This is a genomic window from Pseudoalteromonas caenipelagi, assembly GCF_013140855.1.
Lineage (GTDB): Bacteria > Pseudomonadota > Gammaproteobacteria > Enterobacterales > Alteromonadaceae > Pseudoalteromonas > Pseudoalteromonas caenipelagi.
In genome coordinates, this window is record NZ_JABBPG010000001.1 from 807,400 (window position 1) to 1,038,085 (window position 230,686).

Genomic DNA, 230,686 nt, shown 5'->3' on the forward strand with positions numbered 1-230,686 from the left:
GCGAGAAGACTATCTGCAATCACAAGTAAATGAGCTATGGAGAACTATTCCTAGTAATCAACAAGAAGAACAGATGAAAAAGGTTCGCTTTCCAAGCGAGCCTCAGGAAAATATCCTGTACTTTATAGAAAAAAATGCACCGTTACTGGAGTCTTGGCAGCGTGAGGTGATCCGTATTGTCAGAAAGATCTCACAATATTTTTATCCACAAAGACAAACGCAGGTCATGAATGAGGGGTGGGCAACATTTTGGCACTACACGATTTTAAACCATCTTTACGATGAAGGTAAATTATCAGATGCCTTCATGTTAGAGTTCTTGCAAAGCCACACTAATGTTGTTTATCAACCCCCCTACAACAGTAAATTTTACTCTGGTATTAACCCTTATGCACTTGGCTTCAATATGATGGTTGACATCAGACGCATCTGCGAAAATCCGACTGACGAAGATAAAGCATGGTTTCCTGAGTTTGCTGGGAGTGATTGGCTAGATACTTTACATTTTGCGATGGAAAATTTTAAAGATGAAAGTTTTATCAGTCAGTTTTTATCTCCAAAACTCATTCGTGATTTTAAGTTGTTTACTATTATCGATAATCACAAAAGTCCTCACTTAGAAGTAGGTGCTATCCACAATGATGAAGGCTATCAGAAGGTAAGATCTTCGTTATCAGCGCAATATAATTTAAGCAATAATGAACCTAATATACAAATTTATGATGTTGATGTTAGGGGTGATCGTTCACTCACTTTGAAGTATGTTCCACATAACAACATCCCTTTAGCCGACTCTAAAGATGAAGTTTTAAAACACTTGTACCGACTTTGGGGGTTTGACGTGAGGTTAGAGCAATTAGATGACAACGGCGAAAGGCAAGTTATTGCCAAATGCCCACTAGATGATAGTGACGATTAAAGTTAAACAACAAACTAAGTAACACAAAATCAGCAGTGTTGCTTAGTTTGCTCATCCATTATTAGCTGAGTCTTTTTTCAGTTTAGGCGTATATTCGGTAACTTGGTTTCTGCCAGTTGCTTTTGAATGATACAACGCCATGTCAGCCGCTTCAATCCACTGTTCATGTTTAGTAAATTTCTCGCTGTATGTAGCAAAGCCAACGCTCACTGTTATTTTAATTTGCTGTTCATCATAAAAAATCGATGACTTCTCAATTAAACTGCGCAGCCTTTCAGCAAAAACTTTTGCCCCTTCAGCATCTGTATCCACTAAAGTTACCGCAAACTCCTCTCCACCATATCGCCCCGCGGTATCCGTTTCACGCAACGTTTTTTTGAGTAAGTCTGAGATATGCCTAATAGCTTCGTCCCCGCCACTGTGTCCATATTCATCATTTACATTTTTAAAATGGTCAATGTCAAACATCAATAAAGAGCTACAGCCATTATTTCGTTTAAGGCGCAAGAATTCATTTCGCAGCCCAGCTTCCCAATAACCGCGGTTAGCTAACTGGGTCAGGCTATCTGTGCGGCTAATTCTCTCCAACTCATGGTTTGCTTTTTCCAATTCTACTTTATTCATTGCTTCGTCTGTCACGTCATAAATGATTATACAAATATGACCAACATCACCCGTTACCGTAGATAAAGGGATAATCGTAGAGTTTTGATACATGTAATCGGCTTTACCAGTAATAGGTCGGTAATTTTTAAAGCGAAAAATATATGGCTGTTGTTCCCAGATCGTAAAAGAACGATTTTTTAGTACAAACACCGACTCTGTTTTAGAGCGAAACCACTGTTCGTCAATACTTGGGAAAATATCAAAAATATCTTTGTCTTTTACTGCACTTGGCAGTAATCCTGAATGGTTTTCCATAAAACCATTCCAAACACACACGCGATATTCCCTATCCAACACCACTAAGCCTATATCAACGGTATTGAACATATCCATTAACCAGTGTATTTCATTCATCTCAAAATCAGCAGCAGGCATAGTGTTAATCTTCTAAAAGGTAAGCAACTTTGTATTTTAAAGTTTTTAATGAATCTTCGGTAAATAAAAGCATTAAGTCACAATTAATGTTGTGGTTTTCAATGCCATAACTTATTTCGATGGCCAAAGTGCGCTGCCATCTACTTTTATTTGCTTTTACTAAGTCTGAAACATCACAGTGCTGACCAAGTACAACAGGGTGACCTTGACTGAAAGACATATCTAACTGCCTAGAAAGACCCGTTAAAATTGCCCCAATTAATATATTACTTATGTCCATAAGAAGCTCTAGCTCAATTTTATCATTGAGTTCACCGTGATAATTCATCAACGAAGCAACTTCTTTAAAACTTGAATCATTTAGTAGCAGCAGTGCCTCTCCCGACACTCCTCCACCAATAAACCCTTGGCATACGCCCGAAGTACTGGCACTGGCGTCGATCGCTTGCAAGGCCATATGTAGCTCACTTACTTCCAGTACGTTAACATTTGGAATTGGTAACTCAACAAACACATTGAGTAGCCTAGCCAAAAGGTCCCCTGCTTGCCCCATCGCTACGTTGGTTAACTCTTGGTAAATATCACGGATCTCTGGTTCTAACTGCTCACCTAATTTATGTACTAAGCTTTCTCTGATTGATCTATCGCGAATACCATGATGCTCAATGATTTCAACTAATTTATCCGCGTCACAAGGCTTGCGAATAAAGTCTATTGCGCCCAATTCGATAACACGTTGATGGGCGTTAGGCTGAATGTCACCAGAAACAACTACAGTGAGCACATTTAGGCCCTGATCACGAATTGCTTCGAGTACGCCATAGCCATCCATTTGTGGCATGTTGAGATCAAGAAACAGGATTTCAGGAGAGAACTTTTTGATTTTTTCCAAACAGTCAATGCCATGCTCTGCAAATTCAACTTTTATATCCCAGTCATTGGGCAACGAACGCGCGAGTTGTCGGCGCGCTAGTTTCGAGTCATCACATATTAAAACCAATGTTGACATAAAAGCTCTCTTACGTTGACTAACCACTACACCGAAAATGTTATAAAATGGTTGCATTTGTTATTATTAATGTACGATAATAAAATATCGGCTATTTTTACGGCTAATGTTAATCAAATAACTATTGATTTACAACGTTATTCCTACCGCAAACTTGGTTCACAGCTAACAGTATAATACACTCTGATAGATTACGATAACTGACTAAGGTCTTAGCTTATGAACAAAGTAATAATTCTTGCCGCTGCGCTCATTTCCAATTCAATATTAGCAATAGATTTACCCGAGAACCAAATTGATATGGGTAAAGTGAGTGCCAATGGAAAACCCGTAACTCTATTAGGAAGTGGTATTGAGCTTGGACAACAAGCACCTAACTTTAAAGTAGTTGATGGCTCATTTGTACCTGTTACCCTCGACAGTTTTAAAGATAAAGCTGTTTTGATCAGTGTTGTGCCAAGCCTAGATACTGGCATATGTAGCTTACAAACTAAACACTTTAACGAGAAAGTGGCCGATGAATTTAAAGACATCGTGATGTTAACAATTAGCGCAGACCTACCATTTGCGCAAAAGCGCTTTTGCCAAGCAGAAAACATTGACAAAATACAAACACTTTCAGATTCTGTATGGCATGATTTTGGTAAAAATTATGGCTTATATATCAAAGACATGGGCTTACTAAGCAGAGCTGTCTTGATACTAGATAAAACACATAAAGTGGTTTATAAGCAAGTCGTCGAGAACCTCGCTACAGAGCCTAATTACGACAGCGTGATTGAAAAGCTAAAGTCACTTTAATCATTAGCTGTTATGAGATTCTGAAACAAGCTCAGAATGACAAGTAGCGTGTACATTAACAAGCAGTGTTCACCATGGTGAGCGTCCCGGCAGTTACGAATTGGTGCTCAAGAATGTGCAATTTTGTCACCCTGACGAAGGTCAGGGTCTCCTAACCAATACCATTAACGTTTTTGTTATGGCTTGCGGAACTTTAATACACTTCTGTCTGTGTTATATCTATTTTCAGGTAAGAATACTGAAGTCGTTAAATCATCTTTCGCGTTACCTAAAAACTCCCCTTGCGCTTCAAGTACAAAGCCCACTGCCTTTATATCTTTAATTACAGCCGCGGGGTCTACGCGGTGAATCGTTTTACCAATTACAGCGTTATCAACACCTGTTTTAGCATTAGCATCAATCACACCAAATACAGCGCCTGATTTAAGTTTGCTATAGATCCCTTGCAAAAACTTCGCTCTATCTATTTTTGGCCAACCATTTTCTGAGTCTTCATAATACAAATCATGCATACCAAGCACAAAAATCGCTGCATCAAATTGTTCTTTTACCCCTGCTAGTTCTTCTGGCTTAACAATTAATGTTGACACATTTTGCAGACGGTTGTCTTTCAAACGCTCATCCACTGCCTTTTTCACAAATTGCTGCCATGGTTGATTGTTATACATGGTAACGTGGCCACGCTCACCTACCACATAACTCATCAATTCCGAGTAATAACCACCACCAGCAAATACATCAAGTACTTTCATGCTCGGTTGAATCTCAAAAAAGCGCATTACCTGTTCTGGTTTACGCCTTTCATCTACGGTTCGGTCTTTTTTCGAGCGTGCAGAATTTGCGACCGCATCATCATATATATCAGCATAAGCTGCTGAACTTGCCAATAGTGCACAACCAAGCAATGCACTCAATGATTTTGTTTTCATTATTATTCTCCATTTGAGTTAAACAAACAGATATATACTAGCGTGAAAGAAAAGAGTGGAGTCGTTAATTTTGTAACTGCGTGTTACTAAGCTTTAGATAGAGAATACACAGATGAAGCCTGAGTATGCACAGTGTTGAATGCATACTCAGTAATAACATTAAATTAGCCTAATAGCTCAGCTAATTGTTGACTAACTGCGTCAACCGCTTGTGTGCCATCTAGCTTATGGTACTTGGTGTTGCCGGCGTCAGCTTCTGCTTGGTAGTAAGATACCAAAGGCTTGGTTTGGTCGTGGTAAATACCTAAACGCTTACGTACTGTTTCTTCAACATCGTCATCACGAATGATTAAGTCTTCACCTGTAACGTCGTCTTTACCTTCAACCTTAGGTGGGTTGTATACAACGTGGTATACACGACCAGAGCCTGGGTGTACACGACGACCGCCCATACGCTCAACAATGATTTCGTCAGCAACATCAAACTCAATTACGTGATCAATGCTAATACCATTGTCTTTCATTGCGTCCGCTTGTGGGATAGTACGAGGGAAACCATCTAAAAGGAAACCTTTTGCGCAGTCTTCTTTAGCAATGCGCTCTTTCACTAAGCCAATGATAATTTCATCAGAAACCAACTGACCAGCATCCATCACTTTCTTCGCTTCTAGGCCTAATGGTGTACCTTCTTTGATCGCTGCGCGCAACATGTCGCCAGTCGAAATTTGTGGAATACCGTATTTGTCCATTAAAAACTGTGCTTGAGTGCCTTTACCTGCACCCGGCGCGCCTAAAAGGATAATGCGCATAATTATGTTCCTCGTATCGGAGTTTATTTGAAATTGTCTAAATTTTTTCACATGCGTCCAAGATTCTCAAGCGACTTATACTAATTGCTGAGCTTAATAGTCATATAAACGCAAAAAAGGGGCCTATAGCCCCTTTTTAAGTTGCAAATATCGATTACTTGCTTAAATCAAGCATCAATTTGTTCAAGCGAGTCACAAAACCTGCAGGGTCTTTAAGGCTACCACGTTCTGCTAGGAGCGCTTGGTCTAGTAATACTTCTGACCACTGTGCAAACTTGTCTTCGTCTTGCTCAACATTTAAGTGCTTAACAAGCTGGTGCTCAGGGTTTAGCTCAAATACTGGCTTTTGCTCAGGAACCGCTTGACCTACTGACTCCATTAGCTTTTGCATCTGTGAGCTCATATCGTGCTCATCGGCAACCACACAGGCTGGAGAATCAGTTAGACGGTGCGTAAAGCGTACTTCTTTCACTTTATCGCCTAGTGCAGTTTTAACGCGCTCTACTAAGCCCTCAACTTCTTTCTCGCTTTCTTCTTGTGCTTTTTTGGTCTCTTCATCTTCCAAATCGCCCAAGTCTAAATCACCACGTGTAATTGACTGGAATTGTTTCTCTTCAAATTCAGTTAGGTGGCTCATCATCCACTCGTCTACACGATCAGATAGGAGTAACACCTCAATGCCTTTCTTGCGGAAGATCTCTAAATGCGGTGAGCTTTTCGCCGCTTCAAAGCTGTCTGCAACCACGTAATAGATCTTATCTTGGCCTTCTTTCATACGCTCAATGTACTGCTCTAAAGACACATCTTGCGTGCTTTGATCTGTGTGCGTTGAGCTAAAGCGCAGTAGCTTAGCAATGGCTTCTTTGTTAGCCATATCTTCTGCAGGACCTTCTTTGATAACTTGACCAAACTCATTCCAGAAAGTTTGATATTCTTCCGGCTTGTTTTTGCCCATACGCTCAAGCATTTTAAGTACGCGTGATGTACAGCCTTTGCGAATCGCTTGCGTGATCTTGTTATCTTGTAAGATTTCACGAGATACATTCAGTGGTAAATCGTTTGAGTCTAAAAGACCTTTTACAAAACGCAGGTAGCTTGGCATAAATTGCTCAGCGTCATCCATGATAAATACACGTTGCACGTATAGCTTTAAGCCACTTTGACGCTCACGATTCCACATATCGAATGGCGCTTTTTTAGGGATATAAAGTAGGCTAGTGTATTCAGTTTTACCCTCTACTTTATTGTGTGCCCAACTTAGCGGCTCTTCCCAATCATGACCTACATGCTTGTAAAACTCTTTGTATTCTTCTTCGCTGATTTCAGACTTATCACGGGTCCAAAGCGCAGTTGCGCGGTTAATTGCTTCCCACTCGCCTGGTTTGCCTTCAATCTTTTCGCCGTCCGGACCTTCTGACTCAGGTACTGGTTCTTTATACATCTCTACAGGAATTGAAATGTGATCAGAGTACTTAGTTACAATGCCGCGTAGTCTAAAGTCATCTAAGAATTCTTTTTCATCTTCACGAAGGTGAAGAATAATATCGGTACCACGACCCTCTTTTGCAACTTCTGCTAAAGTATATTCGCCTTCACCTTTTGAGTGCCATTCTACTGCTGTTTTCTCACCAGCCTTGCGTGTAACTACCGTTACAGCGTCAGCTACAATAAACGCTGAATAGAAACCAACACCAAATTGGCCTATCAATTGTGAATCTTTAGCTTGGTCGCCAGTTAGGTTTTGGAAAAACTCTGCAGTGCCAGATTTAGCGATAGTACCTAATGAGCTGATCACTTCATCACGCGTCATACCAATACCATTATCAGAAATAGTAATGGTGTTGGCGTCTTTATCTACGCTAACACGGACGCGAAGCTCCGCGTCGCCTTCGTATAAATCACCATTTGATAATGCTAAAAAGCGTAGTTTATCTGCTGCGTCAGATGCGTTTGACACCAGTTCGCGTAAAAAGATCTCTTTGTTTGAGTACAAAGAATGGATCATTAGGTTTAATAATTGTTTGACTTCTGTTTGAAAGCCTAATGTTTCTTTTTGAGCTGCGGTCATTGTTCTCTCCGGTATAACCAATTGATGCAGTGTTAATATGCAATCAGATATGGGGTGGAGATTTTTAACTTCAAGGGAAATGACTAAAATTTTTATTTCTGATTTCTTAAATCATTGTGTTACAAGCACTTTTAGCTGCTCACATACTATTCACATAGCTCAACCAACATTGAGCTATGTGACGTTGGCTTTGCCAAATGGCACACTAACTTAGGTACAACTTGGTCAGTATTAGTTAGATAATAGATGAGGGCTTACCCCTTTTTACACTATTTCAGCGATTATGACCTAAAGAACGTCTGCCCGAAAATGCATGCATCAACGTCATGCCATCAACCAAGTCCAATTCTCCACCCACTGGCATACCATGTGCTATTCGAGAAGCTTCAACCTGATATTTATTACAAAGTTCGCCAATAAAGTGAGCGGTTGCTTCACCTTCAACCGTTGGATTGGTCGCTAAGATCACTTCATCGATATTGCCTTGTGATAGCTTTTGCTCCAGTAAATCTAAACCAATCTCTTTTGGGCCTATACCATCGATGGGCGACAAATGTCCCATTAGCACAAAGTATAGCCCTTGATACTGACCAGTTTGCTCAATCGCCAATACATCAGTGGGCGATTCTACAATACATAACAAACGGCTGTCTTGGCGTTTAATACTTTGGCAAATATCACATTGCGGGCTTTCTGAAAACGTTCGGCACGACTCACAATGACCAATAACTTGCATGGCTTTTGTCAAACAGGTACCAAGCTGTGTACCACCGTCTCGGTCACGCTCTAGCAAATGAAATGCGATCCGTTGCGCTGACTTTGGGCCTATTCCTGGTAAACAACGCAGCGCTTCAATAAGCGCCGTTAAACTAGGTGATAATTGCATAAGATTTATTCAAATTTAGCTAACTTTTGTCAGCAATATATATGGATGACATTGCTTTGCAAAGTAGCATAACAATGCTCGTCAGTACACCGATGATTGGCCGCTATAAAAAGCAATGTTTCAAAAATAATTACAACTGAAAAGAGAAGTGAGTTCAAAGGAGAAATGAAAATGATGAAATGCATGTAAAACTATAAAGCGCCCTAATCAATAGGACGCTCCGTATACTCAAATTACATATGCTTTACGCATGTAAGTCCAGCACAACCTGTAAGAGTATTAGCGCCACCGCCTACCTGCTTTGTCGCTTTCATATCGATGATTAAAGCTTCTTGATTATTTAGTTTTTTAAGCTTTTGTTTTTTTAGTTGAAGTCTCATAAATATTTCCTTTTTATTATATTTGCCCTTAAGTGAGCGGTATTAAAATCGCAAAATAAATTCCGCACGTCAACACCGTTTACGATAAAAAGCCCAAAAAACGACATAAAAAAACAATCAGTTAATAAAATTCATAGGTTGAAAGCCGTATTCTTTCTAACTTTACCAGTCAAATATACACAATAAATTGAACCCTGCTATCATTTGGCTTTCCACTGCCCTAAACACGGCTATATTGTTACAGAGCATGAAATAAAACACAGATATTGGCGCTGTAATTTTTGCTAACTCAAAAATATTCCTTAACCGATTCTTTTTTGCACTGCACATCCGTCTTACTAATAACATCACGTAATTTTGGAACTTAATATGTACAATGCAAACTGTCATTCTGACGTGGGTTAAAGAAAGCCAAGTTGACACATCAACCTCCGTATCAACTAAGACATATATATGCAAGTCGTATGCTAAAAGCTGAGGTTAATCACGTATGGCTAGCCAAACAAATGGGGCATGCTGATTGGAGTATGATCCACATCATCTATGGAAAGTGGATTAATGAAAGCCGTGATGAGATAAATAAAGTTGCCACCAATTTAGCGTTGCTTTAATAGTAAATATTGAGTACAGACGCAACGCCCAAATGAAATAATTTGGACTTTTTTATTACTAGCGTTTGGTATCTATTTGGTATCCCTATACTTCAGATAAAAAAATAGCGCCTAGAGGCGCTACTTTTATAGGATTCTAAGTTAGAACGGCATTTTGAAGCCAGGTGGTAGTTGCATACCGCCTGTGATGGCTGCCATTTTCTTTTCAGACTCTTCTGCTACGCGGCGTACTGCATCGTTACATGCTGCGGCTAGTAAGTCTTCAATCATGTCTTTGTCGTCTTCCATTAGGCTTTCGTCAATTTCAACACGACGCACATTGTGGCTACCTAGCATGGTCACTTTTACAAGGCCTGCACCAGCTTCGCCAGTTACTTCTAAGTTTTTAATGTCTTCTTGGGCTTTTTGCATGCGCTCTTGCATTTGCTGCGCTTGCTTCATCATGTTACCCATTCCACCTTTAAACATAATATGCTCTCTTACATCAATTCAATTGGGCTAAAAGATAAGGGCTATTGTACTTGATTACAATGCCTGTACTGTATTTTCATCGACCGCTGCATCAAATTCTTGGACAAACTGCACAATATTTGGGTCGCTGTTTATCACATCAACAGCTTGTTGGTAACGGTTGGCATCAATTTTTTGTTGGATTAAATAAGGTGAGTCTATCACTCCTGGGGCAAAGCTCACCTGTAACTGCACTTCGTAGCTATATATTTCACTGAGCGATGCCGTCAACTTTTGCCTAAGCATTGGGCTATCTAAGTGCTGTTGGCTTTGATCCACTTCTAAATTAAACGTGTGTCCGTCTTTGGTAAAAATAGAATGCAGTGCAAATTGGCGCATTCTACCACCTAGCCCCATACGCTTAATTAAGTGAGCCCATTCGTCTTGCTGATGGGCAAACTTAATATCGCTGATCGGGCTACTAAAATCATCTGGCACAGGAATGCTAGGCTCTTGTGACTCAACCGATTTGTTGCTGGTTGGCGGCGCTATTTGCTCTAACAGCTCTGGTGCAAGGTTTGCCTCATTGGGCTTATGTCGCTCTTTAAAGGCAACTTTCTTTTTAGGCGCTGCCGTTGTCGTTTGGTTTGTTGGCGCTCGGTGCGCCTGAGGCTTTTTTACCTCATCACCTTGCCCTTGACGTAGCTTTCCCGCGCCCGATATTTGTCTATTTTGTAAAATCCGCGCAATGGCTGACTGAGCTTGCTGCTCTTTATCTGCAATATTGCTAGATATAGCCTCGGGTTGTGGTGTTTGGTGCTCAGCCGGCGCTTGCGCATCTACCGCATTAACCTGTGCTTGGTCATCAGGTGAAAAACCAAGATCACTGGCTTGCGCCATTACTTGCTCATACTGCGCTGCATAGTCTTGATGTTGCGCTTGCTCGCCTTGGTACATATCGACATCGTGGTCGGTTTGGTAATGTTCGCTTTGGTCAACTGTATTACTCAACGGTTCATGCGTTGTCTGTTCTACAGGCGTATCGTTTACTGTTGGCTGACTATCAAGGCTATCTTGAGGTGCCGTTGGCTGGGCAAACTGTTGTACTGGCGGTGTTACAGCAGCTTGTTGCACTTGTGCTTCATTAGACTTATTCAGCAACGCACGTAAATTACCCACTCGATTTGCTTTGGGCTCTTCTGTATAGCTTGCTTGGGCAGGCGCACTTTGTATGTTGGTTTTTTCAAATGCCAGTAAACGCAGCATCAGCATTTCAAAACCCAGTTTTTGTTCAGGTGCCCACTGTAAATCGCGTTTGCCATTGAGTAACAGCTGATAATAAAGCTGCACTTTTTCTGGACCATTTTGCTGAGCAAGTACAGTAACATCTTGCGGGTCAAAATCACTAAGTCTTGCTGCTTGAGGTACTAACTGAGCCAATTGCATGGCGTGTGTCAGCGCTATCAAGTCATCTAGCACACTGACAAAGTTGCCATTTTGCTTGGCGATATTATCAACCGCTTGCAGCAATGTTTGCGAATCCTGACAGATTACAGCCGAGAGCAATGTAACAGCATGTGCGTTGTCCATTAAGCCAAGCATTTGCTGTACCGCAACTAAGGTTAAATCACCATTGGTTTGCGCGATTGCCTGATCGGTTAAACTAAGTGCATCACGCATACTGCCATCAGCGGCTTTGGCCAACGCTTGCAATGCTGGCTCTTCAAATTTCACCTGCTCTTTGGGCAAAATATCAGCTAACTGACCAATAATGTCATGCTGAGACATGGCATTAAGATTAAACTGCAAACAGCGAGATAAAATGGTAACAGGTAACTTTTGTGGATCTGTGGTGGCTAATAAAAACTTAACGTGCAGAGGGGGTTCTTCAAGTGTTTTAAGCAATGCGTTAAAACTGTGTTTAGATAACATATGCACTTCATCTATGAGGTACACTTTGTAACGACCTCGCGTTGGAGCGTATTGCACGTTATCTAAAATTTCACGAGTATCTTCTACTTTGGTACGCGATGCGGCATCAATTTCAATCAAGTCAATAAACTTGCCCGCTTCGATATCTTGGCAACTACTGCACGTACCACAAGGGTTTGAGGTTATCCCTTGATCGCAATTAAGACTTTTAGCAAAAATACGGGCGATGGTAGTTTTACCAACGCCCCGAGTCCCAGTAAATAAGTAAGCGTGATGCAGCCTTTGTTCGTTAAGCGCATTAACAAGCGCTTGTTTAACGTGTTGCTGCCCTACTAACTGATGAAAAGTTTGTGGACGCCACTTTCTAGCTAGGACTTGATAGCTCATCTTATTCGCCTTCGAACTCTACGAGTTTAAGCACCTTAATGCCCATGTCGGCAACGCGCTTTTCACCACCAAGTTCTGGTAACGATACAACAAATGCGGCATCTGTTGCATTACCGCCAAGGCGTGCAACCAGTTTAGCTGTTGCTTCAATCGTGCCACCTGTTGCGAGTAAGTCATCTACTAGTAACACTTGGTCGCCTTCAACAATCGCATCTGCATGTAGTTCTAAAATGTCTTCGCCATACTCAAGTTGATAACTTTGCGAAATAACTTCACGCGGTAACTTACCAGGCTTGCGTACAGGAATAAAAGGAATACCTAAGGCATACGATAACGGAGCACCGAAAATAAAGCCTCGAGACTCAGTACCAATAATTTTCGTAAAACCTTTGTCTTTGTATGCTGCGACAAAACTATCTACCGTCGCTTGAAACGCCGCAGGGTTTGCCATTAGCGTTGTTACATCACGAAACATAATACCCGGCTTAGGGTAGTTTGGAATAGTAACAATACTGTCTTTAATCATAGACGAATTAACTTGTGTCATTTTGGCACGCTTTGTTAAATAAATTTTCAAAAAAATGATTATAACAAGATTGACCAAACATGGAACGCTATGAGGCGGGATTCTCGACTAAACTCGATTGAAGTGCTTTATAAACGTACAAAAAAGGCCGCAAATGCAGCCTTTTCTATTCTTGTTATGCTAGCGCTGTTGCCCAGCCAAGAATCGCGTTTAAACACCCAATGCCAGCAAATACAGCAAGAAATGCAATAAAATATGTTGCATTGAACGGGTCTTTAAATTCACCTTTAGACATAATACTACCTTAATTTAAGCACGACAAAACGGCGCACATAATAATCGATATGCCTAAATGGATAAAGCCCTATTCGCTATTTTTACTCGCAACAATACCTAACTCCACAAAGGCTGCAAGGGTTTGTTTGGCTCCAGCTTGTAATTGAGCAAGCTCAAATTGCGGTAACTGATGATGTATTTGGGCAGTTAAATCAGCAAAAAATATACCGGGGCTTTGTTCAATAATCTGCAGTAGCATTGCCGTCATCGGGTTAGAAGACAAAAACGCCACTTCCTCTGCGGTATCTCTGTACACAACAAAATAGTGTGGCTGTTCGCTTGGCTGGGTAGGGAAAAACTCTGGACTTATTTGATGTACAGGAAACTGATAGCTAAGGTTTCGCGCTGTGTCTTTAAAAAATAGTGGTTGCGTGCTCAAATCTTCAACTAGTACATAATCATCGCAGCTTTGGCATACCGCAACATCTAGCTCAACCCATTCATAATGCGCCAGCTCCAACATAAAGCACGGATCTGAAGGGGTTAGTTCATATTCCAACTGTAAAAATTGTAAAAATTCTTGGCTTATTTCTAAAAAGTAAGGCGTTTTGCAATGATGATTGCTAAAAAATTGACGCACTATAAGCAGCCAATCGGCTTCATCATACAAACTTTTTAATACGGGAAATGCCGAAGACACAAACCCTTCAATGTTATTAAAAAACAACTCTCGATAAATGCTAAGACGTCGGTCTTCTATATCGCTTGGAGCAACCACGTTTTGTGGATCTCTAATGTGAGCCATAAACGTATTTTGCACGTCACTAAAAGACATTAGGCAACCCCTTTTTTATGCTGATGATGTTGCTTTTGTATGCCTTCAATATGCTGCAGCTCATTTTCTAAATCAGTCATACAGGGGATATTAAAGTCTCTTTCTAGCAGCGTTGGAAAAACACCATGATAGTGATAGGCCTTTTCTAGCAATTGCCAAACCGGGTCACACACTGGCGCGCCATGCGTGTCAACTAACAAGTCTTCTGCTTCTTCATAATGGCCTGCAACATGTCCGTAGGCAATACGCTCTGATGGCATCGCTTTTAAAAACGCTTCGGCATCATAACCGTGGTTAATGCTGTTTACATAAATGTTATTTACATCTAAAAGTAGATCGCAATCAGCTTGCTCTAAAACAGCTAAGGTAAACGCTTGTTCCGACATTTCCTGACCAGGAGCTGCATAGTAAGATACGTTCTCTACGGCTATACGTCGTTCTAAAATATCCTGAACTTGGCTTATTCTGCGTGCAACATGCGTTACTGCCTCCTCGGTAAACGGAATTGGCATTAGGTCATACATGTGCCCCTCACCAGAGCAATAACTGAGGTGTTCACTGTAAAGTAAAATATTATGTTCTTTAAAGAATGCCTTTAATGACTTTATAAATGCCACATCTAATGGCGCAGGAGAGCCCAAAGAAAGGGATAACCCATGGCAGATAAAGGCGTACTGTTCAGTGAGTTGTTTAAATTGGCGTCCATACTTCCCCCCCATTTTAAGCCAGTTCTCTGGTGCTACCTCAAAAAATTGGGCAATGTGTGGTGGCGCTATTAGAAAGTCATCTAGCATCTCACGTCTAAAACCTAAACCAACACGACCAAGTTTACTCGTTTGCATTTTTACCTCAAAAATAAGAGCAACCGAGGTTGCTCTATTTGTCATACTACTAGGCGATTAGTGAGAACCACATTTACCTTCTTTTTTAGCTTTTTTGTCGCCACCACATTTGCCTTCACCGCACTTACCTTCTTTTTTAGCTTTGTGCTCGCCGCCACATTTGCCTTCGCCGCACTTACCTTCTTTTTTACCTTTGTGCTCGCCGCCACATTTGCCTTCGCCGCACTTACCTTCTTTTTTGCCTTTGTGCTCGCCGCCACATTTGCCTTCGCCACACTTACCTTCTTTTTTGCCTTTGTGCTCGCCGCCACATTTGCCTTCGCCGCACTTACCTTCTTTTTTGCCTTTGTGCTCGCCGCCACATTTGCCTTCGCCGCACTTACCTTCTTTTTTACCTTTGTGCTCGCCACCACATTTACCTTCAGCTCCGTCTAACTGGTATCCAGCAGTCATAGCTTCGAATGCAAAAGGGTTTGCACTGGCTTCTGTCGCAGTTAATCCAGCTGTACCAATAACAACAGCGCCAAGCGTTAGAGCAATAGAATTCTTTTTGATTGTATTCATAACTGGTTCTCTTTTTAAAATAAATGATTCTTTGTACAAGACCTCACGTGAACTAAAAATATTTCATCAAAAAGCTAAAAAAAGCAAATTTACACTTAGCAATTGTTTGTTGCTCGTTTAAAATGGCCGCCCTTTGCACTAACTATTAAGCAGTATGAAACTTGTATTAGCCCCAATGGAAGGCGTTGTAGACTTTAAAATGCGCCAATTGCTCACTGACATTGGTGGCTTTGACCTATGTGTGACTGAATTTATTCGTGTTGTAGATTTAACTTTGCCAAGGCGAGTTTTCACTAGGTATTGCCCCGAGCTGCTTAATAAAGGAAAAACACGTTCAGGAACCCCCGTTAGAATTCAACTACTCGGTCAGGTGCCGCACGTGCTTGCCGCCAATGCGAGAAAAGCAGTGATGCTAGGCTCTCATGGGGTTGATTTAAATTTCGGCTGCCCCGCAAAAACCGTCAACAAAAGTAAAGGTGGTGCGGTTTTGCTAAAAGAACCTGAGCAAATTTATCAAATAATTAAAGCTGTGAGAGAAGCGGTGCCGCAAGAGCATGTTGTTAGCGCTAAAATTCGTTTAGGCTTTGATGATGATAGCAACAGTACTGAAATCGTGGATGCGGTACAAAGCGCTGGAGCGTCAAGTTTAGCCATACATGCTAGAACTAAACGAGATGGTTACAAACCCCCAGCCTATTGGGAAAAAATCCCTCCACTGCTCGCTCGCCTTCGTATTCCTGTCATCGCTAACGGAGAAATCTGGCAAGTTGAAGATGCCTTTGTATGCCAACAAAGAAGCGGTTGCCAAGATTTAATGATTGGTCGTGGTGCGCTTGCTATGCCGGACCTAGCCGCAAAAATAAAGGCAAAATTCCTTAACAATCATCACCAAGCGCTTAGCTGGGAAAATGTGATATACCATATTTTGCACTCTTCTATGCACCAAGACCCGAGCGTCAGTGAAAAGTATTTTTCAGCGCGTACTAAACAATGGTTAGGCTATCTAAAACGCCAATACCCACAAGCCCACCTTTTATTTGATGAAATAAAAACCCTCAAATATAAAGATGATGTGATTACTGTGCTTGAGAAATACGCAAAGTGTCCGAGTCTTGATTCAAATCATGATAACGATTTATAAAGCTGATGATAATAGAAGCTCACAGGAGAGCGACTATGAATTCAGAACAAACAAGAAACTTTCAAGACCGATTGGAGTGCGAACTACTTACAGTTAGGCAAGCACTATTAAACGAGTTGAAACAATCTAGCCAAAAATTTTCTGGCGAGCTTGCTGAGTTGTTAGAGCAAAGTTTGCCATCCGAGTGGTTGGATATCGCGGCAAAGCATATAAATCCCCAGCAATATCCTGATTTTCAGAGACTATTAAAGTTAGAAGCAGCGCTTTGCCAAATCGACATAGGTCAATTTGGCTACTGCTGTGACTGCGAAACACAGTTGGACATTAAAGACTTAACTGCCGACCCTACAATACAGCGATGCCACAATTGCAGCGAAAAAAGTCACCAAACTTAAATCTTTGGTAAAAAGGTTATTACGCTGGCGGGATGTAAGGCAACCCCTTCGATTAGCGAATATGCTTGTTGCTCTGTCAGCTTTAACCTTGATTGCAGCGTTACGGTAGCTTGCTTTAAAGACCAACCTTGATAATGAATACCCAAATCAACTTCCATCAGAGCAAGTAATAGTGCCTGCTCTTGCTTTGTTAAAGTAAACTGGCAATTAGCGACAGTGGCAGGTAAGTTTACGTAGTCATCTAACCAGTTAAGACCTGGCTTTAGCTCTTGGCAACGGGTTTTAATCATCCCAAGCGCATAATTTGAGTTTTCTTCTGTTAAGTGTTCTGCGTATTCTCGAGAATTAATGAACTTGTCAGCTAATTGGTGCTGCACTTGTGCAAGCAAATTACTAGGCGATACCGCCTCGGTGTAATAAAAATTTAGTTTGCTCTGATACCACTCCTTACCATTTGGCAACTGATAAAGACCAATACCACTTCTAGGCTTATATGTGTCTAAATATGATACTAACTCACTGCCCTTCGCTTGCTTTGCCAAATACTCATTTAACCGAGAGAGTTCGATGCGAGACAAATATATTTTGCTCTCTTTGGCTTCTTCTAGCTTAGCTATAACATTCAAAAGCCAATTATCTATGTCGTCATCATTTAAACCATGTAATAGCGCATTTTTTAAAACATTTACGCTCGCTGGCCACATGATATACCGCTCTGGATATCGTTCTTGAATTTTTAAGTAGTTAAGTTCGTCTAGCTGCCCTTTATCCAGCACTTGATCATCTAGCGTTTGATAAATCATGTGTCTTCTATCTAGGTAGTCATCCGTAAAAGGCAAAATAGTAAAAGGGCTATCTGCCTGTTTAGGCATAAGTGCTTGATTGATCTCTTGCATTGTCTGCTGCGCAGATTGATAGCTTATTGTCACTGGCGCAGACGCCTTATCGCACCCAACTAGGTACACCAGGGCTGCAATGCCAAATAAAAACTGACATATTTTTGAATGGTAAACTTGCATATTTTGAAAATACTATAGGTAATAAAAAAGCCCCTTTCGGGGCCTTTTTGTTAGATCTTAACGCCTTTGCGTTGAGCTTTGTCTTTAATAAACGTTGCCCAACCACGTGCAAATTTGCGTGTTCTTGGATCTTCTTGTGCTTTAACGATTGCTTGATACGCTTGCTTATATTTTTCCTGATATAAGTAAGCTTCAGCTAAATCAGTGTATGTATTACCTTCTTTATCTGTACCAAGTTCTAACGCCTTATTCAAACGTTCTACCGCAGCACTAAACTTTTGCCCCGTCAACAATAAACTACCAGCCTTTCTATAAAGCTCTGCATCGTTATCAAATTTAGCAGCTTCTTCATAGTATTTAGCCGCATCGACTAAATGCTTAGCTTGGTGGTAGTAACTCGCTGTTGCAGTCACATTTTGCTTAGTTCGTTCAACTTTTCCGTCCTTCAGTGCTTTTTCAAAAACAACTGCAGCTTTGTACGGAATGTCGTTCAACGAATAGTAGCTGCTCAGAATCTTATAGTGGTTCTCTTTCTCGAAATAGCCCTTACGGTATGCTATTTCCATTACAGTCAAACCTTCAGAATAATCTTCAGTTTGCATGTAGAAAGAGCCAAGTTGAGTCCACATTTTTGGTTCTTCCGGGAACAACTTCACTAATATTTCAGCAACTTTTACTGCGTCTTTGTACTTTTTAAGCTCAAAGAATGAACCAATTTTAAGCATATGGTATTGCTTGTTTGGTTCAGCATCTAACTTAATCGCTTTATCAGCAGGCTCAATAACTTTGCTGTATTGCTTAAGCTCGTAATAAGCTTGAGCGATTCGAGCGTATACTTTCGGATCTTCTTCACCTGTGAAGTCCATCCAATCGTTGTACGTTTTAATCGCTTCTTGGTACTTATTAGTTCCAATTAGCAAGTCACCAAGTAACTTATATAAGTCAGCTTGATCTTTAAAGTTAAGAGCGTCTGGAGCGATAGCTGAGCGAATATATTTTATCGCATCATCGTATCGCTCTTTTTGCGCGTACATATTACCTAAGTAACGGTTTACCGTCGCTTTATCAAAATCATTTGATGGGTCAAGCTCTTTCAACTCAGCAATTGCCTCGTCGATTTTATCTTCATTGTACAAGTCAAAAGCTTTAACCACTTTTTTACCTGTACGCTCACCCATGATTTTGGTTTTGGCTTTTTTACGTTCTTCAATCTTGGCATAGTCTGGAGCAGCTACTGCAGCCGTAGTGTATACAGTACCTGACAAAGACATAAGTAGCGCAAGAGCTGTTGCTTTATTCAAATGCTTCATTTCTTGCCTCCTTAACCGTCTTGATTGAGTTTAAAGTCTAACTGAACCGTAATACCAGGTTGTTTTTCAGGTTTCCCATCAACAATCTTAGGGCGATATTTCCACTTACGTAATGCTCTAATAGCTTCACGGTTGAAAATACGCTTTGGTTCAGCATCAATAACTTCTACATCTTCAACTTCGCCTAGCTCGTTGATAGTAAATGAAAGCTGTACCCAACCCTCTTTACCATCACGCGCTGCTTGAACCGGATATTTAGGTTCAATACGTACGATAGGTGTTGCATCACCGTCGCGGCCAAATTCACCAGGACCACTCAGACCACCAGATGTTCCACCCAGATCGATGCTTGGCATATTAAAGCCAATTGCACCTGCTGCAGGGTTTGCATTTTCAGGCTGAGGCGGCTGCGGCTTAGGCGGCTGCTTCGGTGGAGGTGGTGGCGGAGGCGGAACTCTCTTCCGCTCCTGCACCTCAGATTCAGGTGGATTCGTCATAATTTCGACCACTATCTGTTCTTTTTTCTCATCTGCCCTATCAGCTCCGCCAGAGATAAGATAAGACATAAAAAAGAACAAGCCGAAAGTAACTGCCCCACCTGCAATCAGTGAAAACAGAAAACGAATCATTACTTAGCTCCAGCTATTGAAATCTTCAGGCTATCGCTAGTTGCCTTGATTTGGTCCATTACTTTCACAACCACACCGTGTTTAGCACCTTTATCCGCTTGGATAATAACGGTCTCAGTTGGTTGTTCAGCAAGAATACTTTCAAGGTTTGCACTAACACGCTCTACATCAACTTGACGCTTATCCATCCATATCTCGCCATTCTCACGAATAGCGATGAAGACGTTTGCGTTCTTAGTTTGTTGAGCTTGAGCAGCCTTTGGCTTCTTAACTTCAATACCAGCCTCTTTCACAAAAGACGTGGTAACGATGAAGAAGATCAGCATGATGAATACGATGTCTAGCATCGGCGTCATATCTACTGCTGCATCTTCGTCTTCACGAAAACGTTGTTTACGTGCCATATTAATATCTCTCTCTAGTGATGTGGCAAGCTGTCAATCAACTGTTCTTTAGCCATTTTCGCTCTTGCTTCAAGGCGAGTGCTAAAGAATACACCTGACAGTGCCGCAACCATTCCTGCCATTGTTGGTACCGTCGCCATTGAGATGCCTGATGCCATCAAACGTGCATTACCAGTACCTTGCGTAGCCATGGTTTCGAACACCGAAATCATACCTGTTACTGTACCTAGTAAGCCGATTAATGGACACATTGCAACCAATGTTTTGATAATCAACATACGCTCATCTAATTTCTCAGACGCTTCAGAAATCCATGCATCGCGGATTCTGTGTGCGTACCAAGACGTTGTGTCTTGGCGGGCGTCCCACTTAGCTACGATATCCGCCTTCATTTTTGGATACTCAGCTAGTAGGAACCAATAGCGCTCAATCATTAAAAACCACATAATAAAGAGTGCTATCGCGACCACGTATAAAACTTGGCCGCCTGTGCCAACAAAATCCCTGATAGATTCCCAGGTCTCCATCAGGACTAGCATTAGGCTCTCTCCTTCTCCGCGTGTGCAGCAACAATACCTGCACTTTGCTCGTCAAGGATGTGTAAAACAGCTTTACTACGACCCGAAACGATTGCGTGTAATAGGATTAGTGGTAGAGCAGCAATAAGACCTAGAGCTGTTGTTACAAGCGCTAGAGAGATGTTACCTGCCATGATCTTCGGATCACCAGTACCAAATAGTGTGATTGATTCGAACGTTAGGATCATACCAACAACCGTACCTAATAGACCTAGTAGTGGCGCAATTGCAGCCAAGATCTTGATGATGTTAATACCCGCTTCAATACGTGGCGTTTCACGTAAAATAGCTTCATCAAGTTTAAGCTCTAGGTTCTCAACGTCTTGGTTCTTGTTGTCATGGTAAACTTTCAAGATACGACCAAGTGGGTTGTTTGTGTTAGGTGTATTGATGTTTTTAATTTGCGCCTTGATTTTCGCACCAACCATCATTAGGTCTAGGAAGCGAACAAGTGCAAGCAATGCACCTACTGCTAACAATGCAGTAATGATGTAACCAACTGTGTCACCTTGGTGCCAGCGCTCTTCAACAGTAGCACGCTGAGTGTTCAAACGTAAGATTGAACCACGCGTTGGGTCTACATAAAACTTAGTGTAAGTACCAGAAGATGTGCTAAGTAGAGAGTTAACAGTATCTAACACATAACCGTCTGGTTGCTTACCTAGTGGCGTGATTGCTTTGTTAGCTGCATCATAAAGAACATAGCCGTCTTTAGTCACTAAGTTAAAGTTACCAACACGAGTAACTTGTTTAACGTTAGTCTCACCGCTAAGTTCAGCAACTTGAGCTTCAAAAGTAGATACTTTTGCAGACTCAGTCATTTCAGTTTGGAATGCAATCCAAAGCTCTTCTAGTTCACGAGTAGTTGGTAGTTCTTTTGCAGCAGCAAGAGAACGTAATACTTCAGCGCGTCCTGGTTTTTCAGCAGATACTAATGATGCTTCGATTGAACCGATAGCTTCTGAAGCTGAACGACGTACAACACCGAACATCTCACCTAAAGTACCTGTAGCGTTAGCTAGTTCAACTTCTTTTTCAGCAAGTGTGATTTCGTTTTGCTTGAACTCTTTGCCCAAACGCTCACCACGTGCTTTTTCAGCAGCTAGTTCGCTCTTTGCTTTATTAAGCAAAGACTGCTGGTTTGCGCGAGAAGAAAGGAACTCTTGCTCACGTTGCTTGTTGATTTTTCCTTCAGAAATACGGTTTTGCTTTACTTCCTGTAGGATTTTATCAAGAGCTTCTGTATTTGCGTGTGCATTTAGCGCGGCACCTGCAGAAACAGATAGTGCAGCGGCTACTGCAAAGCCTTTAAATAGTTTCTTCATTTTCACTTACTCCGCGCCAAAGATTGGTAATGCAACTAGATCTGGGGCAGCCTGACCACGTGCGATACGGATCATATCTTTAACAGGCTTAAGGTATTCTTCACCTAGCTCATCCCACTGTTTAGCAGTATTGTTCCAAACCCATGCATGCTTTAAGTCAAAAGACTGAGCAACATAAGCTACGCGGCCAAGACGTGCAAAATCAACGTTGATGTTTTTACCATTGATTTCTAAAGAACCTTGAGACGCAGCCATAACTGAACTGTAATCAGTTTCAATTGTGTATGCTTCAAGTACTTGGCGGAATTTTTCTGAAGTAGTAACTTTAGAATTTGAAAGTAGTTCACGTAACTTCTCTACGCGACCCATACGTGTTTCAGTCTCAAACGGAACGTCCGCTTTGATGAATTGCTCAAGCGTATCGATCATGCGATACATCAAAGGCACAACGTCCTGTTTTGTCTTTTCAATTGTTCCGATCTGACGATCAAATGACTCAATGCCAGCTCTTTGGTCAGCGACCAAACGGGCAACGTGGTCGTTATAAACTTTTAGTAGTTCAGTTTCGTCAACAACACTGCGGTACTCGCCGATCATTTCTTGCGTTTGACCAAAAATGTTGTCGATTTTTTCTTGAGACTTTTTAGCAGCCTTTTGAGTTTGTTGACCTACTTTTTGTACGTCGTTCAAAGGATCTGCAATCACATTGCTGCTTGCAAATGCTGTTGCGCCTAAAAGCGCAGTAGCTACAAGACTCTTTCTGATTTTAACAGACATAGTTCCCAACCAATTAAGTAATGTTACTTTTATAATTTTATCACCCCTCTAGGGAGCAACCCTGATATCTTTTAACAGATATCAACTGTCCAATAATGCTAAATGCAAGTCGCTGTGTCAACTTCACTTGCAAAACAAATTTTCCAGTTCTAAAAAAATAAATTCGATATAAAACAAAAAATTAACATGGTTTTTTTTCAACTCCTCTTATAGCCTTTGATAATAAAGCAGTTAAATCACAATGTTTACATTTAATTACAACACAAGAGCGCAATGTAATAGTCTCTTTAATTTTGCAATTATGGGCCTTAACTACATGAATACAATAAAAATTTAAATTTATGATCGAAAAATAATTGCTATTTTTGCATCACTGAAAAAAAAACCTCCATCTGCCTATATTTCAACCACTTAATTTACTAGCTCAAAAATAGCTTGTTTAAGTGTAGTCAAAAATTGAGCAACGTGAATACCATCTAACAAAGCATGGTGCACTTCTATATTTAACGGCATCAACCCCGTGCTGTCTTGGTATTGACCAAATACAAACTTAGGGATACCAGAACAGTGGCTTGTATCAGTTGACGCATGGTTAAAACTGGTAAAGTTCAGCCAAGGTAATATTGATACATACACTTGTGCGATGTGTGTTTCTCGAAGTTCAAGCGCTTCGTTCAATAATGACTGGTCTAAGTAATGTGCTTTTTGTGAACAAGCATGCGCACAAAATTGCTCAAAGCTTCCTTTTACAGACAAAGGCGTAAAACGGAAGGTTTCATCTTCTTTTAAAAATACAGTGCTTAGCGTAACTTCATCCACCTCACAAGGCTGACCATCTTGAATGCGATAACGCATTGGCGCGTATTGATTTAGCGCTTGCAATAAACAATACAGGTAACACAAGGTAAATGAATACTGATTTGCCTTTGCAAACTGATAGAGTGAAGAAAAATCTAAATGTGTTGTTAGATTGAATTGCGGCTTGTCAAAACTTTTAAAAAAATGAAAGTGCTGTGCGCGTGGCCACGTGTTTAAGTCAATTCGTTTCATACGTATACAGAACAAAAAAGGGTATGCTAAGCATACCCTTTCAACTATCTAGTATCGAATAAAATCGTTAAAGACCTTGTTCGATAATTTCTTGGGCTAATTCATCTGCGATAATGTGAGTAGATTTTTGCTCACTTTCTGAACGCGCAAAAATCTCCGTTAAGGTGTCATAAATACCTTCAACGTGTTTTGTAGCAGCAGCTTCGTTGTAGCCTTCAGGTTTAGTTTCGTAATAAACGTTGATGATACCACCAGCATTGATCACGTAATCTGGCGCATAAAGCACCCCTTTTTCACGCAGAATTTCACCATGGCGAGACTCTGCAAGCTGGTTGTTTGCACAACCCGCTATGATGTTAGCCTTAATACGCGGGATGGTATTATCGTTAACAGTCGCGCCAAGTGCACAAGGTGCATAAACATCAACGTCTAAATCATAGATTTCATCAATACCAACGGCTGTTGCGCCAAACTCAGTAACCACTCTATCTACTGATGCTTGGTTGATATCAGTAACAAACAACTCAGCGCCTGCTTCGTGCAAATATTTACATAAACCGTAAGCAACTGCTCCTAAACCTTGAACAGCAACTTTGACGCCAGCTAAATCTTGGTGACCATGTTTATGTTGGTATGCTGCTTTGATACCTAAAAATGTGCCAAGTGCTGTAAATGGTGATGGGTTACCACTTTTACCTTCAAGACCTAACACATAGTTAGTCTCTTTGTTCATTATCATCACATCACCTGTCGTGATGTTTACATCTTCAGCTGAATAATAGCTGCCACCTAATCGCTCTAGATGCTTACCAAACGCCCTAAATAACGCTTCAGATTTAATTTCTTTAGCATCGCCAATTATCACAGATTTACCACCACCAAATGGTAAACGTGCAACCGCGTTTTTGTATGTCATGCCTTTAGATAGACGCAACACGTCATATACGGCATCTTCATCTTTGGCGTAGTTCCATAAACGGCAACCACCGACAGCTGGACCTAGCTTAGTATTGTGTACCGCAATGATTGCTTTTAAGCCTGATGCTTCATCTGCACAAAATACGACCTGTTCATGATTATCAAATTCAACTTGGTTAAATACAGCCACTTTAAGTTCTCCGAAATGTCTCACCCTATAGGTGTTGATAGCGCTGAAATTGGCAAAACTCTATCACTAACTTATCATCCATGCCAGAAAATGAGATGATCATCCTACTAAATACAATTAATTTAAATGAACAAACTAATAATAATCACAATAAGGAATATTTAACCCCCAAATGAGCGCCAAGCAGACTTATATAGTTAAGATATCTTAATTCTTCGCAAGGGATGTTTACGTAAACGTAAAGTTTAGTAGCGGTGTACAATTTTAGTTACAAAAAAAGCCACGTATTTATTAAACACGCGGCTTTTATGATTTGCTGAACAAACTTATTTGAGCTTGCTGTCTAGCTCTTCGATTTTAGCTTTCCAGATAGCAGGACCCTGTTCATGGGCATTTGCACCGGTGCTATCAACCGCCACGGTCACTGGCATATCTTCAACTTCAAACTCATAAATTGCTTCCATTCCCAAGTCTTCAAAGGCAACAACACGTGCTTTTTTAATTGCCTTGGCCACTAAATAAGCTGCACCGCCTACTGCCATCAGGTAGATTGATTTATTATTTTTGATTGACTCAACCGTTGCAGGACCACGTTCGGCCTTACCAATCATACCGACAATACCGGTATTCTCTAACATCATATCGGTAAACTTATCCATACGAGTTGCTGTAGTCGGACCAGCAGGACCAACCGCTTCGTTACCTACTGCATCTACCGGACCCACGTAGTAAATGAACTTATTCTCAAAGTCTACCCCTTCAGGTAAACCTTCACCTGAATTGATCATATCTTGTAGGCGTTTATGCGCAGCATCTCGACCAGTTAGAATTTTACCTGATAGAAGTACCGTTTCACCCATCTTCCAATCTTGAGTGTCTTCTTTGGTTAAGGTATCTAAATTTACACGGCGAGTATCTTCACCAACTTCCCACGTTACTTCAGGCCAATCTTCAAGTTTAGGTGCTTTAAGATCTGCAGGACCAGAGCCATCAAGCGTAAAGTGTACGTGGCGAGTTGCTGCACAGTTTGGGATCATAACTACAGGCTTTGACGCGGCATGTGTAGGCGCTGTTTTGATTTTAACATCAACCACAGTCGTTAAACCACCCAGTCCCTGTGCACCAATACCTAGCTTGTTTGCACGCTCAAAAATATCCAAACGTAGTTTTTCTTCTGCTGTTTCAGCTCCACGTTCAATCAGTTCGTGAATATCAACAGGGTCCATAAGTGATTCTTTCGCCAGTACCGCCGCTTTTTCTGCAGTACCACCAATACCTATTCCTAGCATGCCAGGTGGACACCAGCCAGCCCCCATAGTTGGCAGCGTTTTTTCTACCCACGCAGCCACATCGTCAGATGGATTTAGCATCACCATTTTAGTTTTGTTCTCAGAGCCGCCACCTTTAGCTGCAATCATCACTTCTACTTCCGCGCCTGGCACCATATCAATATGCACAACTGATGGGGTATTGTCTTTGGTATTTTTACGACTTCCCGCTGGGTCTGCAACAATAGATGCTCGCAGTGGGTTATCTGGATTAAGGTAAGCTCTACGCGTGCCTTCATCAACCATTTGCTGAACCGTAAGATCAGTCTTGTCCCATTTAACATCCATACCCACTTTCACAAAGCAAGTAACAATACCTGTATCTTGACAAAGTGGACGCTTGCCCTCGGCAGACATACGCGAGTTAATTAAAATTTGCGCTATCGCGTCTTTAGCCGCTTTGCTTTGTTCCTTGTGATACGCTTTTTCTAAAGCCTGAACAAAGTCTAATGGATGATAAAAAGAGATATATTGCAAAGCATCTTCGATACTTTCGATGAAGTCTTGCTGACGGATCATACTCATGACGGTTCCTTAGTTTGGTTATTTAACTCAAGGTCAATAACTGAATACATCTTAAAAATAGCAACCATTTTAAGCCTAGGGCTAAGTCACTATAGAAAAATAGATAAGTATGATAACCTCCCCGCCCGTTTCGGGCTAGTTTTCAGGTTCAAGTAAATGGAAAATGAACAAATTTACGTCAAAAAATTAGATATTTCCTTAGCTACAGAGGCAGTATTCGAACATTTTGCACACTTACCCAACGCGATTTTATTAGACTCATGCAACGCAGCTCACGTAAATAGTCGCTTCGATATTATCGCCATTGAGCCTACGCACCTTTTAACGGCTCAAAACGGCCAGATTTTTTTGGATGGAATTGAACAAGCATCTAGCTGCTTTAACATAATGAAAGCGCATTTAGCTTCATTATCGACTACTAAAGCGCCTTATGAGCTACCCTTCAATGGTGGTTGGCTTGGCTATTTCAGTTATGATTTAGGCCGCTATATAGAAAAGCTCCCAGAGCAAGCTCATAGAGATATCGAGCTGCCGGATATGCATATAGGGCTATATTTAGACGCACTCATTTACGATAACGTACATGCTCAGTGGTACTACGTTAGTCAGCCAAACGCACAACGCATAACGCGCTATCTAACACACTTGAGCGAAGACGCTATACCTCACACTCCATTTGTTTTAACTACAGATTGGTCGTCTAACATGACTCAAGACCAGTACACTGAAAAGTTTGAACAAATTCAAAAATATTTAAAAAGTGGCGATTGCTATCAGATAAATTTAGCACAACGCTTTAGCGCGCATTACCAAGGTTCGCCTTGGCATGCCTATAAAAAGTTACGCTCACAAAACAAAGCGCCTTTTTCGGCATTTATGAGTGTCCACCAAAGCGCTATCTTGTCTGTTTCACCTGAACGCTTTTTGTTAGTTGATAATGACAAAGTAGAGACAAAGCCTATTAAAGGCACCTTACCAAGAATGATCGACCCAGATGACGACAAGCGACAAGCTGAACGTTTGGCCAATAGTCCTAAAGACCGAGCCGAAAATGTGATGATTGTTGACCTGTTAAGGAATGATCTCGGTAAAGTAGCCAAGCCAGGCTCGGTGCAAGTGCCTAGTTTATTTGCCATAGAAAGCTTTCCTGCCGTTCATCATTTAGTAAGTACAGTCACAAGCGAACTGGCGCAAGATCAGTGTGCAGTAGATCAACTTCAAGCAGCCTTTCCTGGCGGCTCTATCACAGGCGCTCCCAAGATAAGAGCTATGGAAATAATTGAAGAACTTGAACCACACAGGCGTAGCGCATATTGCGGCTCTATTGGCTATGTGAGCGCCTGTGGTAGGATGGATACATCTATCACAATACGCACATTAGTGTGCAACAAAGAGACCATACATTGTTGGGCTGGTGGCGGTATTGTGGCAGACTCCAAAGTAGACTTGGAATATCAGGAAACCTATCATAAGGTTAATAAAATTCTACCTATATTAGCTAGTTAAGAGCACAACGTGACATTAGACGAGGTAATTACAAGATTTCATATCAGCGCGTTACAAACTGACGAGTCGCGCGTTATTGCCCGTCAATTAGTAAAATCAAGTGCCGTATTAATGCCTTTGATTGAACAAAATGGTCAAGCAGCTTTGCTATTTTGTAAGCGAGCTGCTTATCTTAAGCATCACCCTTCTCAGTTATGTTTTCCTGGCGGTAAAGCTGAACCTCAAGATACAAATTTAGTCATGACAGCGCTACGAGAAACACAGGAAGAGCTTGGGATCAGCGCAAAAAACATTACCCCATTAGGTACGTTAGGTATCCATGCTACTTTAACTGGCTTTACCATACTCCCCGTCGTTGCCAAATTAGCGCCTAATACCCAATGGCATACCGAAAGCTTGGAAGTTGAGAGTGCATTCACCATACCTATTGCACAATTGAGTAAAGAGTCAAACTGGTATACATATGAGCTGCAATTAGCAGGGAGCCACCGTCAACTGCCTGGTTTTATTACCCCACATGGATTACTTTGGGGCGCCACTGCTAGCTTAGTCAAAAACTTTATACAATTAATCAAAACGGCATAGCAATTTCGTAGCACAACGGGTTACAAGGTGCACTTTTAACGTTATGATGTGCCCCCGTTCAAAGGCAATGTTGAGTAAAGAATATGATTAGTGCATTTGATATGTTTAGTATCGGTATTGGCCCTTCGTCGTCTCATACCGTCGGTCCAATGCGCGCTTCAAGACTGTTTGTAAAAGACCTTCAAAATAAAGGTTTGCTAGCACAAACAACAGAAGTAAAAGTAGAGCTATTTGGCTCATTAGGACAAACAGGTATAGGTCACGGTTCAGGCAAAGCCGTGATATTGGGACTCGCGGGCTATGATCCTGAAACCATTGATGCTGATGCTGTACCTGATATTTTAGAAAAAATAGAACAACAACAAGTTATCTACCTTGATCAAAGTCACGAAGTGAAATTTCCAAAGCAAGGAGCGGTTGTATTTCACCGTCGTAAAACGCTACCAAAACACTCTAACGCCATGGAGATCATTGCGCTCAATGGCAAAGAAAAAGTACATAGCCAAGTCTATTACTCAATTGGTGGCGGTTTTATCGTGACTGACGAGCAGTTTGAACAAGAGAAGCAAGCGGCGCTTGATATCCGTGAACAAAACCCTGCGCCTTATCCGTTTGATAGTGCAGAACAGCTGCTTAACTTATGTAAAGACTCTGGCTTAAGTGTTTCTTCTCTAATGATGGCTAACGAAAAAACGCTCAAACCGGCCTCAGAAATTAAAGCTGAGCTTTTCAATATTTGGCAAGTTATGAAAGCATGCATCGAGCGTGGCATCCGTACTGAAGGCATTCTACCTGGAGGCTTAAAAGTAAAACGTCGTGCACCTAGCTTGTACTTAAAATTAAATGTTGAAAATAGTAATGACCCTCTTCGCGCTATGGACTGGGTGGATCTGTTTGCACTTGCGGTGAATGAAGAAAATGCCGCCGGTGGCCGCGTAGTTACCGCGCCAACAAACGGTGCTGCAGGTATCCTGCCAGCAGTATTAATGTACTACCACACCTTTATCAAAGAAGTAGACGAAGAAATAGCAACACGCTATCTGCTTACAGCAGCCGCAATTGGTATTTTGTATAAAAAGAATGCATCCATTTCTGGTGCTGAAGTTGGCTGTCAGGGCGAAGTGGGTGTTGCCTGCTCAATGGCTGCCGGTGCTCTCACCGAAATTATGGGCGGTAACGTAGTAAACGTCGAAAACGCGGCGGAAATCGGTATGGAGCATAATCTCGGCTTAACCTGTGATCCTGTTGGCGGACTCGTGCAAGTGCCATGTATTGAACGTAACGCCATGGGGGCTATAAAAGCTATCAACGCCTCGCGCCTTGCTATGCGCGGCACTGGTGAGCAAAAGGTATCTCTTGATAAAGTGATAAAAACCATGCTCGACACAGGTAATGATATGAAAACCAAATACAAAGAAACCGCACGAGGCGGATTGGCTGTAAATATCATCGAGTGTTAACTTCTATCAGCCCAAGTTTTAAAACTTGGGCTTTATAAGTTATTGCGGCTGTACAGAGCAATTATTACTGATATCAAATCTACATCAAGTTCTATGTATTAACTTTTCCAAATAATCATAATACAAGCCTGTAGACAACCATCAACTTAAACAAGTATAAATCCAAGTCGCTCGGTATTTTTGTCAATAATTTCGCATATATCAATACAACAGCCCCCCTAACTAAAGTAGCTCAATAACAAACTTATGCGCCTGCGAAAATCAAGGAAACTCAAAAAACAACAGACTTCATTTAATAGATTAGTGCTCTGTATTTCCCTAATACACTGTGAGCTCGTACTTCATATAAACTCATAATCATTAGGTAGGGTCAAAAGTCTAAATAGTGAATTAATTCCCTCAAAAGCCACTTTACTTCGTTACCTTTTGTTACACCCACCAGTCCTTTGTTACATTCTCCGATCTTTTGTTACTTTTATTTAGTTTAAGGTTTTTCTTTTATCCTTTAAATTAATACAGGTATTGTTTGGTAAAGAATAAAGACAGATTAATCAAATAATACAAAGCCAAAAAAACATTGGCATTTTCATGAATAGGCACCACCATAAAATATCAAGAAGATCATTCATCACGGATATTTATAAATAAAGCCTAAAAATCATTTAAATAAAATAAGGATTAATAATGAAATTAGTAAAGAAAGAACTAAAAAAATTAACTATAGACAAGCAAGCAATTGATGCTCTAACAAAGCAGATAGCTGGTGGTCAGCTTCCTATCTTACCTTCAACTACTTATAAAACTATAACAGACAATTGTTTAACACAGAACGGTTGCTAAATAGTAAGTTATAAACGCATTAAGTTCTATTACTGAATAAAAGAGGAACATAATGCACATAAGGTTGAGGATATCTACACCTCAACCTTATTAACATGAAAATCCGCTAAAAACATCATTAATCACTACAAAGAAAGCTTATCGGATAATATTTCCCAACAGTAGGACACACATTATTCCACTTAATTATATTTCACATACATAAAGTGTGGCAAAAATATAAATATAACAAACTCCTGTTTTGAAAATTTAAAACGCTACTTTTTAATTTGAACATTTCTAAACAAATACGCAGCAATACAACCACTAATAAAACCAAACAAATGACTTGAGACACTGGTTGTCGCATCAAATGAAAACAAGGTACCAAATAGATTAATTTGAAAGTAATGCGTGATAACCAGCAGCGCTGCCGCTAGCAAAAAGCTCAAAATATTGCGCCTAAACACAGCACTACCCATAATAAAACCAAAATAGCCCATCACTATACCTGAGGCACCAATATGATTTGCATAACTTGCAAAGAGCCAAACTAACGCCCCTGTGAGTAAGAAGATAAACGCTGTTGAGCGTTTAAAACATGGTAGTTGACTCGCCAAATACCCACTTATAAGTAAACCTAAGGTGTTACCAATCAAGTGCTGCCAATCACTGTGTAAAAACGGGTATGTGATGATACCTAAAAGATGCGACTTGCTTTGCGGAACCAAACCTAAAACATGGGAAGGTATTGGGATCACCAAACCTATGATATGTAGCAGCCACATTAGTGCTAACATGATCAGCACCCATCTAAAGTTACTGACTTTGGCAACATCTTTTATCATTTTTACTCTTCACTTTTAACACGCAAGTTTTTTGATATTAAGGCAAGGGCTGCTTCGGTAACAAGGATTCGATATCCTCTTTATGCTCTTGCTGTTGTACCTCTACTTTACCTTGAGAGGCAATGGTATTGTGCTCGATATGCTCGCTTGAACCATCAGACTTTGTGCGGGCAACCGCATTAAGTATATTGATTATTTGCTCATTGCTGACTTCTGCGCTTTGGGCGTGCACCTTTTGCTCATGTATTTTTCTCTCTTGTACATTAGTAAGTTGAGTTAACGCATCAGAAATAGTGTTCAACGCGCTCTCTGTTTCTTTACAGTCATTAGGCTGCTGTGCAATTGTTTCAACATGTACCACCAATGAGTTTATATCTTGGTTCGTCAGTGCATTGCCCAATTTACCCATACTTTGACTAAGTAAATGAATATAAAGCTTAATAGATTTCTTAAGGTCTCATTTTGTGCCTTCAGCGCTTTTCCATCCTTTGCTCTTTGTGCTTCGACGTCTCTTCCACTACACGACCAATATAACTTATCGCCTGCTGTTGGCTACTATGGCTGACAACTTGGGTGTTGTGTGAAATGGATGCCACTAATTGCTCAAACCCAGTTTGATAGGGTTTGCCAATGGCAGCGCAATAAATAGGCTCGCCACTAACATTGCTGACCCCATTAAATAAAATGTAATGCCATCGCCAAGCAAATAAGAAAATTACTTATGTATGTTAATACTAACCAACCATATAAGCATTATCACCAAAGACAATGATACTGTTATTGGTAAATCACCAAAGCCAAATTTAAATATTGAGCCTGATGAATTAGTATCTCCTTCTGTTACCTATGCTTCTAGTTCAACATCACCATCTAGCAAATCAATATCAGCAAAACCAAATAAAGTTATTAGCCAGAAAAACAGAACAATAATAAGCAGGACGCTAAGCACAACCGTGGGAAAGGTAAAAGCAGTATTGATATAGTCCATAATTTTATTCCTAGTTCCATCTCCCTCACTTGATTGGTGAGGGGCTACTCTTATTAAAAAATATTTATATTACTCGTGAAAGTTTGCAAAGATAATTGCCGTTGCGACAAAAGCAAATAGTTCACATAGGGACATAACATATCTGTCCCACAAAATTGCACAAACTGCATTCCTAAGTCAAGAAAAAGTACCTTTAACTTAAATGATATTTATGTAGGTTTCTTCCTCTGCTTACATCAAAACAGAGCGATAAATAAGCTATTAAACTGAAGACATAAAAAAACCGAGCCTAAGCTCGGTTTTTACTTAACTGCTCGAACAGTTAGATATACTCAATTTCGATTATTTCGTACTCAACTGTCCCATTCGGCGTTTGAATATTGGCGACATCATCTAACTCTTTACCAATTAAACCTCGTGCAATCGGTGAGTTAATTGAAATTAGATTGTTCTTAATGTCAGCTTCATCATCGCCTACAATGCGGTATCTCACTTCTTCGTCAGTTTCAACATTACAAATTGTCACTGTCGCGCCAAAGATCACTTTGCCGTTATTTTGCATTTTTGTAACGTCTATCACTTGAGAAGTAGAAAGCTTAGCTTCAATCTCTTGAATGCGGCCTTCACAAAAACCTTGCTGTTCGCGCGCTGCATGATATTCAGCGTTTTCTTTAAGGTCACCGTGTTCACGCGCTTCGGCGATATCGGCAACTATTTGGGGGCGAACAACCGATTTTAAATGGTTAAGTTCTTCACGAAGCAATTGCTCGCCTCGTACTGTCATCGGAATTGATTGCATAACTGTCTCACTTGATGCCAAGGCCGACTGGCCTTGGCGTTAGTCCTTAGTTCAATCGTTGGTGTAGCTCTTGTACAGAATTTACAGTGCTTCTGTCATCTGCCGCATGGGCAATACAGTTAGCAAATGCTGCATTAAGCGTAGTGGTATAGTTTGTCTTATGTTGCAATGCACCACGACGCAACACCTTCGAGTCTTCGATCGCTTGGCGACCTTCAGTGGTATTAACTATGTAGCTATACTCGCCATTTTTGATTCTATCAAGAATGTGAGGACGGCCTTCATATACCTTGTTTACGCGGCGTACTTCAATGCCTGCAGCTTCTAGCGCTTTGGCAGTACCATTTGTCGCATCCAACTCAAAACCAATCTCTCTCATGATTTTGGCCAGCTCGACAATGCGTGACTTATCACTGTTACGCACAGATAGTAGCGCGCGACCACCGCGTGGTAAAGCGTTACCCGCACCTAATTGAGCTTTTGCGAACGCTTCGGCGAAGTTTTCACCAACACCCATTACTTCGCCCGTTGAGCGCATTTCAGGACCACGAAGTGGATCAACACCTTGGAACTTAGCAAACGGTAATACCACTTCTTTTACGCTGTAATAAGGTGGAATAATTTCAGTGGTGATACCTTGGCTTGCCAATGATTGACCCGCCATACAACGTGCCGCTACTTTTGCCAAAGCAACCCCTGTCGCTTTTGATACAAATGGTACAGTACGTGCGGCACGTGGGTTTACTTCAATTAAGTAAACTTCACCATCTTTAACTGCGAATTGAGTATTCATTAAGCCTACTACACCAAGCTCAAGTGCCATATCTGTCACTTGCTTACGCATAACATCTTGGATCTCTGCAGACAAAGAGTGCGCTGGCAATGAACATGCTGAGTCACCTGAGTGAACACCTGCCTGCTCGATGTGCTCCATGATCCCACCGATAATCACTTGCTCACCATCACAAATAGCATCAACGTCTACTTCAATTGCGTCATCTAAGAAGCGATCTAGCAATACAGGCGCTTCGTTTGATGCTGATACAGCTTCGGTCATGTAACGACGTAAATCATCTTCGTCATAAACGATTTCCATCGCTCGACCACCCAATACATACGAAGGACGCACTACTAACGGGAAGCCAATTTCTTGCGACTTAGCAATTGCTTCTTCAAGAGAGGTCACTGTTGCGTTTTCAGGCTGAAGTAGGTTCAAACGCTCAACCATTTGCTGAAAACGCTCACGGTCTTCTGCACGGTCAATAGCATCAGGTGAAGTACCAATGATTGGCACGCCATTCGCTTCAAGTGCACGCGCAAGTTTCAGTGGCGTTTGACCACCGTATTGAACAATCACACCTTTTGGTTTTTCAACACGCACAATCTCTAATACGTCTTCAAGGGTAATTGGTTCGAAGAACAATCTATCTGACGTATCGTAGTCTGTTGATACTGTCTCTGGGTTACAGTTAACCATGATGGTTTCATAACCATCTTCGCGCATGGCTAGCGCGGCGTGTACACAGCAGTAATCGAACTCAATACCTTGACCGATGCGGTTCGGGCCGCCACCGATCACCATGATTTTGTCTTTGTCTGACGGATTCGCTTCACACTCTTCATCATACGTTGAGTACATGTAAGCTGTGTCTGAGCTAAACTCAGCTGCACAAGTATCAACACGTTTGTAAACTGGTACGATGTTTAACTGATGACGCTTTTTACGAATTTCTTTTTCTGACACACCGGCAATTTCAGCGATACGTGCGTCGGCAAAACCTTTACGTTTCAAGCGGCGCAAGAAATCTTTGTTAAGACCCGCAAGGCCCACTTCTGCAATGGTTGCTTCATCTTTGATGATATCTTCGATTTGAACTAAATACCAAGGGTCAATCTTAGTCAGTTCAAACACGTCGTCTACACTCATGCCGTGACGCATAGCATCAGCAACATACCAAATGCGCTCTGCGCCTGGCTCTCGAAGCTCGCGAATAATGGTTTCTCTTGCCTTTGGGTCGTCAAGTGCAACAATTGGGTTGAAACCCGTTGCACCCACTTCTAATCCACGAAGTGCTTTATGGAGTGACTCTTGCTGGTTACGGCCAATCGCCATTACCTCACCCACTGACTTCATTTGTGTCGTCAAACGGTCGTTTGCACCAGCAAACTTTTCAAAGTTAAAACGTGGGATTTTAGTCACGACATAGTCAATTGACGGTTCAAATGATGCAGGTGTGGCACCACCTGTAATGTCGTTTTGTAGCTCATCAAGCGTGTAACCTACCGCAAGCTTTGCCGCAATTTTTGCAATTGGGAAACCAGTCGCTTTAGATGCAAGCGCAGATGAGCGAGAAACACGTGGATTCATCTCGATGATAACCATACGGCCATCCACCGGGTTCACACCAAACTGTACGTTTGAACCACCTGTTTCAACACCAATCTCACGTAAAACAGCCATCGAGGCATTACGCATGATTTGGTATTCTTTGTCTGTCAGTGTCTGTGCTGGAGCAACCGTGATAGAGTCACCAGTATGCACACCCATTGGGTCAAAGTTTTCGATTGAACATACGATGATGCAGTTGTCGTTTTTGTCACGAACCACTTCCATCTCATACTCTTTCCAGCCAATTAAGCTTTCATCAATCAAAAGCTCGCTGGTTGGCGATAGGTCTAAACCACGGGTACAAATTTCATCAAATTCTTCTTGGTTATACGCTACACCACCACCTGTACCACCCATAGTAAATGATGGGCGAATGATACATGGGAAACCAATGCGCGAAAGCACATCATGCGCTTCTTCCATGGTGTGCGCGATTTCAGCACGCGGACACTCAAGACCAATATTTTTCATTGCCGCATCAAAGCGTTCACGGTTTTCCGCTTTGTCAATTGCGTCAGCCGTTGCACCAATTAGCTCAACACCATGCTTTGCAAGCACGCCGTGCTTGTCAAGGTCAAGTGCACAGTTCAATGCCGTTTGACCACCCATCGTAGGCAATACTGCATCTGGTTTTTCTTTTTCAATGATTTTTTCAACAACTTCCCAGTGAATTGGCTCGATGTATGTTGCATCAGCCATTTCGGGGTCTGTCATAATAGTTGCTGGGTTTGAGTTAACAAGAATAACTCGGTAACCTTCTTCTCTTAGCGCTTTACAAGCTTGTGCGCCTGAGTAGTCGAATTCACACGCCTGACCGATCACAATCGGTCCCGCGCCTAAGATAAGAATGCTTTGAATATCAGTACGTTTTGGCATTATAACTCCACTCTCAATTAGGCTTTACGCGATTGCATTAGGTCAATGAAATGGTCAAACAGTGGTGCCGCATCGTGCGGACCAGGGCTTGCTTCTGGGTGACCTTGAAAACTAAATGCAGGCTTATCGGTACGGTGAATACCTTGCAATGTGCCGTCAAATAATGACTTATGCGTCGCACGTAGGTTAGCAGGTAGGCTATCTTCATCAGCCGCAAAACCATGGTTTTGTGCTGTGATCATCACTACATTACGGTCTAAGTCTTTAACCGGGTGGTTGCCACCGTGATGACCAAATTTCATTTTCACAGTTTTAGCGCCTGATGCTAAAGCGAGAAGCTGATGACCTAAACAAATACCAAAAATTGGCGTATCTGTTTCTAAGAATGATTTAATCGCTTCAATTGCATAAGTACAAGGCTCTGGGTCGCCGGGACCATTTGACAGGAAAATACCGTCAGGATTTAGTGCCAACACGTCTGCAGCGGAGGTTTCTGCAGGCACTACGGTCAATTTACAGCCACGGTCTACGAGCATACGTAAGATGTTTTTCTTCACACCAAAGTCGTAGGCAACCACGTGGAATTTTTCTTCTTCTGCCGTTAAGGTTTTGTAACCTTCTCCAAGTGTCCAACTTGATTCTTTGAATGTATACAGCTCTTTAGTACACACCACTTTGGCTAAATCCATGCCTTTTAAGCCCGGGAACGCTTTCGCAGCTTCTAAAGCTTGTTGCTCATTTAGTGAGTCACCCGCGATAATACAACCGTTTTGCGCCCCTTTATCACGTAAAATACGCGTCAGTTTGCGTGTATCAATGTCGGCAATACCCAAGATATTGCGCTCTTTAAGGTAATCACTTAATGATTGCTCGTTGCGGAAATTACTGGCAAGTAAAGGTAAGTCACGGATCACTAGGCCTTTAGCCCAGATCTGGTCCGCTTCTTCGTCTTCACTGTTAGTGCCGGTATTACCGATGTGCGGGTAAGTCAAAGTTACGATCTGTTCCGCGTATGATGGGTCTGTCAAAATTTCTTGATAACCAGTCATAGACGTATTAAATACTACTTCACCGACTGACATACCGTCAGCACCGATAGCAGTACCGCGAAACACCGTGCCGTCTTCTAGGACTAACAGAGCGGATTTAGTCAAGTTAACCTCCTAATGGTAAAAAACGGGAGCAAGCTTTACGCTTTTCATCCCGTTCACAAAGCGCTTGGTAACACGCAGTTATTAATTTTTGGCAAATTCGTTATAGTCTACAGTAATTTGTTAGATTCGTCTAACCCAACAAGAAAAAACATGAAAAATACTGCCTTTTATTAGAATTTCATACCAAACCGCCAAAAAAACAAGTTAACTACTTCAATCCAAGCACATCTCGCATGTCATAAAGTCCATTTGGTTTATTTCTCAACCACTTCGCAGCCCTTACAGCTCCAGAGGCAAAGGTCAGACGAGATGTTGCTTTGTGGGTTAATTCGAGCCTTTCACCCATTGTCGCGAAATAAGCCGTGTGTTCACCTACTATATCGCCTGCTCTTAGCACTGAATAACCGATTTCGTTTTGAGATTTAGCCTGCTCAACCGGTGTTCTGTCATATCTTGCCACATCGTCATGCTCCCAACCTTTAGCTTCTGCAATCGCCTCACCAATCGCCAGAGCAGTCCCCGATGGTGCATCTATTTTATTTCGATGATGTGCCTCAAAAATTTCAATATCCATTTCATCTGCAAGTTTAGTAGCGGCGGTCTGTACAAGGTCTAATAACAAAGTAACGCCAACACTAAAATTGCGAGCAAATACGATAGGAATATGCTGCGCCGCTTGTTGTATTACTTCCATATCATCGGTTGTAAGCCCCGTAGTACCAATTACCATAGGCAAGTTTTGCGAAACTGCAAGCTGCAAGTGACGCTTCATTCCCTCAGGCAAAGTAAAGTCAATGAGGACATTTGCACCACTTGCTACTACATCCTCTTCGTTACTGAAACATAACTTTTTTGGGGCACAGGGTTGCTTGTTAACGACTAAAGTAGATAACAGTGGGGAACTGGAACGCACAGCAGCAGCTGCTATTTGCGTTTCATTTACTTGCATACAAGCTTCTACCAACGCCAAGCCCATACGGCCATTAGCACCAAAAATTCCAATTTTATCCATGTCTTAACTCTATTTGAAAGGTTAGCTTATTGTTCTTAGCTATAGAGTTTATCAATTCTCTATGCCATAGTCAGTGAAACAATAATAATAACAGAACGCCATGGACTTTGGACGTCTAAATGTATAAACTTCTCGATTCGCCGATTTTACTTATTGCGGGCGTTTGAAGTTTAAATACAGCTAATAATGGATCTCATGGCTGTGGTACATATTTTTGGGGAGCACAATGCAGCCAAACACTCTACATGCGAAGTTATCGCTTCTACCTCTATTGACTTTTGTCGGACTGTTTTTAGGAGCAGGCCTTTACCTACAATCTCAAGGTGTTGATTACGCGTTTTATCAACTACCTGCACCTGTGGCTATTTTGCCAGCAATTGTAATCGCTTTTTTGATAAACAAAGCCAGCATCAATCAAAGTGTTGAAACTTTTATCAAAGGCGCAGGCCACAGTAATATCATAACCATGTGCTTAATTTACCTGCTAGCCGGTGCATTTTCTGCGGTAGCAGGTGCAACCGGTGGCGTAGATGCAGTTGTAAATGCAGGTCTGTCACTTATTCCAGCCTCGTTTTTATTGCCTGGCCTGTTTCTTATTTCGGCTGTCGTGTCCACTGCTATGGGCACATCAATGGGCACCATCGGTGCCATTGGTCCTATTGCCTATGCCGTTTCAATAAAGACAGGTATCGATCCTGCCTTGATGGCCGGTACGATTGTCTCGGGCGCTATGTTTGGTGACAACTTGTCTATTATTTCAGACACCACGATTGCTGCCACTCGTACGCAAGGGTGTGAAATGAAAGATAAGTTTAGAGAGAATTTAAAAATTGCCCTACCTGCGGCAGTACTAACTGTTTTGCTACTTGTTTTTCTAACACCAGAGCCTCAGGCAGTTGAGGCCAAGCCTTTTGATTGGTTGCTAGTATTACCATACATCTTTATTTTGGTACTTGCTGTTGCGGGGTTAAACGTATTCGTTGTGCTATTCAGTGGTATTGTATTTGCTGCAGCTATGGGCTTTACGGGTAATTATGAAGTCGGTAATTTTGCTAAAGACGTTTATAAAGGCTTTAGCGACATGCAGGAAATCTTTTTGCTGTCGATGTTTATCGGAGGCTTGTCAGAATTTATTCGCGTAAATGGCGGTTTAGATTACTTAGCCACAAAGATTCAAAAGCTCACTGCTGTTATTGCTAAGTGGCATCGCAAAGTTGCCGATCAACTGGGTATTGCCGCTTTGGTATTGACCAGTAATTTATGTATCGCCAACAATACTGTGAGTATTATCGTCGCAGGTCCAGTGGCGAAAAAGCTTGCAGATGATGGTGGGATCTCAGGTAAGCGCTCAGCAAGCTTACTCGACATTTTTGCCTGTGTAATGCAAGGCTCGTTACCTTACGGTGCACAAGCTCTGTTACTTGGAGCGACGTTTAAGATAAGCCCTTGGGATGTATCGACCTCGTCATTTTATTGCTTTATTTTGGCATTTACAGCCGTTACAGTGATTTGTCTAAGACGCGATAAAGCGTAACAGTTAAACAACACAATGCGCCCCAATGGGCGCATTTTTGTCCTCCCCCATAATTAGGGCCTAATCTTGCGTACATAGCAGCTGCCCTTGAAAGCTTCATATTTAGAATAAAAATACTAAATAAAATCAAAGCTATAAAAAACCAAACCGAGCTCATATTCTAATTTAGATACTAACTATTATTACCTTGCCTATGCCATAACGTTCCCACTATAGTACCTGTCAGTTACCAACGACAACAAAGTAAGGACAACATTTTGAAAAGAACTGTAGCTCGTATTGCGTCTATTGTTTCGCTCTCGGTATTCTCAACAAATACCTTAGCGTCTGATAGCGACCCATTTTTGTGGCTAGAAGAAATTGAAGGCACGAAAGCTTTAGAATGGGTAAAAAAACAAAATAACGCGTCATTAAAATATCTAAAACATAACAGCGCATATCAGAATATATACCAAAATACACTTAGTATATTGCATGATAAAACACGCATTCCTTACGCAAGTGAACGTGCGGGTTATTACTACAACTTTTGGCAAAGTGAAAATAACACCCGCGGCTTATATCGACGCACCACCCTTGAAGAATATAAAAAAGCAGACCCAAAATGGGAAACCGTGTTGGACATAGATGCGCTTGCTCAAGCTGAAAATGAAAACTGGGTTTATAAAGGCATACAATGTCATTACCCTAAATATCAACGCTGTTTAGTCTCTTTATCTCGCGGCGGTGCAGATGCCGTTGTTGTGCGTGAGTTTAATATCACCACTAAGTCATTTGTGAAAGATGGATTTAATCTGCCCGAAGCAAAAAGTTCGGTATCTTGGCGCGATGACAACAGTATTTTTGTGAGCACAGATTTTGGCGAAGGCACCTTAACTAACTCAGGTTACCCAAGATTGGTAAAAATTTGGCAACGCAGTAAACCACTAGAGACAGCAAAAACAATCTATAGCGCTGACAAGAACTCTGTGCAAACAGGCGGCTTTGTTGTTTATGACAATGGTATCCAATACCAGATTATTTACGACTCAACCAGTATGTACACCCGTGATATGTACTTGCTCAACAATAATAAGCGAGTCAAAATTGATGTACCTAATGATGCCAGTATCGTTGGTTTAAACAACGGCAAGCTCTTCATTGAGCTAAAATCTGCATGGGGAAAGTTTGCTCAAGCAGAGGTCATTTACGCCGACATCACTGATGTAGGCAAAGCACACATCTCATTTAAAAGCTTTATTAAACCAACGGATACACGCTCTGTCGAGGGTCTCAGCTTTACCAAATCTGCAATTTTGGTCACAGTCCTTGACGATGTTAAAAATAAGGTATACCGCTACTTGCCTAAAGCAAATGGACAATGGCAAATTGACCAAGTTCAATTGCCTGAAACAGGGTCAATGTATGTATTAAATACAGATCCTGAGCGTGATGATTTTTTTATCAACTATAGTGATTTTTTATCGCCTTCAAGCTTATACCTAGTTAATGGTACATCATTAGAGTTTACAAAGTTGAAGGGCAATAAATCATACTTCGATGCCGACAAATATATGGCTAAGCAAAAATTTGCAACGTCTAAAGACGGTACTCAAGTCCCGTATTTTATTGTTCATAAAAAAGACCTAAAGCTAAACGCTAAAAATCCGACTTTACTTTATGCCTATGGCGGTTTTGAAGTCTCAATGCTTCCTTATTATTCAGCAACACTTGGTAAAAACTGGCTTGAAAAAGGCGGCGTATACGTGTTGGCAAATATTCGTGGCGGCGGTGAATATGGCCCTCGCTGGCATCAGGCGGCCATTAAAAACAATCGTCATAAAGCTTTTGAAGATTTTGAGGCCGTTGCAGAGCAACTTATTAAAGATAAGGTCACTCAGCCTAAGCACCTTGGTATTAAAGGCGGTAGCAACGGTGGTTTGCTAGTAGGTACTGCATTTACCCGCAGACCAGATCTTTATAACGCTGCAATTTGCCAAGTGCCGCTGTTGGATATGCAGCGTTTTAATAAGCTACTGGCAGGTGCCAGCTGGGTGGGCGAATATGGTAACCCCGACAATGCCGACGACTGGCAATATATCAAAACGTACTCTCCTTATCACAATCTAAGTAAAAGTCAGCAATACCCGAAAGTATTTTTTACAACATCTACGCGTGATGACCGTGTTCATCCAGGCCATGCTCGTAAAATGGTGGCAAAAATGCAAGATATGGGCTTCGATGTACTTTATTTTGAGAATATGGAAGGGGGCCATGCTGGTGCAGCCAACAAAGAACAATATGCAATGGTCAGTAGTTTAGAATATGTATATTTAATGGATCGATTACAATAAATTTTTCTCTGGGCTGCGTTGCAGCCCTTTCTCCCATTTCAATTGCCAGTGTCTTACCCCAAACTTTATTGTCTATGCACCTGAACTACAAACCGCGCATTGATTAATTTTTAACCATAAGCTTCGTACCTTAATCTTTGGCTATAATTCATACCATATCTGCGCTTAAGGACACAGTAATGATGTATAAACTCATTGCCGTACTTATCACTGTTTTACTCTTTACCCTTCCATATATCGCTCATGCTGCACATTGGAGTAAGACACAGCTGCATATCAATCGTGGGGTATTTGATCACCCCTTCACCAAGCAAAAGGCCATGACCGATATTATTTCTTTGCAACACGCTTCAATCAATAACTATGGTGATGTGTTCTTCTTTATTGATTACTTAGACGATGATTATGCTGATAGCTTCAATGACAAAGATTTTTATAGTGAGGGTTATGCAACCTTCAGTGGCAACGCCTTATTCGATTGGCAATACCACCTCTGGCGACTAAAAGATATCGGCTTTGTGATCGGTTATAACGCTGCAGGTGATGCAAAAACGCTCAAATACCTACCTGGGATAAAGCTCAGCTGGGATATACCAGGGTTTGACTTTTTAACCACCACAGCAACCGCATACTTTGACGATAGCGCGGGCATCGCCCAAGGTGGGGCACCACACACTAACAACACATTTATGCTAGACCTTGCTTGGGGTTACCCCTACTCGCTTGGCAATCAAAAGTTTTACTTTACCGGACATGCAGAGTACATCGGCTCAAGACGTAATGAAATTGGCAAATATGTAAATGACTGGATATTAGCTCAGATGGCGTTCCAGTGGGATTTAGGGCATGCAATTGCACGTACAAGCGATACGCTTATGCTCGGAATCGAGTGGCAAGTGTGGCGAAACAAAATGGGTACATCACATAATGAATCTGCTACCCAACTGCACATTGTGTGGACGTTTTAACACTGTAAAGCAACGCATAATAGTTGAAGAACGGTGAGATTATGTAATTTGTCGTAATTTGAACTTAGCGCATTTTAGGCTCTAATTAATGTCGCGCAGGTTATATCCCGCGCGCATTCATTAAAACCCTATTTACCGTCTAAGGAGTGAGACTATGTCACACGTCATGTCGAAGCTGAATCAACCAGCCGCAGGAGTTGATACGTTAAAAGATTACCGTGAAGCACAAATGAGCGAGTCAAGATGGATAGATGTAACCCATGGAGTAAAAGAGAACAACTTCGTTGATAACTTCACATTCTTAAATAATGCAGTTCTGTCTCGCTATGCTGGCGATGAACAATTAATGGCCACAACGGGTATCTTTGGCCCAATTACTCCTGGCACATTGGTACACCTTAACCCATTCGCACAAAAAGTAGACCCAAAAAACCTAGTCGTACAAAGTAATCGGGCACCTGACGGCAAAAAAAAGGATCTCGTTACAGAACTTAATGAGCTGCATGATAAAAACACTAACAACACTCCTTGTAGCGCTCACGCGTTGTGTGTGCAAGGGTTTTGGGTCGCAGATACGGATGGCGCGCGCATTCCATGTTTAGATGGCGCTTCTAACCTATTTGGCGGTACAGGCCAGCTCATTATCTCATTAATAGGTGATGGAAAAGGCGATGAAGCGCAGTGTGATGTTCAGCAGCTTAATTTTCCACTTCTTCATTTTGGCCCTAGTAAAGAATCGCAAGATATTTATAAAAATACACTGGCTTATTATGGCGCAAAGCTGTTAGCCCCTAACGAAGAGTTTGAACTTGGCTTTACGCAAGACCTTTGGGGAATTCAGTACGACCAAAAGTTGCCACAGTATGTAACTGACTATCAGTTTGCTGCTCAAAAAGGGGGCGGCTTGTTTGTAGAGCACCACCCATTCCCCCACATTTGGCTTCCTGCTCAAGGTATAGACCCAGTGTTCAACCGAAAAACAGTATCTAGAATATTACTTGGGCGAAGGCTGGATATAACACAAGAAGATGGATATTACCGTACGGTACAAAAGCAACACTATCACTTTACTATGTTTGAAATACCTTTGGATGGCAGTGCGCTGGCAATACGCCCGCAGTGTATTCACAATGACAGCTTCACTGACGGCGCACAAACTGTATTTTTAGCAAATACGCCAGCAAATACAGTGGCATTACGACATAGCGCACCTATCCAAGATATGCGTGCAGGAGATATCCCATTTAATAAGTAACCTCAATAGGCTATTCCCAGTCTAGGAATAGCCTATTAGCTAAATTATCTTTAAAATTTACAACTTAACTTTTGTCCTTCTATAGGCGAACAGATAAAGTTATCGCCATTACTTTTTTGCTCTGTATAGAGTTGTGCAAACAGGTTGCTGAGGTATGTTCGAATAGCGTTCACTGAACCTCGCGTCTGAAGTGAACGGGCATCTTTGCCAATGGCATCCAAATATTCAAATAATGCTTCTTTGTTCTCTGGGATTACTAGCCCTTTCGCATCTTTTAGGACGGAATTATTCAGTTGCATGTTTAATGTTTTGTCATCTAGCGTCAGTGTGAGAGACAAATCCATCTCAGCAGTTGTGCCATCACTAAACAAGTAAGTTACAATACGTTTTTCAGAAAGTAGAATTGTAGGCATCCTCCCTTCATTAGCTTCAATGTACGCCAAAAACTGAGACTGCATTTTTGCTAATTCGGCAGAAAACCTCTTTTGATGTCCGCTTGACAGCCAAGACTCTGCAACACTTTTAGACATAGCAGCAATCTCAAATGCGGAGGTAAAAGTAGTATCGAATTTAAATTGACCTGTCAAAGTATCAGTCGAAAGGAACAAATTCCCATTAGAAGGTTTACCTTCAATAGCGTAGCTAAGGTCAATACCGTCTCTCAATACAATGCTCATTTTTGTGTTCTTGTTTATCAAATCAGATATTTTTCTTTGTGATGCTTTTAATTCTAAACTCAGCTCAGAGTTAACATCATGGATACCAGTTAAAGTAACCAAAGTTTCTCGCGGTTTAATTTGAGTGACTAGATATTCATCGACGATAAAATCCCCTGAAGGCGTTCCCTGTGCAACATAAATTTTTTGGCCTAGAGTATGAGCAGCACCCATAGCTGCGTGCCGCCTTTGCATTTCAGAACAATTGTGACAAGGCACTATCAACTCAAGCTCCTCACTCGTCACAGTTAACGCTTTAAAAATGCTCACTACCATAAGTAATAATAAGCCAGCGCATAAAATTTTAAGTGCAGGTTTCATAAAACATCCTTTTTAGTATCTGCTCAACAAACAAGTTTAAAAAGATACTAACCCATTTTATTATGGAAAAATATAAGGATGAATATGCATAGCTTAGGGAGATTACATTGCGAAATATAAATATTTAAGTAGTCATAATGACCAAAATGAGAACAAATTGAGGAACTATTGAAAGAGGAGCTAAAGGAGTTTAAAAATGGTGCCCGGGGCCGGACTTGAACCGGCACGCTGTTACCAGCGAGGGATTTTAAATCCCTTGTGTCTACCAATTCCACCACCCGGGCTTCGGGTTGCTTGCGCATGTGGAGTGTGTGATAAATGGAGGCGGAACCCGGAGTCGAACCGAGGTAGACGGATTTGCAATCCGCTGCATAGCCACTCTGCCATTCCGCCTTATTATCTAAAGTTTGGAGCGAGTAACGAGGTTCGAACTCGTGACCTCGACCTTGGCAAGGTCGCGCTCTACCAGCTGAGCTATACTCGCATCACTGTGCGGTTTAATCAATTGAGTTTAAAGTTCTTCAAACTTCAATTGAGCTGTGCTCGCAAACTTTAAGAATAAGGTGACCTGATATTTGATTGGAGCGAGTAACGAGGTTCGAACTCGTGACCTCGACCTTGGCAAGGTCGCGCTCTACCAGCTGAGCTATACTCGCATCACTTATGCTTTTAACTTAGGAGAAACTAGTTAAACACTTGGTCGCGCCTTTCTAATTCCAGCTGAGTTATACTCGCAATCAAATGGTGCCCGGGGCCGGACTTGAACCGGCACGCTGTTACCAGCGAGGGATTTTAAATCCCTTGTGTCTACCAATTCCACCACCCGGGCATCGGGTCTACAAAAGCATTAGATTGGAGCGAGTAACGAGGTTCGAACTCGTGACCTCGACCTTGGCAAGGTCGCGCTCTACCAGCTGAGCTATACTCGCATCAGTTTCTTCTTTCGAAAAAGACACTAGTCTCTAATCTAAATGGTGCCCGGGGCCGGACTTGAACCGGCACGCTGTTACCAGCGAGGGATTTTAAATCCCTTGTGTCTACCAATTCCACCACCCGGGCATCGGGCTGCTTTCGCATGTGGAGTGTTGAGAAATGGAGGCGGAACCCGGAGTCGAACCGAGGTAGACGGATTTGCAATCCGCTGCATGGCCACTCTGCCATTCCGCCGACTTAGTTAAATATTGGAGCGAGTAACGAGGTTCGAACTCGTGACCTCGACCTTGGCAAGGTCGCGCTCTACCAGCTGAGCTATACTCGCATCACTTGTGCATTTTAACCTAGTTGAAACTTTCAAAACACGAGGTCGCGTCCTTCTAATTTCAGCTGAGTTATACTCGCAATCTTTAACTTCAAAGGCGTACTGCCCTCTCAACACGGACGCATTCTACAGAAGTTACAAAACGCGTCAACATAAAAAATGAATGTTTTGAATCGTTTGTTCAAAAATTATCTAAACTGCCGTGATTATAAACACTTTCAGTTAAGATTTAGTCAATTGTGATTTTGCTGCATAGAAATAAGCAAGCATTGAGGTCACTGTAAGTAACGTTGCAATGGCTAATAATGCATAACTGATATTAATCATCCACGGCGCATATTGCCAAATCAAGCCTATGATGGCTAACATTTGTGCTGCGGTTTTGAATTTACCCAGTGACGAAACAGCCACGTCATCGCGCTTACCGAGTTCAGCCATCCACTCTCGTAAGGCTGAGATCACAATTTCACGACTGATAATGATAATTGCTGCCACTGTCACGAAATGGTTCTGGTAGTATGTTGCTAGCATTACCAATGCGACACTGACCATGACTTTGTCTGCAACGGGGTCTAAAAAGGCACCAAAAGGTGTTGATTGTTCAAGCTTGCGAGCCAGATATCCATCGAGAATATCAGTTACCGAAGCCAACCAAAAAATGAACGCAGCAGCAAAAAACGCCCACGAATAAGGCAAATAAAATAACACTGCGAATACAGGAATGAGTAACAACCTAAATGTTGTAAGCGCGTTTGGAATATTCCACATAACTACTTAGTGAGGTCTTTTTCTTTATGTTCGCATGAATGCTTAAGCTTTGTCATGCAAATGGTTAAATATCTTTTCAGCCGTTTTTGGGCTGATCCCTGGAACTTGTTTTAGTTGGTGGATATTTGCAGATTTTACTCCCTGCATTCCCCCCAGATACTTCAACAGTGCTTGACGACGTTTATGTCCGACGCCTTCAATCTCTTCTAAAACAGATTGATTGCGCTGTTTTTGCCTTTTATTTCTATGCCCTGCTATCGCAAAGCGGTGTGATTCATCGCGAATATGCTGAATGAGATGTAATGCCGGAGAGTCACTATCTAAATTAACTGTCCTTCTTCCACCATCAATAAGCAACGTTTCTAATCCGGGTTTTCGGCTAGTGCCTTTCGCAACGCCCACAAGTAATGGTAACTTATCTAGAGGCCAATCAGCAAAAAAAGCTTCAGCCCTTCCCAACTGACCTTTACCACCATCAATAAAAATGACGTCAGGCACCTTCGCTTCATCTTGCAACTTGCTATAGCGTTTATACAGCGCAAAATCCATCGCGGCATAATCATCTCCAGGTGTAATACCAGTTACATTATAGCGACGATATTCTTTGTTATTAGGGCCTTGAGCATCAAATACCACGCAAGATGCCACTGTGTTCTCGCCCATAGTATGGCTAATATCAAAGCATTCCATTCGCTGAATATCACTCAACTGCAATGCCTCCTTCAACAACGCATAGCGTTTATTAATCGAATCTTGCGCGCTTTGTTTTACAGCAATACTATTAGCCGCATTTTTATTTGCTAATGCCAAATACTGAGCCCGTTCTGAGCGAACCTGTGCTCTTAGTTGTACTTTCCTTTGAGCAATTTCACTTAAGGCATGAGCTAGTTCATCTTGTTCAAGTAACGAAAAGGGCAATACCACCTCTTTTGCAATTCGACTATTGGTACCGCCACTTAGATAATATTGCCCGATAAACGACGTTAATATTTCATCCGTAGGAGAGTCTTTTGGTACTTTTGGAAAATAGGTTTTCGTTCCTAAGATTTTGTGTTCTCGAATCATCAACATATGAATGGCACATATACCATTTTGTTGCTTAAAGCCAATCACATCCATTTCCGCAAAGTTCCCCGCTACCGACTGCTGTTCTTGCATTTGCCTCAGCAATGCAATTTGATCTCGATATTTAGCCGCTAATTCAAAGTTGAGCGCCATACTGGCATTTTCCATGCGCGTCACCAATGTTGCGATAACCTGTTGGGACTTGCCATTTAAAAATTGCCGCACCATATCAACTTGCTCTTGATATTCGTCATCCGAAACCTTTCCAACACATGGCGCAGAGCATCTTTTTAACTGATGCTGCAGACAAGGCCGGCTGCGAGCGCGATAATAGGCATCTTCACATTGGCGCACAGGAAATATTTTTTGCATCAAACGCAAGCTTTCTGACACAGCTGCGCTACTAGGAAAAGGTCCAAAATACTCGCCTTTATTCTTCCTCGCGCCGCGATGAAACGCCAATCTCGGATGTTTGTGACCACTTAAGAAAATATACGGATAAGACTTATCATCGCGCAGCAAGATGTTGTACCTTGGCTGGTACTTTTTAATAAGGTTGTTTTCAAGTAATAGCGCTTCTGTTTCAGTATTGGTTAACGTCACCTCTATATGGCGGATGTTACTCACTAAAACTCGGGTCTTGCTATCTGGGATATTGCTACGAAAGTAGCTTGAAACACGCTTTTTAAGATTTTTTGCTTTACCTACATAAATTACCTGATGCTCATCGTCGTACATACGATAAACACCAGGTTCAGTACTCAAGGTTTTTAAAAATGAGGTGTGATCAAATACAGCCATTTAAATGATAGATTAACGTGTGGTATCAATATCTATCATTTTATGACGAATCGCTAGATGTGTTAACTCTACATCTCCACCTACATTTAATTTTTCAAACATTCGGTAGCGATAGCTATTCACCGTTTTTGAACTTAAGTTCAGACGCTCAGCAATATCTTGTGCCTTTTCACCTTTGGTGATCATCAACATGATTTGCAACTCTCGCTCAGATAACGACTGAAATGGGTTTTCATCGTTACGGCCACTAAATTGATTTAAAGCAATTTGCTGTGCTATCTCTGGTGCAATATAGCGTTGCCCAGCATTCACGGCTCTAATTGCATTAATCATTTCATCAGGGCCAGCCCCTTTGGTCAGATATCCGTGTGCACCAATTTGCATCACTTTACTAGGGAATGGATCTTCACAATGAACAGTCAGAACAATCACTTTTACATCTGGGCAATAGCGGCAGATTTTCTTTGTTGCTTCCAAGCCTCCGATGCCTGGCATGTTCATATCCATTAACACAATGTCTGGCTCATTTTGACGACAAAACGTAACCGCTTCTTCACCAGTTTTAGCTTCTCCGATCACTTTAAAGCCACGAACATCATCAAGTATACGTTTGATACCTGTTCGTACAAGTTCATGATCATCAACTAAAAGTACGTTAATCAATAGTTCACCCTCTCACTGTTACCTTGGCCGTCATGTTTCTTATTTTACAACGTATCAAGTTACCATACCAATATATAAATTATTAAATATTCACAAAAAACAGGCGAATTAGTTTACAAAATACTCACATGTCAGTGGTGCCAAACGTAGCTATTAGTCTAGTGCAATATCTTATTCTACGCTCGTTGAGAAAAACGATTGACCCACAGTGCAATCACGCCGTCCCCTGTTACATTACATGCTGTACCAAAACTATCTTGTGCTAGATACAGTGCTATCATCAAAGCAACCGCTGCTTCATCGAATCCTAGCATTGAGGTAAGCAGGCCTAAAGCTGACATTACCGCCCCTCCAGGAGCCCCAGGGGCAGCTATCATAACGATACCAAGCATAAGTACAAATGGCAGCATTTGTACTAACGATGGTACCGCCATGGTTGGTGAAAGTAACATAACTGCCATAGCGCATGTAACAATAGTAATAGTCGATCCTGACAAATGAATCGTAGCACATAAAGGAACGGAGAAATTAGCGACTTCTTCTTTAACACCATTCGCTTTACTCGCTCGCAGTGATACCGGAATAGTTGCTGCGCTGGACATAGTACCGATTGCGGTAAAATAAGCAGGTAGCATGTTCTTGACGAGCTCTACAGGGCTACGCTTAAGTAAAATACCGCTCCCCACATATAGCAAGCTCAGCCATAACCAGTGCATTACGATAGCCGCTATCAGTACAACACCAAATGTACTCAACGTATCTGCTACTGTTCCTGCGACTGCCATTTCTGCGAAGACGCCCGCAATGTAAATTGGTAGTGCTGGAATAATAACCTTAGCCAGTAACGCATCGATGACATCGCGTCCTTGATCAACCACCTCTTTGAGTCTTGACAAGTTTAGCTGACTAATACCTATACCAAAAATAAATGCTGTTGCTAATGCAGTCATTACGCCCATTAAAGGCGGGATCTCTAAATTAATGTAACTCTTAACTTCATTGCCCGAAGCGGCTTCATAACCAATGGCTCCGTCAAAGAAAGGAATAAATGCATTGACCAGTAATACGGTCAAAATACCAGCAACAATGGTCGAACCATATGCAAAGCCAACAGTCTTACCGAGTAAGTGTCCTGATCCCTGAGGCAAACCAGCAATACCTGATGCGATAAAAAATAAAATGATTAACGGAATAGTAAAACTAATCAATTGGCCTACAATCACTTTGGCTGTATATAGCAATTCTACCAACCCCATTGGGAGATAAAAACCAACCAAAATTCCGCCTAAAATACCTGCAATAAGTTTAAGAATTAACGACATAATACTTCTCTAACTAAAACGATGCGTTGTTGTATCACGTTTTGTAAAGCAATTGCCACAAATGTATTAATTTGCCTGTAAACTTATGTAAAGTGTACAGTGCAACTATGAGTATTTATTGGTCTGCTGCTAGATTATGTGTATTTTTCAAACCGTTCTACTCACCCCATTTAACTGCAATCCAGCGCGAAAAATTTGTTTACACCTACGCCATGTTATTTAATACCGTTTACATTTTTTAGATAGTTTTAGTTGTATGATACGCAAAGTTATTCTCGTTTTAGCCTCAATGGTTACTGCAACCGCCATAGCTGATGAGCAAGCCACTCCCCTGCCATTTATAAGCACTAATGCAACAATTGACGGTAAGCTTGATGAGCAGGTATGGCAACAAGCAAAAAAAATCGCCATCAACAATGTAACGTGGCCGCAAGAAAACATCCCCAGCCCAGTGTCAACAACCGCATACGTATATGAAAATGGCACATCGCTGTTTGTAGCGTATCGAGCAAACGACCCTAATCCGGAACTGATTCGCGCTTTTTATAAAGACAGGGATAGAGTGTGGAATGATGATCTTGTTGGATTAAAAATAGACTCGTTCAATAGCGGACGCAGCGCCTATCAATTTTTTATCAATCCTTTAGGTGTACAACTTGATTCAATCGAAAACGAGTTAACTAAAAGCGAAGATAGCTCGTGGAATGGAATCTGGGACAGTGCTGGTACGATTGATGAACAAGGCTATACAGTGGAAATAGAAATTCCCTTGCGTGTGCTTAATTTTGATGACAGCAAGCAAGTTAAAAACATGGCAATGGAGTTTGTTAGGTTTTTACCTCGCGACCAACGTCTCAGGTTGTCAAATATGCAGATATCGCATGCCAACAGCTGCTGGATATGCCAAATGCCTGAATATTCTGGTTTTGAAAAAGCAAAACAAGGTAATAACGTTGCCATCATCCCTTCATTAGTACTGAGTAAATCTCAAACTAGAGACATTGATGGCAGTAATGTGCCTGATTGGCAAGATAATGATAAATCTGAGCCCAGCTTAGATGTAAAATGGGCGATTACCCCAGATACGACAATAAATGCCACACTTAACCCTGACTTTTCACAAGTTGAAGCAGATACTGGACAACTCAGTGTAAATAATAGTTTTAGTTTGTTTTTCCCTGAAAAACGTGCATTTTTCCTCGATAATGCCGACTACTTTTCTTCTCATTTAAACTTAATTCATACAAGAAATATCGCTGCACCTGATTATGGTATAAAGCTATCAGGCAACAAGCTTGGGCATACGTATGGTCTGTTTGTCACCAATGATGAACACCTTAACGTGTTAGTACCTGGTAATTTAGGCTCAAATGTTGTGTCGTTAGAACAAAAAAGTAATAACGCTGCTCTTCGCTATCGCTACGATGTAAATGATGGCCTTTCGATTGGCTCTAGCGCTACCCTTAGAGACTCAGAAGACTATAAAAATCAACTTATAAGTTTTGATACGAAATACAAACCAACAACCAGCGATACGTTTAAAGTTCAACTACTTCGTTCAAATACACAATATAGTCAAGCATTTGCAGATGAGATATGTGACGGGAATGATGGGGACTGTGCACAGCTTCCCAGCAGTGAATGTGTACAAGGTCAAGACTGTGATTTTAATGAAGGCGTTTTGCGCACACTAAACCAAGATGACTTGGATGGCTTAGGCTACTTTTTAAATTATGAGCACAATACCAAGCATTGGCGAACATTCACGAGCTATCAAAACTACGATGAAGGCCTCAGAGCCGATATGGGCTTTATGTCTCAAGTGGACTTCAACAAGTTTTTAGCTGGTTTTGAGTATCGCTGGTATGGCGAACAGGATACTTGGTGGAACCGAGCACGTTGGTACACCGATTGGGATATTACACATAATGACGACGGAGCATTATTAGAAAAAGAGATCCAAACAAATATTGCCATAGATGGCCCCCTGCAGAGCTTTATTGACATTGGTGTAGAGCACCGTAAGCGAACAGGGTTAAGACATAACAAAGCAAGTTTAAAGATTGATAATAATAGTGACCTTTTCTCAGAGAATACACTCTGGACGTATATGGAGTTTAAGCCCGTATCAGGATTATTTGCAGGATTAAACCTAAGAGCAGGTAATAAAGTAGATTTAGCTAATAACCGAGTTGGGCAAATGCGTTTTGCGCGCCCTGTTATTAACCTAAGTTTAGGGAAACACTTTGAAGTTAATTTTAGACACAGCTATGAAACGCTTGATGCAGACGATGCACTTGTGTACACAGCTAACCTAACCGACGTGCGTTTAACTTATCAATTCAATATCAACAGTTATCTACGCATAGCTGTGATCTATACAGATATCGATAGGAATACCGAGAACTATATTGACGATGTAGATGCGCAATATAAAAGCTTAAGTACACAACTTTTGTATTCATACAAGATCAATCCTCAAACGGTATTTTTTGCAGGCTACGCGGACAAAGGCTATCAAGACGATGATTTGTCTAAATTGAGCAAAGATGAAAAAACATTCTTCGCCAAGTTTAGTTATGCTTGGCTAATGTAAAAGAATAAGTAAAGCTTTTTATATTTCTTTTGGCTATAAGCAAATTTGATATATCTTATAGCCATTCCTTACTTCAGTTTTACACACAGCCAAGTAAAGTGTGATGTTAAGTAAAACCTATAGCACCTAAGGGAACACAATGTCTAAGATTTTCGCTGATAACAGCCTAACTATTGGTCAAACTCCGATTGTAAAATTAAACCGCGTAACTGGCGGTAATGTGTACGCAAAAATTGAAGCGCGTAATCCAAGCTTCAGCGTAAAATGTCGTATTGGTGCTTCAATGATCTGGGAAGCTGAAAAATCTGGATTATTGACAAAAGATAAAGAGCTAATCGAGCCTACTTCTGGCAACACGGGGATTGCGCTAGCATTTGTCGCTGCGTCTCGCGGTTATAAATTAACGTTAACAATGCCTAACACCATGAGCTTAGAACGTCGCAAACTGTTAAAAGCACTAGGTGCAAACCTAGTACTAACGGAAGGCGCTAAAGGGATGAAAGGGGCTATTGAAAAAGCCAATGAAATTCAGGCGAGCAACCCAGAAAAGTATATTCTTCTGCAACAGTTTGAAAACCCTGCTAACCCTAAGATTCACTTTGAAACAACTGGTCCAGAGATTTTTGATGCGATGGACGGAAAAGTTGATTACTTCATTGCAGGTGTTGGTACAGGCGGAACTATTACTGGTACTACGCGCTTCCTTAAAAAGGAAAAAGGGGTGGATGTTAAAGCGATTGCAGTTGAGCCAGTTGACTCACCAGTGATCACGCAAACTCTTGCTGGAGAAGAAATTAAACCAGGTCCTCACAAAATACAAGGTATCGGCGCAGGTTTCATTCCTGGTAACTTAGACCTTGAATTAATTGATGGCACTGAACTTGTTTCAAACGAAGAAGCAATCGAAATGGCACACCGATTAATGAAAGATGAAGGTATTTTAGTTGGTATTTCATCGGGTGCAGCTGTTGTCGCAGCTAAACGTATCGCAGAAAAACCTGAAAATGCAGATAAGAACATCGTGGTAATTTTACCAAGTGCAACAGAGCGTTATTTATCTAGCCCGCTATTTGCTGATGAGTTTTCAGAACAAGAGTTAGTTCAGTAACAAACAGTTTAAACTCTATAAAAGCCGGCTTAAGCCGGCTTTTTTGTTCCTAAAAAAGTTTGAAATATAACAATATTTTCCTAAACTTAAGTCACTATCAGCTAGAGCGATTTAAGTGATATGCGTATTATACTGGCATTGCTATTAACGCTAATCCCATTTACTACTCCGGCACAAGATGTCGTCAACGTTGGCTACTTTAAAAACGCCACTTATCAACTTGTGCAAGGTAGTACTTATAAGAATGGCTACCTCTACAACGCGAATGGCCGAAAGAAAATGCTTCGTGTCGTTACGCTTGACTGGCCACCCTACATAGGGCAAGCACTGTGTAATAAGGGCTGGGTATTCCAATTTGCCATCGCACTACTTACTGAGCAAGATTATCCAGTTTACATCGAGTTTTTGCCTTGGGCACGGGCCGTAAGAGACACCGAAACTGGCAAGGCTGATATCCTCATGCCCGAATACTATATAGAAGATTCAGCCCCCTCAGATTATATTACCGGTAAAACACGCCGAGAAGTTTTAGCCCTGTCTAACTCCTTTCCGGGTGGAGAAATAGGGTTTTTAAAAAGAAAGGGAGACAAAGATCGCTTCGATGGCAATTTAAGTTCACTTAAGGGCCAAAAGATTGGAGTCGTGAGAGGTTATCAAAATACCCCCGAATTTGATGCCATGATGGACAATGGTGAGTTTGTTATTGTGGAAGCCGTTGATGACTTACAGCTTGTGAAACTATTAGTTGCCAAACGTGTAGATTTAATTATTGGCGACCCAAAAGTACTTCGTTTTACTGTTAATTACTCAGACTTGTCGAAAAGCGAAAAAGTGAAATTACTGAGTAATATTGAAAACGAGAGTAAACCAATCAAATACAATCATCTTTATTTTGCGTTGAGTAAAAAAACAGCTCAATGGCGTCAAGTATTAGATGATATAAACAAAAGCTTATATCAATTTAGTAATCGAGGCGAAACACAAAGAATTATCGATATGGGGAATTTAGAGTGCTTTTAAAAAAGAGCGCCAACTGGCGCTCTTTTTTAATCGGGCATGACTTAAAGCTCGGTTTGTACTTTTTTGAATAGCTCTTGAACAGGCTCGCTTGGTTCAGAAGTCGCTAAACTTACACCAATAATTGCCGCAGAAGATACTATGAAACCTGGTATGATTTCATAGATACATGCACTGAGTGTTTCGCCATTAATTGTAACAGGTGCATAGATCCAAAATAGTACCGTAGCAGCACCAGATACCATACCTGCTAGTGCGCCATAGAAGTTCATTCGTTGCCAAAATAGACTCAACAACACTAATGGTCCAAATGCCGCACCAAACCCTGCCCATGCGTTACTAACTAAACTGAGAATTGAACTATCTCTATCATATGCCAAATAAATAGCACACAATGCAACAGCAACAACGCTTAAGCGGCCCACCAAGACAAGCTCTTTGTCAGTGGCTTCTCTGTGCACAAAAATCTTGTAGAAATCTTCTGTTAAAGAGCTAGAGCTCACCAAAAGCTGCGACGAGATGGTACTCATGATGGCCGCTAAAATAGCTGCAAGTAAAAATCCAGCAATTAACGGATGGAATAATAATTGAGAAAGAATGAGGAAGATTGTTTCAGGATCGTCCACAACAATACCCTTTTCATAAGAATAAGCTGCACCAAATAATCCAGTGCCGACAGCGCCTAAGGCTGCAACAATCATCCATGTCATACCAATTCGACGTGCCGTTGGCATATCCTTAACACTACGTACCGACATAAAGCGCACAATAATATGTGGCTGACCAAAGTACCCTAATCCCCACGACATCGCTGAGACAATCCCGATCGCGCCACCAGCTCCTACCCATGTCAACATGTTAGGGTTTACCGAGTTTAGCGTTGAGGACAGTGGTGCATCTAATAAGGAATATGTCACCACCGGTACAAGGATCAAGGCAATAAACATAATGCAACCTTGTACAAAGTCAGTCAGGCTAACCGCTAAAAAGCCACCAAATAAGGTATATAACACAACGACACCCGTGGTGATATAAAGTCCCGACTCGTAACTCATGCCAAAAGAGCTTTCAAAAAGCTTGCCACCAGCTACTACACCTGATGAGGTATACAAGGTAAAAAATACGATTATCACAAGCGCTGACACGATACGTAGCGCATTGCCTCTGTCTTCAAAGCGATTAGCAAAATAATCTGGGATGGTGATCGAATCGTTGGCAAGCTCAGTGTAAACACGCAGTCTAGGTGCTACCAAAAAGTAGTTTAGCCAAGCACCAATAATTAAACCAATCGCTATCCAAGTGCTGCTAAAACCAGATACAAACATCGCCCCTGGCAAGCCCATTAAGATCCAACCACTCATGTCTGAAGCGCCTGCAGAGAGCGCTGCTACACTCGGCGGCAAGCTGCGTCCACCTAGCATATAACCAGATACATCACTGGTTGATTTACGATAAGCGTACAGGCCTATGCCCAACATAACCACAAAGTATATGACTAACGAAATAATCGTGCCTAATTCCAAAGTTACCTCCTTCGTTATGGGCACCCTACTCAATGACAACTATCCAGCACGTACCTTTCTTATTGTCATTAAAAAGAGAGCCTTATTTGTTTTGCCCGACTATAACATGAATAAACGACACACCCCAGCATAGTCGCTCGAGTAGATTTTAGGTCTTTTTGTTCAGCAACTATAAAGGCTTTCTCACGTAAAAAAGGATTGATTAAAAAGCTAAAAATAGTGAAATAGGACCAACTGAACTATTATTTAGACAGTTAGGTTCGATTTTTTGATAGTTATGAACTTTTACGCTGCCCGACAACCTATTTTTGACAGTGACAATAAACCGATAGGCTATGAGATATTATTTCGTAATGGGCCCAACAACGAGTTCCCGGGTATTAATGCTGATAAAGCAACATCTCAATTGCTAGAAGGCAGCCAGTTTTATTTTGAGCTTGAAGAGCTTAGCAACCACAAACCCGCTTTCATAAACTTCACTCTAAATACGCTCGTACTTGGCTATCCTTTTATGCTGTCGCCACAGCATATGGTAATAGAAGTCGTTGAGTCTATCGAACCTGGCAAAAGGCTTCTCGAGTGCACAAAAGCACTCCATAAAAAGGGTTATCGTGTTGCTTTAGATCATTACCGCCATCAAGCAGCTTGGCGCCATTTTTACCCATATATTAAGTATCTAAAAATCGACGTAACATCAACGCCTTGGCCAGAAATTCAACTGATAAAAAAAGAAATCCAGCAGCATAAGCATATCCAACTCATCGCTGAAAAAGTCGAAACCCATCAACAGTTAGAGCAACTTAAAGAACTTGGCTTTCAATTTTTTCAAGGCTTTTATTTTGCTAAGCCTGAAATGCTAGAAAGTAAAATGTTTAGTGCAAGTGAGCTATCCATTACCAAATTACTCAGTGAAACGGCTAATGAATATGTCGACGTCAAAAGGTTAACGCCTATATTTGAGCGTGATGTAAATTTATCTTACAAGCTATTACGTTATACCAATTCAGCTATTTTCAAACGTAGAACAAAAATAAGTAATATTAAGCAAGCTTTAGTAACCTTGGGTAATCAGGAGCTTAAAAAGTTTTTATCTTTGATGTTTGCGGCACAAATATCGCCAGACAAGCCGGCTGAGCTAATTAAAATGTCGCTCACTAGGGCCAGATTTTGTGAGCAACTTGCGCTTAATGCCAACAGTAAAAAATATGTTGGCCCTGCTTTTTTAACCGGTATGATGTCTCTTATCGATGCAATTCGAGATGATAGTATGGAAAATATAATGGGTCACTTACCGCTCGTTGACTCAATCAAACAAGCCTTAGTTGTCCGCGAAGGACCATTGGCCCACTTACTTCTTATCGTGCAAAGCTATGAGCAAGCTGACTGGCTCACAGCTCAAAAACAATGTCGAGCATTAAATATTAACCCCGAGATCTTGCCGTTAATTTATAATGATGCGCTTAGTTGGTGTGATGAGCAGATGCAAGTGCTCGCGTGTGAGATATAAGCAATAAACGCTTTCATTTGAATGCACCGAGTAGGTGCGACAATGTGTCGCATTCCAAAGTGCGCAGTAATAGATAAAATTCTCTCCAAGTATAAGATTGGTAGAGACCCATGAGAAAAACACTTCTAAATATCGCGTTATTAAGCTCACTAAACTGTGCAGCCGCTGACGACTCTCTTGAACACATAATTGTTATCGCACCGATGCATTCTCCACTAACGATAAACACAGACCCCAAATTACCTCGCCAACCGTTGCCAGCTCAAGATGGCGCTGATTTGCTCTCCAGCATTACTGGATTCTCAATGATCAAAAAAGGCGCAGCGAGTAGCGACCCGGTATTTAGAGGCATGGCAGGTTCACGGCTAAATATTATCACTGATGGTGGTTTAACACTTGGTGGGTGCGGTTCAAGGATGGATCCGCCAACCGCTTATATCACGCCACAAACTTACGACAAGGTAAAAGTAATTAAGGGCCCGCAAACGGTGATTTACGGCTCAGGTAATAGTGCTGCGACTGTGGTTTTTGAGCGAGAAAGCGAGCGAATGCTTGATACGCAAGTAACCGGATTCGTCAATGTGGTTGCTAGCAACGCACACAGGCGAGGACTCAGCAGTGATATCAAACTTGGCACAGCTGATTACTTTGTTCGTTTTGCAGGCAGTTATAACCGTGCAGACGATTATGAAGATGGTGATGGCACCCCTGTTCACTCACACTATAAACGCTGGAACAATGATATTGAGCTTGCCTACACGCCAGCTGACGATAAAACCATCAGCCTGACTTTTGGCAGAAGTGATGGTGAAGTCGCTTATGCAGATAGAATGATGGATGGCAGTCTGTTTGATAGAACACACGCTGCTATTTCGACAGATTGGGCCTTAGAGCTGCCATATATCAACCGTGTTGAAGCCCAGTGGTATTATAATTACGTCGATCACATCATGGATAATTATTCGCTGCGACGCTTTAAGCCCAACATGATGATGAAAAACCCCACCGCTTCTAACCCTGACAGGCGCTCTTCCGGTGCTAAAGTGCTACTAAATGCCCAAGTTAACTCAAATAACGACCTTGTATTTGGCGTAGATATGCAACAGGACAAACACCGAAACCGCAGCAGTCGTGACCAATTTAATAACCCTGTAACCAACATGACTCGCGTGAGTGATGCCATTTTTAATAAAGTGGGGGTATTTGCAGAGCACACTTATACGCTCAGCAGCAACCAACAAATTATTTCAGGTTTGCGACTCGACAATTGGCGTGTCAGCGATGAGCGCCAATCCATCACGGTAATGAAAAACACGATAGCAAATCCTACTGCTTCATTGACGCGAAAAGACAGCCTTTGGAGTGGCTTTTCCCGATTTGTTATTCAGCAAGATAAGGCCCAATATTATGTTGGCTTAGGTCACGCCGAGCGCTTTCCCGACTATTGGGAGTTAATGGGCGCAAACCGTGCAGCCCCCAACAACCCCAGCGCTTTTTTAACCGACACCGAAAAGACCGACCAACTTGATTTAGGCATGTTGTATAAGAGCCCTAAATGGCAAGCAAACATCTCTTTATTTTATAACCGCATAAATGACTTTATTTTGATTGATAACCAATTCGAACAAAATTCGATGAACCGCAATGTCACTCGAAATATCGATGCACAAACGATTGGTTTTGAGGCTGAAGCTTCCTATCAATTAAACGAAAATTGGCAAGCCAGTAGCAGTGCAAGCTATGTGCGTGCAAATAATTTGACCGACCATACACCCTTAGCTCAGCAACCGCCGATGCAAATGCGCTTTTCATTTAACTATGAACGCGATAATTGGCAAGCAGGCCTACTTTGGACAGTAGCAGCAGCACAACACCGTATATCACTCGGGCAAGGCAGCATTGCAGGTCAAGATGTTGGGCCAACCAGTGGCTTTGGCACGCTGTCACTCAATGCGCGTTATCGCTTGGCATCGGGACTTGATTGGAGCGCAGGAGTCGATAACCTCTTTGATAAAACGTATGCGCAGCATTTGAGTAAATCAGGCGCGGCAGTAAGCGGCTATCAGCAAATTGATAAAGTCAATGAGCCCGGCATGACGATATGGAGCAATATCAACTGGCGTTTTTGATACATAGCCTCTGCTGCAAATAAACCCAAACCTGAGGTTATTAACGCCAACACCGAAAGCGGATGCTCGCTTTCGGTGTAACTGCTTGGATAACTTGTTACACTAATGCATATTTCTACACGCTAAGTTCTCAGATGCAAAATCAGCAAGCGCTCGTTGACGCCATAAATACTAAGATGCCTTTTGGCAAATATGCAGGGACCCCATTATTATTGTTACCTGAGCCTTATGTTGTTTGGTTTAAACAAAAGGGGTTTCCACAAGGAAAACTGGGCCAACAATTGGCGATGATCTACGAAGTAAAACTCAATGGCCTTGAAAAGCTCCTGATGCCGCTATTACACAAACATTAAAGTTTGTTATCTAGTTTTGTAGACGCATGTTGGGATGTGCCCTTTTTCCTGATTAGCGTTGTAAAGGCTGCTTTTATTGGCTTTAGATAGATAGCAGACAGTGAATCATGACCTGCGTCATATTGCCCTACACCAATGTTAATTTTAGGTGCTGAAGAGGATTTTATCAGCGAGCCGTACATGTTATCCCATATCGCCAGCGCTGAGCCTAAGTTAGTATCAAAATGCTTAGGGTTATCACTATGATGGATCTGATGCTGAGCCGGGCTAATAAACCAACCTTCTAGTTTGTCTCCCCAACTAAAGCGAATATGAGAGTGCCTTAAATTCGCGCCCAAAATATTAAAGGCAAATACAAACGCATTAGCGCCAAGAATGTCGTACATACTGAGACCCGTGCCAAAAAAATGGTATCCAAAGCCGACAACGAGCCCCTGTGTTAATGCCATTCGACAAGCATAAAGATAGCTTTCAACGGGGTGCGAGCGATAAATCGTAAATGGCGTTAAGACCTTTGCCGAATGATGAACTTTATGAAACTCCCATAAAAACGGGACTTTGTGTAACAGTAGATGCAATAAAAAACGCGTTAAATCATCAACAATAAACAGCATCAAAGTAAATATGCCGATCACCGCGGCTTCTGACCAACCAAGGTGTAAAGGTTGACCAAATAACCACTGCAGTGCATCTGTGGTAAAAATAGCAACAGGGACCATAGTTAATACGATTGGTGCAAATAGCGCTGCTTTTAGTAACACATTGGTAATGAGCAGACAATAATCAAGTTTGGCACTTTGGCTAAGCCATACGCTTTTGGGGAATAAAAACATTAAAAAGCCAGCGAATGAACGCTGCGCTCTTTCTTGGGATGCAAAATAAACAGGCACGGCCATTAGCACTGCACTTAGCAGGTAAGGAATATAAATACGTTTATTTGCATCTAGCAAATAAGTTGGCAGCGAAATAAAACTTTGCCACATTTGCTCTAACATCATTTACCTCAAAAAAAGGGTCAACCACGTGACCCTTAATTATCTTTCAGTATTAAGTTATCGTTTAAAACTGATACTTATATCCTAACGAGAACTGGCGTGGCTTGCCTGGGCGAGCACCGTATGGGCGACGACTCACCACCTCAGTTTCATCTAGTAGGTTGTCTACTTTTGCATAGATACGACCATACTGACCTAAATCATAACTGGCCGAAAGGTCTACAACCATATTTGAAGGCACTTTGTTACCCGCCAAAGGTATTTTGGTCTGTGCGCCGGTCTCTTCATTTGTCCAACTCACACCTGCAGCTTCGGGCATAGAGCTCACATATTTCACGGCTACAGACAGCTGCCAATCTTGTGCAGCTAGACCAATATTAAAGGTTGCTTGATGGTTAGGCAAATAAGGCAGTTCGTCACCTTTTTTAACTCGACCCCACTGTGCAAACTCAGAGTCTAAGTCATGTTGAAACTCACTTTTGGTGTAGGTATATACAAACCCATAAGGAATTTCTAATTGCAGATTTAACGGATAGCTTTGTGAAAATTGCGCTTCGATGCCATATACATCAACTTCACCACCGTTAAACTCTTGATCAATTTGATCGCCAATACCACAGTTTGATTGACTACAACTTTCTTTTAAGTTGCTGTAGTCATTATAAAAGCTAACCAGCTCTAGCTGAGTAACACCATCGTTAAAACGGCCACCAAACTCATAGTTTACGCTTTTTTCAAGCTTGATATCATTTTCCTGCGCTGGTGAGAATGGCACAAACCCTTGGTGTACACCAAACAACAGTCCTGACTGCTCAGACAACTTATAAAAGCCACTCACACCAGGTAACCAGATGCGCGTTGTTTTATCTTGCCAATCAAGCACATCTTTGTTGTTTTGGTAATGCATATCCATCAGTTCGCCGCGCACACCCACACCCAGTGTTAACGCGTCAAGTGTGATTTGATCTTCCATATACATCGACCACGCATCTGTAGACTCAATATCAAGCGTAGTAAATACTTTATCTTGGCCTGTATTAGCAACCTTGCCCGCAGTCATTGCATAGGTTTGCTCAAAGTGTTTACGCTCAATTTCATCTTCATGATAACGCACACCAGCAGCCAATTTATGGTCTAAGTCAAATAATTGAAACTTCACTGACGCATCAACTTGAACACCTTGTGAGAAGTATTCACGATCATTTGTACCCATGGTTAAGAAAATAGCGCTACGACCTGCTTGCACTGAATCTTGCTGACCGGCTATCACCGCATATTCATCAGCGTACAGACTAGGGTCAGCCAAAATTGCCGATAAAGAGCCACTGGTGTTGGTTAAACCATTTAGTTTACGCCAAGCACGTTCATAATCGTTACGATAAACGCGTGTGGTTACTTTTACATCGTCACTTTCTAAGTAATGAGAAAACATCACTTGTTGGTGTTTTGTATCCATCAATGCGTCTTGAGATGCAGCATAACGTCTGTAAGGGGTCTGGGCAAAATCAGCATCCGTTAGACCTAAATAGGTTTCATCCGATTCTTCATCAGAATAAGACAATTTCAGCCCAAATGTATGGTCAAACCCACCTGTACGCATTTTGTAGTTAAACTTGGCTAAAATATCGTTTTTATTAAAGCCTGTATCACCACCGCCATCTAAGTCTTTAAAGCCATCAGCTTTGAGGTTAACCCCTTCAACTAAAAACCCAACATTGTTGACGACTGAACCAAAGTAGCCATGTGCTTTTTGGTAGCCATCGGTACCTGTAGCAACATCAATACCACCCTCTGTAAACTCTGGCACTTGGCGCGTTACTAGGTTAATTGTACCCGCTACAGTCTGTGGGCCATATTTGATAGCCGCAGGCCCTTTAAATACTTCAACTGCCGTCATGCGGGTTGTGACTGGAAAGTAGTAAGCTGCAGGTGCAGAGTAAGGAGACGGGCCAATTAACACTCCATCTTCTAAGATAGTAATCTTTTTACTGCGCTCTGGTGTTACGCCACGAAAACCGATGTTTGGGCGTAGTCCGTAACCATCCTCTTCACGGATATTCACCCCTGGCACCGACGCTAAAATACGATGAATGTCATCATACTCATACTTAGCCAGTTGCTCTTCAGTTAACAAAGTTGCAGAGCCGGCTTCAGTGCGCAACTTGTCATAATGACTCAAGATCTGAATGTGTTCTAGATTGTCATCATTATCAGCTGCAAATGCACTTGGTATAGCAACCGCTACTGCCAACGCTAACATAGATTTTTGCATAAAAGGTCCCTTAGTCATTATCACCTGCCGACGTTTTTGGAAGTTCTAGCGCAAGCTTATTAATAAAGTCATTTTTAAGCTGATCGGTCACCGCTTTTACTTTGCCATGGGTGCTGGCCACGCCGGCTTCATCGTCTGTAATTGCAGTTTGCAAGTTACCTTCTAGCGCATTGGCGGCAGCCTTTGCCTCGGCAATACCTTGTAGCATTTTCTGCTTGGTGTCTGATGCTTGTTGTTCATCTAAAAAGTCATCAAACCCTGTTGCTTCAGCACCCGCGTTACCACCTAAGAACAGCTGTTCAAAAGCAGCAATATTCGCTTTAATGTTTTCAATTGAGTGCTTAGCATAGACCGACTCTACCGCTTCCGGGCACGCCTCTAAACCACAACTATTAGCAAACAACCCTAGTGGCGTTGCCAATTTGTAATCTTTAAGTTCTTCGGTCATATAAAACAATGCATCAGAGATTTCATTAATGGCTTTGGTTTTTGACTCAAACTTATTGCCAGGTTGCCCTGCTGTTTTTAGCACCTGGCCGTAACCTTGCTCTCCGCCCCACTGATTTAACAATGTTTGTGCTGAATGGCTGAGATCGCTTGCCACTTCAACTGCAAACTTACAACGCGCCACTTTACGAGTTTGCTCTGCGCGAGTATTCCAATCAGCTAATACTTCGCCAGCCGTTATGCTTGAACAGCTATAGTTTAAGTGCTCATTGAACAGTAAGTACTCTAGTGCATCTAAACCACGTCGCTTGTCTGAGCGATTACGTATGTTGTAGGCAACACCATTTATATCACCCTGCTCAAAAAACACCACGTCTTGGTCAACACTACAGGTACTGGCATTTGGCCAAGAGTAAATGTCGTTACGTAGCGATTTATCATTTTCAAGCAACGGGCCAACTATCATAAGCTCAGCATGCTGCCAGCTTATCATGGTTTCACGCCACGCATTTTGTGCTCCTAGCATGGCATTATCTCGTGCTGCTTTTGCTGCATCATCTTGCATGCTTGGGTCATAGCTACTTTCTAAATCGCAGTAAGTTTTAACTTGCGTGGGTAGTGATTGTGCTTTACTTGCAAACGCTTCAAAAGTAGGGGTAATAACGTTGTCGGTTAAATTAACCAGCAATGCTTGCTGATCAAAGTTAATCGTGACGTTCCCATTGTTGTTTGAGAAGTTCTCGCCTTCAGAACTTGAGGTACTCTCACCGCAACCACTCAACAGTGCAGCCAGTGTAGTGGCCAGCAGCAAAGGTTTTAATGTTGGTGTCATCAATAGCCTCTTTTATTCGATTTCTTATATGACAAAAGGCTAGCTTCGAAAAGCTAACCTTTTTAACTGTTTTAAATGTGAAAGTATTACCAGTTGGCAACGACTTCGCTATCAAAGCTATATACTTGCTGTAAAATATCGCGTGCTTGTTTTAGCTGTGCGATATAAGCTGTCATATCCGCCTCGGCACCAACCACTGGTTTATTGCCAATGAGTGTATGCATTTGTGCAAACTTGCCTGCATTAGCCTCGCTGTTAAACGGTGACTCTGGGTTGAACTGTAGGTTAAGTGCAAAACCTTTCATTTCTGACCAATGCTTAGCAAGCGTCACAAACTTATCGGCATCATAGGTACCCGCTTTCATCTCTTCTAGATCAGCGATGCTGTCATTTATGTAGTGAACAACCGTTGCTGAGATTGATTTTTCCCAAGCTGCAGTTGCAGCAACCGCATAACCTTTAAGCTCTGTTAGCTGATCTGCAGTTAATTCAGTACCTGCTTTGTCAGAAATAAGTTTACGACCAGCAAAAAATGCATCAAAGGCTTCTTTACTGTAGTCAGTTACGCCATTTGAACCTAAGTCACGCTTAGCAGCATTGGTTGAGTTACCAAAGTTGTACTCAGCGTTTAAGTCAATTTTGCCATCAGCATTGTAATCGTTTTGACCTTGCCAATCTTCACGGCCACCTTTTCCTGCGACTTCTTCATCGCTATAGCTTGCGTAGTTGCGCGCGGCGCCAAAATAACCAAAGCCTTCGTCCCATTGGTGCTCAAGATCTGAATAAGCTTTTTCACCTAGCACATTACTCGTTAACAAGCCTTTACCTGCAGTAGCATTATCAAGGTAATCATCCGTACCTTGTGAGAATGCAACAGCACCGTACAAGAATTTTTGGGTTAATTGCTTAAGATCTACGCCATCAGCCGTTACATAATGCGTTTCAATCTCTTTTCCATTGGGTGTTGAAACCGTGGTTTGCTGTACACGCTCTACAAGTTGTGCAAACAATGCATTCATTAAACCTTCAGGCGTATTAGTTGCAAGACCGGCCCAGCCTTCAAAGCTTGTGCCATCGTTCCAGTCTTTATGCTGGCCTGTTGCGTCATTACCTGCAATTTTACCGCTCAGATCTTTATGACTACCAGAGATATCTGCAAGCGTTGTTTGCTTGGAATTACCTGTAAACGTTACAGACATATTGCCTGCGATCACTTCATAATCTGCATCAGCGATTTTGTAATATTGCATCAATTTGGCAAGTAGTAAGTCTGCCGTCATGGTTTGTGCGTCAGTCGCTAAATCACTACCAATATAGTTATACAGTTCTTTAATTAATACATGGCGCGCGATTTGGCCTGAGTAAGATACGCTCGAGTCACCCGACTGGGCATTTCTAAAGTCGTAATCTTGCGCGTCAGTGACATTAAAGGTCACAGCTTGCGAGAACGTATTGTTAGCACTATCAGTCACGGTCACATCTACAGACACCTGCGACTCGGTTTCAAAATCAAGTACCGCTGAACTTTTTAATTTCAAAGACGTCGCGTCAATCTCAAAACGCTCATCTGTGGTTGCAAAAGTAAATGTTTCGCCAGAGTCAGCATCTGTCGCAGCCAAAGTACCAATAACTTGGCCTGCAACATTTTCATGAATTGCAGCTTCGCTAGTCAAAGTGATTGCAGTAGGTACTGAGTTAGTAGGCGTTGTGCTGCCATTGTCACCATTATTAGTGTTGTTATCACCTGAGCTTGAACCACCGCACGCAGTTAAACCCAGTGTTGCAACCAAAATAGAAGTAGCGAGAAGAGACTTACGTAAAACCATCAATGACTTCCTTTGAAAATTATTAAAAATTTGTATTTTTTATCTGGGGGTAAAGTATACACATATCTAAATGACAATCAATATTATTTGCGTTGCCAGCATAAACAACGCACTTATCATTTGCTATTTGTTGTTAATGTGTAAATTTACAGTCTTATCATTATTGAAGAGAAGCACCATCTGCAAAGGCTCAGTGGACATTTTATGCCTTGCCTTTTTTGTAGCAAAGACGTGAAGCACCACCAAACCCACTCGCACGATAGTTGAAAAAATAAAAACAGTCATGTTTTGATTGCCGCTTATGCAAATAACGCCGTGGCACATTGCCAAAGTGCACTTACCACTGGGTCTTGAAGCCGTTTTTGCTTACAAATCAACCCTATTTCAATTGCTTCTAGACCTTGTAGGTTGTTGGTGTCTAAGTGTTGCACTTGATTTACAAACGGGCTTTGATCTAAAACAATTTGTGGTACACACGCCACGCCAAAACCTAAACTCGCCAGTGCCACCATGGCTTCATGACCGGATACATGGGCATACACTTTGGGTGTGAGGCTCTGTGCGACACAAAAATCATCTATGCGCTCTTTTAACACACCATGCTCTGGCATAATAAACGGCAGCTTCTCCCACAAATGGCTATCTTGATGGTGTTTATTGATAAGATCAGTAAGAGGACAGTCCATTACGGGGGCGATAATGGCAAGCTCAGATTGCCCTAGTGGTAAATATGCCAAACCTTGCGGTAAATTCTCGGGCTTAACTGCGACCGCCACATCTTCTTTACCAGTGTGTACATGTTGAATTGAAAAGGCCGGATCACCAGTATTTAAATTCAACTCGATAGCAGGATACTGCTTACGAAATACCGCAAACAAATCGTAGGTAAAGCTGTACGTTGCCGTCACAGAGCAATACATACTTAGCTCCCCAGTTAAAGGGCCGTCGCTATCTTGACACTGACTTTTAAATTGCCGCCATTTAGCCAACGTTGCCTGCGCATAGTCGACAAAAGCTTTGCCATGCGCCGTGAGCTTCACACTACGGTTATCGCGAACAAACAACTCGGTACCGAGTTCTTGCTCAAGTTGTTTAATTTGCCGACTCAGCGTTGGCGCACTCACGTGGCACTGTTCGCTGGCTCGGGCAAAGTGCAATGTTTCTGCAAGTGTTAAAAAATAGCCGAGCTGTTTATGATCCACATTTTACCTTTCACTAAATGAAATACAGTAATTCAAATATATCATTTTACGTAATCATTAACAGCGCTTATGCTCAACTCATCAACATTTCTAACAAACGTGAACTAATTAATAAAAGGTACTGACATGGCGAATTATTTTAATACATTACCCTTGAGAGAGCAGCTAGCACAGTTAGCACAATGCGAATTTATGGACCCAAGGGAATTTGATGATGGAGTAAAAGTATTAGAAGGCAAAAAGCTTGTTATTGTAGGCTGTGGTGCACAAGGTTTAAACCAAGGCTTAAATCTACGTGACTCAGGCTTAGATGTGAGCTATGCACTACGTGAGTCTGCAATCAATGAAAAGCGCCAGTCGTACTTAAATGCATCTGAAAATGGTTTTACAGTCGGTACTTACGAGCAGCTTATTCCAAGTGCCGATTTAGTACTAAACCTAACGCCAGATAAGCAACATACAGCAGTTGTTACAGCCGTTATGCCACTGATGAAACAAGGTTCGACACTGGCCTATTCACATGGCTTTAATATTGTTGAAGAAGGCATGAAAGTGCGTGAAGACATTACCGTGATCATGGTTGCACCAAAATGCCCTGGTACTGAAGTACGTGAAGAATACAAGCGTGGCTTTGGCGTACCAACTTTGATTGCTGTACACCCTGAAAATGACCCACAAGGTAAAGGCTTAGCTCAAGCTAAAGCCTATGCAGCGGGTACTGGTGGTCATAAAGCTGGCGTATTACATTCTTCATTTATTGCCGAAGTAAAATCTGACTTAATGGGTGAGCAAACTATTTTATGCGGCATGCTACAAACAGGGTCATTGCTTTGCTTTGATAAAATGGTAGAACAAGGGATTGAGCCGGGTTATGCCTCTAAGCTAATTCAATATGGTTGGGAAGTGATCACCGAAGCGTTAAAGCACGGTGGTATCACAAATATGATGGACCGCCTTTCAAACCCAGCTAAATTGAAAGCATTCGAGTTAAGTGAAGAGCTAAAGCAAATTATGCGTCCTTTGTACAACAAACATATGGACGACATCATCAGCGGCGAATTCTCAAAAGGTATGATGGCAGATTGGGCCGAAGACGACGCCAAACTTCTTTCATGGCGCGCCGACACCGCTAAAACGGCATTTGAGCAGCAACAAAATACCAGTGAAGAAATCTCTGAGCAAACCTTCTTTGATAAAGGTATTTTAATGGTTGCAATGGTAAAAGCAGGCGTAGAGTTGGCATTTGAGACTATGACTGCCGCTGGCATCATTGACGAATCAGCTTACTACGAGTCGCTGCACGAAACACCATTGATAGCAAACACCATTGCACGTAAAAAGCTATTTGAGATGAATAGAACAATTTCTGATACCGCTGAGTATGGCTGTTACCTTTATAACCACGCATGTTTGCCACTACTAAAACCATTTATGAGTAAAGTTAGCACGGATGTGATTGGTAAAGGGTTAGACAGCACTGACAACTATGTTGACAACCAGGCCCTGATCACCGCGAACCACGCAATTCGCAATCACCCAGTTGAAAAAATTGGTGAAACGCTGCGCGGTTACATGTCGGCAATGAAAAAGATTGTTTAAGCCTTCTCCCTAGGCAAGCGCACGGCAGGGTCAGCTCGACGCCTGGCTTGCTTTATCAGTTCGCTTGTTAGAAACCAAAGCCCATTTGCTCATGCAATGGGCTTTTTCTATGTCTAATATACACCACATTATACTCACTACGATTATTATTAGAGTGATATAACCAATTGAAAGGTAATTATAATAAAAAGTTAATTAACAATTTCACCTACGTTTATCGAACTATAGAAACAATATGACCAAATTATGTAATATGCTAGAATAATTAATTCGGTTTGGTAAAAAGTGTAATTAAATGCGGATGTATAACCTATCTATTACCCAAAGGATCACCCTGCTTGGTAGCTTAATCGCAATTATTGTTGCTAGCGTTATTGGTGCAAGAGCGATTTATAGCGCTAAAGCCATGACTGAAAAAAGGATGTTAGAGTCGGAACTCCCTAGCAAAGTAGAGAGTATAAATAAGTCTATTGCGCAACAAATACTGCAACTAAAAAGTGCAGCACAGCAGTTATCTAGTAACCAGTTTATTCTCAATATGGCTGAGCAAGGCCAGTTAGATGAGTCAGTATTAGTCGATGAGCTTAAACGCATCGCTAATCAATATGATTTGGTAACAGCCTCTTGGGCCAACCGTAAAAGTGCACAATACTGGAACCAAGATGGTTTTCTACGAGTATTAAACCAACAACAAGATGACTGGTTTTTTGGTTTCACTCAAAGTGGTAATGAATATTCTATTAGCATCTACCAAGAAGCCCCAGGCGATGTAAAAATGTTCGTTAACCACCAACAAACGAATGGAATTGGTTTAGCAGGCCTTGCAAAAAGCATTGACGATATGCAACGTATGCTAAGTAATATGCGAATAGAAAAAACAGGGTTCGTTTACGTTGTTAACTCGCAAGGTCAAGTCCAGCTTCACCCAGACGCGTCGAAAGTTGCCAAATCAAACCTAAGTGACTTTTATGGCGGCAACACCAGTGGCGCTTTGCTAAATGGTAGCAACTTTTCGGTTGATACCATAAAACTTAATGGCAACAGTACCATAGTCGCGGCCAGCGCTATCGATCAAACTGATTTATATGTCATTGCGCAAGTGCCCGCAGGTGAAGTTTTTGACGAAATAAACGCCTTGCAATGGCAAATTATATTATTTGCTTTGCTCACCGCATTGATAGCCAGTTTCGCCAGTCTAATTATGGCTAAAAACCTCAGCGCCCCTTTATCAAACATGGCGTTGTTGTTTGCTCGACTAGGCAGTGGTGATGCAAAACTTCACTATCGTGTACCAAACTCGAATCAGCCTGAACTACAAGCGCTGGCTGATGGCTTTAATGAGTTTATCTCCAAGATTGAGTCTGCAATTAAAATGGTTGCTAATGAGAGCCATGACATTCGTAATGCCAGTGAACAGGTGTTTGAACAAAGCCATAAAAACTCCAAAGCACTAGATGACCAAAAATCACAGACTATAACCGTTGCCGCAGCCATCAACGAAATGGGTGCCACCGTGCAAGAAATCGCAGGAAGTGCCAATAACTCAGCGAAGCTGACAGAGCAAAGTAAAGCGTCTTCTGAGCAAAGCCACCACCGAGTCCAAGAAAGCCAAAACACGCTGCAAACTTTGGCTAATGATATTGACGCGATGGCGCATGAAGTGGAAACACTGGCACAGAAGACCCAATCAATTGCCAACATTGTTGATGTGATCCGCGGTATTTCGGAACAAACCAACTTGCTGGCTCTCAATGCTGCTATAGAGTCCGCACGCGCCGGTGAACATGGTAGAGGGTTTGCCGTGGTAGCTGACGAAGTGCGCGCACTTGCCAGCAGAACGTCTAAATCAACCGATGAAATACAAGCTACGATCACTGAGCTGACACAATCATCCGATGCCATCGTTAACCAAATCAATCAGTCAAAACAACAGGCTGAACATTGCGTTGATAGCATGCAAACCTCTGTAGAGCTGATGAGCGATGTGACAGAAACGGCAAATCAAATAAATGATATGACGACCTTGATTGCTGCGGCGACTGAGCAACAAAGTAACGTTGTCGCAGATGTGGGTAGAAGCATTGAGCACATTAGTACCATTAGCGATGAAGTAATGAATGCACAGTTAGATACTGAAAAAGCGATTCAGGCCTTGGCAGACTCGGCCAAGTCTCTGGATACGCTTGTAGCAAGCTTTGAAGAACAATAACATTCCTTTTGGCGGCCATTAGCGCCGCCTCTCTCCCCCCCTACTTTTATCCCTGTAACGTGAAATTTATTCCGCTTATGTTTGGTCTTGTAGGTAAGCGCTAGAAATAATTTGTAACGCTAAAGTCGAACAATAAGAACAAAAATTAGTCTAAACTCAGTAGAGTTTGCTGTATATGGGGTAATGGTATGCTAAATATAAAACATACACTTTGCGGTATTTTACTCGTTAATACCTTTTTTTTAACTGGATGTAATAGCACCCAAAACGACATAAAAGTTAATCAAAGCTTAGCGAATAACGCGTTTTTTGAAGAGCAAAAAGTTGAAACGCTTAATGACGTCTTTCGTCTTGACAGTAAAATCACGTCTAAACTAACCAGTTATTTCAATGATGGTCCCCCACACTTGTCGCAAGCACAAGCGCTTATGCAATTTTTGGTCGATAACGGAGAAGCCTCCTTAGCTTATCAATCAAATGCCAATCTTACGGCCTCAGAGGCATTTGATAACCTCAACGCAAACTGTTTATCGTTGTCAATTCTAGCCTATAGCTTATCTGAGTTTTTAGGGTTTGATGCGCAGTTTCAACGTGTTCACATTCCTGAATACTGGGACCAAACGCAAGGCTATAGTTTGTTAACTGGGCACGTTAACCTCGTTGTCTCTGAAACAAACCGAAGCTTAGGCGCTGCACACGTTTTATACAGCAAGCCAAAGTCTATTACGATTGACTTTGATCCCAATAGTCGAGAACAAAAATTCCCTGTTTCAAACATCTCTAAACAACGAATTTTATCTATGTTCTATAGTAATAAAGGTGCAATGGCACTGATAGATAAAGACTTTAATATGGCATACAGTTATTTTAAAGCAGCTATAAATGCAGATCCCAATTATTCAGGAGCTTGGGGCAACCTAGGTATCGTTTTTCGAGTCACGGGCTTTGAATATCAGGCAGAGCAAGTATACCAACAAGCATTAGCACTCAACCCAGAGAACAGTAATGTATTAGGTAACCTAGCGCTTCTGTTTAAATTAACGGATAGAGACGCAGCCGGCGATCAAATCTTAGCGCGATTAGATGAAAAGCGTAAAAATAACCCTTACTACCAAATTGTCAAAGGTAACGAAGCCATTGCAGCAAACAAGCTGTCAGATGCTTTGGCCTATTTCCGCCAAGCTAAAAAGCTTGATAGTCGATTACATGATAGCTATTTTGGTATGGCGAAAGTGTACTTTTTAAGGGGTGAAATTGAACTCACTAAGCTCTATTTGTCTAAAGCGTATGAATATTCCGACTTTGCACACGACCGCGCCCGATATCAAGGCAAGCTACAATGGTTGCAAGCGGTGGCTAAAAACTAGCTTTTGGCTCTTAGTATGTTTGTCATGCCAGGTTCAATCTCAGCAACTGTATAATGACTTACGGGTATTAACGAGCGACGCCTATGGCGGAAGAGAAGCCGGTTCACAGCAGCCAAATATGAGCGCTCAATTTATTTTTGAGCGCTTTAAAACGCTTGGGCTAGCAACCAAATATCAAACATTTAGCTTTAGGGATGGAATATTTTCCACCGCCTATGGGCATAATGTTGTTGCGCAACTGCCATGCAATACACTGCACTGCGGAAGAACCATAGTTATATCAGCGCATTATGACCACTTAGGGGCAAGCGGCTCACGACTCTACGCTGGTGCAAATGATAATGCATCAGGAACGGTAGCCTTACTTTCACTTGCGCAGCAGCTTAGAAATATCACGCGTCGCAATCACGTTACCTTTTTAGCAACGGACGCAGAAGAAAAGGGGCTATATGGTGCTAAGCATTATGTAGAGCACATCGACGATGCCCACCAATACGTATTAAATATTAATTTAGATATGCTCGCACCAGGCCAAAACAACACCTTGTATGTCATGCAGTCTGCAAATGCTAAACACTATTCACAAACTATCACAACACTTCAAACACATCCGTTAAACATCAAGCTCGTCAGCCCCAATAGAATGAAAAGACTCATTGGGGATGGACGCACCGATTGGTTAAGAGCGAGCGATCACTACGCTTTCTATCGAGCTGGGATCCCCTATTTATACTTTGGCATGGGTGAAGACAAAAACCATCACAGTACCAACGACACACTTGACAGTATAGACTTTGATAAATATCAACAGGTCGTTAAGTTCATCAACGACTTTATGGTGGCACTGCTGAGCTGCCCTTCAGATTGCACCAGCTGAATTTTCTGTGCCTTAGTTAAGCGCTTAATTTGCCACTCAAGTTTGCTTGCTTGGCTTTTACTGCCAACCTGATAACTAAAAACGAGGCGCAAAGGCCCTTTTCCTTTAAGGTTTTTTGCTCCCCTACCCGCTTCATGTGCAGCAAAACGCGCCTCTACATCCGTTGAGATCCCCGTATACCAATGTCCCATTCGGGTTTCTACGATATATATATACCAACTACTTTGACTTATCAGCTGCTCAGTCATTTGAAAATTCTCATCAATAGAAACTTTTTTCCTCATGCATGGTCGAAGTTCGACAAGAAGCTTTACCTTCTGCTCTTAATCGGTATCATGCAAATAACATAAAACAAGGATACACAAATACATGCTGTCTAATAAATCCCTTTGCGTATGGCTCAGTGCTGTTTTAATTACTGCGATGCTTTCTGGCTGTTCAAGCTGGGTGTATCGCATCAATGTGCCACAAGGTAACTTTTTAGAGCAGTCAGATGTAGATAAACTACGTGTCGATATGACCCGCGAACAAGTTCTGTTCGTGCTTGGAACTCCTATCGCTAAAGACGCTTTTAATGACCAGCAATGGCACTATGCATATGTATTTAATATTGATCGCGAATCGGAACAACGTAAATCTCTTACAGTCCATTTCGATGGTGATAAATTGAAAAAAATCAGTGGCGACTTTGATCAACCTGAATCATTCAATATCCCACTCGATCAATAGTAAACCATGATAAAAAAGGGCGGTATCGCCCTTTTTTTAATCTCTAATTTATTAACTATCACTTAGCTCAGCGGTCTACCGCCTGTGACCTTATTGGCGCGCCCTTCTTCTTTGGCTTTTTCGGCTCGTTTTCGCCTTGCATCTTTTGGATCCGCTATCAAGGGTCGGTATATTTCTATCCTATCCCCCTCTTTAACCACCTGATTATTTTTAACCGTGCGATTCCAAATACCAAGCGTGAGTTTGGTCGCATCAATATCTGGACATTTGTCTAAAATGCCCGATTGCATCACGACTTGTTCGGCAGAGGTGCCCTCGGCAACATCTAATTCCAAACACGTTGCCTTATGAGGCAACGCATAAACAACTTCAACTTTTATCATTATCTGGCTCCGTAAACGACTTTAGCCCTTTGCGTAAAGGCTGAAACCATGCTTTTTGCCACTTCGTTAAACACTTTGCCAAACGCCATTTCGATAAGTTTGCTCGCAAATTCGAATTCTAATTTTAAGCTCACTTTACAGGCTTGGTCATCTAATTCAGTAAACAACCAGTGTCCTGTTAAAGATTTAAAGGGGCCGTCAACTAATTGCATATGAACCGTTGTGCCGTCAAAGCTGTTTTTAGTGGTAAACCACTTTTTTAGGCCTGCTTTGGAAATTTCCAAGCTTGCAGTCATTCCCTCTTCACTTGCTTGGATAATTTTGGCATCTGAACAATGAGGCAAAAAGGCTGGATAAGCATCTACATCATTTACTAATTCAAACATTTCTTGGGTGCTATACATCACCAATGCGCTTTTTTCTATTTGTGGCATAGTTACTCCAATTCATTTGCGCCGATTTTAGCAAGCTTTTTAAGATTTATCTTGTATGCTGTACCGCGCTAAGCGAAAATAAAGCGCAAAATTAAAAAAGCGCTGTTTTCTAATCTCTTTTCTAGGTAAACTAGGCCATTATGGCAAAGAAAAAATCATCAAAATCAACAAGCAATACTATCGCACTTAACAAAAAAGCGCGTCATGAGTATTTTTTAAACGATAAATTCGAAGCGGGTATTGAACTGCAAGGCTGGGAAGTTAAAAGTATCCGAGCAGGTAAAGTAAATATCTCTGATACTTATATTCATCTAAAAGACGGTGAAGCTTTTCTATTAGGTAGCCAAATACAACCTTTGAATAGCGCCTCTACGCATGTTATTTGCGATCCTATGCGTTATCGAAAACTGTTACTTAACAAACGTGAAATTGACCGCCTTGTGGGCGCTACTGAGCGTGAAGGCTATTCACTTATTGCAACTGCAATGTACTGGAAAAAATGCTGGGTTAAATTAGAGTTTCACTTGGCTAAAGGTAAAAAAATGCATGACAAACGTGCTGATACCAAAGAAAAAGACTGGTCTCGTGAAAAAGAACGTTTAATGAAACACAAAGCAAGATAAACCAAAAAGCCTCCAATGAGGCTTTTTTAATACCGTCTTATTACCCTCGGTTGATTTTCAGGCATTAAAAAGCCCCGCATCAATACGGGGCTCAATGGCAAAGCTAAAAGCCTTAACCTTTATATTTTTGCATAACCAATGAGGCGTTCGTACCACCAAAACCGAAGCTGTTAGACATTACGGTATTCAGCTCAACGTCACGACGCTCGGTCACAATATCAAGCCCTTGTGCCTGTTCATCCAATTCATCTATATTGATGGATGGCGCAACAAAGTTGTTCTCAAGCATGAGTAAAGAGAAAATCGCTTCATGCACACCAGCAGCACCCAACGCGTGACCTGTCATTGCTTTAGTTGCACTAATTGCCGGTGAGTTATCACCAAATAGTTCTTGGATGGCACCAAGCTCTTTCACATCACCTACTGGCGTTGACGTACCATGGGTATTTAGGTAATCAACCGAACCTTCAACGCCTTGTAGCGCTTGTTTCATACAGCGTACTGCACCCTCACCTGACGGAGCAACCATGTCGTAACCATCAGATGTAGCACCATAGCCTACAATTTCGGCATAAATGTGTGCACCACGCGCTAAAGCGTGCTCTAGTTCTTCAACGACAACAATACCGCCACCGCCTGAGATAACAAACCCATCGCGATTTGCATCATAAGTACGAGAGGCTTTTTCTGGCGTATCGTTATACTTAGTTGATAACGCACCCATTGCGTCAAATTCCAGTGCCAAAGTCCAATGCAACTCTTCACCACCACCGGCAAAAATAACATCTTGTTTGCCTAGTTGAATTTGCTCAACAGCGTTGCCAATACAATGTGCTGACGTTGCACATGCAGAACTAATCGAATAGTTTACGCCTTTGATCTTAAAAGGCGTTGCTAAACACGCAGAGGTTGTACTTGCCATTGTACGTGGCACCATATACGGACCAACACGCTTTACACCTTTTTCACGTAAGATATCAGCGGCTTCAACTTGGTATTTTGACGAACCACCACCTGAGCCAACAATTAAACCTGTACGCTCGTTGGAAACTTGCTCTTGTGTTAAACCAGAATCTTCAATCGCCTGGGCCATTGAAATGTAAGAAAATGCAGCTGCATCACCCATAAAGCGATGCGCTTTGCGATCAACAAATTGTTTTACATCAATATCAAGGTTGCCCGAAACATGACTACGTAAGTTATAGTCAGCAAACTCTTGGTTGAATACAATACCGCTTTTGCCAGCTTTTAAAGACTCAAGTACTTCTTGCTTGTTGTTACCGATGCTTGAAACAACACCGATCCCCGTAATTACGGCTCTTCTCATGGGTAAATTCCCTTAATCTTTACTTAATTGCGGTTATTCTACGCTGAAATGGACAACGAAGTGGTCAGCTTTCCAGCGTACACACGTACTCTGAATTAATTTTGCAAAAATTACAACGGACTTAGGCAAATAAAACACGTAAAATATAGCAAATATTTTTGTTTTATTGCTGTTGTATATGATTAAAAACGCACAAATTCACTTTAATGAAATGGGCACGCCTGTAGCCGATAACTTCGATGACGTTTATTTCTCCAATGATGATGGACTTGCTGAGTCACATTATGTGTTTTTTACTCAAAACAAAATCGAACAGCGTTTACTCAGTCATGATCAAAACCACTTTGTTATCGCCGAAACAGGTTTTGGCACAGGTCTCAACTTTCTCAATACATGGCTACAGTATGATGCGCTCAAAAAAGCACATACATTGCCAAGGCTACACTTTATTTCGTTTGAAAAGTACCCTATTAACCATAGCGACTTGGCCACTGCGCTTGCTGCTTGGCCTACTTTGGCCCAATACGCAAAACAGCTTTGTAACCAATACCCTATCTCATTGGTTGGATGTCACCGTTTAGAATTTGATAACGGTAATATCACGCTAGATTTATGGTTTGGCGATGTACATGACTCTATTCCAAATATTAGCTGCCAATCTAAAGGTATCGTAGATGCTTGGTTTTTGGACGGGTTTGCGCCAAGCAAAAACCCAGACATGTGGCAACAGTCATTATTTGATGCTATGGCAAATTTAAGCCGCACAGGTGCAACATTTGCCACGTTTACCGCAGCAGGGTTTGTGCGACGCGGCTTACAGCAGGCTGGGTTTGAGTGTCAAAAGGTCAAAGGCTACGGCCGTAAACGAGAAATGGTCATAGGTCAGCTACCACAAGCAGATGGCTATGCAAGCACCCCAACGTACTACGAAACTTCAACGACAAAACTTACAAACGTCGCTATCATCGGCGGTGGCATTGCTTCAGCTTGTTTAGCTTTTCAACTGAGCAAACGAGGGATTAAGAGTACATTATTTTGCCAAGATGACTCGTTAGCAAAAGGAGCCTCTCACAATCGTCAAGGGGCTGTTTATCCAAATCTGCAAGCAAACTATGCCCCATCAAGTGAATTTTATGCGCACAGCTTTTTGTATGCCAAACGTTTTTATGAACATATACATTCACTTGGCTTTGAGTTTACTCATCAATGGTGCGGTGTTTTACTACAAGCCGTAAATCCATCAAAAAGTGCCCAACAACAAAACTTAGTCAACAAAGGACAATGGCCTGATGCGCTTATTCGGCCCCTAAATGCATCTCAAGCCAGCGAAGTTGCAGGTATCTCACTCCCTTACGGCGGTTTATTTATTGAACAGGCGGGCTGGGTTAACCCTGCACAACTGACTCAGGCGGTATTTAACGCTGCACAACACAACAACTATAGCCAAGCACATTTTAATACCGATATTGAACGCCTTGAAAAGTCACCTAACGGTTGGTTGTTACATTGCCAACAACACGTGTTTGGCCCATTTAGTGAGGTGTTTGTCTGCGCAGGTGAACACACTGATCGATTCGAGCAAACTCAATTCATTGGACTACAAGGGGTCAGGGGCCAAGTTTCTCACATACAAGCAGGTGATGTGTCGTCTGAGCTAAAAACAGTGCTATGCCACAAGGGCTACTTTACACCAGCACTAAATGGCCAGCACTGCATGGGGGCCACCTTCGATAAAGATAGCAAGAGCAGAGAAGTGAGCGAGCAAGATAACATCACCAATCGCGCGCAACTTGATAAGTTTTATGCGCAAACAGAATTTGCTCAAAGCCTCGGAGACATTACTGGTGCCAAAGCTGCAGTACGCTGTTGTTTTGCAGATCACCTACCCATGTTAGGACAAATGCCTGAGCTAAATGACTTAACAAGTGCGTTTAAAAACCTTCGCAAAGGCAAACATTATGGATTTGAAAAATTACAACAGCCTTTTGAAGGACTACATGTAGTAACAGGGTTTGGTGCCAGAGGGTTATGCAGCGCACCTCTTGCCACTGAACACCTAGTGGCGAGTTTATGCAATGAGCCGCGCCCTTATAGTGAACGAGTTCATCAAGCCATTCACCCTAATCGCTTTATTGTGCGTGATCTTATTCGCAATAACATTTGATTTTTTACAGCAGTAATAAACAAATACGCCGCAATGTCATGCGGCGTATTTGTTTGATATTTATGGTCTTGATATTTGAATGACCACACGACGGTTTCTTTGCCGGCCAATTGCATTACTATTTGGCTCAATGTGGCGTTTTTCACCAAAGCCTTCGGTGATAATTCTGTCTGCTTCAACACCCTTACTGGTCATATAGTCTTTGATGGCTTTTGCCCGTTTACGTGACAGTTCCATATTTGGCCAACGTCCACCATGGCTATCTGTATAAGCTGAAATAAAAATAGACTCTATATTCGGATCGTTATTCAAATACTCGCCAATCATATCTAAGCGTTTGCGCGATGACTTGGTTAGCTCACTAGAGTTCTTCTTATAATTCATCACGGTAAAAGAAATGTCTTCGAAACTAAACGGCAGGAGGCTATCTCGACATTGTAAAAATGCCCAATAGGCCTGTTGAAAATTTACAGATGACAAAGCAACGGCTATTTTGTCTTGGCTGTTTTGCCAATCTTTATAATAAAAAGTGGGAAAGTAGCCTTTTTCAAGCTCGCTGAGCATTTCCCAAGAAAGGCGATTATCCAACTCACCATCAAATTTTTTCAACAGTTGCATGCGACCTATATCACGAGCAGGAACCCCTGCTCGCCATACTGGCGGCACTGATTGTAAACCTGCAAACGCGTAGGTTTCTGGACGTACAACCATATCAAGGTTGAAAGTAAGGTCTTTATTTTTACTCGCAGTGACGCTAAATACAGCCTCGCCATAATAAGGAACTTCATGGTTTAGACTACATTCTAGTCGTGCTTTTTTTTCAACCTCCCAATGGGACGTATCTGCATCAGCACTATATTGGCGCATTGCAGCATATGACTGTCCAGTCATCGCCAACAAAACTGTTGCCCCAAAAATACTTAACCTTACTCTCACCGCTCTACTCCGCTTTGCCAAATTCTTGTCATGGCCACACTACCCAATGAAACACTGCAATAACTATGCCCAAACAACCCTAAATTATCTAAACTCTGATTCGCATATTTGCGCGCAACTTGTATAATGTGCGGTTCAAATTTAGCAATCAATAAGATTATGGCAGATCAAGAGCAAACTCTATACTCACAACGTTTTCGTGGCTTCTTTCCTGTAGTTATCGACGTAGAAACCGCAGGCTTTAATAAAGATACCGATGCCTTATTGGAAATCGCGGTTACCACTTTAAAAGTAGATAATGAGGGGGTTTTCAGTTTAGATCAAACCCTGCATTTTCACGTTGCGCCTTTCGAAGGTGCAAACATTGAGCAATCGGCCATTGAATTCAACGGTATAGACCCATTTTCACCTCTTCGAGGCGCTGTTGCAGAAGCAGAGGCCATCAAAGAAATATGCAAAATGGTTAGAAAAGCACAAAAAGCCGCTGGCTGCTCTCGCTCCGTCGTTGTTGCCCATAATGCGGCATTCGACCATGGCTTTTTAAACGCTGCCATCGAACGCAACAGTATTAAAAGAACACCATTTCATCCGTTCGTCAGCTTTGATACCACCTCTTTAGCAGGACTGGCATTGGGTCAAACCGTATTAGCCAAAGCGTGTCGCACAGCGGGAATAGAATTTGATAACAGCCAAGCCCACTCAGCACTGTATGACACTGAGCGTACCGCCGAGCTATTTTGTTATATTGTAAATAGATGGCAAGAACTAGGCGGCTGGCCTTTGCCACCAAAAACGCAAGAAGCGCAAGAAGCGCCAGAGGCAACCCAAGATTGATCTGTTTAATCCACAAATAGCTATACATAACATTTACCCGCTAGCGGGTACGTTATTTAACAAATAAAAAAGCCGCTATTTTGCGGCTTTTTTGTATCATTAACAGACGTTCTAAAATTATAAGAACTGACCTAATGCTTTAACTTGGTCGATCATACGATTTGAGAAGCCCCATTCGTTGTCGTACCATGCCATTACTTTAACGAGTTTGCCGTCCGCTTTAGTTTGCGATGCGTCGAACACTGAAGACGCTGGGTTGTGGTTAAAGTCGATAGAAACCAGTGGTAGCTCGTTGTATTCAAGAATACCCGCCATAGTGCCTTCAGAAGCAGCTTTAACCACTTGGTTTACTTCAGCAATTGTTGTGTCGCGCTTAGCGATGAACGTTAAGTCAACTAATGACACGTTTATTGTAGGTACACGCACAGCCATACCATCCAACTTACCAGCAAGTTCAGGTAATACTAAACCCACCGCTTTTGCCGCACCGGTTTTAGTTGGGATCATTGACTGTGTTGCACTACGCGCACGATACAAATCTTTGTGATAAACATCACATAAGTTTTGATCGTTCGTATAAGCATGAATGGTGGTCATACTACCTTGCTCGATACCGATTGTATCATTAAGCGCTTTAGCAATAGGTGCTAAACAGTTTGTAGTACATGACGCGTTTGAAATAATGTTGCTTTGCGCGTTCAGTACGTCGCTGTTAACGCCGTGTACAACCGTTGCATCCATATCAGTACCAGGTGCTGATACGATTACTTTTTTAGCGCCCGCTTCGATGTGCTTCGCCGCCGTTTCACGCGATGTGAATAGGCCCGTACACTCAAGCACGATATCAACATTCAGTGCTTTCCAAGGCAAGTTAGCAGGATCGCGCTCTTGTGTTAGGGTAATTTCATCATTGCCAACGACTAACGTGTTGTCGTTAAGGCTAACAGTTTGGTTAAAGCGGCCATGCACAGAATCAAACTGTGTTAGGTGCGCATTAACGTTTGCCGGTGCTAAGTCGTTAATAGCAACCACTTTAATTTGTTCGTTTTGGCCTGACTCGTAAAGCGCTCGTAAAACATTGCGGCCGATGCGGCCATAGCCATTAATTGCGATGTTGATCATGCTGCGATTCCCCTTGATTATTTAACTTCACTTGCTTGTTTTGCAAGCGCTTCAATGGCTTGCCAGTCTTTGTTAGCGATAAGCTGTTTATCTAACATCCAGGTGCCGCCAACACAAATTACATTATTAAGCGCCAAGTATTTAGGCGCGCTTTCTAGGGTGATTCCCCCTGTTGGACAAAAGGTGATATGTGGTAACGGACCACCGATTGATTTTAGCATTGGCGCACCACCGGCGGCTTCAGCTGGAAAAAACTTCAAATACTTGAAACCAGCTGACGCAAGCTTCATCACCTCACTTGGCGTTGCAGCCCCCGGTAAAAACGGAATATCAGACTCTTTGGCCAGCGCTAATAACTCATCGTTTACACCCGGGCTGACCATAAAGTCTGCACCTGCTGCCACTGAGGCTTCAAAGGTTGCTCTGTCTACCACAGTGCCAGTACCAACATAAGCATCTGGCACCGTTTCTTTCATAATTTTTACCGCTTGCGCCGCAATGGGTGTGCGCAATGTGATCTCTAATGCTTTCAAGCCACCGTTATAAAGTGCTTGTGCAAGCGGCGCCGCATCTTCTAAGTTGTCGATAACAACAACCGGAACCACAGGTGCCGATGATAAAATCTTTTCTATGCTCATAACCTTCCTCACTCCCAATGCACTTATTATTCTTCAATACCAAAGGCGCTCGCGCCTAGGTCTGCACTGCTTACAATATTTCTAAATCCGGCAAACAACTCTCGGCCTGTACCGTAAGTCATTTCTGGTTGTGTTAATTGTGCTTCACGATTTGCCAACTCTTCATCAGATACATGCACTTTTAAAACACCGGCAGGCGCATCTAAGGTGATCAAGTCACCATCTTGAATTTTGGCAATAATGCCACCTTCAACGGCTTCTGGTGCCAAGTGAATAGCGGCAGGCACTTTACCTGACGCGCCCGACATACGCCCGTCCGTCACTATGGCCACTTTAAAGCCCTGATCTTGTAATGTAGCCATAACTGGCGTTAATTTATGCAGCTCAGGCATCCCTTTAGCTTTAGGACCTTGCTCTTTCAGCACGGCAATAAAGTCTTGGTTTAATTCACCATTGGCAAACGCATCTTGCAACTGGCTTTGTGAGCTAAATACTTTTGCAGGTGCGCTAACAACACGATGCTGCTCTAGCACTGCTGATACCTTGATAACGGCTTTACCTAAATTACCTGTAAGCAGCTGTAAACCGCCCTGTTTACTAAATGGGTTACTTACTGGGCGAAGTACGTCTTCATCCAGTGACTTTTCTGGACAAGGTACCCACTTCACTTTGCTTGGACCTTGGCTATCAGTCATTATCACATTGGCATTATTAGCTAACACAGGTTCTTGGGTATACGCATCTAACCCTTCACCAACAATAGTTTTTACATCGTTATGCAAATAACCTGCATCTCTGAGCTCGCGCATTAAGAAGCCCATACCACCGGCTGCTTGGAAATGATTCACATCGGCAGAACCGTTTGGATAAATACGTGTCAGTAGTGGCACAACTTCCGATAAGTCAGCCATGTCTTTCCACGTAATTTGTACGCCTGCCGCTTTTGCCATCGCCACTAAGTGAATAGCATGGTTAGTAGAACCACCTGTGGCCAACAGGCCAACTAAGCCATTAATAACAGTTTTTTCACTGACTACGTCAGCCAAACAGTTGGCATCTTTGCTATCAATAAGTTGCTGTAACATACGCTCAACGGCATTACCCGTTAGACCGTCACGCAACTCAGTATAAGGGTTGATAAATGAGCTACCAGGTAAATGTAACCCCATAATTTCCATCAACATTTGGTTTGAGTTAGCGGTGCCATAAAAGGTGCAAGTACCCGCACTGTGATATGACGCACTCTCAGCTTCTAGTAGCTCTTCACGACTCACTAAGCCTTGGGCAAACTTTTGACGTACACGCGCTTTTTCTTTGTTAGGAATACCTGATTGCATTGGCCCTGCAGGTAAAAAATAAATCGGCAAGTGGCCAAATGATAAAGCGCCAATTAATAATCCTGGGACGATTTTGTCACATACACCTAAACAAAATACGCCATCAAACACGTCATGAGATAGTGCAACCGCCGTTGACATAGCAATCACATCGCGTGAAAACAGCGATAGCTCCATACCATCACGTCCCTGCGTAACCCCATCACACATAGCAGGTACACCACCTGCTACTTGCGCTGTGGCATCATACTTTTGCGCAATTTGCTTGATTAAATCTGGATATTCTTTGTAAGGCACGTGGGCAGACAACATATCGTTGTAAGAATTGATAATAGCAAGGTTTGGCTGTTCATCAGCTTTTAAACGTGCTTTGTCGTCACTTGAACATGCTGCCATTACGTGGGCTATGTTGCCGCATCCTAGACCTGATCTAACACGCGTTTGTTTTTTTGCTTTATTGATGCGCTCTAAATAGGCTTGACGTGTTTGCTGACTGCGCTCAATAACACGTTCGGTGACTTCTTTTACTCGAGGATGCAACATATATTCGACTCATTCTCTATATAGGTTAGAGGAAAAAGGCTCAGCGCGATCAAAAACTCCACTCCAATCATTGCACTGAGCACATTTTGATTTACCCGTTCAAAGGTACGCTATCAGGTTGTCTCTCACCCCAACCTGACACCGGTGTCACTGTATTAACGCATAACCGTGACACCGGTGTCAACCTTTACCCTTAAATTTAGTCTAAAATCCACAGATGACCAAATAGTGAACAGAACTGAAGTTTGAAATAAAAATGTGACCAACTAGGTCGCTTGAGAAGAATTATATTGAGAACTAAACAGTTACGAATAAAACAGTGTAAAAGAGACTTTACTGTAAATGGCTATCAACTGCGTAGTTGCTGTCTAGCCAATGCAATTTGCTAGAAAAGCTCCTGATCTTCGTCAGGAAGAAGAGTTTGGACACGGCTGTCATTTGTTAAACTTAGCTTTATTGAGTCTATTTCGTCATTGTAAACTAGCTTCGTCATTCTGAACTTTTTTCAGAATCTCATCACAAACGAGCTATATAGTGCCCTTAAGATTACTGCGCATTAAACTGTTGTGTGATCTTTCCTTCGTCTAATTTAACCGAATGAGGTGGGTAAATACGCGTAAACTGCTTTGAGTCCTTCCCAATAGTCACTTCTATGCCCGGATGCATCAGCTCGTTTACTTTAACACGGCAAGTATGAAGTAATCGTGATAGCTTTTGCTGGATTATTTTAATATTGCGCTGGTTGCGCTGATAATGCAGGTTTAGTTGCTTTTCGCTTTCTTCAAGCTTTTTCAAAAAAGCATCACGCTTAGTTGATTGTGGCGATTTAACCGCTTTGGCTTTGGCTTTTGACAACTCCATCACCTTTTCGGTTAAACGTTTTTCAAAACTCTTAAATTCTTTCTGCTTTTCTTTTAATTCAAACCAGTTCTGCGCTATGGCAATGCGGGTACGCGTGCCAGACGGTGCGCCTAGCTCTCCAGTTTCAATTCGCAGTGCATTGAGCACTTTGCCGCCAATCAGCTTACCGCGAGGTGTGTCGCCCTTGCCTACTCTAATTAAGCGTACAGCCGACAAGTCACAGTGCAACGCTTGACGCTCGACAAATAAGTCTTGCTGAGTCTCTATATGAGCGTATTGCGCATAGCCAATAGAAATCGTTCTCGCAGCTTTAATACTACAAGAAAACTCATCGTTATCGGCCCGTTTTCGACCAATTGCACCTTGCAAGATAGTGACTGCTCCAGTACTTTCAATAAATGCGCATTCAACAAAGCCAATCACGGTTACATCACCGGTTGCTTTTATACGCATACCTTCTTTTACATCACCGCTAACAATAACACTACCATCAAACTCGATATGACCTGTACTTACATCTACGTTGGCATAGCATAATACGTCATCAACACGCATGCCCCTAGGTACCGCAACTGGTACACCTTTAGCATCAGCTACCAGTATATTGGGGTCATTTGGGTCAAGTTTGGTGCCTTCAAGCACTTGTAATTCAAAGTCGCGGCCAGGTTTTGGCTCTAATACATCACCGAACACGGTATAGCCAGTTTCGCCTTTTGTCGGCGGAATACGCTTCATCAAAGGTGCGCCGGGCTTTACAGTGATGATTGCACCCAAGTCACGCATATCTACTTTGCCGCCATCTTTTGCTTGCGGCGCGAGTACTCTGTCCTGCGCTGTCATACATAAGCGCACAAACTTGGCGTCATCGCCATTTTTAGCACGGCGGCCATGCGCTACTATAGCGCTATACACTTCGCCAGGAGACTGTTCGAATTGTTGCCCTAAAAACTGCTCTAAAACCGTTTTGTTAACACCATGTTTCACCCCCGCATCTTTTAAAGCTTGCTCAGCCATATCCATCGATACAAGATTTCCACCACGCGCAGTCACAATTGTGGCCTCAGCCATCATATTATTTTCGTCTACTCGAATGGAAATTTCGGCGCTAATGGCCATGGCAATAACGAGGGATTCGTTATCGGCGTCTTTACTTGTAAATAATTTACCAATGTTTGCGTGGATAATATCGAAGTCTGCAAATTCAGATTGCTCAAGTAATTCAACCAGCTGTGAAGCACTTGCTGGAAAACCCGACTCTGCTGGGTGAGACAGTAAATACACCGCACCCATATCTTTATCAAAACGAAACAACGACATTTTTCTATTTCCTACAAAAACAAATCCATTTTGTTATTGACAACGTAACGTAAGCCATTTGAGCACAACAACGCACCGATGTTAAGTAATATATCACCATAACAGCATACAAAATATAAACGATTGTAAATGTGTTTTGTTCAATAATCACCCAAGCATTTCATATTTAAAAAGTTATCTAAAAAAGGGCCTTGAGTAATTGCCTACTTACGCGCTATACTGGCGCCACTTACTGAATGAAAGTATTCAGGGGCTGATTAGGATTCGACGGGATTCATGAAGCCTAAGGTGCATGTCGAGGTGCGGCTGGCCTCGTAAAAAAGCCGTATTTAAAGTAATCGCAAACGACGATAACTACGCTCTAGCGGCATAATAGCCCGCTAGCACTCCTCCACGAAATTCTTGTGGTTCTGGTTCTGGAGTGTCACCCTACACAAGATCGCTACGGAAACCCTGGCCGGGGTTGAAGGGCTAAAACTAAGCGGCCTCGCCTTTACTTATCGTGTTCGTCCGAGACTTAAAGGTTAACCAATAGACGATACTAAGCATGTAGGACCGAAGGTCGACGCTTTCCGGACGGGGGTTCAAATCCCCCCAGCTCCACCAAATAGCGAAATGAAAACCCATCAAAGCTTTGTTTTGATGGGTTTTTTGTTTTCCGGCTATTTGAGATTGTAGCGATTAAAAATGCGCTTTTATCAGCAAGTTGATATTAGACTCATCAGTTCGAAACTGGGGTCTGTCCGCTAGGCCGTATTTATTTTGCCAATAGACATATTCCACCCCAACATAGAGTTTAGATTTCCAGTTAAACAGTGGATGTAGCGCCCATTTAAGTTGTGATGTCATATTCATACTTGCGCTTTGGTCTTCAGTCGCACTACTCCAGTCCATAAAGCCATCAAACAAAAATTGCAGCTCACCCAATGTAAACGGCAAAGCCCAAATCGTGGTAAGTTGCCAGTTGTCGGCGACACCGTCGTTATTACGGCGATAAAAGTTCAGGTTAAAGTAGCTAAACCCGGGGATTTCTATATCTGTAGCCACACCGTACAGATAATTAGTTCGCTGCGAAGACATCTCTACAGTACTGGTCAATAACACATCTTTAATCACGCCATACTGCAGCGATTTATCAGACAATTTGCTAAAACTTAAACGCGGCGACCATTCAGAATAGTTTTCACGCTTACCATTATCTGTACGCAAATGATCTAAAAAGAAAAAGCTGTCGCCCCAGCTGGTACCAGCTACATGTTCAAAAGTGAGCACCTGCTTATCTGGGCCATCAACTCGATAGTTACTGCCATTTAAATAGGTAACGCTAAAATCTTGCCATAAAACTTCTGCGTTAAGTGGCATGCTGCTACAGCCTAACAATAATAACAATAAAGGTGTTTTCATCATCTTGCCCTCAATATTCCAGTTTGCGCTATCAATACCAAGCCAACCAAAAGTACAACTGACCATTGTCGCAAAAAGCACACACCTTTAGCGCCGCAGGTATTGCGCATAAATTCGCTCAAAACTACCATTAGCGCGCATTTTGCCAAGCGCTGTATCAAATTGGTCTCTGATTAATTGTTCTTTGAATACCACAAAAATTGGGTTGGTGTTCGAGGTAGGAATGATGCGACTTAAAGGTATTATATCGGGCTCTTGTCGAAATAACGCGTCGGTATGTTGCCCGCTCCAATATTCGAACAAGTTTCTATCCAAAATAATCGCATCCGCTCGATGCTTAAATAACATACTAACCTGACCTTGCTGATCGGTAACTTCCATAAAATTATCACTTTTACTAGCAACCGAAGCCAATAGCGGAAACACCTCAGTCGAACCTTTAAATGATATTACGATTAAATTCTCCAAGCTGCTAAGACTGCTCACGGTAATACGCTTGGAGCGCAACGTGACAATGACTGCTTCATATAAACCAATAGGCTGAGAATAAAAAACCTTTTCAATCGCTTGGTTTTCAATCATAGCGACTGCATCTACGTTTGTTTGGTTTAACGCCCAATCAAGCCTCTGCAGCGGCACAAAAACTGGCATAAAGCTATGACCAGCTTGAAGTAATGTATCGCGTACCAACTCTAGTGCCAAACCTTTACTGTCATCAATAACCCAAGGCGGCAAACTGTGCGGAAGACTAACAATAACTTCTTTTGCAAACACAGATTCCATGTAGATTAATAAAAAAAACAGCAAATTTTTCACGATAAAGAGCTCCAACAACCAAGCCTTATCTATACATTATTTACTTGACTCAAAACGGTGAGCAATTAACAAACAAAGCTAAACGCGTTTTGGCCAAGCCTTCAGCAAAATGTGAGGCACCGATTCTAGATTAGTATGGTTTACGAAAAATTTGCAAACTACACCCTAACATTCCCGAAACCCAACCCAAAAAAGCCAACTATGTTAACTAAAAATTCCACTCATAATGGCGTAAATAGAAATACCACCTAATCTTTGTGTAGAGGTGTCGATGTGAACAGCATCACCACACGACTTCGGGAGCTAACTATGCCTATATTTTTTAAAAACTTGTCGATCAAATACAAGTTGATAGTTTCTATGGCAACAGCTTTGCTGCTCGCTATTTGTATCTTGGCTGTTTTAAACAACATCCTGACAACTAACGTTCTCAAAGACCGACTTGAGCAAGACGAGCTACCGTTTGTAATGCAAACTGTCCGCCTTAAAATAGAAAATGAAATGAATAGCAGTATCAATGCTTCTAAACAAATTGCTGAGAATAGTTTTTTAATAAAATGGCTCGAAAATGGTGAACCCAAAGCCAAACGTGATGACATACAAACATACCTGGCAAGATTAAATAACGTTAACAAGGCTGGAGAAACATTTATTGGTTCGCGAAAAACCAAAGACTACTTTACTCAGGATGGTTACCTTAAGACTATGTCACAGTCTCAGCCTGCTGACAGCTGGTTTTTTCAGTTTTTTGATAAAAGTCCTGATTATGATAGTGGCATTGGCCCTAATAAAGTTACAGGCCAACTGACACTGTTTATCAATTATGCAATAAAAAACAAAGGTCAAACCATCGGTGTCGCCGGCATGGGAGTGAGTATGCAGGGCTTGGTCGATTATATTAATAACTTTAAAATTGGCCAAACCGGCTATGCCTTTGTCGTCTCTGGCGATGGCAAAGTAAAGATCCACTTTGATACTGCGTTAGTAGACAAAGAATCTCTCAATTCTATGTCTGGCTTAAAGGAGCAAGCTAATCAGTTGGTAGGACATAAGTCTTTTACACTGCAGGAAGCGACAATTGACGGTAAAGCCTACTTTGCTGCTTCAGATTACATCGCGGCACTTGACTGGTATGTTATCGGCTTAATACCTCAGAGTGAGGTGTTTGGGGCCTTAAGTCACGCAACCAAAAATAGTGCTCTGATTGCTGTGGTAGTCATTGTGCTGTTTTTATTCCTCTCTGTTTTTGTCGCCCGTGGTATTAGCGCGCCCATTGAGCGCATTTCACAGGCGTTATCCCAAATTGCTAAAGGCGAAGCTGACCTGCGACAGCGTTTACCTGTTGAATCTAAGGATGAACTTGGCGCGCTAGCCTCAAATTTCAATGCCTTTACCGGGCAGCTACACAGTATTATTCAGCAGGTGCAACAAAGCTGTCACCAACTGAGAGACAATGTTCAGGAAGTAAACGAGTTAAGTAAGCAGACTTCAAAAGAATTAACCGTGCAGCGAGATAAAACCATGCAGGTTGCCACGGCAGTGACTCAAATGGGAGCAACGATTGAAGAGATAGCCTGTAATGCGACAGAAACTGCGTCTGCCGCCCAAAACGCATCTGTAAAAGTGACCGAAGGTGACACTGTTGTCAAAGAGACCATTGGCTACATTGAGCAACTCGCCAATGAAATGACGACTTCGGCACAAGTTATCAATGAACTGGCGCAACACACCGAATCTATAGGCTCAATATTAAGTGTTATCCGCGGCATTTCAGAACAAACTAACCTGCTGGCTCTGAATGCAGCCATTGAAGCAGCACGTGCTGGAGAGCAAGGGCGAGGCTTTGCGGTGGTTGCTGACGAAGTACGAAGCTTAGCAATGCGAACCCAAAAGTCTACCGAGGAAATTCAGCAAATGATTGAAAAGCTGCAAACCGGCTCAGAAAATGCGGTTAAAGCGATAGAAACAGGTAGGTTGCAAATGGATAACAGCGTGGCTTCTTCGACCAAAGCTGGTGAAGCACTAAATGCCATTGATCAGTCAGTCGATACCATTGAAAGCATGAGTACTCAGGTAGCCACGGCAACAGAGCAACAAAATGTGGTCGTGAATGAAATCAATAATAATGTGGTGGGCATCAGTGATGTTACAGTATCTACCGCAGATGCGGCACAAAGCAGTCTTGTTGCTTGCGAAACGTTATATCAGTTAACACAAGAGCTAGATGCGGTAGTTTGTCGATTTAAAGTGTAAAGTAAACAGCGACCTTATCTCATTTAGCTATTTAGGAATAACTTTACTGTAATTGCGAGCTCATCAAGAAGATCCCACATCCAGCTTAGGGTATGCGGGATCATACGCCTACTATCACAAACTGTGCATGCTTTTTCCTAGCCTATCCCGCATGCTCTGCAAGCTATTTTTAGCATTAGCCTCACACTCGCTGATAGTTTCAAGCACAATACTGAGTTTGGCATCTAAGCCTTGTACATCCTGCCAATCTGCAAAGGTGTTTTTTACAATATCTGCATCTTTGGCCGAGCAAGCGGTGATAAAGTTGAAAGGAAACCACTGTAGTTTGTCTTCGGCAATACGCTGGCTGATGGCTGCTTTGTGCTGTGCAATATACTCCCCTGCGTAGGCACGGTGTTTTGGTGAAAAAGCGGGAAACTGAAAGCGATAATCTATGTCATGACCCTTGCTAACATCACTCAGTAGCAAGTCATAATAGGCTTTAACTTGTTTTTGGCTGTTGCCATACCCTAAAGCGTCAAGTAGGTCTTCTTTCACTTGCCTGTCGCTATGTGTAAATTGGCTTAACAGTGTGTGGTACGCTTGATCGCTGGCGTTAGCCGCTAATACACGCAATACCGCAGTGCGGTGGTTAAGCTCACTTAAACGCGTGTTTTTAGACATCCGCTTAGCCGCTTCAATAGCGCTAGGTGAGTGTAAGTACAGACCATACAATTCAAGCCATAATCCACCGTTTTGATTATCAAGCAACTGTGACCAATTGCTGATATTCGGTAACTGAGAGGCCAAATAGTGAGCGTATTCGCCGCTTAGCGACTCAGGTATAAGGGTCACAAAGGTATCTTGCAAAGTAGAGAGCGCTTCACTTACGTCACTTGTATCATGCTCCAAAGTGTTAATCATATTAATGAGTGAATCAACGTAACGCATAAAGTCAATCTTAGCTGCCACTGCGAGTGCCTCTTGATTATCGCTGTATGAGGCTCGTTCAGCGCGGCTGAGCTGCTCAACTGGAAACTCGCCATTTCCCGTTGTGTCTAAATATCTGAAATACCCTACCCCGTTTGTGTCTAAGAATATCTGCGCATCTGCGGGTATATTATTAATGATCATACGAGGTTTATCGAGCACAACTTGTTGTGTTTTAAGTTTTTTGCCATCCCATATTTTGAGCGTTAATGGTATGGTCCAGCTTTTTTCTTGGTTGCTGTTAAAACTACTTTGTTGAATAAATATCTGCTCGCTTTGTTTGCTAAGTGTTAACAGGGGATAGTGTGATTGGGTGATAAAGGCGTTAATAAACTCTTTAAACCACAGTATGTTAGCAAAGTGCTGTATAAATAGTGACGCGCTGGTATTTGCCCCTGCCACCTGTTTAGCATAGGCACGCATATGAGTTTTAAACTGCGCTTTACCTACGGCCAGCTCTGCCATTTCGAACACCGAACGCCCCTTTGTGTACACTAATTGACCAACCGCTTCATTATCACCTCGGTACTTAACCTCACTGCGCAATGCTCTAGTACTGTGTGTGTCATAAGAAAGTGTGGCTGATTGAGGATTAAAAGTGCACGCCATTTCATCAGGGTAAAACGCTTGTACTACTTTGGCCGCAAAGAACTCTGTGAATGACTCGTTCATCCAGTAGTCGTTATACCAACTCATGGTAATGTCATTGCCAAACCACATGTGTATAACTTCATGTGCAATTAGCTTTCTAAATCGACACATTTCAAAACCATCAGCCCCCACTTGTGGGATCTGATTAGTATTGAGGGCAATTAAACCTACATTTTCCATTGCAGCTAGACCATCAATAGGAGCAACAAAAAAGTCCAACTTGGTATAAGGAAATGGATAGTCGAGGTATTCTTCCATAAACCGCACGGTATTGCTTACCAACTCGTTCATATCAGTGGGCAAGTTCAGCGCTATCGTTTTAGGTGCGTATACTATCGAGTTAAATGCTGTGTCTTTGAGTTCAACCGATTGAAACTTCCCTACCGCTAAAGCCAACACATCGGTGTATATTTTATGACTCGGCGCAAAGCGAACGATTTTGCGCTCCCCTTGTACTTGGCTAGAAACAACCGGCGTGTTGTGCAATGCATCATATTGTTTAGGGATATCAACACTAAACTCGAAGCGCGCTTTTTTATCCGGTGCATCAAACCCAGGAAATACAGTGCGCGCTTCCATTTCTTGTAGCTGTGAAAAAATATAAGACGCATCACTTTGTTGGGACGAGACAAACAGTCCCATAGTGTTTTGTGACAGCTCACCCGTATAACTAATTTCCAGTTGGGCTTTTCCTACTATTGGCTTAGCCAACTGATGCGTCACAATATCAAATTCATTTGGTTGTTCAATATTTAAAACGTGTGCTTGGCCTTGATACATTAGCGTAACTGATTTTATTGTCAGTGCTCTAGCATGATAAGACACGGTTGTGGTGTTTTGTAAGTAGTTGATGGTTAAAGTTGTTTGGCCAGAAAAGAGACTCTGCTCAGGAGAGAGTGTTAGATTAACGCTTTGTTGTGTTAAAACATCATTACTTGGCAGGCGATATGCCTGCACTGTGATTGAAAAAAACACCACAAACATGGCCATTAGTGCGCTTAATATATAGCTTTGCATTATAAGTGCCTTCCCTAGATAACTTGTTGTTTTAATTGTTTCTAGGCGCATTTTATACACAGTTTTTGTATATGTGCTACCACTATAGGCAAAAAGCGAGATACTTACGCACCTCGCTAATCAATTAGTTTACGAACGTTTTGAGGCAAGCTAAAGTCCTTTAGCGTATTGCAGTATAGTTTTGGTTGGTATGCCAAAAGCAAGCACCTTGCTGTTTTGTGACCAGTACTTTCTATTTAGCGCTTCTTTTACAGATTCATAGCGCTGAGGCTGGGCTAAGTCATTAAAACTTGCCACCATAGAAGAAATACCCGTTACGCAGTTATTATTAACACTAAACATCGCACCGCCTGAAAACCCGCCTTGCATATTTCTGTGTAGCAATACAAAGTTCACGGGTTCATCCAGCATGCTATTAGGTTCAACCCCGTTGTTTGCTGCTTTTTCATTGAAGCTATCCGTCATTCGTGGTCGGTCAGTAATACCTGACAAAGTACCCGATGCAACAGTTAAAGTGGCAGAGCCAGATAGCTTAGTCATCGACACCTTATCCCCTAATTGATGATTGTCACACCAGCTAGGTACTGCGTTACGCGGCAACACATGTTGCGTCAATTTTAGATAAGCCAAATCTTTTTCAGGTGAGCGCATCACCAATTGTGCTGCAACTGGCTTTGACAGTTTGCCAATTTCTCCCATTTGCACGTCAACGCTCTGGCCTACGGTTAAGTTTCGCACCACATGATCTGCGGTAACAATCAAGCGTTCAGTAACAGGAACTCCCATGCCACTTACCGTGGTTGAGCCATTGATTTGATAACTGATCCGAACCTGATATCCAGTAACTTCTTGCTCACGAACATTATGCTGCGCATTTGAGTTGTTTAAGTAAGCAATCGCCAACTCTTTCCCCTGATAAACTCGGCTACTACCACATGAAGATAATGCAATCACCATACTCAATAAGAAACACTTAATACCATTTTTTTTAGAAAAAGCTGGATTACTATTGATTGACGATACGGCTTCTTTTGCTACATAGGTCATGTGATCATTCCGTGCTAACCAAGTGAATGTTAATGGGAGTGACACCTCAAAATCCGTCACTCCTACTCTGTTACTCTTTAATATGGCACAAAACACAAAAAATTAACATAGAAACTTACACAAAACAGGTCCATTTGTATTTTTTTTGTTAAGAATGGTGGTTAAAAACGTAAATAACATAACGATGTATGGTCAATTTGAGAAATTCTCATCTTCTTTAATGCGCCATAAAATGGTCTTTTTTGTTCTTTTACCCACTAGCTGCACTATTGCTTTGTACAACTTTCATTAAGTTTATCAATATTGCATAACTCTCGTGTGAATATGAGTGTGCCAATCGTATACAAAGGTATTTAGATGAAGATAAAGAACTTAGTCTTACTTGGCATTACGTCGTTACATGCCTTATAACCCCACTATCGTATGCTGATAGCCAAAAGCTTGGAGCTTGCTTAGTTGATTCGTTAAACGGTAAAGAGCGTAGAGATCTTGTTAAGTGGATTTTTCGCGATGGCCGCTCACCTGGAAATTTCTGACCATTCGGCAGTTACAAATGATGTTCGAGTCGATACAGATAAAAAAGTAGGCAAAATTGTAACAGACTACTTACTCGTGATTGCCCAACAGAGTTTAAAAACGCACAAACACTCGATCCTCTTGCCTTGCAAAAATCTTTTGAATTTGTGGGACAGGTTACAATGCAAGAATTAATGACAGATAAAGGTGTTGAACAAGCACTCTCTAACCATGTAAATTTTGCTGATTTAAACAAAATCAATTCAGTTATCGAATAATTTCACACTTCAATATTCGAGGTTGATAGCCAGTTTCACGACCAACCTCGTACGCCTCTTCACCTAAAGTACAGCCTTCATAATACGCCTGTCTTGTGATACGAATTTTTATGCTGTCACCCATAAAGAGTGTGCATCTATTATAGTGGTGTAATAAATAGTGGTGTAATAAATAGTGGTGTAATCAAAGATAGAACAAAACAGTAGTACTGCGCTTCAAAAAAGGTGAAATAAACAACTCACTGTTATTGAAGTCTATTTCACCAGCGGAATGCAGTTAATTAAACTGCTACAGGTACGAGAACTTAAGTGCATGCCCCGCTGCTGTTGCTCAGCAAAGCACAGAATTTTTATTTTTAAGCTGACTCTCTTTGTTGAACAAGCTCAGTGGGTTCAAACTGCTCAATAAACGACAAAAAGTTAGGCTGGCCAAATAACATCATGATATCCAGCAACTGGCAGGCAGTTAGCTCTGTCTTACCTGATTCCCAGTTGGAAATCGTAGCCTGATCTACCGGCGTAACCAAGCTCTTTCCTAATTGAGCCTGAGTCAGCTTCATTTCGCGTCTTAACCTGCGGATTGTTGCAGGAATATACTGTCTAGCAGCCATAGTTTGCGCTTTGCGCACGCGCTCATTTCTTCGTATCGTATTCATTACATATCCGTATTTGGTAATGGCTAGCGTTTTGCCGCAACTCATGATTTTGCCAAAACGGCAAACAACTAAACGCTTAACGGCCCTAACTTTTCGCGAAGGTGATGAAATAAATATAAAATACTTCACCAAATTCACAGCCCCTAAAACCCCCAAATAGACAAGTCAATTTATTTGATGTAGCCTATCTGGGTCAACTGGTAAAATAATTGATCGGATTGGGTTATATGTCAAATACTTTTGCAACAAGATTAAAACAACTACGGATTTGTGTTGATGAGTCACAGATAAACTTTGCGGAGATGTTAGAAATCCCAGTACCATCATACCGAAAGTATGAGAAAGGCGAGCGGGAACCCACACTTTCGGTGATTAGCAAATTTTTTGAACACCCGAAAACAAAGGTTTTTGCGCAATGGTTAATTACTGGCGAAAACTACCCCAATGCGACCACTAACAACCCAATTGGTGATAATACATATACACCTATTCTCTCTGAAGAAGAGTTTGAAAAACAGTTTGTAAGCAAAGCAAAAGAGACGTTGATGTTCTTATGTCATCTAGGTTGGTTTAAATCAACGAAAACTACAAACTTTGAAACCAGTGGAAAGCTGTTATTGAGGGATTTAAAACCTATGCTGACAGGGTCATTTAAAAAAGCGAAAAGCGCATAATTTCACCTTCCTTTACCGAAGGTACACTGATGCAACTGCAGTGATGTAAAATCATCACCCTCACCTTTTTCAGTTGATACATAAAATAGCGCTGTCATTTATATTTTCTATTCAAAAACTAACGCCCTCCAATCTAAATAGCACAATACGCATCTATCGTTCTAAATATCGAGCTATTAAAACACGACTCAAGGCTGAATGTGCGGAGCATATTCTCCGCACCACAATGATTTACATGCGCTTTTTTGAAACAGCTAAACCAGCCATCAGCATTAATGAAAGAAACAATGACCCACCAGATGATGACGGAGTGCTTGGCTGAGGATCCGGTTCGACCGGTGTAGTAGTGATTAGAGTATTTTCTTTAGGTACTAAAGATTGCGCAGTGTTGGGCGCATCATCAATGACAGTAATTGCATTAATGGTAATGAAGTTATTGCCTGCAGGCTGAGTATCTTTGTCTGTACACTGAGCAGCAGTAAAGTCGACTAACGGCGTGCTACCACATAACGGAATATGAGCTATCTTATCAACAACCTCCATCCCCCCATCAATCACTTGCCCAAATACGCTAAAACCACCATTTTGCACATCTAAATTTGCACTGTTGTCATTCAGGTTGAAGAACCACTGATTTGTTGCGCTGTCTTTTTTGCCACTCAGTTTAGCCATTGCTATCGTGCCTCTCACATTAGAAAGCTTAGGCTCATTTACAACTGGAGCATTTGTTTCTATGGCGTTAAGAGGGATCTTACCATCATAGTAAAAGCCACCACCTTGCACGACAAAATTAGTTTCAACGCGATGAATCACTGTGCCTTGGTAACTATCGGTATTTACATAATTTAGAAAATTCTCTACCGTCTTTGGTGTAATTTCATCGAACAAATTGACTTGAAATGTGCCTTGTGTTGTTTGAAATTCGACGATGGTTGCATTGGCTGCAACGCTACTTAAAAGTGAAGCTAGAAGTGCCGCGCATCTAATTTTGTTATTCATGTATAATCTCTACTCACCTAGTACAATCTAGTTAATTTATTGTTATATAAAAATCAGCTGTTGATTCTACAGCAACAAATGATTTTTCTCGATAGAAAATAACACTTGATAACATTTACGTTCACTATTATTACAGATAGATTTCACATGGTTTCGAAATACGTCCAGCGAGTGTTCTCCCATATAAGTTACGAGCTAGTATAAGTTATGCTCAAACTGTTCAATATTAAACCAATACAGCACTAACGTGCTAATTTTGCAATGAATCCCCGCCAAACATGCTTTATGATGCGTGTCAAATTATTTATTAATTTGGGACAAATAAGACATGAGCAATTCTCCTGATGCAACGGCGACAGTTCGATATCAACTAACACGCCTGAAACAACAATCTCTTAAATCCCAGTAGGTAAAAGCATCTCGAATGCTCACTAAACGAGTGTGTAGTAGATCTTGTAAAGCCATGTGGCTTTAGGTTTAGCCAACAAAGTGAGTATTGTTGCTATGGCTATCACTGCAGCTGATACAATGACAGCAATATACGAAATAACCTTCCTTCTAATTCGCACTGCTTACCTTCTTAAAAACCACATTAAAGCGATAAAACGCCAACTTTTTGTGGATTTATGATGTTTATTTAGGAGTCTGTGCGCATTACCAAAGAAGATCGTTATATTTTTTTAACATAAATATCTGGTTTATGAATTTGCATTAGCGGTTTGGCATCAGTTACTTGCTCAAAACCAAACTGAGTATATAAAGAATGAGCATCTCGGGTTGCGAGCATGGTGCGTCTTAGGCCTTGTAATTCAGGATGAGATATTACCTCTGACAATATCTTTTTACTTAATCCTTGTCCCCTAAAATCAGGCAACACAAATACATCAGCCAAATAGCCAAAAGTTGCTTTGTCGGTAATGACCCGAGCAAATGCTAGCAGCCCAACTTCTTCTTCTATCACTGCAAAATTCACACTATTTTCAATGGCTTTTTGCAGTGTTTTTTTAGGAATATGCTCAGCCCAATAAGATTGTTCAATATAGTTATGTATAGTGTCAAAGTGTTTGAGTATTTCAGCGGTGTTTGTTGTAAGGTACTGCACAGTTTGGCTCCTTGTGGCGACATAAATATACCTTAAAAAATATCACCAACAAGGCGCCAAAACTAGCTAATTTATTTACATATTTAAATATTCATAACTTGCCTGTAAACCAAGAGGAATACCTAATCCCCAGTAAGCAAGCAAGAACAGGCTCCAGCCAATTAAAAATGCAATTGAGTAGGGCAACATCATAGCAATTAAAGTACCTATACCTGTACCTTTAACATACTTTTGACAGTACACAACAACCAGTGGGAAGTAAGGCATCAACGGCGTGATAATGTTTGAACTGGAATCGCCTACCCGATAAGCCGCTTGGCTTAAATCTGGTGAGATCCCTAGCTGCATTAACATAGGCACAAAAATAGGCCCAAGTAACGCCCATTTTGCAGAACTAGAACCAACAAATAGGTTTACAAATGCCGTCAAGAAAATAATACCAATAACGGTAATGCTGCTTGGCAATGCCATAGCTTTAAGCACCTCAGCACCTTCAATTGCTAACAGTGCGCCCAAATTTGATTGCGCAAACGCAGAAATAAATAACGCACAGAAAAATGCCATTACAATGTAATAAGCCATACTGCCCATAGACTTACTCATGGCATCAATCATGTCTTTTGATGATTTGAAAGTACCCACCATGAACCCAAACACCATACCTGGGATCCAAAATAGTAAAAAGATGAGTGGCACTATTGATTGCATTAAGGGCGCGCTAAAATCAGTCAATGACCCTGCAGGGCTGCGCAGGGCTGAGCTTTCACCACTGGCGGCATAAGCTAATAGCGCAAGACCCGCAATCATAACGCTTGACGCAACATAAAAACCTTTGCGTTCTTTATCTGTTACTTCGTGAAACTCTGGCAGGTTCTCTGTGTCACCATCAATTGGAGTATTTTTTAAGCGTGGTTCAATGATTTTATCTGTTATATACCAACCTAACAGAATGATAAACACACTAGATGCCGAAGTAAAAAACCAGTTATTCAATGGATTAATCGACATTTGTGGATCAATAATATGCGCCGCACTTTGCGTAAAACTTTGCAATAGCGGGTCAATGCCAGAGGGAATAAAGTTAGCGCTAAAGCCCCCACTTACACCGGCAAAAGCTGCCGCAATACCCGCCAGAGGATGGCGTCCCATAGCATAATAAATCACACCGGCAATTGGGATCACCAAAACGTAACCGGCATCAGTCGCCGTATGACTCACGATTGCTATCAAAATGATTGACGGAGTTAATAATGACTGTGGGGTGCGCTTAAGCATCAACTTAAGACCAGCGTTGATATAACCTGAGTGTTCAGCAACGCCAACACCCAACATGGCAACGAGTACCACGCCCAATGGTGCAAAACCTGTAAAGGTTTTAACCATTGATGATAAAAAAAGTGCGAGCGCATCTGCACTGAGCAAGTTGTGTACTACAATTGCTTGCCCAGTTCTTGGGTCAATTGATTCAAATTGCGTATTCGAAAAGGCCCAAGATAATAACCAGATCAATAACATAGAAAATAAAAAGATCATGGCCGGATCTGGTAATTTATTCCCAACCCGCTCTATAAAGTTTAAAAAACGAGCCACTGCGCCATTACTAACTTCACTATTCGCTTGTGATTCCATAGTTGTTCCTTAATAAAAAAGTCGGCTAACTGTACCTTAACTTTATTGATCGGAGCAATAAATCAGACGAATGATAACTACATAAATTTAACATTCAGCTCAATAACTGTTCTCAGAAATAGACTATTCTTATTGAAACACCGTGCCTAAGGATAATAGTGATGATCAATATCGATGATAAAATTATCAAAGACATAAAACGTGGCTTTAATTTACCGCCAAAGCCCGAGCTGTTAGAACGCCTGCAATCTGAGCTTCAGCAACCCGAGCCTGAGCTAAATCAAATAGCTCAGTTAATTGCCACTGATTTATCTACTTCCGCTGCCGTTTTAAAAGTGATCAACTCACCGACTTATGGCATGTCACGCACCATCACCGACATTAAACAAGCCGTTATGTTTTTGGGCTTGGATAGCGTGACGCAACTGGTTACGGGTTGTTTATTACAACAGGCTTTTGAACAAACCAAGTGCTGTATTAGCTTAGAGCGCTTTTGGGATACTTCTAGCGAAATTGCCGCTATTTCTACCCTTATCGGTAAAAAAGTAAAATCAAAAGTACCATCAGAGAACTTACATATGCTTGGCTTGTTCCATGATGCGGGTATACCTGCAATGGCGGTAAAATACCCAGACTACGTAAAGCTGCTCAATGAAGCCAATAACAATGATGCTTCTTTGATTGCCCTTGAAGGCAAGGTATATAACACCAGTCACACGGTTGTTGGATTTTATCTGGCATCTAGCTGGCATTTACCCAAACAGATATGCCAACTCATTCTACGCCATCATGATACCGAGTTTTTATTTGAGCCACACGACCAAGAATCTTTAATTAGCTATGCCACATTAAAAATGGCTGAAAATTTAGTCCATACCCAAAAACGGTTTGTTTCAACACCGGACTGGCCTCTTGTCAAAAATGAAGTGCTTAATGTATTAGAAATCGACGAAGATGATTATCAGGATATTTTGGAAGATACTCAGGATTATTTTCAGGAGCGCTTTGGCTAGAGACGCTACTGGCGCTTATTAAAAACACCTCGTTAATGTTAACTTTCTGTTTAGTTTTAAATACGTAAACGCTAATATGGCACAAAAAATAATAAGGAATATCTGTGCTATTAGCATTAAAAAGCAAATTCGATACACTTGGGTCAACGTTAGGCCCAGGCATATTGATGGCCACGGCCGCAATTGGAGGCTCTCACTTGGTTGCGGCAACCCAAGCTGGCGCATTATTTGGCTGGCAACTGCTGTGGTTAATTGTTGTAGTTAACCTACTCAAGTACCCCTTTTTTCGCTTTGGTGTAGAGTACACGTTACTCAGTAAGCAAAGTTTGGTTGCCGGCTATCAGCAACAGGGTAAAGCGATATTCTTCGCCTTTGTGGGGCTGAATATTATTGCGGCCATTGTTAATACTGCTGGCGTTCTTTTGCTCACTGCCAGCTTATTACATTATGCACTGCCTTGGAAAATAGATATTACGGTTTTGTGTTTTGCGCTCCTAGCCCTATGTTTAGCCATTTTATTGCTTGGCCACTATAAGCTACTCGACAAAGCCAGTAAGTGGATCATGGCAACGCTTACGCTATCCACAGTCGCTGCGCTTTGCGTAGCCATATCTCAAGGTGCTGCAAACCCTCCTCCGGCAACACCACCAGAGCCATTTCAAATGGCGATGCTAGGCTTTTTAGTAGTATTAATGGGTTGGATGCCAGCCCCAATCGAGATTTCCGCTATTAATTCGTTATGGCTAAAAGCAAAAACCCGCACCAGTGATTTAACCCTAAAACAGGGCTTATTTGACTTTAATTTAGGCTATGGTCTGACCGCGTTACTTGCCGTGGTATTTTTCTCGCTCGGCGTACTCATTCAATATGGTAGTAGCACCAAAATCGAACTGGCAGGCATTGCATTTAGCCAACAGTTAATCAGTATGTATACACAAACGATAGGTGCTTGGTCACATTCACTTGTTGCTGCCATTGCATTTTTATGTATGTTTGGCACTACTCTCACAGTACTTGATGGCTATGCTCGTACATTAAATGAGTCGTTATTGTTAACGAAAAAGTCAGTGCCTAAATATTGCCTTTCTGTGTTGGTGTTAGTTCAAGCTATCTTAGGAATGAGTGTGGTACTGTTTTTTAAAGCCAACTTAAAAGAGATGTTAACCTTTGCTATGACGCTGGCGTTTGTTACTACCCCAGTGTTCGCTTGGTTTAACTATCGATTGATGAGCGTGATTAATAAAAAACCGACAGGATTTATAAAGGTATTAAGCTGGCTGGGGTTAGCGTACTTATTTGGCTTTACACTACTGTTTTTATATTGGAAGTTTTAAAAATGAAACAGCCACCTACTGTTAATGGTGGCTGTCTTATCAATGGTTTATCGTCTTAGTCGGCAAATTATAAAAAGACTTATCACACACAATATATTTAAATAAAAGTTACCTAATGGGAAGTAATCTTCAAAAAAGGTATCAAGGGAAAAGTTTGTCACATACCCTCTTAACCCTAAAGAGCATATTACAGAAAGTGCAATCGCGTACACTGTAATAACTACAGCACATAAATTTATATAAAAATCATACCCTTTATTTAATTTTCTTAAACGCTCAGAGAAAATCATTGCTAAAGCAGCTGGAGCCAAACAGTTAGATGCAAATAAAACTATCAGCCAAATAACATCAGGATCATGATTGATACTCAACCCTGGTCCCAAAAAAGGTGTCAATAATAACTCTAGAAAAATCGGGAATATAACAGATACTAATAGCGCAAAGATTATGGACCGATTTAAGTAATAAACATTGTGGTTTTCTAACATAGTAGTTTACCTCTTAACACAAATATAGAGGGTGAGATTTCGAGGAAATTTACAATATCCGCGACACCCCACTCACACGGATGCTAACGACTTAACTTAAATTCCATTCGTACTGTTGATTTTGCGCTTACGGCTTCGCCATCTTCAAACTTTGGCGCATAACGCCATTGCTTTAAGGCTTTAATGGTGTTTTTTACAAATAGCGGTCCATGTTGCTTATCTAACACTGAGATATCTTCTACAAAGCCCTCTGGGGTGATCGTAAATTCGAGGTCAACCCAACCTTGTGCTCTTGCCTTTAGCGCTCTTTGTGGATATTCAGGTTCTTTGCGGTAAAGCGGCGTTTGCTCAACATCATCATGCCAAGGCGTCATTTTCGCTATCATTAAGCAGTGCTTTGTCGCTTGTTCACTCATACCCATTTTTTCATACAAGCCAACCAAACGAGAGTGGGCAGTTAATTCGATTGGGTGATCAAAGTCCAATCGCTCATCAAATACCGCAATCACGTCATTCAATTTTGCAACTGCTTCTTTGTGTTGTTTGCGCGCTGATAGCAACTCTGCTACCCATAGATCAACCGTTAATCTATGTACAGCATCTTTGGGCAAGTACTTTTTGTTGATGTCATCTGCATGGTTAAGATAACTTTTTACCCTCGAGTAATCGTGCGCTCGATTGAAGAGCTTTGCCGCCTCAAAATATATCTTTGATTCAAGTAAATGATTGCTATGGTGCTGCGCAATATCAATAGCGAAACCAACATACTCTCTGGCAGTTAAATCCTGATTAGGTAACAGTAACTCCACCTTTAGTATAAAGGGGTCTATGAGGTCAGTAGAATACTTCCCCTGCAACACAGTTAAAGTATCGATTGCTTCATTTAGAACGACGAGTGCCTCTTTGCTATCATGATGAGACAGGGCCTTTGCATAGTTGATTGCAAGGTTGGCGGCATTTTGTGACTTTTCACCAAACACAGCCTTGCCTTGCTCGTAGGCTAACTTAGCGAATTGCTCTATTTTCTCATACTCGCTGTTTTCTACAGCACGTTGATAAGCATGGTATGTTTGAGAAAATTCAGTTCGGGCATCTGTGTTTGAAAATCCACTAGAACAAAAAAGTGCGCCAGTTAAAACCAGCGCTTTAGAGGTAATAGACATATGATTCCTTCGTAAAACATTCCTAGCGCATCACTGAATATAGGTGATGCTTTGCAAATATTAAGCTGCGAGCTTTTTAACTTGCTCCCAGATATCAACTACATGGGTTTTGTCTTCTTCCGTTAGTTCACCATTACGGTACGCTTTTACTAGGCTTTTTTCAATCTCTTCATTAAGCTGCTCAACACTGACTTCTTCACCAGCGACTTGCGCATAACCCACAGCTAAATCAAAGTGACCACGCAAATAGCCGCCAGCAAATAGCTCATCATCACTAGCTCTATCTACTAAGTTATCAAAAAATTGCTGTGCAACGTCTATATACTCTTGAAATGACATATTGGTTTCCTAATTTAAATCTGAATGGCCAACGGCATACATAACGTGATCATTGTAACCGGTAACAACATTTATATACCCGCTAAGCGTTTGGTCGAGCTCTTCATCGCCCGTGTCGGCTATTAGAGGTCGGCCGTTTAATGCTTGTAATTTAGTTTTCGTTGCAACAACGATAATATTTTCTCTGCCAATTTTTTTAATCAGCTCAGCACTCAATTGTTGATTACCACGGCCGAAAATATGGCCTTGACCACCAATTAATGTGATCACCAACTTTGTGGGTGCATCGTTCAAACGTGCTAACAACTGGGCTGCCGTAAGGTCTTGAGCAAGTAGTTCATGGTCTTGAATTAGGTCTACCCCCAACAGGGTATTGTCTAGGCTTAGCTCTTCCATAATGGCCGCAACCGTAGACCCCGACCCCATGATGTATTGGGTATCTGCATCCATCTCGCTGATAACGTAAGCCGCAATATCAGCCAGCACTAACTCATCGCTTTCTTTACCGCCATTTTTTACACTTTGTACGTAGCGTAACTCTGATGGAACTTGCATTTCACCATAGCGCTTAGCGCGCACAGTACCTTGACGAAACGCCTCTTCATCAATATCCATCACATCCGCATCTGATACCGTAACCAGCTCTCCGGTTATCAGCATTTCAACCACGCGACCTGCAGCTTTAGGGGTAATGGCATAAACACCTGAGTGGATTTTACAGCCAGCTGGTACGCCCAAAACGGGAATGTTGTCGTCAACCGCAGCGCAAATATTGCGCGCAGTGCCATCACCACCGGCAAACAAAATCATATCTACGCCATGTTCAATCAGCGCCTTGACCGCATTTTCAGTATCGTCGGGTACTGTAGGTATCGCACTTTGGTAAACAACTTCGGTTTTGAAGCCTAATTTTTTTGCGATGCTTTCACCCATATCGTCATTTACAGTGAATACCTCTATCTGGTTGCGATATGCCAGCAATTGCTCAAGCGCTAACTGGGTTCTAGCATTCGCTTTTGGCGTCGCGCCCAAAGCGATGGCCTGCTGTGCAGTATCTACACCATCACTGCCTTTTAATGCAACACTCCCACCTAGTCCAGCTACTGGGTTAATAATCAAGCCAAGTTTAAAGCGCATCTAATAGCTCCTTTGGGCAATGCCAAGTAAATTGTTGTTTGGATAGTGGCCAGGGGGTATTGTAAAACTGGCTTAGCGCGTATAGCAGCTGTGTTGTTCGCTCATTAAAGCCCTGTTCTAAAAACACCATAACTTGCTCATAAACACGCTGCTGAAAACTAAACCGACAGGTTTGCTCACCGTTTAAATTATCAACCGACACATTAAAATTAAACCCCGCAGCGACACTGAGTGCCCATTCTATGGCTTGTGGTTTTACTTCAACATTTTCAAACTCATGCTGTTTCGCTTTGTCTCGCCCATCAGGGCAATACCAATAGCCATAATCTTCTTGCTCTCTGCGTTTAGCGCCTGCCACTAACCAATGAGCAATTTCGTGTAAGGCACTGGCATAAAAACCATGAGCAAAAACAACTTGATGATAATGGCAATGCGTGTTTGCAGGCAGATAGATTGGCTCATCACGCCCTTTGATCAAACGTGTGTTATATCGAGAAAAAAACTGCTTATCGAAGATATTGATAAGATCACTTATTGTATGCATTGACTACGAGCAGAACCACTTACAACCTAACTTGCGCAGATTGTACGTACTTTTGCATATGAAGTAAAAAATACTAGGTCTAGATAGGCGTTTTGGGCGATTTCAAATGAAAGCAACAAAAAGAGTGGGCTAAGCCCGCTTATCCAGAACTAAGATTAGCCATTAGATTGAATACTAAACAACTCTGGTTGGTAAATGACGGCTTGATTGCGACCATAACTTTTTGCTTTATACAGCGCCTTATCTGCCTGCTCTACACATTCATCCGCAGCAAGTTTATCGCTTACAAAGTCATATGCAACTAAACCGATGCTTAATGTAAGATTGTTTTTAGCTTGCTGAGCATATTCATCAACGAGCCTTCTTGCGAAACTCATTGCACTGTGATGACTGGTTTCGGGGCAAACCAGTATAAACTCATCTCCCCCCCATCGGCCGATAATATCCGTGGGTCTGGCAGATTCTTAGAGGAATATGCAAAGCTCTTTTAGGGCAATATCCCCCGCTAAGTGACCTTCTTTATCATTAAGCGGTTTAAAATTATCCAAATCAACTAAGAGTATGGCCAAAGGTCGATGATAGCGATTCAACCGAGCAAGCTCTCTTTCTAACAAACTGTATGCTTGACGACGATTGTATACACCTGTGAGATAATCCAAATGCGCTTTTTCTAGTAACGCTTGTTCTTCGCTTAGGTCATGCATAACAGCGATATAAAATTGTCCATCACCATTTAGAATAGTGGTAATGGATATTCTGTAACGCTTTTTAGTGCCATTTTTGTGCACTCCTACAACGCAAGTGTCGCGTTCGGTATCTACTAACTGCGGATGATTAAAACTATGTTTTACCTGCTTTAAAAAAGTAGCACCGTTAAAATGACTAGGTAGCAAATCAGCCATGGTCATTTTAATGAACTCTTTTTTACTATATCCAAACTGCTTTTGTCCAACATCATTCACTTGCCAAATTCGACCACCTTTATCATAGTAAATGACACTATCTGACATAACCTCTATCAACGCGGTACGCTCTTTGAGCAGTTGATGCATAAACCACAGCATTAGCATATTAAGCAGCGCTACTAAACACACAATGGGAGACAAAAAATATGCGCCAAGCTTAATAAATATAGTGACCTCTTCTGTGTGTAGAGCTTGAGAAGCCATGGTGCGTTGATAGCTGTCGTGCAGACTCATTCTCAATACATCTAACGCTTGTTCGGCTTGCGTATCATCCACTTCCACGATTTTATCTAATTTTGCAATATTCTCTCTGGATTTATCTTGGATACTCTCGTTGAGTAATTTGGCTGCATATTGATCAACAGTATTTCTAATCGTATCAATAGATTGAGATTCCTTTTCAGATAACTCAAACTGGCTAAATTTATCAATACTGCGATATATGCTGCTAAGCTCTTGCTGTGCTCGAATAAAATAAATTTGTTCGCCTCGTAATACAAAATTCTTAAAGTTATGGATAAAGCCTCCATAACCCATACTGCGCTCTAACTGAGCAAGTAATGAAGCTTTTTCAATAGAGGTATAGGTATTTTTTTACCAATTTGTATTCAACGCATGCGATTTCTCGACGACTTGTGCATTCCAATAAAATAATGCCAAATTGAATAAAATTGTTAATGTAAGTAATGTACCTAATTGTAGGTAAATTCGCTTTTCCATCACCAAATACCCAGCAGCACACATGGGTTAAGTGTAGTAAAGTATTGTCTTTGAGCAAAAGTTCAGCCAAAGAAATAAAAAAGAGCACAGCCAAAAAGACCGTGCTCTTTTTAACAAAAGTCAGCTAGCGAGTTATTGCGCTTCGCTTTGTTCTGTTTGTAAGGTTTCCTCAGTAGTCACTTCGGTTAATTGCGCCTTAGGTGTAACGTAAAACTTTGCACCTTTTTCCGCCATTGCCATTAAGCTTGGCGCAGGTGTAAATACAGGGTTATCGGTTGCATAAGTAGATAACTCAGAGCATATTTTGCTCGCGCCACGTTTATCCATATAGCTAAATGGCCCGCCTAAAAATGGTGGGAAACCAATACCAAATATGGCACCAATATCACCATCACGAGGGCTGGCAATAATGCCTTCATCCAAACAACGTGCCGCCTCATTGAGCATCTGCGCCACACAACGGCTAGCAATTTCCTGCTTATTTAAACGTGGACTTGTGGTAATACCCAATAGCTCATAGACAGACTCGTCGACTTTTTTACCCTTTTTCTCATAAGAGTAAAAACCGCGACCCGTTTTACGACCTAAGCGTTTTGCATCAATCATACGCTCAAAAGCACTTGGCGCTTTAAAACGCTCACCTAACTCTTTTTCAAGGATCGGGGCGATTTTAGAGCCAATGTCGATGCCCACTTCATCAAGTAGTGCCAATGGACCAACTGGGAAGCCAAATTCAACCAAGGCTTGATCTATCTTCTCGATTGGTTCACCCGCTAGCAGTAAATTAGCCGCTTCATTCACGTAAGGTGCCAAAATGCGGTTAACATAAAAGCCTGCTTTATCTTTAACAACAATGGGGGTTTTACCTTGCTTACGAGCAAAATTAACCGTACGCGCTATGGTTTGCTCCGAGGTGCCTTCGTGCGGAATAATTTCCACCAGTGGCATTTTCTCTACAGGCGAGAAATAATGCAGACCGATGACATTTTCAGGGCGCTTTGCTTGCTCTGCAATTTGTGCAATTGGCAACGACGACGTGTTACTGGCAAAAATGGTGTCATCTTGGCAGTTTTGCTCTACGTCCGCGACCATACTTTGCTTAAGCTTTAAGTCTTCAAACACCGCTTCAATCACCATATCAACGTGCTTAAAGCCAGAATAGTCAGTGGTGCCTGTGATACGATTCATGGTTTGCTCTAGCTCAGCTTTACTCATGATACGGCGCTTTTGACGCTTAGATAAAATCTTATAGCTGTAGTTCATGGCATTGCTCACACCTTGATGCGCTACATCTTTAATACGCACCAATGCACCAGCTTTCACAGCACTAACATGTGCAATCCCCGCGCCCATTAAACCACCGCCGAGTACCGCTGTGCGCTCAACGGACGCAACATCATCGTTTTTGTACTCTTTTTTCATTTCGGTGGTTGCAAAGAAAATACCACGCAGCGCTTTAGATACATCGGTCATCACCAAGTCGGCAAAGCCCTCGGCTTCTGTTTTATAAGCCTTAAGCTCATCAAGCTCCACTGACGCGCGCACTGCCTTAATAATATTGAGCGGTGCTGGATAGTGACCACCGGTTTTCTTCAACACATTCTCTTGCGCTTTTTTGAAAATGATATTGCGACCAAATGGGTTTGACTCTAACAACTGGCTAATTTTATCTAAACGTGGTTTGCTCGCCTTAGCTTTACCTTTAGTTGCAAACTCAGCCGCTACACGCTCTAAAATACTGTGCGGTACACAATCATTTACAAGGCCTGACTTTTTAGCTTGTTTTGCACGCACTTGCTTACCTGTAAGCATCCATTCAAGTGCTTTTTGAATCCCTACCAGTTTTGGTAAACGTTGAGTACCACCACCGCCTGGCAATAAACCGAGCTGAACTTCTGGTAAACCCAGCTTAGTGATATCACTGTCTGTACAAACGCGATAGTCACATGCTAATGCGAACTCCAAACCACCGCCTAACGCTGCACCATGAATAGCTGCAACCGTTGGGTAAGGCTGCTTTTTCAACGTAAAGAATGCCTGATGGCACAGTTCTGATATCGCGAGTGCATCTTCACGAGTTTTTGCACTGTCTAGCATTTTAATATCAGCACCGGCGATAAAGTTGTCACTCTTACCGCTGATGAATACCATACCTGTGACATTGTCATCGCGGCCCTGTTTAAGCACCGCTAATAAATCATCCGCAAAACTGTCACGCAGGGTATTCATTTTTTCGCCCGGCACATCGATTGTAACGATGGCAACACGTCGTTCGTTTAATTCATAACTAAATACTGACATTATGCGCTCTCCAATACAAAGGCTGCACCTAAACCACCAGCGGCACACGCCGTGGTCAATGCTAAGCCGCCGCCACGACGTTTTAACTCATGCAAGCTTTGCGTGATCAAACGCGCACCCGTTGCTGCAAATGGGTGACCATAAGCTAATGAGCCGCCGTTAACGTTAAATTTATCCATATCAATTTCACCGATCGCTTTAGAACGGCCCAATTTTTCTTGCGCAAACTTGTCAGAGCCAAACATTTTCATGTTTGCCAACGCTTGCGCTGCAAATGCTTCATGCATTTCAATTAAATCTAAATCTTTTAAGCTAATACCCGCTCTGTCCAGCGCTACAGGCGTTGAGTGTGCAGGACCCATTAGCATGTCTTCATGCACGCCAATTGCCGAGAATGCAAAGCTGCGTACGTAACCTAAAATGTCATAGCCTAGCGCTTTTGCTTTACTTTCACTCATCATCAATACCGCGGCAGCACCATCCGTCAGTGGCGTTGCATTCGCCGCGGTGACAGAACCATGTACTCGGTCAAATACAGGTTTTAGCTTAGCGTAGCCTTCTAGTGACGAATTGGTACGAATATTATTATCTTGTTCAATAAATGATTTATACGGCGGAACATGGGCCGTCATAACTTCTTCATTGAGCAAGCCATCGGCCCAAGCTTTTGCCGCTAACGTGTGTGAACGGTGTGCCATCGCATCTTGATCTGCGCGACTAATCTCGTGAGTTTTAGCCATTTGTTCAGCTGTTTGCCCCATAGAAAGACCCGTTGAATACTCAGCAACCGCTGGAGGGACTGGCATAAGGTCTTTAAGACGTAATCTTGAAAAGATTTTTAAGCGTTGTCCTAACGTGCGCGCCTTAGTTAAATCTACAAGACTTCCCGCCAATTTTTTGCTCACACCTATCGGTAACACTGATGATGAATCGGCACCACCAGCAATACCTACCGTTGCTGACCCCGCGATGATAGACTCAGCAACGTTAGCAATGGCTTGGAAGCTGGTTGCACATGCACGTGATACTGAATAAGCATCAACAGAAACAGGCATACCCGTGCCCAATACAATCTCACGGGCAATGTTAGGCGCTTCTGGCATTTGTACCACTTGGCCAAAAACTAATTGGTCAATTTCTTTTTTATCAAAGTTCAAACGCTCAAGCATTTCGTTAACGACCAGCTTGCCTAAGTCTAGTGCTGGTACGTGATGAAAAGCTGTTGCTTGTTTTGCGAAAGGAGTACGCAGGCCGCTTACAATCGCGATACGGTCGCCTTTTGTTGTTTTTAGAATGTTTTGCTCAGACATTGATTATGCTCTCCCGCTGACAGGTCTGACCTGTTTAATTTTACCTGATTCTAAACAACCGCTTCCACAATGCCAATAGTAAAATCAAAATTGGTTACTAAAGAAGCAAATCTTACTTACCCTAGTCGCTTTTTTATACAGTAGCAAAAGTTATTGAAAAAACTGGGGAACTATTCAAAAAACTAGAGTCTAATATGACGCTAAAATGTCAATCTAGACTTGAGATCAGACAACGAATCCATATAACTTAAAGCAAAAATTTGTCACAACAAGGACAAAGCAATGGCAGTAAACGAATTTTCACAATTAAAACGCTATCTAGATACTCAAATTATTGGTCAACCAGCTCTAACGCAAGCTTTGCTTATCGCCATTTTGGCAGACGGCCACCTTTTGGTAGAAGGTCCTCCTGGACTTGCTAAAACACGTGCGGTGAATGCACTTGCCAAAGGTATCGAAGGCAGCTTTCAGCGCGTTCAGTTTACCCCAGACTTGTTGCCTGCAGACGTCACCGGCACAGATATATACCGCCAACAAACCAGTGAATTTGTGTTTGAAAAAGGCCCACTATTTCATAATTTGATTTTGGCCGATGAAATAAACCGTGCCCCTGCTAAAGTGCAATCGGCTTTATTGGAAGCAATGGCAGAGCGTCAAATCACCGTGGGCAAAAATACCTACCCTTTATCAAGTCTGTTTATGGTGATGGCAACGCAAAACCCGTTGGAGCAAGAAGGTACTTACCCACTTCCAGAAGCGCAGCTAGACCGATTCCTATTGCATCTTAATATTGACTACCCTCATGCAGAAAATGAGCTGGCAATTTTGCGCTTAACCCGAGGAGAAGCGCTAGAACAAGAAGCAGTCAGTTTCACCCCTATCAGTCAAGACACACTGTTTGCAGCACGCAAAAGTGTACTTTCACTGCATCTAGCGGAACCGCTGGAACAATATTTGGTCCAACTTATCATTGCCACTCGACAAGCCGCCAAATTAGACCCTCAATTAGGGGCATGGATCGAGTTTGGTGCCAGTCCACGAGCAACGATTGCACTTGATAAATGTGCCCGTGCCCACGCTTGGCTGCATAATCGAGAGTTTGTAACTCCCGAAGATATCCAAGCGGTTATTCATAACGTGCTACGCCATCGCATTATTTTAAGCTACGAAGCACAAGCCGATGGCATTAGTAAAGATGAAGTGATCAGTCGTATAGTTGAATTAGTGCCAGTACCGTAATGATGCAACCAACTCAGTTATCAAGCCAAGCATGGTTAGAGCAATGCCATAGCAATGGCGCGCAATTGGGCTTGAAAGAGTTACTTTATTACAAGCCCAAAGCCAGTCTCTTGTCGCTTAAGCCCAAAGCACGCATTAAAAGCGCGCAAGCGGGTCAGTATCTAGCGCCTCATAAAGGTCGAGGTATGGAGTTTGCCGAAGTCCGTCAATATCAATATGGCGACGATATCCGCGCCATCGATTGGCGTGTAACGGCCCGCACCGGAGAGGCGCATACTAAGCTTTATCAAGAAGAAAAAGAGCGCCCAGTGTTTGTTTTTACCGATTTATCAAACAGTATGCTATTTGGTAGTCAGCTGCTTCTTAAATCTGTGCAGGCGGCCCACTTAAGTGCATTAGTCGCTTGGTCCGCTTGTCAGCGTGGTGATAGATTGGGTGGGATTGTGTTTAACGAACACGGTCATCATGAACTTAAACCTACAGCCAGAGATAAAGGCGTATTAGCTCTTTGCCACCAGCTATGCGATATCCATCAACAAGCTTTGTTTAACAAAGATCAAATGATGGAACAGCATCAGGCCCAAAACCGCTTTGCAGATAATTTAAAGCGGTTAACACATTTAGCCAAACCTGGCAGCTTAATATATGTCATCTCTGACTTTACCAATCTAAATGACGCCAGTTTTAAGCAACTAGAGCGCCTTGCTCGTCATTGTGAATTAATCGGTTGCCAAATTAGTGACCCTTTTGAACATCAACTCCCCGCGTATCGCGAGGCAATTATGGTAGAGGCTGGCAGTAATGCATGGACCTTACCTTTGATGGATAAACAATTTAGAGCAAAATTTGCTAAACAAGCAGCAGAGGCGTTTTCTACCCGACTATCACGGTTAAAACGTGCGGGCATGACAATGCAATCTTTTAGTGCGGCTACGCCGCTTGAATCACAGCTTACGAGGTAATAGTAGTAGTTATGCAAGCTTCGCCATTAGATGCTTTACACGACGTTATGCCACCAAGCGAGGTTTCATGGTGGCCTTTTTCATACGCCATGTGGGCCGTTATTTTAATTACGCTCTTTGTTTTCATTGCCGTTGCCGTATGGCGATATAAAGCATGGAAATATCATCAAGCAAAGCGAGAAGCAATCAAGCACATTACTGAACATCAACATGATGCTCAGCAATTACATATTTTGCTCAAGCGCTTAACCAAACATTATTACGGTACACGCGCCGTTGCAGGTTCAAATCAACTGTGGGCAACTCGCCTAACGATTTTGTGCGGACAAACCTTCAATGCGCAAGAGCTAGACAGTTTGTACGGACCAACGCCTAGCGAGCAACTTGCTAACAAGCTACAGCAAGCAATAAAAAACTTTAAATTAAAAGAGGCCCTAGATGTTTGAATTTAGCTGGCCTTGGGCCTTTGTTTTATTGCCTCTGCCGTGGCTTATCGCCAAACTGAAGCCTGTACAACATAACACCTCTGCGCGTTTGCGCATGCCAAGTTTTGCACAACTGGCGGCGCTTGCACCAAAAGCAGTGCAGCAAAGCCGCGGGGTTAACTGGCTAGAAGCACTTATCTGGCTGTTACTAGTGACTGCAGCCGCTAACCCTAAATGGCTCGATGATCCCGTTGCACTGCCTAATGAGGGCCGCGATATTATGTTGGCAGTGGACTTATCAGGTTCGATGACCGAGCAAGATATGGAATATCAAGGCCGCTATATAGACCGGCTTTCTGTGGTAAAAGCGGTACTGAGTGAGTTTATTGAGCAGCGCCAAGGTGACCGTCTGGGGCTTATTTTGTTTGGCGATACCGCATTTTTACAAACCCCCCTGACCCGAGATTTAAACACCGTGAGTCAAATGCTCAGCGAAGCACAAATTGGCCTTGTTGGTCGTGCCACCGCAATTGGTGATGCTTTGGGTTTATCGGTAAAGCGTTTTAGTCAGAAAGAGCAAAGTAACCGCATCTTAATTCTGTTAACTGATGGCCAAAATACCGCGGGCAACCTCGACCCAGAAGATGCGCTGTTATTAGCCAAAGAAGAAGGCATTAAAGTATACACCGTGGGCGTTGGCTCCGACGGTAGAGGCGGATTTAGCTTGTTTGGTATGGGTGGTGCTAGTGGCAGTAATATTGATGAAGCAACCCTTAAACACATTGCCAAAGAAACAGGCGGGCTGTACTTTAGAGCAAAAGATGTTGCGGGCCTGCAACAAATTTACCAAGAGCTCGACAAGCTAGAGCCAATCTCGGATGAGGCACAAACCTTCAGGCCGCAGTTGGCACTGTTCTTCTGGCCATTATTGGCCGTTCTGCTGCTCATCGCTGTTAGTATTTTGATCAAAGCCGTGCGTGGCTTAAAACAGGAGGCATAGCATGGAGTTTATGTTTATTCGCCCCGAGTTGTTGTGGTTGCTAGTACCGTGGTTGGTGATTTCATCAATTCAGTTTATAAAGCGCGCTAAGCACCAACACAGCGACCTTATCGCGCCCCATTTGGCAAGCGTAATGCTGGTCGAATCTAAGCAGCAGCGCAAACAGCACAGCCCTTTGCTTATTAGTGTATTTTTGCTGATTGCCATCATCAGTGCTGCAGGTCCAAGCTTTGAAAAGCAACAAGTACCTGTTTATCAGGCAAAACAAGCCCGCGTGCTGTTAATGGACATGTCGTATTCGATGTATTCTAACGACATAACGCCAAACCGGCTAACACAAGCACGTTTTAAAGCGCTCGATATGATTGAGCTGTTTAAAGAAGGTGATACGGCACTGGTTGCTTATGCCGGTGATGCTTTTGTTGTTTCTCCGCTAACCAGTGATGCAGCAACATTGGCAAACCTAATCCCAAGTCTTAGCCCTGATATAATGCCTAGCCGAGGCTCAAATGTGCTGGCAGGGGTAAGCGAGTCTATTGCATTGCTCAAACAAGCAGGATACGCAAATGGTGACATCATTTTAGTTACCGATGGACTAGAGCAATCTGATGTTGATGATATAAATGCCGAACTTAAAGGCCAAACATTTACTTTAAGTATTTATGGAGTAGGCACTGAGCAAGGTGCGCCGATAGCACTGCCTGAGGGCGGCTTCTTAAAAGACCGCTCAGGGCAAATCGTAGTACCAAAAATTAACTTTTCTCGTTTAAATGGCCTTGCTAAGAGACATGGCGGGCAACTGGTGCGATATAAACCAAGCGGTGATGACATCAAAGCGTTTACGCCTAAACTACACGGCCAAAGTGAGCTCAGTGAATCACAGCAAAGTAAAACGTTGTGGCGCATTGATGCAGGCCAATATGGTTTGATTATTTTACTGCCGTTGGCTTTGTTGCTGATGCGTCGAGCTGGATTGACCTTAGTTACCCTACTCTTTGTAATGCAACCGACTGAACAAGCGATAGCGGCAGATTGGCAGAGCTGGTTTAAAAATACCGACCAAAACGCACTCAGTGAGTATCAAAAAGAAAACTATGCGCAAGCTACATCCGCAGATAACGCTACGTTAAAAGGTGCCGCATTGTATAAACAAGGTAATTATGAACAAGCAGCCGAAGTGCTTAAAGATGCTGCCACGTCAGTTGGTCAGTACAATTACGGCAATGCCCTTGCCCAGCAAGGTAAACTTGATGACGCGCTAAAGGCTTACGACAAAGCATTAGAACTTGACCCAAGTTTGAGTCAAGCCGCTGATAATAAAAAGTTAGTTGAACAGTTGAAGCAGCAGCAAGGCGACCAACAGCAGCAAGGTGACCAACAGCAGCAAGGTGACCAGCAGCAACAAGGTGACCAGCAGCAACAAGGTGACCAGCAGCAACAAGGTGACCAGCAGCAACAAGGTGACCAGCAGCAACAAGGTGACCAGCAGCAACAAGGTGACCAGCAGCAACAAGGTGACCAGCAGCAGCAAGGTGACCAACAGCAGCAAGGCGACCAACAGCAACAAGGTGACCAGCAGCAACAAGGTGACCAACAGCAACAAGGTGAGCAAAATAATCAACCTGACATGCAAAATGAGCAAACAAGCTCTGATGCCGAGCGAACTAAAAATGATCAAGACAAGCAAGCAGTAAAAGAAGCCATGCAACAAGCTCAGCAACACTCAGAGCAGCAAGCTCAACAACAAGGTGAAGAACAAGCAGCCTCTGTATCTGCACAACCACTCACACCAGAAGAAAAAGAAAAAGCGCAACAGCTTAATCAGTTACTTCGTAAAGTGCCTGACGACCCTGCTATTTTGTTACGCAATAAAATGCAGCTAAAAGCACAACAACGCGCTCAACAACGCCGCCGCCCACAAGGAGTTGAAAAATCATGGTAATACGTTTGTTTGTATGTGTATTCCTATTACTATTAGTAAACCCAGTCATGGCCTTTGATAAATTAACGGCCAGTGTTGATAAAAATCCAGTGTTAGTGGGCGAGTACTTTACCCTCACGATCGCCGCTGACGGCAAAGTGTCGGGGGAACAGCCTGATACGAGTGCACTCACACAACAGTTTGTAACCGGCCCAGTGAGTGTAAGCTCACGTACCAGCATTATTAATGGCAGCATGAGCAGCCAAACTACGTGGCAAATGCAAGTGCTAGCACGTCAAGCTGGAACGTTTACTATTCCAGCATTTGAAGTGTCGGGTAAACGCTCAGAACCAATCGAGCTAAAAGTAGTCCCTCGTAGTGACGATGCCCAAGACCAAAAAGATATTTTTGTAAAAGCAGAGCTGGCGCCCAGCACACTCTATGTGCAGCAGGCAGGACTCTATACGGTGAAGCTTTATTTAGGCAAAGACTTATTAGATGGGCAACTTACAGCGCCGCAAATTGACGATGCACAGATCACCCAGATGGGTAAACAAAAAGAAGACTATGAAGTGGTCGATGGTCGTCGCTACATGGTGATCACGAGAGAGTACCTATTACAACCACAAAAAAGCGGTTCATTTACCATTGCTCCCCCCGTATTCAACGGCCAAGTGCGCGAAAACTATCGTCGAATGGCTGTGTCAGCCATTGCACAAGAAATCAATATCGATGTAAAGCCGATTCCAAATGATTACCAAGGCACTTGGTTGCCCAGTGAGCTAGTCAATTTAAGCGAAGAGTGGCAGCCCGCAGATGAGCAAGTCACCGTTGGCACCCCAATCACACGCACAATCACGCTCACCGCTTTGGGGGTTACGCAAGAGCAACTGCCAGATATTAAGCTTGATAATATTACCGGTATTCGCAGCTACCCAGATGAAAGTGATAGAAACCAGCTTACCCGTGATGGGCGCGTTATTTCTCAGCTGGTGTCATCACATGCACTTGTTCCGCAAAGCCCTGGCACCTACACCCTACCCGAGGTCAAGATCCCTTGGTTTAATACCGTAATTAACAAAGTGAATTATGCCACTTTACCTGAGCGTACTATTACCGTTGTTGCAGACCCCAATCAACCTATGGCTGTAACACCTACACAGCCGCAAATAACGCAACCACAAAATACCGAGCAGCCACACGTAATAGTGCAACAGCCAATGCAAAGCGCCACTCACACTAAAAGCTGGATTGATTGGCTTATTTTGATATCGGGTTATGTACTTTGGTTGCTCACTTTAGCGATTTGGATTATACGTAAGCCTAAAAAGGGTAGTGAAAAGGTGTCGACAAAGGCGCACAAGTCCGTCATCAACCCAAACGCAGATCTTAAAAACGCGTTAAAGCAAAATGATGCAAATGCTTTTTATCAGGCGCTGCGCGAACTTGCACAAAGCCGAAGTAATGGCCTTGGCCTAGACGCTTGGCTGACACAACTTAACATACCTGAACTTAGCGATGAAATTGCCAAACTACAGGCATCCCTCTATAGTGATAGCAATCAATCTGCTGATTTATCTAAGATATATAAGCTTGTGGCTAGCGCCAATAACAGCCAAACAGCAGGCGATAATGCACACCTAGCTCAACTATATTGAGCTAGGTAAAAATTATTTTATATCGTGGTGTAATAAAATTACCAACTATAAGGTCTTACTAGCATGACCACTAAACAAAAACGCTACGAAGCTTTGGTACAGGTTTATCATGGCGAGCTTTATCGCTTTGCCTACTGGCTATGCCAAGACCCAACGGTAGCCGAAGATTTGGTACAAGAAACTTTTTTACGGGCTTGGCGTTCGCTTGACTCATTACAAGACAACAATGCGGCAAAGCCATGGTTACTAACTATTATACGTCGTGAAAACGCACGACGCTTTGAGAGAAAACAATTTGATTATGCCGATGTCGAAAACGATACGTTGATTGACAATACCTCCGCAAGTTTAGATGAAGAAATGGAGCAGACTGTTATTCAAAGGCAAATTAATAAGCTCTCAGTTGAGTATCGTGAGCCGCTATTACTGCAAGTTGTTATGGGCTGCTCAGGAGAGGAAATTGCAGAAATTTTAGAACTGAACAAAAATACCGTGATGACGCGACTCTATCGGGCTAGGAACCAGCTTAAAGACGCGTTAACAGAGCATCAAGAACCATTAAAAGGGGCACAAAACTGATGAATGACCTTGAATTTCGTCGCCGCCTTTTTGCCGATCCTAACGATAAGGAAGTTGCGCAGGAGGCTGCAAATAATGCCGAGCAACAAGCCTTGCTAGAAGAGTTACAAGCTTTTGATGTACAGCTAAATAAGGCCCTAGATGTCAAAGTGCCTGATGGCTTAGCCGAGCGTATTTTAGCAAACCAAAAAGCGGATAATGCCCATAATGTAGTTGCTAGAAAAAGCTGGTTTAAGCGTTACAAAACACCATTTGCAACTGCGGCAAGTGCAACCTTTGCTTTAGGTTTGTACTTTATGAGCGCAACCCAAACACCATTACTTGCAGGTGAACACGCCCTAGCCCACGTTCATCACGAACAAGTGGCGTTTCAAAGTAATACCAAGATTGCCTTACAAGTAGTTAATGACAAATTATCACTGTTTGGAGCAAAGCTTGAGTCGTTACCTGGAGATGTAACCTACGCTACTTTTTGTAACTTCAAGGGTCAAAAAAGCTTACACTTGGTTTTTCAGTCTGAGCATGGTCCTATGACGGTGTTTATAGTGCCGCTTTCTGGCAAAAATAGTTTAGGTGGAGATGGTCAGTTTAAAGACGATCGCTATAACGGTATTATCGAGCAAGACCAGCATGCAGCAACGGTACTTGTTGCTAATTTAGGCTCTCCAGTAGAGCAATATCAAAAAAACGTCGCAAGCGCTCTTCGCTGGCTTTAAGGTTGTAAAAAAAGCGGTACGTTATACGCGTACCGCTTATCGCTTTCTCACCCGTATTGAGCCGTTTTTTATTCCTCTTATACAATGATTTCTTTACAATTCCTGCAGTTTTAGTTTTATAGGATAGTTATGAAAAACTTTATTGTGTTCTTCTCGCTGATCTCACTACTATTTGTGAGTAGCTTTAACGTAGAAGCAAGGAAAAAGTTTGGCAGTAAGTCTACTGGCAAAACCCAACAAACCAGCACCACGCAACAAAAACAGCAAACCGATACCAAAGCGATTTCACCTGCTTCGACAGCAAAGCCTAAATCAAGTAAGAAAGGTATTATGGCTGGTGTATTAGGTGGCTTATTAGCTGGTGGTTTAATTGCCGCTATGCTTGGCGACGATTTTGAAGGCTTTCAACTGTTAGAGATGATTTTACTCGCTCTAGCAGCATTTGTTATTTTCAAACTTATCAAAAGTATGATGCAAAAGCGTCAGCAACCGGTTATGGCGGGTGGCCCACAAATGGGTGGCCCACAGGTGGGTGGCTCTGAGCAGCTAAACCAACCCCAACAGTTTCAAACTCAGGCCCCAACAAGCGGCTTTGGGCAGCAGCAAGACTCAGTACCTTTTAACTTGCCTAATGATTTTGACGTCAATGGCTTTTTACAAGGTGCTCGTCAGCATTACCACACTCTACAGGACGCATGGAACAAAAAAGACTATACCACCATGGCTGAGTACCTAAGCCCAGAGTTGGTTGATGAGTTTAAACAGCAGCGTGAAAATGAAGGTGACGTGGCCACTGAAGTCATGTTTGTTGATGCTCAGCTCGTACGCGCAGATACCAAAGCGGATGTGTGGGAAGTAAGTATTCTATTTAAAGGTAAGTATCGTGACCTTGGTGACAAGCAAGAAGAGCCAATTCACGAAGTGTGGCACCTTGAACGCCAAACCCAAGATAATGCCCCTTGGCTGATTGTTGGTGTTGAAGATTTAATCGAAGGCTAGCCTATTTAGTCTATGCGTTTAAAGCTGCAGATATCGCTTGTCTGCGGCTTTAATCAGGTTATTCCCGACGTTAAAGACCTTAGCGCCAAACCAAATAACCCTTCTATTTATAAAAGCGGTTGTTTTAAAATCGCATAGCTTGATAACTTCCCAGACCACCATTTACTTAACCATTTGATTTGATCGTTTTGTCATTTAATGTCGTCAATATATTGTGTGATATGAGAGAATAAATGTGCTTTTCCATGAGGCTGTGAATATAAAACCAGTTGGCTAACGCAGCTACATTAGCGTTTATAAAATTTATCGTTTAGCCGTTATTAACCCGCCTTTCGTGGCAATACTATAACACTGACGCGTATTACCTTTTTGATAATCAGAGGCTATATCATAAACATCCAGTGCTCTGTGATAAAGTGCAACTTCTGCAATCTGCCCTTCGAATAATCCAGTCAAATATGATGAGCGACTACCTATTCTCAGAGGCATGTTATTAGCTAAAGACCCAGACCTAAGTGTAGGATCATGGCTACAAGTTTGCCGCCCATCAACAAAAAATCGGATCCCTGACGAGTCATCTCGATCAATAGATACTGCTATATGGTGCCAGTTGCCATCAGCGATAAAAGCCTGCGTAATATAGTTTGTACATGATGCGCCGGGCTGTCCACAGTACCAACTACCCTGACCATCAGCCAGTTGAAAGCCAAGCCGACCTTCATCAACAAATAATACGTATCCTTGTACATGAGACAATTGGTTCTCATAACGCTTATCAACGATGACCCGCTGCTCTAATGCTGTGGTTTTTATCCATGCAGTAATGGAAAAATCTTCAATAGAAATATCTAGCTCATCTGTGTCTGCAATTTCAATATAGTCATCATAACCATCAAAACAAAACGCTTGCGATTCATCCGCTGCGGCAATACGGATGACATCTTCTTTATGGATAGTTAATTCAGAGATAGAATGTTTACTTAAAACCTCCTTTTCATAAGGAAGTGAATTGCCCACAAGCAGCAGCAAAACAACAGTGTATACAACAGGGCTTTTAAGATATGCGACCAAGGGCAACTCTTTTTGTAATTGCCAGGTGAGTTTTGCATCAATGTAATACCCTTTACCACGCGCATTTTTGATACTCTCACCAGCCCCTTCTTGTCCTAACGCCAGCCTAAGTATTCTGATGCGCTGCTTAACGTTGTCTTCCCCGGTGATTACATTGCCCCAAACTAACGTTTGCAATTGTGTACAAGACACAGGATTTGGCGCATTATTTAACAGCGTGACCAATAACTGATATGACAACTCACTCAATTGAATGTCTTTTTGTTTTTTGTATACTTTTTTCCTTGAAAAGCAAATAGTTAAGTCGTTGAACTTGACTAATGAATATTGCTCACTTAGCGGTTTTGAGAATTGTCCTTGCGCTTGCTTGAGTGCCATATAGGTCCGTTAATATATTCTAGCTTGTATCTAAATTGGTACACAATCGTTATACACCGAAAACAAACCAGAAATCCAACTTTTTCATACGTAAATTTTACAATAATAATATTTTGTAAATAAAAATATATATCAACGCACAACTGACTGGTACTTTTTGCAATTGTATCGAGCAAGAGATTAGAGTAAATAAACTCTTTTAGTGCTAGCAAACACGCTGTGATCGGTTGGAAAGTAATCACAGCGTTTTTTATTCTATCTCTGCCCGCTATAATTATCGATTAATACCGAGAAGTTATCCTCGCTCACTCTTAATAAGTACTCTCGGCCTCTGTGACCATAGTAACAACCATGCCCTCGCACAAACTTACCCACTACAGAATGTGGACCATGCATACCTTTACAAATGTATACGTCAAACCCTTCACTACCGCCAATAACCGCATTGCTACGGATCTGATCAGGCAACGCCCCTTTTTTATAAGGGCCATGTAAACGACTGGCCCACGCAAGTCCATCAAACTTTGTCAATAAACTATTAAAGACTGGTGAACCGTACTCTTTGCCTCTCAAGGCTACATAACACATGCCATTTACATGCTTACCTGGTAGGTTCATGTACTGACAAACATATACAGGCGAACTGCTGTCATGATAGTCGGCACCGACCTTACTACCGTCTTTTATTTCTGCTTGAATGTTAAGCTTCCACCCTGTGTCATAGAGCCAATTATGTGGGTTTGAGTACGCAGTGGCTTTGGCACACGCTATGGTTGTTGCCAAAACGAATATATTTGCTATTAGATTTTTTCTCATGGTTCTCTCGCGTAAAGTCTGTTGATGTTGTTGTGATCGCATACGCTTGCGTTTGAATGGTATGAAATCACTGGGGTATATTCCTAAATTAGCAACACTCACAACAAGGAAAACTAAGTAAAAGAGAGTGAAAAAAAGAAAAAACACAGTTAACACCTTGATAATATGAAATATATTTTATTTCAGCTTGACTGGTTAGTCATTTAACAGACCGACTACACTATCGCTTTCTAAATAATAACGCTTGGCTCTAAGCGAAAGAGATACAGGCTAAGGTAACGTAACATTGCTGCATCACCACGTTAATACAGCCCCAATCACGCTTTCATGATAAGAGCTGTATTTGCTTTTTATACCGCCACACTAGCCGTTCACTTTACCCGGTAACGACAGATTGCCCGATGCAACATCCATCACATTCACAACGCAAAGCAGTGGCGCATGAACACTTTGATTAACTCTCAGACCAGCAGTAACCCCATCGAATGTAGCACCTTCAACAATGCCGATATCATCAAATGGAATGCTCACTTCAACAACATTAGATTTAAAAGTCGGGTTCCAACCTGGGCTATCTAATAAAATAGGTAAGCCGGGCCAAGTTTTTGGTAATCTAGGCCTGCTGTCTTTTGGAATATCCACCACACCTAACGCGCCTTTTCCACATAACTCGTTAGGCTCAAGCACTACCCAATGGCTATGCCATACGTTGCCATCATTTTTAGTATCACCATCGCCATTTTCATCAAACAAGGGCGTATCATCAAAATCAGGATGTGACGTAACAGCTAATGCTAAAATACCGGCCTTTTTCTCAAAACCAACCTCATAGCTATCCATCGTTGTTGGCCACACATATGAAAATACACGACTACCCGCCAGCTTGCCGTTCACAGATGGTTTGCTATCACCAGCCTGTTTAGACACTGCCATATGAAAAGTGGCAACATTACCGTCAGTGGTTATTTTGGTATGAATAATATCAAAAGGGGCTAAGGTTCCCTGCTCAACATCTGAGTGAATTCCGCCTTTATGCTCAGTGTGCGCACTGACACTTTGACACACCCCAATACTTACTAAAGTTAAGACTAAACAGTAGTTACGCATGTTGCTCTCCTTTTAAATCCTCAAGCGCTGCTCCAAAATTAATATGAAACACCGAACCATCAAGCACCAACGCCGGCACAGATTTAACGCCTGCCAGCTGTGCATCAGCAAGCGTTGATATGTTTTCGCCCAAATGGATCACTGAAATGGCAAATTGATTTTTATCTAATGCATCTAAAACCTGTTGCTTCGCACTAAGACACACAGGACACCCTGCATGGTAAAAAATGGCTGTTTTCATAATAGATTCCTTTTTGATTGATTAATTTAGTATTGAGTCGACACCAAATTAATCTAAAGGCGAAAATCAATCTTGTCAACATAGTTTTTAGTCGATACTATTTAGCTATGAAAACGAATCAAATTTATAACAATGTTGAACGCTTGGGTGAGCTCCTAAAAATAGGTGCGCGCAAAGCAGGCGCGGAATATGGACTACAACCCGTTCAGGTTGAAGTGCTACACTATTTGTCGCTATGTAATCAATTTTCTGATAGTCCAATGGCAGTGACAGAGTACCTTGGCTTAACCAAAGGGACTGTTTCTCAAACACTTAAGGTATTAGAAACAAAAGAGTTGCTCATTAAAAAACTCGATGAAAAAGACAAGCGTATGACTCATCTTAAGCTTTCTAGCAAAGGCCAACAGTTGGTCCAAGAGATTATTCCCACGCCCCTATTCGCTGGTGCAATTGAGCACTTATCTGCAGCGCAGCGCGCTGACATAGAGTCGTCATTAGGGCTGCTACTAACAGCCTTACTCAAAGCTAATAACCTTAAAACATTTGGGGTGTGTCAATCTTGCCGCTACAACGAAACAAAAGAAGATGGCAGTTATTTTTGTGGATTAGTGAAACAACCTTTAACGTCTTATCAGGTCAAATTGATCTGTCGGGAGCATGAGTACAAATAACTGTCACGCTTTTAACTACAGAGGCCGCTTTTTTGTCTGACTTGAGCAAAATGCAGCGTGTCGATTCAGCTATCAGCAACTTACGTTATTAATAAGATGCTGCTTGCTTCGCATGGCATCGCGTAAAAAAGTAATGAGCTTTTTGACGTTGGGAAGCGACTGCTTACTAGGGTGAGTTAACACCCATAAACAGGCATAAGAAGTAACACTTGGGGCAAACTCCACTAAACCATCAAAGTGCTGGGCTATGTAGTGTGCGCCTCTGATCATCCCCAAACCTTGTGCTGCGGCTTGATGGCGTAATACTAAATCTTCTATGGTCAACTTAATAGGTGCATTAGGAAATGGGCTATCGTGCAGCCATTGCGGCCGCGGGTGGGCATTTATCGATATCCAGCTTACGTCCTGTCCACTGCGTTGTGCAAAATAGTCTTTATGGGCAAAAAATCCTAAAGAGATGGGGCACAATCTGTGACCAACTAAATAATCATCCAATTGCTCTGCTGCACGTATTACCACATCGGCTTCAGACTTATCTAAGTCACTGAGCGCATATGTGGTGTTAATGTTTAGCTGTACGTGGGGATTTTGCTGCTGAAACTCTGCTAAAACATCCATTAGTACAAACTGTAAAATGGCAGGCGGTAATGAGAGGGTTACTTGCTGTTTAAGTTGTTTGACGCTGTCATCAATAGCAATTTGGTGCTCATTAAAGCGCACTTGCATTGCTTGAGCCGCATCAATCAACCTTAATCCCACCTCACTAAACACTAGGTTGTTTTGTATAAGCGTACATACATCAACGCCATAACGTTGATTAAGGTTGGCTAGTCTACGCGACACAGTACCATGATTTACCGCCAGTAATTTAGCTGCACCGCGCACAGTGTTGGCTTGTTTTAATGCCAGTAGTAATTGAAAGTCGTCCCAGTTTTGCATGCTGACAATATTAAGCGTTGAGGTCTGCTTAAGTTAATGTGTTTTTCGCGTCATGTATAGCAAATGCCGATATTTTCCATTGCCCATCAATTAAATAGACGTAATAACTCGCCCCAACTTTGTTATGCAACTTCCCCTCTTTGGTATAGCGCTCGGCAACATTGCTCACCAAAGCAATATTACTATCAAGAAAGTGTACTTTTATTTTGCCCCACTTAACGTGCGTAACGCCATCCGCTTTTAAGTTTGATAAAAACACCTGAACTTGCTGATTCATTTGCGTCTGTGTGATCACTCTTGGCTGAGAATGAGTAGACATAAGCATGAGTGTGTCGGTATACAGCTGAGGGGTTTTAGGTAATTCATCGCTTTGTAGATAATGATTATATTTGCTCATATAGTTTGCAAACAACGCCTTAATATTCGCTTCATGAGTGGCTGCTTGTGTATGGCAACTGATAAAAAGTAATAAGATCAGTGTAGTTAGTTTCATGTGGTTTGCTCCTTGTTCGTTTTTATCATCCTAGCAAGTGTGATCAACAAGGTCTCGGATTGAAATCAGCTTTTAATGGTGCAATTTTGCACCAACCACCCTTGCCTTTTAACGACGTTCATAAGATGTGAATATTGTATTATCACGTCGACTGAGCCATTCTAAATACAGGCAAATACTTAACTCATTGTAATTTTGAAGTCTGGGTAACGATTAGCGAATTTTTAGGATGGGCATGGCGAAGATTTTTGATTATTTAAAATTAACCGTATTCGTATGTGCATTGCTTATTGGTGTACAAGTACCGGGCTTTGTAGAGCAGTACAAACAAAACCTAAACGCACGTGTATCTGAATCATCGCAAAGCCTCAGTGCATTTCAAAATGATGCCGACAAATACTTTGCTGGCGATATCAATAAGCTAATAAAGCACTATCAAACAAACAAAGATCCCATCATTTTATCCGGCGGTGACAATATCAATAAATTGGTGACTAGAAACCAGCAGCTGATAAACGCTCAAGCGGCATTTAACCAGTCTATTCTAAGCCCCTATATACATGTTTTTATCAACCCAATCACAGAAATTAGAGCTGATGTTTGGCACAATTACAGCTATGTAGTGGTGCTCAATGAAGCAGCCATTGTCGCAGGAGTAGTATGTGGTATTGTATTGCTAGCATTATTTGAGCTATTTATAGGGACTTTGGTCTATATGGGCAGTTTATTTATCAGCCCAAAAAGCACCACTACTTGGTAGTAGCTAAAGCTTTATTACAACAATAAAGCCATAAACAAGCACTTAATGTTTTAAACACGCCAAAGCAATAGCACTCTCGTTTGTTGTTACCTCTCCAACCTTGTACCTATATTTAATTTATGCCGTTTTTCATGCCACACATTGCTACCCTAGGAGTGATCTTTCTCCATGTTCACAAAGTATTGTAATAACGTTTAGTTGTGTTAAGTGATAGTGACCCTTAAACAACATCATTCAGCTGTATGGACGACAGGCATCATAAAGGATAGAAATGTATGTTATTTATCAAAGCATTTGAGTACAAAAAATGGGCGAATAATGAGCTGCTCAACTTTGGAGAGCGCCAACTATCTTTGCTTCCAAAAGAAGATGCTGATTTTTTTATTCGAATTTTAAATCATACCACTGTTGTAGACAGCTTATTTATCTCTCGAATTTTGGGCAAACCTGAGAAGTACCGTGCAGACAATACTTTAGAAACTCCCCAAATATTTGAGTTGCGCAAGACGATGGCAAAAAATGATACTTGGCTCATTCATTTTAATAAAACACTATCAATGGATGGCTTACAGCGAGACATCTCATTTCAATTTACCGATGGCGATCACGGTAGAATGTCTGTCCATGAGATCCTATTGCACTTATTAACTCACGGCAGTAACCACCGCGGTATGGCATCAAGAGTGCTCGCAAGCAATAACCTTGATAGACCAAGAGATACTTATACCCGCTACATACATACGATGGATCCAGCAAGGCTAGTAGCACAAGAGATGCTACAGATAGCCACTTAACGTATTGAAACTAATGATATAACAGCTGAAGTTACGCGCTTAGAAGCCATGGCACCAAAGTGGTTAAGACTCTTGAACGCTGGGTGGTAGTGCAAGCTCCGGCTGGTCATAGGTTTCGTTTTGTCCTTCCACAAAGAAGTGACTTTGACGAAGCTGACAATGTAAATATGTGGGAATAACAAACACTATCAAAACTAAGATTTTGAGCTCTCGTCCTGAGGTTTACTGACATTATTCTCGACGAAGTGATTAAGTTGAGACAGTGTACGTATAACATAAAGCTGCTTAGTTGCTGAGTAGTCCGCCTCTAGTTGATTTAAAAAATCACTATTCCAAAACTTCGGGCAAAGTTTAAGTGTTTTATAACTTTGAATTGTGCCCTTCAATACAGAGCTACCCTCGGGCCAACCTTCTGGTTTTACAAAGAGCCCTTTAATACAACGTTTAGTCACAAGCCAGTAGCTAAGAGGGTAAGATAAGTCGATATAAACTAAGGTGTCTGCCGCATCTAATCGCTGCTTAAACGTTCCCATGGGTCCTAACCCATCAATAATCCAACAGTCCTTTTCAAGGATATGCTGATGAGCATTATCAAATATTTCACGCGCGACTTGTTCCCCACTTTTATTATATTGCAGTAAGTCTAACTGATGTAACTCAATGCCAATTACCCGAGCTAGCCTTTTACTTAACGTAGACTTGCCGCTCCCAGGTTTGCCAAATACCGCTATTTTTTTCAATTGATATCCTTTCATTAAAAGACTTCACGATTATTCAAGTAAAGCTAAAGATGGCGACAAGATAAAGATGCTATTGCCGTTTAAATAACGCGAAACGAACCATCAAAATGAACTTTTGTGCGTAGCGAGTTTAACTTTGTGCCTTTTTAAAGACCAACAGAGCTATTGAACTCAGACGCAAGCATCGCGTACAAGCATTCATCTGCCCACTCACCTTTAAAAAATATGTTTTGCATGTAATGAGCCTCAAGGCGAAAGCCCAAACACTTTAAAAGACGCTGTGCAGCTTCATTTTTAGCATCAGTGATTGCAATAACACGATGCTTACTCAATACATTAAACAAGTACTCGAGTAAGGCCGTTACTGCATTATTTGCTACCCCCTGCCGCTGGTTAGTCGGGGCAATAGTAAAGCCGATTTCAACTTGCTCATCATCGATAAAATGTATAGCTAAATCTCCCAATAAATGATCACTGGATGAATCGACAATGGCAAGTTGAAACCACTTTCCGGCTTCGCCAAATGTCGTATAGTCCATATTATCAAATAGCCGCTGAGCATCCGCGAGCGTGTAATTATCCCAACTTTGATAACGGGCCACATCTTTTATATTTCGATACTGTGCAAAATGCGCTAGATCTTTGGCAAAAAAGGGTCTTATTTGCATATGCTTGGTGTATAAAGTAGGTGCCATAACAATGATCCTTATTATTTTTTGCTGTATTTTATAACATGAAGCGGTGGGTCTCTAAAGCCTTAACATGTAGGTCGCACAACTGCGGCAAAACATCAAATCCATGCTCCGTTAAGCGCTGAAAAAACATGATAAAGTATTTGATTTGCCGTTCACTCATCCCTTTTCCTGTGCGCGCTATCAACTGTTTTTCTTGTTGTAAACGCCACTTAAATACTCGTTCAAAGTGGCCGACGTCTAAATAGATAAGGTTGTCTAAATGCGCAAACAGAGGTTGATAATCAGAGGCTAAAAACGCGTTAACTAACGTTCTAAAATGACCATTTTCATCATCTTCACGCTCTAATTGGTTGATTGGGTCAATTAGCTGCTCATTTGATTGGGCCGCGATACCTACGCACCACCCTTCAAAAACCAATATATCCAGTGGTTGCTGGTGTTTGGGCCACAAGTAGGTTGCACAGGGCTCGTCAGTGGCTTTATCAAAACGTGGTAACTGCAAAGAACTTCCCTGTTTAAAATCGGCTAACACTTGTTGGCCTAAAGCAACATCATGAGTGCCTGGCACACCTCGAGTTGCAAACAAAGGATGTAGCTGTCGAGCGCGCTTTTTTCGCTCATTTGAGCTTAAGTAGAAATCATCAATCGACACCGTGGCTGCGCGATAACCACTTTCGTTCAAATGCGCGACCAAATACGCTGCTAGAGTTGACTTTCCAGATCCCTGCGCACCATTGATACCTAAACAATAAGGACGCACTGAATGATTTATTTGTTGTTCTAGCCAAGCAATAATTGGTGCAGCATCTTTTATATAGTCTGTTGATAGCCGATACTGCTCTATAAATGCAGTTTGCCAAGGTTTCATTGACTCATTCCATATACTAAAAATAACAAAGGCCACTCACGTGACCTTTATTATGCATTAAATATATTCGCTAAGCCTGTCTGGCTTCTAACATCAAACGCTTCATGTCTCGGACTGCTTTTTCTAACCCATCAATCGCAGCTCGAGCAATAATGGCATGACCAATATTTAACTCGTATATTTCTGGCATTTGTGCAATTGGTTTAACATTGTGATAATGCAAACCATGGCCTGCATTGACGATAATGCCTAGACTATGTGCATATTGAACACCTTCACGGATGCGTTCTAATTCTTGTGCTTGTTCTTGGTCATTTTCTGCATCAGCGTACGCACCAGTGTGGATCTCAATGTACGGCGCACCCGTGGCTTTTACAGCATCGATTTGTGCTTTGTCTGCATCAATAAATAAGCTCACCTTAATGCCAGAAGCTTCAAGTGTATTAACCGCTTCAGTGATTTTTGCTTGGTTTCCTATCACATCCAAACCACCTTCGGTGGTCAGCTCTTCACGCTTTTCTGGTACTAAACACACATATTCAGGTTGCACTTCTTTAGCAATAGCCAACATTTCATCTGTTACAGCAATTTCTAGGTTCATGCGTGTTTGAATGGTTTTAGCCATTACATACACATCTCTATCTTGAATATGGCGACGGTCTTCACGTAAGTGAATCGTAATACCATCAGCACCGGCGTGCTCAGCAACACTTGCTGCGTGCGCAGGATCGGGGTAAGTGGTGCCGCGTGCCTGTCTGAGTGTTGCAATATGATCTACGTTAACGCCCAATAAAATCTCTTTCATAGCCCTACCTTGATATAAATAATTCGCGGCTTTTTAACGCCTTGTTTCCTAAAAGGGGTTTCAATAAATATCGACTCAAGTGTTTAGCTGGAGTACGAACAGCTGCTTTGGCAAAATCATGCTCAGCCATTGCTAATAACACAGCACCCGAAAAACCGTTTTGCGGTATATCTGTTGGTTCAAATCCCAGCTCTGGAATATATTGATAATTTAAGTTTGCCGTTATCGGCTCACCATTGGCATCAATATCAAACTCAATGCCAAAGCCCAAAGCACTGAGCAACTGAAACTCATAACTGCGTAAAATAGGTTCAACGTCGCTGTTTTGTTCCAAAGAACGCACATGAGTTTGATACAACTCGAACACCTGCTCCAAAGGCTCATTACGGGGCACAATGCGATAGGTCAGTTCATTCAAATAAAAACCACAATATAACTGCTTGCCCTGCAATTCTAATGGATTTTGAGCCAGCTCAAAGGAGTTTAAATATTTTAGGTCGTAACGGCCAGCATATTGGGCCAAAATAGGAGCGAAAGGTCTAAGATGTGCGTTGTGTTTTAGTGCCTGTTTGCCTTTAATACGTGCGATCATACTCAAATGACCAACGCCCTCAACAAGCATATTCAACATCAATTGAGAGTCGCTGTGCGCTCTACGATGAAGCAAATACACTTGCCGAAAGTCGTTTTGCAATTAGTCTTCTCCGTACCCTAGGCTACGTAGTGCACGTTCATCATCAGCCCAACCTGATTTTACTTTCACCCAAAGTTCTAAAAAGACTTTGTTATCCAACATGGCCTCTAAATCTTTACGGGCTTCACGGCCGATCACTTTTAGCTTTTCGCCTTTGTTACCGATCACCATACGCTTTTGTGATTCACGCTCAACTAAGATTAATGCATTGATCTGCCATACACCATTGTCTTGCCACTTAAACTGTTCAATTTCAACAGTCACAGAGTACGGCAGCTCATCACCCATAAAGCGCATCAGTTTTTCACGCACAATTTCTGCTGATAAAAAACGCATCGAGCGGTCAGTTACATAATCTTCTGGGAAATAAAACTCACACTCAGGTAAGCGTGCACGTACTTGCTCTTTCACCAAGTCGATGTTTTTATTCTGCTTTGCAGATACTGGTACAATCCCAACAAAATCGCCTTGTTCAGAAAGCCATTGCATGTGCTTTAAAACGTCTTCTTGTACTTTTACTTGGTCAACTTTATTCATCACCACAAGCACAGGACGACCGCTTTGGATGACCTTATTTAACACCATTTCATCATCGCTGTTCCAAAGTGTGCCTTCAAGAACAAAAATGATCAGCTCAACATCACCAATTGAGCTAGACGCTGCACGGTTCATCAAACGGTTGATGGCACGCTTTTCTTCAATATGAAGGCCTGGAGTATCAACATAAACTGCTTGATAGTTGTCTTCTGTGTGAATACCCATGATACGGTGACGAGTGGTTTGTGGCTTACGAGAGGTGATACTCACCTTTTGCTCCACAATTTTGTTTAGTAGCGTTGATTTACCTACATTTGGGCGACCAACGATGGCAACCATGCCACAGTGTGTATTAGGCGTCATTTTTTAAAATCTTCAATGCTTTTTCGGCAGCTTTTTGCTCAGCTTTACGACGAGAGCTACCTACTGAAATTATGCTCTCCATCCCTTCTACAATACATTCAACCGTGAACGTTTGGTTGTGCGCCTGACCTTTGGTATCGATAACCGTATAGCCAGGTAATGGTAGCTTGCGTGCCTGTAAGTACTCTTGTAGTAATGTTTTAGGGTCTTTTTGATTGAGCCCAGGAGAAATCGCATCTAACCGCGAGGCATACCAAGTTAAAATCAACTCACTACAAGTATCAATATTTGAGTCTAAGAATACTGCCCCAATAATCGCTTCTACGGCATCTGCAAGCGTTGACTCTCGACGAAAGCCACCGCTTTTAAGCTCACCAGGGCCAAGCCTTAAATAATCACCTAAGTTAAACTCTACACCAAATTCAGCTAAAGTTTGCCCTCTAACTAAGGTCGAACGCATGCGACTCAAATCACCTTCACGCGCTTTAGGAAATTTATGATACAAGGCATTGGCGATAACAAAACTCAAAATCGAGTCACCAAGAAATTCTAATCGCTCATTGTGCTGACCTTTATGACTGCGATGCGTCATGGCCTGCTCAAGCAATACCTCGTTACTAAAGTGATATCCTATCTTACTGTATAATTCTGCTACGTTTTTTTTCATTGCTACTGAATATTACCTAGGCGTTCAAAGCGAACACCAGTTGGAACCCAACCTGGAAGTAGGCTGTCTGGGCCATTTTCAAAATCAAAACTCATCCAAATAAAGACCGCTTTACCGACCAAGTTCTCCTTAGGAACAAACCCCCACATACGGCTATCTTGACTATTATTACGATTGTCACCCATTGCAAAATAGCTATCTTCTGGCACTATCCATTCATCTTTTCTCGTACCAGCTTGTTGCGGACGATAACGTTCTACAGGTTCTATTGCCTGAGGGTTTATAAGTATATCATGCTGCACATTAGGCAAGCTTTCTGCTAAACGCACTAATGGCATTGAACCTTGCATGTATTCATCATTGTTAACGATATCAAGCTTTATCTTATTATACTCACCACATACCAAATTGCCCTGTTGCTGCTCGCCATCTGCACAATTAGGTTTGATATATAACTGGCGGTTACGATAAACAATACGGTCGCCAGGTAAGCCAATAACGCGCTTAATAAAGTCGATACGCTCATCAAGTGGAAACTTGAATACCACAACATCACCGCGCTCTGGTTGGCCAACCTCAACCAATTGTGAGCGCCAGACAGGGTCTTTAATACCGTATGCGTATTTTTGAACCAAAATAAAATCACCATCTAATAAAGTTGGCATCATTGAGCCAGATGGGATTTGAAATGGTTCAAAGATGAATGAGCGAAAAATAGTAATCGCTGCAATCATCGGGAATATAGACTTTGCGCCTTCAATTATGGCGGGTTCAGGGGCTATTTGCGCAATCACATCGTCATCAAGAGTCTGTTCGGAAGAGCCTTGTGCCAATGCAATGCGTTCTTTTCGCTTAGGTGCATAAACCAAGTGGTCTAATAGCCAAAGTAAGCCTGAGCCAATGGTCAATACCACCAAAAAAATAGAAAAATAGCCTGCCATTAATAAATTCCTGTTATTTACCCACTTTAAGTATGGCTAGAAACGCATCTTGAGGTACTTCAACGTTACCTAACTGTTTCATGCGTTTTTTACCTTCTTTTTGTTTTTGAAGTAGTTTCTTCTTACGACTTACGTCACCACCATAACACTTCGCGATAACATTTTTACGTAATTGTTTTACGGTTGTACGTGCAATAACGTGTCCACCAATAGCCGCTTGAATCGCAATATCGAACATCTGACGTGGAATAAGCTCTTTTAATGCGTCTGCTAATTGACGTCCACGACTTTGCGCGCCATCTCGGTGTGCAATAATTGCTAATGCATCAACACGGTCGCCGTTAATAAGAATATCAACCCTAACCATATCAGATGGGGTAAAGTGCTTAAAGTTATAGTCAAGTGATGCAAAACCACGGCTTGTTGATTTTAGTTTATCGAAGAAGTCCATCACTACTTCAGCCATTGGTAGTTCATAGGTTACTGCAACCTGTTTACCGTGATACGCCATCTTGGTTTGCATACCGCGCTTTTCAACACATAACGTAATTACATTACCTAAGTACTCTTGCGGTACCAGAATGTTCGCTTCTACGATTGGTTCACGGATCTCTAAAATATCATTGACCGGCGGTAAATCTGATGGATTATCAATTTGAATGGTGCCATGCTTGGTCTCAATCTCATAGATTACCGTTGGCGCTGTAGTGATAAGATCCATGTCATATTCACGCTCCAGACGCTCTTGAATGATTTCCATGTGTAACATGCCTAAGAAACCAACGCGGAAGCCAAAACCTAACGCGGTTGAATTCTCAGGTTCAAAGAACAACGATGCATCATTTAAGCTAAGTTTGTTCAACGCATCACGGAATGATTCATAGTCATCTGAAGAGATAGGGAACATGCCAGCGTATACTTGCGGTTTGATTTTCTGGAAACCAGGTAAACGCTGTGGCGCCGGATTTTTAGTCAAAGTGATAGTATCACCCACTGGCGCACCGTGAATATCTTTAATACCGGCGATTACATAGCCTACTTCACCCGTTTTTAAAGTACCGGTGTTGGTTTGCTTAGGTGTAAAAATACCTACTTTGTCAGCAAGGTGGGTTTGACCAGTAGACATGATCTTTATTTTATCACCTTGGCGCAGCTCACCATGTTTGATACGCACCAAAGACACAACGCCTTGGTATGAATCAAACCAAGAGTCAATGATAAGTGCTTGTAGTGGCGCTTCGGGATCGCCTTCTGGTGGAGGTACATCACGAACAATATTCTCTAATACATCTTCGATACCAATGCCGGTTTTAGCACTACATTGCACAGCATCAAGTGCATCGATGCCAACAATATCTTCAATTTCTTCGGCAACACGCAACGGATCGGCCTGAGGCAAATCAATTTTGTTTAAAATTGGAATAACTTCCAAATCCATTTCAATTGCAGTGTAACAGTTAGCCAACGTTTGTGCTTCTACACCCTGACCTGCGTCAACTACCAGCAGTGCACCTTCACACGCAGCTAAAGAACGAGAGACCTCGTAGGTAAAATCAACGTGTCCTGGCGTGTCGATAAAGTTCAACATGTAGGTTTCACCATCTTTCGCTGTGTAGTTCAAAGTTACACTTTGCGCTTTGATGGTAATACCGCGCTCACGCTCGATGTCCATTGAATCCAGAACCTGCTGCTGCATTTCTCGGTCTGTAAGGCCACCGCATACTTGAATTAGGCGGTCAGAAAGCGTTGATTTGCCATGGTCAATGTGGGCGATGATAGAAAAGTTACGGATATGCTTCATATACTGGATTCTAAACTTCTATAAGTCACTAAATGGATTAAAGTAGCGATTTTACCTTTTATTTAACTCAATCACCATCTATTTGCGTCACGCTCATGCTAATTGGATAAATTTTTACCACTTTCACCTCGTGCTTTAAACCTTGCACTCGCCATTTTGCAAGTAGAAATCCTAAAAGGCCGCCGACTGTGGCACTTAGAATTTGCTTTGGCTCACTCCAAGCAAACGCTAACACACTAATGAATGCGAATAAAAAAGCACCAAATATCGGTAGCATATATACATAGAAGGAATGACTGACAAGTTTTGAATCATCAAGGCTGAGTTTGACTTTCTGCCCAATCTGAACAGGCTTTTCAAACTTGATTGGTAAGGTTTTTTTATGAGAGCCAAACAATTTAGCAAAAATTTGCGATCCACATTTGCCATTACAGCCCTCACAGGCAGGCTTTTGTTGTGCCTGTAAATAAGCAGTAGTGCCAGATACTGACACTACGGTAAGTGTTTGTTCTATCATAGTGGCCGTTTCACAGACTCAGCGATACTCTTTGCTGTAATCGCTGGTATATTACCAACAACAGACACATCAAACGCGCCCGAATTGTGCACATACACGGTTGTTGCACCTGATGATAGAGCCCCACTTGGACGCTGACCAGGCAGTGGTCGTTGTACAAATACAGATACATCCACTAAGCCATCTGAAAACAAATAATAGTCCGCCAATTCGTTATTTAAATCTAATTTGTGACGGTCAGATTTTAATAGTTTAAATCCTTCAGGCAACCAACCAATTTGCCAATTACTCTGCGCAGTTTCATCTTTACTTAACTCAAGCGCAGGCAAAGGCGTAGGAAATTCTCTTTGTGTCAATTCGAGTAGCTGTTCGGCAGGTTCAGGTGTAACACTGATGTGCGTTAATTGTAATTGTTCAAGTAACTCCCCTTGCTGCGTTACATAAGCCGCTTTTAGCAACAGTGACGATTGAGTATCAATCCAGAGCCAATAATTGTACTTAGAGTCATCTTTTGATTCCACTCGCACCAACTGAGCTGGACGCCCAGCTATTCGCCCTTTACCACCTAACACAAAATCATAATGTTCCAATAACGCTTGAGAATCTTTGAACAATATTTCCGGAATAGGCCCTGCAATAGAATCAGTTCTTACCGAATAAGGCGTAGATTGAGGTTCATAGTAAGTGACTAAATCGTCAACTCGCACTATTTCAAGCCCTGCGCCATTAAGTAAGCTCAAAAGCTCTAATTCTTTGTTGTTGTGTTTAGCATGCACCCATCGATAAGGTTCCATGCCTTTACCCTTAAGAACAACAAATGAAGCATCAAAGTTTCTATTGTGGACGGCTGTCGCCATGTTATTCAACAATTGCTTGGCAGAAACAACCTCTTCGGCGTGCGTTAAGGTCGCCAAAAATAAACCTAAAATGCAGGCAAGTAATCTCATTTAACTACTTCTTTTCCTCTGATTGTTCACGTTCAGCTTTGTCTTTTTGTTGCAGAGCATAAGCGACTCTAGATTGACGCTGGTGTTCTAAAACCAAAGCGCCGATACGTTGCTGCTGTAAATCTCGAATACCTTGTTCAGCCTGCTGCAAAGCGGGTTGCTCAGATGAGAAGCTCACAGGTGCAACACCACCTGCCAATGGACGAGACTGTAAGATTGGCATTTCATCAATTGCAGGACTATTTTGCTGTGGCATGGTATTCACGCCAAGCACTGCAACTAGCGCTACACTGGCTGCGATTGCAACCTGAGACAAAGGCTTACGCCAAGCGCTTAGCTTAATCACCTTTGTGTCACTGACTTGCTCTATATCTGCACTGTTATCGTCACCAGCTACACTGTGGCAAGGCTCATTCTCTAAAGCTTGGGCCACACTGGCTGTAATATCAATGCTAATACCACCTGTTTGCGTTTGACGCATCACATCACCGATTTGCGCATAGCGGGCAAACTTTTCTTGATCTATCTGACTACAAGAAGATTGTTCTAGCTGCAAGTCGCCGTCAAGTAAGCGCGATGCGGCTTCTTGCGGTGATGTAGTAAGGTTTTGTTTTGTCATGTTATGACTCACCTATTAGTGGGTTTAAATTATTATCTATTGCCTCTCGTGCCCTAAAGATACGAGAACGAACGGTACCAACTGGGCAATCCATTACTACCGCGATTTCGTCATAGCTCATACCTTCGATCTCACGAAGCGTAATCGCCGTTTTTAAGTCATCAGGTAAACCGTCTATTGTCGAAAATATAACAGCCTTTACCTCATCACTTAGCAATAAATTCTCAGGAGATGCATTTGAGCGTAACTGCTCAGCGCCGTCATAAAACTCAGCTTCTTCAGCATCAACATCATTGGCCGGGGGTTTTCGCCCTTGAGCCACCAAATAATTTTTTGAGCAGTTAACCGCAATACGATACAACCAAGTGTAAAACGCACTTTCTCCCCTAAAATTAGGGAGTGCGCGATACGCCTTGATGAATGCCTCTTGGGCTACATCTGCTACATCACCGTGATTTGATACATAACGTGAAATCAATGCGGCGACTTTATTTTGATACTTGGCAACTAAAAGGTTGAAGGCGTTTTTATCTCCTTGCTGCACCCGCTTAACCAGTTCTAAATCCAAATCCTGCTCGCTCATTCGAGCCGGTACTCCTCTTTGTTATAGTTATAACTCAATGTTTCGTTGCCATTATTTACAGCTACTCTGACTGAGCCATGATTAAAAAGTTCTGTTTTTTTTAATATTTTTTTAAAATAACGACCAAAAGCACATTTTTAACGTACATAACTGCACTTACATAGCTCACACAAAGCACATATGGTTTACCTTAATTAGGTGTATAATAGCAAAAGATGATGCAACTAGCTGTATGTAGCGCATAGAAAAAGTGAAGATCTAAACACATGAAGTCAAATAAAAACCATAATACCGACGTCGTCGTTATCGGAAGCGGCGCTGCGGGTTTAAGCTTAGCACTGTCTTTAGCAAACCACTGTCATGTTACCGTGATAAGTAAGGGCGATTTAAAAGAAGGCTCCACACTGTATGCACAAGGCGGCATCGCTGCGGTATTTGACAAAAAAAATGACAGTATTGAGTCCCATGTTGAAGACACATTGGCTGCAGGTGCTGGTCTATGTGACCGTGATGCTGTTCATTATACCGCAAGTAACGCAAAAAACTGTTTAAAATGGCTTATCGAACAAGGAGTGCCATTTGACGTAGAATTTGATAGCAAAGGTAAAGAAAGATTTCACCTTACACGTGAGGGCGGCCACAGCCACAGGCGTATTTTACATGCTGCCGATGCTACAGGTAAAGCAGTGCAAACTACGTTAGTAAGCCAAGTCCAAGCACACAGCAATATCACTTTACTTGAGCAACACAATGCCATCGATCTTATTTGCGACAAAACCAGCGATCAGAGACGTATAAAAGGCGTTTATGTGTTCAATAGGCGAAAAGACCGCGTAGAGACAATCTCAGCTAAGTTTGTGGCGTTAGCAACCGGTGGCGCTAGTAAAGTATACTTATATACATCAAATCCTGATGTCTCTAGTGGCGATGGCATTGCCATGGCATGGCGCGCTGGTTGCAAGGTTGCGAACATGGAATTTAACCAATTCCACCCCACCAGCCTCTACCATCCAGAGCTGCAAAACTTCTTGATCACCGAAGCCATGCGTGGTGAAGGTGCATTACTAAAACGCCCTGACGGCACCCGTTTTATGCCCGATTTCGATGACCGTGAAGAGTTGGCACCTCGAGATATCGTGGCCAGAGCCATTGACTATGAGATGAAACGCTTAGGTGCAAATTGTGTGTATCTGGACATTTCGCACAAAGACAAAGATTTTATTATTGAGCATTTTCCTACTATTTATGCAAAATGTCTGAGTGTTGGCTTAGATATTACGAAAGAATCGATTCCCGTTGTGCCCGCGGCGCATTACACATGTGGTGGAGTTGTCACTGACTTCAATGGTAAAACCGACATTGACAACTTGTATGCAGTAGGTGAAGTTGCTTATACCGGTTTGCACGGCGCAAATCGTATGGCCAGCAATTCATTGTTGGAATGCATCGTTTTTGCCCATGCAGCCGCCAAAGACATTTTATCAAAAATTAAAACGAGTCCACAGCCTCCACAGTTGCCTGAATGGGATGAAAGCCAAGTTAACGATTCGGATGAGGAAGTCGTGATCACCCATAACTGGCATGAGTTAAGGTTATTTATGTGGGACTATGTTGGTATTGTACGCTCCACCAAACGATTAGAACGAGCGCTACGTCGCGTAGAGCTTCTACAACAAGAAATTCACGAATACTATGCACATTTTAGGGTATCAAATAATCTACTTGAGCTTAGAAACCTAGTACAAGTGGCGGAGCTCATCATCCGCTGTGCTTTAGAGCGCAAAGAAAGTAGAGGTTTACACTACACCATTGACTACCCACAACAGAATGACGCACCTCAGCCTACGATTTTAAAGCCTTAAGTCCTAATAGTATCGTGAGCAAAGCACACTCGGCACAAGTGAGACCAATCTTGTGCCGATAAAGCCCATTGGCCTATCAATACACGCTGGCGAGCGCCAGAATAATCTGTCACTTGCAAACATAATATATTGATAAATAACTGAGCACTCGACACTTTTCCAACTAAATATAAAGCGCCTTGAAATTCAATATAATTATCAGATTCAGTGATTAAAATAGTGCCGCTGGATGGGGTGCTTTTTCGACATTGCTGCAGGCATATTTTATATCCAACATAGCCCAAAACAATTGCTGAAAAGATCATATGATACGAAGGAAACAGCATCACACATATAAAAGTAACACTCGCAAATAAGGCCACAAATGGTTTGTGGCCTAGTATGTTATTTTTAAATACGAACTTATACGCGGACTCGGTCAAGGATCAATTTAACCATGGCATTTAGTTCTGCATCGGGGCAAGTTTCATGTCCCATAAACCATGCAAATAAATCAGGGTCTTCCACGGCGAGTAAACGTTGGAATACCAATTTATCAGCCTCGCTTAAGGCATCATAAGCTTCGTCAACAAATGGCCCCAACAATACGTCTAGCTCCAACATACCACGTCGACAAGCCCATTTTGTGCGAGACTTTGAATACAGCTCTGCCATTTCAATACCCTTATCTGTAATTTTTTTAATTATACTAGACAAATTATATCTTAGTTTAGCCCCAGAGACACCCGCCTTCGCCACAAAAACATGCTGTCGAATAGTCTTAAGAGATTTCTTTTAGCATCAGCATTTAAGCGCATGTCGATATGAGTTAACATTACCCCATTCTCTCTTTAAGGATTAATTTTATGTCACTCATAAGTGCTGTTAATCTACCATACAAGGTAATTACTGTTTCAGGGCCTGAGCAACTGAGTTATTTGCATGGTCAGCTAACCCAAGATATGAACTTGATTACTGAGCAAAACTTTATGTGGGCAGGTCATTGCAGTCCAAAAGGCAAGTTGTGGGGAGTGTTTCGACTGTTCAAATATCAGCAAAGCTTTATGTTGCTTGGTTCTGAGCCTGAAATTGACGCATCTACAAGAGAACTAAAAAAGTATGGCGTCTTTGCAAAGGTAAATATTGAGCCTTTAAATAATGCCAAAATAGTAGGAATTCACAGCTCCCAATTGAACAATGTATGTGATTTGCTAGGCTTAAATTTTTCACAGCAGCAAAGCGCATGTGATTTTGGCGACAACAAAGCGATAAAGCTTGATGATACGAGACTCATTTTAATTATTAGTGACAGCTACGAGTTGCCTGCTGACATTGAAGTAAGTAATGACCCAAGTGTATTTATTGAAGCTGGTATTCTCGCAGGCGAGCCACAAATCAATGCGCAGAATATTGAAGAGTTTGTGCCACAGATGATTAACCTACAAGCGTTAAATGGTATCAGCTTTAAAAAAGGCTGTTATACAGGTCAAGAAACCGTAGCGAGAATGCGCTATCTTGGTAAAAACAAGCGCGCTATGTATATCGTGCAAGGCGAGTCGACCAGCCCACTTGAAGAAAGTGAGTTAGAACTGCAGCTTGGTGATAATTGGCGTCGTGCAGGCAAAGTAGTGCATCAGGTTTTTAACCCAGCAAATAATACTTACAGTGCATTAGCCGTTCTTCCCAACGACACTGAACAATCGGCACTGTTACGTGCAAAAAATTCACCCGAGGTAGCATTGAAAATATTACCTCTCCCCTATTCTCTAGATGACCAATAAACGGGATATATTATGAAAATCGCACCAAACAAAGTGGTAAGAATGCATTACTCTGTATTAGATAATGACAACAACACCATTGATAACTCTTTTGATGGTGAGCCACTGGTGTTTATCGTGGGTACTGGCTATTTGATCCAAGGCCTAGAAGATGCGCTTATTGATAAGCAAGCTGGCGACAAACTAAGTGTAACTGTTGAGCCAGAGCAAGGCTACGGTGAGCGCCATGATAACCTGATGCAAGCAGTGCCAAAATCTATGTTTGATGGCATGGAAATCGAAGTGGGTATGCAATTTAGAGCAACGACTGACGATGGCGACCAAATGGTAATGATCATCGATATCCAAGATGAAGAAGTGATAGTCGATGGTAACCACCCGTTGTCAGGGATCACACTTAATTTTGACGTAGAAATTTTAGAAGTACGTGATGCTACCGATGACGAGCTTGCACATGGCCACGTACATGGTGAAGGTGGCTGTGGTCACGACCACTAAGCGATATGCTTATGAACAAGCGCCTACTCGGCGCTTGTTATTTTTTCACTCAATACTTCGAGTAAACCTGCTTGGTCATTAGTTCCCAAACGATACTTCATACCGTCCGGTAAGCTTACTTCAATGGCACTGAACCCTGACGCTGAATAAACCCACCCGTCGTTGGTTATACGCATACCGATGCCATGGCGTAGTGAATTTGTAACCCCTTTTATTTCTTCAATTTCATCAAAGCTAAGAGTTTTCTTGGCTACGCCTGGGCCAAACCACCAGCTTAAAGTTTGCTGTTCTTTGTTCACTTCTATTGTTAGGCCATAAAACAAACATGCTAATACCGCTATAATAATACCGAAAACAAGCACTACCACATTGTAACCCAGTAGCCATGTCGCCAATATTAAGAAACTTGCTATCCACGCCAGAATAGCCATGATTGCCCATGAAAATTGGGTATGACGGTACATAAATTTCCTCTTTAAAAGCTGTAAACCAACGTGGCACCAAGCTCAGTATCAGCTTTTACCTTGTCTTCTTCTGGTTGTGAATTATAACGATAGCTATATGATATTCTCAACGATACGCCTCCTAAAACCTGACTTACAATTGCGGTTTCACTGATCATGCGGTCGTTTAATCCGGACAGTGAAATTTCCATACTCACGTCTTGATTAAAGCGCGTACGCTTAGAAATATTCCTCTCCCACTGCAATGCAATACGAACAAGCTGACCCTGTTTTAGTCGTGATTCACCTTCAGGCAGCTCGGTCTCATCGTCTGTTTTTGACAAATATAAACCCGGACCAATATCAAAATCTACGGTGTCTTTTCGACTCTCAAATAAACGATTCCCATACCCCAACGCCACTGTCGCTGTGTAGTCTTTACCGCTGAATTTATCATTTAGATAATCTGCGTACAGGAAAAATGACTCATTATCTTGACCAACTTTATAGTTTCCCTGTGCGGAAACAAAGTATTTAGACGCAGAGACTTCATGTTGACCATTATCATTGGCATCATCTTCACGGTACAAAGCATCTAATTTGAATTGATTTCGCCACTGTGTAAAATCTTGGTAAATGTTGCTTTTTAGTTTAAACGCAGTGCTCTTTTTATTACCATTATTGGCAATAAAGCCAAACTCAAGATCCCCATACAACACATCCCCTTGATGCTTCTGATGGATTTCTTCGTCTGACAGCTCGCCATATTTATGAAAATCTTTCAATGGATCTGAGGCGTAGCTTTCTATTGCTAATAATAAGCTAAACAAACACAAAATTATTTTAATATACTGCACAACTTCACAACGACTATTTTAAAGGGGTTACTCAGACTCGCTTTGCTTCCACAAAACATGACAAAACGGTGCATCAATATCTCTGCTAATCAGAATTTTTGCGAGCACCTCATCACCATCTTCGTATTCAATACCGACGAGCACTTGTACAAAATGCTCAGGCTCAATCTCTAACGCTACCAATTCCTGCCAGCTTTCGTCTGGCTCGCTATCTTCTATAAAACCATAGTCTTCATGATGCAGGTTAAACTGTTCAATATCTTGCTCTGATAAATTCTCAGGTGCGAGTTGTTGAAAAATTTCATATGCTTGGTGGGTTACTTCTTCAACACTACAAAGACGGGCTGACATGGTTGAGACTCTCTAAATTAATGCATTCATTGCTATGATAGCAAAATCATAAAATTAAAGGCCACGATGTTTCGTTAAATAAGCAAATTTATCTGCTGAAATTACGATTGCTAGAATATAAACTCTAAACAAGACAATAATTATAACCATAACAGGATTTTATAATGCTCCGTGTAGAACACCGCGATAATGTGGCTTGGGTTACGCTCAACCGCCCAGAAAAACAAAATGCACTCACCTTTGAGATGTTTATTGCCATTGATAAAACGATTAAACAACTCAAAAATAACCGTCAAATCAGAGCCGTGGTTATTCAAGGCGCTGGAGGGAATTTTTGTTCGGGGCTAGACGTAAAGTCAGTCATGAAAAAGCCTTCTGCAATTCTTAGGCTACTGTTTAAGTGGTTACCCGGCAATGCTAACTTAGCACAACGTGTCTGTCTTGCATGGCGAAACCTGCCCATACCTGTTATCGCTTTGATTGATGGTAATTGTTTTGGCGGCGGTTTACATATCGCCCTTGGCGCTGACTATCGTATTACAACAAGTAGCGCACAGCTGGCTATCATGGAGTCTAAATGGGGATTGTGTCCAGATATGGGCTCAGGTCCTCTGCTTCCTGCAATACTTAGCTATGATCAAGCATTAAAACTTGCTTGGCTAGGAACAACGATCAGTGGTGAGCAAGCAGTACAATTAGGCTTAGCTTCAGAGGTAAGTGATAACTTACATGCAAGTTGCGATGATTTATTGCGCCGATTACTTATTCGTTCACCAGACACACTTGCAGCTATAAAACGTGTTAACCAAACCGCTTATCAACAAAATCTCAGAGCAACATTAGCCAAAGAGACATTTTCCCAGATAAAGCTGCTACTTAATAAAAATACCAAAATTGCTATGCACAACGCCACCCATAATGAGCAAAAAACCTACGACGCGAGAAACAAGTGGTAATTTGGTCCAATAGTCACAGCTTACATAAATTAATTATTATGGACTTCTGTGAAGATGAATGATTGGGTAGCTTCGTTGCGTCAGCTTACTAAGTTCTTTATTGCTTTGGGCATTTTGTTGATGTGTTTGTACAGTGCTAAATTAATGGTTTTATGGTGGCAAATTCCGTTGCCTTCTCCGCTTGTCGCTATGCTCATTTTGCTGCTTTTGCTAGCCAGTAAAATTATGCAGCCTAGTTGGCTAGAACCTGCCTGTACACCCATTTTAAAGTACATGGCACTGTTCTTTATCCCAGCAGGCGTCGGCATTGTGCAATATACCTCTTTACTCGCCCTCTATTGGCCAGTCCTGTTATGCACTGTGATATTAGTGCCCGTTGTAGGCTTAACTTTAGTGGGGTTTGCAGCAAAAAAAGGACTGAAGAATGACTAGTTCAGCCTTGATTGTTATCTTGATCTGCGCCTTGTTTTATCTTTTTCGACGGATATATCGGTCTTATCCTGTTTCGTTATTAAACCCATTACTACTGTGTATTGTTAGCATCAGCACAGCATTATTAGCGCTGGATGTACAATACCAAGTATTCTTTTTGGCAGCTCAGCCAATACACTTTTTTTTAGAGGTTGCGGTAGTTGCTCTGGCCTACCCGCTGTACACACAGTTCCATGATATAAAAAGATACTTTGTGCATATCCTATTATGTAGTTTTATCGGTGTTAGCAGTGCCACAGTGATCGCATGGCTATTGTGTAAACTGTTTTTAGTCGATGAACAACTCAGTGCCTCACTTGCAGCTTTGTCTGTCACTACACCTATCACTATCATTGTGAGCCAAAGCCTCGGTGGGATGAGTGCTATCGCAGCCATAATGGTTATCTTAGTTGGCGTGTTCGGTGGTATATTTGGTTTATCGTTACTAGAAAAATTGAATATTAAGCACCCAAAGGCACAAGGAATTGCGCTGGGCGTATCTTGCCATGCTATTGGCACCGCAAGCGCCTTAGAGCATCATCCAATCGCCGGAGCCTATGCATCCGCAGCTATGACCATAAGTGCTATCACAACTGCTATTTGGGTGCCGCCATTTTATACTTGGCTAACTACACTTTGAACGCCACGCATTAAACAAGGAAAACAACGTGATCGAACAAGAAATAAAACAATTTGAACACTACTTTAACCTGATCAGAGACTATTTAGTTACCTATAGCATGCAAGTGTTTGGCGCGATACTCATATTGCTTATTGGCCTTTGGGCTTCCAACCGGATATCTAAGATGGTTGAAGCGTTAATGCAGCGCCACAACATTGACGTAACGCTGACCAACTTTATGAGTAATCTCGTAAAAGTACTCCTGATTGTCATGTTTGTGATCATCGCTTTAGGAAAAGTTGGCATCAGTGTGACCCCATTTGTAGCTGCCATTGGTGCCGCTTCGCTAGGTGCTGGTTTAGCGCTACAAGGTATGCTGTCAAACTATGGCTCTGGCTTTGCAATTATTGCCACTCGCCCGTTTATCGTGGGTGATACGATTCAACTTAAAGGGGTCAGCGGCCAAGTTAAAAAGATAGAACTGGGCCACACTATTTTAGTTAATGAAGAAAAGGTTGAAATAACCATTCCCAACAAGCACATCATTGGTGAAATATTGCACAACTCATTTGAGTATTCGCTAGTTAAAGGTGAAATTGGTATCGCCTATCATAGTGATAGCGATGTCGCCATTAACGAAATAGTCAATGTGATTGTTTCTAATGATAAAGTAGCGCAAAGCCCGCAACCGCAGGTAGGCATTGAGCAGTTTGCTGATAGCGCGGTGATCATTAGCTACCGTTATTGGGTACCAACCACTCAAATTATTGAAACTAAGCTAGCTATCAATAAGCAAGTTTATCACGCAATAAAAATGGCAGACATCGATATTCCATTCCCTCAACGGGTTGTTACGTTGCAAAAGGAATCATAAAGAAAAGGCACCTTTCGGTGCCTAATTGTTGGGAAGTCAATTTATTAAATGTTCAATAGACTAGCGTTTGCGCTAATGCTCGTGCTGCACTGTAATCTGACATCATACGGCACAATAGCTCATGACATGGCACACTACCGTGGAGCAATTCTGTGTCCTCTAGAAAAAAAACCATTAGCGGGCCTCGTCGTATCACAACATGCATAGATAAAATACTATGTCCTTGACTTTGCAAGGCGTCAATCAGTGCTAGCTCATCATCTGACCAAGCACAATCAAAACTCGTTTCTAAACTCAACGCTCGCTCAGTTATTTCTTTGCAAACTAGTATGGTGTCAGCCTCACTAAAGGGTGATTTACGACGAGAATATAGCCTTATCTGTAAACCACTTTGTGCGACATGCCGAAAGGTAAACATTTTGCTATCAAGGTGGTTGAGCCCTTTATTCATGCCGTCTATAAATGCTGCTGTGTGATCAAAGTCAAACTTTATTACACCCTCAGCCATAGGCCTACTCACCCATTTAAGTTACACTAATTTAACTATAATGCTAATTTCATTTTATGCAAAATTAATTATTAACAGATTGACAACTAAAAATATCAAGGGTTAGTGCAATAAAAATAAAAACCCCACTTTATCAAAAACTAAGTAAAAAAGAGCAAACCAAAATTTTGCTCTTTTTTACTTTTACATTCGACTAAAGACTAATGCTCGCCTTTTATTATTTAATTAATCAACACAATTATTTTTTGCTGCTGGTGTACGAATATGAATATCTCGCTGTGGAAATGGGATTTCAATTTGATATTTTCGAAGCGCATCATCTATCGCCCATAAATAATCTGATACCAATGCAGTGGGGCGTTTTACCTGTTCAGGTTGAACCCATACTCCGAGAGTAAAATTTAAACTACTGTCTCCAAACCCTGTCATCCAAACCGTTGGCTCACGGCCAAGACTATTTAGCGTATAAGGTACATTGTCTGCGGCCTCTAGAACCGCCTTTTTCACTAACGCTTTATCACTGCCATAAGCCACCGAAAATGAAATTCTAAAACGCCTCACCTTTTCTGCTAAAGTCCAGTTTGTAACCAAGCCAGAGACCAACTCAGCATTAGGAATAAGAATATCCACATTATCATTGGTACGAATTAGCGTGGCCCTCATATAGATTGCCATCACTTCACCAACAACGTCATTAGATAGTTCTACAAAGTCTCCCACCTTGACTGTTTTTTCCAATAGTAAAACCAGTCCAGAAACAAAATTATTGACCATCCCCTGCAGACCAAGGCCAATACCAACTCCCAGCGCACTGGCAATCAAGGCAAGCTCTGTCATCTCCATACCTAATGATGTTAAAGCGATAATAAAACCAATAAACAGCACTATGTAATGAATAAAGCGTCCTATAACATAAGCGGATGTATGCGCAATCATGCCCTGACGGGTTGCCAATCGTCCAAATGCCGCTCGCAGCACACGAGATATAATAAAGGTGATCAACAGCACCATAAAAAATGAAAATAATTCACCAACCAGCAAAGAAAAATCGCCTACTTTAATAAGCTCTTTATCAAGCCAACTCATATCCATTTATTTTTCCTCAAAAAAAACGCCACACTTATTGAGTGTGGCGTTAACTTCTATACTTGGCAACTAAATTTGCAAGCCGCTATGCCTTGCGCCAAGTGGTTTTTCCAGCACTATCTTCTAGCACCACACCCAATGCATTAAGCGCATCACGTGCTTCATCGGCAGCTGCCCAATCTTTGTTTGCGCGTGCTTCATTACGCTTAACAATGAGGGCTTCAATTTTTGCCACTTCGTCGTTATCTTGATCGCCTTGTAAAAATCGCTCCGGCTCTTGCTGTGCAATACCTAACACACCTGCAAGCTGTACTAAGGTGTAAGCCAGTTCGCCCGCCGATTTAGCATCTTTTTCTTTGAGTAAGTTTACTTCTTTGGCAAGTTCAAAAATAACAGGTAACGCCTCAGGCGTATTGAAGTCATCATTCATGGCTGCTTCAAAGCGCTGTGCGTATTCGCTGCCTTCAAGTGACACTTCAATCAACTCTACACCGCGAAGCGCGGTATAAATGCGTTCTAATGATGAACGCGCTTGGTCTAAGTTTTCTTGCGAGTAGTTTAACTGACTACGATAGTGGCCATTAATTAAGAAGTAACGAACCGTCTCACGGTCGTATTGTTTTAATACTTCGCGCACGGTAAAGAAATTGCCTAACGACTTCGACATTTTCTCTTTGTTTACTTGCACCATACCTGTGTGGATCCAAGTATTCACATACCTACCATTGTTGGCGCAGCATGATTGCGCGATTTCATTTTCATGGTGTGGAAATTGCAAATCTGAGCCACCACCGTGAATATCAAAAAACTCACCTAAGTGTTTCGAGCTCATTGCACTACATTCAATATGCCAACCTGGGCGACCTTCACCCCAAGGCGATTGCCAAGCAGGCTCGCCAGCTTTGGCCTTTTTCCAAAGTACAAAGTCTAGTGGATCGTCTTTGTCTTGCGCTACTTCAACACGCGCACCCGCTTGCAACATGGCTAAATCTTGTTGTGACAGTTGACCATATTGCTCAAAGGTCGACACATCAAATAGCACATCACCACTACCTGCAACATATGCATGGCCTTTGGCTATTAGCTTGTCGATCATCGCAATGATTTCATCCATATGCCCAGTTACAGTTGGTTCAATATCTGCTGGTAGGATATTTAAGGCATCGAAATCTTCATGCATGGCTTTGGTCATACGCACGGTTAAGTCGTTTATCTCTTCTTGGTTCTCGGCTGCACGTTTAATGATTTTATCGTCAACATCGGTGATGTTACGTACATAGGTTACATCATATCCTAAGTAGCGAAGATATCTGTTCATCACATCAAACGAAACATAGGTACGTGCGTGTCCCACATGGCAGAAATCGTAAATGGTGATACCACACACATACATGTCGACTTTACCTTCGACTAATGGTTTAAACGGCGCTTTTTGGCGAGTTAGTGTGTTGTATATCTGCAACATGTAGTGTTATTCCTAAACAAAAAAAGACATGAAACACAATCATAACACTTGCCCCGCCTCTGCTCTATACCCAAAGTGACACTACTAGGCACAAATCGACAGGTTTTTTCTCGTGTACGATTAATTCTCTTTGAAAATTGTCAGCTCCTACTCTTGTGCTATAGAATACAGCCTTTGTAAATTCTAAAGATTAGGAAGCCGAAATGGTTGTTCTACACACAAACTACGGTCAAATCAGCGTTAACTTATTTGCTGAAGATGCACCTAAAACAGTTGAAAACTTTTTAAACTACGCCAAGTCTGGCTTTTACGATGGCACAATCTTCCACCGTGTTATCGATGGTTTTATGGTTCAAGGCGGCGGTTTCGCACCGGGCATGGAACAAAAGTCTGTTCAAGCGCCGATTGAAAATGAAGCAAACAATGGTCTGAGCAATAAAGCTGGTACGCTTGCGATGGCGCGTACACCAGATCCTCACTCTGCAACTGCTCAGTTTTTTATCAACGTAAATGACAACGACTTTTTGAATTTCAGCAGTGAAACTTCACAAGGTTGGGGTTACTGTGTATTTGGTGAAGTGGTTGAAGGTATGGACGTAGTTAACAAAATTAAATCTGTTGCTACTGGCTCTTCGGGCTTCCATCAAGACGTACCTCTTGAAGACGTGATCATCGAAAAAGTAACAATCACAGAATAATTCAGTTATTTTAAGCGGGCTCAGCCCGCTTTATCTCAAAAGAAGCGCCATGAGAAAAACCTACTTCATCTCCGACCTTCACTTAAGTGACGAGCACCCACAAATTACCCAAGCCTTCTTCGACTTTTTAGCAGTGCACATGAACGATGATGTTGATGCTTTGTATATTTTGGGCGACTTTTTTGAGGTATGGATAGGTGATGATGAGCAAAGTCCATTAGCTCTCGAAGTAGCTAACAAGCTAAAAGCGGTCGCACAAACAGGTATACCGATATTCTTTACACATGGTAATCGCGACTTTTTATTGGGTAAACGCTATGCCAAGCAAGCAAACATGACTCTGTTACCAGAGCAACATGTTGTCGACTTATATGGCACACCAACCTTAGTATTACATGGCGATGAAATGTGTATAGACGACATTGCCTATCAAAAGTTTCGCAAAAAGAGCCGTGGTTGGTGGTGGCCAAAGTTGATTTTATCTTTGCCATTAAGTGTGCGTCGCAATATCGCCAAAAATGGTCGTGCAAAGAGCAAAGCCAAGCAAATGAATCAAGCTGCCGATATTTTAGATGTAACGCCCAGTGCTGTGTTAGAAATGTTTGAGCGTTATAACGTCGCGCATATGATCCACGGTCATACCCATCGCCCCGATGTACATACTTACAAGCACAACAATAAACAGCTTACCCGCACGGTATTAGGTGACTGGTATAGCCAAAGCTCGTATTTAGTGGTGAACGAGGCTGATGAGCAACAACTGTTAAGTAACGAGCTGACGCTGTGAGCTTTTCACAATCATTTAATCTGTAACGCAACCACATTCCCGTTGGTAATGTTACCGCGATCTGAAAGCAACGTACTGCGCCTATCAACAGAATATGATTGCACATTGCCAGAAGATGACCATTGACCTAATATGACTTGCTTCCTCTTAGACGCGACATTGGAAAGCGTATATTGAGAAATCACTTTTTGTATTCCATCTTGATAGCTCAACACAGCATAACCTGAATCAGCGTAGGCGTTGTCAGGTGATAAAATGCCATGATTGGATACTGGTTCACTTAGAAAACGATTCTGTTTAGTTTTAAAGTCATACAGTACAAATCGGCTCGATAAATAGTCAAACGTGATTACTTCTTTGTCTGCAACCTCATAAGCAACTAATCCCTTTTTCTGGCTCACGTCGACAATGTTTAAGTTCAACGCATCATACAAATACAGCGCAACATTCTTCTTATGCTCACTCACATAAATATATCTACCGTCATTGCTCCACGCTAACGGGTACTTCACATCATCTAATGCAACGGAGCGAATAAGGCGACCAGACTCTAATTCAATGACACCTAAATAAATCAGCTCTTTCGAGTAAACAATCGCTGCATAGCGATTGTCATTTGATATGCTGTAATACCTTATAGAATTGGCTTGCAACGTGCTCAATTGACTTACTTGTTTGGAGTGAATATTGTACCCATATAATTCAAAGTCTCCACGTCTATTTGAAATAAAGTATATGGATTTGCTGTCTGAAGAATAACGAGCGGTTGTTTCCATTAACGTAGAATTTAACATTGAGAAAACGTTCACTTCACCATCTAAACTGACTTCTTTTAAATCGACTCGACTTTCCAAAAAGCTGTAATAAATCAGCTTTTGCGCAGCGTCAAACGTCATATCGGTGACTTCGCTACCTGCATGAGAATAAACAGGCATAATAACGTTCGATTTTAAAGAAACCGACCAAATTCCTTGCATCTGTCGGTATGTTCCTGCAACCAATAAGTTATCAATGTGTATACCCGAACTTATAGCCGTGACTTTACTAAACCCATTTATTTTACCAGTGATTTGATCGTTTTTCAGACCATAAATCGTAGGTGTTTGCCCATCTACACCGACAAAATATAGAGTGTTTAGTCGTGAATGAAAGTATGGCTGGTAAATTTTATCAACGCTTATGCCCTTTGGCATTGAGTAACGCTGTACAGTATCACTAATAAATGAGTATTGTTGTAAAACTGTACTCGCATTATGCTCGTATTGGTTAAAAACCAAAGCTTGTTTATCTTCATCAAAGGCTAACGAATAGATAGCTTTGTCACGCTCTACAAGTACTTTTATTGCTTCGCCTAATCTGTGCTTCACTATTTGGTATTTCGCCAAGTTAAAGCGAATGTAAAATAAAGTATTTCCAACAATCTCTAGGCTACGCTTTTGCCACTTATCACTGATAGCGACTTGCTCTGTGTTGTTTGGGTGGCTAATTATCAACTGAGTATTTCCCTCTCGTTGATAAAAATAGCCGTCAAAGTGCTCCCCTAGTGCATAGTCATAGGTAACACCTTCTTTGTGTGTAATGGGCTTGGAGCGAATTACCTCATAGTGTAAGGAAGTACTTGCTGAAGGCCAAAACATCCATGCAAACATCAATAACACGGGCAAAGTACTAAGTACGACAATACTAAAACTAATTGTTTTCAGCGGTTTGGCAGGAACCATCAAAACATAACCACGTTTAGTAATAGTCGATATAAAAATTGGTGATTTAGCATCGTCTCCTAGCGCTTGACGCAATACAAACACAAGCTTAGTAATGACGTCATCACCAATTATTTGTCTAGGCCATAATTCATCTATAATCTCTTTTTTTAAACAAAGGCTGCCTTGCTTCTCAACCAGCAAACCCAATAGCTGCATAGCTTTTGGCTCAACTTTAGCACCGCCAATGGTGCTAAGTTGAGGGTCTACTATAACATTTTTAAGCTTATACGAATCAATACAGTGGCGATCAGTCAACACTAACAATATCTATTGCAAAATTTATTAACATCATAAAGAGTTCATGATACGCATGCAATCACATGAGTATGAAGCCAACGTGGTTGCCTCAGCTGCGCTTAAAGCATACCGTTGTCATGGGACATATTTGATGGGATTTTTTGCCATACATCCCAGTGCTCTATTATTTTTCCATTGTGAACTCGAAATATATCCACCCCCGCACTGCCTGGAGTTGACTTTCTGGTATCGTAGGCATGAACATGTAAAACGACCATATCATCTTGCGTAATCACGCGTTTAATTTCGCGCTTTATCGAAACTGACTCATTTTTAAGCCAATCTCCGACGGTTTCTATAAATGCTTCTCTGCCTGTAGCGACATACGGATTATGCTGAATATAGTCTTTATGCAAAAACTGCTCAGATACTGCTCTGATATTACCTTCTTTGTTTATAAACACTCGTTCATAAAACGAGACAACTAAATTGCTTGCAGTAATATCACCAGTTGATTTTTCGTGTCCAGCCAGTACATTGAAATTTATCAATAGAATCAGAAAAAATGCACCAATCTGTCTCAGGTTAACGTTGCTTTTTATCATAGGGTTTTCCTTTTTTTAGTGAACTAAGTACCGCTAAACACTGTGAGGTGTATTCACCCTATACGCCATACCAAAACCCTTCCAAAAGCATTGCAGAATTATCTTAACTATATATATCAGATAGTTAAGATGTTGTGACATAAATGAGAGAATGGATATATTGGAGGTAGTGTGAGAAACTCAGTATCTCACACCGCGTTAGCTGAAAATATTTTTGTTCTATTAATATCGGAATTTGCTACGCAGGCACACCACTGTGAAACTTAAAGTCTTCATCTGGCGATGAAATTAGCTCTGCCTCTACTTGACCAAAATGGGCCACGCGCTCGCTAATATCCTGCCCAGAAATTTCCTCAGCTAACGTTAAATAATCTTGATAATGACGAGCCTCAGAACGCAGCAATGAGATATAAAAATCCCCAAGGCGCTTATCAACATGTGGTGCAAGCTTGGCAAAGCGCTCACACGAGCGGGCCTCAATGTAAGCCCCGACAATTAACTTATCAACCAAGGCATCAGGCTCATAGGTTTTAACGTGTCTGAGCATACCTTTTGCGTAACGACATGGCGTGATACTTTGATATTCAACCCCATATTCATCCATGATCTCTAAAACTTGATAAAAATGATGCAGCTCTTCTTTAATCAACATCACCATTTTATCAATCAACTCTTGCCCATATGGGGTATTTGATTTTGGGATCATCGACTTAGTAAGTTTGTTTTTATCCGCCAAGTCACGCCAATTGCCTTCTCGCTTATAAATAAGCGTTTCAAATGGTTTTAACCACTCAAGCAACGCATCCCCGCTGTCTTTATCAACCGCATATTTACGAATTAAAAACATGGCTGATTGCGCGGCTTTTAGCTCACTGTTGACCTAGCTGTGCACATCAAATAACATCCCCCTTAAATCACATCGAAATTAAAGATTATGAAACGTAAAGTATATGCCTACCAGCGGTTTAGCTCGGATGCACAAAGAGGTAACAGCTCCTTACATAGGCAGTCGGAACAGCTTAAGGGCTGGCTAAGTAGACACCCGGAATGTGAGCTTGCAGAAGAGATTGTTGATGAAGGTATCTCTGCGTACACGGGTAAAAACGTATCGACTGGCGCATTAGGTGAATTTATTGCACGCCTGGAGTCAGGGCTAATCGAGCCTAAATCGATTGTATTGATTGAACACTTTAGCCGCCTTACACGCCAAGATCTCGGCGAAGCCGAGGGCTTACTGAAAAGGCTTTGGAAGTATGGCGTGTCTATTGCGATCACTAAGAAGGATAAGATATATGAGCCTGAGGATGTTAATGACCTTGTTGGACGGATTGAGCTATTACTTGAAATAAAAGCCGCCTATGAAGACTCAGAGTATCGCTCTAGAAAAGTTAAGGGTAGCTATGTAAGACGTGAAGAAAACGCTAAGCAAGGCATTGTACCAAAGATGCGACGTCCTTTTTGGCTGAACAGTGATGGTACATGCAACGAACATAAAAGCATCATTAGAGATATTTTCGATCTTTACCTCTCAGGCCAAGGTCAAAGAAATATACTCAACGCCATAAAAGAGAAGTACCCTGATGCCTCTTTCTTGAAAAAAACTAACCCTAGCACTGTAATGGATTGGATTACTAAGGACTCAGTGATCGGCTTGTGGCGTGGGAACAAGGTTTATGAGGCAGCTATAGATGAGAGCACGTATTACCAAGCACAAGATATTCGCGAAAACCGTAAATATAAAAATATTAAGCCCGATAGCGAATGGCCACTTAGTGGTTTAATCCGGTGTAAGGGTTGTGGTTGCGGAATGAGCATTCAGCGCAGCTATAATAAGAAAAAAGGGTGCTATAGCCTTCCTTTATTAAGGTGTAGTAACACTCAGCGTAAAGGTATCAAGAGCCCTGATTGCACGACAAAGAGTACGTTCCCTCTTATCATCGCACATTATTTTTATTTCGAGTATTCACGTCGAACCATACTTGAAAAGCTGACCAAGTCAGAACTACATAAAGATAGGCTCCAACAAGAAAGTACCTTAAACAGGCTGCTGAGTAAATTATCGGCAAAACTAGACAACTACAAGGAGGTCTCTAACGAAGCAGAAGAGTCTGGCGATAATGCAACTGTACGTCATGCCTTTAAGCATATTCTAACGATAGAGCAAGAGGTCGAGGATGTACATCAAAAGCTAAAGAGCTTGAAAAAGGATAGCCACGTTGAAAAAGCTGAGCTAATACTCCCCGACTTAATAGACCTTTTAAAAGAGCCGAAGCGCTTCAATACTGCAATGCATAGATTGCAAGTTTATGCGTATCTTGATGGGATGAAACTGTACTTCGATGAGAGTCGAAGCCTTGAATACGTTGAGTTCAGCAGAAAGAGCAAAAGGTATATTATAAAGTGTGATGACTTCCCCCTGCCGCAGTTAGAGATACCTAATAACTATTACAGCGAAGAGAACCTCTTTTTCCCATTGACTAAAATGACCGATGAAGACATCTCTATTTGGAAACAAGCTATAAACATACAAAACCTCCGTATGAACTTTCCGGCTGATACATTTAAAGAAACTGACGCCCTGGTTGATGAAGACCAAAATGAGTTCTTATCTAGCTTCGACGCAGACTTACGAAAAATTGACGATGAGCGTCAGAAGATTAAGTCATGATGTGGTGTCAATTGACTATAGCCGAGTGAGGTGTTTTTTACATCGTCAGGCTGATATGTATTAACTCTCAATAGCCAATAAATCGAATGGCTATTGAGAGTTTATCAATGAAGTTAGTTACACAAAAGGCTAATGAGAAGTGAGAGAATATGAACGCTAGAATCTACATGAGAGCAAGCACACAAGAGCAAGACGCTTACCGAGCCGAACAGGAGCTTACTGATTTTTGTCAGAGTAATGCCATAACTATCGTAGGGAAATACGTTGAGAACTACACTGGCACTAAATTAAAACGCCCTAAACTAGGCTTACTGCTAGCTGAGTCTGAGGCTGATGAGATACTTCTTGTCGAAAGCGTCGACCGCCTCTCTCGTCTTCCCCTTGATGAGTGGTATCAGCTAAAAGCAATCATTAACGAAAAAGGTCTGCGTCTTATAGTCGCTGACTTACCAACTACCCACACTCTCATTAGTGATGATGACCTAACAAGTAACATCCTAAAAATAGTCAACAATATGTTGCTTGACCTAATGGCAACCATGGCTCGCCAGGATAACGATAAGCGTCGTGAGAGAATTAAGCAGGGCTTAGCCAAAGCAAAAGCTGAAGGGAAACAGGTTGGTGGGCGTAGTAAGAATAAAGCGACCAGAGAAAAGGTCGTTAGGTACATAAACAAAAACCTTGGGGCAGAAGAAGTGTCTAAACTCGCTGATTGCAGCGTTGCCACCGTCTATCGGATAAAAAATGAAATCCTATCAGGACAACTCGTATGCGCGTGATTGAATATTAAAAGCCCCTAATATTGCTGTACAACGGTAGCTGCGGGCTTAATCCTTCGATATGACTTAGGGGTAAAATAGTAATTAAAACGCCTCACTCATCACTGCTACAGATTTAGCACTTTAAGTGCGTGTTTGAATATTAAGGGCGCTCTTAGAATCGTTGTACAACAGCAGCTTCGGACTCCACGGCATGATTTATCGTAATTAGATGCTATGCGATGCGAAACGAGCCTCCCAGCCATGCTACTAATGTGGCCCCTTAAGTGCGTGTTTGAATATTAATAACCCCTCGAATTTTTTACAACGGCAGCTGTAGACCTCAATCAACGATATGATTTATAGCAATTGGATGATAAACGAGTCACTCAGCTCTGCTTCTAATACATCCCCCCTAAGTGCGTGTTTGAATATTAAGGATGCCTCTAGAACCATTGTACAACGGTGGCTCCTAACCAAACTCTACAATAGGTTTAATAGTAATTAGACTACAAAACAACTCAATCAGAACAACCACCAACGTGACCCCCAAAGTGCGCGCTTGAATATCAAGGAGGCCATAAAGTCATTTTAAACAGCAGTTTAGGTCTTAACTCCACTACATGATTTATAGCAATTAGATGTGAAACGAATCACTCCGCTCAGGTACTAACGGAATCCCTACAAGTGCGTGTTTGAATATTAAGGGTACCTCTAAAATCATTGTACAACGATAGCAGCTGACGTAACTTACTGCATGATTTAATAGTGAATCTGGTAGCAAGAAGTGTTACTTAACACTGCTACCGATGTAACCCCTAAGTGCGTGTTTGAATATTAAGGCTGCCTTACAACGGTAGCTGGAGCTTAGTTTTACTGCATAATTAAATATTAATTAGACGGAAAACGGTCTGCTCAGCACTGATGCCAACTTAGACCTTTAAGTGCGTGTTTGAATATTAAGAGTACCTCTAAAACCATGTACAACAGCTGCCTTAAACTTCACGCCGTGCATGTTTGAATATTAATGGCTCTTAAAATCATTTTACAACTATAACGGCTGACGTAACTTACCAGATGATTCAGTGGTGAATCTGGTAGCAAGAAGTGTCACTTAACACTGCTACCGATGTAGCCCCTAAGTGCGTGTTTGAATATTAAGGGCACCTCTAAAGCTATCCTACAACAGCTGCTTTAAACTTCACGCCAATACATCATTTATAGTAAATGGATGCGAAACCAGCCACTCAGCTCTGATACCAATGTAATCCCTACAAGTGCGTGTTTGAATATTAATGGTTCATAAAACGTTTTAAAGCACTAGCGGGCAACATAGCTGGCCGCTTGATTTTAAGGTATATTTGGTAGCAATAAAAGTCACTCAACACTGCTACTAATGTAGTCCTCTACGTGCGTACTTGAATATTAATCGCATCTATAATCATTGTACAACGATAGCAACCACAGTTGTGATAAACACTATGCGGAGGGTAAGCCTAGCTTGTCAAAGAAGGCCCTATTTCGCTCTCTTGCAGCCTTTACTAACTGGTCGAAACTAATTACTTCAATATAGGCATGTGACGGCTCATTGTAGCCGAAATAGCCCATACCATCAGACGTGATGCGTAAGTTAGCCCGACGGCATCGCTTTTTCATCGACTCAGTCAGATCACACAATACATAGCAATAACCAGGAATATCGTTATTCCCAGGTATAGGCCTTCCAGACTTTGTCGTCACTTTACCATCACGTACTCGCTCTAAATAACTCAAAGCTTGATCAATGGGGTCTTTGTCTTCACCCCCACTCATATCATTACGCATGGGACGCTTGATTTCGATTACGGTTATTGAGGCAAGTGGAAAGCTCGCATCGTCGTTAACGAGCATAGGGTTATCGAACACTTTTAAGCTTAATAAATCAGGCTCTTTAGTGGCGACATTTCCTGTGATAGGCATAGCATTCAGTGTTTTGTCAGAAGCCAAGTAATTGTGAAAAGCTAAACGCTCATCGATCAGCCAAAGGTTGCATGAGTCAACAAAAACCTCGCTAGAATCCTTACGCATAGGCATGATCAGCTCATGAATCATATCCTCACGTGCGTATTTGCCATTATCTAGCCGTTCTATGGATTTTTGCAGTAGGTCGATTACAACTTTACGATGTGATACATAATTAGCTAGATCAGACTTTTTGAGGTCTTCGGCTTTACGTAAATACTCACTTAGCCTTTCCTTGTATACCTCTAAGAGCTCACCATTTCTGGGCTGCATTACGTCATGACCCTCGGTCACAAGTTGACGCTCAACCTCGTACCATTGGGCATGTAAATGCAGCTCTAAGTCTCTATCTGACTTTTCAGGATCAACAATTAGCATCTCTTCCGTTACATAGTGTGTTATAGGCCGGTATCGTGGCGCGTTATTGTCGATAAAGTCTTCTACACGCTTACGACCTGCTGATACATTTTCTGCTAAAACGTCTTGTAGATACTCTTTAGTACGGGCTAACACCTCAACACGAATAGTGCTAAAGCTCACATCGTTGAGCATGCTATCAACGTCTTCGGCAATATTAAAAGAAGTCCGCTCACTTCGTACATGCTCATCGAGGTAGTTAGAGGATACATAACAAGTGTACGTAAACTCGCCGTCAGCATCTGATATCTTGCCGTAAAGGCCAGGCATCTTGCCCTGAATCGACTCCTCTTTGACCAACCTGTTCGCAGCACATAAGGCTAGTTGATGTTTTTTGTTAACTGATGCTCTAAATTTGATGTGAATTAGGTCAAAGGAGTGGTCTTGAATAGTTATGGTTTCATGATGAGTACTTGCATGCATGTGCTCTTCATACAAAGTGTCTAGGTCTATTGTCTCTCCTGACTCTTCTACAATCATCCGTGGCGGCTTTTCGCTACGTACAAAATACCATAGTACATGTTCCAGTAGTTGGTTAGCTATAGAGGCTCCTTTACAAGGCACCTGCTTTCTATAGCTTTTGTCAAAACCCATTAACTTGATAATAGTACCTGGCTTCTGGGCTGTAGGGGGAACAACCTTTTCTCCATGGACACCTTTCTTATCATCAAAGCAAAGTATACGTTTTTTGAGTTCACCTTCACTATCAATAAAGTGACTTTCTACTTCCACCAAATCAAACACTTTCAACCACATCAAGCGGCCAACGCCTCGACAACCTTTACCTATTTTATGATCAGAATCAAGCGTTTCAAATGATCTAAAGTTCACCTCATCAAAGCCACAACCATTATCCGTAATAGTAAAACCAACGATTGGTTGTTGTGTTTTAGCGCTGAAGTCAAGGCTAGCCTGAGCTGCGCGATCGATACTAAGAACAATCCTACCTGAATCGCTGCAATCTCTTTCCTCGATCGAGTGAATAGAGTTTACTACCGCCTCAAATACAGGCATTAGCCCATGGCTCTTCGGTAAGGAGGTGTTGCGTAACCGTCCTTTTAGATTGGTTTGTAAACTCATACTCTCTCCTTAGAGCTCGCCTTTAAAGGCAGAATCGAGAATTGATGATTTTAAAGTGATTAAGTCGAAAACCTTTGAATTGATCTGTTCTTTTAAATCACGATTCTTTTTGCATAATAGATTCATTTTGTCTACGAGTTTAACCTGCTCCTCAAGTGGTGGACGCGGTATATCCAAGTTAGAAACCATTACTTTGGTTAAAGCTTGTCTTGTTGCGCCGCCAGCCCCTTGGAAAAGTAACAAGGCTTTGAATTTAGGACTGGTCAAAAGGTAATTCAGGTATAAAGAATCTAATTCTAGTGTAGGGCGAATGATGCATACGTGCTGGTTTACACGGGCTGGCAGATACTCATTCGGAGCAACGCAACACCGAGCAATTGATGCTCCGGTAATATTTAAAAGAACGTCACCTCTTTCTACAACAACATTTCTTAACTTCTCGGCTTGATCATCATCTATGAAAGCTAACCCCGCTGGCTTAAATTCCAAATCATGCACATTGAGGCTACGTATCAATGATACCCCCGATTCTTTATAAGCTTTTTGCCCACCCTTTGGCGTTGCCCCGCTACCTATTTTATTCGCGAGTGTTGATAAAGGTTCCGTTGAATAATCCAAATAGACTTTCTCAAATACCTGATCAAGTGAACTTGCATACAAAGCATCAGCCAACGAGGCGCTTTCCTGCAAGTGCTCAATGGCTATATCGATGCGGTTGAGCAAGGCATTGAGTTTTTCAACAATGCGCTCCTGTTCTGAAAATGGTGCCAATGGAACAGGTGTACCCTTAAGTTTTTTGATATTAGTTCGAGTAATTGCAGCTCCAGAAATATCTCCGAGAAGGAAGTTCTGCCCCACTTGAGATTGCAGGTAATAGTTCAAGTATTTAGGTAGTATTATTGAGCGCTTTTGCTTAATTAGGGCAACACTTGACAGTAGTGAGAAAGGTTCATCCAACTCATTTAGGCAGCATGTACCAGTCATTGCGCCGTCTTTTGTTAACAACTGATCATCAATCTCTGGTGGACATCTAGTATAAATATTCGAATGTGTATCTTGATCTATGTATGAAATGTTGTCTAGCTTCATTCCACTGTTTTTGATGTTCTTGGATGTGATATATTTAAATCTTCCTGGCTCCCACTCCGAGAACTGAACCTTCGGGCTATGGTGAGTTCCGTCAGTTATCTTTTCAGACACGTCCTCAAGAGTTTTCCATGCCCAGCTGTCTGGAAGCACGTATTGAACCTGTTTCATTTTTTATGCCCCACCAACAAATCTTCAATCTCATCCAGCAGGCTAGATACCAACTTTTCTTTGATACGAATCTGCTTGAGAATATCGCTAGGCGCTAAATGCTCGGCATCCTTCTGCTTGGCAGGGTTCTTGGCTGATAGATCGTAGTCTTCTGCGAGCTTGCTGGCCGATATTGTCCATGAACGATCCGTGGTTTCACGGCTGCTATACAGCTCAACAAACTCTTCCAGGTGCTTATCTGTTACCGGTTTGTTTTTAGTAAGCTTTTGCTCAGGTTCACATTCGTAGTACCACACATCACTAGTACCGCCGCTTCGTTCGAAAAACAGCACGTTGGTTTTAACGCCTGAGTAAGGTAAAAACACACCTGCGGGTAGACTTAAAATAGTATGCAGGTCAAAGTTCTCTAACAGCTCTTGCTTAACTTGCTTAAAAGCGCTGTTGGTTTGGAACAGAACACCTTCTGGCACTACAATTGCAGCTTTGCCCCCACTTTTAAGCGTTTTCATAAAGTGCTGCATGAACAACAACTCAGTGGCGTTAGCTTGAATAGGGAAGTTTTGTTGGATTTGTGGCTTCTCTTTACCCCCAAATGGCGGGTTGGCTAGAATGATGTCGTAGCGATCTTTCTCTTGAATATCTCGTATGTTCTGAGTAAGAGTGTTACCTCGGTACAAGTTGGGCGATTCAATACCATGCAAGATCATGTTCATCATGCCCATCACATAAGCCAAAGAGGTTTTTTCAAACCCAAAGAAAGTATCGCGTTGTATAAAATTCCATTGCTCAGTAGATAGCTCATCCTTTTTAGCCTTTAAATGATCAAAGGCCTCCACTAAGAAGCCACAAGAGCCTGCTGCGGCGTCGTAAATAGTTTGCCCTGCCTTAGGGTCAATTACCTTAAGCATCGCCCTTACAACAGGTCTAGGAGTGTAGAATTCACCTGCGTAGCCTCCCGCATCACCCATGTTCTGTAACAGACCTTCATAGACGAGTGATAGTTCGAACATTTCGTCACCAGATTGAAAGTTTAGGGTGTCGATAATATCCAGCACTTCACGAAGCGTATGGCCTGACGCGACCTTGTTATCTAAATATTGGAATATACCCCCAATCTTGTATGTAAACGATTTAGGGTCTGCTCCAGCACCAGTTGCGGCTGTATCTGCGAAACCTTTTAAATATGGAAACAGTTTGTTATTAACATAGTCAGTTAGGTCATCGCCGGTACGTGCTCGATTAATGTCTAGCTTACCGTCAGCATTTTTAGGGCAAGCCCAACTTGACCAACGATGGTCATCATCCAAGACAGGTTGATAGCCCTTGCCTGACAAAACTGCTTCATCCTCTTTTTCAGACTCGTAATCATCCAAAAACTTTAAAAATAGCACCCACGAAGTTTGCTCTGTGTAGTGCATGGCACCACTAATACCATCGTCGCGGCGAAGTATGTCGGTAATTCGGTCTATTTTTTGCTGTAATGACATTGTTTAAAGTTTTCCAGTAATAAAGTTGTACATGTTGGTTATGTCTTCGCTGATTTCTTCTCGCGGGATAAGATTGATATAGGCTTGGAGTTTTTCAATGTCGAGCCCTGCGCCCTCAGTGTTTATAAGTGGGTCAATAACACCTTTGGCATTTAATCGACGGATATCATCATTGTCACCTGGTTTATCAGGCTTTAAGTGGTTGCGTAACGCAATATCGCCGTTGTTGACTTGGTCTAAGGCGTTATTATTTGATAATGCAGTATGTGAAAGCAAGTAATTTTTGATTTCACGGCGTTTCCAAGCCAGTAGATATGGAGACACTTTAGTACCACGAGGCCATTTAACTGCATTGAGTAGGTCATTATAGATACGCCCATTGACTTGCACGCCATCGTTGGCGTTCCATTCAAGTGCAGCTTCATCCCTGTCACAGATTAAGAAGGCTCTAGTGGTGATAAGTGGCGAGTCAATTTTACTTAAACCATGTAGCCAATCAACTTTACCTTTACCAAAAGTCTCGTTAGCTGACGCGTAGCTTGATGACTTTTTCATTGCATGCACGGTCGATAACCTATCTATGTCTAGCCCTGCACGAGCAGCCAGACGTGTAAAAATGATCCAATCGTTGTAATCATCTAACAAGGCAATATTTGGCAACTTGCCACACACTTCGAATTCAACAGACTTTGCACGTGATAGAACACTTAACCTGTTGATCAATTGCTTGATTTTATTATCATCATTAATCCGGCCACTTTCTACGACTTTGAGGTGCTCAATGCGGTTTTCCTTAGCTGAAATAGAGTCCAGTAAATGCGTGGTAGTAATTGCATTACCTTGTATACCATGTAGTAAACTCCATAGCTTTTCCACATTTTTATAGTGTAGATGTGAGTCAGCCTCATCCAATAGGAACAAGGTATCAGGCGCATCGAAAAGGTCAATCAACGCATAAAGAAAGAGTAATTGGTATTCGCCATCGCTTAGCTGGTCGAGCTCAATTTCCCCCTTGAAAAGAAGCTTATAACCTTGCTTGTCTATGAAATAGTTATTATCCGCTGCTTGAGTGAAGAAGCTCACCTCAGGATCAAACGCTGTATTTTGAGCTTGAGCATTTACTTCACCTGCTTCAGCGCCTTCTTCTCCTGCTTGAGTTTGTCTTGGAAAATCGAACGATATATCAACCAAGCGATCTGCAAATATTTCAATAGTGTGCTTGCGAATTGGCTCTTCGAACTCATAGTCCTTCGAGTAAAGGATGCTGATAAAGCTATCAAGTGAACGAAAATAAGGTGTACTTCTAAGCGTATTAACTTCGCCCTTCATTTCTCGTTTTAAGGCATCTTGCACTCTAGATACATAGTTTTTGTCTATTTTAAACGCACACTTCAGACAGGTAGATTGATCATCACCATTCTGAGCTGACTCAGTAACGTACCCGCGCTCACGCAAAAACGAGCGAACCTTACCGGTACGTTTGATTGAAGTCGCCAAAAAAATAAGTAGTTTAGACCAAGGTTTATCGAAGTACATACATTCTAAACCAAGGCCTCTACCAGCTTGTCTTTCGCGTCCCAAGTAGCTACTAAACTTTTCTGAGTAGTTTTCGTTTTGCCCAGAAGAAAAACACACCACGTTCAAGTTTTGGTGTGCTCGTTTGTTTAACCGTTCTTCAAATACCGATTGTAAAATACTCGATTTACCGCTGCCATTCTCACCAATCAAGGTTGCTACCTTATTGATCATAAGGTTTTGCTGTTGGTCATAAAGAGGGTTGGGCGCTAGTGTTATTTCCATATTAATTCACGTGATAAAGCTGTTGCTGCAATTGTTTGAATGCTGCTAGTAGGTATGCAGGTTTACCTCCAAAAGCAGTCGAGGCATCTTTAACAGTCCCCAAACCTGATAGTTCAATTAGAGCTGGCAAGCGCTCGCGTGATAGCTCTGCACTGCCTGTTTGCTCGTAGCGGTTTAGTACAAAGTGTAAAAACTGCTGAGCCTTTTCTTGCTGGTACTGACTAAAAAAGGTGCTATTAGCACGTACATTGTCAGCGCGAGCTTTACGTGTAGCCATAGGCTGCTCAAAGGCTAAAAAAGCAAGTAAGTCGAATATATCGCACTCTTCAGCTTCGAACATGCGACGCAACGTGGCAAGCTGCTCTTTATCGAAGCCCGCTTGCACAAGTTTACTGAGTAAGGTTTCTCGCTCGTCGGGATCTGACCAAATTTTAGTTAACTCTTCAACCGACTTAAATAGCCCTGGCAGTTGAGTGATAAGGCGCTCAACAAACTCTTGCACTGTGAGCGGCTTACCATTGTCGTCTATATATCGGATCTCAACATCAGTAACCTTAAGTTCACGATGCTTGCCTAACTTCACTTTTAACCGTGGCTTAGGCTCACCAGGTGTAGGCTCCGGCCCTTCTGTACCTCCTGGCGGCTCTGGTGTGTAAGGTGGTGTAGGTTCAGTGGTACCGCCTGGTTCTGGCGCTTCTGGCTCTCCATCCCAATCTTTATCGTAAAACTTATTAGAAGCACCGCGGAAATCGATAATACTGAAGTAGTCTTTTCCGTCAAAAACGCGAGTACCACGACCAACGATTTGCTTAAACTCCACCATTGACCCTATAGTTCGATCGAGCACTACGTTGCGCACATTACGAGCATCAACACCCGTAGTGAGCATTTGTGATGAAGTGATAATCGTGGGGATGTCTTTATCGTTGTCTTGAAATTTCTCAAGTAGTTCACGTCCACCTTTGCCTTCATCACTAGTAACGCGTACACAGTAGTGTGAGTCTTTAACCTTTTTGTGCTTATTGATCATGTCGCGCATAGTAAGCGCATGGTTTTGGTTTTCACAAAAAACGATGGTTTTGTCGAGCTGGTTAATATTGTCAATGATAGCCTTCGCCACTAACTCTGTACGCTCGTCGACAACTATTTTCTTATCGTAGTCTTCAACCTGATAAACATCTTGTCCTGACTCGCCCTCGATGACTTTGTCGTCTTTGGTCAGTACCAGCTCGTCTAAGTTAGTACGGACACGTTTGACTCGGTAAGGGGTTAGGAAACCATCATTAATACCGTCTTTTAGTGAGTACTCGAACGCTGGTGCACCAAAGTAGTCGTAAGTGTCTACATTTGCTTCACGTTTTGGCGTTGCAGTTAAACCTACATGCACGGCACTACCAAAGTGTTTTAGAATAGCATGCCATGAGCCTGATTCATTAGCACTGCCACGATGACACTCGTCAATCATTACTAGGTCAAAAAAGTCACTCGGGTAGGCTTTGTAGTGCCCCTCTATATCTTCGCGTTCAGCAATGGCTTGGTAGATGGCAAAAAAGATATGCGCATTAGTTGGTACTATTCCGCCTCGCTTGCGTACTTCTTCCCCGTTAATCTTGATCAGGTCTTTTTCGTATGGGTTAAAGGTGTTAATTGCTTGGTCTGCTAAAATATTACGGTCGGCTAAAAACAGTATTCTGGGGCGGCGGGTGCCAGGAGTTTCTTTGTTCCAGCGGGATTGAAACAGCTTGTGCACAATTTGAAAAGCAATGAATGTTTTACCAGTGCCCGTAGCCAGAGTTAACAATACACGTGGATCACCTCTACCAATCGCATCTGTAGCAGCATGTACGGCTAGTTCTTGGTAATAGCGAGGCTGCATTGCTCCTTCTAGATGAAACGGTACATTACGAAGCTGCTGCCCTAAGTCGGAACTCACACCGTCGTAACGATTTTCGAGCTCTTCTGGTGTTGGGTAAAACTCAATGTAGTCCCCCTTACCTGTTTCAAGATCAAACTCGTAGGTTTGAAGGCCATTACTGGAGTATACAAAACGAACTAATAGCTTTTTAGCGTAGTCAATGGCTTGTTGAAGCCCTTTAGTGGGGTGCTCAGACTCCTTCTTGGCCTCAACTACAGCGAGGTAACGGTTTTCCTTGTGAAGAAGGTAGTCGACGAAACAGCGCCTGCCTCTTAGGCCTCCTGATAGCTTGCGTCCATCGGTGAAGTAATGCTCACGAATGATATTACCTGGCTGCCAACGTGCTGCCTTGAGAGCTGGATCTATATAATTTGCTCTAGTATCTGCTTCTGATTGCACTTATCTACTCCCTGTATACGTTATTCGCTTATAGCCTACTATACCCACGTGTGCACGTAAGTTTAACTACCGACAAGATATACTTAGCCGATAGTGTTTTATACACAAAAACCACTTTTTTGTCTTTACATATTTAGACTTAGGTTGAGTTTCGAGCTATACAGCCTCTTCATCAGCCGGCTAAAAAGCCTCCCAGGTTCGTTGGAATATTTGGCGGGCCATACCATAGCTAAAATTAAAGACTGCTATTAACGCTAAGCAGCTGCTGCATAGGCTTTACCAAGTCACTTAACGTATTAGTAGCATGAAAGAATCAAGCGGTCAGGCCAACGGGCATACCCTTTGAAGTTGTTTCAAACCCTTTGCGCCGCAGGACGCTAACTTTTCGTACTCACAATCACTGTTTCCACTTAGACCGTAGTTAAAGAAGGCTTTTCATCCCGAATTAAGTGTATATGAACACTTTAAGATAAACCTAGCTGTGGTGGCTACGTCATAAGCTGATCCCAAATTAATTGCGATGCAGGGGGTTTCGAACGATAAAGCTGAAAGGGTAAAACAGAAGGCTAAATGTACAAGGGGTATCACTAAATACATATCGACTACCCCCTTCTAGCCTAGGATAGACTCCAATTAGAGAATAAAGCACCAATAGACACATCAACATAATTGGTGCGTAATATGAGGTCAATAAACAATCTAAGTAACAACATCTAACATACGTTGAAAGGCCATATATAACGAGAATAACGGCCACAAGGACAAAGAAGGCTTCGCCTCCTTTGTGCTCCTCCGACTTCGTCGTAGGAGTACTACTTGTCTAAGTAAAAATGTTAGGGCACGACAAATGGGCTAAAGTAACCCACCTACCAATCAACCATATATAACTACTCTAAGCTGTAAAGGGGGTGCGTTACAGTTAATTAACTAACTTCGAGATATGCTAATGTTGAAGCCATTTAAAACCTTCTGATACGCTTTTAGCATGACTTTTTCAGTAATCTCAGCATCACTGGTTTTGACTATTACTGAATCATGTAATGGCAATGCAGGGATCATTCTCAACTTGAGCTCATCAAGAATGATGCTCATGATAGTACTGTCCGTATTCTGTAGCTGTAGTCCGATATTCTTCTGCCCTATAAAGCTGGCTATATCAGGGTAAGCTTCCAAGAGCTTACTATACGCATATTCCCCTTTAATCCCAGGAGGTAGATCTTCAATAAGGCTATCTCTTGCATCAGGGTTTAAATGCACTCTTCCAGCTTCAGTTTTGTACTCTGACTTACCACTCATGGTAACCACTCTCTTAAAATCAGAGGGCTTTGAGTTAACCCATCTAACCACAAGGCGCTTTACAGTGTCCCTATCAAGACCAGGGATATCATATGGATCTTCTTTACATTGTACTTTCTTCCATGCATGTAGAATGTTTAGGTGCATTGCCTTATAGTCTAATTCGCAAGTATCTTCACCATCAATTTTGATAGTACTACGTAGAGCTTTTTTGTTATTTTGGTACGTCAGCATGCCATGAGTATAGAAACGCCCTCCTAACTCTAAAGAGTCCCTATAGACCCTTCTTAAAGCTATACACTGCTTCTTGCCATCCTGAACAACCTCAAAACACTTCAAGAAAGTATTTAAGATATTTACGGCTGTAACAACCTTTTTTGCTTGAGCAGGCAGAGGTAACATTTCCTTGCTCTCGTCTCTAATGACTACTAATGGACCCGTATATGCTAATTCACTCCACTTAACAGTATTTTTAACAAGCTCTTCGAACTTTTCTGTAGCCCAAAACGTTGACTGCTTATTGCTATGCTCACTTTGATGAGCGATATCTTGTTTTACAAGTGACTGTCTTTGAAGGAAGTTTAGTACACCTATTGTGGTCAGTGCATTCATTGCCCCTTTAACGTGGCTTGTTGAACGCGAATACCTTACTCGAAGGTTATGTTCGCTTGCATAAATTAGGTGGGCTAAAATTGTAGACAGACACTTTTTAGTTACTGGCTTGTTAAAACGTTTACCATTGTCATTATATGACTTTTTCATAGACTCCAAGAACTCTTCAACAATAAGAGAACTTTGATAGCTAATCCTATTACTCAACCGGTTACTTATTGCTTTTCTATGCAGAGTCCATACCGGTAGTAATTCTATTGCATCTTCAACCAAAGAAACACCCTACCTTTTATTAGCAGAGCAAGGTGCTATTGGCTTACCGCTGTGGAACTTGAAGTCCTCATCGGGGCTTGAGATAAGCTCAGCTTCAACATTGCCAAAGAACTCAACGCGCTCAGTGATATCAAATTCGCTAATATCTTGTGCCAGTGTTAAGTAATCTTGGTAATGACGCGCTTCAGAGCGAAGCAATGAAATATAAAAATCACCTAAACGTTTATCAACATGCGGAGCTAGCTTTGCAAAACGCTCACAAGAGCGAGCTTCAATATAAGCACCTATGATTAGTTTATCGACTAAAGCGTCAGGCTCGTAACTTTTCACATGACGCAGCATACCTTTTGCGTAACGGCATGGAGTAATACTCTGATACTCGACACCATATTCATGCATGATCTCGAGTACTTGATAAAAATGATGAAGCTCTTCTTTGATAAGCATCACCATTTTGTCTATCAAGTTTTGCCCGTAAGGTGTATTTGACTTTGGGATCATTGATTTGGTGAGCTTGTTCTTGTCTGCTAGTTCACGCCAGTTACCCTGTCGCTTGTATATCAGTGTCTCGAAGGGTTTAAGCCATTCGAGTAGCGCATCACCGCTCTCTTTATCCACTGCATACTTTCGAATCAAGAACATTGCTGACTGAGCTGCCTTCAACTCACACACTAGGTGGTCTATGAGCACCACTGATAGGTTGTCTTGCTTTGTTGCCTCAGTAATCCACTCATCAGGCGTTGATGCTTGTAGAAACGAATTAATTGGCTTTAGTAACTCATCCATCTTAAGCCTCCTTAGTGGTTAATTTATGGCCTAGGGGGAAATCACCATTGAAGGCGCTTATAAATAGGTCCGTTGTACAACCATTTAGCAACTTGCACATATACGCTTTTAGCTCACAAATTAAGTGATCGATCAGCACAACAGGCAGGTTTTCAGGTTTGGTTGCCGCCGCTACCCATGCATCAGGGGTGTCGCACTGTAAAAATTGTTTGATAGGCTTTAATAATTCGTCCAAGGGTAACGCTCGCTTTGACTATTTACTTTGGGCTAAATGAAATAACTTAATAAGCAGGCATTGTAACATAACAACACTCAATATTGGCTAACGCGTTTTATGATGCGCATCAAGCAATTACCACGTTTGCAATACAATTTAATTGCAAAATACGCAATAAATTACCAGTTTTGTTGATTTTTGCGTATAATCTCGCCAATTTTTTACGCTACTTACTGTTTGTTTAATTAATGAAGTTTCCCTTTTTAGTGCTTAGCCTGCTTTGTTTATGTTCATGCGCGGTCTCCCCATTACAGTTCGAAGAAGTAGCACAGCGCTCTAAGCAAATTACACAAGCGCAATATAAACTAGGCCAAAGCAGTCTCGAGAAACAAGATTACCAGTCCGCGTTAGCATGGTTTAACAATGCTGCTAAAAGAGGCCATGCTGGTGCAATGTCAATGCTAGGTTACCTATATACTCATGGCTTGGGAGTTAAACAAAACCACTTTAAGGCACTTCAATGGAGCAAGCGAGCTGCACAAAAAAACAATGCTCTGGCGATGTATAATCTGGGTACCCATTATTTTAACGGGTATGGCGTTGAAAAAAACCTACAGTTAGCGCTAAACTGGATACAATCAGCCGCCTCATTAGGCTTAGCCAAAGCACAATATAAGCTAGGGGGGCTTTATCACGCTGGAAACGTTAACGATAAAAACTCTCGTGAACAAAACCTACAACAGGCGATTTATTGGTACCAAAAAGCGGCTTTACAAAGTTATGCTGACGCGCGAGTCGCGCTTATTCGTCTTTATTTAAATAACCGAACCCTAGATCCTGACTTCGAGAAATCTGAATATTGGCTATCGCTCTCACAACGCGGGCACTCTATACATATTGCACAACAGTACTTTTACGGCACTGGGGTTACACAAAACTATGAAATAGCCAAGTCCCACTATGAAAAAGCCGCTTCTCACGGCAGTGTAGAAGCAAAAGCGATGCTCGCTCATATATATTTCGAGGGCCTAGGTGTTAAGCAGGATCGAAGCAAGGCAATGGCCCTTTTAAAAGAAGCTGCTAAAGGGGGGCATGTACTATCTCAGACAACACTGGCCAGAGCGCATCTGCTAGGTATGTATATTGAACAAAACGATACTGAAGCAATTAGGTGGTATACAGAAGCAGCACTTGCAGGAGAAGCCGCATCCCAATGGGCATTAGGTGAGATATACCTAAGTGGCCAAGTTGCTCACGCTGACTATAGTCAAGCCATCTATTGGTTAGAGCATGCGGCGCAACAGCAGCATTACCAAGCACAATTTAGCCTTGCCCGCCTTTACTTGGCCGGAAAAAAACAAAATATGACACCAACTCAGGCGTTTGATTGGACGGTTAACATGTTCCACACACGTATTTTTAAGAGTAAAGGTGATGATAATGCCGCGTCATTACATCAAATACTTGAGCAGTACTATAACTTAATCGTATTACTTGCCAATAATGTCGATAATCTCACGGTGCCTGAACCCATAATGCACCGATTGATTGAACAATTTCAGCATTACGCTGAGCGACTACCTAAAGCACCCAAGCGAATATATCGGATTATTGAAAGACAATTGCGTAATATCTCGGATTACCAACCGCTGTCACAGACGTGTGATATAACAATTGAAGTACTTACTGATAGCCAGCGAACAAACTTAGACAGCTACTATCGTAATGCACTTAGTTTGTTTTTGCCTTTTAAGCTCGACAATGTCTGTGTAAACGTAAAATACGTAGCACAACCTTTGCTGAATTGTGCGTCGCAACTGTGTATCACAACGGGATTATACGAAAAATATGGTACCGACATTCGCATTTATGCCAGTCGTTACTTTTATTACGAGGATTCTTTAGCCTATGCAATACAAAACCGAGCGCAAATATTTTCCAACGAACTCCCTAGCGCCAGTACCTTACACCATGAGCTGATGCACATGTTTCATTTTGATGATGAATATGCGTTAAATGAGGACAGGGCAAAAACACAATGTCACGTTAATCAGCGCTCTGCAAACATCGTTTATATTGAGTCGGACAGTCAGCTTCCCAAAGAAAAGCGATTCAAAGCAAATACCTGTAACAACGCTTCAAATATTACGGCATATAAGCAGGAAGCACACAATACCATTATGGATACAAACAGCCTATATCTGCCGAGAAAGTATATACGACACGTTCGGGATACCCGCACACAAAGCCTGTTTGATAAACACCAAGCTCGAAGCGTTGACAAGTGGCTTATAAAAAACAAATTATATTTTTTGGAAAAACATTGGAACGACAAAACCCGTCTCTTTCGAGTTCACTTTGACGTGAGTGATGAGCAATATGCTGATCAGGATATCGCACATGTTATTAAGCATGACCCCCTTAAGGCACTGCAAATCGCCGATAAATATGTAGCAAAGGTTTTTAGACCCATGTTTTTTTCAACGCAGCAGCCTCAAGACTATAACAAAAAAGCAATTTTTATCTTAACAGAGCTCGCAGAGCAAGGTCTGGCATTGGCACAATATTATTTGGCATGTTTTCTTGAGGTCCGAGGTGATTATGAGCTCGCTAAACTTTGGTATGCCCGAGCTGCTGAACAAGGCTTTTTGAATGCTAAAGAACGTATTGAACGTTTGATGACGCAAGATATTGACAGCTTCTTAGATGATATTGAAGACTAACATTGTAAGCTGCTTTGTTATCGGGCTTACCGCTAAGGTCAATACAACGTATTGTACCTAATAGAAATATAGACTCATATAAAACAAAGAACAAAAACAAGAACAAGAACAAGAACAAGAACAAGGAATGAGTATGCTGTTAGCCATTAATATTATCGATGCATTTACTGATACGCGCTTTAGCGGCAACTCTGCAGCCGTGGAGATCACTGATACTTGGCTAGCTGATGATTTAATGCAATCTATCGCATCTGAAAACAACCTCTCAGAAACGGCATTTTTGGTAAAGCAAAACGAGCATTATCATATCCGCTGGTTTTCTCCACTGACTGAAATCGACTTTTGTGGGCATGCTACCTTGGCAGCATCGTACGTGATTTTTTCACGATTTCCCGAGCAAGCGTCAATTACGCTTTATGCTAAAGCTGTGGGAAGTATGATGATAGAAAAATCCCCTGATGGACGCATTAAAATGGACTTTCCGAATCGCATGCCGCAAAAGCTTGAAACAATACCTCAACAGCTACTGCTTGGACTATCGATAAGACCGAGCAACGTGTTAAAAAACGCTCAGGCCTACTTTGCTATCTATGATCATGAAGAAGATGTGTTGGCCGTCACTCAAGATAAAACACAACTGATGCAATTAAGGCCACTTGATGTGGTAGTAACCGCTCTATCTCATGGTGAATATGATTTTATCTCTCGCTACTTTTGGCCTGCTAATGGCGGTGATGAAGACCCGGTAACGGGCTCTATTCATACAGGTCTTGCTCCCTACTGGGCGAAAATCCAAGCTTGTTGCTTATCAAGCGTCAAAGCGAGGAGGTGTGCTGTACTGCGAGGTTGAGGGTGAACGTGTGCTCATCAGTGGTTTCGCGGTGAAGTATCTAGAGGGAGTTATTGAGGTTTAACTTTTGTAAGGGTGGCATACTAAACCAAATGGTATCCAAATATCTAACCTGAGGTTTGGATAAGAAATAGGTTAATTCATTGTTTTTAAATAAAATGATTAACTTTCATTCTCATCTAGCCAGTAGTTTTAGGGATAACAAGGCGAATTTACGTACTAATAGCAGGCTATTAGAAGTGAATTCAACGCAGTTAGCGTTAAAACTAGCTGCTAGAGAGGTATTAGTTATCCGAAGCTCAGGTTATTTAGATACCATGTTACAAACCAGTTAAAGCATTACAATTGGCTACTGCATTTGCCTTGCTTGGCCAGTTTTAAGGCTGAAACCGCTTTTTTACCTTCCTCTTCACTCACCACTTTAACATCGGCACCACCAACAAAAGCACCTAGCTTAATATACTGCTCAACAAAATAGTGCTTGCCCGCTTGCGTCTCGACCTTTAGATCATTTGGAGAAAACTCAGACTCAGTTGCAACTGCATGCTCCTTATTGCCCTCTACCTCTGTATAGAAGAATACTTTCGGTGCTGTTTCCCCTACGCATTTACCATCCACCCAAACGTCTTTTTTGAGAGCAGCTCCGAGCATTGAGTCTCTATAAATATATAACCCAGCCATACCATCTGAAGGTGCTGAAAACTGCTTTGCTTGTTCCGACAACTCTTTTGGCTCAAGTGGAACAGACGAACATCCCGCGAACAGTGTAACAGCCGCTACACATAATAGTGATTTTTTGAACATAGTTACTCCAGTGCTCATTATTTTTATAGTCCCTAAAATTAGGCGAGCTGGATAATACTTCTCAAATACATTATTAACAATTAAGAAATAGTCTTGATGTAATTATTTGTAAATGGAGTGACAATAGGCACAGGTGATTTATAGACAAGTTGCACAGAACCTCTTCACAGTCAAAACCTAATGCGTGATCATAACTTCGTTAGGCATTGATACTGTACAATTAGGTAAGCTTTACTAGGTTCTGAATGTTTCAATTAGACAAAAGTTTAACCTATTCTTGACAAAAATCGGACCGTCTCTCATAACTAAACAGACGCAGTATAAAAATAACACAACAATATTAATGAGGGGCCGGTTATGATCTTAAACCATTTATGGGGCTTATATGCCCATCCACTCGAAGAGTGGCAAACCATCGACAATCGTCACGAAAGCATTAAATATAGTCTTTCTCACATAGCCCTAATTGCGCTAATACCAAGCATTATGGGTTATTATTCATCGGTGCATTTAGGGTGGAAAATTGGTGCCGGAGACGCCGTTTATCTCACTCACGACAGTGCATTATTAATTGCGGTAGCTATGTATGTAGCCTTAATAGTCGGCATCTTTGCATTATCTTATCTATCGCACTGGATGGCTGTAACCTTCGGGGCCAAACCCACCTTTACGCAGACCATTGAATTATCAGCTTACACCGCAACCCCTATGTTTATGTCTGCATTTTCGGCCTTTTACCCCGAGTTATGGTTTGTGGTAAGTGTAGGCTTAGTGGCGTTAGCGTATTCGGTATACCTGCTTTATACAGGCGTGCCTATTTTAATGCACATCCCTGAAGAGCGTGGCTTTATCTACGCAAGCTCAGTGGTTACCTGCGGACTTATTTTGCTGGTGATCATTTTAGCTACAACCGCAATACTTTGGACCAATGGTATTATTAGCCCTACTTTTAGCTAGCATGATGTAAAAGTGAAACAAAAAAGGAGCGATGTCACGCTCCTTTTTTTGCTGCTCGTTGTGATCAGTACTTATTCACCTTCACCGGTTTCTTGGTTGTGTAATTCAAGACTTGCAGACATCGCTTTTTCACGAGTCGATTTTGCTGAGTCGTTACGCAACGCATCTACACGGTTTAAGTAATTTTGATCAATATCACCTGTAATGTATTGGCCATCAAATACCGATGTTTCAAAACGTGTGATCTCAGGGTTTTCTTCTCGTACCGCAGCAATTAAATCCGGTAGAGATTGATAAATCAAACCATCTGAGCCAATGCTAGAGTTGATGTCTTCCACTTCACGGCCATGAGCAATCAGCTCTGCAGCTGATGGCATATCTATTCCGTAAACGTTAGGAAAGCGCACTTCTGGTGCTGCAGAGGCAAAGTACACATTTTTCGCCCCAGCTTCACGCGCCATTTCAACAATCTGAGCAGATGTTGTGCCACGAACAATTGAATCATCCACTAACAGTACATTTTTACCTTTAAACTCGCTGTCTATCGCATTGAGCTTACGACGTACCGACTTCTTACGCATTTCTTGCCCAGGCATAATGAATGTACGGCCAATGTAACGGTTTTTCACAAAACCTTGACGATAAGGTAAATCAAGCACTGATGCGATTTCTAAAGCAATATCACAAGAGGTCTCAGGAATAGGGATAACAACGTCTATTTCTTTGTCAGCCCAATCTCTAGCAATCTTCTCGCCCAACTTTGTACCCATATTTACACGCGTGGCGTAAACAGACATTTTATCAATTACAGAGTCAGGGCGCGCAAAGTATACAAACTCAAAGATACATGGTGCATGCATTGTCTTAGCTGCACAAAGTTGTGAATAAAATTCACCGTCTTCAGTTACATAAATTGCTTCACCTGGTGCAACATCACGAACAAAATCATAACCATCAATTTTCAATGCAACACTTTCTGAGGCAAACATATATTCCGTGCCTTGAGACGTTTCGCGCTTACCAAACACCAACGGACGTATACCGCTTGGGTCTCTGAATGCCAAAATACCGTGGCCGATGATCATTGCAATACTTGCATAACCACCCGTTACTTGATTATTAACAGCAGTGATGGCAGCAAACATATCTTGCGCATCTAACTTCATTTTTTCAGTTTTACCGAGCTCGTAAGCTAAGATATTCAGCAAGGTTTCAGAATCAGAAGTTGTATTAACATGACGGCGCGCTTGCTTAAACAAACGCTCTCTTAACGCTTCAGCATTAGTTAAGTTACCATTATGCGCCAGCGCTATGCCAAAAGGTGAGTTTACATAAAAAGGTTGTGCCTCAGCGGAACTCGAAGAACCAGCTGTTGGGTAACGCACATGGCCGATACCAATACTACCTTGTAATCGCTTCATATGGCGTGTGTGAAACACATCCTTCACTAAGCCATTCGCTTTACGTAAGCTAAACGTATTGTTGTCAATGGTAATAATACCCGCCGCATCTTGACCACGGTGCTGCAAAACAGTTAAGCCATCATAAATCGCCTGATTAACAGGAGACTTTCCGACTATCCCAACGATACCACACATTAAATTTTCCTCGCCGATTAACGGTTTACTGAATTTAAAAAGCTGGAGTTATGCTCTAGATAGGAAAAAAACCATTCTATTACAAAGCCAAATTCAGGGATCAAAGTTGATGCCGGCCACCATTGCGTACTTGGCGCATTGGTGAATGCATCTAGAAAAAACAATAAGGCGCTAACGACCAATACGCCTCGTAGAGCACCAAACACTAATCCGAAGACTCTGTCTGTGCCGGTTAAGCCTGTGCGTTGCACAATCTCACCTAAAATATAGTTAACAAATCCACCCAACAGTAATGTCGCAAAAAATAATATGGCAATTGCGGCAGCATTTCTTAAAAGGGGTTCTGAAATGGAGGTTAGGAAGGTTGCTAGATATTGGTAAAAAAAACTGGAGATGAAAAAGGCGCCAATCCAAACGGCTAATGACATAGCTTCTTTTACAAAGCCACGAATTAATCCAAATAAAGTCGATAATCCGACAATACCAAGAATGGTGTAATCAACCCAGATCATAAGAACCAACAAGTCGTTAATTTGGGGCGCATTCTATAAGAGCTGCCAGTCAATTACCAGATCATTTTGCAATTTCGAATTGTGTCAAACGCCCATTCAACTTGGTTAATTTCTTTAGCTCTGGTAACTTAGCTTCAAGTTTAGCGCTATTTAAATCGGGCCCAACGAACACTTTAGTTAAGGTTCCATTAGGGGTTTTAACCGGGCGTGTAAATGCTTTAAAGCCATTTTTCTTAAGCTTGGCAACCAACGCATCAACATTTGGTTTGTGAGAAAAGCTTCCTAATTGAATAACATACGCCATACTCGTTAAATTTGAAGTGGCTGCACGTTGTTTAGCCTCGCTTTTTGACTGAGCCTGCTGCTGAGTAACAACAGGAGCAGCCTGACTTGATTGCTCCTGTATATCAGCTGTCGCCTCTTTTGCCTGAGTAGCTTGAGGTTCATTAGCTAAGTTATCATCTGTACTCGCTGCTACAAACACGTGGTCATCCGGTGCAATATCTTCCACCGGCTCCCCTTGGACTTTTGGCGCTTGCGAGGCTCGTTCATCAATTACGGCTTGCAAATCAACTGTCGCGAATTCAGGACGTTCAGGGATTGCTTTGAACCCTTCTTTGTAATGTACTTTTTCACCATCAAGAATATTGGGGATAAAAATAATAGCAGCCACAACAACAATGCTGGTGCCTATTAAACGATTTACAAATCCTGAGTCCACGTTACTACTCTCTTATTTTTGCCAATATTGAATGGCATCAGCCACTGTAAAAAATGAACCAAATATCACCAACGCGGTATCATTCGGCTGCTTAGCAAGAATATCGTCAAGCGCCGTTTGAACGCTACTATGAATGGCGCATGGCGCTTTAGTTTGCAACCGTATCATCGTTTGCAAATTTTCAGCTTGCTCCGCCCTTGGACCTTGCAAAGAAGCACATGACCAAATATCAACCACATCAGACACTTCTTTGATTACACTCGCTTTATCTTTATCTGCAAGCATAGCGATTAAAGCATGAATTTTAAACCCCTGCGTTCGTAACTGGGCAATTTTTTGCCTCAAATAGCGCGCAGATTCAGGGTTATGCGCCACATCAGTATAGACTCTGGGCGATTCGCTTAACTGCTGAAAGCGTCCTTCAACTGTTAGGTCTGATAGGCATTGACTGATCACATCTTGCGTCGGTAACAAATTCAATTTAGCAAGTAAGGTCAATGCAGTTGAGACATTTTGCATGGGGATAGCTGGTGTGGCAAACTCGTAATCATAATCTAAGTATTGCCATTTAAAGCCATTATCTGAAAGCATATGGCTAAAATCTTTATTCGCCAAAACTAAGTCTGCGTCAATCTCCGTACCGTAATCTGTTACAGTATGAGGGATATTTAGATCTCCAACCACCGCTGGCGTATTAGCTCTAAAAATCCCCGCTTTGTCATAACCGACAAGTTCTCTGGTGTCACCTAAATACTCTTTATGATCTAAATCTATGGTCGTGATCACGCTCGCATATGGCGTAACAATATTGGTGGCATCAAAGCGTCCACCTAAACCAACTTCTAAGAGCACATAATCTACAGCATAACGTTTGAAAATAGCTAAAGCGCCCAAAGTCCCGTACTCAAAGTAGGTTAGTTGTGTCGCTCCTCGGCCTTGCTCAAGCATATGAAACGCATCTATATGGTCTTGATCATCAAGCTCTTGACCATCTATACGTACTCGCTCGTTGTAGCGAATTAAATGAGGTGAGGCATACGTGCCAACGCTATAGCCCTGAGCTAGCAGCAAAGATTCAAGACAACGTGCTGTTGTGCCCTTGCCATTTGTGCCGCCAATAAGAATGATTTTACTAGACGTATCGAGTAACTGGGTTTGCTCTGCAACGCGCTTTACGCGTTCAAGCCCCATTTCGATAGTTGAAGGATGAACACCTTCTAAATAACAAAGCCAATCATCAAGGGTTGATGATTGGCATGGAGTCTGAACTGTCATAAAAAATAGCTATACTAAAAAAATTTACGCTACTCTATGCTCTTGTTCAGTAGAAGGCAAGTCCATAAACTTAGCCAAAATACGCGCGAGTGTGTCACGCATTTCACGGCGGTCTACAATCATATCAATCGCACCGTGCTCTAATAAGAACTCACTGCGTTGGAAGCCTTCAGGAAGCGTCTCGCGTACAGTTTGCTCTATAACACGAGGACCTGCAAAACCGATCAGTGCTTTTGGTTCAGCCACATTAATATCACCTAACATCGCCAGTGAGGCTGATACGCCACCCATCGTTGGATCAGTTAATACCGAGATAAACGGTAAACCACGCTCAGACATTTTTGCAAGCGCTGCACTGGTTTTTGCCATTTGCATTAAAGACATTAAAGCTTCTTGCATACGAGCGCCACCAGATGAAGAGAAACATACCAATGGCATATCATGCTTCAAACATTCATCAACCGCATCGACAAATCGAGCCCCCACAACAGAGGCCATTGAACCGCCCATGAATGCAAATTCAAATGCAACTGCAGCAACTGGCATACCTTTTAGGCGACCCTTCATTGCTACTAGTGCGTCTTTTTCACCGCTGACTTTTTGTGCTGCACTGATACGATCTGAGTATTTTTTCGAGTCTTTAAACTTTAATATGTCTTTAGGCTCGTGATGTGCGCCCAGCTCTTGGCGTTCGGCATCATCTAAAAATAGCTCAAGTCGTTTTCTGGCGCTCAAACGCATGTGATGGTCACACTTTGGACACACATTTAAAGATTTTTCTAACTCTGCTTTGTATAAAATAGAGTCACAATCTGAACATTTCGCCCAAACGCCTTCTGGGATCTCTTTTTTACCCGACGACTTAGTCGTCTTTGGTAATATTTTTTCTAACCAACTCATTTGGCAACTCTCTTATTGCTAATCCTGTGTTGTAATGTCTGTATCTGCACAGACGAATTTCTATAATTAAAACATGAATTAGGTGTCAGAGATATAAAAAACTGGTCTTAGTAGTCTATTATTTTTGCTGCCTTATGACTCAAATAGCGTCATTATTCTGGTAAGAACAATGGTCCAAGTGGTGTTGATGGGATCTGCCACTTTTGTGGATAGTCAACATCTACTAAATATAAACCGTTTGGTTTTGCCGTGGCACTTGCTTGAGTACGGTCTTTAATATTGAGTAAGTGCTGCATCCATTCTGGTGACTCTTTACCAATACCAATATCAATTAAACAGCCAGTAATATTTCTAACCATATGATGTAAAAATGCATTGGCTTTGATATCTATCACAATATAATTTCCGACCCGTTTCACATCTAGGTGATGAATATTGCGAAAAGGTGTATTTGACTGACAATGTACAGCTCTAAAGGAAGTAAAGTCTTGCTCACCTATCATCGCAGGACATGCTGCCTGCATAAGCTTTTCGTCTAGCTGATGATGATAATGCGTGACACCACTTCGTAAAATACCAGGTCGATACGGGTGATTATAGATCACATAACGATATCGCCTTGCTGTGGCACTAAAGCGGGCATGAAACTCATCGTCAACCTGTTGTGCGTAACGAATTGCAATATCATCAGGTAATTGAGAGTTTAAGCCAAGTGTAAAGGCACTCATGTCTCGCTGTGCGTCAGTATCAAAATGTACCACCTGCCCTGTTGCGTGAACCCCCGCATCAGTGCGCCCTGCACATACTACCTCTACAGGATGATTGCAGATCCTAGACAGCGCTGTTTCTAATTCTTGTTGAATACTATTTACATGCGATTGTCTTTGCCAACCACAATAATTTGCACCGTTGTACTCGATACCTAATGCTACACGCATAGCTACTACTTACCTCTTTTCTCAATAGCGGTGCATTTTATGCGATCACACTGTCGAATAAAAGCGCTGAACAGCTAACACCCTCGTTATTCACTATTTCTGTGAATAGTAGCCATCTGTACTGAGTATTAAATGCGCTGTTTTAGCGCATCACAAAATGCTTCAACATCGGACTGAGCAATAGGCGGGCTATAAAAATATCCCTGCACTACATAGCAGTTATTCTTTTGTAGGAAGTCGACTTGCTCTCGCGTTTCAACACCTTCTGCTACCACCTGTAACTGTAGCTTTTGCGCCATGGCGATAATCGCCGCGGTGATCTCCATGTCATTTTGATCTTCAGGAATATCTTTAACAAATGAGCGGTCAACCTTGAGCATGTCTACAGGGAAGCGCTTGAGGTAACTTAAAGAGGAATAGCCGGTACCAAAGTCATCAATAGATAACGCTACACCAAGCTTTTTGATTTCATGCAATTGTGTGATTGCTGCTTCAACATCCCCCATCAACATACTTTCCGTTAGCTCAAGATGAAGTAAATGTGATGGCATTTTTGTTCGCTTTAGAACATCAGCAAGTGTACTGATCAAGCGATCATCTTTAAACTGTCGTGCTGATAGGTTAATTGACATACTCCCTGCTTTACCAACGCCCTGCAATTGCATAGAAAAAGTACACGCTTCTTCTAACACCCATTCTCCCAACTCAACAATAAGCCCCGTAGCTTCAGCAATATGGATAAATTTATCAGGAGGAATAAAGCCTTGTTCTGGATGATACCATCTTATCAATGCTTCGTAGCCAATCACTTCGAGCGATTCACTATTTACTTGCGGTTGATAATGCAGCTTAAATTGCTGCTCTTTAATAGCAATACGCAGCTCGTTTTCTATATATAAACGCTCATTTGCTGCTGCATCTAACTCTTGAGAATAAAAATGGAACGTATTGCGCCCTTTTGCCTTTGCTTCATACATTGCCAAGTCGGCATGTTTAAGCAGTTGCTCTTCTTCTTGGCTATCAAAAGGGGCCATGGTAATGCCAATACTTGCGCTAACAATCACTTCATTATTACCGAGTTTGATTGGTTTATTGATTGTACGCTGAATGGTATGGGCAACCTCCATTGCATTGTCGCGACTATCAATACCACTTAACAATACCGCAAATTCATCGCCCCCTAAACGCGCTATGGTGTCTTCTGCACGTAAACGGGTTTTGAGCCGGTCTGCCACCTCAACTAATAGTCTGTCACCAGCATCATGACCCAAAGTGTCATTGATTCGCTTAAACTCATCGAGGTCAAAATAAAACAATGCAAAGGCGTAGTGACCTCGCCCTGCCAAAGCCATAGACTTTCTTAGCTGCATTCTAAAAAAAGTACGATTGGCAAGACCCGTCAAGGTATCGAAATAGGCCAGTTCTTCCATTTTCCGCTGGCTTTCTTTAACAAAGGAGATATCTTGTGCAGAGGCCACATAGCTTGAAATAGTGCCATCTGCTTCACGTATTGGCGAAATACTCAAACTCACCCAAATTAGCGCAGTACCAGAGCCAGCCAGTATTGTATCGCCACGCCAATAGTTTCTACTCCTTAAATCGATATCAATATCATCAATTAAAATTGCCATATCTGTTGATATAATATCTAGTAAGGGTCTGCCGATAAAGTGCGCTTCATCAAACCCCGTCATTTCGATCATTTTGGGGTTTACATAATCAATTTCAAAGTTGCCATTGGTGATTGCAACCGCCGTACCCGAAAATGACACTGCTTTGGATAAACGATTTGCTTGTTTTTCGGCCTTTTCTTTTTCAGCGATACGTTGATTGAGTCCACTGACCAATGCTTTTATCTCACTGCTCATTTTATTGACCGTATCATTAAGCAAGCCAATTTCATCATTACTAACAGGTAAATTAGGCGTTTTCCATTGCCCCTTGCCAAATCCACTCACAGCACTTACAAGCGCGTTAATTCGACTTAACACTAACTGATATAAAACTTGATGAAGTAATAATGCAACAAATGCGGCATATAAAATGAATAGCCCAAAAAATTTTACTTTTAATGCCTCAATCGACGATAAGCTAGAATCTCTTTTTTTATAAACCCCAAGATACCAGCCTAGCTTTTTTAAGGTGGTAACATTAATAATGTGAGCTTGACCACTGCGCTCAAACTCACCTTGAAACTCCGTTAAATTAGCATCTAATACCGGCTCAAATACTTTACTTAATTCAGGAAAAACATCTGCTACAGACTGATTGATATTATCGCTTTGCATTGTTACTTTGCCTGTAGTAGGCGCCGCAATAATGTCTCCTTCTGAATTAAATATAACGTAGCCTTGATGCTCATCGGATAGCAGCAGCTGTGACAGCATCTGTTTCACTTCAATATCTGACCCCGTAAAACCCACATATTCATCTTTGTAATAAAGTGGTACTAAGATACTGATCACCCATTTGTTCCAAATAGGATCAAAATGCACATCTGACCAGAGTGCTTCTCTTGTAGGATTTAATTCCTCTCGCAACATGGGTAGAAAATGTGAGTTAAATAACGCTTGTCTAGCATCATTGTTAATCAATACATTAGGAGGTGCTACGCGTGTAAAGCCGTCTTGCGTGTTAATGTAGAAGTTAAAGAAGTCTTGCAACAACGAAGGAGCGATGACATTCCATAGCATTTCAGATTGTCGAAAAATTTTCTGATGTTTATCACTTAGCTCAGTCGACGAAAGCTCTGCGGCGGACAACCCATTGCTGGCGGTACTTTCAAAGACTCCATCACGATAGAGGATATCAACGGGTTGATCCCCAGCAATATTCTTTGCTTGGTACCACAACTCTTTTGCAACAATTGCGTTGGCTTGTTCTGCTAAGTTCGACTTGTGCTCTAGGAATTGATTAAACTGCTTAACCGTTTGATTGCTATACCTTTTTAGTTGAGCATATTCTTCATGGATCAACTGTCTTTCTTCAGATTTAAGCATTAATGCAGCAGCGAAAATACCGGCGATCAAACACACCGCTGAAATTAGCACTGATAACTTAACACTGAGCGAGTGTATGCCAAAACGTGAAGGGGGTCGGCGATTGACCACAGCTAAACCCTTATAATTAGTTGTTATTTTTACACCTTAGTCGAGCAAATATAACAGATACTCAAGGCATACGCCAAGCTTGACGTTTTACTGCTTTGTTAAAACAACGTAACTCTTAAACTTTTACAAAACTAAAGCTTGTCGAACAGATTTAAAATGTGCTAATAATGTATCCAGAATTTTATTTTATCATTTTATTTATGAATTTAATTGTTGCTCGCACTTACGTATTTTTCTTTTTTAGCTTCTTTGATTGAGGGGGCTTGTTTGTTTGCGTGCAACACCAACAAATTATAAGCCTCCCAACTGGGAGGTTTTTTTTTGCCAATGGGAATGAGGACCTATGACTGAAGATACTTTAAACGCTCTAAGGAGCGACATAAACGAGATTGACTCTGAGCTATTAATATTACTCGCAAAACGTCGACGTATAAGTTATAGCGTTTTAGAATATAAAATTGCCAATAAAAAGCCAATTCGAGACGAGCGTCGCGAGCAAGCTTTACTTGAAAAGCTGATCAGTTATGGCAAATCATTGGGGTTAGATGCGTACTACATCAACAATGTATTTCAGACCATTTTGGAAGACTCTGTGCTTAATCAACAAGCACTGCTACAAAAAAGCCTCAACCCCGATGCGGTTGGCGACACTCACCGTGTAGCGTATCTAGGTGGCCCAGGCTCGTATAGCCAGTTAGCCTGTCACAAGTATTTTAGCCGCAGACCCGGTAAACTCGTTGAAAACGGTTGTCAAAGTTTTGAACAAATCACCGAACAAGTTGAAAAAGGCCAGGCTGATTATGGCTTATTACCAATTGAAAATACCAGCTCAGGCAGTATCAATGAAGTATTTGATCTGTTGCAACATGCACAGGTTTCAATCGTTGGAGAAGTAACGCATACCGTTGAGCACTGTTTATTAGCAACACCTGATACGCAACTCAAAGATGTGCAAAAAATATTTGCTCACCCACAACCTTTTGCCCAGTGCAGTAAGTTTGTACAGGGCTTAGGGGATGTACTACACGAAACCTGTGACTCTACATCAAGTGCCTTGCAAAGTGCTCTAAATACACCTCATAGTGCCGCAATTGGTTCTGCTCAAGCGGGTAAAGATGTTGGTTTAGAGGTGATCAAAACAGGACTTGCTAATCAGGCTGAAAACCATAGTCGCTTTATTGTTGTCGCTCGTAAAGCGCTGCATGTTTCAACCCAGATCCCGACAAAAACCAGCCTTATTATGGCAACCAAGCAACAAGTTGGTTCGTTAGCGGATGCGCTGATGGTGTTTAAGCAGCATAACATCAATATGGTTAAACTTGAGTCGCGCCCAGTACCAGGCAACCCATGGGAAGAAGTCTTCTATGTTGACTTGGTCGCCAATACGGCTGAATCGCATGTACAAAAAGCATTAGAAGAGCTAAAAGATCACACTCAGTATGTACGTATTTTAGGATGCTATCAGAGTGAGTCGATGCAGGCTGTTGAGGTAGTGTAACACCCCCATCAACGCTACTTAACATCGCTCTTCACTTATAGAAGTGACGAGCGATGTTAACGTGTAAATCCCCTTCCTGAGACAAGTTCAGGGCGATGGTATGCTAGCTGGAAAACTTCGCCTTCATTAATCGAGCACTTTGGCATCATTGGCTTTGTTCAACAAGCCGCGACTTTGGGTTAAAAATTGTGCTGCACTATCTGAAAAATACTGTTTAGCTTGAGTAAATGCATCTATTAGCGCTTCTTTATCGCCCTTTCTCAGCTTCTCTAAGGTACTGGCAAATGTGTCTTGATAGCTTGCCAACAACCCTTCCACATCATCAAATTGTGCCAACATGATATCTGAGTATAGCTCGGGTGATTGCGCAAACAGGCGACCAACCATCATTAATTCCAACTGATAAATGGGTGAAGAACAACTTCTGAGCTCCTCCAGTGTATGACACTGTTTTGATAAAAACTGCCCATATACAAACGTCGTTAAATGGCGCATCACCTGAATAATCTGCATCGCTTGATCATGCTTTTTAGCGTCAACCTCAACAAGCTGACTCCCCCAAATGTTGAGCTGTTGTAATAACCCTTCACACTCTTGGTCCATGCGGCCATGGCAAACCACAATCGTTTGCTTTACCCAATGAGAAATATCAGGACCAAACATGGGGTGCAAGCCAACCACTGGGCCACTATGTTTTTCTAACAACACTTTAAGGGGCTTTTGTTTTACCGAAGTAATATCAGCTAAAACACACGTTTTTGGTAATTCGGGCAAATTACTTACAACGGTTTCAATGGCATTGATTGGTACGCTGATCAGCACTAATTTTGCGTCAGAGAGTAACGATTGGGCTTGCGATTGCTGCGCCTTATCCAAAATGCGCACTTCATACCCTGAACGCTCAAATTGTTTTGCAAAAAGCTGGCCCATCGCCCCTTCACCACCAACAATCACCACAGGGGATAATGATGGTGCAGCACACGCCAGTTTGCCTTGTTGATTCTCATAGGCTTCTCGCATCATACGCCTAAGAATATCTTCTACTAAATCTGGATTAACGCTTAAGTTTTGCGCTTGTTCACGTCTTGAAGCAATCAGTTGTGCTTCACGCTCAGGTGCATGCAATGGCGCACCTGTTTGTTGTTTAATAATACCCACTTGTTCGGTTAACGCGCTACGCTTAGCCAACAAGTTAACTAACTCGGTATCGCACGCATCGATGCCTTGTCTTAGTTCGTTTAGATTCATTATGCTCGCCATGAAGTGTAAAGCAAAAATTACAGCAGTAAAAAATATGATACAGCTAGTCTATCAAGATAGCTAAAATGAAGAAAGCGAAAAGCGGTTATATGTTAGATGAAATTTTTTAGGTTACAAACCAAAACAGGCCACTCAATGAGTGGCCTGTTTTTTTAGCGTGGTAAAAGCGCGTATTAGTTAAGTTTCTCTTTAATACGTGCTGATTTACCTGAACGCTCACGCAAGTAGTAAAGCTTAGCGCGACGAACCGCACCACGACGCTTAACTGTAATGCTGTCAACAAGTGGGCTGTGCGTTTGGAATACACGCTCAACACCTTCACCGCTCGAAATTTTACGAACTGTGAAAGCTGAGTGTAGACCACGGTTACGCTTAGCGATTACAACACCTTCAAAGGCCTGTAGACGCTCTTTGTTACCCTCTTTTACGCGTACCTGTACAACAACTGTATCACCAGCGCCGAACGCAGGTACGTCTTGCTTAAGCTGTTCAGCTTCAAGCTCTTTAATAATATTTTGGTTTACTTTTGCCATTTTATTTCTCACATTCCTAGGTGTAACTGTCTTCTAGCCACAAGCTTTTTGGTACTCGTGCTGAAATTCAGCGAGTAGTGTCGCTTGCTCCTCAGTCAGAGCTAGGTTACGCAACAAGTCTGGACGTCGTAACCAAGTTCGACCTAATGACTGCTTAGTGCGCCATTTGGCTATCTCTTGGTGGTTACCGCTGAGTAATACAGCAGGTACCTTTTTGCCATCCAATGTTTCTGGCCGAGTATAGTGAGGACAATCTAACAAGCCATCCGAAAATGAGTCTTGCTCCGCAGATTGGTTATGACCTAACACCCCTGGCACTAATCGCGCTACTGCGTCAATTAATGTCATGGCCGGAAGTTCACCACCACTGAGGATAAAATCACCAATGGACCATTCTTCGTCTACGTGAGACTCGATGATCCGCTCATCTATACCTTCATAGCGACCAGCTACTAAAATCAATTTTTCCGACTTGGCCAATTCGGCCGCGCCTTGTTGATCTAGTTTTCGCCCTTGAGGAGACATATAAATTACTTTAGCGCCTTCGCCTGCTGCCTCTTTAGCTGCAAGTATTGCCTGCTGTAATGGTTGCACCATCATCAACATGCCAGGACCACCACCGTAAGGTCTGTCATCCACTGTTCTATGCTTATCAGTGGCATAGTCTCGTGGATTCCAGCAGTTAAAATCGATTAAACCGTTTTTAACCGCACGGCCTGTAACGCCTTGTTGGGTTATTGCATCAAACATTTCAGGAAAGAGTGAAATCACCCCAACCCACAATGGTTTTTGCTGGCTCATTAAAAGCTCGGATCCCAATCAACAATAATTTGTTTTTCTTCGTGTTTAACTTCTTTAATAACCGAATCAGTTAAAAAAGGAATTAAACGCTCAGATTGACCAAATGCATCTTTTTTGTTTGCTTTCACAACCAAAACGTCATTTGACCCTGTCTCCATCAAGTCATCAACTTGTCCTAAGTCATAACCTTTATCGGTTACAACAGACATGCCGATGAGATCTCGCCAATAGAACTCCCCTTCAGGAAGCTCTGGCAGTTGCGCAGAATCTACAGAAATTTCCGCATTGGTAAATGCCATTGCTTGGTCTCTGTCGTTTACTTGCGCGAACTTGGCGATAAAGCCCTTGTTGTGGCGACGCCAGTCGCTTACTTCAAGGGTTTGCCATTTACCTTGTTGCCCTATCAACCATGGGCTGAAATCGAAGATCCCTTGGGGATCATCAGTAAATGAATGCACCTTAAGCCAGCCCTTAATACCATAAGGGGCACCAAGCTTACCTACTACAATAATCGTGGTGTTTTCTTGACTCATGGTTACACTTACGCCTATTAAGCCGCTTTACGAGCGTCTTTAACTAACTTAGCTACACGATCAGAAAGACCTGCACCTTGACCTACCCAGTGATCAACACGGGCAAGGTCTAGACGAAGTTTTTCTTCTTGACCAGCAGCAATAGGGTTAAAGAAACCTACTTTCTCGATGAAACGACCGTCACGCGAGAAACGGCTATCCGCAACCACAATTTGATAGAAAGGACGCTTCTTAGCGCCACCACGTTGCAAACGAATAGTTACCATACCGTCCTCTAAATAGATTGACTGTTTTCATTAATAAGATTTACTTCCCACTATTGGGAAGCTGGGGAATTGTACGAGTTTTTTTCAACAATGCAAGTAAGAATTGAGTTTTCTGCCATTGCCAGCGCTATTAGACCCATATTAGTCTGTGCGTACACTAAACGAGCACAAAAATCACGGTAGGAGCGCCTCATTGTCACACAGACGCTCCCAAACAAGTTTAAAATATATATTTCAGTTTTGCAGCAATATGCCTACCAGGCTGCGTATATTGGCTTAGGTTAGTGTCATTATCTTGCCCTACGACATCTGTAGATCTAGCAATGCATCAATCAGAGTCATATTAGTTTGCGCAAAAATGCCCAGCATATCGGTATCAGCGCCAGAAAATGCCTTTTGCTGCTGGTTAGCAAAGCGCGTTTGCCCTGTAGCGTCTAATCGAGTTTTAAAGCGAGGACGCGTGGTGTCGTAGCGTTCAAAATCAAGCCCATACACTAGCTGCTTTGCAAAGCCGCCAGTCATAAGTTGTTTGTCTCAATCGTTTTGCACCCCAAATTTGCTGCTCAACGCGCACTAAACTGATGTTATTAGATGAACCCACATGGCACTCGATATGCACTATCAGCATTTAACGCTATCCAGAGCCAAGCAGTTTGCTATGCAAGGTAATACTGTTGTTGCAGTATTACATGACTTAAACTTAACCTCTTTGTATGCTGATCGTGTACTGCTATTAAACCAAGGAAGTCTGAGTCATGATGGCAAACCACAAAAGGTTTTACAACACTCGGTTTTACGACCTATTTATAGGACGGACATGCAAATTACAATACACCCTAATTATCAAATACCCATGATATTTTCTGAACCACAGCAAGGAGTAACTCATGCGTGAACAAGCGGCCTTTGAAGCCCGAACTTTAGTCAGACAATCTAATGTTTGCGTTATTTCAACCATTTCAAAAAATCTGGCTGGTTACCCATTTGGTTCTGTTTCACCTTTTATGAGCGACAATGAAGGCCGACTAGTATTTTACATTGCAGGTATTGCACAACACTCACGTAACCTATCTGAAAACAGTAAAATGTGCGCTACCGTATTTGATGCCGCCGAACAAGGCGACCAAAATGCCCATGCACGGGTAACTCTGGTAGGCGACGCAGCTCCCGTGCCAAGTGCAGAGCAAGATGCACTTTTGGCCCGCTATGAACGCCAATACCCTGAGGCCATTAGCTACCGCCAAGCCCATGATTTCAAGTTGTGGCGTATGGAAATTAAACGCGTACGCTATATTGGTGGCTTTGGACATATTTTTTGGATTGAAAAAGACGAATGGCGACAAGCGCAGCCACAATGGGATTTAAACGACGAAGCCAATATGGTTAACCATATGAATGACGACCACAGCGATGCTAACCGTCTGATCTTAAAGCTCACCCACGGCATTGATACTAGTAACGTTACTATGACTACTATCGTCAGCGACGGCTGCTACTTGCGCGCTAACGAGAAAAACTATTATGTGCAATTTGAAAAGTTGTGTTTGGATAGCACCTGTGTACGTAAAGAACTGGTGAGACTAACAAAAGCTGCGAGAGAATTGTTAATTGACAATAAAGCGTCAAAAAACGTTTAATTACAAGAACATCCGTAATCTTTCGAATAAACCCTGTTCGTCTAAATGGAATGAGATCCTGCAACAAGTTCGCAGCGACGAAGGTCAGGATCTCTTAATCGAGTTGATAATACTCGCTCAAAGTCCTTTAAAATTAAGAACTAGTCCGTGTATATAGCAGCCTCATTACCATAACATAATACAGAACCCTTAAGCCCCGCTTTGTAATACATACCTTAATCTCCGCCCCCGCTATCACCACCAGAGTCGTAAGAGTCAAAGTTTGTCGTTGAGCTAGACGAACGAGTCGAGCTGAACGAGCCACCTTGAGAGGTATCAACAACCATAAAAAAAATACCCGCTACTATCAAAATTAACCCGAAGGTAAACTCCCCAAAAAAAACTTGATAAATGCCTAATACTGCACACACAATCGCCGCGATTATCCGTCCCATATTATTCGCTCCTTTGATTAAAACGGTCACTTTTTTCAGCCAAGACATCGTATTAAGTGTCAAAATTTAGATGCTAATAGATATAACTTAATTCAGTATCTAATGCTGAATAGAGCAACGTTCTCAGCTCATCAAAACCTAACCCACCACTTTGATTGGTCATAAAAATAAGCACTTCGTCTTCGCTCATATTTCTATGAATGTATGCTCTAAAGCCAACCCAGTTCCCAGAATGCGCAACGATAAAAGGCGACTCATCATCAATCGACCAACCAAAGCCATAATGAGAAAGCGAACCGTCGTTTAGCACGGTTGGGGAAAATGCTTCACGCTGTAATGTCTCTGGTAAAAGTTGATGATCGCGTAACCCGTTATGCCATTTAAGCAAGTCATCCACGGTAGAATATACCGCTCCATCTCCTGTCACCCCTTCTAGGTGATACAAATCTTCTAATTCATCTTTAAACTGCCCATAGACTCTATTTTTGAAATCTTGATTTTTAGATAAAACAGTAAAAATACGCGTATTTTCCATGTGCAATGGTTGAAAGATATATTGTTTTGAAAACGCTTCTAATGATTGCTTTGATATATTTTCGACAAGGTGAGCTAGCACCACATAGCCTGTATTGCTGTATTCAAACTGACTCCCAGGGCTGAATTCTAAAGAGGGTGCATGCTTTGCAAATAACACCATCATATCTTGATTGGTAAAATCTCTTTCATCCCAATACTTATCGGTTAATTCCTCATAGTCCACCATACCTGAGGTGTGCGTCAGTAGGTGCCTAATAGTGACATTTTTATAGGGAAATTTTGGTAAGTAATGACTGACCCGTTCATCATAGTTAAGCTTGCCTTGATGATGAAGTAGCATAATCGCCATGGCGGTAAACTGCTTAGATACAGAGCCCAGATTAAAAGCAGAGTGAGTGAGTAGCTTATCAGCTCTATTGGGGTGAACCTTCCCTATTGTTTTTTTAAATATCACCTTTCCTTTACGCGAAAACAAAAAGCTCCCGCTAACTTGGCCACTATCGCCCAAAACATCCAGCTGTTGTTCTAGTGCCTTTAATTTTTCACGCTCAGTCACTGTGGCGGCAAAACTCGTGCTCGAAAAAGCGGATAAATAAAAAAAACATAAAACGACAATGGCCAATACCCTTTTCATACAATCATCCTTGCGATTTAATTCTTAATTTTTCTTATTTTAAGTCGATAAACTACGCAGTCTTTTCATAACTGGCAATAATCGTCGTATTTGCGACGGACGAGTCAAAATACCTTGCCTTTACAGCCAAATAATCAGAGTCTGAAAAAAAGCTATCCGCTGCATTTTGGTTTGGAAAGTGAATAGTAAAAACGCGATTAATCGGCTCATCAACTTGAGAAAGTAACACTTCAGATACCCTAAAATCAAACCCAAAACCGCCTCCATACTGGTTTAATATCGGTTTCATTGCACGGCGGTAATCTGAATAAACTTCATCATTTGACACTTCCAACCCAACTAAAAACTCATACATACACTACACTCCATTACGATAGTTCGGACCTAGAAAACATGATTGTCTATCAACTAAACCATTACTGCTACTAAAAACTACAGATTACTTACATTCCACCAACTGCGTTTTAAACTAACCCGTGTAAACTATCACTCCCATTTATTAAGACTCAGTTAGCAATGAAACGTACTCTTCTCGCAATTTTAGCAGCCTCATTATTTAACCTAGGCTGTCACGGCCTTCAAAATCAGCCCAATAGATTCGCCTCTAAAGATAAGCCTACAATTAGAGTGGCTACGTTCAACGTTAGTATGGAAGCAACGAACTATAAATTGACTGATAACCTCGATGCATCTGGCAACGCTTTAACTACGGCATTGCAAAGTGACCAATTCAAGCAAATTAATAACATTGCTCAAATAATTCAACGTACACGCCCCGATGTGGTTTTGCTCAATGAATTTGATTACATCGCCGACCCTGAACAAGGGATTAATCTATTTAAAAATAGATATTTAGAAGTATCACAAAATGGCTTTGACCCCATCACCTACCCTTATGTTTACCTAGCCCCAGTAAACACAGGAGTCAAGACGCCTATAATGGGCGAAAATGCACGATTAACGCATTTTGGTTTTGGCCATTATCCCGGCCAATATGGCATGGTGTTACTGTCTAAATTTCCAATTGATTTTGACAATGTGCGTACCTTCCAGCATTTCCTATGGCAAGACATGCCCAATCATTTAATGCCTACAAAGCAAGACGGAAACAGCTGGTATGCTCAAAATGAGCGTGACATTATGCACCTTTCTTCTAAATCTCATTGGGATGTGCCAGTTAAAATATGTGACCAACAAATCAATATACTCGCCAGCCACCCCACTCCCCCCGTGTTTGATGGTCCAGAAGACAGAAATGGGCGACGCAATCACGATGAAATTAGACTGTGGAAAGACTATATCAGCGAAACTGGTAATAACTACTTATATGATGATAAAGGAAAAAAAGGCGGATTTAGCGGTCAATCATTCGTTATTTTGGGCGATTTAAACGCCAGCTCAGTTGATGGTGATGCACACCCCAAAGCCATCAGCCAGCTACTTAAGCATCCACGTATAAACAACTATTTGGCCCCAACCTCAAATGGCGGTTTGTTAAATAAGCCACAAAACCCACATGCAGCATCTCACACGGCTCACTGGGGCATGAGAGCAGACTATGTGCTGCCATCAGCTGATTTAACGCTCACCAACAGTGGTGTATTTTGGCCAGCAAAAGATGAAGATGGGGCTGAATTAGTCGCAGACAGAAGCGCGTCTTCTGATCATCGATTGGTATGGGTGGACATTGAGCTGCAAGTGGATAAGTCACAATGTGCGCTTTAAAGTCAGCTTGTAATGCAAGTTTAAAGACTTGCATTACAGTCACTAAAATAACGAGCAGGATATTGCTCGTTATTCAACTAAAAGTTAAAATTTTCAGTTGCCTTGGGAAGAAATTATAAATCCCTTAAAGAAATTATCGCATGAGATAAAGCAAAACATTAATGCTATTAATCAAACACATTATACTTTCTTTATGCAACCTGTAATATTTTACACATATAAATCCGATTTCAAATAAAATATAATAGGAAAAGAGTAAATTTAAAACCCCTCCACCAATTTAAACCTACAAAACCAGAAATCACCCATTTAATTTTTATAAAAACAATACTTGCTTGACCCTCGCAATTTGTATTGATATAAAAACTTAAAACGTCAAAGCATTTTAATAACAATGTAATAATAAATATAAAGTAATAAGGATAATTATGAAACTTTTAACTATGCTCGCAATTAGTTCACTAACCGCGCTTTCTTTCAATGCCGCTGCTGCCGGAGATCAAAAAGTAAATTGTAAAACGACTACTCAGAACATACCTTACTATTACGGCTGGGCCAGTTGCTGGGCCTCGGGCAGGTTCATGCAAGAGCACGTTAGTAGAAGTGCGACACAGTGGTATACGATTAGCGAGACAGTATATGAGAATGGTCAGTGGAACACGTACCAATGTAGTGACACTTTGACCAGTGTTGCTTACGACACTGTGACGCAAGAATCTTGTGAATACACGCCTTTAGCTGTTATTAGAGAACACCTGATAACAGAACGATATGACTCTCGAACAGGCACGACTTATTATAAAACTGGCGTTGTTGTGGCTGATTTCAACTACAGTGACCGTGACGGTCAAGTACAAAAGGTGGAAAAATGGGTTGGTGGTGTAAGCACGGCAAAAAGTCATGTTGATATAACCTCTCCAACCACTGTTAGATTACGAGTAACAGATAACGATGGAAATGTGACAGACACTTCAAGAACGGTTAGCCCGCCAATGATCCAGCAATGTAGCCGAGGCGGAATGATGATCATCTGCGATATGGATTTCTAATCACAGAGTTATTGTACGTTTGACTAAAGTTACGCTAACTTTAGCGGTATTTTTATATATAAATGCCTATTACCCAAAGCATTAATTATGAATTTTGCTATTTTAGCGCTAGTAAAAACCCGAGTTTAACTCGGGTTTTTACTAAATAGTTATCTATTAAAACTTAGGTCCACCGCCGCCCATCATGCCAGGTGGTAACATGCCTTTCATGCCGCGCATCATTTTCATCATGCCGCCTTTGCCTTTCATCTTCTTCATCATTTTTTGCATTTGCGTAAATTGCTTCAGCAACTTGTTGATGTCTTGCACTTGTGTACCAGAACCAGCCGCAATACGCTTTTTGCGTGAACCTTTGATGATTTCAGGGCGCTCGCGCTCTTTTGGTGTCATTGAGCTGATGATTGCTTCCATTTGGTTAAAGGTTTTATCACCCACTTGACCTTTTACTGCATCGGGTAAGTTATTCATGCCCGGTAGCTTTTCCAGCATCGACATCATGCCGCCCATATTTTTCATTTGGCGTAGCTGCTCAGCAAAATCTTCGAGTGTAAAACCGTCACCTTTAAAGACTTTTTCTGCCACTTTGGCAGCTTTGTCTTTATCAACTTTCATCTCAACTTCTTCGATAAGCGACAGTACGTCGCCCATACCTAAAATACGAGAAGCAATACGGTCTGGGTGGAAAGGTTCTAACGCGTCAGTGCGCTCACCCACACCAATAAACTTGATTGGTTTGCCAGTAATATGACGAATTGACAACGCCGCACCACCACGGGCATCACCATCGGTTTTGGTCAAAATCACACCGGTCAGCGGTAACGCCTCGTCAAATGCTTTGGCTGTGTTCGCCGCATCTTGACCCGTCATTGAGTCCACAACAAACAACGTTTCAATTGGATTAATGGCGCTGTGTAGTGCTTTAATCTCATCCATCATGTCGTTGTCTACGTGCAAACGACCAGCGGTATCAACAAGCACTACATCAATGAATTTTTTCTTCGCGTGGCTAATTGCGTTGGTAGCAATGTCTACAGGCTTTTGTGAAATGTCACTTGGGAAGAATTCAACATCTACTTCACTGGCCAATGTTTCAAGCTGTTTAATTGCCGCTGGACGGTATACGTCGGCACTGACCACAAGCACAGATTTTTTCTTGCGCTCTTTTAAAAACTTAGCCAATTTACCAATACTGGTGGTTTTACCCGCACCTTGCAAACCCGCCATCATCACAATAGCAGGAGGTTGTGCCGCTAAGTTAAGCTCTTCATTAGATTCGCCCATGGCTTTTTCAAGCTCTTCGCGAACAATTTTAATGAATACCTGACCTGGACTTAAGCTTTTGGTGACCTCAACGCCAACCGCTCGCTCTTTTACTTGTTTAACAAACTCACGAACCACAGGTAATGCGACATCGGCCTCAAGCAGCGCCATACGTACTTCGCGCAGAGTCTCTTTAATATTATCTTCGGTTAGGCGGCCCCTGCCGCTGATGTTTTTTAGCGTTTTACCTAAACGTTCCTGGAGGTTTTCAAACATGTATTAGGTTCCAATAAATCGTAATTGCTTAGCATTATACTGATATGGCCCCGACTAATACAGTGTTCAAGTGCATACAAAGTTTCTTTTTGGAAAGTCTATGCAAGAAGCAGTGCTTAAAATACAATAGCTTTTATAAAGGAAATTTATTAGTGGGCACACTTTAATGTTGATTGTTAGCTTGTCTTTATTTGCCAGCCTGTTTTATGTACTCGCAACGGGTCACGTTTTATCGAGACTATTTCATAAAGAAGGGCCAAGCCAAAAGCTTACAATTATTTTAAGTACGCTGGCAATTTTGTCTCATATGTTGTTGCTAGTAAACTCTGTATTCACCAACGATGGGCAAGATCTAAGTACCGTGAATGTGGCCTTGCTCACCTGCTGGGTTATTGTGGTCAGTGTTACTACCGTCTCATTGAAATTTCCTGCAACCTTATTACTGCCTGTGGTGTATGGCTTTGCGGCGCTACTGTTAGTGGCCAGTATATTTATTCCGCACCATATTATAATGCAAACCATCAATGTCGATTTAGGACTTGTGGTACACATTTCGCTGTCACTATTGGCTTATTGTGTGCTTATTATTGCAACCCTCTATGCCGTACAATTCTTTTATATTGATAACCGACTCAAACACAAAGATTTAGCCATTATGCACAGTCACCTGCCACCACTTATGCAAGTTGAAAGGCAGCTGTATCAACTACTCACCATAGGCACCGCATTGCTTACGTTAGCGCTTGTGTCTGGGTTTGTATTTTTAGATGGCATGTTCGCTAATGAGTTTATTCACAAAACGGTATTGTCGTTAGTGGCGTGGACTATATTTGCTGCTGCAACCTTAGGGCATCATAAATTTGGCTGGCGTGGCAAAGCTGTGGTAGTTTCAATCATGACTGCTTCAGGATTGATTACATTGGCTTATTTTGGCAGCCGATTTATTCAAGAGGTCATCCTAGGGAAGTTTTAGCTTGACTCTTATCGCCAGCTAACGCTTAATACACGTTCGTAAGTTTGAAAGGGATCCACTGTTGGACGACATATCAACAAGCACCTTATTTATAATATTGGGCTTGCTTATCATGGCCTCGGGCTATTTTTCTAGCTCTGAAACGGGGATCATGTCAATAAATCGCATTCGATTGCGACACTTAGAAAAAGAAAACCACCGGGCAGCAAAACGTGTAAGTAAACTGCTACGACGCCCTGATAGGCTCATCGGCCTGATCCTCATAGGTAATAACCTCGTTAATATCGCAGCTGCGCAAGTTGCAACCATCATAGGTTTACGTTTATACGGCGATATGGGTATTGCCATCGCAACTTTTGTATTAACCCTCGTGGTGCTTATATTTGCTGAAGTGACGCCAAAAACGCTTGCCGCTTTATACCCTGAAAAAGTCGCTTTCCCTAGTTCTATTGTTTTAAAAGGGTTACTTAAGGTATTGTTTCCACTGGTTATCACAGTTAACTGGATCACCAACGGCATGCTCAAATTGTTTGGCATCTCCAGCAAACAAATTGAAGAGCATAGTTTAAGTAAAGAAGAGCTAAAAACTGTGGTGAATGAATCAAGTGCATTGCTGCCATCTAATCACCAAAACATGCTCACCTCTATTTTAGACCTCGAGCAGGTGACTGTTGAAGACATTATGATCCCGCGCAACGAGATCAATGCCATTGATATCAACGATGACTGGAAGGATATTTCGCGTCAGCTTACTCATGCTCAACATACTCGCGTGTTATTGTACCGCGACCAAATTGACGACGCGGTTGGCTTTATTCACTCACGTGATGCGCTACGTCTGCTTACAAAAGAGCAATTTGATAAGCCCTCTTTATTACGTGCTGTGCGCGAAATTTACTACATTCCTGAAGGCACTTCACTGAATACCCAACTGCTTAAGTTCCAACAAAGCAAAGAGCGTATTGGCTTAGTGGTAGATGAGTACGGTGATATTCAAGGTCTAGTAACACTTGAAGACATCCTTGAAGAAGTAGTCGGTGACTTTACCACCACCCAAACACCTGCGGCCAGCGATGAAGTCAACGTTCAAAGCGATGGCTCGGTCATGGTCGATGGTGCGGCGAATATCCGTGATATTAACAAAGAAATGAATTGGGAATTACCAACCGAAGGGCCTAAAACGCTCAGCGGCCTAATTGTTGAACATCTTGAAGATATTCCAGATGCGCCACTTAGCTTAGTGATTGCCGACTACCAAATGGAAGTGGTAGAGCTAAAAGAAAACATGGTTAAGCTTGTTAAAGTGATTAAACGCTAACTTTTAACCAAGTTACAGCAAAATCCGAGCTCAGACAGCATACCCTAAATGCTTAATCCAAAACGCCATCAGGATGACAAATAGACCTATTTTGTCATCCTGACGAAGGTCAGAGTCTCATAGGCAAGAGTATGAAGCACTGCACGTTCGGTTTTTGTTTTTATTCAACTCACGCTTATTGCACCTAAAGAAATTATCACCCCCTAACCATTCCATAAAAATGAAATAATACAGTCATATAAAAGTCACTATGCTGTGTTTGACTGTCCCCTTTTTAAAATTAATAAAAATACCAAGGGGCTCACATGTTAAACCATTCATTTAAACACTCTTTAAAATATTCTCTCATTGCACTTTCAATTACCTCCATGGTGACTGGCTGTTCACTAGATGGTGATGATGGTAAAAATGGCGCACAAGGACCACAAGGCGTTGCTGGTGAACAAGGGCCAGCAGGTAGTAATGGCACTAATGGACAAAATGGTACGAGTGGGCAAAACGGCGTCGACGGTCAAAATGGTAAAGACGCCAACCGACTACTTGATATTCAGCTTGTTGGAAGAGCGGTACTTAATGCACAAAGCCCCGAAGGTGCAGCCGAAATAGTGGCCTATCAAGCCTCTAAAAAATGGATTTATGCCATTAATAGCTCAGGTGAGCAAGCCGTTGTTGATATCATTCCTGCAACAACTTTTGACAGCGCGGCGCTGGCTCGAAATAACGAAAACATTGCCACCAGCACCAACTTAAGTAGCACCTTCACCCTCAAATTGAATGATCACACCCCTGGAGATGCAAATAGCATTGCCATTGATAGTCACAATCAACTATTGGCTGTAGCCATGGCGTCAAAAACCACTGGCGAAGCAGGTCATATCGCGTTTTATAATATCGCGGGTAACACACCGATATTTATCAAAAATGTGCAAGTTGGCTCACTACCCGACATGGTAACCTTTAGCCACGACGGTACTAAAGTGGTGGTGGCTAACGAAGGCGAACCTGCTGGCGACTATAGCGTTGACCCTGAAGGTACAATTAGTGTAATTAACATCACTAACGCCGTGGTAGCCGATACAGCTACACACATCGACTTTAAAGCATTTAACAACAAGCAAGCAGAACTTGAAGCGCAAGGCATGGTGTTTGCCAATCCTACAGGCCGTACCATCAACGGAAAACTTATCGACACCACGGTTGCCATGGATCTTGAGCCTGAGTATGTGAGCATTTCCAAAGACAACCGCTATGCCTATGTCTCTATTCAAGAAAACAATGCCATTGCGGTAGTTGATTTAAGCGATAACAGCGTAAAACTGATGGGCCTTGGATTTAAGGATTGGTCAGCGCTGACCATGGATGCTTCTGACAAAGATGGCAAAATTAATTTTAGAAAATACCCGGGCTTGTATGGCATGTACCAACCCGACACCATCGCTAACTTTACTTGGAAAGGTGCTAACTTTATCGTCAGTGCCAACGAAGGTGATGGCCGTGAATACTTTTTTGATAGCAAAGATGAAGCTGAATGTACGGCAAAAGGTGGCTTAGATTACGACAAAGACGATGGTTGCCTTGCTTACGTTGACGAAAGCCGCGCTAAAAAACTCACCCTTGCAGATAACTTTGCGTATTTAAACAATGACAATGATGATATCGGCCGCTTAAAAGTGACCACAGTTAAGGGCGATATCGATAATGATGGTCAATACGAGCAGCTCTATACCTATGGTGCCCGCTCATTCACCATTTGGGATAGCAATGGCATGGTGGTATTTGACTCTGGCGACCAAATTGAACGTATTACCGCATCAATCCATGGTAGCGCATTTAACAACGATGAAGACACCAACGAAGGTGATACCCGCTCTGACGCCAAAGGCCCAGAACCTGAAGCGCTAGCATTGGGTAAAATAGGTGAACGCTTATTTGCATTTGTTGGCCTAGAGCGCATGGGTGGCGTAATGGTTTATGACATTACCAACCCATATGACGTGAAATTTGCTGACTACTTTTATAACCGTGGTACGGTTGAAGGCGCTGAGATCAGCGGCGATTTGGCACCTGAAGGTATGACCTTTGTTCCAGCAGAGCAAAGTGCAACAGGCAAGCCACTACTGATTATCGGTAATGAGATCTCAGGCTCAGTCGCCGTGTGGCAAATCGCGTTAAAAGACTAGGTGCAAAAGACTAGCAACAAGAGGCGCACAGTTAGTACACCTCTTGTTGCACAAAGTAAGCAAAGCCCCTTTAGCGAAGGTCATAGGCTAACTATATCTAGTACCGCTAATCGGCAGCTTAACCAACATAACCCCCGAAACGTAGATAAGCCACAGCGCCACCTAACTTTACTCAAATAAAGCCAACACCCATTGGACATGAAATGGGTACAAAGATAGACTAATCGTGCCACTTCAGGCAAAACAAAAAGGATCTTTTTATGAATAAATATTTATGTACTCTTATGTCTTCCATACTTGTACTTGGAACAACTCACTCTCAAGCTAGCTCTGGTAATGCTCCACTTGGACATCTCTCAGCAATAATGCAACAAGCCCATAATAATGGTTCGGTACGAGTTATCGTGAAGTTTGGGGAAGACACTAAAAATGGTTTAAGTTTTACAAGTGCATTTAGTAACCAGCTAAATATGATACAAAGTAACATAGGTATCAATGCGGTCAGATCTATTCCTTCTTTTAACGCAGCCGTGTATGAAGCAACCGCCGTGCAATTAGATGCACTAATAAACTCTGGCTATATTACCAAAATACAAGAAGATACGCCTGTACCACCAACACTTAATGAATCTATAGAACATATAGGTGCTAGTGTCGTTCATAATGCTCACTATACAGGTAGAGGTCAAGCAATCGCTATTTTAGATACAGGCGTAGAATCTTGGCACCCTTTTTATGCAAATCGCGTCGTAGAAGAAGCCTGTTTCTCATCCAACTATTCCGGTCATTCTGCAACAACTCTTTGTCCAAATGGTAGAACTCAACAATTTGGTCAAGGAGCTGCAGCTGATTGCTCAGCGACGGGTATTACTGGTTGCGATCATGGAACTCATGTAGCCGGTATTGCAGCAGGTAGTAACGCAGGTATGCAAGGTGTGGCACCCGAAGCAAACATTGTTGCTGTACAAGTATTTTCCCGTTTTGGCGCTAATTATAGCGCATGTGGCGGTAGAGAATGCGTTTTATCATACTCTTCGGATCAGTTGGCAGCACTTGAGTGGGTACTCAATAATGCTCAAACCAACAATATCGCCGCTATAAACATTAGTATAGGTGGTGGCCAGTATTCCAGTGCCTGTAACACAGACATTAGAGCTGACGCCGTAAATTCGCTCAGAGAAAAAGGGATCTTAACCGTTATTGCAGCAGGTAATGATGGCTATTCAGATAGTGTTAACGGACCTGGGTGCATACCAAGTGCAATAACTGTAGGAAGTACCAATGACAATAACGATACGATCAATGGATACTCAAACAGCTCTTCTTTAGTTGATATCTTTGCTCCTGGCAGGTCAATTTTGTCATCTGTAACTGGTGGTCGATACGCTGTTAAGTCGGGCACTTCGATGGCAACTCCGCATGTTGCAGGGGCTATTGCTGTGCTTAAGTCTATCCGTCCAACACTGACAGCCAACCAAATTGAAAATGCCTTAGAGCTTCAAGGGCGGAAAATCATTGATGGTAGAAATAACCTACAATTTCCGAGACTAGATTTATTTTCTTCTGCGGCAGCTATGGAAAGCTCCATTAAGCTGGCTAAGCCCTCTGGATTATCTACGCATATCAATAATCGTACATCTCTTACATTGAAGTGGGATCCTGTGCAAGGTGCTGAAGAATATTACATATCTTCACGCTATAACCAGCAAAACTGGTCCGGCTTTACCAAATCGGTTACTTCAAATTCTTACACACAACACAATCTCACTCCAGGCAACTATCAATATAGAGTTAGAGCCTGTCGGTTAAATAGATGCTCTGTTACATCTAATGAATCACAAATCACTTATATCACACCACCTACACCCAACACCCCAAATGCACCAACAGCAAAAGTTACAGGCAATAATATAACGGTAAACTGGAATGCCGTTAATAACGCTAACAACTACTTACTTGCAATCAAATATAATGACAACGATTGGACCGACTTTAAATATACAGCACAACAGCCATCTATTTCCTGGAGTGACCTACCTGCAGGTGCGAGAGCTTATAAAGTAAAAGCATGTTATGACCAAGTTTGTTCAAATGCATCTGCGAGCTCCAAACTTGTGATAATAGCGCCAGATGTGCCTTCAACACCTAGCGCACGTGTTTCTAACTCGTCTATCACGCTGCAATGGCCTGCTGTTTTCTTTGCTAATAACTATCAGATCGCTATCAAGTACAATAGCAACGATTGGACAACTTACCGCTTTACGAGTAATACCAACTCAATAACATGGCAAAACCTCCCTGCGGGCACTCGCTCTTACAAGGTGAAAGCATGTTACAATGATCACTGCTCTGCTGCATCTACGGTATCAAACTCAACATTCATTAGCTTAGCAACGCCTAGTACACCTGTCGCAACCCTAATAGGTAATACCATTACGGTTGATTGGTCAGATGTGACGGGAGCAGACTCATATGCAGTCTCTATTAAGTACAACTCGAATAACTGGACAGATTACAAGTATACCACTTCTAATTCTTCCATTTCTTGGTCTAACTTGAACTCAGGCACAAGACAATACCGTGTCAAAGCTTGTTTGGAAAGCGTATGTTATGGTGCATCTGCTAGCTCTAATAGCGTGACAAACTAACATGATATTTTGACTGAGTTAGATTGATAGTCTAACTCAGTAGCAACAACGCTTATCTAGCAAAAGTGCATCACACTAGTGAGTGCACTTTTTTAATGTGAGGTGAAATGTCAAATTAACCGTTGCCAAGCGGCTCACCTCAAACGTCGGGCGCCTTTGGTTTATCTAACAAAAGAGCCTAGATAATCGAAAACCTAGCCACTTTTTATCCCAAGCATTTGCGGCTTACCTGCAATTTACCGTACACTCGATAATTATTTTTCAACTCGCCGAGGCGTACGTGTCATCAACCAATAACAAACCATCTGGTTTTTTTAGCCAGCTTCTTTTTAACATTATTATTCCCGTTGTTATTTTAACGCGTTTCTCTGGTGAGGCGCATTTAGGGCCAACGTTGGGCGTAATTGTTGCCCTGTTATTTCCGCTTGGGTTTGGCCTGTGGGAGCGTAAAAAAACAGGTAAATTCAACTTTCTATCAGCACTTGGATTTGTATCTGTATTACTCACAGGTGGGATTAGCTTGCTTGAATTGGACGCCAAATACATTGCGATTAAAGAGGCTGCCATTCCGGGCTTAATCGGTGTTGCCGTGATTGTGAGCCAATACACCAAATATCCACTGCTTAAAACCATGCTATTTAACGAAAGCGTGATGGATATTAAAAAGATTGAACAGGCACTGGAGCAAAAAGGTAACCGCGAAAAGCTCCCCAAAATACAAGTGATCGCGTCTAATATTCTTGCAGGCTCGTTCTTTTTATCTTCTGTGCTTAACTATGTACTGGCGAAAATGATTGTTGTTAGCCCTGCGGGCACTGAGGCATATAACAACGAGCTAGGTCGCATGACCGCGTTAAGTTACCCAGTGATTGTACTGCCTACCATGGTGTTATTTTTTGCCGCGCTTTTTTACCTATTTTCGTCTTTGAAAAAACTGACGGGATTAAAGGTCGAAGAGATGTTGATAGAACAATAGAGCACATACTCAGCTGCTCAACGCACGCTTGAGCAGCTAACACTTTGCAACGCTTAAATTTAAACTCATAAACTACTTTCATCCAGCCTGAGTAAATCAAGCACCGCATCTGAGTGATGCTTTTTAGGTAGCGATATTGCGTAAAAGTGTTCATAAGCATTTGGCAGCACTTGATACTCTTCTAACAGCCCATTTTTTAGCTCATCTAATACCACCAACGGCGGTAACACCGCGCAAGCACCGCTGTCTCGGCTGAGCAATCGTAACATCGCCATATCGTCAGCTTCTGCGAGTATGGTCGCTTTATATTGATTAACTGCACAAATAGAATCAAAAGCCGAGCGTACCTCAGTATTGGTCGCGGGCAACACCCAGTTAATATTGTCATACCCTAATGGAAATGCAGTATCAGGCTTTTGCCCTGCAGGGCCTACAATAGAAATCGCTTGGCGACGCAATAGCTGATGCTGCCACGCTTGTTGATTATTATCATTACCAACCATGCGATTAGTGAGCACAAAATCAAATTCATGGTTAACTAACCCATCAAGCAAGTTGACTAAGCCCCTACTCGAGAGCTTAATTTGCACATTTTGTTTGGCAAGTAACGGCGCAATAAAGCCTTCAACAAAGTTACGTGATAAATGGGTCAAAACCCCTATCGAAATAGACTGCTTAGTCGTAACAACGCCAAATTTAAGCACCTGCTCAAGTTCATCGCCGGTGCTAAAAATATCTTGTGCATACTTTAATACCCGCTGACCTGCATCAGTTAGGCGCAAGGTGCGCCCTACTCTATCAAACAACTTTACGCCGTAACGCTGCTCTAACGCACGAATTTGTGTAGATAACGCTGATTGCGATAAATGCAGTTCTTTGGCCACTTGCGTTAAGTTTCCAACCACGGCAACACGCCAAAAATAGTACAAGTGATGATAATTGAGTCTGCTCATAACCGTTCTCTTATATAGAACGGTTAATTAAAATATATGTATTTTATTTTATCAAGTGTCTTCAAGCACAATGTATAAAATATAAATGGAGGTCACCATGCTTGAGTATGTTGTTTTTGCGTTATTGTTATTGGTTCCCTTAGCACCTGCCGTTATTGGGTTTTGGGCTGGCTGGACAGTTCGAAAAGAAGCACTGATTGCCCAGAAGGCGTTGTTTGGTTTGCAGCTTAGTATCGGCAGTTTTACAACTCTGGCGCTGCTTTATGCGGTTTTATCTCCCACGGTAACGCTAGAACAGGCACGGTTGACACCATTAACTTGGGTGATTGTCACTTTGGTGCTGGGCATAGGCTGGGTTGTAACTCGGTTTAGCCGTCAATACATGGTGGGAGAACCTCGCCTTGGCTATTACTACCGCTGGTTGCTATTTACGCTATCTGCGGTACTTATTACTGTATTGGCAAACAACTTACTGTTACTGCTGTTTGGTTGGATAATGATCAGCCTATCGCTGCATCGTTTACTGGTGTTTTACCCTACTCGCGCCCGCACACTGCTAGCTGCGCACAAAAAATTCATCATTGCCAGAGCCAGTGAGCTGAGCTTAGCAATCGCCTGTTGGCTTATTTATGAACAGGCAGGCACAGCAAATATTTCAGTTATCTTGGAAATGGTGAGCAGTGGCCAGCTGACCTCATCTAGCGACCTAACTTTGGCCGCCTGCTTTATCGCATTAACAGCCGTGCTCAAATGTGCGCAACTTCCAGTGCACGGTTGGCTAATTCAAGTGGTGGATGCACCTACACCTGTCAGTGCTCTGCTACATGCTGGCGTGATCAATTTAGGTGGCTTCTTGTTAATTTCGTTTGCGCCCATTATGCAACTCAGCTCATTGGCAAATAACCTGTTACTTGCTTTGGCAGGTATAAGCTTGCTATTAAGCGCACTGATCATGCAAACGCGCGTGAGTGTAAAAGTTAAACTTGCTTGGTCTACCAGCGCACAAATGGCCTTTATGTTGATTGAATGTGCGTTAGGTTTCTACGAGCTCGCGCTGCTACATTTAATCGCTCACTCACTGTACAAAGCGCATGCATTTTTGTTCGCCGGTAGCACAGTACAACAGTATCAAAATGTGCTACTGGCTAAGTCCTCTAGTCACTCACGCCTAAGACTCGTATTTAGCGTAGTCATATGCACCTTATTGATAGTCAGTGCTTCAACACTGGTACACAGTGCACTTTCATTGTGGCTTTTATTAGGGGTTGGTCTGAGCTTTCATTTATACGGCCAAGCACACTCTATTAAAAATCAACTGGCGGCGTTAATGAGCGCGATATTTATGATAGCTCTTATAGTAACGTGGAAGTCATTTGCTAGCAGCTGGTTCAACTTACCACACGCTGGCAGCGTCAATATCTGGGCCGATCTATATCTCATTAGTATCGTAATACTGCTGCTGATTTGTGCCAATCAACTACATAAAAAGCAATCTAGTGGCATAACGTCTCGTTTTCAAAATGCATTTTTTGCGGGCCTATACCTAGACGAATGGTTAACCCGACTTACGCAGCGAGTGTGGCCGACTAAATTGAGCTCTGCGCACCTTAACTACAACAACCGTAATTAATAAGGAGCTAGCCGTGAATATTGCTTTAGACCCAAAACAAGTGGCAGGTACACCTATGCTATTAGACACATTAAAACAGGTTAGCCAACAAATTGCGCCAAATTGGCCTTTAGATCAAATGATCGCCGTCAACCCGTATTGGCAAATGCGAGATAAGCCAATTGCCAACGTAGCAGCACATTTAAAAGCCGTTGCTAATATCGATATGCTATGGCCGTGCAAACGCTATGTTGAACAGTTTCATGGCGGGGAAATTTCAGATAGTGCACTTGCACAAGCAATCAAAGAACATCCAAAGTTCAACCACTTAAGCCCGAGTGAATTTGTCGTAACCTCAACCAATATGAGTGTTTCAGATACGCGGTGCCTATCATTTATCTCATATGTTGAGCAACAAAGTAGCGCCACGCAATTGAGTATTTCCAAAGAGCTAAACTCTCATATTAGCCAATTTTGTGCCTGGTATTTTCAACACTACGACAGCCACCCAACGGCGCAAACCTCAGAACACCTCTATGAGCAATATCAAAATTTTGTCGCACAAGATAAAGGTATTTCGCTGCTGCTGGATATAAAAGAGTTGCATCATAAGTATGCGGCTTTACCAAAGTCTGCCGCAGTGCTAATAGACAAATGTGAGCAAACACTCGCGCTCCCCCATGAATCATGGCCATATTATGGCAAAAACCTGTTGCTGCAACTCAATGGCTGGGCAAGCTGGATCGCCTATTTAAACTGGCAGGCCAATTTATATGGCAAACCCGCTGCTTGGCACTTAGATTTAATAGCCATAAAGCTGGGCTGGGAGTTAGTGTTACTCGAGCATTTGCGCCAGAGCAACAAAGCGCTTTTTTCACGCATTAATAAACAATGGCGATTTGAACTACAACACATCAAAGCGCGCGAGTCTGCAATTAATGAGCAACAAAGTTATCAATTTATCTGGTGGCGAGCAAAAGAGATTGAATACCAAAACGAACTGGCGGCTAAGCTGAGCAACGCTTCAAGCCCTAGTGCAATGTCTGATACACAATTACAGGCGGTGTTCTGTATTGATGTACGTTCAGAGGTATTACGCCGCCACTTAGAAGCACAAGACCAAGCAATTCAGACCCACGGCTTTGCGGGGTTCTTTGGCTTACCACTTGAGTTAAAACTCAAGGACAGCCCGCTGAATAGACCACAGCTTCCCGGCTTACTCGCGCCTGTTTTATCTGTATCGCCTGTTAACACTCCTCATTCATTACTGGCGTCAAGACATCAAGCTGGACATTGGGATCAAGTATATAAGCATCCTGCCAGCTCATTACCAATCGTTGAAACAGCTGGCTGGATGGCATTGGCAAAAATCATCAAGCGCACCTTCAAACCTAAACGATCAAATAAAGTGCTGTGCGCCGTAGGTCAAACCGATGAGTGGCAAATAGAACAAAATAGTGCGCCATTAACCACCGAGCAAAAAGCTGATTTAGCACAAAAAGTTTTGCACCTATTGGGCTTTAACAGTTACGCGCCACTCGTGCTGCTTGTGGGCCACGCCAGCCACAATGAAAACAATTTGCACGCGGCTAGCCTAGATTGCGGCGCCTGTGGCGGCCAAAGTGGTGAAGTTAACGTGCGAGTATTGTGCTCACTGCTCAACGATAGCGCGGTACGCACTGAGCTTGCAGCGAGAGCGGTTGAACTACCAGAAACCACGCGTTTTGTGCCAGCCGTGCACAATACCACAACAGATGAAGTGAGTATTCTATCGCACGTTAGCCAGCAGGTAAGTCAGTGGTTCGAGCACGCCACGACAGCAACGCAAAAGGAGCGAGCAATACGACTTAATCAAGCCACTGCACAACAGTTAGACTCTCTGCCAAAAGCGTTAAATCGTCGTCAGCTTGATTGGTCAGAAACCCGCCCAGAGTGGGGGTTAGCTAACAATGCCGCATTTATCATCGGGCCTCGTGATTTAACTCGCTGTGTTGATTTTAATGGTCGAACCTTTTTACATACCTATGATGAGACGCTAGACCCAGACGGCAGCACCCTAGAGCTGCTGCTCACGGCCCCCATGCTCGTAACAAACTGGATCAATATGCAATATAACGCTTCGGTGAGTGCACCTGATAAGCTTGGTAGCGGTAACAAGGTTCTACACAACGCGGTAGGTGGTCATATAGGTGTGTTTGAAGGTCAAGGGGGCGATCTCAGAATAGGCTTGCCGCTTCAGTCGGTACACAATGGACAAAAGTGGATGCACGAACCTATGCGCCTAACCGTAGTAGTACGTGCCTCTAAATCGTTGATTGAGCGCATCATCTCTAAACACCCTGATGTGCAGCAGCTGATTAACAACCAGTGGCTATACCTATGGCAATGGTCTGATGACGGGTTACGACAATATCATCAAAAAACTTGGTCTCGCATATAAAATACAGTGAGCCAACGGCTTAAGTCGTTGGCCTCACCTCTCAATTGCGCTGTTTACCAAACATCAATCACATCTGGTTTAGTTACCCACTAATCGATAAAAAATGCCATTATTGCGGCCACTTTGTCAAACAGCCAAATGAGCATAAATATTCAACACCACCTCACTACCCGCTTTGCTATCCGTCGTTTTTTAAGTCATAAAAAGCCACGATACTGAAAACACCACTTAATGAAAATAGAGAAATAATCTCTAGGTTTCCTGGATCTCTCTTTGCATCACGGCAAGGAGCTTATGACTGGGTACAGCAAAACTCCCCATAATTGCTTCTGGCACCATAATCTGCGCCAACTTCCAGCCCGCTTGACCGTGCTTATTAAGCTCAGTACTGAGTTCTAGTACCAGCGGGTTATTGAGATCTAATGCAATGTTTCTATCCAATGCAATCTCGAGTACTTTAAATTCATACTGACTTGATGATGTATTGATATATAGTTCGCTAACATTTACGCCAAGTGCCTCTGCAATAGCAATTTTTGACTTATTTGATGCAACACCTTCCCTTTCAACCCTCTGTATTGTTCTTAAATTCAACCCTGACATTGATGCCAGTTTACTCTGCGACCAATACCTAGACTTTCTCAGTTCAACAACTCGCTTTGCACTTATTTTCATACGTTAAAGTCACTCACTTCTCTATGCTTGTAGCTAAATCTATACACTTTTTTAGCTCCATAAATACGACACTATTACGACAAGATTGTTAACAACAAGCAAATCAACAATAGTGAAATAAAAACCCCAAATAAAACCATTAAAAGCAAAAAACATCCAATATAAGAACAAAATAAAACAACATAAACCACAAATAACAAGATATACAAATAAAAGCACTACCAATAAAATCACCAGTACATTTACACACAAATCAAGTTAGCAAACACCCACTTTACGTAACAACTCTTTCCACTAAACCACCTTAACATCAACCCATGGTGAAATTAATGTAAACAAAAAGGCACACCAAAAAATATTGTATTCATTATCCACCAATATTCCCATATGGGAAACTGTAATACAGTAGCCCCTCCGACAACAACAAAAAAGGTAAAAACGTGCTAAAACACAACAAAATATGCATAAGTATGCTTGGTGTATTCGCAACATGTGCAGCGAATTATGTACACGCTACTGAATCAGATAAAGATATGGATAACGTCGAGCGTATTGCCGTGACCGGTAGCCGACTGCTAAGTATTGAAGCGGCATCGCCCTCTCCAGTCACTGTTATTGGCGAAGATTTAATTCAGGCAAGTGGCGCAACCGATATCGCGGAACTACTAAACAAACTCCCCTCTATGGCCCCTGGATTAAGTTCAAGCACCAGCAACTACAATGGCAACGCGGGGATGAGCACACAAGATTTGCGAGGACAAGGCGCGAAACGTACGTTAACTTTGGTCAATGGTCGCAGACATGTTGGCTCGATCCCGGGTGAAAGTACGGTAGATATAAGTTCAATCCCAACCGGACTTATAAAGCGCATTGAAATTTTAACCGGTGGTGCATCATCGGTATATGGTGCCGACGCGGTTGCAGGTGTCATCAACATCATCACTAAAACAGACTATGTTGGCTCAAAGCTAAACGTTTCTGCGGGAATATCATCACGATCTGATGGTGAGAAGCACGGTTTTAATTTTCTTCATGGGTTAAACTTCAACGATGATAAGGGTAACGCAACGTTTTATTTCTCGTACGATAAAGAAGAAGAAATCAATGCCAAGGACCGCCCTTACACAAATTCAAACTGGAGCTATTTGCCAAACCCTGAACACCTAGCACTCAAGGAAAAACTGTTTGCTGAAGGGAAAACGTCACAAGAAGTTACCGACATAACCGACAATGACAATATCCCAAATAATTTATCGGCTAGGCGCTACTCAATCACTGCAAGCCCCACTACCGTGGTATTTATCGGTGGTATTGCCTACACATTCAATGCCGATGGTTCAATGCGACCAGTCAAGCTAGGTAACAGCGGTGAACTTTATCGTCCTGAAAACGGCTTAACGGGAATACAAACCGATGAAGGTGGTGAGCAATTAGGCGCTTATGAATTTCAACGTTTACGTGTCCCCGTTGAAAAAGCCATGTTCAACAATACAATCAATTACGAGTTTGATTCTGGCTACCACTTTTCTCTAGATAGCAAGTATGTAAAAACAGAGTCGGAATCTCGCGTATTTCCAAATTCGCTGTATGGTAGCGTGCCGCTAAGTAGAGACAATGCGTTCATTCGCTCTGATCTCGGTGCCAAAATGGATGAGTATGAAATGACATACTTACCTATTGCCCGTCACTTTACTGAAATGGGCCAACAAGGCACTGACTACGAGCGAGATGTGTTGCAAATTGTTGCTTCATTGCAAGGGACATTTGCCAATAACTGGCAGTGGGAGTTTTATGCCCAATACGGTAAAGCTAGCTCTGATAACACGACAGTAAATAGCTACTACGAAGACCGTTGGCGTGCAAGTTTAGACTCTGTTCGAGATGAAAATGGCAATGCAGTATGTCGAGCTACTATTGATGCCAGTGCAGCGCCTATTGCTGGCAGAGATTATAGCAACTGTATCCCCCATGATGTCTTTACGCCGATGTCTGATGAGCTACTCAACTACGTCAAGCTAGAACACACCTCAACCGAGTCACAAACTCAAAAAGTGGCCCACTTTCATGCCAGTGGCGATTTGTTTGAAACTTGGGCTGGCCCAATTGCGCTTTCTGTCGGTGCAGAATACCGAAAAGAAAGCAGTGAAACATCCCCATCACAGGCGCTCAGAGATGGGATCAGTGCTTCATACGCCGTAGAGCAACCAGTTGTTGGTGAATACGATGTAAAAGACGTTTTTTTAGAAACCAACATTCCACTTCTAAGCGATGTATTCTTAGCATCAAAGCTCAACCTAAACCTCTCGGTACGCTCTGCGCACTATAGCGAAGCGGGTCAAAATACCAGTTGGAATGTAGGTACTGTATGGCAACCTATCGATGATGTAACACTGCGTATATCACGCTCTCGTTCAGCCCGTGCGCCCAACATCAATGAGCAATTTACTACTGAAGGCGAAGGCTTTGAGTGGCTGTACCAACCATGCAGCCAAAACCGTATAAAGTCTGCTAGCGCTCAAGTGGTTGAAAACTGTAAAAAATTGGGTGTGAATGTGTTTACCAATGAAATTGGTGAGACAACCAGTGACATTCGCTGGTACCAACCAGGTACAATCGTTAGTTCTGGCAACCAAGACCTTGATGTGGAAACAGCCAATACACTTACTGCAGGTCTCGTTTTCACCCCCACTGCAATAGACAACTTAGAGCTGACATTTGACTATTGGGATATAAAGCTATCAGGTTTAATAGATAACTTTAACGTTGCTACCGTTGTTGATTCTTGTGTTGAGCAAAGTTCTTTAGATAACCAGTTTTGTGCACTATTAACACGCCAGCCCGATGGCATTATTACTCATGTTAATTTAAAAACACTCAACCTAAACCAAAGACGCACAAGCGGCTTGGATATCATTGCTAACTATAAGTTTGATATGTTGGGTGGCACATTCGCCATCAATACAATTGTGCAAAGACTGATCCGTCGCGATATTCAAACAGACCCTACCCTTGAGCTTGAACCGACCGTAGGTCTGTTCGCACACCCAGAGTGGAAAGCAACGGTTAATTTAAGTTACGAAAACGAGCAATTTAGGGTTGGTACAGCAACTCGGTATGTGGGTGAACAGCGATATAGAGAAAACTATACCGCCTCTTATGTAAACCCGCATGAAACGCCGAGTATGTTTTATACAGACTTAACGGCCTCGTATAATATCAGTGAAACAATGCGCTTAAACGTTGGTGCAAATAATGTTTTTGATAAAAAGACACCACAAATGCCCAATGCTTATAGCGGCGGTGCAAACTATTATTTAGGTACTGATGGCGGTTTGTTTGACACCCTTGGTCGAACTTACTTTGCCAGCTTTAACTGGGAATTTTAAGTAGCACAATGTCACTTCCATGGCACTGACACCTTTGTTCAGTGCCTTTTTAACCCATTAAAATTTATCTCTTATCATTGATGCACTTCAAATGTAAATAGTACGGCAAGCCAAACGAAACACCAACACAGCATGTGCCTAATATTGCCAATTGGTAACCCGAAACTTGGTGTTTTTTTGAGTCAACAACAATAAAAACAATCAGTGCTAGTGCCGCTATAATCACATCTAGCCATGCAAACAAGCTAATTGGATTTGCAATCACACTTTGATAAAAAAGTTCAATAGCAACACCGTTATCAACTAGCCAAGGTATAAAGACAGCTAAAGGAATAAAAGCTCCCAACAATGAGCATGTTAAGTAGAAATGCTTCATATGCGCTCCTTCGCATCGCGGTTATTTTTTTAGTGACGCTAAGTCATCAATCAGCTCATCTAGCTCTTCAAGCAAGTGTGCTTTTTGTTTCTCAGACAAGCTTTGATAAATATCTGTAAGAAATTGGTATTCTAACTGCTTATTGTGAGTAATACGTTTTTTTAGTTCTTGCGATCGAAACTGTTCTGGATTACTGAGTAAACTCTGTAAATCGCTGACAAATTCTTCATCTCGATTAGAGTTCTCAAACAGGGTCTTTAATTGGGACTGGTAACTAACGCGATAGTCATACCATAAGTCAGCGGTACTGAGCTGTTGCGTATAAAGCTGCTCAACTAACATTTTCTGCTGTTCATTTAAGTTACCCAACCAACGCTCTAGATTGTTGATACGGTTTTTAAGCCATCGTTTTTTGCGTTTTTGTACTGAGCGCTGCTGGCGCTTCTCTATTGATTCAGATTCAGACTCGGCTAACGCGTTAAATAGCTCTTCGATTTGCGATTTGCTGAGCAAAGGCGCCAGTCGTGCCAAGTCTGGCACTATTTTATCTCTAAACCGATACCAATGTGCCAACATCTGCTCTTGGTGATATGACACCCGCTCTGGCGAGATTGTACCAGCCGATACATCTTCTTTTATGTGATTGAGCTGAGCTATATACGCGTCTATCTCTTGGCTTTTGTGCCAATCCAACCACGTTTGCAGGTGCTTGTCAAAATGCGCCTCTTGCTCGTCTGTGAGTGATATATAATCATCCACATACCAATAGGTCAGCCAATCTAAATTCTTATATACAAATTTTGTTGAGCAACCGGCCATAAATAATAGCGCGATCAGTATAAGTATTTTTCTCATAATTATATTACCAGATCACTGATTCATTTGAGTCTATACTCCTTGTTTTTAAAAATGGATTAAAAAAGTGTCTGTAAATGTTTCAAAATACCAAACAGTGCGCTTCTATTTGCAGTCACTGCGATTATTGCTTTGTTTGTAGCTTTTTATTGAGTTCGTCCATTGCTGGCATCTGCTCATATTGCTGTGCATCACCAGATATACAATCCCAACTCGCCTTTGAGTCAACATATAAGTGCGCTGATACCTTGGCGTCACATGCACCTTCAAGTAAGCCAGCAGGTATCCAATATTGCCGTCCATTTTCCATAAAATGCGGCACAGTACTGCCACATGTACTACAAAAATCCGACCGGTAGCCCGATGGTAATTTAAAAGACTTTATAAACGTTTGCCCTTTTACCCAGCTAAATTGTTCGGCATTTAAAAAAGTGGCTGTATCTGATGCAGACCCCGACAGCTTTCTGCATAACGAGCAATGACATTGATAAAAATTTGGTAACTCACCCGTTATTGAAAATTCAACTGCGCCACATAAACATACCCCTCGCATACCTACCCCTTGTTAAATAAACACCCTTTTTAATGCATTGTAAGCAAACCAGAGATTAAATAGCATTCAATGCAACCATTGCTTGTTGCGCTTTGTCACGCTGTACAAAAATATGGTCGTGATAGTACCCAGCAAGTACATTCGCACTAATATCATGCTCTGCCAGCTTGCTAGCAAACGCCGCCGTTAAACCGACCGCCTCTAGACTTGAGTGCACATTAAGCGTAATACACTGAAAAACGCACTCATAATGATGTCCAAACTCGTCAGCCTTTAGTTTAGGAATAACCAAAGTCATGCCTTCGTGTTCTAAAAACATCGCTTTGGGACTCAGCTGTGCTGCATCGCCATATTGCCCACCCGCTATGGTTACAAACACAAACTCAGTGTCTAGCAGCTCCGGTTGCATAGCGCTTAATAACACCTCTAAATTCATTTCACCCGCCATACCTTCTCCATCATTATTTTAACTGGTACTTTTTAAACCAACTATACCCATAAGAATTATCCCTAAAAAGACCCATTGCGTTATATTAAGCAAAGCGTCTCTTGGACAGTCAACGAATCAAATAAAATCATTAAACTTGCCAGCATAGATCAAAGTTTTGTAGGGCGTATTATTCGCAATTTCATCATCCGCAAATAAGGCCCTGCGAATGTGGTTGGCTGGCGAAAGCTATTAACTCAAAACCGTTAACAAAGTACCTATTTTATTTATCTTTTAAATCCCATAACACTTGCGTATCCACCCAATAAATATTGCTTTCAGGCTCGATCCCCTTCATTTTTTCTGTTGGCCCTCGGTTAAAAAACAAATAGTTGCCATCGGGGGAAACATAAGCCCCCGTTTCTATTTTGTCGGTATTAACTTTTTCGCCCATGTTAATAGCCGGCCCCCAAGCTCCATCTTGTTGACGAAAGCTGATATATAAGTCTTTATCACCATAACCCTCTTCTTTTTCACTGTCCCAAATTAAATAGGAACCATCTTGGGCAATAAAAGGGTGCGCAGTCCACATACCTGAATTGATATGTGGCGCAAGTAACTGAGGTTTTTCGCGCAGGCCATTGTTCAAAGTAGAAATTCGCAGCACATCATTGTTTTTATAATCATCAAATACATAAGTGCCGCTTTTGGATGAAGAAAAACGCATAATTCCCCAATCACTTCGAGCAAATGTTGCGCCTAAGCTTTTTACTTCAGACCACCCCTCGTCCGTGCGGGTCATATATTTATTACCTAAATGCATGGTTTGCCCATCAGGCGATAATATCGGCCTGCCCACTCTTGGGCCAATGGTAGACTCAGTCCAACCACCGTCCTCTACTTTAAACTGCATCAACCACCACTTGCCCGTATCTACATTTCGTCTTGAAATATAAGCTTCTTTTAAGTCCGAGGTAAAAGAGATACTGTGGTCTCGGTGCTTTGTAGACACTATACCCGGCGCAAAAACGAGTGGTGTTAACTTTGGCGGCTGCTGACAAAAATATGGTTTATCGCATGCCTGCGATGTTATCATGCTAACACTCACCCCAGACACGAACACCGCCCCTAATATAAATACTCGACCTATCATAGACTTCAAAATTTTTCCTTAACTATCAATAATTAAAGACAGAGCTCATGCGACAATCACTAGCTTGCCGGCTTCAATTGCTCAATAATGTCAGCGCTGACCCAAAATATATCTACATCTCCATATCCACCTTGAGACATTTGACGGTTAAAGAATAAATACTTGCCATCTGGCGTCACACTCGCAAGCGCCTCCCAAGCGTTGGTGTTTATTTTTTCGCCTAAGTTAATTGGCGCTCCCCAAGTCCCCTCTTTTTGCTTGTAGCTGATGTATAAGTCAGAATCACCAAAGCCATTTTCTCGCTTACTATCAAAAATCAAATAAGATTCATCAGGTGCAATAAATGGGTGAAAGCTCCTACCTGTGTTGATCAGTTTATTGAGTAATTGTGGCGCTTGATACTGGCCATCCACTAATCGAGCGAAACGGATATCGCCCGTCAAATCTTGTTTAAATTCATCAAAGAACACTGTGCCATTGGCAGATGCCGATAAACGCATAATGGGCCAACTCTCCAGTGCGCCACCCAATGGCTGTAATTCAGACCAACCGCTGTCTGTGCGCTTTCGAAAACGTTTACCCAGATACATGATGTCACCGCTAGGTGAAAATAATGGTGTACCATTGCGCGCTGAAAAAACCCTTTCGTGCCAATACCCATTTATATTTTTAAACTCAACGATTTCTTGCTTTTGGCTTTGCTTATTTCTGCGAATGTAATAAAAGTTGAGAAGGTCTGGCGTAAACACACCACTGACCTCCCACCCTTGTGTAGATACAATTTCTGGGGCAAATGCGATAGGGGTAGCACCTGGTGGCATTTGCCCTAGATAGGGCCCAGTGAGTTTCTGATCGGGCGCTTCTTGACTGACCCCACACCCACTTACAATTAACAAACACAAAAGGACTAAACGACTGGCACCATTCATTTAAATTTATCCTTACTTTTCAATAATTAAAATTATCCACTTGAGGTGGAGAACCACTGAGCTTCATGATAAGAAAAGTAACAATAAAATGCCTGATGTCTTGATGATTTCTGGCTGATTTTAGCTAGCAATGCTTGCAAAGCTCATCACAAACGGGTTTCACTTCGCAACTTGATTAACTGCGCCAAATAACTATTTTTTGCGCAAATAAAATCCGTAAGTTCAGCTGCGTAGTTTTGCTTTACCGCCGCCATAACAGAATGCCGTGCCAATAACTGAGCACGCCACTGATTGATGTTGGGTAATCTGTCAAAGAGATGTGATTCAGTCAGCGTCTCAAATACGTCAAAATAACGAAATATAGGCGCATATACGGCATCAACCATACCAAAGCACTCCCCCGCGAAATATGGCCCAACAATCAGTGTTTCAAGACGTTCAAAACCATCTCGAAGCGCTCCTGATAGCTGATTAAATTCGGCTTCACTAGCCGCATTGTAATAGTTTGCCACCAAATTGAGCATACTTGACCCATACTCTATCCATTGGCGATGCCGTGCCTTATCGATAGCATGCTCTGGCAATAAATTTCCCGGTGTTACTTCATCTAAATACTCACAGATAACAGCGGATTCAAATAACACATCGTCATCATTTACCTTCAGCAAAGGCACTTTTCCCAATGGGGATAAGCGTTTAAACCACATTGGTTTATTACTCAAGTCTATATCTGTACGCGTATAGGCAACGTTTTTTTCTAACAATGTGATCACCGAGCGCTGCACGTATGGACAAAGCGTATGTGCCACCAATTCAAATTTCATATTAACCATATCACTTCCTAATTAGCTAAGATAAGCAAGTCAAATAAATGAGGCTCTAAAAGTACCTAAAACAACCTCAAACCATTTATGATAGCGCCAGTATGCACTTTGCTAATTTGCATTATTAGTGGCAATATTTGCAAAAACAATTTGCAAATTTGCATAACCTTATGGATTGGAATTCTTTAAAAGTGCTGTCATTGGTGGCACGGCATGGCTCAATTTCAAGCGCAGCCAAAGCCTTGAACATTAACTACTCAACCGCTTTTCGAAGAATCGAAGCGTTAGAAAAATCCGTTGGCGGGCAACTATTTCAACGTGCCGCTAAAGGCTATGTGCCCACCCCTTTAGCAGAAGAAATGCTCACCTTTGCTAAGCAAATGCTACAAAGTGCAGAAAACATTGAGCGCCATATTGTTGGTAAAGAGTTTCAGCCCAAAGGTGTGGTGAAAATTACAGCCCCCTATAATATTGCTAATCGTTGTTTGCCTACTGTGATTGAGCGTATAAACAGCGCCTACCCGGAGATAACGTTTGAAATTCTTGCCAGCAATGAATCATTGAATCTAAACTCGAGAGTGGCAGATATTGCAATTAGGGCAACCGACTCCCCTCCTGAACACCTTATTGGCAAAAAGGTGTCTGCCATCCCTTGGGGCATGTTTGTGTCTGATTGCTTTTTTGAGAAATACTCGGCGCAACCAAGCCTTGAAACACTTGGTCAATATCCACTCATAGGTGGCACAGGTGCCATGCTAAACCTTGCCGCTTTTTCGTGGCTGGAGAAACACCACAGTGAAGCAATCACTATTCGCTGCGATGAACTAACAAGCATGTCTTATTTTGCACAACAAGGGCTGGGCATCGCATTTTTACCAATTGATCAAAGTAGATCCCAAATTCAACAACTTGACCTTTTTAAACCTGCAAAGGTCAGTGATATTTGGCTTTTAATGCATCCAGATTTAAGAAATACAAAACGTGTTCGTATCGTGTTTGATTACCTTGCTGAGTTTTTTCAAAGCTCTGAATTTTTGAGCTAAACCAAAAGACAATAACCAGCATGTGAGTACGTATTTAGTGGTTATGTACTCAGATACTGTTATGCCGATTTGGTATTTATCTCTAAATTTGCTTGTCGATAAGCCGATGGCGTCAACCCAACTGCATTTTTAAACGCCGTGTTAAATGTAGAGCGAGAGTTAAAACCTGATTCAAACGACACGTCTACAATTGAGTGGTCAGTGGAGGCTAATAAACGCTTGGCCTCTTCGACTCGATACTCATTAATTAATTGAAAAAAATTACAGTGCAAATGCTGAGATAACGTTTCCGATATGTGGTTTTCTGACACATTTATAGCACTAGATAAGCGACTAAGAGACAGCTCGTTGTCTTTAAATAAGTGCTCCTGTTCCATTGCATGACGCAATTTATCAGCAATACGCGTCATGCGTTGAGGGTCCAAAATTGCTATTCGAGGTGTAGCAGGCTCAGGTTCTTGCGTTTTGTGTTGCTCATCTAACCTTGGCTGGTTTAATGATAAGTGGGCAAAAGCCACTAGCAACACGAGCTCTAGTATTGGGATCATAACCCCAGAGCCTATCCACTTGACGCCTATAAAGCCCAGAAAATACTCAATCGAGTAAAGAGACCAAACGGCTCCCCACAGAATGAGTATGATACGTAACCAATCTAATGACTGCCTTTGAATATCAGAAAACCGCTGCATGAGCTGGGCTCTGTGTTTTACTTGCAGCATATATGCCGCTCTAAAATATGTTAACGTTGTGCCTAAAAACACCAAGGTTGTACTTAAGCAAGTTAACAGTGCAAATTGGTAAAGCGCTGGGTCACGTGTAGCGGGGTTTGCCAACGCAAGCTTTTGCTCAGCGCTGACCAGCAGTGCAAACGGCATAAAGCTGAGCATCACCAAAGCCGGCCCCACACAGGCTAAAATAATCGACTTGATGCTGTTTTTATTTGCCCGCAGTAGCAAAGAGCGGGTATAAAAGTAAAAGGCAGGGCCAATAAAAGTTGTCAGTGGTAATTGTAGTCCTACTAAATTAGGCACATAACGATAACCACCTGACACTAAAACCAAGTCGCCAAGGGCATGTATCGAAAACAAAACCAATACCGCCGTTAAAAAACTGCGATACTTTTGCAAGCTACCATAACCAAAACTTGACTGAGCAATTGCTAACCCGGCAACGCCTAACTTGGCAGAAAAGACAATGGTTGGAAAAATAGCAACACTCATAATGACTCTTTGTTATTGTTTCTAAATAAAATTTTTATTACCCCTAGCATAGCAGGAGTACCTCAACTGGCTTATTAGGCACTAAGTTACCTAATATGTAAAAATGAATCGACTATTTCAAAGGTAAAATCTTGAAATGCAGATTCGCAGCGCGAATTTACCCCACAATTTACAAACGCGGTAATGCTCACATCTCCCTCTAGGATATAAATATTTTGGGTGTAATAACCAAATTCAGTGCCGCCATGATGATAAAACTTATTACCCGCTATTTCTTCAACCCACACACCTAGACCATAGCGAAATTTAGACCCTCGATAAAAGCGCGGACCAGATGACGCAACCAAATGCTGTTCACCTATCATCTGATTTCGAACATTCTCACTTACCACCTCATTACTGCGCACAATTGCCCTGAGTAATTTGGCCATATCGATAACATTGGATGCCAAAGGCGCATCAGATGTGGCCGTTGTACCAATGATTTTTTTCATATCTACCCAGACATTCATTGGGGTCGGAAAGTCTGGGTCTTCATCATTGATAAAAAAGCCAGAGGCAAGTTCTGGTTGATGTGTTTCTACCCCTTTTGAATAGCTTGATGTCATACCCAGCGGGCGTAAAATTTGGTTTCTAATCGCGCTTGCCGGATGAGCCTTTAACACGCCTTCTAGTATCACCCCTACCAGAGCATACCCGGTATTCGAATATGAAAAACGCTCTGCAGGAGCAAATTCTGCCTTTTGGTTTAGCGCAAAACTTAAGGGAAACTCATCGGTGGTCACTTCCTTTTGCTTAGCATACTGGGCTTTAAAAAATGCATAGTCTCCAACGTCGTTATATTCAATTATGCCACTCGTATGGTTAAGCAATTGCCGTAATGTCATTGCCTCTGAATACTGAATTTGAGCTAATAGCTTTTTGTCTAAATAACGACTAATGGGCGCATCCAGTTCTAATACATCTTGCTGATTGAGCATAGCCACCAATAGCGCTGTGAGTTTTTTACCTGCACTTCCATTGGGGATCACAATATTAGTTGCCATTGGCTGCTTCTTTGCTAAGTCTTGAAACCCTGCACTGCCTATAAAGCGCCCTTGCTCTGACTCAACATAAAGCACAGCTCCGGGTATATACTCTGAAACCAACTTATCTAACATGGATTGATATACAGTGTGATAGTTTTGCTGGGTATTTGCTTGAACATGAGCAGCCAGTTGCCATGACATAAACAAACCTAACAACGTAATAGTGGTTATTCCCTTTCTCAACGATGGTTCCTTCAAATAGCTTTAATCGAGATAATATCGTTAAACAATGCCTTGCCTGTACCCAACCTTAGCTGAACAGGTGGAGCAACTTACACACTTTAAAGCGCACCTCAGTGTCATTGCTAAACCATGCGCACCTTAAATTGCTTAAAAAACAAGCACCACACACCTTGCAGCTATACTAAAAGTGCATGCTGCAAGGTGTTTATAGCCTTTCAAACTTTACTATGGCATAAGCTTAATTTGCTCTACCGTATTTTCATCAATTAAGTGACTTGAATAAAACAAAGGAATGCTCTCATCTGCCGCCCATTGCGTTGCTAGGTTTTGATAAAAAGGACTATTAGGATCGCCCGATTGCCCAGGCGCATTCATTACTCTTGAGTTATCCCACTGACCTACATCAATCACCATACGCCAAGTAGTACCTGCAACGGTTGAAAAGTCTTTCGTTAAGTTATACGCATGCCAATTAGCGTTAACCGTATCCATTGAGCCGCCTCTTTGCAGGTCTTGCCAAGGGTTAAAGTAACTATGATATGCCTCAGGTAACAATGGTGTGAGTGGATGCACTAATCTAGCCGTATGGTTTTGCCCCCAAGGGGTGGTTAAGTTTGCTGAATCTGACGCACACGCCAATAGTGTATTGGTGATCAAACCTGCCATCTGCTCCTGAGTGGCTGTATCGTCACTGATAAAGGCCGCTGAAACCATATCAAGCACCACCCCTTGGTCACCAAAACTAGACAAGTCAGCTAGATAAGGAAACGCCTCGTTTGGCGCAAGCGTACTAACAATGGTTGGGCGTAAATAGCGATGCCACCATTTACTAAAGAAGTTTGCCTGTGTTGATGAGCTTGTCATATGCTTATCCCACAACTGCAAGTTTATAAGTAATTGTTGTGCAACCGGGTTAGTCATTTTGGCAAGAGGAATAGCATCAACTAATTCTTTAGCAGGCAGTGACAAGGTATCTGCCTGCAGCGCTAAGCTCTTAGCAATACTGTGATCATTACTGCCCTCTAGTACCTGTGCAATACGACGATAACGATAATCCCCTGCCCACTCATAACCTATATGAAACGGCATGCTGCTTGAAAAGTTCATTTCGTTTGCTGACGCAACCCAGCCTTTTGATGGGTTATACTGATAGGGCAAAAAGTCGATAGGCAGTCGCCAAAACCATTCATATTGGCCATCCCCAGGCACTGGCAATAAGCCATCCCAATTATCGCGATACGGCACATAGCCTGCTGTTTTGAGCGCAATGTTCCCGCGAGTATCAGCATACACATGGTTTTCTGATGGGTTTTTAAAGGCCGAAAGCGCAAAACGATACTCCCACCAGCTTTGTGCCTTTTGATACTCTAAACTGGCTAGATAAGGCACCATACCTGGCTCTAACCAAGCGGCCCGAACCGCATACAATGTGTTGTTGATTTGGTCACGATAAATAACCGGCCCATGTACCGTAAACTCTAACGTTACAACTTCATCAGCTTGCCCTTTTACCGGAATAGACTCTGTTATTGTGTCTACTGGTTGCCAGTAATGATGATACTTGTAGGAGTGACTATCACTTGGATTGATATCGTAGAAATACAAGTCCTCTTGGTCGGCAGAAAATACCGTGAAACCAAATGCTATGTGGCCGTTATGACCTAAAGAAACACCAGGAATATATGGCTCGCCTGCACCAATCACGTTCATCGTATCGGACTTTAAATGTACCGCATAGCGCCCTGATGGCACGGTATTTACACGATGTGGATCCGATGCCAATATCGGACGACCCGTGGCGGTTTTAGAGGGCGCGATTGCCCAGTTATTACTGCCTAATTGTCGCTGTGCGCTTGCGGCCAACGCTTCATTTTCAATTTGCTGCAGTAAGCCTTTGCCTTCTTGGAAATTAGCCAACGTTTTTGATGCAGCTTCAATTTGCTCATCAGAAAACCGCACTCCCGACGTTGCCAACGTATATAACTTAAGCACATCATTCGGTAAGGTATCGTAGTTTGCCCCCTTGGGTACACTGGTGGTGTGCTGTGGTTCAAGCTTAACGCGCAGTGCATCTAGCTCTAAGCTGAAGTCTCGAATAATCTTAGCCCGCGTTACTTCACTATTGATGTTGCGACTTAATCCGTGACTGCGAATTTTTAAAATGTCGTCCGCATGCCATTTAAGTGGCTGATAACCGAGCAATGCAAATTCACTGGGCAGAGGCACCTGTCCTGCCTCTATCATATCGATATAATGGTTTATGCCGGCAACAAAATGCGCGAGTGCCGATGCTGCATGATAACCATACTGCCAGCGCTCGTGATCCAGATCACCACGAAATAAAAACAATCGGCTTGCTTTATCTTGTTCGATAAAGGCTGGTCCAAACGCCTGCGACAAAAGGCCTAATCCCTTTCTTCGCCACAAGTCTATTTGCCACAAGCGCTCTCTGGCTATGTTAAACCCTTGCGCAAAATACACATCTTCTTCACTACTTGCACTGATATGAGCGATGCCATATTTATCAATTTGAATAGTTGCGGGCTTACTCAGTTGTGGTGCTGTTAACTCCGTTGTTTTAACTGAAGACTCATTAGCTTTGAGTAAAAATGGTACTAAGCCAAGTAACATCGATGCTGCAACTTTGGCAAAGCGACTTCGGGAAATCCGTCGTTCCCGCTCAAAAGTATGTTGTTTCACTGTGTGTTTCTCCTTAACGTAAACTTTTGTGATAAAAACCGGAAATTAGAACTGGTCGTTAAAACTGTTCGTTAAAACTGTTCGTTAAAACTGATCGTTAAAACTGCTCATTTCTTGTACCAATTCAGGTTACATCTTATGTGTGAAATTAAAATTTTCATACCGCTGATTTTTATTTAACCAACACCTTGTAAAAAAATGGGTACAGCCATATGAAAAAACATCAAACTTCAACTTGCATATAGGTATCCGCTGGCCATTTAAT

At 42.0% G+C, this 230,686-nt stretch carries 202 protein-coding genes, 9 tRNA genes, 1 other RNA gene and 3 pseudogenes (1 of these 215 cut by a window edge); 72 read left to right on the forward strand and 143 right to left on the reverse strand.

The window, feature by feature from the left end; all coding sequences use genetic code 11:
- Positions 1-919 carry the 3' portion of a SpoVR family protein gene (locus tag HG263_RS03485; RefSeq protein WP_171624670.1) on the forward strand. The gene continues 587 nt to the left of window position 1, outside the view, so 919 of the gene's 1,506 nt are visible here — the last part of the coding sequence; its start codon lies off the left edge, out of view; it ends in the stop codon at positions 917-919.
- A gap of 51 nt (positions 920-970) precedes the next feature.
- Here HG263_RS03485 and HG263_RS03490 read toward each other — a convergent pair whose 3' ends face one another.
- Positions 971-1,960 (reverse strand): GGDEF domain-containing protein, encoded by a 990-nt coding sequence (locus HG263_RS03490; protein WP_171624671.1) that lies wholly within the window; start codon positions 1,958-1,960, stop codon positions 971-973.
- Between the two features lie 4 nt (positions 1,961-1,964).
- Positions 1,965-2,969, reverse strand: a complete 1,005-nt coding sequence (locus tag HG263_RS03495) for a response regulator (RefSeq protein ID WP_171624672.1) — start codon at positions 2,967-2,969, stop codon at positions 1,965-1,967.
- A 219-nt stretch (positions 2,970-3,188) separates the two neighbouring features.
- On the opposite strand from HG263_RS03495, the gene tpx reads away from it, so the two are divergent.
- Positions 3,189-3,770 carry a thiol peroxidase gene (gene tpx, locus HG263_RS03500; protein WP_171624673.1) on the forward strand — a complete coding sequence of 194 codons (582 nt, stop codon included), beginning with the start codon at positions 3,189-3,191 and terminating at the stop codon, positions 3,768-3,770.
- Positions 3,771-3,946: 176 nt separating this feature from the next.
- On the opposite strand, the gene HG263_RS03505 is transcribed toward tpx, so the two are convergent.
- From HG263_RS03505 to HG263_RS03525, 5 genes are all read right to left on the reverse strand, one after another.
- Positions 3,947-4,699, reverse strand: a complete 753-nt coding sequence (locus tag HG263_RS03505) for a class I SAM-dependent methyltransferase (protein ID WP_171624674.1) — start codon at positions 4,697-4,699, stop codon at positions 3,947-3,949.
- A gap of 164 nt (positions 4,700-4,863) precedes the next feature.
- Positions 4,864-5,508, reverse strand: a complete 645-nt coding sequence (gene adk / locus HG263_RS03510; protein WP_171624675.1) for an adenylate kinase — start codon at positions 5,506-5,508, stop codon at positions 4,864-4,866.
- Positions 5,509-5,662: 154 nt separating this feature from the next.
- Entirely contained in the window at positions 5,663-7,576 is a 1,914-nt protein-coding gene (htpG, locus tag HG263_RS03515; protein WP_171624676.1) for a molecular chaperone HtpG, read from the reverse strand.
- 274 nt (positions 7,577-7,850) lie between these two features.
- Entirely contained in the window at positions 7,851-8,462 is a 612-nt protein-coding gene (recR, locus tag HG263_RS03520; RefSeq protein ID WP_171624677.1) for a recombination mediator RecR, read from the reverse strand.
- Between the two features lie 233 nt (positions 8,463-8,695).
- The gene (locus tag HG263_RS03525) at positions 8,696-8,842 is read right to left on the reverse strand and encodes a hypothetical protein (RefSeq protein ID WP_171624678.1); all 147 of its coding nucleotides are present in this window, start codon (positions 8,840-8,842) and stop codon (positions 8,696-8,698) included.
- A gap of 416 nt (positions 8,843-9,258) precedes the next feature.
- Between HG263_RS03525 and HG263_RS03530 the strand changes: the two genes are divergently transcribed.
- Positions 9,259-9,453: a site-specific integrase gene (locus tag HG263_RS03530; protein WP_171624679.1), complete on the forward strand. Its 195-nt coding sequence runs from the start codon at positions 9,259-9,261 to the stop codon at positions 9,451-9,453.
- 141 nt (positions 9,454-9,594) lie between these two features.
- On the opposite strand, the gene HG263_RS03535 is transcribed toward HG263_RS03530, so the two are convergent.
- The 6 genes from HG263_RS03535 to HG263_RS03560 all read right to left on the reverse strand — a co-directional run bounded on the left by HG263_RS03535 (position 9,595) and on the right by HG263_RS03560 (position 15,265).
- The gene (locus HG263_RS03535) at positions 9,595-9,921 is read right to left on the reverse strand and encodes a YbaB/EbfC family nucleoid-associated protein (protein WP_105168635.1); all 327 of its coding nucleotides are present in this window, start codon (positions 9,919-9,921) and stop codon (positions 9,595-9,597) included.
- 57 nt (positions 9,922-9,978) lie between these two features.
- Positions 9,979-12,222, reverse strand: coding sequence for a DNA polymerase III subunit gamma/tau (dnaX, locus tag HG263_RS03540; RefSeq protein WP_171624680.1), 2,244 nt, complete (start codon positions 12,220-12,222; stop codon positions 9,979-9,981).
- A 1-nt stretch (position 12,223) separates the two neighbouring features.
- Positions 12,224-12,769, reverse strand: a complete 546-nt coding sequence (gene apt, locus HG263_RS03545) for an adenine phosphoribosyltransferase (RefSeq protein WP_171624681.1) — start codon at positions 12,767-12,769, stop codon at positions 12,224-12,226.
- Between the two features lie 343 nt (positions 12,770-13,112).
- Positions 13,113-13,859, reverse strand: coding sequence for an HvfC family RiPP maturation protein (locus HG263_RS03550; protein ID WP_171624682.1), 747 nt, complete (start codon positions 13,857-13,859; stop codon positions 13,113-13,115).
- Positions 13,859-14,701 carry an HvfB family MNIO-type RiPP peptide maturase gene (locus HG263_RS03555; protein ID WP_171624683.1) on the reverse strand — a complete coding sequence of 281 codons (843 nt, stop codon included), beginning with the start codon at positions 14,699-14,701 and terminating at the stop codon, positions 13,859-13,861. Before HG263_RS03555 ends, HG263_RS03550 begins: the two co-directional genes overlap by 1 nt.
- Before the next feature lie 57 nt (positions 14,702-14,758).
- Positions 14,759-15,265: an HvfA family oxazolone/thioamide-modified RiPP metallophore gene (locus HG263_RS03560; RefSeq protein WP_171624684.1), complete on the reverse strand. Its 507-nt coding sequence runs from the start codon at positions 15,263-15,265 to the stop codon at positions 14,759-14,761.
- Positions 15,266-15,419: 154 nt separating this feature from the next.
- Between HG263_RS03560 and HG263_RS03565 the strand changes: the two genes are divergently transcribed.
- The gene (locus HG263_RS03565; RefSeq protein WP_171624685.1) at positions 15,420-16,406 is read left to right on the forward strand and encodes a tRNA-dihydrouridine synthase; all 987 of its coding nucleotides are present in this window, start codon (positions 15,420-15,422) and stop codon (positions 16,404-16,406) included.
- Between the two features lie 35 nt (positions 16,407-16,441).
- The gene (locus tag HG263_RS03570; protein ID WP_171624686.1) at positions 16,442-16,801 is read left to right on the forward strand and encodes a conjugal transfer protein TraR; all 360 of its coding nucleotides are present in this window, start codon (positions 16,442-16,444) and stop codon (positions 16,799-16,801) included.
- Here the strand turns inward: HG263_RS03570 and HG263_RS03575 are convergent.
- The 10 genes from HG263_RS03575 to HG263_RS03620 form a co-directional block, all read right to left on the reverse strand.
- Complete coding sequence (locus HG263_RS03575; protein WP_171624687.1) at positions 16,798-17,730, reverse strand: hypothetical protein; 933 nt, start codon at positions 17,728-17,730, stop codon at positions 16,798-16,800. The genes HG263_RS03570 and HG263_RS03575 overlap by 4 nt on opposite strands.
- Before the next feature lie 140 nt (positions 17,731-17,870).
- Positions 17,871-19,130 carry a tetratricopeptide repeat protein gene (locus HG263_RS03580; RefSeq protein ID WP_171624688.1) on the reverse strand — a complete coding sequence of 420 codons (1,260 nt, stop codon included), beginning with the start codon at positions 19,128-19,130 and terminating at the stop codon, positions 17,871-17,873.
- Positions 19,131-19,141: 11 nt separating this feature from the next.
- Positions 19,142-19,759 carry an energy transducer TonB gene (locus HG263_RS03585; protein WP_171624689.1) on the reverse strand — a complete coding sequence of 206 codons (618 nt, stop codon included), beginning with the start codon at positions 19,757-19,759 and terminating at the stop codon, positions 19,142-19,144.
- Entirely contained in the window at positions 19,759-20,163 is a 405-nt protein-coding gene (locus tag HG263_RS03590; RefSeq protein ID WP_171624690.1) for an ExbD/TolR family protein, read from the reverse strand. The genes HG263_RS03585 and HG263_RS03590 overlap by 1 nt, the downstream gene beginning before the upstream one ends.
- Positions 20,164-20,177: 14 nt before the next feature.
- Positions 20,178-20,702: a MotA/TolQ/ExbB proton channel family protein gene (locus tag HG263_RS03595; RefSeq protein WP_171624691.1), complete on the reverse strand. Its 525-nt coding sequence runs from the start codon at positions 20,700-20,702 to the stop codon at positions 20,178-20,180.
- Positions 20,702-22,066, reverse strand: coding sequence for a MotA/TolQ/ExbB proton channel family protein (locus HG263_RS03600; RefSeq protein ID WP_171624692.1), 1,365 nt, complete (start codon positions 22,064-22,066; stop codon positions 20,702-20,704). The genes HG263_RS03595 and HG263_RS03600 overlap by 1 nt, the downstream gene beginning before the upstream one ends.
- Positions 22,067-22,072: 6 nt before the next feature.
- Positions 22,073-22,843, reverse strand: coding sequence for a DUF3450 domain-containing protein (locus HG263_RS03605; RefSeq protein ID WP_171624693.1), 771 nt, complete (start codon positions 22,841-22,843; stop codon positions 22,073-22,075).
- Between the two features lie 411 nt (positions 22,844-23,254).
- Entirely contained in the window at positions 23,255-23,893 is a 639-nt protein-coding gene (locus tag HG263_RS03610; protein WP_171624694.1) for a CatA-like O-acetyltransferase, read from the reverse strand.
- Between the two features lie 67 nt (positions 23,894-23,960).
- A complete protein-coding gene (locus tag HG263_RS03615; protein WP_171624695.1) occupies positions 23,961-25,001 on the reverse strand; it encodes a Glu/Leu/Phe/Val dehydrogenase dimerization domain-containing protein in 1,041 nt (346 codons plus the stop codon).
- A gap of 326 nt (positions 25,002-25,327) precedes the next feature.
- Entirely contained in the window at positions 25,328-26,854 is a 1,527-nt protein-coding gene (locus tag HG263_RS03620; RefSeq protein ID WP_171624696.1) for a fumarate hydratase, read from the reverse strand.
- A gap of 156 nt (positions 26,855-27,010) precedes the next feature.
- Here HG263_RS03620 and pabB point away from each other — a divergent pair, with 156 nt between their 5' ends.
- The 4 genes from pabB to HG263_RS03640 all read left to right on the forward strand — a co-directional run bounded on the left by pabB (position 27,011) and on the right by HG263_RS03640 (position 31,245).
- Positions 27,011-28,360 (forward strand): aminodeoxychorismate synthase component I, encoded by a 1,350-nt coding sequence (gene pabB, locus HG263_RS03625; protein ID WP_171624697.1) that lies wholly within the window; start codon positions 27,011-27,013, stop codon positions 28,358-28,360.
- A gap of 9 nt (positions 28,361-28,369) precedes the next feature.
- Entirely contained in the window at positions 28,370-28,945 is a 576-nt protein-coding gene (locus HG263_RS03630; protein ID WP_171624698.1) for an NUDIX domain-containing protein, read from the forward strand.
- Positions 28,946-29,028: 83 nt separating this feature from the next.
- Positions 29,029-30,405: an L-serine ammonia-lyase gene (locus HG263_RS03635; protein ID WP_171624699.1), complete on the forward strand. Its 1,377-nt coding sequence runs from the start codon at positions 29,029-29,031 to the stop codon at positions 30,403-30,405.
- Positions 30,406-31,089: 684 nt separating this feature from the next.
- Complete coding sequence (locus HG263_RS03640; RefSeq protein WP_171624700.1) at positions 31,090-31,245, forward strand: hypothetical protein; 156 nt, start codon at positions 31,090-31,092, stop codon at positions 31,243-31,245.
- 257 nt (positions 31,246-31,502) lie between these two features.
- On the opposite strand, the gene HG263_RS03645 is transcribed toward HG263_RS03640, so the two are convergent.
- The 7 genes from HG263_RS03645 to dapB all read right to left on the reverse strand — a co-directional run bounded on the left by HG263_RS03645 (position 31,503) and on the right by dapB (position 39,290).
- On the reverse strand, positions 31,503-32,072 hold the full coding sequence (locus HG263_RS03645) for a rhomboid family intramembrane serine protease (RefSeq protein WP_171624701.1): 570 nt from the start codon (positions 32,070-32,072) through the stop codon (positions 31,503-31,505).
- Between the two features lie 37 nt (positions 32,073-32,109).
- Positions 32,110-32,481 carry a hypothetical protein gene (locus HG263_RS03650; RefSeq protein ID WP_171624702.1) on the reverse strand — a complete coding sequence of 124 codons (372 nt, stop codon included), beginning with the start codon at positions 32,479-32,481 and terminating at the stop codon, positions 32,110-32,112.
- Positions 32,482-32,916: 435 nt separating this feature from the next.
- Positions 32,917-33,060, reverse strand: coding sequence for a hypothetical protein (locus HG263_RS03655; RefSeq protein WP_171624703.1), 144 nt, complete (start codon positions 33,058-33,060; stop codon positions 32,917-32,919).
- A gap of 322 nt (positions 33,061-33,382) precedes the next feature.
- Positions 33,383-33,859, reverse strand: coding sequence for a transcription elongation factor GreA (greA, locus tag HG263_RS03660; RefSeq protein WP_171624704.1), 477 nt, complete (start codon positions 33,857-33,859; stop codon positions 33,383-33,385).
- A gap of 46 nt (positions 33,860-33,905) precedes the next feature.
- The gene (gene carB, locus HG263_RS03665; protein WP_171624705.1) at positions 33,906-37,124 is read right to left on the reverse strand and encodes a carbamoyl-phosphate synthase large subunit; all 3,219 of its coding nucleotides are present in this window, start codon (positions 37,122-37,124) and stop codon (positions 33,906-33,908) included.
- 17 nt (positions 37,125-37,141) lie between these two features.
- Positions 37,142-38,278, reverse strand: coding sequence for a glutamine-hydrolyzing carbamoyl-phosphate synthase small subunit (gene carA, locus HG263_RS03670; RefSeq protein ID WP_171624706.1), 1,137 nt, complete (start codon positions 38,276-38,278; stop codon positions 37,142-37,144).
- A gap of 208 nt (positions 38,279-38,486) precedes the next feature.
- Positions 38,487-39,290, reverse strand: coding sequence for a 4-hydroxy-tetrahydrodipicolinate reductase (gene dapB, locus HG263_RS03675; protein WP_171624707.1), 804 nt, complete (start codon positions 39,288-39,290; stop codon positions 38,487-38,489).
- A 226-nt stretch (positions 39,291-39,516) separates the two neighbouring features.
- On the opposite strand from dapB, the gene HG263_RS03680 reads away from it, so the two are divergent.
- The 4 genes from HG263_RS03680 to HG263_RS03695 all read left to right on the forward strand — a co-directional run bounded on the left by HG263_RS03680 (position 39,517) and on the right by HG263_RS03695 (position 45,380).
- A complete protein-coding gene (locus tag HG263_RS03680) occupies positions 39,517-40,824 on the forward strand; it encodes a Na+/H+ antiporter NhaC family protein (RefSeq protein WP_171624708.1) in 1,308 nt (435 codons plus the stop codon).
- 278 nt (positions 40,825-41,102) lie between these two features.
- Entirely contained in the window at positions 41,103-43,157 is a 2,055-nt protein-coding gene (locus HG263_RS03685) for a prolyl oligopeptidase family serine peptidase (RefSeq protein WP_439331979.1), read from the forward strand.
- Positions 43,158-43,336: 179 nt separating this feature from the next.
- Positions 43,337-44,125: a nucleoside-binding protein gene (locus HG263_RS03690; protein ID WP_171624710.1), complete on the forward strand. Its 789-nt coding sequence runs from the start codon at positions 43,337-43,339 to the stop codon at positions 44,123-44,125.
- 154 nt (positions 44,126-44,279) lie between these two features.
- Positions 44,280-45,380 (forward strand): hypothetical protein, encoded by a 1,101-nt coding sequence (locus HG263_RS03695; protein ID WP_171624711.1) that lies wholly within the window; start codon positions 44,280-44,282, stop codon positions 45,378-45,380.
- 50 nt (positions 45,381-45,430) lie between these two features.
- On the opposite strand, the gene HG263_RS03700 is transcribed toward HG263_RS03695, so the two are convergent.
- From HG263_RS03700 to HG263_RS03765, 14 genes are all read right to left on the reverse strand, one after another.
- The gene (locus HG263_RS03700; RefSeq protein WP_171624712.1) at positions 45,431-46,417 is read right to left on the reverse strand and encodes a hypothetical protein; all 987 of its coding nucleotides are present in this window, start codon (positions 46,415-46,417) and stop codon (positions 45,431-45,433) included.
- A 197-nt stretch (positions 46,418-46,614) separates the two neighbouring features.
- Positions 46,615-46,701 (reverse strand) — tRNA-Leu (locus HG263_RS03705).
- A 35-nt stretch (positions 46,702-46,736) separates the two neighbouring features.
- Positions 46,737-46,810, reverse strand: a tRNA-Cys gene (locus HG263_RS03710).
- Positions 46,811-46,825: 15 nt separating this feature from the next.
- Positions 46,826-46,901: transfer RNA gene (locus tag HG263_RS03715), tRNA-Gly, on the reverse strand.
- Positions 46,902-46,997: 96 nt separating this feature from the next.
- Positions 46,998-47,073 (reverse strand) — tRNA-Gly (locus tag HG263_RS03720).
- Between the two features lie 86 nt (positions 47,074-47,159).
- Positions 47,160-47,246: transfer RNA gene (locus HG263_RS03725), tRNA-Leu, on the reverse strand.
- Positions 47,247-47,270: 24 nt separating this feature from the next.
- Positions 47,271-47,346, reverse strand: a tRNA-Gly gene (locus HG263_RS03730).
- Between the two features lie 43 nt (positions 47,347-47,389).
- A tRNA-Leu gene (locus HG263_RS03735) sits at positions 47,390-47,476 on the reverse strand.
- Positions 47,477-47,510: 34 nt separating this feature from the next.
- Positions 47,511-47,584, reverse strand: a tRNA-Cys gene (locus tag HG263_RS03740).
- 15 nt (positions 47,585-47,599) lie between these two features.
- Positions 47,600-47,675, reverse strand: a tRNA-Gly gene (locus HG263_RS03745).
- Between the two features lie 222 nt (positions 47,676-47,897).
- Positions 47,898-48,443 (reverse strand): CDP-diacylglycerol--glycerol-3-phosphate 3-phosphatidyltransferase, encoded by a 546-nt coding sequence (pgsA, locus tag HG263_RS03750; RefSeq protein ID WP_171624713.1) that lies wholly within the window; start codon positions 48,441-48,443, stop codon positions 47,898-47,900.
- 42 nt (positions 48,444-48,485) lie between these two features.
- Complete coding sequence (uvrC, locus tag HG263_RS03755) at positions 48,486-50,309, reverse strand: excinuclease ABC subunit UvrC (protein WP_171624714.1); 1,824 nt, start codon at positions 50,307-50,309, stop codon at positions 48,486-48,488.
- A 12-nt stretch (positions 50,310-50,321) separates the two neighbouring features.
- Positions 50,322-50,972, reverse strand: coding sequence for a UvrY/SirA/GacA family response regulator transcription factor (gene uvrY / locus HG263_RS03760; RefSeq protein ID WP_171624715.1), 651 nt, complete (start codon positions 50,970-50,972; stop codon positions 50,322-50,324).
- Between the two features lie 176 nt (positions 50,973-51,148).
- A complete protein-coding gene (locus HG263_RS03765) occupies positions 51,149-52,294 on the reverse strand; it encodes a dicarboxylate/amino acid:cation symporter (protein ID WP_171624716.1) in 1,146 nt (381 codons plus the stop codon).
- A 289-nt stretch (positions 52,295-52,583) separates the two neighbouring features.
- Here HG263_RS03765 and HG263_RS03770 point away from each other — a divergent pair, with 289 nt between their 5' ends.
- The 3 genes from HG263_RS03770 (at position 52,584) to HG263_RS03780 (ending at position 57,018) form a co-directional block, all read left to right on the forward strand.
- Positions 52,584-54,890, forward strand: coding sequence for a carbohydrate binding family 9 domain-containing protein (locus HG263_RS03770; protein ID WP_439331980.1), 2,307 nt, complete (start codon positions 52,584-52,586; stop codon positions 54,888-54,890).
- A 139-nt stretch (positions 54,891-55,029) separates the two neighbouring features.
- Complete coding sequence (gene cysK / locus HG263_RS03775; protein ID WP_171624718.1) at positions 55,030-55,998, forward strand: cysteine synthase A; 969 nt, start codon at positions 55,030-55,032, stop codon at positions 55,996-55,998.
- A 120-nt stretch (positions 55,999-56,118) separates the two neighbouring features.
- Positions 56,119-57,018 (forward strand): substrate-binding periplasmic protein, encoded by a 900-nt coding sequence (locus HG263_RS03780; protein ID WP_171624719.1) that lies wholly within the window; start codon positions 56,119-56,121, stop codon positions 57,016-57,018.
- Positions 57,019-57,059: 41 nt separating this feature from the next.
- Here the strand turns inward: HG263_RS03780 and putP are convergent, their stop codons facing one another.
- A complete protein-coding gene (gene putP, locus HG263_RS03785; protein WP_171624720.1) occupies positions 57,060-58,538 on the reverse strand; it encodes a sodium/proline symporter PutP in 1,479 nt (492 codons plus the stop codon).
- A 277-nt stretch (positions 58,539-58,815) separates the two neighbouring features.
- On the opposite strand from putP, the gene HG263_RS03790 reads away from it, so the two are divergent.
- From HG263_RS03790 to HG263_RS03800, 3 genes are all read left to right on the forward strand, one after another.
- On the forward strand, positions 58,816-60,045 hold the full coding sequence (locus HG263_RS03790) for an EAL and HDOD domain-containing protein (RefSeq protein ID WP_171624721.1): 1,230 nt from the start codon (positions 58,816-58,818) through the stop codon (positions 60,043-60,045).
- 110 nt (positions 60,046-60,155) lie between these two features.
- Entirely contained in the window at positions 60,156-62,174 is a 2,019-nt protein-coding gene (locus HG263_RS03795) for a TonB-dependent copper receptor (protein WP_171624722.1), read from the forward strand.
- A gap of 134 nt (positions 62,175-62,308) precedes the next feature.
- On the forward strand, positions 62,309-62,527 hold the full coding sequence (locus HG263_RS03800; protein WP_171624723.1) for a DUF3820 family protein: 219 nt from the start codon (positions 62,309-62,311) through the stop codon (positions 62,525-62,527).
- Here HG263_RS03800 and HG263_RS03805 read toward each other — a convergent pair.
- The 5 genes from HG263_RS03805 to ilvY all read right to left on the reverse strand — a co-directional run bounded on the left by HG263_RS03805 (position 62,524) and on the right by ilvY (position 70,101).
- Positions 62,524-63,522 (reverse strand): sterol desaturase family protein, encoded by a 999-nt coding sequence (locus HG263_RS03805; RefSeq protein WP_171624909.1) that lies wholly within the window; start codon positions 63,520-63,522, stop codon positions 62,524-62,526. The two genes, HG263_RS03800 and HG263_RS03805, sit on opposite strands and share 4 nt — an antisense overlap.
- 64 nt (positions 63,523-63,586) lie before the next feature.
- Positions 63,587-65,812 carry a TonB-dependent receptor family protein gene (locus HG263_RS03810; protein WP_171624724.1) on the reverse strand — a complete coding sequence of 742 codons (2,226 nt, stop codon included), beginning with the start codon at positions 65,810-65,812 and terminating at the stop codon, positions 63,587-63,589.
- Positions 65,805-67,073 (reverse strand): imelysin family protein, encoded by a 1,269-nt coding sequence (locus tag HG263_RS03815; protein ID WP_171624725.1) that lies wholly within the window; start codon positions 67,071-67,073, stop codon positions 65,805-65,807. The genes HG263_RS03810 and HG263_RS03815 overlap by 8 nt, the downstream gene beginning before the upstream one ends.
- Before the next feature lie 86 nt (positions 67,074-67,159).
- Positions 67,160-68,899 carry a DUF4856 domain-containing protein gene (locus HG263_RS03820; protein WP_171624726.1) on the reverse strand — a complete coding sequence of 580 codons (1,740 nt, stop codon included), beginning with the start codon at positions 68,897-68,899 and terminating at the stop codon, positions 67,160-67,162.
- A gap of 299 nt (positions 68,900-69,198) precedes the next feature.
- Positions 69,199-70,101, reverse strand: a complete 903-nt coding sequence (ilvY, locus tag HG263_RS03825) for an HTH-type transcriptional activator IlvY (RefSeq protein ID WP_171624727.1) — start codon at positions 70,099-70,101, stop codon at positions 69,199-69,201.
- A 126-nt stretch (positions 70,102-70,227) separates the two neighbouring features.
- On the opposite strand from ilvY, the gene ilvC reads away from it, so the two are divergent.
- From ilvC to HG263_RS03845, 4 genes are all read left to right on the forward strand, one after another.
- On the forward strand, positions 70,228-71,700 hold the full coding sequence (gene ilvC / locus HG263_RS03830; protein ID WP_171624728.1) for a ketol-acid reductoisomerase: 1,473 nt from the start codon (positions 70,228-70,230) through the stop codon (positions 71,698-71,700).
- Positions 71,701-71,995: 295 nt separating this feature from the next.
- Entirely contained in the window at positions 71,996-73,909 is a 1,914-nt protein-coding gene (locus tag HG263_RS03835; protein ID WP_171624729.1) for a methyl-accepting chemotaxis protein, read from the forward strand.
- A gap of 188 nt (positions 73,910-74,097) precedes the next feature.
- Entirely contained in the window at positions 74,098-75,276 is a 1,179-nt protein-coding gene (locus HG263_RS03840) for a tetratricopeptide repeat protein (protein WP_171624730.1), read from the forward strand.
- A gap of 118 nt (positions 75,277-75,394) precedes the next feature.
- Complete coding sequence (locus HG263_RS03845) at positions 75,395-76,153, forward strand: M20/M25/M40 family metallo-hydrolase (RefSeq protein ID WP_246239858.1); 759 nt, start codon at positions 75,395-75,397, stop codon at positions 76,151-76,153.
- Here HG263_RS03845 and HG263_RS03850 read toward each other — a convergent pair.
- The gene (locus HG263_RS03850; protein WP_171624732.1) at positions 76,081-76,401 is read right to left on the reverse strand and encodes a GIY-YIG nuclease family protein; all 321 of its coding nucleotides are present in this window, start codon (positions 76,399-76,401) and stop codon (positions 76,081-76,083) included. The two genes, HG263_RS03845 and HG263_RS03850, sit on opposite strands and share 73 nt — an antisense overlap.
- A gap of 121 nt (positions 76,402-76,522) precedes the next feature.
- Here HG263_RS03850 and HG263_RS03855 point away from each other — a divergent pair, with 121 nt between their 5' ends.
- A complete protein-coding gene (locus tag HG263_RS03855) occupies positions 76,523-76,882 on the forward strand; it encodes an outer membrane protein assembly factor BamE (protein WP_171624733.1) in 360 nt (119 codons plus the stop codon).
- Between the two features lie 62 nt (positions 76,883-76,944).
- Here the strand turns inward: HG263_RS03855 and HG263_RS03860 are convergent, their stop codons facing one another.
- Both HG263_RS03860 and HG263_RS03865 read right to left on the reverse strand, forming a co-directional pair.
- Entirely contained in the window at positions 76,945-77,265 is a 321-nt protein-coding gene (locus HG263_RS03860) for an RnfH family protein (protein ID WP_171624734.1), read from the reverse strand.
- Positions 77,265-77,699, reverse strand: a complete 435-nt coding sequence (locus HG263_RS03865) for a type II toxin-antitoxin system RatA family toxin (RefSeq protein ID WP_171624735.1) — start codon at positions 77,697-77,699, stop codon at positions 77,265-77,267. Before HG263_RS03865 ends, HG263_RS03860 begins: the two co-directional genes overlap by 1 nt.
- 140 nt (positions 77,700-77,839) lie before the next feature.
- Here HG263_RS03865 and smpB point away from each other — a divergent pair, with 140 nt between their 5' ends.
- Positions 77,840-78,322 carry an SsrA-binding protein SmpB gene (smpB, locus tag HG263_RS03870; RefSeq protein ID WP_070984725.1) on the forward strand — a complete coding sequence of 161 codons (483 nt, stop codon included), beginning with the start codon at positions 77,840-77,842 and terminating at the stop codon, positions 78,320-78,322.
- Between the two features lie 112 nt (positions 78,323-78,434).
- On the opposite strand, the gene fabB is transcribed toward smpB, so the two are convergent.
- A complete protein-coding gene (fabB, locus tag HG263_RS03875; RefSeq protein ID WP_171624736.1) occupies positions 78,435-79,649 on the reverse strand; it encodes a beta-ketoacyl-ACP synthase I in 1,215 nt (404 codons plus the stop codon).
- A 178-nt stretch (positions 79,650-79,827) separates the two neighbouring features.
- On the opposite strand from fabB, the gene mnmC reads away from it, so the two are divergent.
- Positions 79,828-81,813 carry a bifunctional tRNA (5-methylaminomethyl-2-thiouridine)(34)-methyltransferase MnmC2/FAD-dependent 5-carboxymethylaminomethyl-2-thiouridine(34) oxidoreductase MnmC1 gene (gene mnmC / locus HG263_RS03880; protein ID WP_171624737.1) on the forward strand — a complete coding sequence of 662 codons (1,986 nt, stop codon included), beginning with the start codon at positions 79,828-79,830 and terminating at the stop codon, positions 81,811-81,813.
- A gap of 60 nt (positions 81,814-81,873) precedes the next feature.
- On the opposite strand, the gene HG263_RS03885 is transcribed toward mnmC, so the two are convergent.
- Positions 81,874-82,704 (reverse strand): flagellar protein MotY, encoded by an 831-nt coding sequence (locus HG263_RS03885; protein WP_171624910.1) that lies wholly within the window; start codon positions 82,702-82,704, stop codon positions 81,874-81,876.
- A gap of 204 nt (positions 82,705-82,908) precedes the next feature.
- Between HG263_RS03885 and rnt the strand changes: the two genes are divergently transcribed.
- A complete protein-coding gene (rnt, locus tag HG263_RS03890; protein WP_171624738.1) occupies positions 82,909-83,583 on the forward strand; it encodes a ribonuclease T in 675 nt (224 codons plus the stop codon).
- 117 nt (positions 83,584-83,700) lie between these two features.
- On the opposite strand, the gene gap is transcribed toward rnt, so the two are convergent.
- The 4 genes from gap to HG263_RS03910 form a co-directional block, all read right to left on the reverse strand.
- Positions 83,701-84,705, reverse strand: coding sequence for a type I glyceraldehyde-3-phosphate dehydrogenase (gene gap / locus HG263_RS03895; RefSeq protein ID WP_171624739.1), 1,005 nt, complete (start codon positions 84,703-84,705; stop codon positions 83,701-83,703).
- A gap of 17 nt (positions 84,706-84,722) precedes the next feature.
- Positions 84,723-85,343 carry a bifunctional 4-hydroxy-2-oxoglutarate aldolase/2-dehydro-3-deoxy-phosphogluconate aldolase gene (gene eda / locus HG263_RS03900; protein WP_152086397.1) on the reverse strand — a complete coding sequence of 207 codons (621 nt, stop codon included), beginning with the start codon at positions 85,341-85,343 and terminating at the stop codon, positions 84,723-84,725.
- Between the two features lie 26 nt (positions 85,344-85,369).
- Positions 85,370-87,223 (reverse strand): phosphogluconate dehydratase, encoded by a 1,854-nt coding sequence (edd, locus tag HG263_RS03905; protein WP_171624740.1) that lies wholly within the window; start codon positions 87,221-87,223, stop codon positions 85,370-85,372.
- A 546-nt stretch (positions 87,224-87,769) separates the two neighbouring features.
- Positions 87,770-89,401: a flagellar assembly protein A gene (locus tag HG263_RS03910; protein ID WP_171624741.1), complete on the reverse strand. Its 1,632-nt coding sequence runs from the start codon at positions 89,399-89,401 to the stop codon at positions 87,770-87,772.
- 249 nt (positions 89,402-89,650) lie between these two features.
- Here HG263_RS03910 and ssrA point away from each other — a divergent pair.
- Positions 89,651-90,007: a transfer-messenger RNA gene (ssrA, locus tag HG263_RS03915) on the forward strand.
- A 75-nt stretch (positions 90,008-90,082) separates the two neighbouring features.
- Here ssrA and HG263_RS03920 read toward each other — a convergent pair.
- Together HG263_RS03920 and HG263_RS03925 are read right to left on the reverse strand one after the other, a co-directional pair.
- The gene (locus HG263_RS03920; RefSeq protein WP_343043951.1) at positions 90,083-90,886 is read right to left on the reverse strand and encodes an outer membrane protein OmpK; all 804 of its coding nucleotides are present in this window, start codon (positions 90,884-90,886) and stop codon (positions 90,083-90,085) included.
- 6 nt (positions 90,887-90,892) lie between these two features.
- On the reverse strand, positions 90,893-91,621 hold the full coding sequence (locus tag HG263_RS03925) for a transporter substrate-binding domain-containing protein (protein WP_171624742.1): 729 nt from the start codon (positions 91,619-91,621) through the stop codon (positions 90,893-90,895).
- 309 nt (positions 91,622-91,930) lie between these two features.
- Here HG263_RS03925 and HG263_RS03930 point away from each other — a divergent pair, with 309 nt between their 5' ends.
- Complete coding sequence (locus HG263_RS03930) at positions 91,931-93,874, forward strand: methyl-accepting chemotaxis protein (protein ID WP_171624743.1); 1,944 nt, start codon at positions 91,931-91,933, stop codon at positions 93,872-93,874.
- A gap of 114 nt (positions 93,875-93,988) precedes the next feature.
- Here HG263_RS03930 and HG263_RS03935 read toward each other — a convergent pair whose 3' ends face one another.
- The 3 genes from HG263_RS03935 to HG263_RS03945 form a co-directional block, all read right to left on the reverse strand.
- Complete coding sequence (locus HG263_RS03935; RefSeq protein ID WP_171624744.1) at positions 93,989-96,511, reverse strand: M1 family metallopeptidase; 2,523 nt, start codon at positions 96,509-96,511, stop codon at positions 93,989-93,991.
- Positions 96,512-96,661: 150 nt separating this feature from the next.
- A complete protein-coding gene (locus HG263_RS03940) occupies positions 96,662-97,558 on the reverse strand; it encodes a trypsin-like peptidase domain-containing protein (protein ID WP_171624745.1) in 897 nt (298 codons plus the stop codon).
- Positions 97,559-98,708: 1,150 nt separating this feature from the next.
- On the reverse strand, positions 98,709-99,008 hold the full coding sequence (locus tag HG263_RS03945; RefSeq protein WP_171624746.1) for a helix-turn-helix domain-containing protein: 300 nt from the start codon (positions 99,006-99,008) through the stop codon (positions 98,709-98,711).
- Between the two features lie 227 nt (positions 99,009-99,235).
- Between HG263_RS03945 and HG263_RS03950 the strand changes: the two genes are divergently transcribed.
- Positions 99,236-99,682, forward strand: a complete 447-nt coding sequence (locus tag HG263_RS03950; RefSeq protein WP_171624747.1) for a helix-turn-helix transcriptional regulator — start codon at positions 99,236-99,238, stop codon at positions 99,680-99,682.
- Positions 99,683-99,913: 231 nt separating this feature from the next.
- On the opposite strand, the gene HG263_RS03955 is transcribed toward HG263_RS03950, so the two are convergent.
- From HG263_RS03955 to HG263_RS03965, 3 genes are all read right to left on the reverse strand, one after another.
- Entirely contained in the window at positions 99,914-100,681 is a 768-nt protein-coding gene (locus tag HG263_RS03955) for a peptidylprolyl isomerase (RefSeq protein WP_171624748.1), read from the reverse strand.
- A gap of 670 nt (positions 100,682-101,351) precedes the next feature.
- Positions 101,352-101,783, reverse strand: coding sequence for a GNAT family N-acetyltransferase (locus HG263_RS03960; RefSeq protein WP_171624749.1), 432 nt, complete (start codon positions 101,781-101,783; stop codon positions 101,352-101,354).
- A 75-nt stretch (positions 101,784-101,858) separates the two neighbouring features.
- Positions 101,859-103,412 (reverse strand): AbgT family transporter, encoded by a 1,554-nt coding sequence (locus HG263_RS03965; RefSeq protein WP_171624750.1) that lies wholly within the window; start codon positions 103,410-103,412, stop codon positions 101,859-101,861.
- A gap of 161 nt (positions 103,413-103,573) precedes the next feature.
- On the opposite strand from HG263_RS03965, the gene HG263_RS03970 reads away from it, so the two are divergent.
- Together HG263_RS03970 and HG263_RS03975 are read left to right on the forward strand one after the other, a co-directional pair.
- Positions 103,574-104,425: an HDOD domain-containing protein gene (locus HG263_RS03970; protein WP_171624751.1), complete on the forward strand. Its 852-nt coding sequence runs from the start codon at positions 103,574-103,576 to the stop codon at positions 104,423-104,425.
- 167 nt (positions 104,426-104,592) lie between these two features.
- Positions 104,593-105,759, forward strand: a complete 1,167-nt coding sequence (locus tag HG263_RS03975) for an NRAMP family divalent metal transporter (RefSeq protein WP_171624912.1) — start codon at positions 104,593-104,595, stop codon at positions 105,757-105,759.
- Positions 105,760-105,806: 47 nt separating this feature from the next.
- On the opposite strand, the gene HG263_RS03980 is transcribed toward HG263_RS03975, so the two are convergent.
- The 8 genes and pseudogenes from HG263_RS03980 to fadI form a co-directional block, all read right to left on the reverse strand.
- Positions 105,807-106,247, reverse strand: a complete 441-nt coding sequence (locus HG263_RS03980; protein WP_171624752.1) for a hypothetical protein — start codon at positions 106,245-106,247, stop codon at positions 105,807-105,809.
- Positions 106,248-106,330: 83 nt separating this feature from the next.
- Positions 106,331-107,410 carry an energy transducer TonB gene (locus HG263_RS03985; protein ID WP_171624753.1) on the reverse strand — a complete coding sequence of 360 codons (1,080 nt, stop codon included), beginning with the start codon at positions 107,408-107,410 and terminating at the stop codon, positions 106,331-106,333.
- 60 nt (positions 107,411-107,470) lie between these two features.
- Positions 107,471-107,749 carry a YfcL family protein gene (locus tag HG263_RS03990; RefSeq protein ID WP_171624754.1) on the reverse strand — a complete coding sequence of 93 codons (279 nt, stop codon included), beginning with the start codon at positions 107,747-107,749 and terminating at the stop codon, positions 107,471-107,473.
- 9 nt (positions 107,750-107,758) lie between these two features.
- Complete coding sequence (locus tag HG263_RS03995; protein WP_171624755.1) at positions 107,759-108,886, reverse strand: ATP-NAD kinase family protein; 1,128 nt, start codon at positions 108,884-108,886, stop codon at positions 107,759-107,761.
- Positions 108,876-109,430 (reverse strand): elongation factor P hydroxylase, encoded by a 555-nt coding sequence (locus HG263_RS04000; RefSeq protein ID WP_171624756.1) that lies wholly within the window; start codon positions 109,428-109,430, stop codon positions 108,876-108,878. The genes HG263_RS03995 and HG263_RS04000 overlap by 11 nt, the downstream gene beginning before the upstream one ends.
- A 155-nt stretch (positions 109,431-109,585) precedes the next feature.
- A pseudogene (locus tag HG263_RS22245) lies at positions 109,586-110,932 on the reverse strand (sensor domain-containing diguanylate cyclase).
- 315 nt (positions 110,933-111,247) lie between these two features.
- Complete coding sequence (gene fadJ, locus HG263_RS04015) at positions 111,248-113,416, reverse strand: fatty acid oxidation complex subunit alpha FadJ (protein WP_171624758.1); 2,169 nt, start codon at positions 113,414-113,416, stop codon at positions 111,248-111,250.
- Positions 113,416-114,726, reverse strand: coding sequence for an acetyl-CoA C-acyltransferase FadI (gene fadI / locus HG263_RS04020; RefSeq protein WP_171624759.1), 1,311 nt, complete (start codon positions 114,724-114,726; stop codon positions 113,416-113,418). The genes fadJ and fadI overlap by 1 nt, the downstream gene beginning before the upstream one ends.
- Positions 114,727-115,008: 282 nt before the next feature.
- Here fadI and HG263_RS04025 point away from each other — a divergent pair, with 282 nt between their 5' ends.
- The 9 genes from HG263_RS04025 to HG263_RS04065 all read left to right on the forward strand — a co-directional run bounded on the left by HG263_RS04025 (position 115,009) and on the right by HG263_RS04065 (position 124,225).
- The gene (locus HG263_RS04025; protein WP_171624760.1) at positions 115,009-115,965 is read left to right on the forward strand and encodes an AAA family ATPase; all 957 of its coding nucleotides are present in this window, start codon (positions 115,009-115,011) and stop codon (positions 115,963-115,965) included.
- Positions 115,966-115,967: 2 nt separating this feature from the next.
- Positions 115,968-116,927: a DUF58 domain-containing protein gene (locus tag HG263_RS04030; protein WP_171624914.1), complete on the forward strand. Its 960-nt coding sequence runs from the start codon at positions 115,968-115,970 to the stop codon at positions 116,925-116,927.
- An 11-nt stretch (positions 116,928-116,938) separates the two neighbouring features.
- Positions 116,939-117,373, forward strand: coding sequence for a DUF4381 domain-containing protein (locus HG263_RS04035; protein WP_171624761.1), 435 nt, complete (start codon positions 116,939-116,941; stop codon positions 117,371-117,373).
- A complete protein-coding gene (locus HG263_RS04040; RefSeq protein ID WP_171624762.1) occupies positions 117,366-118,352 on the forward strand; it encodes a vWA domain-containing protein in 987 nt (328 codons plus the stop codon). Before HG263_RS04035 ends, HG263_RS04040 begins: the two co-directional genes overlap by 8 nt.
- Position 118,353: 1 nt before the next feature.
- A complete protein-coding gene (locus HG263_RS04045; RefSeq protein WP_171624763.1) occupies positions 118,354-120,294 on the forward strand; it encodes a vWA domain-containing protein in 1,941 nt (646 codons plus the stop codon).
- Entirely contained in the window at positions 120,288-121,931 is a 1,644-nt protein-coding gene (locus tag HG263_RS04050; protein WP_171624764.1) for a BatD family protein, read from the forward strand. The genes HG263_RS04045 and HG263_RS04050 overlap by 7 nt, the downstream gene beginning before the upstream one ends.
- Before the next feature lie 63 nt (positions 121,932-121,994).
- On the forward strand, positions 121,995-122,510 hold the full coding sequence (locus tag HG263_RS04055; protein WP_171624765.1) for a sigma-70 family RNA polymerase sigma factor: 516 nt from the start codon (positions 121,995-121,997) through the stop codon (positions 122,508-122,510).
- Positions 122,510-123,226, forward strand: a complete 717-nt coding sequence (locus HG263_RS04060; RefSeq protein ID WP_171624766.1) for a DUF3379 family protein — start codon at positions 122,510-122,512, stop codon at positions 123,224-123,226. Before HG263_RS04055 ends, HG263_RS04060 begins: the two co-directional genes overlap by 1 nt.
- Positions 123,227-123,355: 129 nt before the next feature.
- The gene (locus HG263_RS04065) at positions 123,356-124,225 is read left to right on the forward strand and encodes a Tim44 domain-containing protein (RefSeq protein WP_171624767.1); all 870 of its coding nucleotides are present in this window, start codon (positions 123,356-123,358) and stop codon (positions 124,223-124,225) included.
- Between the two features lie 303 nt (positions 124,226-124,528).
- Here HG263_RS04065 and HG263_RS04070 read toward each other — a convergent pair whose 3' ends face one another.
- The 4 genes from HG263_RS04070 to HG263_RS04085 form a co-directional block, all read right to left on the reverse strand.
- Positions 124,529-125,674: a LamG-like jellyroll fold domain-containing protein gene (locus HG263_RS04070; RefSeq protein WP_171624768.1), complete on the reverse strand. Its 1,146-nt coding sequence runs from the start codon at positions 125,672-125,674 to the stop codon at positions 124,529-124,531.
- A 255-nt stretch (positions 125,675-125,929) separates the two neighbouring features.
- A complete protein-coding gene (locus HG263_RS04075; RefSeq protein WP_171624769.1) occupies positions 125,930-126,490 on the reverse strand; it encodes a DM9 repeat-containing protein in 561 nt (186 codons plus the stop codon).
- 363 nt (positions 126,491-126,853) lie between these two features.
- Positions 126,854-127,597 (reverse strand): hypothetical protein, encoded by a 744-nt coding sequence (locus HG263_RS04080; protein WP_171624770.1) that lies wholly within the window; start codon positions 127,595-127,597, stop codon positions 126,854-126,856.
- Positions 127,590-127,838 carry a thioredoxin family protein gene (locus tag HG263_RS04085; protein ID WP_171624771.1) on the reverse strand — a complete coding sequence of 83 codons (249 nt, stop codon included), beginning with the start codon at positions 127,836-127,838 and terminating at the stop codon, positions 127,590-127,592. The genes HG263_RS04080 and HG263_RS04085 overlap by 8 nt, the downstream gene beginning before the upstream one ends.
- 107 nt (positions 127,839-127,945) lie before the next feature.
- Here HG263_RS04085 and HG263_RS04090 point away from each other — a divergent pair, with 107 nt between their 5' ends.
- On the forward strand, positions 127,946-128,509 hold the full coding sequence (locus tag HG263_RS04090; RefSeq protein WP_171624772.1) for a MarR family winged helix-turn-helix transcriptional regulator: 564 nt from the start codon (positions 127,946-127,948) through the stop codon (positions 128,507-128,509).
- A gap of 72 nt (positions 128,510-128,581) precedes the next feature.
- On the opposite strand, the gene HG263_RS04095 is transcribed toward HG263_RS04090, so the two are convergent.
- Positions 128,582-129,448, reverse strand: coding sequence for a LysR family transcriptional regulator (locus HG263_RS04095; RefSeq protein WP_171624773.1), 867 nt, complete (start codon positions 129,446-129,448; stop codon positions 128,582-128,584).
- Between the two features lie 28 nt (positions 129,449-129,476).
- Positions 129,477-129,941: a DUF6841 family protein gene (locus tag HG263_RS04100; RefSeq protein WP_246239859.1), complete on the reverse strand. Its 465-nt coding sequence runs from the start codon at positions 129,939-129,941 to the stop codon at positions 129,477-129,479.
- 235 nt (positions 129,942-130,176) lie between these two features.
- Between HG263_RS04100 and HG263_RS04105 the strand changes: the two genes are divergently transcribed.
- Positions 130,177-130,701 (forward strand): DUF2937 family protein, encoded by a 525-nt coding sequence (locus HG263_RS04105; RefSeq protein WP_171624774.1) that lies wholly within the window; start codon positions 130,177-130,179, stop codon positions 130,699-130,701.
- Between the two features lie 275 nt (positions 130,702-130,976).
- Positions 130,977-131,495, forward strand: coding sequence for a DinB family protein (locus tag HG263_RS04110; RefSeq protein ID WP_171624775.1), 519 nt, complete (start codon positions 130,977-130,979; stop codon positions 131,493-131,495).
- Between the two features lie 194 nt (positions 131,496-131,689).
- Here the strand turns inward: HG263_RS04110 and HG263_RS04115 are convergent, their stop codons facing one another.
- The 13 genes from HG263_RS04115 to rpoE form a co-directional block, all read right to left on the reverse strand.
- Positions 131,690-132,235, reverse strand: coding sequence for a P-loop NTPase family protein (locus HG263_RS04115; RefSeq protein WP_171624776.1), 546 nt, complete (start codon positions 132,233-132,235; stop codon positions 131,690-131,692).
- 146 nt (positions 132,236-132,381) lie between these two features.
- Entirely contained in the window at positions 132,382-132,930 is a 549-nt protein-coding gene (locus HG263_RS04120) for a GNAT family N-acetyltransferase (protein ID WP_171624777.1), read from the reverse strand.
- A 31-nt stretch (positions 132,931-132,961) separates the two neighbouring features.
- Positions 132,962-133,798, reverse strand: a complete 837-nt coding sequence (locus tag HG263_RS04125) for a kinase (protein ID WP_171624778.1) — start codon at positions 133,796-133,798, stop codon at positions 132,962-132,964.
- A 70-nt stretch (positions 133,799-133,868) separates the two neighbouring features.
- Positions 133,869-134,603 carry a pyridoxine 5'-phosphate synthase gene (gene pdxJ / locus HG263_RS04130; RefSeq protein WP_171624779.1) on the reverse strand — a complete coding sequence of 245 codons (735 nt, stop codon included), beginning with the start codon at positions 134,601-134,603 and terminating at the stop codon, positions 133,869-133,871.
- Between the two features lie 4 nt (positions 134,604-134,607).
- Positions 134,608-135,297 (reverse strand): DNA repair protein RecO, encoded by a 690-nt coding sequence (gene recO, locus HG263_RS04135; protein ID WP_171624780.1) that lies wholly within the window; start codon positions 135,295-135,297, stop codon positions 134,608-134,610.
- The gene (era, locus tag HG263_RS04140; RefSeq protein WP_171624781.1) at positions 135,298-136,197 is read right to left on the reverse strand and encodes a GTPase Era; all 900 of its coding nucleotides are present in this window, start codon (positions 136,195-136,197) and stop codon (positions 135,298-135,300) included. It abuts the gene before it with no gap.
- Positions 136,187-136,864, reverse strand: coding sequence for a ribonuclease III (gene rnc, locus HG263_RS04145; RefSeq protein WP_171624782.1), 678 nt, complete (start codon positions 136,862-136,864; stop codon positions 136,187-136,189). The genes era and rnc overlap by 11 nt, the downstream gene beginning before the upstream one ends.
- 2 nt (positions 136,865-136,866) lie before the next feature.
- Positions 136,867-137,805: a signal peptidase I gene (lepB, locus tag HG263_RS04150; RefSeq protein WP_171624783.1), complete on the reverse strand. Its 939-nt coding sequence runs from the start codon at positions 137,803-137,805 to the stop codon at positions 136,867-136,869.
- A 13-nt stretch (positions 137,806-137,818) separates the two neighbouring features.
- Positions 137,819-139,606: a translation elongation factor 4 gene (lepA, locus tag HG263_RS04155; RefSeq protein WP_171624784.1), complete on the reverse strand. Its 1,788-nt coding sequence runs from the start codon at positions 139,604-139,606 to the stop codon at positions 137,819-137,821.
- Positions 139,607-139,673: 67 nt separating this feature from the next.
- Positions 139,674-140,123, reverse strand: coding sequence for a SoxR reducing system RseC family protein (locus HG263_RS04160; RefSeq protein WP_171624785.1), 450 nt, complete (start codon positions 140,121-140,123; stop codon positions 139,674-139,676).
- Positions 140,120-141,070 carry a MucB/RseB C-terminal domain-containing protein gene (locus HG263_RS04165; protein ID WP_171624786.1) on the reverse strand — a complete coding sequence of 317 codons (951 nt, stop codon included), beginning with the start codon at positions 141,068-141,070 and terminating at the stop codon, positions 140,120-140,122. The genes HG263_RS04160 and HG263_RS04165 overlap by 4 nt, the downstream gene beginning before the upstream one ends.
- A 4-nt stretch (positions 141,071-141,074) precedes the next feature.
- Positions 141,075-141,689: a sigma-E factor negative regulatory protein gene (locus HG263_RS04170; RefSeq protein ID WP_171624787.1), complete on the reverse strand. Its 615-nt coding sequence runs from the start codon at positions 141,687-141,689 to the stop codon at positions 141,075-141,077.
- Position 141,690: 1 nt separating this feature from the next.
- Complete coding sequence (gene rpoE / locus HG263_RS04175; protein ID WP_171624788.1) at positions 141,691-142,272, reverse strand: RNA polymerase sigma factor RpoE; 582 nt, start codon at positions 142,270-142,272, stop codon at positions 141,691-141,693.
- A gap of 266 nt (positions 142,273-142,538) precedes the next feature.
- Between rpoE and nadB the strand changes: the two genes are divergently transcribed.
- Complete coding sequence (nadB, locus tag HG263_RS04180; protein ID WP_171624789.1) at positions 142,539-144,134, forward strand: L-aspartate oxidase; 1,596 nt, start codon at positions 142,539-142,541, stop codon at positions 144,132-144,134.
- Here nadB and HG263_RS04185 read toward each other — a convergent pair.
- Together HG263_RS04185 and HG263_RS04190 are read right to left on the reverse strand one after the other, a co-directional pair.
- Positions 144,131-144,439, reverse strand: coding sequence for a hypothetical protein (locus tag HG263_RS04185; protein WP_171624790.1), 309 nt, complete (start codon positions 144,437-144,439; stop codon positions 144,131-144,133). The genes nadB and HG263_RS04185 overlap by 4 nt on opposite strands.
- Positions 144,440-144,536: 97 nt before the next feature.
- Complete coding sequence (locus HG263_RS04190; protein ID WP_171624791.1) at positions 144,537-144,788, reverse strand: FAD assembly factor SdhE; 252 nt, start codon at positions 144,786-144,788, stop codon at positions 144,537-144,539.
- A gap of 191 nt (positions 144,789-144,979) precedes the next feature.
- Between HG263_RS04190 and ygfZ the strand changes: the two genes are divergently transcribed.
- Positions 144,980-145,894 (forward strand): CAF17-like 4Fe-4S cluster assembly/insertion protein YgfZ, encoded by a 915-nt coding sequence (gene ygfZ / locus HG263_RS04195; RefSeq protein WP_171624792.1) that lies wholly within the window; start codon positions 144,980-144,982, stop codon positions 145,892-145,894.
- Positions 145,895-145,906: 12 nt separating this feature from the next.
- Entirely contained in the window at positions 145,907-146,392 is a 486-nt protein-coding gene (locus HG263_RS04200) for an FKBP-type peptidyl-prolyl cis-trans isomerase (protein ID WP_171624793.1), read from the forward strand.
- A gap of 23 nt (positions 146,393-146,415) precedes the next feature.
- Here HG263_RS04200 and HG263_RS04205 read toward each other — a convergent pair whose 3' ends face one another.
- From HG263_RS04205 to HG263_RS04215, 3 genes are read right to left on the reverse strand one after another with little or no spacing between them, the layout of a single operon-like run.
- Positions 146,416-146,856: a hypothetical protein gene (locus tag HG263_RS04205; protein WP_171624794.1), complete on the reverse strand. Its 441-nt coding sequence runs from the start codon at positions 146,854-146,856 to the stop codon at positions 146,416-146,418.
- 11 nt (positions 146,857-146,867) lie between these two features.
- Positions 146,868-147,692 (reverse strand): DUF481 domain-containing protein, encoded by an 825-nt coding sequence (locus HG263_RS04210; RefSeq protein WP_171624795.1) that lies wholly within the window; start codon positions 147,690-147,692, stop codon positions 146,868-146,870.
- Positions 147,693-147,719: 27 nt separating this feature from the next.
- Positions 147,720-148,043: a DUF440 family protein gene (locus tag HG263_RS04215; protein WP_171624796.1), complete on the reverse strand. Its 324-nt coding sequence runs from the start codon at positions 148,041-148,043 to the stop codon at positions 147,720-147,722.
- A 164-nt stretch (positions 148,044-148,207) separates the two neighbouring features.
- Here HG263_RS04215 and HG263_RS04220 point away from each other — a divergent pair, with 164 nt between their 5' ends.
- The 4 genes from HG263_RS04220 to HG263_RS04235 are packed head-to-tail and all read left to right on the forward strand — an operon-like array spanning position 148,208 to position 150,966.
- Positions 148,208-148,999: a crotonase/enoyl-CoA hydratase family protein gene (locus HG263_RS04220; protein WP_171624797.1), complete on the forward strand. Its 792-nt coding sequence runs from the start codon at positions 148,208-148,210 to the stop codon at positions 148,997-148,999.
- A gap of 54 nt (positions 149,000-149,053) precedes the next feature.
- The gene (locus tag HG263_RS04225; RefSeq protein WP_171624798.1) at positions 149,054-149,431 is read left to right on the forward strand and encodes a CidA/LrgA family protein; all 378 of its coding nucleotides are present in this window, start codon (positions 149,054-149,056) and stop codon (positions 149,429-149,431) included.
- A complete protein-coding gene (locus tag HG263_RS04230) occupies positions 149,424-150,110 on the forward strand; it encodes an LrgB family protein (protein ID WP_171624799.1) in 687 nt (228 codons plus the stop codon). The genes HG263_RS04225 and HG263_RS04230 overlap by 8 nt, the downstream gene beginning before the upstream one ends.
- A 28-nt stretch (positions 150,111-150,138) precedes the next feature.
- Positions 150,139-150,966 (forward strand): mechanosensitive ion channel domain-containing protein, encoded by an 828-nt coding sequence (locus tag HG263_RS04235; protein WP_171624800.1) that lies wholly within the window; start codon positions 150,139-150,141, stop codon positions 150,964-150,966.
- Between the two features lie 52 nt (positions 150,967-151,018).
- On the opposite strand, the gene HG263_RS04240 is transcribed toward HG263_RS04235, so the two are convergent.
- From HG263_RS04240 to cysS, 3 genes are all read right to left on the reverse strand, one after another.
- Positions 151,019-151,474, reverse strand: coding sequence for a hypothetical protein (locus HG263_RS04240; protein ID WP_171624801.1), 456 nt, complete (start codon positions 151,472-151,474; stop codon positions 151,019-151,021).
- Between the two features lie 225 nt (positions 151,475-151,699).
- The gene (locus tag HG263_RS04245) at positions 151,700-152,566 is read right to left on the reverse strand and encodes a mechanosensitive ion channel family protein (protein ID WP_171624802.1); all 867 of its coding nucleotides are present in this window, start codon (positions 152,564-152,566) and stop codon (positions 151,700-151,702) included.
- Positions 152,567-152,645: 79 nt separating this feature from the next.
- A complete protein-coding gene (gene cysS / locus HG263_RS04250; protein ID WP_171624803.1) occupies positions 152,646-154,025 on the reverse strand; it encodes a cysteine--tRNA ligase in 1,380 nt (459 codons plus the stop codon).
- A 203-nt stretch (positions 154,026-154,228) separates the two neighbouring features.
- Between cysS and ppiB the strand changes: the two genes are divergently transcribed.
- Together ppiB and HG263_RS04260 are read left to right on the forward strand one after the other, a co-directional pair.
- Positions 154,229-154,723 carry a peptidylprolyl isomerase B gene (gene ppiB, locus HG263_RS04255; RefSeq protein ID WP_171624804.1) on the forward strand — a complete coding sequence of 165 codons (495 nt, stop codon included), beginning with the start codon at positions 154,229-154,231 and terminating at the stop codon, positions 154,721-154,723.
- 49 nt (positions 154,724-154,772) lie between these two features.
- On the forward strand, positions 154,773-155,510 hold the full coding sequence (locus HG263_RS04260; protein WP_171624805.1) for a UDP-2,3-diacylglucosamine diphosphatase: 738 nt from the start codon (positions 154,773-154,775) through the stop codon (positions 155,508-155,510).
- A gap of 11 nt (positions 155,511-155,521) precedes the next feature.
- Here the strand turns inward: HG263_RS04260 and HG263_RS04265 are convergent, their stop codons facing one another.
- The 3 genes and pseudogenes from HG263_RS04265 to miaE (HG263_RS04275) form a co-directional block, all read right to left on the reverse strand.
- Positions 155,522-157,531, reverse strand: coding sequence for a winged helix-turn-helix domain-containing protein (locus HG263_RS04265; protein ID WP_171624806.1), 2,010 nt, complete (start codon positions 157,529-157,531; stop codon positions 155,522-155,524).
- 98 nt (positions 157,532-157,629) lie between these two features.
- The gene (locus tag HG263_RS04270; RefSeq protein ID WP_171624807.1) at positions 157,630-158,115 is read right to left on the reverse strand and encodes a nuclear transport factor 2 family protein; all 486 of its coding nucleotides are present in this window, start codon (positions 158,113-158,115) and stop codon (positions 157,630-157,632) included.
- A gap of 238 nt (positions 158,116-158,353) precedes the next feature.
- Positions 158,354-158,986, reverse strand: a pseudogene (miaE, locus tag HG263_RS04275) (tRNA isopentenyl-2-thiomethyl-A-37 hydroxylase MiaE); the annotation flags it as partial.
- Between the two features lie 63 nt (positions 158,987-159,049).
- Between miaE (HG263_RS04275) and HG263_RS04280 the strand changes: the two are divergent.
- Positions 159,050-160,783 (forward strand): recombinase family protein, encoded by a 1,734-nt coding sequence (locus HG263_RS04280; protein ID WP_171624808.1) that lies wholly within the window; start codon positions 159,050-159,052, stop codon positions 160,781-160,783.
- 149 nt (positions 160,784-160,932) lie between these two features.
- Entirely contained in the window at positions 160,933-161,562 is a 630-nt protein-coding gene (locus HG263_RS04285) for a recombinase family protein (protein ID WP_171624809.1), read from the forward strand.
- 1,458 nt (positions 161,563-163,020) lie between these two features.
- On the opposite strand, the gene HG263_RS04290 is transcribed toward HG263_RS04285, so the two are convergent.
- The 8 genes from HG263_RS04290 to miaE (HG263_RS22800) form a co-directional block, all read right to left on the reverse strand.
- A complete protein-coding gene (locus HG263_RS04290; protein ID WP_171624810.1) occupies positions 163,021-165,039 on the reverse strand; it encodes an ATP-binding protein in 2,019 nt (672 codons plus the stop codon).
- A 9-nt stretch (positions 165,040-165,048) separates the two neighbouring features.
- Positions 165,049-166,296 (reverse strand): restriction endonuclease subunit S, encoded by a 1,248-nt coding sequence (locus tag HG263_RS04295; RefSeq protein WP_171624811.1) that lies wholly within the window; start codon positions 166,294-166,296, stop codon positions 165,049-165,051.
- Entirely contained in the window at positions 166,293-167,783 is a 1,491-nt protein-coding gene (locus tag HG263_RS04300) for a class I SAM-dependent DNA methyltransferase (RefSeq protein WP_171624812.1), read from the reverse strand. The genes HG263_RS04295 and HG263_RS04300 overlap by 4 nt, the downstream gene beginning before the upstream one ends.
- 3 nt (positions 167,784-167,786) lie before the next feature.
- On the reverse strand, positions 167,787-169,583 hold the full coding sequence (locus HG263_RS04305; RefSeq protein ID WP_171624813.1) for an AAA family ATPase: 1,797 nt from the start codon (positions 169,581-169,583) through the stop codon (positions 167,787-167,789).
- A 1-nt stretch (position 169,584) separates the two neighbouring features.
- Entirely contained in the window at positions 169,585-171,897 is a 2,313-nt protein-coding gene (gene hsdR / locus HG263_RS04310) for an EcoAI/FtnUII family type I restriction enzme subunit R (protein ID WP_171624814.1), read from the reverse strand.
- A 927-nt stretch (positions 171,898-172,824) separates the two neighbouring features.
- Entirely contained in the window at positions 172,825-174,078 is a 1,254-nt protein-coding gene (locus HG263_RS04315; RefSeq protein WP_171624815.1) for a hypothetical protein, read from the reverse strand.
- Positions 174,079-174,087: 9 nt separating this feature from the next.
- The gene (miaE, locus tag HG263_RS04320; protein ID WP_171624816.1) at positions 174,088-174,864 is read right to left on the reverse strand and encodes a tRNA isopentenyl-2-thiomethyl-A-37 hydroxylase MiaE; all 777 of its coding nucleotides are present in this window, start codon (positions 174,862-174,864) and stop codon (positions 174,088-174,090) included.
- 1 nt (position 174,865) lies between these two features.
- Complete coding sequence (gene miaE, locus HG263_RS22800) at positions 174,866-175,099, reverse strand: tRNA isopentenyl-2-thiomethyl-A-37 hydroxylase MiaE (RefSeq protein WP_171624817.1); 234 nt, start codon at positions 175,097-175,099, stop codon at positions 174,866-174,868.
- Between the two features lie 230 nt (positions 175,100-175,329).
- Between miaE (HG263_RS22800) and HG263_RS04330 the strand changes: the two genes are divergently transcribed.
- Both HG263_RS04330 and HG263_RS04335 read left to right on the forward strand, forming a co-directional pair.
- Positions 175,330-177,804 carry a tetratricopeptide repeat protein gene (locus HG263_RS04330; protein ID WP_171624818.1) on the forward strand — a complete coding sequence of 825 codons (2,475 nt, stop codon included), beginning with the start codon at positions 175,330-175,332 and terminating at the stop codon, positions 177,802-177,804.
- Between the two features lie 133 nt (positions 177,805-177,937).
- Positions 177,938-178,718, forward strand: a pseudogene (locus HG263_RS04335) (PhzF family phenazine biosynthesis protein).
- 275 nt (positions 178,719-178,993) lie between these two features.
- On the opposite strand, the gene HG263_RS04340 reads toward HG263_RS04335, so the two are convergent.
- Positions 178,994-179,458, reverse strand: coding sequence for a DUF2846 domain-containing protein (locus tag HG263_RS04340; RefSeq protein WP_171624819.1), 465 nt, complete (start codon positions 179,456-179,458; stop codon positions 178,994-178,996).
- 357 nt (positions 179,459-179,815) lie between these two features.
- Between HG263_RS04340 and HG263_RS04345 the strand changes: the two genes are divergently transcribed.
- Positions 179,816-180,415 carry a Yip1 family protein gene (locus HG263_RS04345; protein ID WP_171624820.1) on the forward strand — a complete coding sequence of 200 codons (600 nt, stop codon included), beginning with the start codon at positions 179,816-179,818 and terminating at the stop codon, positions 180,413-180,415.
- A 71-nt stretch (positions 180,416-180,486) separates the two neighbouring features.
- Here HG263_RS04345 and purF read toward each other — a convergent pair whose 3' ends face one another.
- The 7 genes from purF to HG263_RS04380 form a co-directional block, all read right to left on the reverse strand.
- On the reverse strand, positions 180,487-182,013 hold the full coding sequence (gene purF, locus HG263_RS04350; protein ID WP_171624821.1) for an amidophosphoribosyltransferase: 1,527 nt from the start codon (positions 182,011-182,013) through the stop codon (positions 180,487-180,489).
- Between the two features lie 17 nt (positions 182,014-182,030).
- Positions 182,031-182,525: a CvpA family protein gene (locus tag HG263_RS04355; RefSeq protein WP_171624822.1), complete on the reverse strand. Its 495-nt coding sequence runs from the start codon at positions 182,523-182,525 to the stop codon at positions 182,031-182,033.
- 61 nt (positions 182,526-182,586) lie between these two features.
- Positions 182,587-183,246: an SPOR domain-containing protein gene (locus HG263_RS04360; RefSeq protein ID WP_171624823.1), complete on the reverse strand. Its 660-nt coding sequence runs from the start codon at positions 183,244-183,246 to the stop codon at positions 182,587-182,589.
- A gap of 12 nt (positions 183,247-183,258) precedes the next feature.
- Positions 183,259-184,521 (reverse strand): bifunctional tetrahydrofolate synthase/dihydrofolate synthase, encoded by a 1,263-nt coding sequence (folC, locus tag HG263_RS04365; RefSeq protein ID WP_171624824.1) that lies wholly within the window; start codon positions 184,519-184,521, stop codon positions 183,259-183,261.
- A gap of 24 nt (positions 184,522-184,545) precedes the next feature.
- Positions 184,546-185,421: an acetyl-CoA carboxylase, carboxyltransferase subunit beta gene (gene accD, locus HG263_RS04370; protein WP_171624825.1), complete on the reverse strand. Its 876-nt coding sequence runs from the start codon at positions 185,419-185,421 to the stop codon at positions 184,546-184,548.
- Between the two features lie 152 nt (positions 185,422-185,573).
- A complete protein-coding gene (gene truA / locus HG263_RS04375; protein WP_171624826.1) occupies positions 185,574-186,359 on the reverse strand; it encodes a tRNA pseudouridine(38-40) synthase TruA in 786 nt (261 codons plus the stop codon).
- A 128-nt stretch (positions 186,360-186,487) separates the two neighbouring features.
- A complete protein-coding gene (locus HG263_RS04380; protein WP_171624827.1) occupies positions 186,488-189,469 on the reverse strand; it encodes an EAL domain-containing protein in 2,982 nt (993 codons plus the stop codon).
- A gap of 343 nt (positions 189,470-189,812) precedes the next feature.
- On the opposite strand from HG263_RS04380, the gene HG263_RS04385 reads away from it, so the two are divergent.
- Positions 189,813-190,967 carry a chorismate mutase gene (locus HG263_RS04385; protein ID WP_171624828.1) on the forward strand — a complete coding sequence of 385 codons (1,155 nt, stop codon included), beginning with the start codon at positions 189,813-189,815 and terminating at the stop codon, positions 190,965-190,967.
- Positions 190,968-191,093: 126 nt separating this feature from the next.
- Here the strand turns inward: HG263_RS04385 and tyrA are convergent, their stop codons facing one another.
- The 6 genes from tyrA to HG263_RS04415 form a co-directional block, all read right to left on the reverse strand.
- Complete coding sequence (gene tyrA / locus HG263_RS04390) at positions 191,094-192,227, reverse strand: bifunctional chorismate mutase/prephenate dehydrogenase (RefSeq protein WP_171624829.1); 1,134 nt, start codon at positions 192,225-192,227, stop codon at positions 191,094-191,096.
- A gap of 173 nt (positions 192,228-192,400) precedes the next feature.
- The gene (rplS, locus tag HG263_RS04395) at positions 192,401-192,760 is read right to left on the reverse strand and encodes a 50S ribosomal protein L19 (protein ID WP_058030692.1); all 360 of its coding nucleotides are present in this window, start codon (positions 192,758-192,760) and stop codon (positions 192,401-192,403) included.
- Positions 192,761-192,793: 33 nt separating this feature from the next.
- On the reverse strand, positions 192,794-193,561 hold the full coding sequence (gene trmD, locus HG263_RS04400) for a tRNA (guanosine(37)-N1)-methyltransferase TrmD (protein ID WP_171624830.1): 768 nt from the start codon (positions 193,559-193,561) through the stop codon (positions 192,794-192,796).
- The gene (gene rimM / locus HG263_RS04405; protein ID WP_171624831.1) at positions 193,561-194,094 is read right to left on the reverse strand and encodes a ribosome maturation factor RimM; all 534 of its coding nucleotides are present in this window, start codon (positions 194,092-194,094) and stop codon (positions 193,561-193,563) included. Before rimM ends, trmD begins: the two co-directional genes overlap by 1 nt.
- A gap of 17 nt (positions 194,095-194,111) precedes the next feature.
- Positions 194,112-194,360: a 30S ribosomal protein S16 gene (gene rpsP, locus HG263_RS04410; RefSeq protein WP_010382415.1), complete on the reverse strand. Its 249-nt coding sequence runs from the start codon at positions 194,358-194,360 to the stop codon at positions 194,112-194,114.
- Positions 194,361-194,660: 300 nt separating this feature from the next.
- Entirely contained in the window at positions 194,661-194,882 is a 222-nt protein-coding gene (locus HG263_RS04415) for a hypothetical protein (protein ID WP_171624832.1), read from the reverse strand.
- Positions 194,883-194,961: 79 nt separating this feature from the next.
- On the opposite strand from HG263_RS04415, the gene HG263_RS04420 reads away from it, so the two are divergent.
- The gene (locus HG263_RS04420) at positions 194,962-195,255 is read left to right on the forward strand and encodes an ATP-binding cassette domain-containing protein (RefSeq protein WP_171624833.1); all 294 of its coding nucleotides are present in this window, start codon (positions 194,962-194,964) and stop codon (positions 195,253-195,255) included.
- On the forward strand, positions 195,248-195,997 hold the full coding sequence (locus tag HG263_RS04425; protein ID WP_171624834.1) for a HugZ family pyridoxamine 5'-phosphate oxidase: 750 nt from the start codon (positions 195,248-195,250) through the stop codon (positions 195,995-195,997). Before HG263_RS04420 ends, HG263_RS04425 begins: the two co-directional genes overlap by 8 nt.
- A gap of 215 nt (positions 195,998-196,212) precedes the next feature.
- Here the strand turns inward: HG263_RS04425 and HG263_RS04430 are convergent, their stop codons facing one another.
- From HG263_RS04430 to HG263_RS04440, 3 genes are all read right to left on the reverse strand, one after another.
- Positions 196,213-196,431 carry a hypothetical protein gene (locus tag HG263_RS04430; RefSeq protein WP_171624835.1) on the reverse strand — a complete coding sequence of 73 codons (219 nt, stop codon included), beginning with the start codon at positions 196,429-196,431 and terminating at the stop codon, positions 196,213-196,215.
- 73 nt (positions 196,432-196,504) lie between these two features.
- Positions 196,505-197,602, reverse strand: a complete 1,098-nt coding sequence (locus HG263_RS04435; RefSeq protein ID WP_171624836.1) for a serine hydrolase domain-containing protein — start codon at positions 197,600-197,602, stop codon at positions 196,505-196,507.
- A gap of 52 nt (positions 197,603-197,654) precedes the next feature.
- Complete coding sequence (locus tag HG263_RS04440; protein ID WP_171624837.1) at positions 197,655-197,957, reverse strand: DUF1330 domain-containing protein; 303 nt, start codon at positions 197,955-197,957, stop codon at positions 197,655-197,657.
- A 161-nt stretch (positions 197,958-198,118) separates the two neighbouring features.
- Here HG263_RS04440 and HG263_RS04445 point away from each other — a divergent pair, with 161 nt between their 5' ends.
- Positions 198,119-199,327 (forward strand): endonuclease/exonuclease/phosphatase family protein, encoded by a 1,209-nt coding sequence (locus tag HG263_RS04445; protein ID WP_171624838.1) that lies wholly within the window; start codon positions 198,119-198,121, stop codon positions 199,325-199,327.
- A gap of 428 nt (positions 199,328-199,755) precedes the next feature.
- On the forward strand, positions 199,756-200,376 hold the full coding sequence (locus HG263_RS04450) for a hypothetical protein (RefSeq protein ID WP_171624839.1): 621 nt from the start codon (positions 199,756-199,758) through the stop codon (positions 200,374-200,376).
- Positions 200,377-200,532: 156 nt separating this feature from the next.
- On the opposite strand, the gene ffh is transcribed toward HG263_RS04450, so the two are convergent.
- Positions 200,533-201,912 carry a signal recognition particle protein gene (ffh, locus tag HG263_RS04455; protein WP_171624840.1) on the reverse strand — a complete coding sequence of 460 codons (1,380 nt, stop codon included), beginning with the start codon at positions 201,910-201,912 and terminating at the stop codon, positions 200,533-200,535.
- A 166-nt stretch (positions 201,913-202,078) separates the two neighbouring features.
- Between ffh and HG263_RS04460 the strand changes: the two genes are divergently transcribed.
- The 5 genes from HG263_RS04460 (at position 202,079) to HG263_RS04480 (ending at position 210,007) form a co-directional block, all read left to right on the forward strand.
- On the forward strand, positions 202,079-202,885 hold the full coding sequence (locus HG263_RS04460) for a cytochrome C assembly family protein (protein ID WP_171624841.1): 807 nt from the start codon (positions 202,079-202,081) through the stop codon (positions 202,883-202,885).
- Positions 202,886-202,946: 61 nt separating this feature from the next.
- Positions 202,947-204,203, forward strand: coding sequence for an HlyC/CorC family transporter (locus HG263_RS04465; RefSeq protein WP_171624842.1), 1,257 nt, complete (start codon positions 202,947-202,949; stop codon positions 204,201-204,203).
- A 305-nt stretch (positions 204,204-204,508) separates the two neighbouring features.
- The gene (locus HG263_RS04470; RefSeq protein WP_171624843.1) at positions 204,509-206,383 is read left to right on the forward strand and encodes a choice-of-anchor I family protein; all 1,875 of its coding nucleotides are present in this window, start codon (positions 204,509-204,511) and stop codon (positions 206,381-206,383) included.
- Positions 206,384-206,643: 260 nt separating this feature from the next.
- A complete protein-coding gene (locus tag HG263_RS04475) occupies positions 206,644-209,031 on the forward strand; it encodes a S8 family serine peptidase (RefSeq protein WP_171624844.1) in 2,388 nt (795 codons plus the stop codon).
- A gap of 280 nt (positions 209,032-209,311) precedes the next feature.
- Complete coding sequence (locus tag HG263_RS04480) at positions 209,312-210,007, forward strand: VC0807 family protein (RefSeq protein WP_171624845.1); 696 nt, start codon at positions 209,312-209,314, stop codon at positions 210,005-210,007.
- A 65-nt stretch (positions 210,008-210,072) separates the two neighbouring features.
- Here HG263_RS04480 and HG263_RS04485 read toward each other — a convergent pair whose 3' ends face one another.
- Positions 210,073-210,960, reverse strand: coding sequence for a LysR family transcriptional regulator (locus tag HG263_RS04485; protein ID WP_171624846.1), 888 nt, complete (start codon positions 210,958-210,960; stop codon positions 210,073-210,075).
- Positions 210,961-211,057: 97 nt separating this feature from the next.
- Here HG263_RS04485 and HG263_RS04490 point away from each other — a divergent pair, with 97 nt between their 5' ends.
- Both HG263_RS04490 and HG263_RS04495 read left to right on the forward strand, forming a co-directional pair.
- Positions 211,058-212,590: an NADH-quinone oxidoreductase subunit L gene (locus tag HG263_RS04490; protein WP_171624847.1), complete on the forward strand. Its 1,533-nt coding sequence runs from the start codon at positions 211,058-211,060 to the stop codon at positions 212,588-212,590.
- Between the two features lie 13 nt (positions 212,591-212,603).
- Entirely contained in the window at positions 212,604-215,009 is a 2,406-nt protein-coding gene (locus HG263_RS04495) for a putative inorganic carbon transporter subunit DabA (RefSeq protein ID WP_171624848.1), read from the forward strand.
- Between the two features lie 252 nt (positions 215,010-215,261).
- Here the strand turns inward: HG263_RS04495 and HG263_RS04500 are convergent, their stop codons facing one another.
- The gene (locus HG263_RS04500; RefSeq protein ID WP_171624849.1) at positions 215,262-215,684 is read right to left on the reverse strand and encodes a helix-turn-helix domain-containing protein; all 423 of its coding nucleotides are present in this window, start codon (positions 215,682-215,684) and stop codon (positions 215,262-215,264) included.
- Between the two features lie 440 nt (positions 215,685-216,124).
- Between HG263_RS04500 and HG263_RS04505 the strand changes: the two genes are divergently transcribed.
- On the forward strand, positions 216,125-219,070 hold the full coding sequence (locus HG263_RS04505) for a TonB-dependent receptor domain-containing protein (RefSeq protein ID WP_171624850.1): 2,946 nt from the start codon (positions 216,125-216,127) through the stop codon (positions 219,068-219,070).
- A gap of 64 nt (positions 219,071-219,134) precedes the next feature.
- Here the strand turns inward: HG263_RS04505 and HG263_RS04510 are convergent, their stop codons facing one another.
- From HG263_RS04510 to HG263_RS04540, 7 genes are all read right to left on the reverse strand, one after another.
- The gene (locus tag HG263_RS04510; RefSeq protein WP_171624851.1) at positions 219,135-219,446 is read right to left on the reverse strand and encodes a DUF2834 domain-containing protein; all 312 of its coding nucleotides are present in this window, start codon (positions 219,444-219,446) and stop codon (positions 219,135-219,137) included.
- 21 nt (positions 219,447-219,467) lie between these two features.
- Complete coding sequence (locus HG263_RS04515) at positions 219,468-220,301, reverse strand: DUF6279 family lipoprotein (RefSeq protein WP_171624852.1); 834 nt, start codon at positions 220,299-220,301, stop codon at positions 219,468-219,470.
- Between the two features lie 124 nt (positions 220,302-220,425).
- On the reverse strand, positions 220,426-220,854 hold the full coding sequence (locus HG263_RS04520) for a GFA family protein (protein ID WP_171624853.1): 429 nt from the start codon (positions 220,852-220,854) through the stop codon (positions 220,426-220,428).
- A gap of 55 nt (positions 220,855-220,909) precedes the next feature.
- The gene (locus HG263_RS04525) at positions 220,910-221,302 is read right to left on the reverse strand and encodes an ACT domain-containing protein (protein WP_171624854.1); all 393 of its coding nucleotides are present in this window, start codon (positions 221,300-221,302) and stop codon (positions 220,910-220,912) included.
- Between the two features lie 262 nt (positions 221,303-221,564).
- Positions 221,565-222,434, reverse strand: a complete 870-nt coding sequence (locus tag HG263_RS04530) for a PD40 domain-containing protein (RefSeq protein ID WP_171624915.1) — start codon at positions 222,432-222,434, stop codon at positions 221,565-221,567.
- 59 nt (positions 222,435-222,493) lie between these two features.
- Positions 222,494-223,363, reverse strand: a complete 870-nt coding sequence (locus HG263_RS04535; RefSeq protein ID WP_171624855.1) for a TolB-like translocation protein — start codon at positions 223,361-223,363, stop codon at positions 222,494-222,496.
- Between the two features lie 146 nt (positions 223,364-223,509).
- A complete protein-coding gene (locus HG263_RS04540; RefSeq protein WP_216628339.1) occupies positions 223,510-224,196 on the reverse strand; it encodes a glutathione S-transferase family protein in 687 nt (228 codons plus the stop codon).
- 161 nt (positions 224,197-224,357) lie between these two features.
- On the opposite strand from HG263_RS04540, the gene HG263_RS04545 reads away from it, so the two are divergent.
- Positions 224,358-225,230 (forward strand): LysR family transcriptional regulator, encoded by an 873-nt coding sequence (locus HG263_RS04545; RefSeq protein WP_171624856.1) that lies wholly within the window; start codon positions 224,358-224,360, stop codon positions 225,228-225,230.
- A 59-nt stretch (positions 225,231-225,289) separates the two neighbouring features.
- On the opposite strand, the gene HG263_RS04550 is transcribed toward HG263_RS04545, so the two are convergent.
- The 3 genes from HG263_RS04550 to HG263_RS04560 form a co-directional block, all read right to left on the reverse strand.
- Positions 225,290-226,450 (reverse strand): helix-turn-helix domain-containing protein, encoded by a 1,161-nt coding sequence (locus tag HG263_RS04550; RefSeq protein WP_171624857.1) that lies wholly within the window; start codon positions 226,448-226,450, stop codon positions 225,290-225,292.
- An 86-nt stretch (positions 226,451-226,536) separates the two neighbouring features.
- Positions 226,537-227,721: a serine hydrolase domain-containing protein gene (locus HG263_RS04555; RefSeq protein ID WP_171624858.1), complete on the reverse strand. Its 1,185-nt coding sequence runs from the start codon at positions 227,719-227,721 to the stop codon at positions 226,537-226,539.
- A gap of 225 nt (positions 227,722-227,946) precedes the next feature.
- The gene (locus HG263_RS04560) at positions 227,947-230,421 is read right to left on the reverse strand and encodes a penicillin acylase family protein (RefSeq protein ID WP_171624859.1); all 2,475 of its coding nucleotides are present in this window, start codon (positions 230,419-230,421) and stop codon (positions 227,947-227,949) included.
- Between the last annotated feature and the right edge of the window lie 265 nt (positions 230,422-230,686).

What these genes read in the sequence shown, in the direction of transcription:
- HG263_RS03490 (WP_171624671.1), bottom strand. Translation starts at nt 1,960, where the DNA reads ATGCCTGCTGCTGATTTTGAGATGAATGAAATACACTGGTTAATGGAT.
- HG263_RS03495 (WP_171624672.1), bottom strand. Translation starts at nt 2,969, where the DNA reads ATGTCAACATTGGTTTTAATATGTGATGACTCGAAACTAGCGCGCCGA.
- tpx (WP_171624673.1), top strand. Translation starts at nt 3,189, where the DNA reads ATGAACAAAGTAATAATTCTTGCCGCTGCGCTCATTTCCAATTCAATA.
- HG263_RS03505 (WP_171624674.1), bottom strand. Translation starts at nt 4,699, where the DNA reads ATGAAAACAAAATCATTGAGTGCATTGCTTGGTTGTGCACTATTGGCA.
- adk (WP_171624675.1), bottom strand. Translation starts at nt 5,508, where the DNA reads ATGCGCATTATCCTTTTAGGCGCGCCGGGTGCAGGTAAAGGCACTCAA.
- htpG (WP_171624676.1), bottom strand. Translation starts at nt 7,576, where the DNA reads ATGACCGCAGCTCAAAAAGAAACATTAGGCTTTCAAACAGAAGTCAAA.
- recR (WP_171624677.1), bottom strand. Translation starts at nt 8,462, where the DNA reads ATGCAATTATCACCTAGTTTAACGGCGCTTATTGAAGCGCTGCGTTGT.
- HG263_RS03525 (WP_171624678.1), bottom strand. Translation starts at nt 8,842, where the DNA reads ATGAGACTTCAACTAAAAAAACAAAAGCTTAAAAAACTAAATAATCAA.
- HG263_RS03535 (WP_105168635.1), bottom strand. Translation starts at nt 9,921, where the DNA reads ATGTTTAAAGGTGGAATGGGTAACATGATGAAGCAAGCGCAGCAAATG.
- dnaX (WP_171624680.1), bottom strand. Translation starts at nt 12,222, where the DNA reads ATGAGCTATCAAGTCCTAGCTAGAAAGTGGCGTCCACAAACTTTTCAT.
- apt (WP_171624681.1), bottom strand. Translation starts at nt 12,769, where the DNA reads ATGACACAAGTTAATTCGTCTATGATTAAAGACAGTATTGTTACTATT.
- HG263_RS03550 (WP_171624682.1), bottom strand. Translation starts at nt 13,859, where the DNA reads ATGTCTTTTAGTGACGTGCAAAATACGTTTATGGCTCACATTAGAGAT.
- HG263_RS03555 (WP_171624683.1), bottom strand. Translation starts at nt 14,701, where the DNA reads ATGCAAACGAGTAAACTTGGTCGTGTTGGTTTAGGTTTTAGACGTGAG.
- HG263_RS03560 (WP_171624684.1), bottom strand. Translation starts at nt 15,265, where the DNA reads ATGAATACAATCAAAAAGAATTCTATTGCTCTAACGCTTGGCGCTGTT.
- HG263_RS03565 (WP_171624685.1), top strand. Translation starts at nt 15,420, where the DNA reads ATGAAACTTGTATTAGCCCCAATGGAAGGCGTTGTAGACTTTAAAATG.
- HG263_RS03570 (WP_171624686.1), top strand. Translation starts at nt 16,442, where the DNA reads ATGAATTCAGAACAAACAAGAAACTTTCAAGACCGATTGGAGTGCGAA.
- HG263_RS03580 (WP_171624688.1), bottom strand. Translation starts at nt 19,130, where the DNA reads ATGAAGCATTTGAATAAAGCAACAGCTCTTGCGCTACTTATGTCTTTG.
- HG263_RS03585 (WP_171624689.1), bottom strand. Translation starts at nt 19,759, where the DNA reads ATGATTCGTTTTCTGTTTTCACTGATTGCAGGTGGGGCAGTTACTTTC.
- HG263_RS03590 (WP_171624690.1), bottom strand. Translation starts at nt 20,163, where the DNA reads ATGGCACGTAAACAACGTTTTCGTGAAGACGAAGATGCAGCAGTAGAT.
- HG263_RS03595 (WP_171624691.1), bottom strand. Translation starts at nt 20,702, where the DNA reads ATGCTAGTCCTGATGGAGACCTGGGAATCTATCAGGGATTTTGTTGGC.
- HG263_RS03600 (WP_171624692.1), bottom strand. Translation starts at nt 22,066, where the DNA reads ATGAAGAAACTATTTAAAGGCTTTGCAGTAGCCGCTGCACTATCTGTT.
- HG263_RS03605 (WP_171624693.1), bottom strand. Translation starts at nt 22,843, where the DNA reads ATGTCTGTTAAAATCAGAAAGAGTCTTGTAGCTACTGCGCTTTTAGGC.
- HG263_RS03610 (WP_171624694.1), bottom strand. Translation starts at nt 23,893, where the DNA reads ATGAAACGAATTGACTTAAACACGTGGCCACGCGCACAGCACTTTCAT.
- HG263_RS03620 (WP_171624696.1), bottom strand. Translation starts at nt 26,854, where the DNA reads ATGAGTATGATCCGTCAGCAAGACTTCATCGAAAGTATCGAAGATGCT.
- pabB (WP_171624697.1), top strand. Translation starts at nt 27,011, where the DNA reads ATGGAAAATGAACAAATTTACGTCAAAAAATTAGATATTTCCTTAGCT.
- HG263_RS03635 (WP_171624699.1), top strand. Translation starts at nt 29,029, where the DNA reads ATGATTAGTGCATTTGATATGTTTAGTATCGGTATTGGCCCTTCGTCG.
- HG263_RS03640 (WP_171624700.1), top strand. Translation starts at nt 31,090, where the DNA reads ATGAAATTAGTAAAGAAAGAACTAAAAAAATTAACTATAGACAAGCAA.
- HG263_RS03645 (WP_171624701.1), bottom strand. Translation starts at nt 32,072, where the DNA reads ATGATAAAAGATGTTGCCAAAGTCAGTAACTTTAGATGGGTGCTGATC.
- HG263_RS03650 (WP_171624702.1), bottom strand. Translation starts at nt 32,481, where the DNA reads ATGGGTAAATTGGGCAATGCACTGACGAACCAAGATATAAACTCATTG.
- HG263_RS03655 (WP_171624703.1), bottom strand. Translation starts at nt 33,060, where the DNA reads ATGGACTATATCAATACTGCTTTTACCTTTCCCACGGTTGTGCTTAGC.
- greA (WP_171624704.1), bottom strand. Translation starts at nt 33,859, where the DNA reads ATGCAATCAATTCCGATGACAGTACGAGGCGAGCAATTGCTTCGTGAA.
- carB (WP_171624705.1), bottom strand. Translation starts at nt 37,124, where the DNA reads ATGCCAAAACGTACTGATATTCAAAGCATTCTTATCTTAGGCGCGGGA.
- dapB (WP_171624707.1), bottom strand. Translation starts at nt 39,290, where the DNA reads ATGGATAAAATTGGAATTTTTGGTGCTAATGGCCGTATGGGCTTGGCG.
- HG263_RS03680 (WP_171624708.1), top strand. Translation starts at nt 39,517, where the DNA reads ATGCAGCCAAACACTCTACATGCGAAGTTATCGCTTCTACCTCTATTG.
- HG263_RS03690 (WP_171624710.1), top strand. Translation starts at nt 43,337, where the DNA reads ATGATGTATAAACTCATTGCCGTACTTATCACTGTTTTACTCTTTACC.
- HG263_RS03695 (WP_171624711.1), top strand. Translation starts at nt 44,280, where the DNA reads ATGTCACACGTCATGTCGAAGCTGAATCAACCAGCCGCAGGAGTTGAT.
- HG263_RS03700 (WP_171624712.1), bottom strand. Translation starts at nt 46,417, where the DNA reads ATGAAACCTGCACTTAAAATTTTATGCGCTGGCTTATTATTACTTATG.
- pgsA (WP_171624713.1), bottom strand. Translation starts at nt 48,443, where the DNA reads ATGTGGAATATTCCAAACGCGCTTACAACATTTAGGTTGTTACTCATT.
- uvrC (WP_171624714.1), bottom strand. Translation starts at nt 50,309, where the DNA reads ATGGCTGTATTTGATCACACCTCATTTTTAAAAACCTTGAGTACTGAA.
- HG263_RS03765 (WP_171624716.1), bottom strand. Translation starts at nt 52,294, where the DNA reads ATGTCGTTAATTCTTAAACTTATTGCAGGTATTTTAGGCGGAATTTTG.
- HG263_RS03770 (WP_439331980.1), top strand. Translation starts at nt 52,584, where the DNA reads ATGGTTACTGCAACCGCCATAGCTGATGAGCAAGCCACTCCCCTGCCA.
- cysK (WP_171624718.1), top strand. Translation starts at nt 55,030, where the DNA reads ATGTCTAAGATTTTCGCTGATAACAGCCTAACTATTGGTCAAACTCCG.
- HG263_RS03780 (WP_171624719.1), top strand. Translation starts at nt 56,119, where the DNA reads ATGCGTATTATACTGGCATTGCTATTAACGCTAATCCCATTTACTACT.
- HG263_RS03790 (WP_171624721.1), top strand. Translation starts at nt 58,816, where the DNA reads ATGAACTTTTACGCTGCCCGACAACCTATTTTTGACAGTGACAATAAA.
- HG263_RS03795 (WP_171624722.1), top strand. Translation starts at nt 60,156, where the DNA reads ATGAGAAAAACACTTCTAAATATCGCGTTATTAAGCTCACTAAACTGT.
- HG263_RS03800 (WP_171624723.1), top strand. Translation starts at nt 62,309, where the DNA reads ATGCAAAATCAGCAAGCGCTCGTTGACGCCATAAATACTAAGATGCCT.
- HG263_RS03805 (WP_171624909.1), bottom strand. Translation starts at nt 63,522, where the DNA reads ATGTTAGAGCAAATGTGGCAAAGTTTTATTTCGCTGCCAACTTATTTG.
- HG263_RS03810 (WP_171624724.1), bottom strand. Translation starts at nt 65,812, where the DNA reads ATGACTAAGGGACCTTTTATGCAAAAATCTATGTTAGCGTTGGCAGTA.
- HG263_RS03815 (WP_171624725.1), bottom strand. Translation starts at nt 67,073, where the DNA reads ATGACACCAACATTAAAACCTTTGCTGCTGGCCACTACACTGGCTGCA.
- HG263_RS03820 (WP_171624726.1), bottom strand. Translation starts at nt 68,899, where the DNA reads ATGGTTTTACGTAAGTCTCTTCTCGCTACTTCTATTTTGGTTGCAACA.
- ilvC (WP_171624728.1), top strand. Translation starts at nt 70,228, where the DNA reads ATGGCGAATTATTTTAATACATTACCCTTGAGAGAGCAGCTAGCACAG.
- HG263_RS03835 (WP_171624729.1), top strand. Translation starts at nt 71,996, where the DNA reads ATGCGGATGTATAACCTATCTATTACCCAAAGGATCACCCTGCTTGGT.
- HG263_RS03840 (WP_171624730.1), top strand. Translation starts at nt 74,098, where the DNA reads ATGCTAAATATAAAACATACACTTTGCGGTATTTTACTCGTTAATACC.
- HG263_RS03845 (WP_246239858.1), top strand. Translation starts at nt 75,395, where the DNA reads ATGAGCGCTCAATTTATTTTTGAGCGCTTTAAAACGCTTGGGCTAGCA.
- HG263_RS03850 (WP_171624732.1), bottom strand. Translation starts at nt 76,401, where the DNA reads ATGACTGAGCAGCTGATAAGTCAAAGTAGTTGGTATATATATATCGTA.
- HG263_RS03855 (WP_171624733.1), top strand. Translation starts at nt 76,523, where the DNA reads ATGCTGTCTAATAAATCCCTTTGCGTATGGCTCAGTGCTGTTTTAATT.
- HG263_RS03860 (WP_171624734.1), bottom strand. Translation starts at nt 77,265, where the DNA reads ATGATAAAAGTTGAAGTTGTTTATGCGTTGCCTCATAAGGCAACGTGT.
- HG263_RS03865 (WP_171624735.1), bottom strand. Translation starts at nt 77,699, where the DNA reads ATGCCACAAATAGAAAAAAGCGCATTGGTGATGTATAGCACCCAAGAA.
- smpB (WP_070984725.1), top strand. Translation starts at nt 77,840, where the DNA reads ATGGCAAAGAAAAAATCATCAAAATCAACAAGCAATACTATCGCACTT.
- fabB (WP_171624736.1), bottom strand. Translation starts at nt 79,649, where the DNA reads ATGAGAAGAGCCGTAATTACGGGGATCGGTGTTGTTTCAAGCATCGGT.
- mnmC (WP_171624737.1), top strand. Translation starts at nt 79,828, where the DNA reads ATGATTAAAAACGCACAAATTCACTTTAATGAAATGGGCACGCCTGTA.
- HG263_RS03885 (WP_171624910.1), bottom strand. Translation starts at nt 82,704, where the DNA reads ATGACTGGACAGTCATATGCTGCAATGCGCCAATATAGTGCTGATGCA.
- rnt (WP_171624738.1), top strand. Translation starts at nt 82,909, where the DNA reads ATGGCAGATCAAGAGCAAACTCTATACTCACAACGTTTTCGTGGCTTC.
- gap (WP_171624739.1), bottom strand. Translation starts at nt 84,705, where the DNA reads ATGATCAACATCGCAATTAATGGCTATGGCCGCATCGGCCGCAATGTT.
- eda (WP_152086397.1), bottom strand. Translation starts at nt 85,343, where the DNA reads ATGAGCATAGAAAAGATTTTATCATCGGCACCTGTGGTTCCGGTTGTT.
- edd (WP_171624740.1), bottom strand. Translation starts at nt 87,223, where the DNA reads ATGTTGCATCCTCGAGTAAAAGAAGTCACCGAACGTGTTATTGAGCGC.
- HG263_RS03910 (WP_171624741.1), bottom strand. Translation starts at nt 89,401, where the DNA reads ATGTCGTTGTTTCGTTTTGATAAAGATATGGGTGCGGTGTATTTACTG.
- HG263_RS03930 (WP_171624743.1), top strand. Translation starts at nt 91,931, where the DNA reads ATGCCTATATTTTTTAAAAACTTGTCGATCAAATACAAGTTGATAGTT.
- HG263_RS03935 (WP_171624744.1), bottom strand. Translation starts at nt 96,511, where the DNA reads ATGCAAAGCTATATATTAAGCGCACTAATGGCCATGTTTGTGGTGTTT.
- HG263_RS03940 (WP_171624745.1), bottom strand. Translation starts at nt 97,558, where the DNA reads ATGACCTATGTAGCAAAAGAAGCCGTATCGTCAATCAATAGTAATCCA.
- HG263_RS03945 (WP_171624746.1), bottom strand. Translation starts at nt 99,008, where the DNA reads ATGAATACGATACGAAGAAATGAGCGCGTGCGCAAAGCGCAAACTATG.
- HG263_RS03950 (WP_171624747.1), top strand. Translation starts at nt 99,236, where the DNA reads ATGTCAAATACTTTTGCAACAAGATTAAAACAACTACGGATTTGTGTT.
- HG263_RS03955 (WP_171624748.1), bottom strand. Translation starts at nt 100,681, where the DNA reads ATGAATAACAAAATTAGATGCGCGGCACTTCTAGCTTCACTTTTAAGT.
- HG263_RS03965 (WP_171624750.1), bottom strand. Translation starts at nt 103,412, where the DNA reads ATGGAATCACAAGCGAATAGTGAAGTTAGTAATGGCGCAGTGGCTCGT.
- HG263_RS03970 (WP_171624751.1), top strand. Translation starts at nt 103,574, where the DNA reads ATGATCAATATCGATGATAAAATTATCAAAGACATAAAACGTGGCTTT.
- HG263_RS03975 (WP_171624912.1), top strand. Translation starts at nt 104,593, where the DNA reads ATGGCCACGGCCGCAATTGGAGGCTCTCACTTGGTTGCGGCAACCCAA.
- HG263_RS03980 (WP_171624752.1), bottom strand. Translation starts at nt 106,247, where the DNA reads ATGTTAGAAAACCACAATGTTTATTACTTAAATCGGTCCATAATCTTT.
- HG263_RS03985 (WP_171624753.1), bottom strand. Translation starts at nt 107,410, where the DNA reads ATGTCTATTACCTCTAAAGCGCTGGTTTTAACTGGCGCACTTTTTTGT.
- HG263_RS03990 (WP_171624754.1), bottom strand. Translation starts at nt 107,749, where the DNA reads ATGTCATTTCAAGAGTATATAGACGTTGCACAGCAATTTTTTGATAAC.
- HG263_RS03995 (WP_171624755.1), bottom strand. Translation starts at nt 108,886, where the DNA reads ATGCGCTTTAAACTTGGCTTGATTATTAACCCAGTAGCTGGACTAGGT.
- HG263_RS04000 (WP_171624756.1), bottom strand. Translation starts at nt 109,430, where the DNA reads ATGCATACAATAAGTGATCTTATCAATATCTTCGATAAGCAGTTTTTT.
- fadJ (WP_171624758.1), bottom strand. Translation starts at nt 113,416, where the DNA reads ATGTCAGTATTTAGTTATGAATTAAACGAACGACGTGTTGCCATCGTT.
- fadI (WP_171624759.1), bottom strand. Translation starts at nt 114,726, where the DNA reads ATGTCTGAGCAAAACATTCTAAAAACAACAAAAGGCGACCGTATCGCG.
- HG263_RS04025 (WP_171624760.1), top strand. Translation starts at nt 115,009, where the DNA reads ATGGCAGTAAACGAATTTTCACAATTAAAACGCTATCTAGATACTCAA.
- HG263_RS04030 (WP_171624914.1), top strand. Translation starts at nt 115,968, where the DNA reads ATGCAACCAACTCAGTTATCAAGCCAAGCATGGTTAGAGCAATGCCAT.
- HG263_RS04035 (WP_171624761.1), top strand. Translation starts at nt 116,939, where the DNA reads ATGCAAGCTTCGCCATTAGATGCTTTACACGACGTTATGCCACCAAGC.
- HG263_RS04040 (WP_171624762.1), top strand. Translation starts at nt 117,366, where the DNA reads ATGTTTGAATTTAGCTGGCCTTGGGCCTTTGTTTTATTGCCTCTGCCG.
- HG263_RS04045 (WP_171624763.1), top strand. Translation starts at nt 118,354, where the DNA reads ATGGAGTTTATGTTTATTCGCCCCGAGTTGTTGTGGTTGCTAGTACCG.
- HG263_RS04050 (WP_171624764.1), top strand. Translation starts at nt 120,288, where the DNA reads ATGGTAATACGTTTGTTTGTATGTGTATTCCTATTACTATTAGTAAAC.
- HG263_RS04055 (WP_171624765.1), top strand. Translation starts at nt 121,995, where the DNA reads ATGACCACTAAACAAAAACGCTACGAAGCTTTGGTACAGGTTTATCAT.
- HG263_RS04060 (WP_171624766.1), top strand. Translation starts at nt 122,510, where the DNA reads ATGAATGACCTTGAATTTCGTCGCCGCCTTTTTGCCGATCCTAACGAT.
- HG263_RS04065 (WP_171624767.1), top strand. Translation starts at nt 123,356, where the DNA reads ATGAAAAACTTTATTGTGTTCTTCTCGCTGATCTCACTACTATTTGTG.
- HG263_RS04070 (WP_171624768.1), bottom strand. Translation starts at nt 125,674, where the DNA reads ATGGCACTCAAGCAAGCGCAAGGACAATTCTCAAAACCGCTAAGTGAG.
- HG263_RS04075 (WP_171624769.1), bottom strand. Translation starts at nt 126,490, where the DNA reads ATGAGAAAAAATCTAATAGCAAATATATTCGTTTTGGCAACAACCATA.
- HG263_RS04080 (WP_171624770.1), bottom strand. Translation starts at nt 127,597, where the DNA reads ATGCGTAACTACTGTTTAGTCTTAACTTTAGTAAGTATTGGGGTGTGT.
- HG263_RS04085 (WP_171624771.1), bottom strand. Translation starts at nt 127,838, where the DNA reads ATGAAAACAGCCATTTTTTACCATGCAGGGTGTCCTGTGTGTCTTAGT.
- HG263_RS04090 (WP_171624772.1), top strand. Translation starts at nt 127,946, where the DNA reads ATGAAAACGAATCAAATTTATAACAATGTTGAACGCTTGGGTGAGCTC.
- HG263_RS04095 (WP_171624773.1), bottom strand. Translation starts at nt 129,448, where the DNA reads ATGCAAAACTGGGACGACTTTCAATTACTACTGGCATTAAAACAAGCC.
- HG263_RS04100 (WP_246239859.1), bottom strand. Translation starts at nt 129,941, where the DNA reads ATGAAACTAACTACACTGATCTTATTACTTTTTATCAGTTGCCATACA.
- HG263_RS04105 (WP_171624774.1), top strand. Translation starts at nt 130,177, where the DNA reads ATGGCGAAGATTTTTGATTATTTAAAATTAACCGTATTCGTATGTGCA.
- HG263_RS04110 (WP_171624775.1), top strand. Translation starts at nt 130,977, where the DNA reads ATGTTATTTATCAAAGCATTTGAGTACAAAAAATGGGCGAATAATGAG.
- HG263_RS04120 (WP_171624777.1), bottom strand. Translation starts at nt 132,930, where the DNA reads ATGGCACCTACTTTATACACCAAGCATATGCAAATAAGACCCTTTTTT.
- HG263_RS04125 (WP_171624778.1), bottom strand. Translation starts at nt 133,798, where the DNA reads ATGAAACCTTGGCAAACTGCATTTATAGAGCAGTATCGGCTATCAACA.
- pdxJ (WP_171624779.1), bottom strand. Translation starts at nt 134,603, where the DNA reads ATGAAAGAGATTTTATTGGGCGTTAACGTAGATCATATTGCAACACTC.
- era (WP_171624781.1), bottom strand. Translation starts at nt 136,197, where the DNA reads ATGACGCCTAATACACACTGTGGCATGGTTGCCATCGTTGGTCGCCCA.
- rnc (WP_171624782.1), bottom strand. Translation starts at nt 136,864, where the DNA reads ATGAAAAAAAACGTAGCAGAATTATACAGTAAGATAGGATATCACTTT.
- lepB (WP_171624783.1), bottom strand. Translation starts at nt 137,805, where the DNA reads ATGGCAGGCTATTTTTCTATTTTTTTGGTGGTATTGACCATTGGCTCA.
- lepA (WP_171624784.1), bottom strand. Translation starts at nt 139,606, where the DNA reads ATGAAGCATATCCGTAACTTTTCTATCATCGCCCACATTGACCATGGC.
- HG263_RS04160 (WP_171624785.1), bottom strand. Translation starts at nt 140,123, where the DNA reads ATGATAGAACAAACACTTACCGTAGTGTCAGTATCTGGCACTACTGCT.
- HG263_RS04165 (WP_171624786.1), bottom strand. Translation starts at nt 141,070, where the DNA reads ATGAGATTACTTGCCTGCATTTTAGGTTTATTTTTGGCGACCTTAACG.
- HG263_RS04170 (WP_171624787.1), bottom strand. Translation starts at nt 141,689, where the DNA reads ATGACAAAACAAAACCTTACTACATCACCGCAAGAAGCCGCATCGCGC.
- rpoE (WP_171624788.1), bottom strand. Translation starts at nt 142,272, where the DNA reads ATGAGCGAGCAGGATTTGGATTTAGAACTGGTTAAGCGGGTGCAGCAA.
- nadB (WP_171624789.1), top strand. Translation starts at nt 142,539, where the DNA reads ATGAAGTCAAATAAAAACCATAATACCGACGTCGTCGTTATCGGAAGC.
- HG263_RS04185 (WP_171624790.1), bottom strand. Translation starts at nt 144,439, where the DNA reads ATGATCTTTTCAGCAATTGTTTTGGGCTATGTTGGATATAAAATATGC.
- HG263_RS04190 (WP_171624791.1), bottom strand. Translation starts at nt 144,788, where the DNA reads ATGGCAGAGCTGTATTCAAAGTCTCGCACAAAATGGGCTTGTCGACGT.
- ygfZ (WP_171624792.1), top strand. Translation starts at nt 144,980, where the DNA reads ATGTCACTCATAAGTGCTGTTAATCTACCATACAAGGTAATTACTGTT.
- HG263_RS04200 (WP_171624793.1), top strand. Translation starts at nt 145,907, where the DNA reads ATGAAAATCGCACCAAACAAAGTGGTAAGAATGCATTACTCTGTATTA.
- HG263_RS04205 (WP_171624794.1), bottom strand. Translation starts at nt 146,856, where the DNA reads ATGTACCGTCATACCCAATTTTCATGGGCAATCATGGCTATTCTGGCG.
- HG263_RS04215 (WP_171624796.1), bottom strand. Translation starts at nt 148,043, where the DNA reads ATGTCAGCCCGTCTTTGTAGTGTTGAAGAAGTAACCCACCAAGCATAT.
- HG263_RS04220 (WP_171624797.1), top strand. Translation starts at nt 148,208, where the DNA reads ATGCTCCGTGTAGAACACCGCGATAATGTGGCTTGGGTTACGCTCAAC.
- HG263_RS04225 (WP_171624798.1), top strand. Translation starts at nt 149,054, where the DNA reads ATGAATGATTGGGTAGCTTCGTTGCGTCAGCTTACTAAGTTCTTTATT.
- HG263_RS04230 (WP_171624799.1), top strand. Translation starts at nt 149,424, where the DNA reads ATGACTAGTTCAGCCTTGATTGTTATCTTGATCTGCGCCTTGTTTTAT.
- HG263_RS04240 (WP_171624801.1), bottom strand. Translation starts at nt 151,474, where the DNA reads ATGGCTGAGGGTGTAATAAAGTTTGACTTTGATCACACAGCAGCATTT.
- HG263_RS04245 (WP_171624802.1), bottom strand. Translation starts at nt 152,566, where the DNA reads ATGGATATGAGTTGGCTTGATAAAGAGCTTATTAAAGTAGGCGATTTT.
- cysS (WP_171624803.1), bottom strand. Translation starts at nt 154,025, where the DNA reads ATGTTGCAGATATACAACACACTAACTCGCCAAAAAGCGCCGTTTAAA.
- ppiB (WP_171624804.1), top strand. Translation starts at nt 154,229, where the DNA reads ATGGTTGTTCTACACACAAACTACGGTCAAATCAGCGTTAACTTATTT.
- HG263_RS04260 (WP_171624805.1), top strand. Translation starts at nt 154,773, where the DNA reads ATGAGAAAAACCTACTTCATCTCCGACCTTCACTTAAGTGACGAGCAC.
- HG263_RS04270 (WP_171624807.1), bottom strand. Translation starts at nt 158,115, where the DNA reads ATGATAAAAAGCAACGTTAACCTGAGACAGATTGGTGCATTTTTTCTG.
- HG263_RS04280 (WP_171624808.1), top strand. Translation starts at nt 159,050, where the DNA reads ATGAAACGTAAAGTATATGCCTACCAGCGGTTTAGCTCGGATGCACAA.
- HG263_RS04285 (WP_171624809.1), top strand. Translation starts at nt 160,933, where the DNA reads ATGAACGCTAGAATCTACATGAGAGCAAGCACACAAGAGCAAGACGCT.
- HG263_RS04290 (WP_171624810.1), bottom strand. Translation starts at nt 165,039, where the DNA reads ATGAGTTTACAAACCAATCTAAAAGGACGGTTACGCAACACCTCCTTA.
- HG263_RS04295 (WP_171624811.1), bottom strand. Translation starts at nt 166,296, where the DNA reads ATGAAACAGGTTCAATACGTGCTTCCAGACAGCTGGGCATGGAAAACT.
- HG263_RS04300 (WP_171624812.1), bottom strand. Translation starts at nt 167,783, where the DNA reads ATGTCATTACAGCAAAAAATAGACCGAATTACCGACATACTTCGCCGC.
- HG263_RS04305 (WP_171624813.1), bottom strand. Translation starts at nt 169,583, where the DNA reads ATGGAAATAACACTAGCGCCCAACCCTCTTTATGACCAACAGCAAAAC.
- miaE (WP_171624816.1), bottom strand. Translation starts at nt 174,864, where the DNA reads ATGGATGAGTTACTAAAGCCAATTAATTCGTTTCTACAAGCATCAACG.
- HG263_RS04330 (WP_171624818.1), top strand. Translation starts at nt 175,330, where the DNA reads ATGAAGTTTCCCTTTTTAGTGCTTAGCCTGCTTTGTTTATGTTCATGC.
- HG263_RS04340 (WP_171624819.1), bottom strand. Translation starts at nt 179,458, where the DNA reads ATGTTCAAAAAATCACTATTATGTGTAGCGGCTGTTACACTGTTCGCG.
- HG263_RS04345 (WP_171624820.1), top strand. Translation starts at nt 179,816, where the DNA reads ATGATCTTAAACCATTTATGGGGCTTATATGCCCATCCACTCGAAGAG.
- purF (WP_171624821.1), bottom strand. Translation starts at nt 182,013, where the DNA reads ATGTGTGGTATCGTTGGGATAGTCGGAAAGTCTCCTGTTAATCAGGCG.
- HG263_RS04355 (WP_171624822.1), bottom strand. Translation starts at nt 182,525, where the DNA reads ATGATCTGGGTTGATTACACCATTCTTGGTATTGTCGGATTATCGACT.
- folC (WP_171624824.1), bottom strand. Translation starts at nt 184,521, where the DNA reads ATGACAGTTCAGACTCCATGCCAATCATCAACCCTTGATGATTGGCTT.
- accD (WP_171624825.1), bottom strand. Translation starts at nt 185,421, where the DNA reads ATGAGTTGGTTAGAAAAAATATTACCAAAGACGACTAAGTCGTCGGGT.
- truA (WP_171624826.1), bottom strand. Translation starts at nt 186,359, where the DNA reads ATGCGTGTAGCATTAGGTATCGAGTACAACGGTGCAAATTATTGTGGT.
- HG263_RS04385 (WP_171624828.1), top strand. Translation starts at nt 189,813, where the DNA reads ATGACTGAAGATACTTTAAACGCTCTAAGGAGCGACATAAACGAGATT.
- tyrA (WP_171624829.1), bottom strand. Translation starts at nt 192,227, where the DNA reads ATGGCGAGCATAATGAATCTAAACGAACTAAGACAAGGCATCGATGCG.
- rplS (WP_058030692.1), bottom strand. Translation starts at nt 192,760, where the DNA reads ATGGCAAAAGTAAACCAAAATATTATTAAAGAGCTTGAAGCTGAACAG.
- trmD (WP_171624830.1), bottom strand. Translation starts at nt 193,561, where the DNA reads ATGAGCCAGCAAAAACCATTGTGGGTTGGGGTGATTTCACTCTTTCCT.
- rimM (WP_171624831.1), bottom strand. Translation starts at nt 194,094, where the DNA reads ATGAGTCAAGAAAACACCACGATTATTGTAGTAGGTAAGCTTGGTGCC.
- rpsP (WP_010382415.1), bottom strand. Translation starts at nt 194,360, where the DNA reads ATGGTAACTATTCGTTTGCAACGTGGTGGCGCTAAGAAGCGTCCTTTC.
- HG263_RS04415 (WP_171624832.1), bottom strand. Translation starts at nt 194,882, where the DNA reads ATGACTGGCGGCTTTGCAAAGCAGCTAGTGTATGGGCTTGATTTTGAA.
- HG263_RS04420 (WP_171624833.1), top strand. Translation starts at nt 194,962, where the DNA reads ATGGCACTCGATATGCACTATCAGCATTTAACGCTATCCAGAGCCAAG.
- HG263_RS04425 (WP_171624834.1), top strand. Translation starts at nt 195,248, where the DNA reads ATGCGTGAACAAGCGGCCTTTGAAGCCCGAACTTTAGTCAGACAATCT.
- HG263_RS04430 (WP_171624835.1), bottom strand. Translation starts at nt 196,431, where the DNA reads ATGGGACGGATAATCGCGGCGATTGTGTGTGCAGTATTAGGCATTTAT.
- HG263_RS04435 (WP_171624836.1), bottom strand. Translation starts at nt 197,602, where the DNA reads ATGAAAAGGGTATTGGCCATTGTCGTTTTATGTTTTTTTTATTTATCC.
- HG263_RS04440 (WP_171624837.1), bottom strand. Translation starts at nt 197,957, where the DNA reads ATGTATGAGTTTTTAGTTGGGTTGGAAGTGTCAAATGATGAAGTTTAT.
- HG263_RS04445 (WP_171624838.1), top strand. Translation starts at nt 198,119, where the DNA reads ATGAAACGTACTCTTCTCGCAATTTTAGCAGCCTCATTATTTAACCTA.
- HG263_RS04450 (WP_171624839.1), top strand. Translation starts at nt 199,756, where the DNA reads ATGAAACTTTTAACTATGCTCGCAATTAGTTCACTAACCGCGCTTTCT.
- ffh (WP_171624840.1), bottom strand. Translation starts at nt 201,912, where the DNA reads ATGTTTGAAAACCTCCAGGAACGTTTAGGTAAAACGCTAAAAAACATC.
- HG263_RS04460 (WP_171624841.1), top strand. Translation starts at nt 202,079, where the DNA reads ATGTTGATTGTTAGCTTGTCTTTATTTGCCAGCCTGTTTTATGTACTC.
- HG263_RS04470 (WP_171624843.1), top strand. Translation starts at nt 204,509, where the DNA reads ATGTTAAACCATTCATTTAAACACTCTTTAAAATATTCTCTCATTGCA.
- HG263_RS04475 (WP_171624844.1), top strand. Translation starts at nt 206,644, where the DNA reads ATGAATAAATATTTATGTACTCTTATGTCTTCCATACTTGTACTTGGA.
- HG263_RS04485 (WP_171624846.1), bottom strand. Translation starts at nt 210,960, where the DNA reads ATGAGCAGACTCAATTATCATCACTTGTACTATTTTTGGCGTGTTGCC.
- HG263_RS04490 (WP_171624847.1), top strand. Translation starts at nt 211,058, where the DNA reads ATGCTTGAGTATGTTGTTTTTGCGTTATTGTTATTGGTTCCCTTAGCA.
- HG263_RS04500 (WP_171624849.1), bottom strand. Translation starts at nt 215,684, where the DNA reads ATGAAAATAAGTGCAAAGCGAGTTGTTGAACTGAGAAAGTCTAGGTAT.
- HG263_RS04510 (WP_171624851.1), bottom strand. Translation starts at nt 219,446, where the DNA reads ATGAAGCATTTCTACTTAACATGCTCATTGTTGGGAGCTTTTATTCCT.
- HG263_RS04515 (WP_171624852.1), bottom strand. Translation starts at nt 220,301, where the DNA reads ATGAGAAAAATACTTATACTGATCGCGCTATTATTTATGGCCGGTTGC.
- HG263_RS04520 (WP_171624853.1), bottom strand. Translation starts at nt 220,854, where the DNA reads ATGCGAGGGGTATGTTTATGTGGCGCAGTTGAATTTTCAATAACGGGT.
- HG263_RS04525 (WP_171624854.1), bottom strand. Translation starts at nt 221,302, where the DNA reads ATGGCGGGTGAAATGAATTTAGAGGTGTTATTAAGCGCTATGCAACCG.
- HG263_RS04530 (WP_171624915.1), bottom strand. Translation starts at nt 222,434, where the DNA reads ATGATAGGTCGAGTATTTATATTAGGGGCGGTGTTCGTGTCTGGGGTG.
- HG263_RS04535 (WP_171624855.1), bottom strand. Translation starts at nt 223,363, where the DNA reads ATGAATGGTGCCAGTCGTTTAGTCCTTTTGTGTTTGTTAATTGTAAGT.
- HG263_RS04540 (WP_216628339.1), bottom strand. Translation starts at nt 224,196, where the DNA reads ATGGTTAATATGAAATTTGAATTGGTGGCACATACGCTTTGTCCATAC.
- HG263_RS04545 (WP_171624856.1), top strand. Translation starts at nt 224,358, where the DNA reads ATGGATTGGAATTCTTTAAAAGTGCTGTCATTGGTGGCACGGCATGGC.
- HG263_RS04550 (WP_171624857.1), bottom strand. Translation starts at nt 226,450, where the DNA reads ATGAGTGTTGCTATTTTTCCAACCATTGTCTTTTCTGCCAAGTTAGGC.